Here is a 199,390-nt window from a genome sequence, read left to right on the forward strand (position 1 = left end):
AAATCGCCAAAGAGGCAGGCCTTGAACCACTGGCCGAAGCACTGCTGGCCGACCCGACGCTCGCACCGGAAGTGGAAGCGGCAAAATACTTCAATGCCGAGCACAGCATTAATGATGTGAAATCCGCGCTCGACGGTGCCAAATACATACTGATGGAAAAATTCAGTGAAGATGCCGAATTGCTTGGCCGCCTGCGCCATTTCTTAACCCAGGAAGCAACCTTTTCTGCACGTGTTGCCACTGGCAAAGAAACGGATACATCGCAAGAGGTGCAAAAATTCCGCGATTATTTTGAACACGACGAACCGCTTAAATCGGTGCCTTCGCATCGCGCACTCGCCATGTTCCGCGGCCGCAACGAAGGCGTGCTGACCATCAGCGTCAAAGTGGGCGATGAAGAAGCACGCGTTGGCCACCCCTGCGAAACCATGATCGCCGAACACTGGCAGGTGCAAGATAAAGGCCGCGCTGCAGATGGCTGGCTCGCTGAAGTAGTGCGCTGGACTTGGCGAGTAAAACTGCTCACGCATTTGGAAACCGATTTGCTCGGCGAGCTGCGCGAAAAAGCGGAAGAAGAAGCGATTAAAGTATTCGCATCCAATTTAAAAGATTTGTTGCTCGCCGCACCCGCAGGGCAAAAAGCCACTATCGGCCTCGACCCAGGCATGCGCACCGGTGTAAAAGTTGCTGTAGTTGATGCGACCGGTAAAGTGCTCGACCATTGCGTGATGTACCCAACTCCGCCGCTGAATAAAATTGCCGAATCAGAAGCGATTCTGGTTCACCTGTGCAACAAACACAATGTCGGTTTGATTGCGATTGGCAACGGCACCGCGTCGCGCGAGACTGAAAAATTTGCTAAAGATGTGTTGAAAAAGCACACCGACATTAAAGCCAGCACGGTGATTGTGAGTGAAGCCGGGGCATCGGTTTACTCTGCCTCTGAATTTGCAGCGAAAGAATTTCCGGATTTGGATGTAACGATTCGCGGTGCAATTTCCATCGCACGCCGCTTACAAGATCCACTCGCTGAATTGGTAAAAATCGATCCAAAATCCATCGGGGTTGGCCAGTACCAACACGACGTTTCGCAATCACAACTGGCGCGCTCGCTCGATGCGGTAGTTGAGGACTGTGTGAACGCGGTGGGTGTGGAAGTGAATACCGCATCGGCGGCGCTGCTTGCGCGTGTATCCGGTCTGAACACGACATTGGCAAATAACATCGTTGAATTCCGCAACCAGAACGGCGCGTTTAATTCGCGTGCCGCATTGAAAAAAGTACCGCGCTTTGGTGAAAAAACCTTTGAACAAGCCGCAGGATTTTTGCGTGTTGCCGGTGGCGAAAATCCACTCGACGCCTCTGCTGTGCATCCGGAATCCTATTCCATTGTTGAAAAAATAGCGCAAAAAAATGCGCGTGAAATTAAAGGTCTGATTGGTGACTCATCCTTCCTGCGCGGTTTAAAAGCAGCGGACTATACCGATGAAAAATTCGGTGTTCCCACCGTCACCGACATCATCAAAGAATTGGATAAACCCGGCCGCGACCCGCGCCCGGAATTTAAAACCGCCCAATTTCAGGAGGGCGTAGAGGAAATTACCGATTTGGTGCCGGGAATGATTTTGGAAGGTACTGTCACTAACGTTACCAATTTCGGCGCGTTTGTGGATATAGGCGTGCATCAGGATGGCTTGGTACATATCTCTGCACTCTCACACAATTTCATTAAAGATCCGCGCGAAGCGGTAAAAGCTGGCGACATAGTCAAAGCCAAAGTGATGGAAGTGGATGTACCGCGCAAACGTATCGCCCTGTCATTGCGTCTGGATGATACACCTGGTGAAAAAGTGGAAGGCAAGAAGGGCGGAGAGCGTCCACAATCGCAAAACCAACAGCGCGCGGCGCAGAAAAATAATCCTGCTCCAGCGGCAATGGGTAGCATGGGTGCGCTGCTACAGCAAGCATTGAAAAAGAAATAGCTCTCCCACCAATACGCCCCTCCCAAGCCCTGCTTGGGAGGACCACACCAATTTGAAGAAAATTATATGAGCACACTTCCCACTTGCCCCAAATGCAATTCCGAATACACCTATGAAGATGGCGAATTATTTATCTGCCCCGAGTGCGCACACGAATGGCCAAAAGCTGCAGCAGAGGCGGCGGGCGACGATGTATTAATCGTGCGCGATGCCAATGGCAATTTATTAGCCGATGGCGATTTTGTTACGCTGATTAAAGACTTAAAAGTAAAAGGCTCATCTTCGACCTTAAAAGTCGGCACCAAAGTAAAAATCAATCGTCTGGTGGATGGTGATCACGATATCGACTGCAAAATCGACGGCATAGGCGCGATGATGCTGAAATCGGAATTTGTAAAAAAGGTGTGAAGAATCCAGGTTCCGGATAAAAAAGCAGCGAGCAGTTTAACTCGCTGCTTTTTTTTGGCTTATTTTGTATAGCTACAGCACACAAACTGGCAACTCCGCCAACCAGCCGAGGTCATAACAACTACACCTTGTGCTACCTTTAATCACAGCCCTCGCACCCTATCCATCATGGTAAACATTTGAGTTACTGTATTTGAGTTACCGCACTTGAGTCACAACAAGGAGACACAATGAAAGCGTCCGTTGGGGCATTGCTGATGCAACTTTGGCAGCAGCGCGCGGTAACATTACTATTTCGCGTCTACGCAATTTATCTCGTCGTTTGCATACTGGTGGTGTTGCCACTGCTTAATTGGGGCGCGGGTGCTATTTACCAACAACAGATCGGGCGCATACTGCATTACGACCTGATCCATTTTAATCCGTTTACCCTTGCGATAACTGCGCGCAACATCCAAGACAATAACTCCGATGGCACCCCGCTCTGGTCAGCGCGCCGCATCCATATCGACCTGTCGCTGCTTCAAACGATGATTCATTTCGCACCCACGCTGGATGAAGTGGAGCTGGATGGGCTTTGGCTGCATCCGCAAAAGCTGGCCAACCACACCTGGAACTTTGATGATATCCGCCAATATCGCGCCGCCCAAGCAGCTGCAAATCCAACACCTGCGCCCGTTACCGATGAGAGTGAGCTGCCGGCGCTGATCATCAACCACACCCGGGTGACGATAGAGTCACTGCAATTTACCGATAGCACTAGCGCGGAGCCGTTTCACACCAGCCTCGATAATATCCAGTTTGAATTGCAAAACTTTTCCACGCTCGCTGACGAGAACCAGCCGTATCAATTGCAGGCGGCAATGGGAGATGGCGGTGAACTGATCTGGAAGGGTAATTTATCGATCAAGGGCGCACGCAGCCAGGGTGAATTGGCGCTCAACAATATCGACCTGCAACCGGTGTGGAAATATTTTAAATCGCAACTCAATTTCACCCTGCAAAAGGCGCATCTCAACCTCGAAGGCCAGTATCAATTGCGCTGGAAAAAAGACCTCATCTGGTCGCTGGAACAAGGTCAACTGGTTCTGGCAAATAGCAAATTGCGCAGCGGTAAAGCTAGCGCACGCGATGTTGAAATGAGCCTAGGCGAATTGAAACTGAGCGGGATTAGCGCCGCCAGCCAAACCCAACAACTGGCCGTAGCCGATGTGCAGGTCAACGGATTGCAGCTATCCAGCTGGAACCTCGGTGAGAGCAACGGTCTGGCACGCGCCTTTATCCTCAAAAGTATGGCGGGCGATGCACCGGCGGTTGATGCCAGCAATACACCTTGGGTAGTTATGGTTAACAAATTCGCACTCAATGATGCGGCCGTCGATTGGCGCGCTGGCGATCTGGATCAGCACCTGTTCAAGGCGCGCCAGTTAAACCTGACCGCTGCCAATATCGATACAAGCGGCGCCAGAGCAATGACCATCCAGCTCGCTACCAGTATCGACGAGAGCGCCCAGCTCGACCTCGCAGGGGAATTCAACCTCGCCAGCCGAGACGGCCAATTTGCAACCGAACTGACTGCCCTGCCCGCCGCCATTGCCCAGCCTTTACTCACCCCCTATGTGCGTGTCGATATCGTTAACGGGCAATTGCATACCAAGGCCGATGTGCAGATACGCAATGCGACCCCCACCCAAATTAAGAGCAGCGGCTCCATTACCGATATCAAGCTGCGACCAACCGCTGCGGCACAGGAGCTGCTGACCTGGCGCAGTTTGAAATGGAGCGACGCCCAGTTGGATTTAACCACTCAGCAAGTGGAAGTCCCATTGCTGGAATTAAGCGGATTCGACAGCCGTTTTGTGATCACCAAAGAAGGTAAAACCAATTTGCAGGCGCTCTTTCCCGAACCGCCCAACACTACCGCAACGCCCGATGCCGCTGCGCAAAATGGATCAATCCATCCATCAACCAATTCATCAATCGATTCACTAACCCGTGCCCGTGAACCCGCTGCGCCCTGGCATTTCAACCTGCACAAATTTGTGCTGGATAAAGCCTCGTTCCGCTTCAACGATGAAACCCTCACGCCTAACTTTACGGCAGCCGTGCAAAACTTTAGCGGTACTATGACCGGCCTCTCATCGGATACCAGCAAACCCGCGCTGTTCAAATTCCACGGCGATGTGGACGGCTACGCACCGGTCAACTTGCAGGGCAAAACCCAACCCTTCCTCACCCAACCTTTGCTGGATGCACGGCTCGATTTTGAAAACCTCGACCTCGGCGGCTTTAGCGGTTATTCCAGTACCTACGCTGGCTGGCGCATTGAGCGCGGCCTGCTCACTGCCAACTTGCACTACCGTCTGAACAAAGGCCTGATCCAGGGCGACAACCATATCGAGATGGACCAACTGCAATTGGGTGAACGGGTAGACGACGCAAAAGCGATGGACGTCCCCCTGCGTTTGGCGCTGGCGCTATTAACCGATGAAAACGGTCTCGCCACTTTGGATATAGGTGTGCGCGGCAACCAGAATGACCCGGGGTTTGATATCGGCAAAGTCATCCGCCAAGCGGTGCGCAATTCACTGGTCAAAATTGTGAAATCCCCGTTTACCTTGCTCGCCAAATTGGTTGGCAGTAAAGAGGATCTCGGCTACCTGCCGTTTAATTCCGGCTCATCGCAATTGCTCACCACTGCCACACGCAAACTCAACGCGCTGCAACAAGCGCTGAAAAAACGCCCGGAGCTGCGCATCGAACTGCGTGGAAGCTATGACCAAAATACCGATCTGCGCGGTTTGCGCCTGGCACAGGTCAAGCAGGTTTTACTGGAAGAGCATGGTTTGGAAAATAAAGACATCAAGTCCCAAAACGAGCGCTGGCAAAAAGCGGTGCTGGCGGAGTATCGCAAACTGGGTTTGAAAAGTGATACAGGACTAAACCCGGTACAGGTGCATGAGCAATGGCTGCAAACCGTCGTAATCGCGCCGGAAGCACTGATCCAATTGGCAGCGCAGCGCAGCATCAACGCCAAACAATTTTTGGTGCAACAGCTGAAAGTCGATAACAGTCGCGTGTTGATCAACTCCAATCTGGATTGCACCCAAGCCGACACTTGTAGCCGCCGCATAGTGAAGTTGGACCTGTCTGATTTGAACCAGACGCTAGCAACAGCTACTGACCGCTGAGTATTAATAACCGCAAATCTGATCGGATAGAGCCAGAGCAGCAAGACTCGAGTCTGGCGCATATTTTTGTAATTTGTGACGCAAGTCGGTAGTATCGCCGCCGGAATGTTTTGTGAATAGATAGATTGGTTCGTGCCCATAGGAGAAAAAGGCAATGGAGCAACATGTGAAAATGATGATTGGCGGTGCGGCCTTATTTGTACTGGGAGGTATTTCAGTTTACCTCCTCACCAGCCGGCCTGACGCTGCAATCCCACCCACTTACACACAACCCGCTCAAGCTACACCTGTTGCGGAGGTAGAATCTCCCGCCCCATCCAGCGCCGATGCAGAAACCAGCATTGCCAATGCCGAATCTTTTTACGAGGAGGCTGAAGCACGCCGCGAACAGCAACTTGCAGATAAAGCTGAAGCCGATAGGCTCGCCAAATTAACGGCAATTAAAGAGCGCAGCGTGGAGTGTAAGTTTTGGAAGCAACAGCAAAAAACATCCAGTGCTGCAGCAAAAATAGAAGAGAAAATTATTCAGTACTGCACACTGCAAACCAGCAGTAGCACATCGAGTGATAGCAGCACGCCCAGCAGCACTCCTGAATCAACAACTGCAAGTGCAGGCGCTTAACGGAAATCCACACCGGCACACATCCCTGTGCCGGTAACACAGATTAAAAGCGGTAATTAACGTTAGCTGACACGGCAGTGAAATCCCATGTCTCGTCCTCTTCGTCAACTTCGCCTTTCAAGTCATCGCGCACCAGCAAACGGTATTCAAGCCCAGCACTCAGCTGCTCGGTAATCGATGCACTCACACCTGCACCCACAGACGCGCCTGAAAAACTGAAGCTTTCTGTTTCGCCCTCAATCAATTCCTCATCATCGTAATACGCGTCTTCCTCAAATTTGAGGCGTACAGATGAAAAGCCAACCAGTCCATACAACTCTATCTGGCTGAAACTGATGCTAGGGCGATAGTAGAGCGACGCATAATTTAATGTCAGGTCAACACCCTCTTCACCGGCGTTGTCGGTGGTCCCCAATCGCATCTCAACGGTGGCCCATGGACTGTGGCTATAACCACCTATTAATTCAACGGCATTCCAGGAAGGTTCATCCCCTCCCTCATCCTCCTCCATTTCTTCGTCATCACCTTCATAACCAGGCTCATCGACTTTCAAATCGATTTTGGCAATTCCGAGTCCCGCATAAAAACCGCGGTCTTGTGGGTTGATATATTGGGAGCTGGAACCAGAGTCAGAGCTTGAGGATCTTCCACCCGAGAATCCAGAGAAACGATAATCCAAGCTGGCAGTGAAAGCATTAAGGTTTACATGCTCATCGCTATCATCCACGACCACACGGTACTCAAGATTAAAATTGAAGTTTCTGCTCACAGGAAAACCAACACCTGCTCCATAAGAAGGCCCAGCCAAAGACAGATCACTGCCCGTTTTGGCTTTAATATTTGCGCCGGCGAAGCCTAATAACAGATAGGTTTTGGCGGTGTCATTTGCACTTTCAGTACGATAGTAAAGCCCACCGTATAAAAGCTCGGGCGAACCGCCCACACCAATTCGAGACTCGACCCCAACAAAAGGGTTGTGTTTGTAACCGCCAGAAAGTTCCAATGCAGTCCAGTCCGGCTTTTCACTTATAGATGCATGTGCCTTGCCTGAATAATCAATTTGGCTTACACCAATACCCGCATAAAAGCCGGCAGGCTCAGTATTAACCGCTAAAGCAGTAACAGGTAAGGTTAGCAACCCGGCCGTTATTATCACTCGCATATTCCATTTTCCTTCTTAATTCAGTTGTTTTTTTGCTCTAACCACACTCACTCGCGGGCGAATCATACCCAATTCATCAATAAATACCAGCCAGAGCAATTTATCCCCATAATCCCCATGCGCCCTCGTAGGTCAACTTGATCCCCGCCAACAATAAAAACCCATAACTGATCCAATAAAAAATACGGTCAGATACGCGATGATGTAAATAAACACCGAGCCAGACGCCAAAAGGAGCAAGTGGTAACAACGCAAGCGATGTGAAAAATGACCCTCCACTGATCTGACCGAGCCAGACATAAGGAATCAGTTTTATAAAATTGATGATGGCAAAAAATAAAATCGTAGTGCCCGCCAATACGGATTTGGATAAATGTTGCGGCAATAAATAGATCGCAATTGGCGGTCCGCCCGCATGTGCAATGTAACTGACATAACCGGCAATGCTGCCCCAAAAACTGCCTGCGATTTTGTTGGGCCGCCGCTGCTCCAACCGTTCTAAAAAATGTTTACCCCATAAATAATGCGCAACAAAATAAATCGATAAAAGACCTATTATCACGCGCACCCAATCAGCATTGGTCATTTCAAATGTCAACGCCCCTGCAATAGTACCCAGCAATGCACCGGGTAATAAAATTTTTAGGTTGAGCTTGTCCCAGGTGCCACGAAAGCTCCACAGGCTGAACGCATCCATACTGCACAAAATCGGCAATAAAATCGCAGCAGCAAGACGGGGATCGATCATCAGCGATAGCAGCGGTACGGCGAGCGTGCCAAAGCCGCCGCCAAAACCACCTTTGGACATGCCGACTAAAACCACTACGGGAATGGCGAGCAGGTAAAACGAGAGATCACTGATCATAGGAAGGGCTGCGCAAGCTGATTGACTAAAGACCTTGGCAGCATGATGAAATTAAGCAAATTTATCCAGCGCTTCCCTGCGTCTGAACAAAAATTTATTGGCACACAATTATCTCTTCATTCTATTCGAGAGTGACGGGATAGTAGTCAAATTCGCAATAGCCGGAATTGGAATCGCAGACTTCGATAAACATGTACACTTTTTGCGGAATTTGATCAATCAGCGGATAAATATCTGTCTCATGCACAAATCCATCGCAGGACATATAAAAATCATTTGCATATTCACATACCCAATTGCCCGATTGATCGCAAGCGCGCCCCGCTCCGCACCGCTGCGAATGAATTAACAAACTGCCATTAATAGACGCCCTATCGTTAATTCTTAAAGATACCTGATAGTCTTCCAAGCTATTCACATCCCAAAAAATTTTGTAGCGTCCATCATTAATGAAAGGATTAAATGCGAGCGCCGGATGCTGAGGAGTAGCCGTGTCTGTGTTGTAGCTATCGACAATATCGTAAGCATACAATTCAGGAACATAGTCTTCATGAGGATCATCAACCGCAACAGTGTCACTGCCACAGCCGGACAAGAAAACAGAAAAGGAAAATAAAATTGCAGCGGGCAGGATTTTTATCATGGCACAGCTCCGTAGAAGTATACGATGTTAATGCTAGAGCTGAACCACTGAATCCCGCCTGAACAATTTAGGCCACAAAAAATTAATGCCGTAAGTGCAGTTGTGGTTTTAGATTTACCGAGCCATCTTCCTCCAGCTGTGCATGCTGGGTTGATTCCGAATTAGCAACCATCACTATCGGCTGCATAAACAATGGCCGACGCACAAACCACAGATGCCAGCCAAAACTCTCCAGGCTATGTAAAGCGAGCAACTGGGATTCATTAAGATAGCGTCCGAGATCGATAGGGACTGCTTTCTGGACACCACGCCGATTGTCAACAACGTGCTGTAAACGCTCAGCGAGAGTGGATTTGAAGGGTGATTTTGATGTTCCAGGTTCCGGCATGTTGCAACTCCCTTAACCAATTAACTAACCCTGTAGCAATTTTCATAGTGACGCGTGATAGGATTCACACTAAGTGTCGCGAGAATAATCAATATTGTCAAAAACCGTGTTGGAATATCCAGATGGGCTATCAGCATGCTTTTACATAATTGATATGCACAAATCACCCCGCTAACCGCTAGAATCAGCCCCATTATAAGAACGTTAACTCGGTCGCTTCACTCACACCAGAACAGGGTTTACTCCATGATCCACGCTTACTTAAACCACCCGGTTATCAAAAGACTTATATTCATCACCAGCCTTTGCATAAGCACCACAGCAATAACCAACAGCGCGATGGCAGATAGCTCCGAAACGGAACTACTTACAAACAAAGTCGAGCAGTTACGTCTGGCCATGGTTGACGGTGACGGTAAAGCCCTGCGCGCATTGTCTGCACCACAACTCAGCTATGGTCACTCAAGCGGCAATATAGAAGACCAAGCAGCATTTGTTGAAAAAATTGCCAGCGGCAAATCCGATTTCGTCACCATGGAATTGACGGACCAAACCATCAGCATTTCAGGTGATGTTGCGCTGGTGCGCCACAACCTGAATGCGGATATTAAAGATGGTGGTGTACCCAACACCATTCATTTGGGTGTATTACTGGTGTGGCAAAAACAAGCAGGCGATTGGAAACTACTCGCGCGCCAGGCATTTAAATATCCACCTAAAGCCCAATAAATAATCCAGAGAAAATGCTATGAAACTTTACGGCAGCTACACATCGCCTTTTGTTCGCCATGTGCGAGTGGTGTTATTGGAAACAGCGCAGCCTTGTGAATTTATCGAGACCGACCAAGCAGGCAGCACGGCAAAGTCACCCACGCAACGGGTTCCTTTTCTTGAGGATGGCGATGTGTTTTTAACTGACTCTGCATCGATCACCAAATACCTGCGCGAAAAAGCCGGGCAAGATTATTGTAAAAGCGCAAAGGAGTTGGATGATGTGTGTTTGGTCAATACACTTATGGATGCAACGGTAAATTTATTTTTTATCAAACGCGACGGCGTGGATGTAACTGCCGTACCTTACCTGCAACGCCAGGCAGCACGCATCCAGTCAACACTTGCAGAATTAAACCAGCAACAATGGCCGGCCAGTGCACCTTACAACGATGCCCAAATACGACTCGCCTGCTTTATCGGCTGGGCGAAATTTCGCAACCAAATTGATTTCTCCAGCTATAACAATTTGGAAAAATTTTATTCGGGCGCCCTTAACTATCCTCACTTTATAGCAACACAACCGCCGCAAGGTTAAGACAACCCTGACATCTTCACTTGTATGTCATACCCGCGAGCGCGGGTATGCATAGTACTAAAACACCAACCGTGATACCCCTTTTCTTAGCTGTTCAAAAAACACCCTTGCATTTCACATGACACTCAATATAATCAATAGTGTCACTTGATACGAGCACATTCCATGCACAGCAAAGCGGTTTCCATCTCAGACCTCAACCTTGTTGGCGACAGCGTCATTAGCGCCGCTGACGCCTTGGGACTTGCCCGCGAGCAGCTAGCCGAGGCGATTGGGGTCTCAGTGTCCACAGTTGCACGTATGAAAAATGGCTCATCACCCGTACCGGAGCAGAAGCCGTTTGAAATGGCGCTGCTGCTAATTCGCGTCTATCGCTCACTGTTTTCGATCCTCGGTGGCAATAGCGAGGCAATGAAGCATTGGATGAGCACTCCCAATCATCATTTAGGTGAAGAAGCACCCGCTGAACTTATCCGTAAAGCCGATGGGCTGACACGTGTGCTTTGGTATCTCGATGCCATGCGCGGGCGCATTTAAACCCCAAGCTAAGGATTGCAATGAAGGATCTGGCTGGATTGCTCGCGCCACATGTTATCGGCAGCTGCTGGCGCGTAGTTGAAACGCAGGAGACAGCGGCGACCATGGCGATCACCCACTCTGCTGCCGAGCAGAGCCGCCTGGAAGAATTATTGGATTCATCCAAACCCAAAATCCCGGCCGATTGCACAGGTCTTTCCTATCTGTTGATGACCCCTTTCCGCTATCCGCCACTGCGCTACGGCTCACGTTTTGGCACCACTTGGGAGCGCGGCATTTTTTACGGGTCGTGCGAATTAAAAACCGCCTTTGCGGAAACTGCTGTTTATTTTTGGCTATTCCAGCAAGGCCCAACAACACTGGGACCACTGGAGCAAATCCGCGATCAGCGCACCGCGTTTTCAGTGAAGTTAATTAGCCAGAAGACGCTGGATTTGCACAGCGATAACTTCACGCTAACACAGGATAAAATCAACCGCCCCGACTCTTGGGACTTCACCCAACAACTTGGCAAACAATTGCGCGAACTGGGCACTGAATTTATTGTTTATCCCTCAGCGCGGCTTGCCGGCGGAAAAAATATCGCCATATTTTCACCGCTCGCTTTCGCCGAAAAAGAACCCGCGCAACAACAGCTGTGGCACGTGCGTTTCACCACGGATTCCTGTGTATTTGTGCGCGCGGGCATTAGCGATGGATTTGAATTTTATCGCCAGGATTTTTCAGTGAATGGCAAAATTCCGCATCCATCACTATTGGGTTAGTTATCCAAACACCCGCTTCGCCCAAACCCCCAAACCCGCCGCCACACTGCCAAAGTGATCGCCATCGACAATCGCGATTTCATCGCCGAATAATTCGCGGATCAGGTTGCGGATTAACGGCGATTTAGCGCTGCCGCCGGTGATGTAGACGACATGCGGTTTTATACCCGCCTGTAGGGTTGCCTCACTGATTAACGCGGCAATTTTTTGCAGGAGTTGTGCACTGGCTTCAGCGTAATCGCCTGCGCTGCATTCAGGCGCTAAAGTTGGTTCAATAAAATCCAATGGGAAACGATGCCGTGCTTGTGATGAGAGCGCGATTTTCCCCAGTTCCGCTTCACGCACTACAGCAAAATTATGTCTGCCTTCGCGCATTTTTATAAAGCGCTCCAGCAATTCCAGCTCATAGGTTTCACGCGTTAATCGCTCTAGCAAAAAACCAGTTTTGGCATCGTAAAATTCGGTTTGTGCACCTATATCATTAATTGCCATCGCATTGACAAAGGGCATCAAGGGCATAGGCAAGCCGGTTTTTAATGGCGATAACATACCGAAATGCGGCATCAGTATTTTTTGTGCGAGCTGGATATCAAAATCATTGCCACCGATACGCTCGCCAGTATGACCTAAAAAATCCTGCGCACGATCCAATTGCTGAATATGTTGCGGCCCCATCAACACCATGGAGCAGTCGGTAGTACCACCGCCTACATCCACTACTAACACGGTTTTGTTTTCAGTCAGACGCGTTTCAAAATCAAAGCCGGCCGCGAGCGGTTCAAACAAAAATTCGATATCGGTGAAGCCGACACGCTTGCCCGCCGCTGCCAAAATAGTTTGCGCTTGCTGGTTGCTCTCTAGTGCATTAATACCTTGGAAATTTACTGGGCGTCCAATTACCACCTGGGTGATATCTGCTTGCAAATGCTGTTCAGCACGATTTTTAATATTGAGCATCATAGCCGCAACAACATCTTCAAAAAAATCGACCGACTGCTGGCGCAAGCCGCTTGCGCCTAAAAAAGATTTTGGCGATTTAATAAAATAGCCTTCACCGGGTGCGCTGATGTAATGCGCGATTGCCTCACTACCAAAAAAAATACCCTCGCCTACCTGATCGAGATCATGTTCGATTTTCCCCGCACGCGCCTGACTCAACAGTGCCGCACGGCTCTGGGCATAGCTGAGCTTGTCGCTCTCATCCGTCAACTGCGCTGCAATCAGCTCTGCGATAAATGAGCGCTCCAGCGCATAAAGTGTCGAAGGCACAAATGCATCGCCACCATAGAGTGGAATTAATTGCGCCGTGCCATTCTCAATAAATGACATAGCACAATTGGATGTACCGTAATCAAAGCCAACAAACATAAATCAATTCCAACAACTGCAGAGATAAAAATAATATTCAGCACAACCTATTCTGCCGATAAATAACGGCGTTCAAGATGGGCTTTAAAATAACGTGCATTCAGTGGTTCACCGGTAGCGGCAGTCATCAACTCATCAGTCGATAACAAACTTCCCTTGGCCCAAATATTATCCTTGAGCCACTGGAACAATTCACTCAAATTACCCGCAGCGATTTTTTCCCGCAGCTGCGGAATAGCGCGATCTGCCGCAGCAAATTCTTGTGCAGCATACATTGCGCCCAATGTGTAGGATGGAAAATAACCGAAAGAGCCACCTGCCCAATGGATATCCTGCATACAACCGTTGCGATAATTTCCTTCCGTTGATAATCCCAAATAAGCCTGCATTTTTTCATTCCAGAGTGCGGGAATATCATCAACTTCAATATCGCCTTCAATCAATGCACGCTCAATTTCGTAGCGCAAAATCACATGGGCAGGATACGTCAACTCGTCGGCATCCACGCGGATAAAATCGCGTTTCATACGTGTATTAACCGAGTAGAGATTAGCGTCAGTAAACGCAGCATCCTGCTCTCGCCCGAGCAATTTTGCAGCCATGGGCGCTAACAATCTGGTGAATTCTGGCGAGCGCGCCAATTGCATTTCAAAAAATAAACTTTGCGATTCATGCACACCCATTGAACGCGCCTCACCCACCGGCAAACCCGTCCATTGCGCCGGCAAATTTTGCTCATAACGCGCATGGCCGGTTTCATGGATCACACCAAACAGCGCTTTCATAAAATCGCTTTCATCGTAGCGCGTGGTAATACGCACATCGGTAGGCACACCGCCGCAAAATGGATGCGCGCTCACATCCAAACGGCCGTGGGTAAAATCAAAACCAAGCAATTGCATGACCGCCATACCCAATTCTTTTTGCTGCGCAATCGCAAAAGGCCCCTGCGGCATTATGAACGTTTTGCGTGCTTGAATATCCGCTGCGCGCTGGATAAATTCCGGCAGCCAGGTTTTGACCTCACCGAACAATACATCCAATTTTTCACAGTTCATGCCCGGCTCATAAAGATCCAGCATCGCATCGTAGCGGCTCACCGATGTGCCCGCCGCACGAATTTTCGCCTCTTCACGCGCTAATTCCACCACTTTCGCAAGGTTGGTTTTAAAGCCCGACCAATCATTATTTTTGCGCTGTTCGCGCCATGCATGTTCGCAAGTCGAATTAGCGAGCGATTGCGCCATCACCAAGTCTTCCGGTAATTGATTCGCCTGTTGCCAGCGGCGTTTGATCGCAGTGAGGCTCACTGTTTGTTGTGCATCCAGCGTTTCCGTTTCTGCAGCCGCAATCCAGTCCGCCAATTGCGGTGCAGTGGTGAGCTGATGAATTAATACCGACAATTCCGCCATAGCCGCACCGCGTGCGTCATTGCCGCCGTCGGGCATCACCGCGGCCTGATCCCAGGAGCAAATTGCATCCAAATGATTGAAGTGCGAAATTTTTAAAAAATGTTGGTGTAACTGTTGGTATGACATAGAAACTCTCATCCAGATAATAATGTGCAAGTGCAAAATACACACTGCAATTTAATCGCCATTAGATCAATTCAGCGATTTATTTGCACGCAATCGTTCGGCCATCAAATCAATAAAGCTGCGAATTTTTGTCGCGGCATAACGGCCTTCGCGATGCAAAATATGGATCGGCACCGGTGCTGGCTCAAATTCACTCAACACAATTTTCAACTTGCCGGATTCCAACTCAGGTGCAACCTGATATGACATTACGCGGGTAATACCCAAACCGCGCACCGCCGCTTCAATCGCAGAATCATTGCTGGTCACACTTAAACGCGGCTTGATCCGCACAGTGAATGGCTTGTCATCCTGCATAAAACGCCACTCGATATTTGTACCCAGATTGGTCGCCACGATAATGGGGTGATTGGTTAGCGCCTCCGGATTGCCGGGCAAACCATTGCGGGCAAGGTAATCCGGCGAGGCACAGAGCACCCGGCGCACACTGCCCACACGCAGCGCTTTAAAACTGGAATCGCCCAGTTCGCCAATGCGCAGCGCAACATCCACACCCTCTTCCAATAAATTCACCACGCGATCCACAAATAACGCCGACACTTCAGTCGCCGGAAAACGCTGCAAATAATCCACTATGCCCGGCATCACATAGATGCGCCCGAACAGCACCGGTGCGGTCACCGTCAAATGCCCGCGCGGCTCAGTGTTGATACCGATGGCAGCCTCATCTGCTTCATCCGCCGCCACAAGCACGCGCCGCGCGTCTTCCAGATAGCGCTGCCCGGCGTCGGTGACGCGCACATAACGCGTGGTGCGATTCAGGAGCCTAACCCCGAGGCGCGCCTCCAGATCGGCCACCGCGCGCGTAGCAACTGGCGGCGATATGCCCAAACGCCGCGCCGCCGCTGCAAATCCTTCGGATTCAGCGACCGCAACATAAATCTGCATTTCGGTGAGTCTATCCATGGATTATTCCAGTTTTGAAAACAATCAATTAATAAACGTGAGTATTCTTCACATTGATGGCAATTGGCAATATGGGTTCCACAGATTTGTTAGTCACCTTACGAGGAACACACCATGAGCCGTATCAACACCGTCACCAATCAAACCGCCTCTGCCGAACAGGCCGCACTGTTTAGCGCTATCGAGCAGCAAATCGGCAGAGTGCCCAATTTCCTGCGCGTATTTGCCAACTCCCCCGCCGCGTTGCGCGCATTTCTCGGCCTGTACGGAATTGCCAATGAAGGCAGTTTGAATGCACAAACCCGCGAGCGAATCGCACTCGCATTAGCGCAACAAAACGCCTGCGAATATTGTTTATCGGCGCACACCGCGATTGGTAAAAATGCAGGATTAAACGGCGCCGAGATTGAAGCTAATCGCAACGGCACCAGTCAGGATGCCAAAGCAGCCGTAGCCGTAAAACTGGCGCGCTCGCTGGTCGAGCACAAGGGCGACATCACCACCGCTGAAATAATTGAAGCGCGCAATGCAGGCTATTCCGATGCAGAGATAGTAGAAATAATTACCCACGTTGGCATGAATTTACTGACCAATATTTTGGGCAAAGCCAGCCGTGTGGAAATTGACTTCCCCAAAATTGCACTGAATGACTAAACGCAAATCGATGCTGTGAATATCCGCGTTATCAACGGAGGAGCTAATTATGTCGCGCGCATTTTCTGATATCACTTTCACACCAAGCGTTAAAGCCACACAGGAACAATACGGCACCCGCGAAGGCAATCGCAATTTTGAATTGGCGGATGATCCACGCAATGAATTAACAGAAACTGAAATTCAATTCATTCAGGCGCGCGACAGTTTTTATCAGGCGACAGTAGCGGAAAATGGCTGGCCGTATGTGCAACATCGCGGTGGCCCGATTGGCTTTTTAAAAGTGCTGGATGCGCGCACCATTGGTTTTGCCGATTTTCGCGGCAATCGCCAATACCTGAGCGTGGGCAATATTAATGCAGATGATCGCATCAGCATGATACTTATGGATTATCCACGGCGCCGCCGGTTAAAGCTTTGGGGCCGCGCGCGTATTGTGCATGAGAGCGAACAACCGGAGATTATTGCTGCGCTGGAAGATCCCACGTATCGCGCTCGCATCGAGCGGGCGATTGTAATCACCATCGAAGCGTTTGATTGGAATTGTCCACAGCACATTACGCCGCGTTTTAGCGAAGATGAAATACGCGCGTATGTGGAGCCCATCATTACCGAGAATGAAAATTTAAAAGCACAATTGCAAATATTGCTAAAAAACCAACCAACCGATTAATCAGTCACTGAAAAAAGGAAAGACAACCCATGCTGACACTTTATGAATTTGGCCTATCCGGCAACTGCCACAAGGTTCGCCTGTTGCTATCGCTATTGGGTTTGCAATACCAAAGCAAGTTGCTGAACAGTGCTGCACGCGAACACAAACGTGACGATTTTTTACGTTTGAATCCTTTTGGACAAACGCCAGTTTTAACCGATGGCGATACGGTTGTGCGCGATAGCCAAGCAATTTTAGCGTACCTCGCGCGCACTTATGGTGCTGATGACTGGTTTCCACAAGATCCAGCGAAGGCAGCCGAAGTGATGAGCTGGCTTTCAACCGCTGCCAATGAAGTGGCGCGCGGCCCCAATGCAATGCGCCTGCATCACAAATTTGGCCGCGCCATAAATATGGACGAAGCCACGCAAATTACCGCTCAACTATTATCGGTATTAAATTTGCATTTACGCTCACATCAGTGGCTCGCCAATAACACACTGACGATTGCCGATATTGCGGTCTATCCCTATATCGCATTGGTCAATGAAGGCAAGTTTGATATTGCACCTTATGTGTATGTGCAAAGCTGGATGAAGCGAATAGAACAGTTGGCCGGATATGTCAGCATGCCCGGCATACAACATTTTGCAGAATAATCGTTTTAATTTTCTTGTAGAGGTAATTACGCATGACTGAATCACGCCCACCATTACCACCCTTCACCCGCGCAACTGCCATCCAGAAAGTGCGCGCCGCCGAAGATGGCTGGAACAATCGCGACCCACACAAAGTATCACTCGCTTACACAGTTGACAGCCAATGGCGCAATCGCCATGAATTCCCTAAAGGCCGGGCGGAGATTGTGGAATTTTTAACGCGCAAATGGACGAAAGAAAAAGAATATCGATTAATTAAAGAGCTGTGGGCTTACGAAGGTAACCGCATCGCCGTACGTTTTGCCTACGAATGGCACGACGATGCAGGCCAGTGGTTTCGCTCCTACGGTAATGAAAATTGGGAATTTGATGAAAACGGCTTGATGCAAAAACGTTACGCAAGCATTAACGATTTACCTATTGCAGAAAGCGAGCGGAAATTTCATTGGCCGCAAGGCCGCCGCCCCGATGATCACCCAGGCTTGAGTGATTTAGGGTTGTAATATTCTTTAAATTAAACCATGAAAAATGCCGCAACATATGCGCAATGCTGTTTACTTAAGATTATTTTCAGCTTTGTTTAGTCGTCATCCTCGCGAAAGCGGGGATCCATAAACCGCGATTGTTATCGTAAAGCTGGACTCCCGCGTTCGCGAGAGTGACGACAAATCCTTAAGTGAACAGCATTACGCAACATGTGCGGCATTTTTTTTGCGCTAAACAATTAGCAATCAACAAATTGTTTATTTAACGACTGAGCCAAACACGTCAAAGTAGGTCGGGAAAGTTTTGGCTGTACATTTCGGATCATTAATACGCACAGGTACGCCGCCAAAAGTCGCGAGCGAAAAACACATCGCCATACGGTGATCGTCGTAGGTATCAATCGCCGCATTCGCAATTAAATTTTTCACCGGCGTAATGCGCAACCAATCTTCACCTTCTTCCACTATTGCGCCGAGCTTGCGCAACTCCGTCGCCATCGCCGAAATACGATCGGTTTCTTTCACACGCCAGCTGGCGATATTGGTCAAGCGCGAGGGGCCATCGCAAAAGAGCGCAACGACGGCGAGCGTCATGGCCGCATCGGGGATGTGGTTGAAATCGCGATCAAAAGCTTTGAGTGGCAATGATGGAGCGGAGGCTTCAATCCAGTTTTCCCCTTTGGTAATGGTCACACCGATTGCTTCCAGCGCATCGGCAAACGCAACATCGCCCTGGATACTCTTTGCGCCCACACCCTGCACACGCAGCGGGCCAGCACCCAGAGCGCCCGCAGCGAGGAAATAAGACGCAGAAGACGCATCGCCTTCTACATATACAGTCGTCGGGCTGGCATAACCGGTCGCCGCTGGAACAGTGAAACGTTCCCAGCCATCGCGCACTACGTTTACGCCGAACTGCGCCATCAACTTGAGGGTGATTTCAATATAGGGTTTTGAGATCAGCTCACTCACCAATTCGATTTGGGTTTCTTTGCCAGTCATCGGCAATGCCATCAGCAAGGCCGTAAGGAATTGGCTAGAGACGTCGCCACGAATTTTGATGCTGCCATTAGCAGCGATTTGCGCGGGCTTGATCAGCAAGGGTGGAAAGCCTTCCTGCCCGAGATAAGTAATGTCCGCGCCGATTTGACGCAATGCATCCACCAGATCGCCAATCGGGCGCTCGTGCATACGCGCAACGCCGTGCAATTTGTAAGTCCCGCCACTCAGCGCCAGCGCTGCCGTCAGCGGGCGAAACGCAGTACCGGCGTTGCCAAGAAACAGATCCGCCTCTTTATTAGGAAAGCTACCGCCGGTGCCTACCACGCGATAATCGTTCTCTCCCGTTTTAGTCACACTCACGCCCAAAGCCGCCAAGGCTTCCAGCATGCGGTCGGTATCGTCAGATTTCAGCAGATCGCGGATATCCGTCTCCCCTGAGGCCAGCGCCGCCAGCAACAAGGTGCGGTTGGAGATACTCTTGGAACCGGGCAATTGCACAGTGCCCTGGGCGCGGGTAACGGGAGCGAGATCGAGAAATTCCATCGTGGACCTGTTTAAAAAGTGGAAGGCCGAGGGAGGCCAAAAAAAGAAAGTGCGCATCATACCCGCATCAGTCCTCGCCCGCACCCCTGAAGTTCTCGCCAACCACGAATTTGGGGTTGACAGCCCGCCCCTCTATCGCCAAAATGCGCGCCTCATTTATGGCTAGATAGCTCAGCCGGTTAGAGCACAGCACTCATAATGCTGGGGTCGGCGGTTCAAGTCCGCCTCTAGCTACCATATAAGAGAACCCATCCCGCATCTGCGGGGTGGTTTTTTCAAGAGACTTGTGTCTGAAGATGCGTTTCGTTAACTAACTGTTAATGAGGACATCGAAGATGCCAGCAAAGTCTAAAATCTACGGAATAATATGCACTAAAGGCGGTGTGGGTAAAACCACAATTACGGCTAATCTCAGTGCAATATTAGCGGATATGAACCAGCGTGTTTTACTGGTTGATGCCGACCCCCAGCAATCCCTCTCCCGCGTTTACCCACTTGAATACCAAGCACCGTTTGGCCTGACCCAGGTTTATCGGTCTGCCAATGCCGACTCGTGTATATCCAAAACCAACATCCCCAATTTGGATATCGTAATCAACGATGACCCGCAAGGCGAGCATATAACCACCTTTTTACGTGAGTCAGTCACTCACTTTCAGCACCTCTATGTTGCCTTACAAGCACTGGATTACGACTACATCCTGATAGATACACAGGGTGCTAAAGGAATCATCCAGGAATCTGTAATTTTTGCTGCCGATATCCTTATCTCCCCCATTAAACCCCAAGTTCTCGATACCCGAGAGTTTCTGCACGGCACGATTGAGTTAGTGAATAAATTCAAGCCGCGCCCTGGTTTTATGAGCGTAACTGGCCGCCCACTTCCACCGATCAAAGTTTTGATCAACATGTGGGACAGAACCAGCACAGCCTCCGGCATTGCCAACGAATTACGCAGCCAATTTGATCAAGCGGTCGATGGCCAAGTCACCGTACTCAATACCGTTATCCCTCTGCTAAAGCCCTATTCAGAAGCCAACGGCCTAGGTATCCCAGTCCATCGCCATGAAGTGGCTCGCTCAGGTCCTACAAAATCAGCGCTCTACACCATGCTGGAGCTGATCCAGGAGCTTGAGCCAAAACTGCTGGGCATCAAACCCCAGTGGAAAGCAGTGTAAGGAGACGAAAAATGGACAAGCATGTCATCAACGCTTCACTGGTCCCTGCTCATGCAGAGGAACAATTGGATTGGGTTCACTCACTGGAGCCAACCCATATCAATCTGGTACCGGACACTGTAGCCCCCATAACACGCATCGGAAAATCGCGCCTCTTTGAGAACTCGATTGCAGGGAGCGCCGCTGATGAACGATAAAAATAAAAGTGCCGCTGCAGGGATCGGAGCTTTACTGCAAAAGCCTCACTTTGGCGGCAACACCGCTGGCGCAATGCCTCCCGATCCGGCCATTCCAACACGAATCATTGCCACTCTCGATGAGGTGGTGGCCTACGTGGACAACCCGCGCCAAACACAAAACCCAATGTTCGATGAGATTAAGGAATCCATCCGAAATCGAGGGCTTGACCATGCACCCAATGTGACCCGTAAAAATCCAGCTGACCCTTACATGATTAAGGATGGTGGAAATACGCGATTGCAAATTCTCCGGGAGCTATGGGAAGAAACGGGTGATGAAAAGTTCTATCGGTTGAACTTGATGTTTCACCCTTGGAAAAATCAGCTGGATATGCTGATTGGTCACGCCGTTGAAAACGAATTGCGTGGCGGGATGCTTTTTATTGAGCGTGCATTGCATGCGAAGAAAATTAAACAGGAGATTGAAGAAAGCGAAAATATTTCACTTTCTACTAATGCGTTTGCTAAGCGCCTTACTGCAGAAGGTTGGTCGATGAATGATTCCAACCTTGGACAGATGCTCTACGCTGAGGAAACCTTATTTCCAGTTATACCTGAGGCGTTTTGGTCTGGGATTGGAAGGGACGCTGTAAAAAAAATTAGGAAGCTGCTCGACAGTTGCCGCACCTATTGGGAGTCAGTAGCTCAACCGGAGGAAGGTGATTTTGATGGAATCTGGAAAGCTGTATTCCAACGATTGGATGGCGATGGATTCGATGTGGAAACTGCCGAGTATCAATTATGCGGCGAGATGGCGCAGAAGCTGGATGGCCCCGTTTTATCTGTCACTGCGCAAGTACAAGCGATTGGCGGTGGCCGCAAAGATAATCTGACGCGCCCCACCCATCTGGTGATCGAGCCACCCACGGAGCCAGAGCGCAAACCTACGCCACCAACAAAGGGAGCTAGCGCAAATAAACCGGAAACTGCCGTTCAGCGTGGAACTGAACAAAAAACACAGGAAGCTGGTAGCGATGAAACCTCAGTCGGAGTGCAGAGCACATTTGCTTCGCCTCCGGAGAATGTAAGAGCGACAGAGGAAGCTGGTGGAGTCCCGCCGATAGCCTCTGTGCCCTTTCAACCCAATATGGATGGCCCATCGATAGATGAAATTTTGGGCTTCCGCAAGTACGGCCTCGGGGAGATTCCCGCTGGTACTCCTCTACTCTATCGGCTTTACCCGCAAGACGACACGCTCACACTGCAAGAGCGTGCGGCTAATGCAGCGTATCAATATGCCAAAACATTTCAGCTTGAAAGCGCACTGGTAAACCTTTGTGGTCAACCTGGCAGGCATATCGGTTTTGATGTGTTACCTCGCGGGATTACGCAGATGGATGCGCAGGGCGCACATTGGGCAACACTGCATGTATACGCCAACATTTTATCGTTCGATCGACACAATAAATTAATCAACGATTGGGCGGCCATGAATGGAGGCGAATTCAATATCGATGATTTTGTCGAGGTAATGACACTCATCACCGTTGCTCGCTCAACGATGATGGGCATTTTGGCTCGCGACGAGAACAACAAAGCCTATGGTCAGCTTTGGGAGTGCTTGTGCGAACTAGAAGCGGTTAGTGGTGTTCTTTTGACCCGAACACTTGAAGAATCTGCACGCTTTGATGATGAGCCAAATCCTGCCTTTAGCAGCACTCAAAGCAATGGAGGTGCATGATGCAAAATCATTACCTCGCATTAATTAATCAACAAATCCTGTTAGCGGCGGCCGATGCGCTACGCACGCAGGATGCCCACCTCATTAATCAATTGGGACTCGGCTCGATTGATGAAACTACTGCAAACCAACTCAAGCAAGTCAGTGCGGATCGCTTGGCATGTTTAAGCAACTTTCGCGGCACCTTGCTGGATGTGCGCCTCAACGCGCAAAACCTGCGTATTTTTCTCGGTTTCGCCAATGACAAGGTGGGCGAAGATGACCTCATCAACAAGGCCATACGCGCCGGTATGCGCCAGACCATGCTCGAAGAACTGAAAGGTATAGGCCGTAGGGAGTTTTCCTCCCGGCGTGAACGCATGGGGTTACCGGAACATACACGCGGGCGAATTGAAGTGCTGGGCGAAAGTGATGAACTCAAGGTTCTAAAAGTTTGGGGAAAGTTGACGCATATCAGCGACCCCTTGGAACGATACCTGGCACTACACAGTGAGACCGGTATTGGATTGGATCAGGCCTATATCACCATCAAACAGTTAGCCTGACCTAATAAGGAATGTGTGCGATGAATGTTGAGCAATCAGACCTATGACACCAAGTAAAAAAATAAAAACGGAAAAACCTATATCCGATACGGAGCTGGTTCTTCCGAGCATTCAGCGACAGATTGAGCGCGCGCAACGCGAGCTTATTGAAAACAGAACAACGCTGGATGGGGATGATGGGATGGCGGTGCTGTTTACCGGCAATCACCATGATGCGTTTCCGCGCTTCCTTGTTACCAATTCGGAACTGTCGCCCAATGAAAAAATTACATGGCAAGTGATTCGCCTTTCTATCAGCGATCCAAATCGCCCTGGTTCAACGCCTCGACGCGATGATCTGGCGGCAATGATTGGTTGCACTGCCCCTACAGTGACAGCGTGTAGAAATATGCTGCGCATACGTGGGTGGATGGTGTTTTGTCGCTCTGTGCGTGAACGTGGACGGTTTGTGGGAAATATTTATCTTCTGCACGATGAACCCCTCGCACTGCAATCCATCCTTGAACTGGATCATACCTATGTTGAATTTTTGGAGACGCAGGTCGCATCAACCAGTCGTCGCCACAAAACAGCTGCCGCTGAGGTGTTGCGTCGCATTGATGAAATGAAGACCGGTTTACAGCCTACAGAAACCGATATGTTGGGCATGCGAATAGCACGGACAATGAATAACACCAGCACACCGGTGTCGCATAAAGACCAGAGCAATTTATTTTCTCTGGTGGATTTCGAGGAAATACAGAGTGATGAGAGTGACCTCAACGAAGAATCAATAGGTTACGGCACGAACATAAACGACCAGAGCAAGTATTTTGCTGTGGAAGATGGTTCGAAAATAGATCGAAAAACCAACCAGAGAAAAAAATTTGCTCCGGTGGAAAAAGAAATTATTTTTTCGCAGGGTAGTAGTGGTAGTTATATTAATAATAAAAATATATCTACTGCGCGTGTGCACGCACAAGGCGAACAGCAAAACACTTCCGCTCCTCAGCCAACAGATCAAGAAACACAATCGCCGCCCAGTTCGTTGGATGACTATCGGGAAATTACCGCAATGGGTCGCTGGGGTGGCCCTTATGACGAATCCGTTTGGATTCGCAAACATATCCCGATACTCACCGCAGAACCGCTTGAACGATACGTCCTAAGTTTGTACGCCGGTCGCTCAAACCTGCTGCCTGCGATTTACCGAAAATTAAAACACTTGCAGCCGCATGACCGTGAAATGTGTCTGTACCAGCTGCTTGGACGTGTTGCAAAACAAGATCATGGGTGGGTACCGGAACCCCTGCGAGATCCAATCGGTTATTTATCGGTATTGGTCAATATTCAGGAAAAAAGTGGGCTGGTGCCGGATGAGTGGGCATTGGAGCTGATCCGTTGCGTGAAAGAAAAATCAAAACCGAATTTTGTAGATTCACCAATGTTGCTTGCGATACGGGGAAAGTGGGAAGGCGAATTATGAGCTACGGATTTAAGTTGGGTTGGTTACCCAATCTTTGGATTGCTAGTGGTTAAAATCCGGTCGCCGACCGAGCTTTAAAATTAAATTTGTGGTTCGGTCGGCGACCGGATTATTTGAATTTGGTGCTGAGCAACTTTGAGGTGTAGTGATAAATGGGGGTTATGACTTCGGTCGCCGACCGAACATTAAGGTTTAAATAAATTTAACTAAACAATCAACAAAGAGGATTGATGCGATGGATGATCAAAAATCACAGAGTGGTGAAAGTGTAAGTGCGAGTTCAGTTGTGGTTGGTACTGTTGATTCTGGTGCTGTCAGCAATTCGAAAGTAAACATTAAAACGAGAGCTGGTAGTGGCACTGATACAAAAGTGCGAAAGTCGAGTGGAATGGGAAACAGTAAGTTGTTTTCTGCTGTTATATCTCCTGATGCTGAGGCGGAAGTGACTGAGTTTGATTCTGCAAAACCACAATGGAATCGACCTGGTGTGAGCGATGGCGTCGTGCGTAGTAATCAATCAGTACCAAAGGCAATGCAAATGGGTGCATCGATGAAGCTGCACAGTCATCTTGCGATCAACATGTTTCGTGGTCGTCGCGGTGATTTGGCCAAAGGACAACGACCCATTATTGGCTTGGCACGATTTGCACGGCAGGTCTCTTTGGTGTGGTCGGCGGCCGAGCAGGATGATCCCTATGCGGATCAAAGTTTGATTGAGGTCGAGAGATTCCATGATGAGACAAAGAAAATATTGAGTGGGAGAGAAAAAACCTTAGGTGAATTAATTTCGGGAATGGAAGGCCTTACGGTGGGCTTGCAAACCAGCACTCAACCAGCAGCAATTGATTTACAGTTTTACTGCCCGTGGTCATATAGAGCGGCATTGCTGTTGTTGCAATTTGACCGAATAGTTCGTTTGGGTCTGACTGCGAAGCATGTTGGGTTTATCGGTGATGAAGAATGGAAAGGCGTGGTTTCGGATTCAGGTCGCGCACTACGTCACTTGTTCGCTATACCAAATCACTGGATAAACACCGGTGCAACCCGAGATGATTTGCGCAAGAACACAAAGGTGGCAAAACGCGCAATCGCTATGTACAACGATGTTAAGGAAGGTCGGCTGGTGTTGAGTAAGGATGTTTTGAGCGGTAATACTAGGGCTGCACTTGCACCGCAAAACCGTGCACTGGAAAAATTCCTTGCCAAAAGTAAGCAAGAAGTAGCGACGAATTAAATAGCACTGGGTAGTTTGGGTTTTTATGCACGAAAATATTTCGCAGCAGAGTATGAATATGATTGATTCACAAGTTACGAATATGTTGTTGATGGACCGTTCTTTAAAAGGCCTTTTAATGGATAAGGGCGGTGAAGGTCTGGAAGAAAAGATTCAAACGTTACTGCGAAAAATTGGATTAATTCAATTGGCTATGGAAAGTATTGTAGAGCAGCAACGCTATAGCCGTGAGCAATCGAATTGTGATTGTCTGGATATGTATCTTGCGCTGAATCTGCGAGCAGGCTTAGGCAAGCAGGAGGCTGAGTATATTAAGGCGCAAGGAGTTAGTGTGATCCAGATCAGCCAAACACGCATGGCACCAGTCTTGGAGTGGCGCGCGCGTAAGGGTTTTGCGGATGAATATGGATATGCCAGCACTCGACGTATTCATGCGTTTAACAAGGTGCATCCACATTACACTCAGGTTCGGGAGTATGTGGAGAAAACATGTCCTGGGTATTATGAAAAACTAGCTGGGTATGACGCAGTCCGAGTAACGTTAAATAATTCACTCAAGAGTATTCGAAAGTCTGTTGTTGATTTAACAGTATTAGCAGAAGAGTCGGGATATCCCTCTGATGTCGAGCGGGAAGCTGAGAAGTTGTCCAAGCGAATTTTTAAAAGTCTGCCGGACAGTGAGGCGATTGCCCAGGTATTGAATCAATTGTATTGCTAGCGAAAGATAAAGTGTGTCTCGGGACACGAATAAACGGTTTATTAGGAGCTGGCGTTATTGGAAACTGATCTTGTTTTGATGTACAGCCCATTAACCGCTGGCGCGGACACAACCGACGATTACAAGCCTAGCAACCTCTTTGAATGGAAAACAGCGTAATGAATAAAGTTCTAAACACAAACGACATTCCTTCGCTAACTGAAAGTCAAAAGTCGGAGCTTTTCGATTATATGAATTTTCTGGTTGCACGAAACAATGCGGTTTTTAGTTTAGCTCACATGGTATTTGGATTGGTTTTGATAGTCATAGTTTTGCTATATGTCAGACCTACCCTGAACGCACTGGTAAATAATTACGAGTTCACACCAGTTATGCTGGTATTTGCTTTATGGATGGCTTTACCTGCTGCCATTGCGATTCTGGCCGTCGCTCTTATAGGCGTCTGGAAAAATCGAGCATGGAATTTCCCTTTGTATAATTTTGGAGTAAACCAAGCTCGCGCAAATTTTAATGAAAAATATGGTTTGGATATAAGCGAACTAAGTGTGAAAAAGATATGGGCAGGCACTGTTGGCAAAGATAGATGATGTCGGCATCATCTATCTTTGCACTATGCAAATCAGAGTCAAAGAGCAACACTTTAAATTTTGTATTTTTCATTATGGGCTGCAATTATGAAAAATGGTGACTTAATAAATTCAATATTACTTCTCATTGTTGTTTTTGCAGTTCAACAAATTCCCGCCGTTGTCTCATGGAGCACTGCATACCTTGAAGGTAAATTCTTTCTCTCTTTTATTTACATGATTTTGCCCGTCTTATTTTCGGCAACTCATTTCGTCGGGAAAATCTATATTGATATTGTTGATCGCAAATATGAGGAGCATGCTATGAGCAAATTTTCCGATCAAGTAATGGCCATGACGCCGCGCGAACTTGAAAATGGAGACTGGAGAATAGTGATGAACGCGCTCATTGAAGCCAAGGAACGATTTGCACACCTTGACCTTGGAAATCAAAGTTGGCTTGATGCACCGATTGCAATTGCAAAGGAGCGTTCAACTACTGTTGATCCAGTTTTCACTAAATCAAACCTATGCTAAAAACAGATATTTATTGTGGGACTCTACCAGCAGAAGTTACTCGGTCAACTTAAACAGTCTTCACTGGTGACTGAGCAGTACCGACTTATCGCCGAGCTGCTGGATGAAGGATTAAAAGCTTCTGAGATAGCCAAAAAATCAACTCTTAGTGACTACACGGTACGTCATCACGCAAGGTTACACCGAAAGTTAACTCAATCTGTAAAAGATTTATTCCTCTCTGAAAAAATTACCTTTTCATTGGCAAGGGCAATTGCAGGACTACCCGAGGAGCAGCAAGAGGCCGCTGCGCGCAAAGCTTTAGCAAAACACACCAGTGTTAAAAACTTTCGCAGTTCATTGCGACAAAATGATGACCAGCAATTAGTGAGAGAGCTTGAACGATTATCCGATCAGCTATCGTCTCTCTCCGGATTAGATATTCAGATTACTGCGGACAAAGGCAATAGCCGCGCAGGACGCTGGATTATTCGTTATACCGATTTATCGATGTTTGACACCATTACTGAAAAAATAATAGGCAAGCGTTCACTCGATGAATTTTGAACACGCCTTATACGTTTTGATTGCCGCATTAATTACTCCCTCCTAATACACTGCAATTGTTGCAGGACCCTCAACAATCCGACGCAACAACATTGTCTTTCCTTGGCGCTGCATAAGCGCCTTTTTTTCGCATAAAAAATGAAAGTTTAATTGCACAGACCAATGTGGATTATCGGCTTTTTATTGCACGTTAATCCTTGGAAGATAAAGCGGTTGTATCCCAACTCTTTTCTATGTTCTATGGATGATAAGTTATGAAGAATTTCTTTTTTGGCGAAGGCAATATTGGCCGTGATCCTGTATTGAAATACATTTCAGTTAAGGGAGCACAAAAGCCCGTACTGGAATTTGATGTGCGTTTTTCTTACGACAAGCTGAATGCTGAATCGGGTGAGTACGAAGATAACGGTGGATTTTGGGCAAGCGTAAGCTTTTGGGGCAAGCGCGCCGAGAGCGCACACAAGGTTTTGAAATCAGGTGTACGTGTTTTTGTGATCGGCGAGCAATCGCAGGATGAATTTATTGCCACCAAAGGTGAGCGTACCGGGCAGGTACTGACTTCGACCAACATCAGCGCATCGCATGTTGGCCTTTCTCTGTTGGGTATTGAGTCAGTCAATTTTACCCCTCGTAAAACCAAACCCCTTCCCGCTGGTACCGGTACTGATGCTGATGGAGTTATTGATACTGCTGGCAATGTCGATAACACACAAACTGAAGCCGAGTATTACGCACAACAATCAGGTCGCTAAGACTTACAGGGAGCTGAGTCATGCCACAACAACGTGTGTTGATGATTGTTGAGTCACCAAATAAAGCGAAGAAAATTCGTGGATATTTTCCCGACTTCAAACTGATTGCAACTGTTGGGCATTTTAAAGATCTGCCCCGCGAGAGCATGGGTGTAGAGCCGCCTAAACACCAACCGGAATATGTTGTATCGGAAGGTAAACAATCGGTAGTTACGCAGCTAAAAGCAGCGGCCAAGGATGCCGATATCATTTATGTTGCGACTGACCCAGATCGTGAGGGGGAGGCAATTGCGGCACATGTTGTTAATACATTGGGTAAGGCATTCAGCAATAAAATTTCCCGCATTACCTACACCGAAATTTCCAAGAAGGCAATCGAAGGTGCTATTCAGGCCAAGCGCAATGTTGATTGGCCTTTGGTGCGTGCCCAGGAAGCTAGACGTGTTCTGGATCGCTATGTGGGTTACCTGGTTTCTCCTGAGTTAACCAGAAAGTTTAAGGCCATTGGCGTTAATACGTTTTCCTCAGCTGGTCGAGTTCAATCCGTAGCGGTAAAACTAGTCGATGAGCGTCAACGCGAGATAGATGCATTTAAACCAGTGAAGCACTTTGGTGTAGTTGTTTCCCTGGTAAAGGCGGGCATCGAGTTTGAAGCCGTCTGGAAGCACGCATTAAAAACCGGCGAGTTGGTTACGGATGTAAACCTCGCTAATGCAGTTATCGCTCGTACACACACCCTCAAAGTCACTCAAGTCGCGAGCACGCCTCGCAGAGTGCCTGCACCTAAACCGCTAATAACCAGCTCCTACATTCGTTTGATGGGTGCTGCGCTGAGGATGACAACCAAAGCTGCGATGGATTCGGCGCAAAAGTTGTTTGAGGCTGGATTAATAACCTACCACCGTACTGATAGCCCCACCATGTCCGCTGACTTTGCGGCTGATATCCGGGCATTTGCGTTACGTAATCAATTGCCGGTGCCTGGAACAATCCGCGAAGTCAAATTGGCGGCTAACGCACAGCAGGGGCATGAGTGCTTACGTGTGACGGATATTGAGCTATCAAGTCCTGGTGCCGCAGGTATTGATGATCCCCTGTTAAAAGCAGTCTACGAACTCGTGTGGATGATAACGCTGCAATCGCAGTTATCAGATGGGGAGAATCTTTCCACCGCAATAACGTTCGAAAATGGAGCCAAGGATTCTTTTATCAGCAAGGCGCTTCGAGTGAAGCACCTCGGCTGGCGCGCGGCCGCAAATCTGTTTAAACAAAATAATGAGGCGAAAGCGGCGACTTCCGATTTGGATAGTGAGAATGAGGAAAAGCTTACCCCTTCATCCCTACCGGAATTATCCTCTAACGAATCATTGACGCCACGTTCAGTGACACTTCAAACGAAGCTCACTGAAGCACCAAGCATCTATACCGAAAAAACCCTGGTTGAAAAACTGGAAAAGCTAGGTATTGGTAGACCAAGCACATACGCCTCAACCATAGAGCGGATATTGCAACTCAACTATGTTGATCGCAACAAAAAGACCCTGCAAATAACCCCATTGCCATTTGGTACAGCAATGGTTAACGCGCTCGATAAAAAATTCAGTTTTATGGAGTATTCATATACAGCTGAAATTGAAATGGAATTCGATTTAATTGCACAGCGCAAAGCAGAATACCTTCCAGTTGTAAACACTGCTTTTGAAGCACTTCAGCAAGAGCTGGAGCGATTTAAGTCCTCTGATCTATCCAGTAAAGCACAGGAGCATTTGGCAAGTATGAAGCCAAGTCTGGCTGCAGCACCAATCGCTAAATCATCCAAGGCTCCATCATCGGCATCGACGCAACCATCAACTAACACGGCAGTCTCCCGCAAACAATGTATGCCTGGTGATAAATGCCCTGAATGCAAGACTGGAACTGCCTCCGTAAAAAAAATTAAAGAAGGAAAAAATGTAGGCCGATCGTTTATTGGCTGCAGCAACTTTCCAAACTGTCGTTTATTCAGCTGGCTTCATTAATTTGTGGAGATTGTGATGGACTTTATTTCAATATTTTTTGGCGAACGGCTGACAGCGTCGCAGACGCAAAAAGTACTACGCTTGAAACCAGTAAAAATAAATTCGTTCAATCCATTTCCTGCTAGCAGAAATCGGATTTTAGGATTTGACGGGACATTGATTTCATTTGCCGCCTCTGGAAACCACGATAAGCTTGATCGATCGCTACAAACATTCCACTCCGAACTCACTGTTTATAACAGCAACATAAGTCGCTATTTGGTCAGGGAGTATAAACAGCGAGGAGCAAGGCTTAATGCTGATCGGTTAGACCTAATTCGCGCCCAGGTCGTTCAAGAGCATTTTCTTGAACATAACAAGGCCTACATCAGTATTAGCAGCCAGATTAAACAGCTGCGCGAGGATGCTCCACTACTGTCCCAATCAACGCTGCGCATAGATGATTTGAATCTTCTGGATGAATCACAAAAGAAGGCCGTTTTTTTCCCTTTGTTAAATATCCGGGTAAGCCTTTCTGTTATGGAAGATATCTGGGAAAAGCTAATCCCCTATGAACAACAATTATTCAACTGACGGAGTGCAGCATGCTTAACTTTCTAATCAATCGATCGATTTTGACTCAGGTCGGCTTTCTCTTTCTGATGCTGTTTGTATTGTGGTTTTTCGGAATATCGTCACTTCTCAATAGATTGACGCAACAGCAACTGGAGATTCAGGCGCGTACCGTTGTAGACAATGTAAATACCTTAGGTCAATTAATATCGGGACATGGTGGCATGTGGGTTAAAGCCGGTCCTGATTTCAATGAGCGCTACCTAGATAAAATTGATGCGGGTAATGGCGTGTTTTTCTATTCCAAAAACCCGGCGAGAGTACAGAAAGAGTTTTCTGACAAAGGCCTGTCCAACAAGTTTCCTGCATCCTTTCGGATGGTTTCACTTAACCCAACTAATCCAGAGAACCTGGCGATGGGTTTTGAAGCTAAAGCACTACGCGAAATGACCCGCGATAAAACTAATGGAAAAAATATTCACAGTATTTCTCGTCATAACGATAGCCAATATGAATTTATTGAACCGGTAATTCATAGCGAAAATTGCATCGCATGCCATGGTGATCCTGCGAAAGCGCCGGAATCTGTTCGTAATGCTTATGGAACCACAAATGGTTACAACTACAAGGCAGGTGATTTGGCGGGTGCTATAGCAGTTACCATCGACTTCAACAAATGGGAGATGCTATCAACTTTGATAAACGCCCCTCTTGTTCTGCTTTTATTGCTACCCATCATTGCCATTCTCCTTTTTGTTTACCTTCAGTCAAAAAATATTTCTAGCATTGCTAGGCGAATTGGTTCGTACCAACGAGGGACGCCTATCGGTGTTGATGCGAGAGCCATCCCGGACAACACCCGCAATGAGGTATTTATCTTGATAAAAGCCGCCGCGAAGATGACAGGAATAGTAGAAGGTACTTACGCACAACTTAATGCCTACATAAAAGCTGCAAAGCATTCAAAGTCACAACCCAAAACCAACGCGGTGAGAGATTAAAAAATGGAACCTAAAAACCATGATTTTTTGCTTAATGCAAAGACCTTGCGCCTGGTGATCTATTCAAGCCTGGTAATAGCAAACCTTTTATTTATTTTACTGTATCCAGTACATGCCCTTATTGGCGTTATTGGTGCGCTGTTCTTTTTTGTGCTGTTGTTGTGGTTTTTGTGGAAAGACGCGGCAAAAACATCAACCAAAATTTCCAATGCGTCGCAACCTAGAAAATCTACCCATTAAGGAATCAATATGAGAAACCTATTTTTACTGATATGTGTTTTTGCGATCGGAACAGCATCGCAAGTGGCAAGCGCACTTAATGAAGTGGCACGAACTGATCGCTATACCCTCACCAAAATTGAAGCCACCAGTGATCAACAGCGTCCGTTGATGGCGATAACAACCCTCTCATTTGGCAAAGAAGTTCTTACGGTCGGTGATGCGATTAAGGAAACCCTAATGGGATCAGGATTTAAGTGGCAAAGCCCTGATAGCCAGGACCAGTTATTAAACAGCCTGCCGTTGCCTGCAGTAGTTCGTGTGATGGGTCCTATCCGACTAGCGGAGGCATTACAGACGATTGCGGGTGAGGCATGGATATTACGAACGGATAATCTGCATCGTGCGGTGTGGTTTGAGATGAACGAAAACGCTGTAAATACCAATAACCTAAAGGAGTGATCAAGCATGTTAATTCTAACCCGGAGACCAGACGAAACGGTTGTAATTGGCAACAACATTCGAGTGAGAGTCATGGGCGTAAACGGCAACCAAGTACGAATTGGCATCGATGCACCAAAAGACATAGAGGTCGATCGAGAAGAGATCCATGAGAGAAAACAACAAGAGCGCTCCAGTAAAAAGCGCTTGTAAGTCATCTGATTAAATTAACTATTTCACCCTTACCCTAATACATCGACGGAGTTGATTATGGCCCCATTGTTTAAAAATATTATCTCAATTGGTTCAGCTGCTGCCCTTACCCTTTTGACCGGTTGTGCTGCCACCAATACAGCCTTAACAAAAAAGGAACTGGATGTGCAAACCAAAACAAGCACAGCCATTTTTATTGAACCCGTAGCTCCTGCGAAACGAACTATTTATGTGGATGTGAAAAGTGGTGTGCAGGAATTTGATCGTGCCATTTTCAAAAAACTGCTTAAAGATAGCTTTGCAACAAACGACAATAACTACAGGATTATCGATGACCCAGAGCAGGCACAGTTTATCTTGTCCGCATTTGTACTGAACCTGGAGAAGGCTTCCCCTAGCGCCTCAGCACAAGCGCTCAATCGTGGGTATGAAGGTGGTGGCATCCTCGCCGGTGCCGCGATTGGTGGTGCTGCCAAGGGTGACTGGCAAGGTGCTGTCGCCGGTGGTGTGGTAGGTGCTGGTGTTGACATGATCAGTGGTGCCCTGGTTAAAGATGTGACCTACATGTTGGTGTGTGATGTGCAAATCAAAGAGCGTACGAAAAGTGGTGTGATAGTTAAACGGGCCACTGATATTTCCACCAAGGTTTCAGACGATGGTTACACCAACCAACAGGTAGACGAAACCAGCAATATGAAAGAGTACCGCACGCGCATCGTCACCACAGCAAATAAGGCTAACTTGAAATTGGAAGAAGCTGCATCACCGATTTACTCCAAAACTGCGGCCGCGATGAGTGGATTTTTTTAATTGATCGCTAGCGTGATCAGTCTTTGCCACCTTTCGGGGTGGCTTTTTTTAACCCAAATTTCGTTGACATGAGTCATTTACATCAGGAGATATAAAAATGAATTTTCCTCACATATTCATCCTAGTCTGCATTCTCGTCATCGCCTCGACCATATGGTTTAAGAGCCCCGCCTCTAGTGAAGATATGACAAATATAATTTCTCAGGTTAATAACTCTTCATCAGAAGAGGTCAAGAGCAAGCTCGTTGTTTTCCTGAAAGACACTCCGAATCCAACACGCCAACAACTATCTGATTTTCGAGATGAAGTGGATCAAATTTTAGTGGTCGATTTAGCAAGGCAAGCAACTGGTGATAATTCATTGCAGGCTAAATCGCCTGAGACAAAAGCAAACCCAGCACCGCTTAAAACGTCATCTTTTATCGAGCGTTTTATGGTTTGGATGTTTTGTTTGGGTTTGGCAACCATCGTCACTTTGAGTGTCTATCGGATATTTCAAAAACGTAAAAGCGATCAACTATGAATATCAAAAAAATTCTATATGCCCTAAAAAATCCCATTTTTTATTAAATTCCGGTAATTGAAATGACCTCACAACAACCGAAACCACAATACCTAACAGTCGTTTACACCATCAATAGTCCAGAAGATTTTTTGGAGGAGAATAATAGACTGCAATCTTTGTTCACTGAACCAGACGGGAAACCTTGGGCTATAACCGCTATGTCTGTAGATCACGAGATCCACCGACTGGAACTGATAGAGAGTGCACTGGACTCTGACCAGGACGAGTTGATAGAGGTAATTATTAGCCATCCAGCAATTGGGAACGTTTGCGACCTGGACGCCCTGGAGTAAACGCAATGACAACGAATTCTAAAATTTTAGAAAAAATTAAGAAGTGCCTTGCGTTAGCTGGATCATCTAATCCACATGAAGCAGAAACAGCATGGCGCCAGGCCAGGAAGCTTATGGAGGCACATAAGCTGGAAATGCTTGACGTGCAGGCATCCGAAGTTAATACAACAAGTAGCTACGCAGGTAAGCGCCCTCCTGTTTGGTTACTGTCGCTAGCGCAGGCATGTGCCAAAGCGTTCTCTTGTAGTCTTATTACTCGTTCATCCGTTCATGGCTCCCAGGTTGTTTTTATTGGCACTGGCAATGCATCAGAGTTTTGTGAATATGCGTTCACCGTTTTACAAACCCAATTGAAATTTGCACGAACCGGATATGTAGCCACCTTATCGCGCTGCAAGCTCGCGACCAAGAGACGCAGGGGTGAAATATTTGCGGAGAACTGGGTTAGCGCGGTGTATTCAACTGTTGCCAGGTTCGCGCAAGTTGACCCTGAAACGACCGCATTAATTGAAGCTTACTTTCAAAAGAACCTTTCGGAAATTAGTACCTATAAGTTAGAGCCAAAGAAAGTTACTAACAAAGATCGATCGGCGGCCTACGCGGGTTATAAAGCAGGACAGAGTGCGAAGCTACATCGAGCTATGGGTCAGGATCAAAGAATGGGGATTTCCCATGGCTGAAAAAATGCAAGCTAGCCTCCTAACTGAAGAGGACAAACTTTTCCTAAGCAACCTTCAATCCTGGATGCGGTCATCGATGGAATTTTCCATCTTGGGCATTCAACCCAAAGATTCCGATTTGGTTCGTATCGACGGAAAGCTATCACCCTATCTGGCATTAATGCTCGGGCAAAAGTCTGCGTTTGTATCTTTAGAGGAATTGCGCCAGCTATGCGAGAATTCTGCGCAGAACGGATTGATTTATGAGGCTTGGATGGATAGCGCGCTGCAGAATGCGTACATCTTTTCGAAACCATTACAGACAGAAGATGCTTTCCGCTTCATTACGTATTTTAAAGCCTATCACGAGATCGATAATGAAGAAGCTTTGGCAGCAGAAGCAAGAGAAGCTCTCGATCGTGCGCGTGAAGAACTTTATGGGTATTAGGAATTCGTTCAGATATTTTAAGCAATTCCGTTGAATTCTTGACCTGTTCAAGTAAACTTAATTGGACTTCAGCTTTAGCTGGATCTATATCAACCACCAAAGGCACACAGAGTGGTTACGTCGAAAGACGGTGCCTACATTCAATAAGGCTTTTACGCCTACATCAACGACCCACGGGGATAACTTATCCTCTGGGTAGGTTTCCCTTTTTTCCAGGAGACCTAACTCATGTCACAAAACTCACCTTTTGGTTCTTTGGCCGCACAATCTTGTGGTCCGTTGCTTCCGCTGGAAGTTCTCAAGTCGCGTGCCGGATTTTATATCGGAACATCGACCGATGAAGGCCCATATTCGCGGGAGTCCGTAGAATATTGGCATGCCGAATCAGAAGCATGGTATGCCTTAAAAAATCAAACCTGGACACAAAGACTTCATCCTTAGTGGAGATGAAATTATGACAAGTCATATTGCCAATTTATTTTCCCCCAAGGGGCTTGATTACTATCAGGATCTCACCAGAGATATGAAGTGCTCAATTGATGTGACTCGTGATGAGTCTGCAGCCGTTTTAAAGGCTTACGATCGTGGCGTGGACGTTTTGAACCAAGACGAATTGCAATTACTGAACTCTGTGATCGCAAAACTGAAAGATGTAATTCACCCTTGAGTAAACTGATATGACGCCATTTCCAGATCACTACGTCGGTAATATCACTCGTGTAGACAAACTTGCAGATGGGGCAATTTCAATTTGCTTTTGGGCGAAAAGAGAAGAGTCAATAACCGAGGTATTACACGCAACACCCGAAGACTATCTTGCAGAGTTTCCTGGTCATGCTATCGAAGTAAAACCTTGGCCATCTCAAACTTTACCCACTCAATGAGTGGGTTTTATTCCAGAGCCTTTTCATCGAGAAGGCTGCGGAATAAAGATTTAAGTACAGCCTAAGCTGCCCTTAAAAAGCTATCCACTGGATCTGCGGAGTTTACTCCTACGATAGCGCGGCGAAAGCCTGATCCTATACTCACCCCACTGGGAAACACACTCCCATTGGGCGTGGTGTTTTTCTCACTGGGGTTTTCTTTTTTCATCCCTAGCTAGGAGAAATACCATGTCACACTCAAATAATATTGCCGATCAAAAAATCCGTTGGTTCAATGCTCACACCGAAGCATGCGGTTACCTGAATGGCCTGAAAGAAGTTAAACCTTCTCCCGGTCAAACATTTAAACCATTCTGGACAACCACCTTCTGCAAATTAGAAGGTAATCCAGAAAACCCTCGGAAAACCTATATCAGCATATCCATCGCCAACCCCAAAGTTGTCGAGATATTGAAACCTCATGCCAACCAATTGAATATGGAAGGCTCTCGGGTTTTTGTTACTGCACGAATCTCTGATCTTGAAGTAGAACCTTTTATCTACGGAAATAACAGTAGCCGTGCAGGTCAGTTGGGCGTTAATTGGCAGGCCAAACTTATTTCACTCATTGCGTTAAAGGTCGGTGACATTACGATTGACCTGAAGAAAGAAACGACCACTGACTTTGGTGTGAATGCAAATCAATCTGCAACGAATCACCAGCCACAAAATAGTCCTTCACTTTTTGATTTGCCGTTGATGGTTACCCTGGATAAAAACGAAGCTAACTTTGAAGTAACCAAGCAACGTTTGAAAGACTCCGGGTATCGTTGGAATGGCGAAAAGATAGCGTGGTACCTGGCTACCATTAAAGTGGAAAATAGCGATCCAGCTATCAATGAGAAGCGCCAAGCTTTGAATGATGCAGGATATACATTTTCCAGTAACGATAATGTTTGGAGGATGCCAACTGCCCCAAAGCAGCAAAGCAATCCCCCGAGTCAACCAGTCGGCCTCCCAGGTCGGCACCATCAAGACAGTCAGCAACCAAGCAACCAACGCCAGCAGTAAGGCAGCAGTCGCAAGGTAAGAGTGTACTATCAGTGTTTCTGATGCTTTTAGGGATGGTGTAAACCATCTCTGAAGGCGTCATATCAGAGCCATTCGAAAATACCAGGATGACTGTGATATGATTTACGAACTCCAGACGCGGCTGCCTCCGCGCCCCTTAGCCCTTCGGGGTTTGGCGGACCAATCGAGGTTAAACGTCCGTAGGCTAACGCCTCCTCGTATCTTCAAGCTGGGTTGAATCATGTACGTCTTGCTGGCGTCCTCAACATGATTCTATCTGCCCCCAGAATGCCTTTCGCAGTGAGATGCGAAACACTCCATCAAAACAGTGACCTTACTATTGATGCTTCGGCGTCGGTATTAGGGTCACTCTTTATCAGGACGCAGTGCTTTGACACAGCGCCATAGCCAAGTAAATTTTCTTACTGTGGCGCCCTATCAGAGCATTGCTCACAATCCCTCAAAAGTGCGCCCGCCCGCATCAAAATAGGCGGCATCGTTGTGCAGAATTGACTGTGCGCGATTAATGGTTTGTTGAGATCCGACCCGTCAAAACAAACAAAGCACTGCGCATGGACGCGCATATTTCTTGAGAAATGATGCACTAGCTTTTTGTTATACAGACAACTAGTTCATCGTTTTTCGTTTTAAGTCCAGCGTCACACGCTGACCTTAATAACGATCATCCATAAGTGCAGCGATACATTCGTATCTATGATGATCTCACCGCAAGGTGGCACTTACCTTCAATCAGGGTTTAATCCCTTTCAGTCAAACAGCCCGTTGGGAAAATTCATTCCCAGCGGGAGTCAATTTTCTTCACGGGCTTTTTTTGTGGAGAAAGACGATGGGTAACCAACAAGCATTTAATTACTCGACAGCCGATGAAGTCATCAATGCAGCAAAACACATTATGGAATCCATGATGGAGCAGCGCGATACATTGTTAACCAGCCCTGACCTAGTCAGGCAGTATTTAATGATGAGATTGGGCAGAGCAGAGCGCGAAATATTCTGCGTAATATTTCTGGACAATCAAAATCGTTTAATTGCTGCTGAAGATCTGTTTATGGGTACGATCGACGGAGCCAGTGTTTATCCAAGAGAGGTGCTTAAGGCAGCTCTCAAATATAACGCTGCCGCCGTTTTGCTTGCACACAATCACCCAAGTGGTGTTGTGGAGCCAAGCCAAGCTGATCAACGAATTACACAACGGTTGCAAACTGCTTTAGAGCTTGTAGATGTTCGTGTGTTGGATCACTTCGTTGTATCAGGTACCGAATCCACCTCATTTGCAGAACGTGGTTTGTTGTAATTTCAATCAAGGCTTACGCCACTCTTACCCCAGCGGGAATTATTCATTCCCGCTTCGGGCGTGATGATTTTCCAATGGGTTTTCATTTTTTTTATCCAAGGAGAATCATCATGAGTACAGCTACTGCTTCACAATCAAAAATAGTCGCTACCGTTGTTCCAGGTCATTTGCGGGCGGCCACACTGCCAAAGCGCTTTCCTGGTATGTTCCTAGTGTTCGAGTCACTTGTGTATCGTTATTTGGAAGTATTTTCAGATAACTACAAAGGCGGATACTGGGAATTTTTTGATTTGAGCAATGGTGGTTTTTACATGTCGCTGAATTCAAATGCCCGGTTCTATTTGTCCATAGCCAGCAATGGTTTTGAAGGCGAGATGACGGCGGATGCAGCAAGCCTGGTAGTAAACATGTTTGCTATTGGCCAATTGGCTAACCAGCATAAAACAGACTATCTCATCGAGTTGTATCACCTGCTGCGTACTTTTGTGAGTGAGCATCCTGAGGTTAATCGAATTCTTTGTGCCATCGATTGAGGTGAAGTATGAGTGATCGTGTGCAGATCGAGGTTCGTGCGTGCTTTATTAATCAAAATACGGGTGATGTGGTTGAAACGACATCACCTGACCCAGCCTTAACGCCAAACTTGTTTGGTGTTTACATGCGTCCAAGCAATGGCGATCAAGACTGGGTTTGGTGTGCAGATTTTGCCACCTATGAGTATTTTGAATTTTTTATCGATGCTTTTGTATTGAAGTATCACAATGATGGTTCTGGATTTGATTTGGACTTAAGCAAAATCAGTAACCATATTCATCGTTAAATTTCAATTTTTACTAATCCGCCCGGTGGGAATTTACTTCCCACCGGGAGTGGATTCTTCCGGGCTTTCTTATTTTCTCGGGAGAATTTTATGACTCACACAATTCGTGCTCAATATGACCTGATTGCCGGTAAAGAAGCCTTGGCTTCCGATTTCGGAGCAATGTTGGATTGGATTGAGCAATGGGATATGAAGCCCTGCAGTAGTGTTTATTTTGGTGAAGAGGTCAATGCTTTACTGGTGCGTAACTGGATTGCATTTCGTAATTCGTTGACTAATACACTAAATCAATATAACCGTAGCTTTCTTGAAGATTGCGCGCGTGAAGCATGCGAACCAGAGGATTTTTATGAAATCCAGGATTGCATGGATGAGATCACGGATGGTCAGCTGATGGCTTTGGGACGTTTGTTTTATCCCGGTGGAAAGGCCATAGTAAAACAACCTGAAAGCATTACTTCCATCGCGGTTGAGTGGTGTGTGGAAGATATTCAATCTATCAGGCCCGACTTAACGGATGAACAAGCCGGTGCAGTTTTACAAGCTGCTGATCGTTGTCACAATGCTGAGGTTGGCATTAATTGGGATGTACTTCGATTTCATGCAGATGATCTATTTCCGGAGGAGGATGAGGATGAGGATGAGGATGAGGATGAGGATGAGGATGAGGATGAGGATGAGGATATTGACCTGGCAGATGAGTTATTGCCCGAGTCTTCTGAAGTAAATAGTAAGTATGCTGATTCAATAATTGCGGTCAACCCTTCCAATTATGATGCTATTGAAGTTCATGGAGTTCGCAACATCAACGACGCAGATGATCCTGATGGGACACATTACGAAGTTGACGATGAGAACCCTGAGCTATACAGCGTGTATTTGCATTGTGTTGGAGGCGGCATCGAGTGTGTTGGTGACTTTTCATCTAATGCTCTCGCCGAAGAATATGCAAGCGAGCTTTCCATGCTCTACTCATGGAAGGTCTTGCACTTTCCGCTAGTCGTTATCGGTGAGGAGGATGAATCTGCAGAAGAGTTATTGCCTCTGTCTTCTGAAGTGACCACTGAGAGTGAATTTTCAACTAATGATCTCCCTGTGTTCCGTTGCCTCCGGGGTTTTCATACCGAGCAATTTGTTACAGCTGATTGGGATTTAATTTATTCAATAGACCCTTTAGAAAGTTGTAGCGGCCAAGTTGCCTGTATTTTTACTGACAGCTACGATGATCTGGAAAGCGCTGCTATCAGTGGTGCAGTGTATTTTGGAAGCCAGCCAATTTGTAGTCGTGCAGAATTGGAGGGAGCATTGATTGGTCATGAAATGACTCTCAAGGCGACTGGTGTAAATTCAATTCTGTTTTTTGTTAGAACGCGTTAATTCTTTTGCCCCCGATTGCTTTTGCATCGGGGGCTTTAGAGGTACTCATCTGCAACCCCGAGCTGGTGAAAACCGGTCTGGATCTGCTGGAGTTCCCGTCCATCGTCTTTATGCAAACGGGTTACAACGTCTACACCCTAATGCAAGCCGCTCGCCGCTCCTGGCGAATTGGTCAGCAACAGGGAGTAGAGGTCGTATTCTTGGGTTATGCCCAATCAGCCCAAAGCCGTTGTTTAGCGCTGATGGCTGAGAAGATTGCGGTAAGCCAATCTACCTCTGGAGATATTCCGGAGTCAGGCTTGGATTCACTCAATCAGCGCGGGGACAGTATTGAAATGGCGATGGCCAGGGATTTGATAGCTGCGTAATTGTTTAAAATTAAGCCCTCTTCGGAGGGTTTTTTCTACCCGAAACAACTGTGAATTATTGCTTGAATTAGCTTTTCGCGCGAATGACCAGATATAACCGTCAAGAAAAGCAGTCCAGTATCGTTCCAATCGGACTCGTTTGGAGTTATCGACTATAGATTTTCAATGATACAGTGCAGTTTGGTAATTTTTGAGTGTATGTATTTTTTGCTTTGTTTCCATCGACTGGCTACCAAGCCAGCATGAATACTAAGAAAGAGCGGCATTTATTTCTGTCAAAAATTTACAATCCCGACTAGTTAGATGTTAGGAATAGTGAACTCTCAGAAAGTAATTAGAAGGCCGCATCACCTTGAGATATTAAGATCGCATTCGATTGAACACCTTAAGCAACTTAGTCACCAAGCGGGGCAATCCTCTTTAAGGTTATCGAGTATCGAAAATTTACTCACAACAGCACATAGCTTCCTTAACTTTGAGTAAAAAACACTCCTGCTGAAAAAAGTCAGTGTCATATTTTGGAATTTTTATAAGACGATTCTTGGGTAAAGCTCGTAATTCGCACATGTTTAATGTACATTAAAGTACATTAAAGATCGTCAATATCCATTGGTTACTATCTATATGATCGCCGAAAACGAAGAAACAATGATAACGTTAAAAGAAGTTGCGGAATGTTTAAACGTAAATGAACGGACCGTATATCGATGGGTTACAAACGGTGAATTACCTGCATATAAGTTAGGAAAGGTGTGGAGAGTGAAACCTTCTGAGCTAAATGATTGGGTAATTAAGAACAAAAATTCGGGAGGAGCCGGACGTTGACCCTTAAAGACATCGATGGCCTATCAATTTACAGGCCAGTCCAGTATTTGGGGGCAAAAATAAGAACGTTACCAGCCATTATAGAGGCCACCGATTATTTGCTGGGCTCCAATGGAACTTGCTTGGATCTGTTTTCCGGCTCTTCAGTCGTTTCACAAACTTTGCATGCTAAAGGATTGAAGGTCATCGGTAATGATGCGTTACGTTTTTCGTTCCTAATTACGCATGCCTTAATTTCTAATCATCAGCTTTCGAATGTTGAAAAACTGTTATCTAGATTTGTAAATTCAGATAGCGAACTTCATGGAATCGAGAAAAAAATATCGGCAGAAAAAAATGCAATCAATAAGAAAGATCCCACTGTCCTAATTAAGCAAAATATCGAAACATTAATGGATTGGGATAAAAAAAGATTAAACCTTATAGCATCATTAAACGAAACCGAAAAGTGGAAGAACACGGCAGTGCTCCTCTATTCAGGTACTTATTTTGGATTTAATCAGGCCAAGCATATTGATTTAATACGGTCAAAAATATTTGATCTTATTCGCAAAAAAAATATAACACTTTATGAGTATTCATTATTAATGACAGCTCTTTTTTCGACCATCTCTCAGTCAGTTTTTTCAGCTGGAAAACATTTTGCGCAGCCTCATTTAATAAAGACAGAAAAAAATCTACCTTTCATATCCAAAAGAATAATTCAAGATAGATCTTATGATGTTTTGGAAACATTTAAAATTAAAGTTAAAGAGCTTGTAAAAATAAAGTCAGAATCAAAAAACAATGACTCATATGCAACGAATGAAAATTTGGAATCATTAGTTAAAAATAGAAAGCTTGAAAAAATTGACTTGATATATGCAGATCCGCCTTATACGGCTCAGCAATACTCTCGCTTTTACCATATTCCGGAGGTGCTATCTGAAGACAAATTTCCCGAACTTCAATTAGTGAATGGAAAGGTCACTAGGGGAATTTATCCTGTAGATAGATTTAAATCCAAGTTTTGCTCAAAAAAAACAGCCCATGAAGCATTTGAAGATATTTTTTTATTATCAAAAAAATATGATTCATCATTAATACTAAGTTATTCGTTATCGAAAAACTCAGCCACAGGCAATGAGAGAATGATCTCACTAGATAAGCTTCTTGATCTTTCTCGGAAATTCTATGGAAAAAATGTACATCTCATTGAATTTGCGCACACATATCGTCAATTCAATAATATTGCCTCCGTAGTTAACAAAAAAGAAGATAAAGAAATTCAAATAGTTTGCAAGAAGTAGGTTTTATTGAATGCTAAATAGATACATAGGAAATAAAAAGTCCATTCTTGAGCCCATCATCAGTCAGGTCAAAGAAAAGCTCCCAAATGGTGGCAGAGTATGCGATGCATTTTCTGGCTCATTGGCAGTAAGTTTTGAACTGAAAAAGGAAGGGTATGAAGTTTCAACAAATGATATAAATTTATTTTCTCATTTTTATGGAAAGCATTTAATTGAGCAATGCAGCTTGCCAGAAATAGAGCTTGCATCATTTAATATAGACAATGTTGATAAGCATATAAATCAAGCTCAACTGATTTTGGATAGAGGGATTTCTGGCGCAGAGGATTACAGTTTTCTAAGAAACAAAAAAAACTCACACCGCTTTCAGAAACTGCTTACTGTGTATTTGTATTTAAATAATTTAATGGATGGCAAACCAAAAGGAAATAGTTATTTTTTTGATACCTATACTGAAGAAGGTAAAAATTCTCACTTTGAGAGTCAGAGAGGGACAATAGGACGCCGTAAATTTTTCACTCCATCCAATGGACGTAGGCTCGATTTGGTAATGAATCAGATACGAAAATGGAATAAAGACGGCGTGCTTGAAGATGGTTACTTTAAGTATACATTGGTTTGCAGTGTTATTGATGCTTTAGAAAAAGTCAGCAACACTCAAGGTACGTATCATGATTTTCCAAGAGATAAATATGACTCGCGGGCTCATATTCCGTTGATGCTATACCCTCCAAATTTTGATGGAATAATTTCAAAAAAGAAAAAGCATATAATTGGACGCTGCGAAGACTCGATAGAATTTGTATCAAAAATTCCAAGCCAAGATCTACTATACTTAGATCCGCCATACAACTTCAGGCAATATACAAGTTATTATTTTTTACCGAATGTTTTATGTGAATACATTGATATGGATGATTTGAAGATCTATTTCGATAATGTGCAGTTTGTAAGAGGTCAAAACATGACAAACGATTTTAATTCATCTTTTTCTAAAAAAAATGAATTTATTAAATCGTTATATAATTTGGTAAAAAACTGTGACACAAAAAACGTATTAATGAGCTATTTTGATGGGCGAAATCATTGGAATAACACTGCGGATGGTACGGATGTTGAGGGAAAAGAAGTGCTACTAAAGTTTTTCAATAGTGAATTATTTATAGCTGGCACATGCGATCTCATTCCATTTGATAGACTTAATTATCAGAGTTACGGCGGCCACAAGGCTAAGTTTATAAAAGAGTTTTTGTTCTCAGGAGTAAAAAAATGATGTTTTGGAATACATTGTTAAGCGGCAAGGCTCTCGCGGACTGGATTATGGCGTTAGTAGCAGACCCTGTTGCTAATCCAAATGCAAGATTCGATAAAGGACAAAAATTAGATCCGTTTCAAACATCCATGAGAGATGCAAAGGGTATTTCCGCTTGGCTTTCAGATGTAGAACAAGGAAGGTTAATAAATAGAGGGGGTAATGGAAATCAAGCCTATACCGATTTAAAAGGAGCTTTTCTTATTGAGGAGCATCAAGGTGCTCATGTATTGAGTATATTAGGTCGAAATGTGCTGAATAAATGGAGGCAGGCAGGCATCGACAATTCCAATGAGAACGATGATTTTTCGCGAATGTTGCTGCTTGTTTTGGAGGCCAGAACACTATCTATACAGGCATATCTAGATATGCTCACGTTTTGGTCGGAAATACGGGAGTCAGGCTCACCAATATCATTCATATTAAATCCAGAATCATTATATTTAATGGGGCTGCTCTGTAACGAGCTAACCGGATTTAAGCCGTGGGACGTAATCAAAAGAAACTCGTTGCAATTCCAAGCCAATGGAACAATCGATCAGCTGAGGGATGCATATAGAACTAATAACAATATTCTCTCCAGATTAGATAAAATTGAAGTGTGGTTACAAAACTCAGCTTCACGAGCATCAGGTAGGCAAAAATTTTGTTTGGCTATGGAATGCGCTTTTGCTCCAATTGGAGAGGCAACCGCTCTAATTGAATCGCAAAATGTCACTGATCTTGTAGGAGTCTGTACCGGTGATCGACTAAAGCTCTTTTTTGATGAGTATGATTTGTTTAATATTAGACAAAATTATGCCATTAAAGGCGAGAATAGAATATTTTACGGTGCTCCTGGCACAGGAAAAAGCACGCAAGCCAAGAAAATAATTAGAGGTTCAGTATTCGAGGTCGTAACATTTCATCCCGCTACTGACTATTCCAGCTTTGTTGGATATTACAAACCAATATCCATAGAAAACAATGCCGGCGAGCAAGTAGTTCAATACACTTATCAAGCACAACACTTTCTCCGCATTTATGTAAAAGCATGGAAGGATCTGGCAAATAAGCATTATTTGTTAATAGAAGAAATTAACCGTGGAAACTGCGCAAAGATATTTGGTGACATATTTCAATTGTTAGATCGTGATGATCAAGGGTTTTCTGATTATGTAATAAATGCAGATTCAGATGTTTCTGAATATCTTCGAAAAAACTTAAATAATGCGGAATACAAAAGCTCAATTAGAGAACTAGTCTTACACAAAAATAACGTTTCGTTACACGAAGATGAATTGTTTTCCGTTCTAGCTTTACCAAATAATTTATCAATAATTGCCACAATGAATACCTCTGACCAATCATTATTTCCTATGGATAGTGCCTTTAAGCGTCGCTGGAATTGGTCATACACACCAATTATTACTCCGATGGGGACAGTAACAATTCAGGTAAATAATGAACGATATGATTGGTTTGATTTTGTTCAGAAGGCAAATAAAAAGATATCGTTAGTTACAGAAAGTGAGGACAAAAAAATTGGAAATTATTTTGTTAAGCCGCTAGATCAGAGGATTGATGTGGATACTCTGGTGAATAAAGTCATGTTTTATCTATGGAATGATATTTTTAAGGAAGAGTATGGATATGATATAGAAAACAATATATTCGTAATAAGTGAAAATGATGAATTGAAGCCAATTTTATACTCAGACCTATACCAAGAAGCCGGTATAAATGAAATTACCCTTCAAAAGCTACTAGAAGCAAATAAAATAGCCAAGATTAATTGATATGAAAGTATATTTTGAAGGTGAAAAGTATAGTAAGGCATGCATTGACAATCGAGTAATTGATTATTTCAATGAGCTGAATGTAACTGGTGAATATATCACCGAGTATGTGGGCTATTACTCAGATCACATACATGCTCCTGTATTTTTTTTGCCTAAAATAGGTACTCAGTTAGTTAACAATGACAAAGACATCTATGAATATTTAGCCAAGACAGGATTGCATGTAGGGAAGACGCACATTAAAGGTATACAAATTCCGTTTTTATCCAAAATTGCGTATTTATTATATCTGTCGCTCATTAAATTTATTAAAAGAAAACCCGAAACACAATTATCTATGGAGGGGCGAATATTTGATATTAAGCTCAAAAGGTCATCCATGGGAACAACTGAGCTAGAAACCGTAATAGCGCTCGAATCTTTCTATAAGCAACATGAAGATATGCTTGCCTTTAGCTTTCGAGAGGCCAATGAAAAAAAATGTGCCAACGTGGATTGGGGGAAAACGATTCGCTGTACCAGCCCCTATATATCTAACCAAACTGTGATTTACGCATATCCAATTAATCAGGAAGAGGATGCCGACTATTCCAATAAAATTCTTATTGTATATTTTTCTCTACTTAGTTATCTATCAAAACAATATGGAAAGAAATTTACAATTGATCATAGGTTAGAGCTAATTTCTCATAAAAATTTCAATTCATTTTCAAATAGATGCAGAAAATTATTGAAGAAAACTAAAGGTCAGAATTTTGATGATAGATTCATAAGGCTCTCTAAGCTGCTAACTGCATATTTTGACATTCAATCATTCGAAAGGAAAAAATCCTTTAGCGAGGATAAGCTTTTAATAAAAGGATATAACTTTATATTTGAAGACATGATTGATTTATTGCTCTCCGACCAAGCAGTTATTAGTGACTTGAAAAACCAAAGAGACGGAAAAATAGTAGATCACATTTATCAATACAATAGCTTATTTGATGGTGACGATATTTACTACATAGGAGACTCTAAATACTACAAAGATAGCACTAGTTTTTCTAAACATTCAAAATACAAGCAATTTACATATGCTAAAAATGTAATTCAATTCAATGTAGATCCTTTCGGTGAACAAGAGCAACTGACCTATCGAGATGAACTTACAGAAGGTTATAATTTATCACCTAACTTTTTCATTAATGGCTACCTCTTGGATTCAACGTTGACCAATCCTCAACCTGGTTTTATGGTCGATCATCAGGGGTTAAAAAACCCCACCTTTCTGTGTCAGTTTAAAAACCGAATATTTGATAGAGATAGCTTATATCTTTGTTATTTTAAGCTTAATTTTTTATTTATTCTTCAAAGCTACGTTATTGAGAATAAGATAACAATCATAAAATTTAGAGAGCAAACATATAAAGTCATAAGGGAGCATTTTATAAATCTTTATAATGAGCGTTACAAGTTTTTCCGCTTGCAGCCACATGTCGAACTGGATGCATTCACGGAGGCTTTTTTCCGTAAGTTGCACGGTAAAACTTATAGAAGTTATAAAGACATTCAAGAAGGCACGATTACATTGGGGTTAGATTGGAATGAGGCTTTTACAATAGAAAATGCTGAGCTATTAAACTTTTTGAGCATGCATGCAAATATTCTTGAATTTCGATTGCGATAAATTTTTTCACAAAATCTATCTCCTCTGAAGTGACAATACCATCCTGTCTTAAAAAAATTTTTATTTCATCGCCTCCTTCAGCTCTTGGCCGAAAAGCGAAGTGGCGAAAATTCAGCGTTAGGTGCATGCAGCCAATGGAAGGTCGCACCAGCTCCCTGTAAACATTGGCGAACGCTTCGCTTGTTTCATGCTCCACTTTTTTTTCGTTCCTTCGGCCGCACAGAACAGCGTACCCCGTCCAAAACTTGAGTTAACCTGGTCAATCAGTGACATTAATTTATCCGATCTCACCGATTGTACTGGTGTAAATAAATCAACTTGAATATTGCTCTTATCGGTAATGTCGATCAGTCCAACACCGGCTTTTTGGAATTGATAGCCTTTTCTGAATAGCTGCGAAATCGCAAATGTAGCATAGGCAATTAAAACGCGAGTATCGTCTGTTGGATAAGGCAGTTTAATGGTTGCACTTTTAGAATAATGATTTTCACCAAATGGCGATGTTTGCAAAAACACCAACATATTAGTAGCCAAACAATTCTGCTTCCTCAGCTTCTCACCAGCGCGGCTTGCATAGAGTGCGACTGCTTGTTTGATCGGCTCTAACTCCGACTGTTTTTCACCGAAAGATCGTGTGCAGTAAATTTGTTTTTTGGGTGATGGTTGCTCTTCTAGTTCCAGGCAGCTTACTCCATTTAATTCTTCAACTGTACGCTCCAGTGTTACATTGAACTGTGTTCGCAAGTGCTTTGTATTGGCGTTCGCCAAATCCCATGCGGTGTGAATCCCCATATCTGCTAGCCGTTTTGAGGTTCGTGATCCAACGCCCCACACGTCTTTGGTCGCCGCCTTTTGCAATAACCATTCGCGCTGATCTTCACGTTCCAGCACGCACACATGATTAAGTTTTGGAATTTTCTTGGCTGCTTTATTGGCGAGCTTGGCGAGTGTTTTCGTTTGAGCAATGCCGACGCCCACAGGAATTCTCACCTGTTTCCAAATAGCCTTTTTTATTTGTTGGCCGTATTCCTGGTAATTACCAAATAACACATCAATTGGCCGCACGAAGGATTCATCGCAGCTGTAGACTTCTACATCGCTCGCAAATTGTCGGATGGTATCCACTACACGCGCGGATATATCTCCATAGAGCGCGTAGTTTGATGAGAACACGTGAACACCATGCTTTTTAAGTAACGGTTCTAATTTGAAGTAGGGTTCGAGATCTGGAATCCCAAGTGCCTTGGCTTCCTTGGAGCGAGCCACAATGCAGCCGTCGTTATTTGAAAGCACAACCACAGGCTTGCCTCGCAAATCCGGGCGAAAGATTTGCTCACAGCTACAATAAAAAGAATTGCAGTCTATTAAACCGAACACCGGTGATACCTCAATGAATGTGTGACCACACCTTCGATGACCAGGTCCATATCTTCCAGGATCGATATAGGTGGAAACTGCGGATTCCCAGACAAAAGCTGACGCCGCCGTAAATCCAACACCTTACAAACTAGGCTTCCATCAACGACCGCGATCACCACATCTCCATTGATTGCCTCCAAAGCACGATCTACGATCAACAGGTCGCCATCATGGATGCCGTGCTGCTCCATAGAGTCGCCCTGGGCGCGCACGTAGTATGTGGCCGATGGGTGTTTCACCACATGCTCATTAAGGTCGAGCCTACGCTCCAAATGATCGTCTGCAGGGCTTGGAAAGCCTGCGCGCACCCGGTGGAGGTAGAGTGGTATCGGGAGTGGCGTGGGCGGGTCAATCGGAAATACTTTGTTCATGGCTAGCGCTGCTATACTGTTGTTATATACAGTATAGCGTCAGGCTGGCTAGGAGAGTCAACAGAATGCTTAGAACTCTTTGGAGCAACCATGTGTAGTCGTATCTTTGTCACTCCTGGAAATCCCCTCAAATTACTTTTGGCGCAGTTTGGGATGGATGGAGTGGGCTTACCTGAGATAAATAACTTGGCACCTACAGAAGCTGCCCCGGTGGTTTATCGGGATGGCAGTAGTTTCAATATTTCGCCGATGCGCTGGTGGCTGCATCCATCATGGTCACCAGAGCCGCCCAATCAGAAATTCGCCATGTTTAATGCCAGGATCGAGACAGTTCTCACCAGCCGCGCATTTCAGGGGCCGGTGCGGCACAAGCGCGCAATAATCCCGGTGTCTGGCTTTGTGGAATTCAAAATGCAGGGCAAACAAAAGCAGCCGTTCTATGTACAGGCTGCCTCCGGAGAGACGCTGGCAGTTGCCGCGATGTGGGAGTGCTGGCAGAACCAGGTGTGGAGTACCGCAATGATTACCCAGGCGGCAAGTGAATCATTTGCAGAGGTTCATGATCGGATGCCTCTGTCATTAAATGCAGAGCAGGTCACTCGATGGATGAATCCAGATGAGGAGGTTAAAAAACTCCTGCAGGACTTGCGCGGACAATCAGCGGAGCTTCACTGGAGCCCGGTTGATCCGCGCGTGAATAATGCTCGAAACAAGGAAAGTGTTCTCTTTCTTTGAGCTGAGATTGTGGTTGAGCGGCGCTTGTGGCAATCAATCGCAAATTGCTCAACTATTTTTTCAAAACTCAGCATTACACCGCTCAAATGGTTTGATGTGGAGCTGTTACTGGTCCATGCGTGAAAAATAAATATTAATTTTTAAAATTAGATAAGAACTAGCGGCTACGTGAATTCCATCGGTTTCATCTATGACGAATCAGAAAGTACTCGAATAGGAACGCGAAACAGTCTAACTTTTTCTAATAATATTTAGTTGCTCAACAGTTTTTTGAGGTTTCACACAGCCTCGGCCAAGAGCTGAAGTTAGGAGCCGCCATGACAATTGGCAGGCCAGGTAATTTGCTCAGAATTTTTAACGCAGTCCTTGTAATGCGCTACCGTGAATAAACTCTAGACATATACCTAATGAAGCAGGTAATACGCTCCAACCAATAAAGAGCTTCTTCATCAGTAATGTCGGATTTCTTCGGATTTCCGTGCCTTATATCAGGATACAGGTCGTGCACTCTATCCCATATAGACAGACCATCTTTCACTATCACATCCATCCCCCAGTTTTTTTCCGTGCGCAGTTTTTGGGTGGCGCTCTTAATGTCTTTTTCACCAGAGAGGTTTTTGAGCATTGACTCCATTGCAGACATACAATCTCGAACAGCATCTTTCCTGTCTCTGTCGTTCTCAGTATTTAGCAGGTGTTCCTTTGCTTGTTTAAGATGATCAAGAGCTTGCTCACAGATTCCCTTAACGTATTTCTCGGCGTCTTCTACCTCCTCAACTCTAGAATCAACATTATCCCTCAGAACCCAGGAAGAGCTTTTTGACCAATTATCAAACTCTAGAATATAACCAATCTCAAGATCCTCTAAGAATTCATTTAAATCATCGACAGAGAATAAAAGGCTATTTTTGGAGCATGCATCGGCGAGAAAATCCATAATTTTTGGAAAATCCTTTTTACATAAGCTACCAACATAAGAAGGGAGGTCTTCTAACAGAAAACTCCATCCCCAGTTTGTTGTTGGTTCTGTTGGGATTCTACTCGCAATATCATTAATTACAGCTTTCAGTTCTCGCTCGTCTTCGCATTGACGAATGAGAAATCCTTGTAAAGCCGAACTAAACCCATTCGGAAGATCTGAAACATAAAATTCATTGCTTTCATAACCTTTGTAACTCTTGTGCTCTGCTTTGAACCCCATGCAGAAACTCCCTATATAGCAAACAGTTTTTTAAATTAAATGGCTAAGGCCTTGTATATATGGATAGGTCAGCCCAGCTCATTAGGGATGACTGAATTAAGCAATATCTTAGCAACCAATACAGTTAACGTTGGAAATAAAGCGCTTAAACAATTCGGGGATATGCAGCCGCTTCTTTTTTACATCTGCCTCAAAAATGGAATTTGTTAATAAAAAATAACGACCTGAGCCAGTTGTTAGTCTATCTAGCTTGAAGATCAGTTATTATTTGAATTGGACCATCATTAAAACCAACCAGTTCTCCTCCATCTATGAAACTCTCTAAAAAAAAGAAAACTTGCTCTATTGGAGTGTTCCAGTTTTTCCTGACGAATTCCGAAAAAAAATTAAACTCTTCATCTGTACTTGGATATTGTCTTTGCGGCCCGCTTAAAAAAAACCACTGAAAACAACCTAATACATTTAAAAAATCACGTATAATGAAATGGGATTTTTCAAAAAATAACTGTACCCTAGCAATCCCATGGTGATGAGATTCTTCAAAATATACAAGCTTCTGATTTCCCTCCACTACACCAATACCAAAAACACAAAACTCGTTCTTTTTTCCCCAATAGCGCTCTGTTCGCAATTTATTACCATAAACACCCTCAACCTCACCAAATATAGCCACAGATGAACCATTAAAAGTATTTTCAACTATCAAACACAAGTCTGAGCGTGCGACAAGATTATTAACCAATTCGCTTTTTACTTCAAAAGGAAAGACCTCTGTAAATCGGTTAATCAATTTATAGCTTAGTGAAGAATCAATACCTGAAACATAAAATGAAAATGCATCAAGATTTTTGTTGAAACAAACTCCGTATAAATCCTCCAGCCTTTCAAGTAGTTCAACGATAATATGTCCACCAAGTTTTTGATTGAAAAAACTTGCAAGAAAATACTGAACGCCCCAGTTATTAATATAAGTTTCGACTTGTGCAAAAAAATTAACTGGTAGGCCACCCCTCATAAGGTTTAACGTCCACGCTGGAAATTCATTAAATTTTCGAGGAGAGTGCATCAAATTAATATGCGAATCAATGCACTTCAAGACGCTATAAAAATGTGTAGCCCAGTATGACTTAACATCAGGAATAATAATTTGACTGACTGGGGCAAGAATACTTCTCTTGTTACTTCTCATTGGGAAACCAGTTAAAATATTTTAGAGAGTTGATTTATATTAATGCCGAGCTAAAGGAAAAATTTTTAGGATTTTGGAGACTTTTCTCTCTCAAGTATTTCTCTAAGAACTTTATATGACCAAAATACACCTAACCATTAATAAGTTATGATTAAGTATAGGAATAAACTCGAAGATACATGCATAAATATATTCGAAAATATACGGCCAACTAAATACAAAACTCTGACTCCCGCTTTGGGCTCAATTGAGTCAATCTGGCTCCATTGAAATTTGAATCAGATTAATTACATCGCATAACAGCAAAGCTAAAAAGGGAACCATCAGGTCGGAATCTGCTTCAACTCATTATATAATTCATACAACCTATGAGCCGACATATCCAAAATTGGCTCGTACATAAAAGAGTTTAAATGTATATTTTCCGGCGTCATGAGATTGACCTGATCAAGCAAACTAATCGTCATTATTTCACTAGGGAACATTTCAACGAATTTATCAAATAACGCCCTAGTTTGATTAGAGTCAATGCCATCTACGAACGCTTGATCGCTGATTTTTGCAATCATGAACCCTTCAGCCTTCAATCTGATCGCCATTGCAACAATAACTTTACACTCAAGATCTGGAGATTCATGAGCAGCAAGAGATAAATCATCGCACTTCTGAAAAACTTTATTAATTACACTTAGTGTTAAATCTGGAAGAGTTAAATTTGCCTTATCTGCAAAGATGCCACGATAAATTGCCTGCAAATCCCCAACCGTAATATTTACACTATCTGACTTCAAATGCAGAAGTGAGGTCAGCTTTTCATAATATTCTTTATGTCCACAATACTCAGCAAGATTGCGGGCAAATGGGATACTAGCAAGCATATACAAGTCATTTTGATGCATCTCACGTTTCCATGCGTTAAACACGTCGTTCTGATACTTTTCGGGATTGAGTTGAATGCTGGACAACGTTTTTGACGCCAGTAACCGCTTTGCTCGGGATGTCGAGTTTTTACTACCAATAATTCTACTACCGATAATCCTGTGAAAATCAAAGTTATGAGTAAGCAAAAGAATATAAAAGTGTTTTATTTTCGCGATATCACGCAGATACTCGACAATTGCATACTTATTTTTATAATCAAATGAGTCCGCTATATCATCGATTACAATCAGGATGGGGAATCCGGCATTCCTTCTAACTTCGATTTCGAAAAGTATATTCAAAATATATAATGCGCGCTTTTCTCCTTGACTTAAAGTGGAAATTAATGCGTCATGATTAACTAGCTGCGATTCACCCCGTCCATCATTGAAGCTAAATTGAATAGTAGGTGCTGCATCGTTAAGAATTACTTCATCTTGATTATCAATATGCAATTCAAATGGAACCGTAAATCGCTCATTGAATGTATCAGTTACGTTTTTCCAAATTGTCTCTTGCTGCCTTGCCTGATCGATAATATCTTTGACTTTTTGTTGATTTAACAGATAGGTTGTAACCAAATCCTCCCATGCAGAACGATGCGATTGAAGATAACCTATTACAACTTTTTGCTTGAATATCTGGACGCTCTTATATTCTGGCAAAAGTTCCTGATGCTCGGCTATAAGATCGCGAAAGGCTTGAGTTTCCTTCGTTGTTAGCTTTTTGTCTACCTTACTGAATTTTTCTTTTAGCTCTGGGTTTTTGAAAACCTTATCCTGTTCTTCCTGCAAAATTTCATCTAATCGGTCTTTTGATACCACTTCTTCTTTTATACCATGTACTAATATGTTGACGCTATGTGATGCAGTAAAGAAGCCAGTTTCTGCTAGGCTTTTCGAAACCACACCAGCTTTTTGATGATTGAATATCTTTGAAAGAACAGTCGATTCAGTAATAAGCTTCTCATATGTATCAACATACTCAGCAAGCTCCACCCCAAAGCTATCTGTTGAAGCAAGCTCTAAGACTTTTGGATTAAACAGGTCGCCATATTTAAATTCATTAAGTCCACTAAAATTCTGATCCTCCTTATGAAGTAGCTCAGTTAAAAGCTCAAGTAAATCTTTTATAGGTCGATTGAATGCATCACAGATTAACTCCGGAACAGACTTTGCTTGCTTACCTGATGACTTCGCAAGCTCCTTAATTAGCAACGCCCTCTTATCATCAACTTCTTTTAATACCTCGTCGTAATTGCGCTTCAGAGATTCATTAACCAGCAGAGTCGAAAGTTGTTTAGAGCTGTAGCTTTCATCGTAGGAGTCAATAACCAGTACTTGACCCTGTATCATTGGTTTACCATCCACTTTGATATCTCTTTTTGTTTGTCGATCAACAAAAATAGCATCAGTGGTCTTTGTATTTGATTCAATATCCTTGAATGTTTTAGCCAATGATGTTTTCAGAGTACCATTCGGCGCATATAAGGAACAAAACCCACCAATATCATCCGACTTCGTCAAATCGAATTCTTTTGTCAGTTGATTTATGCCGTAACAATTCTCTAGATCTAATTCAATCTTCATGGAAACTTCCTGTTTAATTATTTTTTAGCTACAAGTCAGTACTGAGTTAACCGTTCGCCTTGAACTTATCGGACCATTACCAGCCTCTTTCTATTTTGATTTTTTCCGCCAATCCCAGGGCGGGATAATCTGATCTGCACTCATTGACCACAATCCAGCTTTTTGTGTTTTAGCGTGATCCTGGAGGAGAAAGTACTCTTGGTCTGCAACATATTTGGTGTATGCCCATGCATCACCATTCTTAACCATTAGCTTATTAACATTTTCCTCCAGCAGGTAAATGGTACCCAATGTTCTGCCATACCTGTCTTTGCCAGTGGTGCTGACTGTTACGTTTTTGGTGGCTATGAGCAACGAGAGGGCTTGTTTCGATTTGTTGCCCCAAGGTTGATTTGTTTCGGGCGCATCTATTTCGGAGAGGCGTACATTGATGGTTTCAGAGCCGTTCACAAGGAGAGAGACCGTATCACCATCACTTACTTTGACGACTTTTCCTGCAATTTGGTCTGCAGCGGATACTGCTTGGATAGCGAGAAGAAGCGAGAGGAGGGAAACCTTTAATATATTCATAAGCATCCATGTTTGAGCTTTATTACATTTAAGAGAGGGAGATTACTTGCTGTTATTTGTATGTCAATTACTCGATATTACGCAACAGATACCCATTCGTCACCCTTTTGGTCTGAAAAATTCAGCTGAGATATTGCACCCTACCGAAGAACAAACTATCTTTATGGGGCTATATGCCCAGTGACATCTTCACTGACCCTTAATTTAGCTGCACACAGGTCCGCAATGCAGCAAGACGAAAGTCTGTCCTAATCCTTACCACCCATCGGGGAGTCTAATCCTCCCCGCCCGGGCTGGCCTTAGCTCCTTCGATTTATTTATTTAAATCCTGGAGCACCCCATGAAATCCACATTCAATCTTTCTGAATTTCGCACTGTTGAAGCAGAGTTTGGAGAAACAATCTCCATTGTGTCTGTTGATTCGCGCGTACCTGAGAATCCGTTTAAAGCCACAAGCCTAAAGCTTGAGGAATATAACGAGCGTGTTGAATTCTTGAGAGAGCATGACCACATCTTTGGAATGAACATGGCCAAAGAAAAATTTTGCAAGTAAGTTTGAGCTTTCCCTGATTTCGCTTTCGGCGATTAGGGAATCCTCCTAAAGGCCTTTCAGGAGGGCTTTTTGGGGGATTCCCTAATCAACCAAGCCTGGAGCTTAATCATGGTAAACGCAAATAAGCAAACTTTCGATGTGAACAGTCGTCATGTAATGTGTGTAAATTTCAATGGTGCTAGCGGTTTGTGCGATGTGGTTGTAAGCGAGAAGAAAAGCGACCGCACCTTCATCAAATCAATGGTGCTTGATCAGTACAATCAGTTAGTAGACTGGCTTCGTGAAAACGATCATGGGTTTGCAATGAATTCTATTCGCTCATACTTTTGATTGTTTGAGGTAAATATGCTGACAAATAAAAAAGCCCCTTTTCTAATGATTAGGGGCTTTTTATTGAGCATTGCAAATTATGAGTTTACTTCCCACTGTGCAATTTGCTCTGGTGTCACTACACCCGTTTCGAGGGCAGATTTTTTTAATGACTCTCGAACATCATGGGTTGATAACCCTTCATCCAGGCGTAGTTTTTTTAAAAGCGCTGCACGAAACAGGGGGTCGTTGTTAAATGCCTCGCGCTCCTTTGCACACTGATAGCTGAAACCGCTTGGATCTCCGAATAGCGTTTCGTAATAACTGATTATTCCTTGGCGGGTACCAGGATACTTGCGGTGAAATTCCCCAATGATCTGACCAACTAACTCGGTGTTAGCAAGCTGGGACTCCTCCAGTATTCCATCTTCCAGGTAACGACGCAGTGCCTGTTGGCGATATTTAGGAGAGTTGTAAAATTTAACTCGCAAGCGCTTGTGACGAGTATCCAAAGCGTTTTCATCACCATAGAACCATTCAAAACAATTGAGTGGGTCTTTACTTGGCTTATCGTTTTTTGAAAGGGCTTCCAGTTTACTGAGAAATTCCATAGGCTCCAGTTCAGCGCCCGCGTTTAGTTCGATCACCTTCTCACGTTGCTTTTCCGCAAGCCGCGCCTTGCGTTCTATCTCCGACTCTTGAAAAATATCGAACTCAGGTGCATCAAGTGCGAGCGCCCTTCCCGTGTAAGCCATAAACATGCTTTCAGCTAGCCCGCCTGACAAGCCACGCTCTTCATAGATTACTCTACTGACAACAACGCGCTCGTTATGATTAAGAGGCCTATAGGTCATCACAGTTACCTACTTCAGTTTGAGTTTGTGCAAGCACAATACATTGACATATTTTCAAAGGTATTAGCCATCCCTGTATATTTTTAATTCCCTAGCCTCGGCACTCAATTCAAAAATACCCACCCTAAATTTTCATTACAAAAATCAACGTAAAGGTAATGCTGTGTATAAACGTAAAGCTTTGGCCACCTGCCTAATCAGTGCATCTCTTACCATCAATCGCGTAGTTTCATTCTGATCTTCGGGCACCCCGTTAGATTGAACTATACCCATCCATTTTCCATCCACAATTCTGCCCTGCCATTCAGCACCCATAGAAACAGGTGGGGCAAAATATTTATTCTCGTGCTCATCCAACTCTCTAAAAAACCTAGCTGATAGCTTTGGAAGCTGAAATAACACGTTCTTATTTGCAAGCCCAGCAAGCAACTCAGTATCTACAATTTCGACCTCAACCTGAAACACCCCCCATTCAAAATCCTTGGGCTGGGTTAGCGTACAGCGAATCGATTTAATAGTACTGCCGAGATCAGCTCCAACCATGCGAATAGCATCCTCCAACTCCGAAGGAACAATAAACCATGTTGGCCAACCAGTAGACTGTGGTGCACCGCTGCCGCCACTAAGATCATCCCCATTCCAGCGCATGGCAACGCATGGGGCACCATCCCAAATACCTTCAACAACACTAAAGCCATCTTGACCTGTATCACACAAAGTCACCTTATGACGCCACCTATCTTTAGGGGAAACAACCTCTTCTGGACGCTTATAGCCCATATCAAACCTCACTGAATATACTGATAACGATTGTGATTGACTGCTTAGCTATACATAGTTAAGTGTAGCTATAGATAACTATATACTGCATTGATGAAAATGCAATGTCCTTACAAAAATTCGACTACCTCTAGAGAGCATGGATGAGAGGTTTAATAGAGACCGGTACTCGCACTGGTTAAAAACAATGCAGAAAAATCTATTTTTGACCAACCTCTACTGGTGTATGGATAACCAGCGTAGTAGTCTCGGTAGCTCTAATGGGAACCATGAGGATGGACGTTTTATGGCAGGTACAAATGCAGATGATATGAGGTTTGAGGCATCAACTAGTTATTCGCGCGTCAACTATAAGCACTAACGGTTGGACGCAGTTAAGGCAAGCAGGGAATCCAAATGGCTAGTTTCCCGGTTCATTCATTGGTTCGTAATCAGGATAAGCCAACGTAATTGCATCACGCATCTCATCTGTGTAATTTTCTTCAATTTGATCCAAGTATCCATGAAAACCATCCCAATCCAACACTGAAAAAATTTGTGTTCTGTAAGGTGCTAACACTCTCGCCTGGGGAAAGTCGCACCACTGCTTCATCACTTTATCAACAAAAATAGCGTCACAGTACGGCCCAAAAATTGAGATGCAATTTGAGTCATAAAAAAGGCCAGATAGCTTTTTCCGCGCAGTATTTTGGTTTGTGTATGCACCTTCTTTAACACGCCTTCGTAACATCGCAAAAATACCGCAAGATATCCTTAAATGCGGAATCATCTTGAAATGTGGAGAGACAAAAAAATCTGCAATTCTTGCCAGTCGCTCATCCATCTGCATTGTATCTTCGTCATAATGCATTAATGATTCGACATACATTACGTCAATCGGTGCGTCCATATAAGCCATTAAGTTACCTCGCGCTAATTTACTCCACATTTCCAGATATTGGTCGATGAGAGATCGACCATATCCCTCTGCTTCTATTTCCATGTCCTCTTCATACGAGGTGGTAAGTTGGGCCCAGTCTGGAAAAAGGGTTACTAAAGTAGCAATTGCATCTGTTTTTCCTTGCCGCATTGCTTCTATATTTCCTAAAATTGGACGCATATCAAGCCAAAAATAATCGTCCCACGAGTGAATTTCACCCGCAAACACCTCGGATTCGTCAACCAATTGAATGACGTCACCATTTGTTCTAAAAGCCGCAAAAGCACGCTGTAATTGAAGCCGTTTAATTTCAAAGTCATCACTGAATTTATGGCCACGAGCTGTTTGTTTAATAAACTTAAAAAGGTTTTCCTGTTGCTCATGCCGCCATAAATGTGTTTCTTTGGTATGAACAGAAGAGTATGGGCAAACGATGAGCTGCCTTGCTGCCATATCTTCAATTCGATGTGCAGCATCAACAAAAGGTTTTTCTTGAGCTCGAAAAGCATGAGATAAAAAGAATTGATCGAGGTAGATAATTTTTTTTCTTACCTCTGGGAGAGAATAACGTGTCCACTGGCGGCAATGGTTGCAACCCCTCCTTAAAATATTTCTATCTATGTTCACATTACCGTATTTTCCAGCAACGCCACATCTTGGGCATGGTTCATCAAGATCGTGAGCTATCAACATTTTTTTACGCTACCTATATTTTAGTTATCGAAACAATTTTTCCAGTCGTACTACCACTCACAAGATCGTCGTATGCAAAAGGTTGCGTGTAGTTCTCTACCATGGCTAAATCATAAATCGCTTGTTGTCTTTGTTTATCAATACCTGTCCACCAATCCAATCGAAAATAGGTATTCTCGGAGTGAGCGAAAATGGATTTGGTGAGCCATTGAATAATGAATTGATAATCCCTGGAGAAAAGGGCTTTAAGGTAAGCGATGATGATGTGATGGCTGTCTAAGTAAGAAATAACATAAGCTGCATTTCCACTCATGGTTACCGTTGAAATGAAAAAATGCTCAAACAGTTTATGTGGATCGCCTAGATTTTGAATCTTTTTGCCAAGCAGATCATGGAATGGTGCCACTGTTCCACAAACAGCAATATCGAGAGGCTTGTCTAGCTGGATGACATAGCTGGTAAATCTTTTGTATTGAAAGTGGGTTCTTATTTTTTCAAATTCAATTTTTATTCGATGGATATCATCAAATCCTTTATGGATATCAATTTCAAGAAGAGCCAAATTTTCCTGAATCATCAGTTGTTCATATAGCTGGCGGCCCTTGTCAAGATTCTCCTTCATCCACAATACTGCATCTTTTGCTGCACTCTTTTGATAATACTCGTGGCATATCGCTCGATAAGAGCTAGCCCAGCAATTTTCTACCGTGACGGTAAATTCACTAACCTCAAAACCCTTAAATAAATCAACGTCATGAAAATCGCAGAATCCATAAAAAATTGAAGCCTGATGCTTTATTCCATTTTGAATGCTAATGATTTTATCAAAACCAAATCTATTCCTATAAAAGGTACCTACATGATTGTCATTGGTCATGCTTGCCAGGACACGCCCCCGTTGAATTGTATGGGCGCCTTTTATTATGCCATTGCAATTATTGGAATCGAATGTTGCACAGCAAAATTTCGGATCATCCATTATTTTGGATATCTCAGAACGCATTTGACTCTCTGAAATGATCCGTTCGCTTTCTCTTCCTGCATGACAGTCAATAAATCGCTTGTTGCTGCCACACCAACAATTATCCTGGCGTTTGGTTTTTGCAATATGAAAAAGATCAGCCACAAATTGATTTTTTGACTCTTGATCAAAGACGGAATATTGCTTGCTCATTGACTGCGAGAGTTCGTCCATTATTTTTCCTTTTGTAAACTTTGATATTTCCATACTGCCAATTGGTTTTCATCAGCAACCGGTTCTCGGGCTTATGTTGCTCCGCGTGCTATCAGGTTTCAGTCAATCGCTGACAAAAACGTCGCGCTTCAGGACACACAATATCGAGATGCTCTTTCTCTTCACTGCTTGTCGTGAACCAAATGAATCGGTACTCGCCCTGATGAGCAAATTTTAATTGTTTGATGAAAAATGCCGCGCTCGATTTTTCGGCCACATATTTGTCGTATTCCTTCGCCCATTCCTCAGGTGAAGCAAATTGATCCGGGGAAACTATAGATTTTTCATCATAATCATTAATTAAGAGGCTGTCCCTGTAAGAACAAAGTCCCTCCACGCCACCAATGAACCCTGGAATATACCTAGAAATTGCATCTGCAAAGGCTAGTGTGTTTATTATTCTAAAACCATCAGCGGTTTTGAAACTGGCTTCCATGTTCTTGTTTTCAACTGTTCCACCACACAGAACATATGCTTCCTGCCCATTGGTCGCCAAAATCGTGTGATTTCCGTTTGGGGTCGCAATTTTCATATTCGCCCTACCTTCGGCCACATCTCCTTGTTGTTCATCCGGGTTATTTCTAAATTTTTTGAATGAGGATAAACGAAGTTTTCCCTCATTGAAGAAGTCATCGACAAATTGCGACTCCATGTAGCGGGTTATCACAGGAAGCCTGAGATCCCATCTTCTTGAAAAAACTGTCGATATCAATTTTCAATTCTCTTTAATTGCCACATACCAAAATAATACCAATTTTCACGTCAGTCGTGGGTTTGCCCTCATCCGTACGACTTCTCTAGCTTTTAAGTCGATTTACATGTCTAACATCAGATAAGTCACGCTGAAAGCCTTGCGGCTAGCGGGCGCTGTGCGAGTTATGTAACATTTGGCGGAAATGCTCTGGAACCCCTTATTAAACAGCCTTCCGTGATACGTAAATAAAAAAGGCCACATAAAGTGGCCATCAACAAAATCAAACTTTTTAACTAAATAGCCTGTTCGAAAACTACTATTCCACGGCAACAGTCTCGGAATCAGGTAATTCAGTTTGAGCATAATAGGCATCGACCTTTTCGGCCACTGCTGTCATAAGCTCAACATGAAACTCCAATTCAATTTTAGCGCGCCGCGTAGCAAGGGTTTCCTTATCGGTTATTCCTGCTTCAAACAGTTTTTGCTTATCAGCATCAATCCTGGGAGCAAGCTGCTCCTTAGGGCTGAGTGATTTGATCTCAGATCCATTCTGACGAAGGCTAGCTCCGTGGTCGGCGTAAGCACGTGTAGCACCTTCGCGCTGGCCATAGGTTGCAAACATGTTGAGTTCAGTGTGGGCACCAAATTCAGCGTTTACCAACTTGCGGACCAACATTTGCGCCGCCTGTTGAGAGAGATTAACGGAGACAAAATAGCGCTCGTCACCGTCTTTCAATCCAACATTGAGATAGGGAGTTGGTCTGCCATCAACATCACGCTCAATTATCCGGGCACTGCTTAAAACACCCGAGAGAGTTACTGGTGTGATGCCTTTTTGACGCAGATATTCAAGCGCCTTTGCAGATGCCGAATCACCTTTGTTGCCTTTAAAACCCTTCTTCGCCTCGTCTTCACCAACAAGTGCTTTTGCCTCGCTGACGAATGTTTCTGACTCCGGGTTTGAAATGTATAACATTCCCAAAAACGCACTGTAGCGCAGATTAAAAATGGAATGGTTAGTGCCAGTAGATTGAATAGCCATGATGTTTTCTCCAGGGATAGAATGAAAAAACCCGAGGAGATAAACACTTCCCGACGGGAGTATTTTTCCCGACGGGTAATTGAGGGTGAAGCCAATGCTTCGATTGTGAAAGTAAACGCTGTCTTACGACATGATCCCATTGCGGCGCTTTTGGGGATCTTCTTAAAGGCTCAACGAGAGTCGTTGATGCTTTACACCCGAAGTCTAGCCGTAGTTGGTTTTAAGATCAATATTCAGACAGCACTCAATTTAAGCATTAATGAAGCTCCATCACAAAAACACAAACGTGTAACACTGACTGGACACTCTCCGCAAAAAGCGAACTTCAGCATCAGCTATTCATTGGCTGAATTTTCATGTTCCTTTTCCTCCCCCAATGTTTTGGCGTTGGTAACATACCCACGCGCCATGCTTGCAAACACGTCATCACGGCGCACCCAAGCGTGGAACAACGCAGCCGCCAAATGCATCAGAACCGTGGCAAATAGCAGTAGCGCCAGCCAGGTATGAGCGCTGCGAAATACGGCATAAACGGTGGCGTTGTGGGGCGCGATGGCTGGCAGTGCAAAACCATTGAACATCGTCACTGGATAACCGCCCACCGACAGCATGCACCAACCAATCAACGGCATGGCAAACATCAGCGCGTACAGCAACCAGTGTGAGGCCTTGGCCGCGAACACCTGCACGGCGGGCAGATCGGCGGGCAAAGGTGGCGGTCGATGACGCAGACGATTGATCAACCGCACAATTACCAACAGCAAAATAGCGATGCCGAGCGGTTGATGCAGACTGATTAGCGCGGGACGCAAACTGAGCGACGAGACCATGCCGATGCCAACAAACAACATCGCCAAAATCATTAGCGCCATGCTCCAGTGCAGAACGCGCGCTGTAAAGTTGAAATGGCGCGGATCAGGACAAGACTCTACGTGGTTTAGCGGTGCATGATTCTCGGGGACGTTTGCGGTGTCATTCATGGAGAAGTCTCCTGTGAAGAGGCCTGACCGATGGCAGTGTCAGCTTTGCCGGTAGCAATATCGTACTGGCGACGATTAAATGAGACCGAATAGACAGCGGAGCGTGCCGCCAGCAATGGATCTTCCGAGCCGTCTACGCCCTTTGGCAGTATTAGCGGATCGTAATTAATATCGCGGCACGCGCCGCTAGTTTGTGGCGATGAACTCTCGATCACCACACTGCCCACGGTCACTTTCCGGCGATCTTCCGGCCAGATTTTCGATGGATCTGTAATCGAATCACCCGGTGCAGCTATTGTCACCACCATGTCCCAGCGCAAGGGTCCATGCGCGAGTCGCGCCATAAGATCTTCTGTAAGAAAGTTATCGTCGGCTGCCTCTCGCTCTTCAGGCGACATAGCCACGAAGGCTGTCTGCGGCTGCATTGACCAGCGCACATGGTGCTGCTCACCGGCAGGGTTGCTGAAGCGAAAGGTGTTGACGCTGTTGTATGCAGTATTCGCCCAACTGGTTGACCAAGGCGTGTTCTTGGCCCACTCCGCGAATCGCGCGAACTCCGGATGTGCTGCTGCAAACGCGGCCACTTTAGCGGGGTCGGGTTTGCCTGTGGCGGGATCGGGCGCATTGGCCGCTGTTTGCTCATAGAACGCCTCAACCGACGATACTGCAAAAAACGGAAAGCTATTCATCGCCATACGCCATTGCTGGCCATCATCGCTGTTAAGTTGGAGCGCCATGCTGCGCACGCGCGCCTTGTTGTCCAACCCGTAGGGCGAGCCGCCGCCAATCGACATACGTCCGATAAACGGCGTGCGTACCGTCGAAAACAAACGCGCGCTGGAGAGCTCAACGCCCTGGCCATTACCCTCAAAATAACCTGCCACGCACACGCCTTTAGCATGCGCGCGACGGAAGCCGCGATGGACTTGCCCGTTGCTGGTCTCAATCGCATTGGTGAAGCGCGCCGGGGTAAGCCTGTCTGGCGTAAGCCACCCAGCCACCCACGCAAAAGCGAGCACGATCGCGGCAACGATGAACCCAATAGCAAGTAGCGGGAGCCAAGTCAGGCGCCGCGATAATAGATCAGGGGTAGATGTAGTGTTTTGCATGGAAGGCGTTTCTCATCTATGGCTTGATTGCATTATTAATCAGCTCACTTATCAACGGATGTTGTATTTGTCGCTTTACCCTTACTGCATAAGAGTTTTCATACACGTTGGGTAAGATTAAATAATTCATTCGCTTACCTTAAGTATGTCCTAAGTTTTTACGGCTAAGATTGCACAATGAACTTAAGAGTATCCTACCCTTAACTTACGCCCTCAATTACTGCTCAGGGATCGAAAAAAAAATATGTCTTTATCCTCTTATGTTTGAAACAGCACCCTATACCATTTTTAGCATTTTACTACTCATAGTAATCGCTACCGTGTATTTACGTAGCTTAATTCTTAGTTACGCTGAAAAACATTTCCCGGATATTTTTATTGAATTCAAGTTGTATGAGGAACACGAAGACGATACATCGACCTTGTCGTTGTATCGTTACATCATGTCAAGATCATTTGAAAAGACTAACGACCCAATTTTTATAGCAATGTGTAATCGTTATATGCGGTGGGGGCAGTCATTTGTCGTTTCTTTCGTCATTGTAATAATAGATATCGATTTTATTTACAAAATATTTTTGTCTTTTCATCGCTAATGGTGGGCTAAGTGTCGTTTATTAGAATGAGCATACATTCGATGTGAGCTAATCTCACGGAGCTTCATATGACTCGTTTACAAACCATTCAATCTTCCCCAAATTCACCCAATAAAGTCGCAGAAGTTACCTTGGTATTCTGGGCCATCAAAATGATGTCCACCACCATGGGTGAGACGGGCGCTGATTTTTTAATTTTTAAATTGCACTGGGGTCTTATTATCACTTCATGTGTCATGGTACTACCATTGCTCGTGGTATTGCTTGCTCAAATTCAGATTAGAACCTATCAACATTGGTTGTATTGGTTGGCAGTAGTACTGGTAAGTATCGTGGGAACGTTAATTACCGATATGTTGACGGATTATTGCCATGTTCCTCTCGCCTTATCTTCCAGTCTTTTTAGCGTGCTACTGATAACAGTGTTTATTATGTGGTATCGACAGGAAGGTACTTTATCCATTCGTAGCGTTAATACCCGGAAGCGTGAATTATTTTATTGGCTAACTATATTAATCACTTTTGCGTTGGGTACAGCACTGGGTGATTGGATCTCGGAAGGTTTGAATTGGGGTTATTTGGTCGCCACGTCAATTTTTACTTTATTGATATTACTTGTCGCAATTGCCCATTATAGATTTAAGGTAAATACCATTACATGTTTCTGGATCGCCTATGTATTAACACGACCATTAGGCGCTTCTATTGGAGACCTTCTTTCTCATTCAGCCAAGAATGGCGGATTGGGATTTGGCACTACTAATACAAGCCTTGTTTTTCTGATAATTATTATAGCCCTGGTAATGTATCTAACAATTGTAGATAAAACTGCATCCAAGAATAAGACGGTATCTATGGGAGCAGACGCATGAATAAGCTTCCCGAAATTACAATTTTTTTCTGGGCAATGAAAATCTGCGCAACCACCCTAGGAGAGACCGCTGGTGATCTCTTTTCAATGACAATGAATTTAGGTTACGCAGTCAGCTCTTTACTTCTATTGTGCATTTTCCTCATCAGCTTGGTTGCGCAATTGAGAATCAGATATCACCAACCGTGGCTTTATTGGTCAGTTATTTTATTAACCAGCACCGCAGGAACTACGGTATCGGATTTTATGGATAGAACACTGGGTTTAGGTTATGGGGTGGGCGCGTTGCTACTGGCGAGTTTACTTGCTGGACTATTGGTATTCTGGAAAATTACCCAACACAACATTTCAGTATCCAATGTCAGCGGCACCAAGCCTGAGATCCTCTATTGGTTGGTGATATTGGTGTCGAATACTTTAGGTACAGCACTGGGTGATTATTTATCAGATTCATCTGGATTAGGTTTTTTCGGTGGTGCCATGTTAATTAGTAGCGTTATTACCATAACCGCTATTGCCTATTGGTACACCACAGTTTCTAGAGTCGCTCTTTTCTGGATTGCATTTGTATTGACAAGGCCGTTAGGCGCAACGATTGGTGACCTAATGACTAAACCCATCGAACATGGCGGTTTAAATTGGGGGACGCAAGGCTCCAGTTTTGCGCTATTTATTATATTGGTTTCGATCATACTATATACCAGTAGAACGGCTAAGCCATTAGCGACTCACAATTAGCAACCACAATAGAAATGCAAAGATGAATTACGGAGATTGTAGATGCGGATTCTATTAATCGAAGATGATCAGATGATCGGTGAATCAGTAGCGGAAAGTCTGAAAGATTCCGGTTATGCGGTTGATTGGGTGAAGGATGGTGATTCAGGTCTGTCAGCAATTGGCTGCCAGCACTATGATCTCCTGCTTCTGGACTTAGGCTTGCCTCGCAAAGATGGTATTGATGTTTTAAGATCGGTACGTCAACAAAAAAAGTCACTTCCAGTTATTATTTTGACCGCACGAGATGCTGTAGAGGATCGCATTGCTGGGCTGGATACCGGCGCAGACGATTATTTAGTAAAACCATTTGCGTTAGGTGAATTGAGTGCACGCATACGTGCTGTTTTACGCCGCCAATCAAGTAGTTCGGGCCCTCATCTCACTAATGGTGTTATCTCTTTAGATCCCGTTACGCGCGAAGCATGCTTGGTAGGCGCAACGCCGCTTCGGTTGTCTGCTCGTGAGTTTGCGTTACTCCAAGCCTTGTTGGTGCGCCCTGGAGCTATTCTTTCTCGCGGCGAATTGGAGGAGAAAATATATGCATGGGGTGACGAAGTAGAAAGTAATGCCATTGAATTTTTTATTCACTCATTACGAAAGAAATTTGGCAGTGATATCATTAAGAATGTTCGGGGGTTGGGGTGGATGGTCGCAAAGGTAAGTTGACAAACTCATTACAATTCCGTTTATCGATAGGAACAGCTATTGCAATTTTGGGAGTTGCATTATTCGCAGGTTCTTTTTCCTATTGGTGGGCATTTGAGGAAGCCATTGAGCTACAAGATGAGCAGCTCATTCGTTTGGCTGCATTGGTCAATTACCAGCGTATTGTCCAGCCTAGTCAAGATAGTCCAATATCCAGCGCTGACCCGGAGTCTCACTTTGTGGTGCAATGGTTAGACCCCGCGTCAGAGCAAACCAACGTTGAGTTGCCAGGAATACCTGTTGATCTACCCAATGGATTACAGACACTGTATGTAAATGGTGTAAGTTGGCGTCTGTTAGTCAAAGAAATGAGCAATGGTTCGCGTGTACTCGTCGCTCAACAAACAGAAGTGCGAGATGAGATTGCACGTAGTAGCGCCTTGAATACTCTAGTGCCTCTCATCATTTTGATACCATTAATACTGTTATGGGTTGCTTATTTAATCCGTCAGGTCTTTTCACCATTAAAGAAAATGGCGGAGCAACTCAATCAGAGTACTGACAGTGATTTGATGCCCTTGCCGGAAAATAATTTAGCCACAGAAATTGCCCCCTTTATTGCTTCCATTAATCATCTACTTGCGCGTGTGCGCGAGTCCATTACGCACCAACGACAATTTGTACGCGATGCGGCGCATGAGCTAAGGTCGCCGCTAACTGCCATTTCATTGCAAGCTGAGCGCCTGGTAGAAGTCGGACTGGAGCCAGGCTTGCACACACGCTTGGTGAAATTACATCAAGCAACTGAGCGCACTCGCATACTTATCGAACAACTTTTAACGATGGCAAGAGCTCAAGACGAACAGAGTCTAGCCAGCATAGCCATTCCCGTAAAAACATTACTTCGTGAAATTCTTGAAGATTTATTGCCATTGGCAGAAGTTAAAAAAATTGAAGTAGCGGTTATTGGTGAAGATATTCAGGTCCATAGTCAGCCAATCGATTTACAAATTCTAATTAAAAATCTGATTGAGAACGCAATTCGCTACACTCCGCAGGGTGGGCATGTTGAGATCTTGTTGAGTGATAAGAATAGCGTCGCAGAATTGATAGTCAGAGATTCAGGCCCAGGTATTGCGGATGAAGACCAAGCACGGGTATTCGATCCCTTCTACCGAGTCCTGGGTAATGACCAACCAGGATCAGGACTAGGGCTGTCAATCGTGCGGACAATCGCAAATCGATTGGGTTTGATCGTAGAGCTTTTCAATAATGACCTTTCGAGCCAGTCAGGACTATCAGCACGTCTGGTGTTTCCAAAAAGAACAACAATGTAAAAACAAATATTGGTACGGAAAAAATATTCTCTTGAAATTTAATGTACTAATTAAAATGAATGTTTAACTTTTACTAACCACTGTAGCTGAGATGTGTCCGGCCCCGCGTCGAGCGGCGTAGCAATATCAATATGAAGCACATTATGACCGCCTTCATCTCGACTACCGTTGCGTGTGCCGGAAATACGCAACCCCATACCGAAATCGCGTAACGTTCCCGTTTCGGATTGCGGGATTAAACTATCACCCCAAGCGCGCCCTTGATCATAAAAAATGGCGTACCCCATATGAAACAGCGAAAACCATTCCTTTTCACCATAAAAGCGCTGCTCCATCGTTAACAAATAACGCTTGTCGCCCGTTTGGTAATAGGCCGGGTATCCACGCAGACCATTATCGCCACCCAAGCTCAGCGCCTTATCCCCGAAAAGACGCAATCCGCGCGCACCCTCAAGTGAAAGATAAAATTGACCTGATTCGAAATTTTGCCAATGATAATTAATGTTTCCTTCAAGTATCCCATTGTAAATTTTTCCTCCGTTATAAAGTCCCTCATAACGAAACTCGGCGAGCAGTAGGCTTGCTTCGCTTACAACAAAGCCCTGAGTGATATTGTGAGAAAACTGATAACTATTGTCATATTCTTTATAAGAGGAATTGGCAAATCCCAAGCGCACTCTGGATTGAAACCCGAGGTTAATATCTTCAATACGGTTGATTTGTTGGATATTGCTCGCCTCAATGTAGCCATCATGGATATACGCATATTCAATCCAACTAGTATTAAAATCGCGATTATGTGGGAGCAGATTGTCACTGAGGTCAGTGTCCAGTGGAAAAAATATATCTTCCTCTTGTGTGTAGCCAATATTCCAGCGATGAATATTGCGCTTATCACTCAGTGACATTTTTGCACCATAGAAAAACTCCTGTTTTTCAGAGCTATGGCCAAACGTCTGTACTATTTCTCCTGCATTATAAAGACTGTCCTCCTGATCGAACTGCTCGTACGTAATGCCACCCGCATTGACTGTGCTCAAAGCAAAGTAAGGGCGAACCCACTCGTAATACTGATGCTTACCATCACTATTATCTGCATAGCTTAGATTCAATGCCGTTTGATGCCAACCCGTATTAGGATCACGGTAATTAAATAATTCTCCGCTCCGTTCTGCTGAGCTAGTGTGAAGTATATTAATGGTTTTTCCATAACCCAAAAAATTGGAATCATGCAAACCGAAACCGGATGTACTTTCACCCCCCGCATGAGAGTAGCTTAATGAGGGAACGAGCGTCCATACCTCGAACACATCCACATCGACCTGTCCATTATCTTCATCGTGTGTTGTTATACTTGCGTTATTAAAATAGTGGCGGGTTCGCAAAATTCGTTCGCTTTCAGCAAGAAGATCTTTATCAAGATAATCGCCATTTTCCACCAAGAGATCCTTGGCAACTACTGATTCGTGCGTATCTATATGAAGTCGGTTGGCCAATCGAAACAAGTAGTTATTTTCTTCCGGTTTAGACTCATCGAAAATTGGATGAATTTTAATGTTGATATTTATCGGTGTTATATTTTTCTGTGTGGTCTCGAGTGCTTCCGCGCAGGGGGCTTCTACACAAGGAACGTCTAATTCGCTTGCATCAACCAGTGCAACTTGAAAATCCAAAAAAACGGACGCTATTGATACCAAACATATTTTTGGATTGATTTTCACGGTAGGACCTCACAGCATCGCTAATTCAATATTTTTCACAATAAAAAATATTGATTATGAAGTAGCCTACCAAATGACACTTAAGGGATACTTAAATAGATTATTTTTCAGAAATATATTTAGTTAATAAAATACATTTTTAATTTCCCATAGATGTCCTGCAAGGTTTAACGATATCAAGATCAGGGTTATAGATTTGTGTCTGTATATTCAGCATACCCAGTACAGTATGAAATAGATTATCGTGCGAGTAAGCCAGTGTATTATTCTGTTTAAGGCATTCAGTATTGATAGCATTGGCTTTTGCATAGTCATCTGATAGCCACAGAAAGAGCGGCACTTGTTTTTGTTCTTTAGGAGCAAGGGCGTATGGCATACCATGTAGGTATAGGCCGTTCTCGCCCAGAGACTCACCATGATCTGACAGGTAAAGTAGCGACGTATTGTATTGGCTACTTTTTGTTTTCAACCATTCGATGGTGCTATTTAAAAAATAATCGGTGTATCGAATGGTGTTGTCGTAAGCATTAATGACTTCCTCAGTGGTACAGTTTTGTAATTGATTGGTTTTACACACCGGAGTGAAAACCTCTTTATCGTCTGGGTAACGATAAAAATAATCAGGCCCATGACTACCTTTTTGATGCAACACAATTACCTTACTACCGTTTTCGGCGGTAATCTTTTCATCCAAAAAATGCAACAAAATTTCATCAAAGCATTCGCGATCATTACAAATATTTGGTATCTGAAGGCGCTGCATGTCTTCGAAAGCGATACGATTACATGTACCTTTACAACTAGAATTGTTATCACGCCATAAAACACTAATTCCTGCATGATTAATTACATCTAAAAGCCCCTCTTGTGACTTAGCTTTAGAATCTGAATACCCGCTGCGCCCGAGTGCAGAGAACATGCAAGGTACAGATACTGCGGTTTCGGTGCCACACGAAGTCACTTTTGGGAAATTGATGATATTTTGCTGGGCAATCAGCGGAGTTGTATCGCGTTTATAGCCATTTATACCAAAATGATCGGCTCGCGCAGTCTCTCCAACCACCAAGATAAATAGTGTTGGTTTGGCAAGGTATTTACCAAATGAATTAATCGCCGCATCATTCTCAATAGGTTTTACTTCAATAATTTTATTACTTGTAGCTGCATATGAAAGACCTGCGTAGATAAAATTTAGAGGATTGGCCATTTGACGAATGTTTTTGTGGTTACGAAAAAAAGACGCATAGTCCATTGACATACTCATTATCAATGCAAGACATCCAATAAAAGCGATAGCTATAAACTTGGTTTTTCGCCAGCACTCAGTTTTGAATTCTTCATAACTAATTTTAATTTTTAGTATTAATAACGCCGGAAGCAACCCAAGTGCAACAACATACAAAACGAGACTCATGTTGAATAAGTCTCTGGTTTCAGAAAAATCAGTTTCCGCGACGTTTTGGATCATTAGACGATGGATTACAACACCATAGGCATCCATAAAGTAAGCAACAATTGATGCAGTTATGAATACAATCGGAAAAATAGTTTTAACTATATACGGCAATGTAATAAGTGAAATAATTATGGATGTGAATAACCATAACACTAGACTTATATTCGCGATGAATATAAAACCTCTGAGGGTTGAGTAATCAACCAAGGCAAAGACTGTCTCAAAAAATGAGGAGTTATAAAAAATAACAAAAAATAATGCGCAGAATATTGAAAATTGAGTTGCACTTAGTTTCTGATCTAAGGTTTCATTCTGCGCTTTCGCGGAAATACTAATTGACATGTCAATTCCATGGTGACTGATTTTTAGATTTTTCTTTAAAGAAGAACAGAAACAACGCCAGTGAGAAAAACCAACAAATGGCAAGTGTCCATAGATCATGTGAAATAAAATGTGCGCCTCGGATTTGTTGCACAAAGCCAAACACGGCACCAGCAATCATAGAAGCTCCTAGTCCTACCCAGCGCCATCTGGATTGATAATATAGGCCGAAAAAATAACTGGAAATCCAGGCATATCCTGCACTCGCATGTCCTGCAGGAAAGCACCCAGCACCATTCCGCAGAAGCAACTGCTCCACTACTGACTTATAAACAAGTTGGCCGCCATATCGATTAAATTCCCAAGGACATGATATGGCGAGGCTAGACTTTAAAAATCCGATAAGTAAACTACTACCGGCGGTTGCTAAAAATAGATAAAGGAGAGGCTTTTTATGAGCGGCCAATGTCAAATTGAAAAAAGATAGGCCTAGGAGCACCAGTGATATCAATGCAAGAACAATAGACGCACTGCGCCCACCCTTATGAAAAAACACTTCGGTTAGCCAGCTATCTTTCCAAGTCCAACTATTGCCTTGAATAGCATAGAAATAATCAGCCATTAATCGATCAATATCAGCTATGTCGATTGCTATCGAAAGGACAACCAGAGTTACAAGCGGTATTAGAAAGTGCGACGCCAAAAATCTATTGGGGCTAACTATCATGAGATATATCAATTAATGAAAGTGAGACATATTAAAAAAGAAAACTTAGTTAAGACTTAGTTTTGAACAAGATCTTGTCGTCTGAAAAAGTGAAATCTTATTCGTATTTCACTTACGAAGATTATCGGAGGATTATTAAGGGAAACTTAAGGTTTAATAAGGTGAGTATTTTGGCCACAGTGAAGCTGTGTGCTAGTTGCTAATTTTTGCCTTTGATTGAGCTCGAATTACACCAGTGGCTGTTCTGCGGTTAAAAGCGCCAATGATAGAGTAATCTCCCTCAGGTAAGGGGCCAACAAATAGGAAGACTTCCGTTTTACCCATTATGATTTTTTTTAATTTGAGAGAGCGACTTTCGATTTCTTCTGCTGTCTTATCATGGTTATGGACGATTAGTTTTATTTTTGTATTGGCTGGAACCACCACTAGGTCTGTATCAAAGACATGTTTATTTATATCGATTTTGAATGTAGGAACATCATCAGATGCAAATGTGGCGTGTGCCAGCACCATTACACAGCATGAATGTCTGTAAAATTTCCATTTCATATAGGGGCGGAGGTGGCATGAGTGTGTTCAGCCTAATCTAAACGAATAAACTTAAATAAGACTTAGCAAAATCATTTACGTTGATGCGATCCACATGAGACTCAACAAATAATCCGATCTGGCGGACCTTATTTTTCATTTATAAAATAGCAGCAAGCTCAATCCACAGAAGGCGGTCGCCAGTCTCTTTAAGAAATCAATCAATACAGTCTCATTCCTACAGCGCGTCTGACCATAAGAAACCTTCGCTATAATTAAAGAAGCACCCAATCAGTTGATAGATGCGACAAAATGCCAGTATTTAATGCTGTTCACTTTCCATTCATCCCAAAACTGCTATATATTCAAAAACAACAGTCGGACCATAGGCTCCCCCAAATGGACAACAAAACCCTTGGTATAAGAATCCTCAAATCTACCGCACTCTTTACGGGTAAAGCGGTATGGTTCCTGTTGTGCAAAGGTTGTCTGGCAGTGCTGCTGATAATGGGATTCATTGTAAAAGCAATCACTGCACGCAAAGATGACGACGATGAGCAAGTTCGCCCCATGGGGCACTTGTATGATGAAGGAGACATTGATAACCCCTGCAATCCCATCTCCCCATTTTTCTTTCCCGATAATAAATGAGCCGCTTTAGTGCGGCTTACTTCTTCAATAGGGCGCTACTTTTGCCTGCACCAACACCACCTAGGCTGTTTATTGCTGTGGCCACCTGTGTACCTGCTGACATTCCTATTGCCCCCAAGAAATAAGTAAAAAGTAATGGAAGAAGGTAGTAACACATTCTTACTACCCAACTAATCGCCATAGCATCCGGATTATGTATCGCATCAGGTAGGACATAACCCACCACCGTTCTCCCGTCATCTCCAAAACTCAGCAGTGAATCCAGCAGAAAATTATCTAACCACGCAGCGAAAGCGAATAGGAACGACCAGAAAATAATACTGAACTGTAAGATGCTGAGCGTGACAAGGTTGCCCAGGTTAAACGAACCCAGCGTGAGTAAAATGGGCAAAACCACAATAAAAATCATCAACGTAATGGCTTGCAGCGCGGGTGCAATTTTTCGATAACTTTCAGTTTCGACGGCATTTGGAATCGAGGTGAATGCAGCCCCCAGGAACGCAATACCTGTTTTAACGGCGCTGACCGTATCAGAGCCGAGATTATCACCTCCACCTGAAAGCCCATTTCCCAAATTTAATTCCATCGAGCTTTTAGTATTAAATAATGCAGTTTTTATCAATGTGTTATCCCGATCTTCTGAAGTCGCAAATTTATCTTCGGACCATAAATTCCACCAGGCTCCGGTGCAATCACCGCAATCATCTTCAGCGCCATTTGCTTTCACATTGCTCAAGAGTCTTGTGCGCAACCCATGATCACTCGCAACACTAACGCCATCGGCCGGATAACCTAGCCACCATTCATGGCACGTGGGAAAACCACCTATATCAACACCCTCTGGCGGTGGAGGAAGCTTTACAGCATCGCGCGATTCCGAGTAGGGAAAGTGCTCGGGGGGCAACGCAGTAGAGGTTTTTAACGTATCGTAATAACCTGCACGCGACAAAAAGAATTCTGAGCCCGGCCATGAAATATCATCATAGATGGCGCCGTCCCGGAATTTTGCTGGCAGCTCAGAATCAGGTAATCGCTGGCTGCCAAATATATTCACGGCTGGCTTCCAGCATTGATTGTAAAAATCGCCTAGCTCATCCTTCAGGTTTTTATCCGGCACATCCAATTCTGATAGACCTGACACCATTGTTCTTAAATCGGCCTGGCACGGCAGCTCCTGCTTAGCCGCCTGAGAAATAGCGTGATTTAATAAAGTTACCAGGTACCACCAAAATGGAGCCTCCGGTGTTTTGCCATCCAGCATTGAAGAGAATGCAGCGGCTTTTTTATCGAGAGTACTTCCAGAGTCACCAAAGGACTTTTCTGTCGCCGTCTTTTCCAGTACGCCACTCTCTGTGGCCTCACACCGATAGTGCGTATAGGTTGTTTTTGAAAGCTGCACATAGATCATCGGTTGTGCCGCCATAAACACAACAAATAGCATTGGGTAAAGTCGGGTTTCAAGAATGCGAACAAGGCCTTCAGCACTTATCTCTACGGCGGAATCACGAGTATCGATTAGGACTTTAATAATAGCGGCGGTGAATGGAATCAACACCACGCCAGTGCTCACTAGAAGCGCCCATATCGCACCGTATAAATTCCAGGCCAATACACTTGTATAGAGTTCTAACACGCTACCCGTTGGCATTTATATCCCACCTCAATTAAATCAAATAGCCGATAATATTTGATGCAAAAAACAACTCATAACAAATCAGCAATACGAGTAAGGGCCGACGTGTAACGCGCACCAACTCCTGGCTGCAATTCTTGATGAACATCGCAAGTAACTTTCTCCAAAAATGCCATAGAGATACATAAAGAGACATGCGGAACAGTAGCAGCCAAGGTGAGCTGGAAAACGCATGAAGCGATTCAATTCGCTCACCTCCACCCGCCAGTAAAATTCTCAACAAAAGAAACCCAACAAGGACAGTCAAAAGAAAGCCAATCAGACACAGTGCCAACCTTTTTAACTTGTGCACCTTTGATGATTTTGCGGCTTCCGATGCATCCGAAAATGGAGAGCTGTTATGGCTCATTGATCGCTCCTTCTGTCATACCCTGACGCGCTGGTTTGATGCGGACGTAATCAATAAACGCAGGATCTTGTTTGCGACCCGAGCCGCGCTGTGCAATTGCACCCGCAGCATTGGTGATGACTTTCTGACGAACTTCCGTTTCAAATAAAATGTTATCGATTTCTGCCTGCAATCTTTTGCGTGAGTATTCGATTTCACTTTGTGCGGTGTCACCTGATGCGGAGATATTAGGCTCCTGTGCACCCGCATTTAACAGATCGCGAGCGATCAATGCTTTTTCCATTGTGCGCGCCAAGGCAATTTCACCCATTAATTTGCTAGCCAATATTTGTTGCTCATCGACCGGGGCGCGCTTCAGGTTTTGGATTGTCGAATCATTGATTACTACACCCATACCAGGAGCAGATAATTTGTTTAAGTCCGCTGACGTTATTTTGTAGTTCATGGGCTGACTCATAATGGCCGCCAAATCAGCCGCAACAATTTCACGCTCAACACGAAATTGATAACGCAAGCCTTGTCCAACCGTGGTTTTTAATTTGTCGCAATCGACACAGGTGCGAATTTCGCGCTCACCCACGACCGCTTTAGCCCAAGTAGTTGCTGCAGTAGCGTTTGGAAATACCCGTGTAATATTTGGATCGCCAATTACATCATCTTCATCCAGCGGCGTAGCAGTACCGACTAAGTGTGTGTATCCAGCACCAACTGTATCCTGGACTATCTTGATGGGAGGCTGCCCAATACCACCCTTCTTGGTGCCACCATCAAACATCACTCCTGCGTTACCTGCAGTAGCTTCAATAGATTGTTCTGCATCAACAGGGTTATCACCGGCAAGACTGGCTTTGTCCCACGAGCTCTTACGGGTGACAGCAATCCAGCCCTCTACTGGATCACGCCCGGAGCGCAAATCGGCTTTAGCATCACGGCAGGTTTTGAGAGAAAGCGTGTAGGACTCCTTAGCGTCTTTAAGACCCTTTGTCAGCGTGTCATAAAGCCCTGGCCAGTTTTCTTGTATCTTGGATAACCCCCACGCCGAGAAAACCGCTGTAGCAGCGCCTAGAACGTCTTCCGTGAGGCCGTAGACGTTATGCTTGATATTGCCGAAGGTATCGCTGATTCCAAAGCTGGGGTCGAATGAGCAGCCACGAAACATATTCCATTCCGCACCGGCCGATAAATTCAGCGTGGTTTTGTTGGACTGGTTGTAATACATGTAAGGATCGCCACCACCAATGGCGTAATACCATGCCCCATCACCTGTAGGTCTCACCATGTCACCTGCACTTGATGTGCCGGGTACCAATGCAGTACACATAACCACAGACAAACATAAATATTTTTTGAGTTTGTTCATCACATACCCCTTAAATTAAAAATCGATTTTGCCGATATAGGCGCCTTTGGCTTCGCAGCAGGCGTAATAGCGCCAGAGAGCCCACAGATAACTTTCGCGGGTTTTATTTTTGCCATTAGCCCAGGTAGCTGAACCGCCGAATATTCGTGTTGAGTTTTCTAATGACGGCGCCAACATTTGAAAACGATTGTCGTGACTTTCGTTGACGGTAACGGGGTCAGGTGGCCAACAACGATTTTCACAGCTGCCCGTTGCGGGCAAATAAATATGTGGTTGCGCATTTCGCGTAACAATTTCACTGGCGCGGTGGGCTGCGACAGCTGCATTGATAGGGTCGTATGGGTGAGCGCCCCAACCGCAGCGAGGATAGAGCGGTGCCCAATACCCTTGGCCAATACCTGGCAACCAGGCGCTGGTTTCAATTTTGGGAATGCCCAGGATTGATTGCGGAAAAATCTGCTCGATGCCTGGATCATTCCAAGATGGGTCAAGGCTGCTTTCGAAATGCGGTAACATAGGGATGCTCAGCATTGACTGACAGAAATATTCTTCGTCGCCCAGTGCGTTATAAAACGGCAAGGCAGGATGCGAAATAATTTCAACATGCTTAAAGTCCAGAGGTGTTTCCTGGTTATCTGCATCTTCTGTCTGGCTGATTGCGCCACTGGGCGTATCATTCCAATCCTTTATTTCATCCCACTCGGTTTGATAGGTGTAACTCGCCACCACAAGATCAGGAATGTAATGACCAACACGAACAGACTCTTCAATGTCGCAACTAAATAAGGTGCACTTTAACCAGAAACAGATCCCCAAAACTTCCCAGTCAAAACAATCAATACAATCGATCGCCGCCTTAATAATGTCTTCTGTTTCAAGAGAGCCATGCTTGGGGCCGGTGGGCACAGACTGCGAAACCGCACTCGCGGAACAAGTAAGCAACAACAATAGCAACGTAAATTTTTTCATCGCTACTGCTCCCGAATAGATTCAATATGTTGACGGTATAGCATTGTGGCTTGAGCAACATCCGTACTTCCGTAAATCACATACTTACCATCATCAAACACAATCGCCGGAATTTTTTTTAGTTGGTATTGCATCATTTTCTGACGACCGCGATAGGCATCACGCATGGCTATTTGGTACGCCTTACCTTCCTCTGATGTAAAAAATTGCTTCGCTTTTATCAAAGCTAGTTTTTCATCGGCAGGCAACTTGGGAGCAAGGCGTTTTTTTAAGCGCGAGGGTTCGCTGAGATCATAATGAATGACTTCTACCGCATTCACTGAACCCACATTTGCGGGTGACTCGGTAAACATCTCTATCCGCTCTTGAGCAAAAGCGGGAGCTGCAATTAACACCATGAGCAATATGCATTTATTTGCTAGGTACATGCGGAATACTCCAAACCCATTTACCATTGACCTCTGCACCAAATGCATTGTCGGTTGCCTTGAATAAGTGGCTTTTACGCGCATCAACTACCAAATAATAAACATCGTCTTTTTTAATCTCGCTTAAATGACACGGCGTTTCTTTGCCTGCATCTATGCGAAAAGCGTATTGGATGCACTCACTCATATATCACTCTCCTGCATTTTCAAGATGCTTTGCGACGGCCTTTGGCAATCATCTCGCCAATCATGGCAGCCGCCTCAAGCTCAGAAATATTGTGTTGCTGCATGAGTTTAAACCGCGCCGTTTTTTCTTCTTTTTCAGACTGCCCCAATGCCAGGCAAAGCCCCGGTGGAACAATTCGAAACAAGCCTTGTACGGTGTCACTTAAGATGACGCCTTCAGTGTATTTGCGCGGCGCTTTAGTGGTGGAGAGCATCATGGTGCGCTGATCAGGCGTCAGCTTTTTAAAACGCTCGATATTGGCAAGCTCTCCCTGATCCACAAATAAACACATCCACCACTCAAACATGGCAAGCATTTTTTCTGCATCATCGGGATAATCCTTCATATTTTGCGTGGCTTGCCAGAGCCATAAACCCATACGGCGTCCCAGAAGTTTTGACACCACAACCAAATAGGAGGCGAGTAATTTATCGGTGGTGATTACGTGCGCTTCGTCGGTAAGATTAATTGTGGGGCGACCGTCCCGCTGTGTGCGCTGAGCGCGCGCAATAATTTGATTTACGATGGAAATATACGCGACCGACAACTTATCTTTATTCGCGCCACCGGTGGCCAAAGTACCCATTTCAATTCGGATAAAATCGGCATCCGGTAATTCACTACCTGGCCGATTAAACAATTCACCAGCAAAGCCATCGATAAACAAGCTCATGGCTTCCACCATTTCATCGATACGACCAGCGCGTTCAGGCTTCTCTGGTTTTAGTGCTGCGAGCGCATGAATTACATCTTCAGTGAGGAGATCTTGTTTTCGCGCGAGCTTTGCTTGCTTTGCGGAATTGAGAATCGCCGTTTTTAACAAGCCAACATCAGAACGACTCATGCGCTCTTCTTCGCGCGTTTCTCCTCCGGTGACCATGAGCCGAGCAATAATCAGCATTTCACCCAAAATATCGCGCTGCCCACCGTCAGTAGTATCCGTATCCTTAGTAGCCGATTCCAACTCAGCCTCACCCTCCAATACTTCCTCCATAACAGAGTGGGCTTGAATTAAATTGCCATCGTCATCAATTAAATCTAGTGCGGGTTTAAAGGGCGGAATTGATGGAGCTACACCCGGGCGCAAGACAATATCCACAACTGACTTGCCCCATAATTTGAAAAACTCGGATAATAAATTGAATGAGTTACCGGCCTCGATCACCACCCAACGTGGATTGTGAATCGCTGTAATGAGCATTTGCAGCCACACCAAGGTGGCGGACTTACCGGCACCGGTGGGACCAAATAAAAACAGGTGTCCGTTTTTGGTTCGATCCTCTTGATATAGGGGGTCGCACATGAATCCTTCACCGCCACGATTAAAGCCCACAATCCCAGGATTGCCGGTACCAACGCTGCGACCATAAACCGGTAAGAGATTCGCCAAGTGATGCGCATAGACAAGACGCTGGCGAATTTCCACTTGAGCTAAGGTAGGGTCGTATGCACCAGGCAAAAACCGGATATAGCGATCGAGGCGCACTTCGTCGTATTCCGGATCAATAACTTGCAATCCATTTGCACTCAACTTGGTTTCTACTTGCATGATGACGGAATCAAGTTCGTCATCATCTGATGCACGCAGTGCAACTCCAATACTGTAGGGATAGAGTTTATTTCCTCGTGCAATTTGCGCACGCGCATAATCCACTTCATCACGTGTCGCCTCTGCCTCTGGTGTATCACCTTTAGAGTTTTTAGCCAGTTTTTCCAAATGCTTCCGCACCGCGCTTTGCTGCTTCACAACAAAGTTGGTAATGACTAGCGAACCTTCTGGCAATTCATCAATCAGGCAGGTAATGCGCGCGTTTGCACCACTGACTTCCTCTTCGCTAACGTAGCGTTCTGCAGTGAGCTGACCTATCTTGGGGGCATGATTCATTTGCTCGATCGATAACACTGTGTGCGGCATTCCATCAAAATACCAGCAGCGGGTTTTTTCATCGGAACGCACATCGCGCGTCATCACATCATTGGATAAATCATATTCAGCCGTTTTTTCGTCTTCGTTGTGTGCGTAGGGATTCAGGCGAAGCCATGCCTCTGTGTCACCCTGTGTCTGCTTGGGTTTTGGATTAAACCAACGGAATAACCAATTACGAATATCTTCGCCTTTTAAGCGGCGACCATTTAACCCGGCTGCCTTTAACATTTGATAAACGCGGTCACATTGCGCATCCAATTCTTTTTCCGGTGTCATCCCTTTTCGGCGCGAGCTTGCACCATTGTGACGACGATAAAACACCATGTAGGTTTTGCGGCGGGAACCACCCCAATTGCGATCGTTCGCCAGTGGATCAGTAAACAAGCCGCCTTTGCGCGACATATCCTCAATGTGTTCACGAAAAATGGTATCGATAAAATACTCAGTGTACTTATCGATGGTGGTGTCGCGCTGTGCATGCACCTTGATCGCATGTTCACGCAAGCGATCTACAATTGAAGTAAAAGACGCTGAGTCCAACCATGAATAAGTTGTGACCACCCAAGGTGAATGATTTAGCTCTTCAAAGGTGCCAGTAATAAAATCTCGAATTTGATTGCGCTGTTGCGTCATAAACTCTTTTGAACGAGCCTCAGTAGGGACAGGCTGTATTTCAAATACCGCCGCCACACTCCGCCCGTCTTCAAGCAATAGTTTGTCGTTCTCAATAATATCTAGCCATGGCAAATAACCCGCGATCGATGATCGTTGTTTATAGGCACGCTTCAAATCATTCGCAGTAACGTCTTTACCGTGAATGGGAGCTCCGCGCAATAAATAATCCTGAATACCTTGCGAAACTTTCGTAATCAAGTCGGCAGTCATCTGTGAGATAGCTCCTGCACTTGATGTTGGGTATTCGCCTTAATGGCGGATTTTTTTCGATCTTTCTTCAGTGCATCATTTTGCTCATGAACCTTCTGCACCTGATAGTCAGACAGGATCTTGGCTGCATCCAAGGTCTCACCTGGTAAGGCGTAGGGTTGTCGTTCGTACATTGAGAAGCGTGTAATGTAAGCAGGCACAGGGGCGCCGGTGGCTCCTACAGCATGAGGGCGAACGTACATAAACAAATCGGGATTAGGCAGTCGCGGATACAGATGATCTAAACGCTCTGGATAGGGTGGCAACCCCAATTGCTGATCTGAGGGAGCAACAGCTGGGCGCTGCATGAGCGTTGCCTGGCGCTCTGCAATTTGTTCCTGGTTCGACCCGGTATAGTCTTCATAGACTTGTTTCATTGTCGGCGCGTTAGGGTTGGCCACATCTTCGAGCTTTGAAGCACAACCTGTTACCAGTAATGCAGATAACACCGTCAGTAAATTAATCGAGCGCATTAACATTATTGCCTCCGGTCGCATACGCTAATTTGCGTGCATCGCTGTGATAGTCGATGTAAAGATCCTGGGTGATATTGAGCGAAACCATGGCTGAGGGATCGACGTAAATAACATCAAATGTGTCACGCATACGTTTGCTGTAAAAATCCATCACGGTTTCCATAGAATCTGAATAAGTTTGATTGGTAATGAAGGCTGATTTGTCGCCGGTCACACTGGTCGAGCCGCCCCCCAAAGGATTATCGGTAGTGGTCGTTTCAGCAGCCGCTTTTGCATCAAAATAGGATTTGGCTGTACCCAACAACCCCATCGTAAATAATTGCTTGTGCGCATCTGTAACCCTGCGTCCAGGGATGCAAGGTACACCTTGAGGATTCGTGACATACCCGATACTGGCTGACCCTTCGCTTTCAGCAAACGGTGATGTAGATTTACCCGATTTAGAGCCACCACCTCCTTGCTGTTGGTCATAACGCATATGCTGAATTCGTCCATCGGCAAATGTGTATGTGGCCGCAGTTAGGCTCACAGCAGCACATGATAGATTCCAATTTCCACGTACAATCCCTTCAAAAACAATTCCTTTCAAACCAGGAATTCGCAGGCCATTCGTTGCAAGGTTTTCTTCACCCACAATAAATTTAGCGGGAAATGGGTCCGACACTTTTCCGCCAAGCGGCACAGTGCCGATGAGAGCAGTCATTGCTACCGCTTTAAAAATGGTACCGCGCGCAGGAATGGTGTAATGCGGAGTGATATCCGGTGCAATTTTGCCACCTGTTTTTTTCAGGGTATTGGTGACACCGTATTTACTTGCAGTCTGTGATGCACCAGCAACACCTGACGACATTTTTTCTTTGAGCATGGATTCGGCAAGTTTGGGATCAAACCCCAAAAGCTGTGTCCGTGTCATTGGCCGAATAGTGACGTAACCGGGCAACGAGCGCGGACCTTCGACCACACCCTTTTTATTTGAGGATTTACCATCTGTTTCACCCCAACCCAAATCATCTTCAGTTACTTCATAGCCATTTTTTTGTGCAGCTTTTTCCTTGCCATCCTTGAGCATGTTTTCAGACAGCACGTTGAAATCTTCTTTCATCTTGCCCAGCTCGCTGGTCAATTGCTTAAATAAAGGATCTTCAGTGACATTAGTTGTTGTGGTGCTGGATTGCGGTTTTCCTTCAAGCAGAGCAAGACGACGATCCAATTCTTCCTGGTTTTTTTTCAAGCGCTGATTTTCATCCACTTGCGCGGTATAGCGAGCTGAAACCTCTTTGATAGTTTCAGAAACAGTATCACCATCCTCGCTAACAGCAGACGTAGGTTTTGGAGCCGCCGTTTGTATTGGAGTGGGCTTAGGCTCATTTTTGGAGTTGATAATGGCTGCTCCAACGGCCACACACAAAATAACGACAATGACCCACACCAACTTATTAGTGCTCATATTAGTAGCCATAACCATCCTCCATAATTGCCGAAGCAAATGGTGTATCTGAGACCAGATATAAGGTGGTGCGATCTTCAAGTGTTCCGGCAGCACCCAGTGTCAAATGTTGAGGAGTAATATGCGTGAAATTCCCGGCCACTAATCCAGAGTTGATATGAATCGCAATAGGGCTTGTATTGATCACCATCACCGCCGTCACGTAGCGACCATAACCCGACCACGCGCCGACAATCGAAAAACGATATTGCTCACCGGCTTGCGAACGCATCAATGGAAAGTTGGCAGGCAGTGCTGATATCGCCTGTGCATTAACATCCGGATTCACCGGAATTAATCGACGTGGTGCATAGAGCGATTGAGAAGCGAAACGAGTCAATATAAGCTCAGGTGGATCAAGTAATTCCTGAATACCACTTGAAAACTCAGCGCTTTCGGAATCCTGACCTTGTTGTGCCACAACACGATCGGGATCTTCGATGATTAGAGATTCCACGACGGCATTTTGTTGCGCAACCAAATCCACCAAATAAACAGTTTCATTGTCTGTGCTGGTAGCAATAGCTCGCACTGATTCAAATTCCTCAGTTGCCTTCCAATAAACAACACGCTGGTTGGGTGCAAGTGATTCCAGTTTTTCAGTTACTTCCAATGGCAGTTGCAATGCAACATCTGCTGGAAAAGTTACCCGAACTTCCTCACCGACGGGCAACACAATTGTGATCGGGTATTTGTCCCAAACGATGGTGCGATCAGCCAATGCCAATGAAGCACACAGCAGCTGCATGAGCAGTATCACGGCTAAAATTTGGTTACGTTTCATTGGCTTTTATTCCTCGCTTTTTTACTGTTCTCTTCTGCTTCCTGCTCGGCGCGAGTAGGGTCAACCATGAACCCATCGAGCGCCATGCCCATGACATTGCACTTACGTGTGTCAGGCACAACACGAAGTGAATAACTCATGCCAACGTCTTTAATAACGACGCCTTTAACCCGCTCTTGTATTGTTGTCAGTAGTGCAATCGAAAAAATATTGCCGCCAAGCGGTGTCACAAACTCCGGCTTATAAAGACCCAAGTCTGCTAGCACACGAGTTCGATCTAGCTCTCCTTGTCGCCGTTTCAGCGCTTCATTTTGTTTTAACCATCGCTCGAATTCAGGCGTTACCAGACATTGATACTCAGTGATTAATCGTGAATAATCTTCTTTGCCTGAAACACTCCAGTCATTCAAATTCCGCCACACATACACCGCAAAAAAGAATGCGTTTGCCGCTTGAAGTTCTCCAGGGTTTAAAACTGCACCCTTCGATAAATCCGGCGGAACATGCACTGTGATTTCATTTTGACGCGAATAAATGACCAGTGACTGCAAAAACAGCAGCCCCATTAATACCAATAAAACAATTCGCAGCGTCCAGATATGTGAATCGCGCGAATGTAATGCGTTGCGAGCATCACCCACGTCGTGCCCCCTTACCGAATCTTTCCGAATGACCTATGAACTTTCCCGAAGCCATCCCGATACTTAACTTAAAAAGAAATAGTTTTTCTTTAAACCAAGTGAGATAAAATTTTTGCCGAATGTGTTTAAGCCAGTTCATTGCAAACCAGGACACACCCACAGAAATGATCAAACCAATGATTATGCCGAACATGATAAATCCGATGACAATCCCCACAACGACACCAATGGTTAAACCGATAAACGCTCCGATAAAAAATGACCCCATCAATTCAGACTGGGTGCAATCGTTGTAGACAATCGGTTCTTGATTAACAGCATCTGCCAATCGATCATCATGTTCAGACATAAGGCAATCTCTTGGGATTTAACTGAGGAAAGATAAAACCCAAGTGCCCACGGCAATAACTAAAATCACCATGATCACACTACCCAGTGAGTCGCCCACAACGGCTCCCCATTTTCCTTGATCGTTACTCTTCTGTTCATTCCAGCTTTTCAGAACTGTTTTGAGTGCAACAAGGCCTGATAACAACATCGCAATCCAGATTGCAATTCGCGCGATGTATTTCAGAATGATCACCAAAATAGACGCACCGTCAGAATCAGCGTCGATACCATCAATTTCGACGGTTGGCATAGTGATATCCACTTGCGCATTAGTAAGGCTTGTAAAGAAAAAGCCTGTCACCAAGATTAGTGAAGTGAGGATAGATTTTTTGCAGAGAGCGATTTTCGCGCGAGCGCGTGACCGCCATAATTGACCAAAGGAAACGAGCTGTAACATAACAAAACTCCGTGATGGTTAATGAGACATGAACACTGCGATCAGTAGTAGCAGCAGAAACAGTCCTCTCAACACAATCCAGAGCACACCAACATCATCTTTATTTCGATCTTCGCTTCTATTTTTAAAAGCTTTAATAATTATGATCATCCATGCAAGAGCCATTACCAAAAACAAAAATCCTGCCAGTATTGTATAAAGCACATCGGGTGAGCCAAAGTACGCAACAAATACCTCTTTTGCGGCAGCGTTCATTCCTAATTATTTCCCGCCAGAGTTAGCCCTTCCAACTTTCTTGGCGAGCGTGATGGATTATTTATATGCGCCTCCAATGCACGCTGCAGTTCTTGCAAATCATGGCGCAACGCAACATAGTCGAGCGTTACTCGCGCATCTGGATCTGCTTTAATAGACGCTTTTGCGGCCATTTCATCTACATGCTTTAAATCTTGCACAATTTTTATTAAGTAACGTTTTTCATCTTCAGTAACGGTATCGGTTTCGGTATCGGCAATACTGTTACCTACACTTAGCAGCCCGATAATTATGATTAAGTATTTCATTGCGTGACCTCCTCTTTAGTAACAAGCACGGGATAAAATTCCAACCCAAATACAGCCGCTATTGATTCAACCGGTATTGCATCCAACGATAAATCACCGCCGTATTCGCGCAGTATTCTCATTTGCTGATCGGACTGCACATTGGTGACCAGTCCCCGAGCATTAATTTCAATCAAATACGTGCGATTAGCTTCAAGCCACTCAGCCGAATGCTGATCGTAGCCAACAATAAAAAATGGGCGTTTGACAGGTTTGTTGTGGACATGGGCATCAATAACTCCTACTCGCATATTTGATTCCACCGGGAACCTCTCCAGGATTGGTTGCCGCACTATCGCTGCAGGAATTGAATTTTTACTTGCTATAGTCCGCAATCGCTCAGAGGGTGATACCAGACCAGTTTCCCTACCTCCAAAATCGGCAATCACTTCCGGCTCTGCCATTACCATCGGTGCAATCATTAACCCCAATAAAACGCCCTTCGGTATCATGGTGTAATGGTCGCCATTTGAGTTATTAAACCTACGGACGCTCTGCCATAAGAATGGCAGCGTGAACTTATGCGTAAACATTTCTTAAGCACCAACTGTTGATAAGCATTTGCCAATTTTTTATTGCTGGGGCTGTGATACCGACCCACTGCAACCCACCAATCGGGAGAACCTTCACTCAGGGTTTTTATATAATGGTCTGCCAGTAATTTTGCCGCGTAATTTAAATTCTCTGTTGGATCGAGTGCCTGGAGTGGAGATACAAATTGGCTGATATGGGAGGGCATGTATATTTGTCCAATCCCAACTGCGACGCGCCCGACCTTACCTTCGCGTTGCGCATGTTCCATTGCTGTAAGCAATGCCATTTCTGCCTCCTCGCGGGTATCAAAGTAATATCCTTTTTCATCGATATTTAATGTCCACGGCCAAGGTAAAAATTTATCCTGCCCTGACTTACCACTCTCTTGCAACGCGATCGAAAAAAACACCTCCACCGGCACACCGTATTGATCGGCTATGATTCTGTAAGCGCGCGGAATTTCCGCGTGAACAGTCATGGCAATCAAACCGATACATACACTGAGAATAATTTTCATATCGCGACTATCTGGTCCCCGCCTGCAATCTGACGAAATAAGCTCGGCAATTTGGGGGTTGGAATTCCCAAACTTCCCGTCACCAAACTAAATACCCCTTTATCGTGATTGAGCGTGATCTCTTTGGTTTTTACGCGCTCCACCGGAACGCCTGCGCTCTCAGCCCATTTGAATATTTGCTCATCGGTTGTTGCACCCAGCACAAAAATATCCACCTTGGCTTGTGTTTTTAAAACCCGAGACATCAGTGAACGGCAATGCACATCACAACTACCCACTTGTATGAATAGACGTAATTTTTCATAGGGCTTGATAGTGGCAAGAGTAGGAAGTCGCTTTTGTATCCACTCCACATAGCGCTCATGCACAATCGATCGCTCTTTGTCATAGAGTGTCTGAAATTCAGTAACACGATATTGTCGCCAAGTGTCCAGCTCCGCCTCTATGCGTGCATAGCGACGCTTTTCTTCCGGAGACTCTGCATAGTGAGCAAGTATTGCAAGAGGTGATGCATTGTTATCCCACAATGCCCACGGTGAGTTTTTCTTTAACGTTTCATAGAGTGACCACTCTTCGGTGGTGAGCTGCCAAAATTCATTGGGTTGCGTATGCACTTGTGAATACCGATCCAACAGCGACTCTGTACTGGTCGTCGGCTTATATACAACCGGTGCATTATTCAATTGACCACTGGCCGGAGCACTCTGAACACCAACTAGCAGCCAGAACCATACAGCCAGATATAGAGTTGATGATTGACGGATAGTCAACATTAGAGCCGTAACTCCTGCACTTGACCATTCACGTTAAAACGAGCAACTTTTGATGCCGGGTCTGCTTCTAGAAGCGTCCAGCCGCGCCAAGCATCTCCTGGCATTAACAAGTCTGATTTATCCAGCCCATCACGCAAGGACACCAAGGTTGTACCGGCTTGATTGCGAATGGATACTAATACCACTGGAATTACAGGAGCAGGTTTCGGTTTGGCCTGTGTGACTTGCTTCTTTTGTGCAGCAGCTTGTATTTGCTGTGCTCTTTTATGTTCGGCAATTCTTTTTTCAAGATCTGACGTAAAACGCTCTATATTAGTAACGCGCAACGCGGTTTTATCGATTGCAAAGGAATTGGCATCGACTGATGAAGTGAACACTTCTTGTTTTTGTTTTATTTCATCTAGTGACTGCGAAAATAGCTGCAGCTGCGCACTTAACTCTTGAATTGCAATGGCAGTTTTGTCGGGTTTCGATTGTTCCGACTTAGCACCCACCCACACAAGCAACTGATCTTTACCTATCACAGTGAACGCACCCGATATCACTATTGCAAGCATCAGCACAACGAAGCTACTTGCGAAAATTGTGGCAGAAGATGATCCTCGCTTTGTGTCCGCCCTGTGAGTTACCCCACCACGCAATTCTGGTTCAGCTGTAATTCCGGGTAAATCCGGCAATTCCGAATGGCTCATTTCTTACCTCGACCTAAAGAAATTTCTTAAATGTCTTCGCTGTTACGAAAAGCGAAAACGCAAACAAAGCCATCACCGGCAAAAACACCAACGATGGATGAATTGATATCGGCGCGGTTAAATACCCACCGAACGACAGAAACAAAATTGGCACAAGTAATCGTTTGGCTCTGTGGTACAACATGGCCGATTCAATACCACCACAGGCTCTACGAATATCACGCTCCACTAAACCATCCACAAATGCCACTAGCCCCACTAACACAAAGCCGGTGAGCGCACTAACACAGATGGCACTGCGTACCGCAAAAATAAAAATCGTATTGACCAGTGCATCGATTCCATAAATCGCTATTTGCGTAGCACCACTGATAACACCATCAGCAAGATGATTGGATAGTTCGCGCAGTTTCAGAAAGGAAACGATGGTATTGGCTACACCAACAAATTGAATACCAAGATCACTGGGATAAAATCCGGTAATTAAATTTTTGTTGTAAGCACCCAGATATGTCAGTTCCTGAGTCAACATTTCTTTAGAGTGATTTGGCCCCCAAAGCCAGATCATGCCCGCCCATTCAATTAGCACAGATGCACCAATCGCCAGCAATGACCACCAGCCAAGCTTGAACACATTTCCGACTGTTGAGCCAAACAACCAACCCCAAATTCCAGGACGCTTGGGTGGTGCAGGACGTTCTGATCGTGTGACCGTCATGCTACTGCTCTCACCTCACTTAAATTAAACCATTCATCATTTGCACCATTGCTGTCGTATTTGGCTTGCATTTGTTTGCACAAGAAATCCAAATTTTTTGGCAATTCCCCCGTTTCTTTGAATAGAGGCAAACGTAACTTGTAGAGTTTTCCACCCAGCATGGCGTAAGCATGACCTTTGGGCAGGCGAGTTAAATCACCAGGGGCAACCAATGGGACTTTTTGTGTGGAAATACGCTGTTGTGTATTAGAACCAAAGTCATTCGGCGAATCAGGATTGGTGTCATCCGATGTACCTGAAACTAATGTGAGCTGATTTACTTCAACGTCTTGCAGAAGATCAGTTAGCAGCTGCGCTGTTGCATGCTCTTTCACGCGCAACATAATCAGGTTGCCTAAGTTACCGATTACCTGACCTGCCTTGGCATCGTTGCCAAATCTGGCTTTGATATCGCTGAGCGTTTGTGTGTAAACAGTCAAACGGAAACCTGCACCACCAGCTTTGTTCGCCATAGGTACAAATTCTTTTCCAACGAGCTCATTAAACTCATCGGCATGAATGCAAATCATGCGACGTGTCGCCAATTGCGCAAGCTCTGGCGAAAGACCGTGGGTCTGTCCAAATTTATAAAGAGCACCTGCGCGCGAGGTGAGATCAGCAAACATAGAGTTGCCAACAGCTTGTGCAACTTCTGCATCCGTTAGCGCGTCCAATCCCACATAGACAATTCCGCCTGTACGAATAACTTCGTCCCAATCGAAAATCGGACGCGGATCATCCATATCAAAATAATTCGGTGACAGTAACTCTGCCGTGGGGCCTGATGTAAGTTTTTCCAGCAGCGGGAATAGTGATGCGACTAATTTGTCGTAGAAACTTTTTTCGTACTCAAAGGTTTTGATCAAGGCTCCTGCTACTTGATCCATCAAGCCTGCATCTTTATAAAGTTCCGCCATCGCCCAGGCACGGCGATCACGCGATGCCTGCGCCTTATCTGCTTTACGATCAGATTCAATTAAACTTTGCGATGATTTACGCCAATTGGAGTGCCCCGCTCGACGCAATAACTCTTCTGAGCTTGGCAGATCGAAAACTAACGTGAGGTATTCGACCAGCAGCGGATCGATATTGGAACCGTAATGCAGAATGTTGTCGTAAGTTATTGGCTTGCCTAAAGCAGTTAAGGCTTTGGCAATCACGTTCACGTAACGCCAGGCAAATTCGCGGAATGCAGCGCTATTCCCTTCGCCAGGTAATTGACCGGCAATACGGGAAGCAGGCTCGGTGATTCGATTGAATGAACCCACTGGGTTGTAGCGTGCAGATAATTCTGGATATCCCAAATGAAAACAATAAAATTGGTGACCGCGACCAGCTTTGACTGCCTCAATGTAGGTGCGCTTTAGTAAGTCCGCATCACCCTTTGGATCAAACACAATGACCACTTCACCATTGTGAATGTCTTGAGCGATTAATACCTCAGCTAATCGAGTTTTTCCAACGCGCGTCGTACCGACAACAAAAGTGTGTGCGACACGCTCGGACTGCCGCTCATATACCGGTACCTCACCTTCCCATAATCCAACAGCGTGAATTGCGGGAATACCCTCTACATAGGGAATTGGTGCGACTGGGTTGTACCAGGCTTGTGCGGAACTTGCCCATGCCATCCAAGCCGTTATTGCCGAGCGGCGCAGCACTCGTTCCAACGTGCGCGCAACTTTGTATTTATAAGTTTGGTGTCGGTATTTATGCCAATCGAATTCCTGCCGATCAAAATCCACACGACGCTGCGTGTGACGCGCTGTCCACTCAAATCCTAATCCTAAAAACAAATTTTCTTTTGATACTGGTATGTCATTGCTGTCGATGGTAAATCCCGGCAGCACATGCATTTCATATTGGTATTTCAATAATTTCCGAGTTTGATAAAAACGTTGAGCGCACCGACAGAACATGCCAGCTGCAATGCCGTAGGTTAGTGAGGGCGTGCTTAACGCACCCATTAGCACCGCTGGTGAGAGCAGTGTGAGTGCACCTGCGAGACCGTATGCAGCAGCAGACATAGTCTCGTAGGCGGGGCGCAATAAATTTTCAACGGGATGCTTTCTGTTCATGCGGAGGATGATAGCGATCAGTTTTTCAACGTCATGCATCAAATTGAACTAGCCGCGTGCAATTTGATTGCTGCGCAAAAAAGTCAAACCCATTACAAAGCGCACAAGCATGGCCAATGGGCTTATCCCAAAAAAAGCGCGCGCCACCTCCCGATAAATCGTCCGGCGGCGCGCGCGCTAAAACGCTAGGGGTAATGGATCACAAGGGGTTAATCAGTGAAAGGAAAATGGCCGTTAATGGTTAAAGGGCAACTGAAAAAAGGCTGAAAGAGCAATGACTGACACCTGCAACAACTTTGAACAATCACTAATTTTGTTACTGACGAAATTACACAAAAAAGACTGGGCGACCCCAATCAAAGGGTTGGAAGAAAAGTTTCGGCAGATTCCCGACACAGAGAACAGCTTCTGTATTGAAATGATTAATCTGTTGCATCAGCTCTGCGAAGCTCGTGAAGTTGATAGCGATATACCACTTGCGCAGCTGGCCGCTATTCGCCTTGCCTCGTTGGATTGCTGGACTTATCGGTTTTTTCGCGATGCTACCGATGGGCGACATTATCTTGATCCTCTGACTGCATCCTCCTCTGATTTTTCACATGGAATTGCCATTACGCAAAGCAGCACTGCTTATCCTGCGACAGACATTATCAAGCGCTGGGCGCGCGAGCATTTACGATGAGCCAGCTTCTGCCTATCTGCACGGCGGAGCAGTTATTTGCCCAATGCAAGCTTGATCCAACTTTGGCAGAGCTACGCACTCTCGCCGGACTTGATGCACCCGTATTCGATTTATTAATAAAAACGCCCATATATCAATTTGCTGAGTTGGTTCAACTCGCACCGGCTAGTGAAGCTCACCATCACGCAGGTCCCGGTGGATTGTTAAAACACACGCTAGATGTGATTACGCTCGCGTTAAAAAAACGTCGGGGTTACCAACTTCCCATTGCAGGTTCTTTGTCAGAAATATCTACGCAGCGCCATTTGTGGACTTACGCCATTTTCGTTGGCTGCCTTTTGCATGACATTGGAAAACTTAGTGCAAATACACGCTTGATCCTCATTGCTAAAGACGGATCTGAAAAATCATGGACACCCCATAGCGGGACAATGACCCACTTAAAAAACCTGAAGGGCTACCGTATCGAATTCAGGAAGACCCCTTATCACTATCACGCACACTTGGCATTAACTCATTGGGATTTGATACCAAAGGAAGCGCGAACCTGGCTAATTGAAGCCAGCAATATCATGGCCGAACTAACGGCATGGCTGTGGGGCGATAAATTTGAATCAGGGACGATTGGCGACATAGTGGAAGCTGCCGATAGGGAATCAACTGCTAAAGATTTGCAATTACCTAATGAGCCACGTTTCAGTAATGCCATACCTGTAATCGAGCGCTACTTAAAAATTATTCGCCACTGGATTCAGGAAGGCGGTATAAAAATTAACACCAATGGCGGGATGGGTTGGGTAGATGGCTCAGGACACCTGTACCTGGTGTGTCGATCGCTCGCAGAAAAGCTAATTCAGGAATGTAATTCACAGGGACTGAAACATCTCCCGCAAGATCCTGTACGCGTATACGACATATTGCAGGAACATGGCTATGCCCTACCAACGGATGATGGCAAAGCCATCTGGCCGATACGGGTAAAAACTTCAGGGTATGAACACAAATTCACTTGCCTCAAGTTTGAGGCGAGGAAACTGACCCTTCCATCCAGGCCACTGAGGGCATTGGAAGGTGAAATATCGATTGTAACTACGGACATACAGGAAACAGTCACAACCCTTCAGGAAGCTGAGTCAATTGAAACTACAGCATTTGAATTGGAACCTGCAAAAGAGGATTTGAATAATACACAACGTGAAATCAGTAACGCCGCTAACGCAAAGGAATCGGACGAGGAAATGCCATCGGATGAGGACATCCTTACAGCTGAAATCAGTGACTATATACCCGATGCAATACAGGAAAGTGCTCCTATGCGGGACACTGTTGAAGACAATTCGGCAACTGCCATCACTTCACATGATTCAGAGAAATCACCATTACAGGAAACTGAGGCGGCGGTAGCCGATCAGGAAACTGGCGCCGTTGCGGAATCTGCAATCGGACTTATCAGGAATCTGGATTTTGAAGCACCGGATACTGGGCAAAAATTTTTATCCTGGTTACAGCGCGGGCTGATCGAAAAAACAATCATCATCAACAACATCACAGCCGAAGTGCACATTGTTGATGAGGGAGTGTTTTTGCTTGCACCAGCAATTTTTAAAACATTTCTTCGCCTCCATGGTGTTCCCGAAGAGAAACACAAAAATCTCTCAAAACGCTTCCAAAACCTCCGAAAACATATTCGGAACGGCGATGTAAACATTCATCCCTACTGGGTTAGCTCCACCAACCGAAAAACCAAGATCAACGGCTGGCTGTTGCCGTTTAACGTTATTTACGAAAACGACTACCCAGTACCAAAACCCAACAAGTACATCAAAAAAGAACTGGGGTCGGGAGGTGAATAACATGTGACGCTTAAAATTACATTCCCAAACGTTATGAGAACTGCATCACAATGTAATGGCGTCGAAATACTCAAATTTTTTTCTATGGGTATATTTGCGCCGCCTATAAATTAGCCACGGTTATGAGGAATTCACATAAGAATTCTTATAAGGGCTTGAGAAGCACGGAGTGACCTTCATGATGAAAATTATAGACTTAGCGAAGGAATTCGCCGATTTGAACATATTCAACGAATTTACCCACGCTACCCTCATGGATAAAGTGAAGGTGTTTTGTCAGCGAAGCGGTGTCCATAGCATCGATGATCTTACTTTAGATTCCATCGCGCGCTTCAAAAGAAAGACGTTGGATATAGCTCAGCCAATCACCTATAACGGGTATATCCGGTATATGCGGTTAGTGATTGACCATGCCATCAGCAGGAATCTTACCGATAAAAATCTGTTTCGATCGGTGCGGTTGGCGCCAGTTGGCGCGGTCCCACGTAAAGTTCTGGAGAGAGAGACAATTGATGAGGTGTGCAAGCACATCTACAGCAACCCCGACTATTACAAACCGAGCTGGTTTTGGCTCACCGTAATTTATGCTCTTTACTTCACGGGTATGCGCAGACGCCAGTTAGTCACATTAAAGTTGGGCGATATCAATTTTTCTGATGAACTCATCCTATTAAGCTATGAGGGCTCTAAAACACACAGAAGTTGGTCGATTCCAATGCATGAAGAAGTTTCATCACGCTTACAGGATCTAATTTTAAGGAATGAACAAGTGATGGGGCGAAGTATGAGACCAAATGACTATCTGTTTGTTGCCTCACGGTTCTACCCTCGCTACCGTGTCACCAGCAAGGGAAACATGAAGCCAGAAGCAATAACAGGGTTTTTTAAGAGGCTAAGTAGGGATTTAGGGAAATCAGTTGGGGCGCACAGATTTAGGCATACTTTTGCAACTGAGTTGTGCAACCCATCTGACGATAGCACGCCTGATATTTTCGCGGTTCAATCAATTCTGGGGCATACAAATGTTCAAACAACCAGGAACTATGTACAGACAAGCACGGATAGAATGGAGATCACAATCAATAGAATAAATACCCCTTTTAGTCGTACGTATACGTTTTGAGTTGACATTTAATTGATGACAGGTAATCTTATAAGCGATTCACATATTACTGCGATGTGAGAAAGGCTTTTCATACAAAATACAGAGGCAGATCTGTATAGCTCGAAACAGTATTCCTCGGACACATGTCTCATAATGCTGGGGTCGGCGGTTCAAGTCCGCCTCTAGCTACCATATTTGAAAAGCCAGCTTGGTTAATACCTTGCTGGCTTTTTTATTGGCTGCAACTCCCCTTCGCCCATGTCATCACACCCGTCATCCATGCTGATAATCCCCTCGCGAAAAAGTTGTCTTGCCTGCCTTTAGGTCATCAACAAGTTTCACGATATTAATAAACCGCTGCCGACCAATTTTTACGTGAGGGAGCGCATCCGTTTCTACGAAACCACGCACTGTCGCTTTGGTTACACCAATTAAATTAGAAAATTGTTCTTGCGATGCAATCGGAGGCAAAACCGAAAGCCCTGCCCGCGCCTCTGAATCAGGAATCATTACAAACCCGGCCTTGCTGCACGAGCATGCTGTAAGAAGTGTTCGAACTTTTCTAATTCAGAGAGTGGAAGAGTAATGCAGGCGTGAGTGAAATAGATGGTGAAGTGCTTTTTGCTGGCAGCCATGTAGTGCGCAACATAAGCTGAAGAAAATGAAAAACAACCAGAATCGAGAAAAACGAAAAAGACATCAGCAACCGTATAAGTAAATCCCCACCCTATTCCATCGGTAGCGACTAACTGAATTGATAAATCCCACATACCCACCATCCCTCTTCCCTATTAAAGCCTGCCGAAAGCTTGGTTTTTAAACCATGCTGAGCCACAATAAACCACGATCAACAACACTAAAGGTAATATTTACAGGTAACTATTACCAGTAATAAGTACTTATGACGTCATATGATGTAATAGACAGAATTAATTTAATTATTGAAACTGAGCAAATCAGCAGAGACGCACTTAGCCAAAAAACTGGCATTGGCTACACTCGATGGACAAATACTCTTCAACGAAAAACGAAGCTTCGACACGAAGAAATTGAAGCAATAGGCAATGCCTGGCCTGAGTACATGCTTTGGCTTGCATACGGAATTGAAAAACCGGAGATGGGACAAATAAGCCCGATGACGAAGAAATCTCTAGGGGACTAAGGGGCACAACGGAAGCGTTAACTAATACCGCGAAGGTTGCCACTAGATGGAGGAAGGTGTGATAAAAATAATAATATTATCAATGCTGTAGTCGGAGCAGTATCACCATTGATATCGTTAGCAGATAACTGTGGGCGCTGAAAAAAAATGAAATTGAACGGAGCGATGGAAACTCAATCCAGATGAAGCACTGGCAAAGAGAATAAATTATTACGAAGTACAATTAGATCGCTGTGAAACAAGAAGCAGGCACAATCCTCCCTAAAATTACGATTTACACTGGCGAAAAAAAATAACTATGAAAGTGAAAAACTCTTTCAATACGATATGAACAATTACGAGTTACAGTAATTAATAAAAACCTGCAACTATTGGATAAACGGATCCAATCGAAGTCCCTCGCCTGAAAACTGATCATTCAAAGACAATGCATGCCGTGACAAAAAATGTGGAAAGTGAAATTATTTCATCAAAAGAAAAATAAGTTTTATTCAAATCAGAACGGTAAAAGACTGCATCAAGCCTAATAATGTAATTGATGAAGATGTGAAGCGGTATGTGCAGGGAACGATAGAAAGACATTTGCAACCTACAAAGCAGATCTAATTTACTTGTCAAATATAAAAGAGGAAATAAAATTGAAATCAAGAATTTTTTTGGCTCGTCCAGCGAAGGAACTGACATTGCATTTGCAGTACAACAAAATCTATCAGATGTTGCCGAATCCACGGTTTGGACACAAGGAATTTTTGAAATTTCAAAAACAGCAATAGAATCTTTGGATGAGACTCTAGAAAATATGGACTTTGCAATTTTTGTATTTAACCCTGATGACATAGTAATCATGAGAGGGAAAAAATTAAAGAAGGTTAGAGATAATGTACTATTTGAGCTAGGCCTTTTTATAGGAAAACTAGGTAGAGATAAAGTTTTTATCATTGCACCACAAGGCAATACCCCAAACATGCCATCTGATCTTATGGGAGTAACTATCGGCAAGTATGAAAGTGACAGGAGCGACGCAAACTTACAAAGTGCCACTGGATCCGTATGCAGCATAATAAAAAATAAGATCAAAAAAAACCTACCTGTAGATGGCACAAAAAAGAAACAGCCTCCAGAATCTGAAAATGAAGAAAAGAAAATAGAACAGTTAAGTATCGAAAAAGAAAAAGAAAAAGAACATGAAAGCGAAAGTGTTAACTGGATAGATCACTACCTAAAATCCGAATACACCAAAGCTATAGAAAAATTAGAAAATGAGATGTCAGAAAAGCACGGAAAAGAAAAAATAAACCTAAAAATATGGAAGAGCTATATTGAACTAAAGAGCAACGGAAAGAAAGAAATAGGCAATTACAAATCACTAATTAACGAATTACTATCTTATCCAGATCTGCTACCACTAGCATTAAATTTTTTTAGCTTTGAGTATCCAGATGATGCGAAATCATTAGCAGAAAACCTTTTTGAAAAAGACAAAGAAAATACTCAAATTGGAAACGCACTAGCAAATTTATATATCAATCACGACAACATAATTGAGGCCAGAGATTTATTAATATCGCTAAATCCAGAATTAAACCCAGACGTAGCTATTAATTTAATTCGAACGTATCCAGAAAAAACCTCTGAGAAACTACACCAGATACGCTTATGTTATTTAAACCACCCTAATAACAAAGAAATTAAAGCTACCTATGTAGCCGCCTTGTACGACAACAACCAATTCAAGGAAGCACTCCACTTATATGATTCATTACTTATCTCTGACTCCAACAATACAGATTACCTTGGGATGATAAGTAATACATGTTTAAGCTTAGGGTTTTATGATATCGCAATAGCGAAGGCAAAAAAGGCTTATAAATTATCAGAAGGAAGCCAAGGTTGGATTATCCATAATGTTGGCAATATGCTATCGCACAAGGGCTTTCATACTGAAGCGATAGAATGGCTCAAAGAAGGTCTGGAGGTGGAAAAGGAGTCAGCATATGCCCACGAAAGACTAGCGTTCGCAATCAAGTCGCAAAAAGAAGAGCTTAAAAAATACAACGAAGCTTGTGCAGAAGGCAAAAAAATGATTAAAAACGCCACAGGCCGTTTAGAGGGGCAATGACACAAGGACTCGAAACAGCTACTACATTTAAAAAGCCAGCTTGGGCGATACCTTGCTGGCTTTTTTATTGGCTGACCATTTAACAAATCAGTCAGTCAGCTTTCAATTTTTCCAAAAGCGCGAGGATGAATTAACCATCCTCGCACACAATTCCTCTTTAATTACTTAGCAGTTCCCTGAATTGACCAAAGGAAATCTAATTGCAGAAAGCCTTTAAAACTCTGGTCTTCACGCGACACATAGAAGTTCGTGAGATAAGGCAATGCATTGGTGTTGGGGTTAGGATTCGATGGATCTACAGTTGCGTTTCCGTGACACGTCATGCAATTAGTTTGAATGCCTACCGTTGCCATATAAGGCGTTTGGCTTCCGGGCGCTAAAATTCCTACATTCACAGGAGGAGTTCCAAACGTAGCTGCATTAAAACCCGCCTCGAGGTAAGGGTTGTAGGCTACGACCGGACCACCGACACTTTGCCCTCCGACTGCTGGTTGATTGGGCGTTACCATTTGATATCCAATCGCCATCGCATAATGCGCAGCAGCGCCCGTCAATTGTGCAGGTCGTGCACTGGCAATTGCTGATGAACTAGGGAGTGGAGGAGAGGTTGGGTCCGGCGTCCAGAAATAGGTTTGCCAAGTCCATTCGTCAATTTCCCGCGAGGTCACATGCATCGCCATTAAGACAATCACATCACCAACCGCTAATTTTTCTTGTCCGCTAACGAGTACTTTAAATGCTGCAATATTGTCTTTGGTGACAGGGTAATACACAAAATCACCTAGGCCATAAGTATTCGAAGCATTAGAGCCAGCAGTACAGTCTTTATCGACAGATGCAGCCGTAGACGTTCCGGTATTTTTGGTATTGATATACACACAACCAGGCCAAGATGTTTCGGGAAAACCGTTTGCACTAATTTCCGGGGTCACAACAGGTGGTGTACCTGGCCAGGCGGGCATCACATAAATAGAGCCATTAAGCATACTCGCTTTGGTAATGACTTTGTAAGTTGGTTTAACGGTAACGGCATTATTTGGAAACACAGGAATCGAACGAATATTACCGCTTCCACTGTTATAGAAAGCTTGCAGCGCTTTCAAAGAAAATAGATTGTTGTGATAGGCAAAATCCTGTGCTGCCGGATCGTACCCCATGGTGACAACAATATTGGTATCACGGATAGACAAAGGAGTAACTGAGGAGGAAGCAGCAGAAGACTCAACTCCCGTAGCCGCTTGTTCAAGCCCTTTTGCTTTGTGCGTCAACTGCCGGGGTTTTTCCAATAAAAAAGTTCGCTTAGCAGGCAAATCAACTTTCTTTTCCGTGGCTTTCAAGCGCGGCAAGGCCGCAATTTCCGCTGGTGTTAACCAAGTCATATAAACAGGAACATTCGTTAATCCGTATTCATTTTGCCCACTCGGTGCCGTTAAGGACGTCCACAACCCCCAACCATGCAAATAAATTTCATTGGAATTACCCGCATTAATCCACCCCATTAATTTTTCTTTATCTTCGGGAAAGTTATAACCTTTAATTCCCGGATCAGGCAGAGGCACCGGTTTTGCCGACGCAGCAGCAGATATCGACAAAGCGATTAGCGAACAAGATGACACCAACAATTTTCTTAGTTTCATAACACCACCCTTGATGATTAAATGAAACTAGAGCGTAGATAACTATTTATGTGTTGGTTATTACACTTGATTACAAATATTAAAAATAAATATTGAAGCGACAATAATTTATTTACGCGTATCGTTTCTACACAGCGGTATCACCACCCATCCCGACTCACGTTAAATACCACACATTATTGGACAACTACTTTTTTGTATCCTAACAATACAGACCAGTTCAACCGTATGACGCATGAGGATCTAAAGATAAAACAACAAGCGTCACCGCCGAACTTTTAGCAAAAACGGTAGCCACAAGATATCGATAAATATCTTTATCGATCTGCGGTACCGGGTTGCCCTTCAGTATATTCTCATAATCCGCCGCTGATTCTGCAACCCCCAGAATGCACCAGTTATCGACAATTAGGTGATGTTCACTCTCTCCCTCTTGGGTCTTTTCCACTAGCGCAACCGGCCCTTCATAAGGCCACGTCTTTAGTGATAAAGCAGAAAAACCTTGGAGCAGGTTTACATTGTGAACCAATGCAGGTTGCTTACCTACGCAGTAGCCGTTGCATTTTTTTAACTGATGACTTGTGCACGCACGGTTGGTAGGTTTTTCTAATCCGCATACTTGATAGCACAGGCTATGTTCGTCGCTAATGGATTGAATCGCCTCTTTCGCTTTTTTAACTGACGGGAACAAACCATAGAGTTTTTTTGTGCTGCGGGGCATTTCAGACACTGAAAATATATGTGGCGCTAACACTCCATCTTTAGCTTCTGCCAAACCAATACTGTAAAAATTACTAACCCGACGCAGCCTGCGGTTGTATAGCGGCTGCAACTCCTTCACTTTTTTTGATTCGAGAATCAGTGCAGATAGCTCGCCAGCCGTTTTGTCGAAAGTAATATTGCGGGTTTGCTGGCATATTTTCATTTCCCTCGAGGATTTATGATCCGCAGTGAAATGGGAAAGTACTCGCTTGCGAATATTGATACTTTTTCCAACATAGAGAAGCTCTTTGTTTTCACCCCAAAAATAATACACACCGGGCGAGTTAGGTAGACCATCAATAATGGAGGCATCAAAACCGGCGGGTATACTTTCTTTGCGGTATTGATGTTTGACGGCTGCACGGATCAACTCTTCGCCTTTTTCTTCTTCAGCTATTGTCAGAAAACGGTAAGTTGTTTTTGCATCATCCAATGCGCGATGGCGATGTGTTACAGCAATTTGGTGCCTTGCAATTATTTTTTCCAGACTGTGCCCTGTGTGACTCGCATACAAATGGCGCGATAACCTGACTGTACACATCACCTTTGCTTTAAAACTGTATGCCAGCCGTGCAAATTCATTGCGAATAAAACCGTAATCAAACCGCGCATTATGGGCGATAAATAATTTGCCTTGCAGGCGTAACAAAATCTCTTTTGCCACCTGCTCAAAATAGGGAGCGTCGGCGACCATCTCATTAGTGATGCCAGTGATCTGCTGAATTCCCTTGGGGATCGGAACGCGCGGATTGATCAATGTTGACCATTCAGTGATGCCGTTTTCGCTAACCTCCACAATACCGATTTCGGTAATGCGGTCATAGGTAACGTTACCGCCGGTGGTTTCGACATCAACAATGACGCAAGGCACTGGAATATATTTGAGCATAAAACACACAGCAAGGAAGTGTTGAGACAACGATTAATTACCTGTACGTAACAACATACACCGTTAGATGGGTACAACTGCTCAGAATTATCCACAAGGCAATTAGATAGCCAACAAACTTTCGGCTTACGGATTCGCAAGCCCACGCTGGCAGAAGAGAAATGACCGCTATTCGCGCAAAATAGGCCGTGCGCGAAACAATTCAGTGCACCACTTACCCTTAATTCGGTCAGGATTTTAATTTCCTGCCCAGATGGTCAGCTAATTTCCCAAATCTGATAAATCGGGAACGGAATTTGCTGTAGAGCCAGCAGTGATGAATTAATCAGCCTTTTGCTGCGGAGCTGCGTATGCAAGCGTTTATCGAGAATATGCCGAAAGCCGAATTACATGTGCATCTGGAAGGCACCCTTGAGCCGGAACTCAGTTTTGCCCTTGCACGCAAAAACAATATCGAGCTGGGTTATGAGACACCGGAAGAATTAATTGCCGCTTACGATTTTTATGATCTGCCATCGTTCCTGACAATTTATTACGGTGCGATGAAAGTGTTGCGCGATGAAGCGGATTTTTATCAGCTGACCTGGAATTACCTGAGCAAGGCCTATAGCCAAAATACACTTTACGCCGAATTATTTTTTGATCCTCAGGCGCATACCAGTCGCGGTGTGGAATTTGGTGTGATCATGCACGGCATTCGCGCCGCACAGGAAGATGCTGAGGCAAAACTCGGCATCAAGAGCCAATTGATTATGTGTTTCCTGCGCGATATGAGCGCTGAGTCGGCCTTGGAACATTTATTAATGGCTGAACCTTATCTCGCATGGTTTGTGGGTGTAGGGCTGGATTCCGATGAAAAAAATAACCCTCCGGCTAAATTCGCTGAAGTATTTAAGAAAGCGCGGGAGATGGGTTTGAAACTCACCATGCACTGCGATGTTAACCAACAAAATACCTTACTGCATATTGGCCAATGTTTGGATGAAATTGTGGTAGACCGTATTGATCACGGTGTTAACTCGCTGGAAAGTGACGCGCTCTGCGAAGCGATTAAAACCAAAGGCTTGGGCTTGACTGTGTGTCCGGTATCCAACCGTTTTGTAGTCCAGTCGCTCACATCAAATGAAATTCGCCGCATGCTCGAGAAAGGTATGCTCGCCACCATTAATTCCGATGACCCGGCTTACTTCCGCGCCTACCTCAATGAAAATTTAGTCGAGCTTCAGCGCGAAGGTAATTTTACTGCCGAGGAGATTGCCATTTTGGTTGGCAACGCATTCCGCGTAGCCTGGTTACCGGATGAGGAAAAAATGACTTACCTACAAAAGCTGGGCGCTTATATACAGAATGCGTCCATTCAATAATGTTTTATGCAAGAGAAGCATGATGACTATTTTTTTGCGGCTATTGGTATCTATCACGCTCTCGGTCGCTGTAGCGACTATCAGTTATGCGAATGACACACCCAAATATTATGAAGCTACCGATACCATTGTTATTCTCGGCGCTGTACCACAAGAAATTCCGGTATTGACCGAAGCATTGGAAAACCCCGAGAAAAAATCTCTTTGGGGTATTCCCTATTGGCAAGGAAAACTTCACGGCAAACCGGTAATTATCGCCATTACCGGTATAGGCAAAACCTTTACTGGCATGACCACTACGTTATTTATCAAAGAATTTAAACCTCGGCTGGTGTTGATGACAGGAACGGGCGCACGTATCAATCAGCAATTACGTACGGGCGATGTGATTGTCGCCACTCATACCTACGAGCACGATTACGGCAGCCTGACCAAAAACGATATGGTGTATCGTCCTATGAATAGCCCGGACGATGGCAAGGAAGTGGAAAATGAGTTCAAACCTACAGCGTCGCTTTTAGTGATTGCGCAAAAGGCAATGGAAACTTATGAGCCACAAACCATTACTGCCAACGGCAGCACCTATAAAAATTCTGTGCGCTACGGCGTAGTTTCATCATCGGATTTATTTGGCGTGCCACAAGTGCGGATTGATTCGCTGCGCAATAAATTCAAAACTGACATTATGGAAATGGAATCTGCGCCGCTCGGCCATGTGTGTGAAGCATTGGGAGTACCTTACTTGATTGTTCGCTCCGGCAGCAATGTTGCACAGGAAGCGCCCAATGATGACTACCTGCGCCTCGGCCCGATTGCTGCGCGCGAAGCGGCAAAGTTTTCACTTCATTTAATGAAATATTTGTAACTCTTTTTATCCATACAATTTTTGTGCTGTTCTTGTAGTTGTTGTTTTTGATGTTCTTGTAGTTGTTGTGTTCTGTAGTTCTCCTCCGTAGTAGTTTTGCCCGCTTTGCGGGCTTTTTTATTTCAGCCGCAGGATTTCCCTATGCCCAACCGATTTATTAATACCCAGTTGATTCGTATCGCGATAATCTTTGCCTCAGCGTCGTTCGCCACTGCAACTTATGCCCTTAGTTATCAAGATGCTGTCACGCAGCTCGGCTATAGTGAATTGGCAGCGACCTTTAGCCGCGAAAAAGCCCTCGCTATCAGCACCCTACCCGAAGAAGAAAAATTATCCCTCCCGGAATTAAAAGCTGCAGCGACATTGCAACTTATAGGCGCGCCGATAATTGGCTCAACCACCGACTCAAAAGCACTGACTGAATTTATCGTCAATTACAATCAGCCAGATACCGCCTATCTCGGACAACTTAATGAGAGTTCACTTTATCAGCGCATCGAAACCCAATGGAAAACACAAAGTGCAGCCAAGCCTTCAGTATTTGCGTTGGAGTTGCGACAGTTAATCGGGCAGGGCATTGCAACCGGCTATAACCTGGTCACCACATCTTGGCCGCTGTTTGAGGCGGATCGGCATATTATTTATGGCCACAGCGATATTGACCACGCGCAACAGTTGCTCGCGCTTTTGGCAAGTGAAGGTCTACAAGCGCGCGTGGGTTTCTCGCGTAAAACTTCGGCATTTTTATATCGCGATGATTGGGGCACACTGAGCCAATCGCTGATTGACTTGGGCAATGGTCGCCGCTTGGTTGAAGCGAGCGAATACGATCTGCATTTTGAATTTCCAACGGCGGCCGATAAAACAAAATTTGTCGCCACGATTGATCGCTACGCTAAAAAAGATACAGCTAATCAAACCGGTTTAATTCGCGGTGCCTGGTGGCAACCATTTTATCGCAGCAAAAATGCCGCTGAGGGTTTTGCCAGCGCAACACAAATTGCCGTAAGTGATGGTAAAGAAACTGCGCTTTTGTTGGCACTGCCCAATCAAGCACCCGCGTTGATAAAAGCAATCCAGCAATTAAATCCCACCTGGTCAGTTTCGCCTGAGGCAATTTGGGTCAATCTTGCGTTTCATCGCTATCTGCAAGGCGGTTACAAATAGGCAACCATCACTAAACATAACTTTGCGCAGTTTACTGTCCAAATGGTCAATTATTTGCATAGCAAAAGCATCTGCACTTTATCGCTAATCGATTCAAAGATGCAGTGATGAACATTGAATGCAATTAATTGAGGTAGCTATGTTGAATTTCGTTCGCAGTGCTTTTGCAATATTCGCCAGCTTACTGCTGGCACTCAGCGCCAGCGCTGCTATTCCGGTGAAAGTGGTAGTGGTAAGCATGTTTGAAAACGGTGAAGTCACTGGCGATAAAGCCGGTGAATACCAACTCTGGATTGAACGCCAAAAGCTCGATAAAAAATTCGCTTTTCCACTCGGCGCTTACGACTTGCACATGAATGATGCAGGCGTGCTCGCCATTTGCACCGGCGGAGGCGTTACCAATGCAACTTCATCAATTATGGCGCTGGGCATGGACCCACGTTTTGATTTATCCAAAGCTTACTGGGTGATTGCCGGTATCGGCGGTGGCGATCCACTCGATGTTTCACTCGGCACCGGTGTCTGGGCAAAACATGTTGTCGATGGCGATTTGCTTTATGAAATTGATGGACGCGAAATTCCCAAAGAATGGAAATACGGTTTGATTCCACTCGGCGCCAAAGAACCGAACCAGGAAGCAACTGGCTGGACAGTGGATACCATTGTGTACAACCTGAATCCCACTTTTGTTGATTGGGCTTATCAACTCACCAAAGATTTTCCCGTTGCCGATACACCCGCGATGAAATCGTTTCGCGCACAATACAAAGGTTTTCCGCAAGCGCTGCGCGAGCCCTTTGTCACCATCGGCGACACACTCGGCTCCAGTACTTATTGGCACGGTGAATTATTAAATACTTGGGCAAATGATTGGATGCATTTACACGCGGGCAAAAAAAGTAATTTCATGACGACCAATATGGAAGATAACGGCAGCCTCGCCGCGCTGCACCGTTTAGCCAAAGCAAAATTAGTGGATACCAAGCGTGTGTTGGTGTTGCGCACCGTGAGCAATTACAGTTTTCCTCCACCAGGAAAAACTGCAGCTTGGAGTACAACTGCGCCCTACCCTGACGATGGCTTACCAGCAATTGAAGCGGCCTATGGTTTAGGCAATCGTGTTGTGCAGGAATTGTTGCGCGGTTGGGAAAAATACCAAACATCTATTCCGTCAACAACTCCCGCAAAATAATTTTTCCGCTGCACTTGTTAATAACGAGTGCAGCGGCTAACTCCCGTGAACATCATGATGAATAAAATTTTATTGTTTACCCTGTTATTAAGCACAAGTATTTTTGCTCAAGCCAAACCCGTTATTTTCGATAATGATATGGCGATAGATGACTGGGCAGCGCTGCTGTATTTATTGCATCACCCCAAAGCCGATGTGATTGCGGTGACTATTTCAGCGAGCGGCGAATCGCGCTGCAAACCCGGCCTCGCTAATACCCATTCACTGCTGGATTTGCCCGGCAATATCCAAAAAAATATTCCCGTCGCCTGTGGTGATGCCTACCCACTCGATGGCTATTTTGTTTTTCCGGAAGCCTGGCGTAAAGATTCGGATACACTTTCGGGAGTACCAGTAAAATCAAGCTCGCACATTGCAAGCGATAAACACGCCGCCGATATTATTCACACAGCACTCACCAACGCAAAAGAACCCGTCACGCTGATCGCCACTGGCCCGCTGACCAATATTGCACAATGGCTGGAGCGCTACCCGAATGACAAAAACAAAATTGATCAGCTCGTCATTATGGGCGGCACTGTAGATGCACCGGGCAATATTATTGTGCCGTTATTTACCAAGGGGCATCCAAATACAACAGCTGAATGGAATATTTTTGTTGATCCACTAGCAGCTGACAAAGTATTTGCGGCAGGTTTACCGATTGTATTAGTCGGCTTGGATATCACCAACTCTGTACGCGTGACCACCAAAGTCGCCGCTGATTTTAAGCAGGCAGTGAAAACTGATTCCGCGAAATTTTGGGATGCGGTGCTGGATAAAAATGATTGGTTTATTGCCAGCAACGAATATTATTTTTGGGATACCTTGGCGGTGATGATCGCCGTTGAACCGGAGTTATGCGAGGGTGATAGGCAATCGCTGCGGGTGGATTATCAAATCACATCGACTCCCTGGCAACAAACCACCGACAACAGCATGCCCAACAAACGCTGGGATGGAAAAGCACGATCGCATTTGGATGCAAAAATAGCGGGGAATTTAGTGAAGGATGAAAGCTATCCGGAAATAAAAGTGTGTAGGAAAACCAATCCCGAGAAAATTTTTAAAGAGTTTCGTGAAGTATTGAACGAATAAATATCTACGGAACCTATGAATTATTCTTGATTCCGGCGTAAGCTGGAACCAAGGCTATTGATTTTATGGATACCCGCGTTCGCGGGTATGACGAAACGCGAATATTTCAGAGCTTTACCAAGTTATTATTTGTCGTCATGCCCGCGAACGCGGGTATCCATAATTTCACTCTATAAACTTGCTCGCATCACTCGCGCGCGCCAGCGTATCGGCAATTTCACTGCCTTTACCCTGCAAAATTTCCTGCGGTGTCAATCCGCATAATTCATGTGGAAACACTAACCAGCGGTCAGTGGCGTGCACGTAAAAATCTGGTTTCAAATCAGTGACGTTGCGCGTTGGTTTGTACCAGGGGCAGGCAACCTTAATGACATTGGGAGTGTTGCGGCGTGACTTGCGTTTGATCTCATCGATAATCGCTTGAATAGAGCGACCGGAATCAAATACGTCATCGACAATTAATAGTTCCTGATCTGCATCGACATTTTTAATAATGTAATCCAGACCGTGTACGCGGATATCTTTGCTCTGCTTGTCTATGCCGTAGTAGGACGAGGTGCGGATCGCAATATGATCAGTGGAAATTCCCATGTATTCCAGATATTCCTGAACAGCAATACCCACTGGTGAGCCGCCACGCCAGACGCCGACAATAAAGTGCGGACGAAAGCCGCGCTGATAAATTTGTTCGCCCAGTTTAAATGAATCGAGCAAGAGTTCATTGGCGGTAATAAAATGTTTATCCATCGCATTTACCTGTAGCAGTTATCCAACATTTTTTATGGTGTGTTTTTACATCGAACAACAATTATTGAGCCAATTTTTTTAAGGTATTACCGAGCGCTTCAATTGCCAAAGCGACGTCTTCCACCGTCACCGACTCATCGGGGTGGTGACTCACGCCGCCTTTGCAGCGCACAAAATACATAGCGACATCGCAAATATCGGCCATCGCCATGGCATCGTGACCGGCGCCGCTCATTAACTTATAGGGATTTAAATTCATATCGCACAAGACTGATGCTTGCAGTGATTGCATCCAATCAGCGCAGACGACGGCAGGCGCGTTGTGAATCTCATTCCAGCTAGCGGTGAGATTTCGCTCAATACAAATCAAATCCAATTCGTGCTGAATTTTCGCGAGCGCCTGATCGCGCAGTTGATCGTCGCCTGAGCGAATATCAATCGTGAATTTGGCGTGACCTGGAATGACATTGACGGCACCGGGGCCGCATTCAATTTTTCCGACGGTGGCGACAACATTGAATTCTTTGGCAACATCTTCTACGAGCACAATACCGAGTGCGGCGCCGACGAGTGCGTCTTTGCGCATGGGCATGGGTACTGTGCCAGCGTGTCCGGCATAGCCTTGGATTTCGATAGCGAAGCGGCGCGCACCGGCGATAGCGGTGACGATGCCGAGTGCGAGATTTTCATCCTCTAATACCGGGCCTTGTTCGATATGGACTTCAAGGTAGGCAAGCAGATCGTCGGGATTGCGTGCAGCGCTGTGAATATTTTCCGGCTGCAAACCGAAATCGATAAAGGCTTTTTGCAAACTGATTCCGGCGCGATCTTTTAATTTCCACCAAGCGGGATTCCAGGTTCCGGCGACGGCGCGGCTGCCTAAGAGTGTGCTACCAAAACGTGTGCCTTCTTCATCGCCGAAGCCGATAGTGTCTATCGCGTAGGGCAATGTAATATTGTTTTGATAAAGTTGTTCAACTACGGCAATCGCAATTAGTACGCCGAGAATGCCGTCGTAAGCGCCGGCATTGGGGATGGAATCAAGATGCGAGGCGAGTATTAATGTTTTGGCGCAGGCGTCTTGGGCATCGTAACGGCCGCAGAGATTGCCCGCTGCATCGACCCAGGTTTCCATTCCGGCTTCTTGCATCCACTGGGCGACTAATGTGTTGCAACGCTTATGTTCGGGCGTTAAATAAAAGCGGCTGATGTTTTCAGGGTTCGAGCTGATGGCGGCGAGCTGATCGCACCAATTCATAACTTTTTTTGCTAGCGCTTCGGTGGTGATTGCGTTCAAGTTTTTTCTCTCGGCCTGAATGGGTGGTGCTGCGGCTGGCGTTATGTACTCTGAGACTTGCCGGTAAATATTTTTTCGTCATACCCGCGAACGCGGGTATCCATAGGTCTTACTCTAAAACTGGATACCCGCCTTCGCGGGTATGACGAACGTATTTTTTTCAGAGATTCCTTAGTGAAAGTTTTTGGCATAATTTTTTAGCTGATCGATAAATTCTTGCTTTTCAGCATCGCTAATAAAACTCGACGTAAAACTATTATGCGCTAATAATAATGCCTGTTCGCGCGTCACCGGAAACGCGTCGGCCAATGCAAAATAATTGTCATTGAGATAACCACCAAAATACGTAGGGTCATCTGAGTTGATCATTACCCGCAAACCCGCATCCATTAACGCAAATAAATTGTGATCGGCCATTTTGTCGAACACACATAAGCGCACATTGGAGAGCGGGCACACAGTGAGTGGGATTTGGGTTTCGCGCAGATATTCCATCAACTTGGGATCTTCATCGGAGCGCACGCCGTGGTCGATGCGTTCGACTTTTAATAAATCAATCGCTTCCCAAATATAACTCGGCGGGCCTTCTTCACCTGCGTGGGCGACTATGCGATAGCCTTCAGCGCGGGCGCGGGCGAAGACTTCAGTGAATTTGCTCGGAGGATGGCCGAGTTCAGAGCTGTCCAAACCTACGGCGATAATTTTATCTTTCCAAGGTAGGGATTCTTCCAGCGTTTTCATCGCGCTGTCTGCGCTCAAATGCCGCAGAAAATCCATCACTAATTTTGAGCTGATGCCCCAGTCTTTTTTCGCATCATCCATCGCGCGCAAAATTCCACCGATCACGGTTGCGAAAGGAATGCCGCGCTCGGTGTGACTCTGCGGGTCAAAGGATAATTCGGTGTGCAACACATTATCGGCTTTGCATTTAAGAAAATAATCGCGTGTAAGGTCGTAAAAATCCTGCTCGTGTTTTAGTACCGATGCGCCTTGGTACAACAAATCCAAAAAACTTTGCAGATTGGTAAATTGATACGCGGCTTCTATTTCTTCTACGCTACTGTAGGGCAGACTGACCTGATTGCGCTGACCGAGGGCAAACATCATTGCGGGCGATAAGGCGCCGTCGAGGTGCATATGCAATTCCGCTTTGGGTAGACCCGCTAGAAATTCGCGAGAGGCGAGTTCAGTTAATTTCGGCACGCCGGAGAAATCGGCGGGAATTACAGAAGGAATCATAAGCGCTGCTCCTTTACCTTCATGAATATTAATAGCCTTCTTGAGTGTAGATGTTCATGGCAGTATCCACACCCGCATTTGCCGTTTGCGAATGTCCGGCGCGGCGCAATACTGCCTCTAAGGCCGCAAGCGTTTGCAAGACTGCATCTTTGCGCGCGTTGTAGCCCATAGTGCCGATGCGCCAAATTTTTCCGTGCAAAGGACCGAAGGAGGTGCCGATTTCAATTCCAAAATCGTTGAGCATACTGCTGCGCACTGCTTCACCGGCAACACCCTCAGGGATATATACACCGACGACGTTGTGCATTTTGTTGGATTGATCGCCGAATAATTTCAGATTCATCGCCGCCAAACCCTGTGCCATCGCATTGCCGTGAATACGGTGACGCTCGATGGCATTTTCAACGCCCTCTTCCAACAAGATGCGTGCGCATTCACGGGCGCCGTAGAGCATGGTAGTGGCTTCGGTGTGGTGATTGAGGCGCTCTTCGCCCCAGTAATCCATGATCATGCCTAAATCAAAATAATTGGAAGCGATGCGACGACCACTACCGGCGACATGATTGTCGGTGCGAATACCGGCTTCGATATGACGGCGCTTGCGAATAGTAGCAACCGCTTTTTCGCTAAGTGTAATTGGCGCACTCCCTGAAGGGCCGCATAAACATTTTTGCAAACCAACAGAGACGGCATCCAATTGCCATTTGTCAGTTTCAAACGGATTGCCACCGATGGAGGCGGTTCCGTCGGAATAAAATAAAACGCCGTGGCGCGCGCAAATGTCGCCGAGGTGACCGAGCGGTTGCAGCATGGTGGTGGAAGTATCGCCCTGCACTATCGCAAGCACTTTGGGCTGCACCTGTTTAATCGCAGTTTCGATTTCGTCGGGCGTAAATACTTCGCCCCACTCTTTGTGAATTTTGTGTACCTCGGCGCCGCAACGTTCAGCGATTTCACACAGCAGATGACCAAAGCGACCAAATACCGGAACTAAAATTTTATCGCCCGGTTCGATCAGCGATATTAATACGGCTTCGATACCCGCGCGCGAAGTGCCATCGACCAATAATGTCCATTGGTTTTTGGTTTTGAATACGCCGCGATACAAAGCCATGGTTTCATTCATGCACTGCGTCATGGCCGGATCATATTGGCCGACCAGTTGTGCAGACATTGCGCGCAATACACGCGGATCAACCGTGATGGGACCCGGCCCCATTAATAAACGCGGCGGTGGTGAGAAGGGGCGCAGTAGCGCTGGATTGACGCTGTACTGATCTGTCATTTAACGGCTCCTAACAACTACTAATAACGGCAAACAAAACACGCATAACTCATGCAGAATTTTTATTGCTACGCAAATACCTGCATCAACATACGCCCACCGCTGATACATAAAAAAATCGCGAACACGCGTTTTAACATTACAGGTTCAAGTTTAGATCCAATCCAGGCACCCACAGGTGCGAGCAACACCGTGAGCGGCACAATCAATAAAAATCCGGGCAAATTCACCATACCGATCATGCCTTGTGGTGCATCTGCAGGAGTCTCGGCTAGCAACATCGCGGCCGCGCCGGGAATGGAAATTAATAAACCAAAACAGGATGCGGTGCCCACTGCGCGATGCGGCGGATAATTGCATGCGTTGAGTAAAGGTACGCCGATAGTGCCACCACCAACGCCCATCATCACTGAAAAAAATCCGATGGTGCCCGCCATTAGCCCCTGCCCCGCCATGCCCGGTAATTGTTGCGCTATGGGCGCGGCTTTTGCGCGGAATAACATATTGGCGGCAACGAGTAATGCGACTACACCAAACACGGCGCTGGTCACTTCGCCTTTTACTTTCAACGCTAAAGCACTGCCTGCAATTACGCCCACCACCATAAAAGGCCACCAGCGTTTGAGCAGTGCCCAATCGACATTGCCGCGTTTGTGATGTGCGCGCACAGAAGAAATGCTGGTGGGCACAATGACCAACAAAGACGTCGCGGTGGCGACTAACATCGCCGTCGCTGCGCTGATACCAAAATGTTGCAGCACAAAAAATAATACCGGCACGATTACAATGCCGCCGCCCACGCCGAGCAAACCGGCAAGGATTCCTGCGAAGGCGCCGGTCAGCACCATCGCGATCATGGTAGGCAACCACTGGCTTAAAAAATCACTCATTACGCGCGCTCCGTCATTACGGATGCGATGCCTGCTCCGTCGCTGCGCGGATCGCTCGCGGCAATGGCACTGCCATCGCCAAAACTCACAACTGCTCCGGCATGGCCCATGATTTCGCTGCGTGCTGGAACCGCTTTAATTGCGTGATCGCGCGCGCGCAAATTATTTCCAAGTAGATCAACCAAATCCTGCTCCATTTTTAAATCGTGATTGTTATCGCCCCAGGTGCGACCGAGCAGCCAGCGGCCGCGACTGATCGCCTCATCGAGCGAGCGCGCATCGTACAGATAGCGGCTCAATAATGCTGCTTGTGTTTGCGGTTGGCCTTCACCGCCCATGGTGCCGTAACTGATACGGCGGCCATCATTCAAGAGTGCAAAGGCGGGGTTGAGGGTGTGAAAAGGTTTATAGCCGGGCGCTAGCGCATTGCGATGATTGCGCTCCAAACTAAAACCCACGCCGCGATTATTCCACACCAATCCGGTGCCAGGGATCACTACGCCCGAACCAAATTCCCAATAAATACTTTGGATAAAACTGACCATAGTGCCAGTGTTATCCACGCAGCCCATCCACACGGTATCGCCCGGTTCAGCGATTTGCGGCCAGGGCAAGGCTCGCTCGTTGATGACGGCGGCGAGTTGGTCGATATGTTCATCATTCAACAAATCATCCCAGCGCTCGCTCAACCTGCGAGGGTCGGCAACTTCGCGGTCGCGCACAATAAACGCGAGCTTGGTAGCTTCAATCAAACCGTGAGCGCGCGCGGCCTCATCCCATTCGGGTTTAAACAGACGATCATAAATCGCCAAAATCAGTAGCGAGGCAACGCCTTGCGTCGGCGCAGGCAAGTTAAAACATTGGCCAAAACGGGTTTGCACCGAGAGCGGTTTTACCTCTTGTGCACGGTAATTTTGCAAATCCGATAGCCGCAACGGACTGCCGAGTTGTTCAATTTGTGTGGCGATGTATTCTGCAAATTCGCCGCTGTAAGCCGATTCCAATCCGTGATTCACCAACCAGGTGAGCGTGGTCGCCAAATCGTGATTGGTGAGCATTTCGCCTTCGATCAGCGGGCGGCCATTGGGCATAAATACGCGCTGGTATTCCGCCTGCTCGGCCAACTCCACCTGCACTTTGCGGCTCGCTGCTGCAAGGCTGTGAGTGACTTTAATGCCTTGGCTAGCAAGCGCAATCGCGGGCGCTAACAAACGGCTTAAAGAAAATTGGGCAGATGATTCGGCGGCTATAGCGCGCGCCTTTTGCCAACCGGCGAGCGTGCCGCCCATAGTGACAGTCGCGAGTGCGCCACGACTGGGGATTTGCTGCAAGCCTTTGTCGCCATACCAATCGATACTCGCCAATTCCGCTGCGCAGCCGCAGGCATCTATCGCACGCGGCGCTTCACCGGGTTTATGGATCAACCAGAAGCCATCGCCCGCCAGACTGTTCATGTGCGGATAAAGTACGGTGATGGCGGCGGCGGCGGCGATCATTGCATCTACCGCACTGCCACCTTCACGCAACACATCCAGCCCGATTTCAGCGGCTTGGGCGTGCGGAGCACTGAAGGCGATGGCATGTTGCGTCATGAGTGAGTACCACATAAATCGATTGCCAGTTGCAGTAGTGCTTTATCACTGCCGCGTTTGCCGAGCAGCGAGACACCACAAGGTGCTCCTTGATCATTCAGCACCGGTAGATGCACTTGCGGTAATCCCGCTAGCCCCGCAGGTGCAGTCAGCCCCATTAACTGGCTGCGATAAGTATCCATCCAACTGGCATCAGCACCCAACAAAGGTGCTGCGCCCGGTGTGGTAGGCAGCAGGATTAAATCGACATCGGTAAACCAACTGTCGATGTCGGCTTGCAAACTGGCGCGCTCAATTTCAGCGGCAGACTGATCAGCATCGGTAAGCGTTGCACACCATTGGAAACGGGCGTGGATATCCGGTGCAAATGTCGGCTGGTTTTGACTGATCCACTCACCATGGGTTTGCCAAATCGCCCGGCCTTGTAGCATACGGAAGCATTGGCTGGCACGGATAAGCCAGTCGCTATTAATCACTATTGGTTTAAAGCCTTGCAGTATTGACTGACCTTTAAGCCAGGTTTGATGAGAGGGGGTCCAAAGCGCACCGTTTTGTAATGGCAACAATACGGCGATGCGCAATGAGCTGCGTTCAAACTGGCGCGGCAGATTATCGGGCAGCAATACCTCGCCGACTTGCGCGAGTGTCCTGGCATCGCGCGTGAGCCAGCCGACGGTATCGAACAGCGGTGCGAGCGGCACCATGTGTTCGCTACTAATCAAGCCGTGACTGGTGCGAATCCCGAACAAACCGTTGTAGCTGGCGGGCACACGGATGGAGCCGCCGGTATCGGTACCTAAACCTATATCGATATCGCCCGCCGCAACCGCAACGGCGGAACCACTTGATGAACCACCGGGCAAACGCTCGGGGCTACGCGGATTAATCGGCGCGCCGTAGTGGATATTCAATCCATTAAGACTGTAGGCGAGTTCATCGGTTTGGGTTTTGCCGATCAGTTCAGCACCGGCGCTGAGCAATTGCGTTACTACCGGCGATGTGTGTTCCGGTATTGCGTGACTGGCCAGCCAGTCAGGATTTCCTGCGGCTGTGGGTAATCCGGCGATATGGAACAAATCCTTAACTCCCAGCCGCAAACCAGCAAGGCTGCCAGAGCCTGCGCGGGGATTAGGATAGTGACCGCGCCATGCGAAGACGCGTTGATCGAGCGACATGTGTAAAACCTTAAGAAAGCAAATCACCTGAGCGTCAGGGCTTCCGGCATTCTCTCTGAGACTCGCCGTGAATCATCCATGTAGGCTCATCTTCGATCACGAGTGAACCGGCCAAGAACTAACGTTCTTGTCGTTCGGCTGCGCGCAAAGCATGCTTTGCTAACGCTTGCCTCACCCATGTCTCAGACGGTCTCAGAGAGAACACCGAAATCCCTCCAAGACCGCGCACTGAATAAACCAACTATTTCAAATCCGCCGGCACCGGAACCTTATCTTTGTAAACGTCCCAATTGCCGAGAATTTTATCCATCACCGCCGTACCGACAATGTAAGCCGATTCTAACGAAGCATCTAATCCAGCATAGCCTTCATTTTCAGCGAGGAGGTTTTCTGCTGCGGTAACACCCGGTGGTGGCATGGTGTAATTGCTGCCAGTGCGCAACACCAGCACGCGGTTTTTATCCACTTTGCCGATATTGTGCAAATAAGTAAGCGACAAATAAGTACCTGTATCTTCCATCGCTGAAGTCACGAACTCACCTTTGCCTTCAGTCCAGTAATCCGTCCATTTGTTCGCCCAGGTATTCATGATTTCGCCGTGCCAAAACGTCATAGCCGCGAGCTGGTCACCTTTCAACACAAAAGGTTTGCGTTGCGCATTCGGGTGATTTACATAAAGTTTGCGCGTAGCTTCAAGGCTTTCAATATCGGGCAGTTGAATATCTTTCGTTAATTGAAATGCCCACTCGGTCAAATCAGGATTCACGCGCAACATTTCACCGGTGGGAGCCGGTTTTTTCGGGTCGTAGGGCTTGGATGTATAACGCGCAAAATAACCTGTCTCCCAATCCGCGGGAATTTCACGCGCATCAATTTCATGCGCGAGGTCGCCGTCAACCAAATATTCTGCCCATGCGGCCGAGCCGATGGACGCATCTTCCGGGTCGATACCCGCAATACCTGCCACCAACCAATAGGCATCAGAAAAATCAAAACGCGGGTCCATGCCCAGCGCCATAGTCGCCGCTGTGGAATGTGCAGTGCCGATACCGGTCACAATGCCCATTACACCGGTTTCCATATTCATATAAATATCGTGATAAGAATTGGGAAATTCAAATTTAGTATCGAGTTTTTGGCGCTCTTTCCACAATTGGAATTCACCGGCTTTATCACCCGAGTCTTCACCAATTTCAAACATGGTAACAACAACAAATTTCACTTTAATTGGCGCCGGTGCTTGCACACTCGCTGCTGGCGTAGCAGCCACTTCAGTCGCAGGCTTTTCACAACCCGTCATTAAACCTGCCGACATTAACGAGAGCAGCGCAACAGACAATAAACCCGGTTTACATTTTTGCATTGGAAAAATCCTGTCATAAATTCAGTTAACAATAACGAGAAAAGCTCTGAATTATTCGCCACTCCTGCGAACGCAGGAGTCCACTATTTTGATTGCTATGGATACCTGCGTTCGCGGGTATGACGAAAAGTGTATCTTTCAGAGATTCCCTTGCGCGCGGCAATTATTTCTCTTTCTTTTTGGAGGTCATCTCGGGATGGTTAATCAATCCATTGGACACGCGCGGTTTACCTTGCAGCGCCGCAATTGGTTTAAGCGATGCTAACACTATCTCCAAACTAAGTGGATTAACGCGCGGATACAATTCTTCCATCAGCGAAAAATCCCATTTGCCCACACCTTCAGCCGGATTGGAAATCACAATAATCGCTGCGTAATTGATTCCCAGCTGACGCGCATAAACAATTTCGCTCGGCACATTCATGGTCACCACATCGCCGCCCCACTGGGCAAAGGCTTTAATTTCTGCCACTGATTCAAACCGGCCACCGCGCGCCTGCACAATCACACCGCCGTCGTGCACTTTATGCTTTTTAAAATCACTGTTACTGCTAAAGGCTTTTTTGGTTTCAGCGAGCAGGATGTTGCGAATATCCGTGTCCATCGCCGGTGTAAAACGCGGCAGCGGAATGGCGTTGGGGTCGCGATAAATTTCTGGCGGGAACCCGAGCGCGCGATCCACATTCATATCTATAAAGTCATCGGGGATCACATAATCATAAACGCCCATATTGGGGTTGATGCCACCGGCAGTCGCACCACCGATCGCTTCTTCCACACCTAAATCATAGAGCGCTACCCAAGTCTCCAACCACTTACCCTCGCCGTGGGCATGCACGTAATAAAACGGGATACCTTCATATTCGGCGTAATAAATTTTAGGTGAGGTGCCCAGCTTGGTTTCGATGGTGAATTCTTTTTTGATCAGTTTGCTGGAAAAAAGAATGTCATTTAAAAAAGTCCCACCCAATACGGCAATACGCGCTTTGGGCGTTCCTTCAGGAATTTGTGCTGCACCAGCGGCAACAGGTAAAAACAATGAGCAAAATAAAACTACAGTAGTGATATTTTTTAGTGCGTGAATAAACATTGGATAGCCCTGTCGTTTTGTAAGCGCGGGCCACTGCAATTAACAATGGCCTGCGCGCAACACCTACGTGATAAGTCAAATACTAACTTAGAACTTAAAGGTCACCTTACCGACAAAACTACGCGGCAATTCTGGCAACACAATGGTGCTACCAAAAAGATCCGGGAAGTTTGCACGGAAGTAGCGTTCGTTCGTCAGGTTTTTGCCTTGCAAACTCACAGACCAGGCATCGGTACTGTAGGAAATGCCAGCGTTAAATAAGGTGTAAGACGGCAATTTAATAGCACGGGAGAAACCAGAGTAAGTTGAATCAGCGTGCACCGCACTAGCGGTAAAGCTGTAACCATCGCCAAAATTGTAAGCACCAGTCACACTCATCATGTTTTCTGGAATACCCGATTTTTTAGCATCTTCTTCGCTGCTAACGGGTGTTAAACCCTGCATGACATAGCCGTAAAACAATGACGGGTCAGTAACATTTACCAAATCACCGGCACCTGCAAAACCAAATTGGCTGCCACCATCCAACGCTGTCAGGTTAGTAATTTCCAAATGCGTTAAGGCTGTAGTGATGGTGAAATCTTCGGTGATTAACAAGCGTGCTTCCAGCTCATAACCCTCACTCTGTGTTGTATTGTTACTCACCAAATCCTGCGCACTAAAATTGGTACGGGTTTGATCAAAGTAAGCAGCAGAAACATACAAGCGATCATCGAAGAAATTACCCTTTACACCAACCTCTTTCAGCGTCGAATCCGCAAGCGCATTACCCGCCTTAGTACCGTCAGCATTTTCGATCAAACCGGGAGAAATTTCTGAACCCTGCCCCATTACGATTGTGGATTGCGTTGAACGAGTGGCGTAAGGAATAAAACCATAGGGTAGCTGGTAGGACACGCTCATTGTCCATGAACCACCATCAACAGAGTCTTCCGCAGTAAAGTCAGCAGTGGGTACATACAACTTTGAACCAACACGTGTTGACGTCATATCGATCAGATCATAGCGTCCACCCAGCAAGACGCCCAGATTTTCGGCAATAGTGTAATCCGCCAAAATCGCAAAACCGTAATCAGTAAAATCACCCACTACATAATTGGCATAATCCGAATCAGTGCGAGTTGCTAACAGTTTGCGATCCAGACCAGTTGATGTACCCGTTAAATCGCGACGATCAAAGTATTCGAAATCAAAATCATCGCCTTGTTTGAAATCGGTGTAGCGAATACTGGGCGATACTTGGTAGCTGGCTTTTAGCCAATCCGTATGATCCATATAGAATGCAAACACCACTTGATCTTCAACCACATAGGTATCAACAAATTGCGAAAAGCCGTAGGCATTTTCGTTAATATTCTCTAATTCTTCATAGAAGAATTTATTGGTGATGGTGAGTGCGTCTGAGGCTTCGTGAATTGTATCGAAGAAAAGCGTGCCTACAGTGGTCACAAGCTTGTCATCCGGTGCTACTAATGTTTGACTGCCATCCAATTTCGCCGTACCAACATTTTGCAGCGCCCAAGCAGGATCCATCTGGGCATCGGTAGCCTCGTCTAGCGCCACAGTAAAAGGGACTCCAGGCATAAAGAAATTGCCTTTGACAAAAGTACCTTTCCAAGCCGTGTATTCATCCGGTGAATTAAAACCATCGCCGTCGGTATCAACTGAGGTAGGTGACCCTGTAATGTAAGTACCATGGTCAATCAGATCTTGAGTTACGCGGTTCCAACCCGCCACCTGATTGCCATCAAATTCGTGATACATCCCACCGAATTCAATACGGGTAGAAGGAGACAGCTCCATATTAAACGCAGCCTGCAAAACATTCTGGTCAGTACCTGAATTTTCGTAATAACTGCCGGAGTTTTCCGTTTCAGCGTAAACGTAATAGCCCAAATCTTTTTCTCCTACAGATGCTGGGCCACCAACTTCTGCAGTCACAATATTCTTATCCCAACTACCGCGCGTTACCGAGAATTGACCTTCTGGCTTATCGAGATATTGACCTGATTCAGCGCGAGCAGACTTGGGTTCAAAGTTGAGGTAACCACCGATTTTTGATGGACCGAATATGGGAGATGCAGGGCCGCGTACGATATCAATACGATCAGACGCACCAATAGGCGTTGGATAGTTGCCAGGGTTGTTTACGCGGCGCATACCGCGAAAATACACTTCGCCCGGAGTTCCGCGCACATCTAAAGAACCAGCAACACCAAAAAACGATTGAGTGAAAGCACCAGGAGAAACCAACACCAGATCATCAATATCGCTGATGTTGTAGGCCTCCATCATGTCGGCGCTCACTGTAGTCAAACTACGCGGGGTTTCTACAATGGTCTTGTTAAAACCAAAAGCAGATTTACCTTGTTTGGTCATCAAGCCCATGGTGTCACCGATCACCAGGGTTTCTTCCACCGCACCTGCTGCAGCTATGGGTGCAACAGCTTGCGCCGCCACCTCTTCAGCTGACCACGCTGGCGCTGCAACAACACAACCCATGCTGATAAGTAACGCGAGTTTATTGCGGGTAAAACATTTGTGTATGGTCATAGCAAGTGCACTCCAAGGGTGTCTAATAATATGTATCAGGAAAGCTGTGCGAGAAATTGCAAGCGCTGTGCCATTTCCTGTCTAAATGGTTAACTCTTTAAAAAATACATATTAATTTCCTTATTTTTCAATTATTTAACTAATACAAAATACAGTTCAATCGTTTATATATTGAAAAATTACACTCTCAAAAAGGCGCTTGGAGTAGATCGGGGCACAGGGGTATTGATGCAAAATAATGCGCCATGCACGCTCACTTGAACCAATATGTTGCACCCCGATTACCTAGTTGAAATTACAGAGGGAATAACGCTTGCAGGTAAAGCCGTAAGAAATAGGCTTGGTATTTTTCAAACTGCTAACACCATTTTTCGCAAACGATTTTTGAAAAGTATCAACGCGCGCGTTGTAGGTTTTTAACAGCTGGGCTTTTACATCCTCCTCCACAAAACTGTATTGCAGCGAGTTGCGACTGAGCAGCAACAATTCATCCCAAGACAAATTAAATTCTTTTACTGCAACAAAAAATTCGTCAGTGATATTGGAATCCCACATGCCGCGATCATCCGTTGAGAGCGCAACTGGGATTCCCAAACGTAAATATTCCGGGAAGGGATGCTGCGCATAATCGCTGACATATTCGAGCAACAAATTGGAAATTAAATTGATTTCCACCAGATAGGGGCCGTGGCGCATTTCGCGCAGCAATTCCGGATCGCTAATTAAATTCACACCGTGGCCAATGCGATCTGCACCGAGCATTAAAGTATCGCGGATATGGGAATTGGGTTCGTCTACTTCGCCAGCATGCACCGACAGTCGCACGTTGTTATATTTGTGGCGCAGCTCGCGCAGGGTTTGGGTAAAACGCAGCGGATAACCTTTATCGTTATCCTCACGCCCTACCATATTCACCGCCACATACAAATCGCGATGGCGTGAGACTATGGCGTAAGATGCGCGCAGTTGTGCTTCCGCACTGGGAACGAAACGTAAGATTGAATCCTGAAAGCGCACAGTAACGCCGGTTTTTTTTGCATCAGCCTGTGCAAGCCGTTTGCGAAATATAGCGACTGCTTCGTCCTCACTGATCGGGCTACCATCGGGTTTAAAGTAACCGCCCGCCTCCAACATGGTCTCTAAATAGATCAAACCTTCATCGCCAAAGGCCTCCATATTTTTATAGAGGATTTCTGCAATCAGATACGGACTGTAGAGCAATTGATCCAAACGCTGCCAATGAGTTTGGAAAAATTCATCGCGCCCTTCATGGTCATGGCTCAGGGTTACGCTATTGACCCAACCCGCTTTTTCTTTTTCGTCCAGGTCTTCCAAGCGTTTGTATTCTGCTTTTTCACACTCGGGCAATTGGTTATAGGTAGATTCCATAACATTGTTGAACAACATCAAATAAGGGCGATAACCGAAATTGTTGTCGGCGAAATCGCGGCAATTATTAATGCGCACTTTGGTGTAAAACCTATAGCCATATTCTTTTTGCGCGAGTGCAACCTCATACCACCAACCGGACATGACCGAGCCGCTGATATGGTTGTGCAAATCACCGCCTTTAGGCATCGCATATAAAAAGCGGTACAAATCTTCATCGCTGGCAGTGGCTTTGAATTTTTCGAACCAATCGCTGCTGGTCGCAGAACCTATTGCCGGGCTTGCGGCAGAAGCAGCTAGACTCAATGTAGCCAGCAGGCAGCTGGCGGCGACTAAAACAGTACTTGTGGCACCGCGCCCTGCGCGGATAAGGGTCTGAATACTGGGCAATAACATAAGCAGAGTCTCTGAAAATCCAGGAAGTTGTTTACGAGGGAGGAGCAAGGCGGAGGGGCTAATGCAATTGTGATACCAGTAGGTGCGATTCCGCGCCAGCTGCGGAATAGCCTTGGCAATATCCTGTCCAAATGGACGGGATTTGTTTTAATCTGGTGCAAGCCGGGCTTTTTTGCCCAGTAATATTGCGGGTTTTAAGACGATTCGCGGGAAAACCCTAACCTTGAACGATGGCACAGAATTTGATGATGCTTTGACGAAACCCCGGTATTTATTAAAGTTTTGTTAAGCACACTTTTATTAGCGGTAAAGCACATGAGCGATAACAACAACCCAGCATCCTATCCACGCGACCTGCTCGGCTACGGCAGCAATCCCCCCAAAGCCAATTGGCCGGGCAGCGCGCGAATTGCCGTGCAGTTTGTGATTAATTACGAAGAAGGTGCAGAAAATTGCGTGTTGCATGGCGATGCAGCATCGGAAACTTTTTTGTCTGAAATTATCGGCGCACGCGCTTTTGAAGCGCGCCATATGAGCATGGAATCGCTTTACGAATACGGCAGTCGCGCGGGCTTTTGGCGCTTGCATCGATTGTTCAACAAATATCAGTTGCCGGTAACCATCTACGGTGTCGCTATGGCACTGGAACGCAACCCGGATGCAGTCGAAGCAATGCTTGAATCCGGCTGGGAAATTGCCAGCCATGGGTACCGCTGGATCGACCACCAATTTATGCCAGAGGAAATTGAGCGCGAGCATATTCGCACCGCGATTAACATACACACGCGCGTTACCGGCTCGCGCCCACTGGGTTGGTACACCGGCCGCGACAGTCCTAACACGCGCAAATTGGTCATCGAGCAAGGTGGATTTTTATATGACTCGGATTCTTACGCCGACGATTTACCTTACTGGACGCAGGAATATACGCATATCAATAACGGCAAACCACATTTAATTATTCCCTACACGCTCGACAGCAACGATATGCGTTTTGCGGCGGCGCAGGGATTTAATTGTGGCGACCAATTTTTTACCTATCTCAAAGACAGTTTTGATACGCTCTATGCCGAAGGTGAATTTGCGCCCAAGATGCTGAACATAGGTTTGCACTGCCGCATTATCGGCAGACCGGGGCGCATTCAAGCGCTGGAACGATTTATCCAATATATTTTGCGGCACAATGATGTATGGGTATGCCGCCGCGATGCAATTGCGCAGCATTGGCACGAGCACCATTCACCCTCTTGATGCAGAAAATAATTCTGCTTACTGATTAATTATCTTTATATAAAAATGGTACACAAGGGCACTCAACGCTTAACAAAGACAAACAATTACGAACACAAACCCTTGTAAGCAACCTGACAATGAGAAAATTATGCCGACTACTTCGTTAAAAAATCTATGCCAAATCAGCCTGTTGGCCGGTGCCTGTTGCATTAGCGCCTGCGGTTCCATCGACACAAAAAACAACGCGCAGGCACAACCCACTTACGAGCGACTTAACGCAGTATTGTGGATGCAAACCTCGGCTGAATATTACGCCCTCACCCAAAGTGCTTACGCCCAAGCCACCAGCATGTTAGGCAAAGGTTTGGCCGATAAAAATTGGACTGCTGCGCAAGAACAAACGGGCGATTACCAAAATTTACCTCCAGCGATTATTTTGGATATTGATGAAACTGTGCTGGATAACTCGCCGTTCCAAGCGCAATTAATTAAAGACAATGCCATTTTCACCCAAGAAGCCTGGGACAAATGGACGCAACTCGCCTCCGCCCAAACGCTACCAGGCGCTAAAGCCTTTTTGGATTTTGCCGATTCACAGGGCGTGACGATTTTTTATGTCACCAACCGCGAAGCAAGCCAGGAGCAGGACACGCGCAAAAACTTGCAGCAACAAAACTTACCGCTGCGTGATGACATCGATGTAGTGCTGACCAAAAATGAAAACCGCTGGAGTTCATCCGACAAGGGCGCGCGCCGCACGTTTGTCAGCAAAGACTTTCGTATTATCGCGCTGATCGGCGATGACTTTGGCGATTTTGTCTCAGGCGCAAAAAGCTCACCGGAAACACGCGTTGAACTGGCTAAAAATGGCCAGACCGCATGGGGCACCAAATGGTTTTTAATTCCCAACCCGGTTTACGGTTCATGGGAAGCGGCGCTGTTTAATCACGATTACGCCAAACCGGCGAGTGAAGTGACTGAATTGAAATTAAAACAGCTGAAGGGGTTTTAAGCCAGGCCCTCCACTCTCCCATAAATCAATGCTCCTTTAGGTGCATTGATTTATTAAGGTTCAGAACCTTTATTTCCCGTTAATTTCCCACTCCGCCTCACCCAAACGACCCAATGCAAAATTATGCATTTTTGAACGCGAGCCCTCACCGAGTGCTTTGGGTGGATAAAAAAGTGTTTTACTGTCCGGATGGTCGATAAATAATTCATCCAATGCTGCGCGAATTTCGCTTAGCATTTTCTCAAGGTTCGCATCAAAATCCGGGCGCTTGCGGATGGTGTGGCCGAGCACAACAAGACGCATAAAATATTGATTGGCTAAGGTTAATAATTCGTCCGGCAATATGGCATGTTGGCATAGGCGTACACCCGGATGTTGCTGACAATAATTCAGCAGCGCGGCATAAAAACACAAAGGTTTATTGGCGAGTTCAACTTTATAATCAGTGCCGCGTACCGCAATACATTTTTTTTCCAGATCTAATACCAACCCAACATAACGGGTTTGAGTGGCCACAAAATTTGCCGCAGCCGGAACGGATTTGCGCTGCAAATAAGGCGATAATAAAAACACCAGCAAAAGCGCCGCCAGTAACGGATAAATCGATGCGCTCTGCCACAAGGTCGGTTGGCATATACCTAATTTCAAACTGATAACTTGCCCCGGCAATTGCAGCTGGCGCTCAATAAACCTGTGCGCGTGTGAATTTTCACCGGCAACATCGACGGCAGAATCCAGCAGCGATTGCGCATCAAATTGCTGCAAGCTACTTACGCGTACCGATAAATTTTGTTCAATTAGCAATGTATTTAGTTTTTGCAGGTATTCGCGCACCTGCGCCGGATTACCTGCGATATTCAATGCAGGGTTTGGCAGCGACAGGCGCGGCAGATCCAGTGATACGCGATTTTCAACGGCGAGAATACTACGTTCCAGATTAAAATCCCGCTGCAATGACATACCAAAAAAATACGCCAGTTGCAGCGCACAAAAACCGCCGACCAATAACAAGAGATGATAATAATTGAGCGTCTTTTTAAGTGAATCCAGACGCAATTGTTTAAACCCCGGCAATTTTATACCCAGGTGATTGATACGCAGCGTGTGCATTAGCGTTTCACTATGGATTGCGGACAACCCTCGGCAAAACTGAGTTCACCAAAATAGGTGGACTGCTGCTGTTGCGCGAGATTGCCCAGAGTGGCTTGCAAGGCACAGAACAAATCCGTGTTGCGCCCATTCATTTTTAAATACCAACTGCTACCGCGAATATCGCTATTGCCAATAGCTTGAATATAATTTTCGGAAAATCGCTCAGCATCTTCTGCGGCCCAATAACTGGCGATCATATCCACTTTGCCACTCGCGAGTAATTCGCGCAGGCCGGTGTGGTTGTGGCTGTACACAATCGAAACATGTTCTTCACGCAAACCCAATTCGCGCAATAAATGCATGGGAATAATGTGGCCGGAACGGCTGGAGGGATAATCAAGTAAACCAATGCGGCGGCCGAGTAAATATTCGCGCGTTAAAATCGGTTTTTCATCGCGCCCGATTAAATAGGCTTGATACTGCGAATAACTCGCGAGGCGTTTATAGCCGTGAGTATTTTCTGCATCGAAGGCCTGCACAATATTATCTTTGGTGTTAACCAAATCGCCGATGCCTTTGCCGATAAAGGTGATATCAGAAACATCGCCGGTGCCCCAATAGGCTTGCACTTGATGATATTGCCGCTGCACAACCGGATCGCCACACAATAAATTGGCGAGATTGCGCGCAACGACTTGCGTATTCATATAGACCGTTAATTTTTCAGCGGACGAGTTGCTGCCCGCCGTGCAGGTGTAGCTGTCTTCAATTAATGATGGCAAATGGTAGTCGAGCTTTGCCTGGCTATTTTTGCCCACAAACCACATAGCTAACACCGCCAAAAAAAATAGCGTGAAGGGAAAGCTGATAGGTGCAAATAGTTTTAAGTCGTTCATGATGTTTTCAGAGTGCCCATATCTGGTATGCCGCAACCTTTACCAGCTTACTTTAAGAGAATATCTGCTGAGTTTTTTGATGTTTTCGGCAGCAGTATTTTTGCAATATCCGTACCTTTGGCGCAGCAAATCGCAACCACTTGTCTGATTTTGCTGTTAATCCCTTATTTGCTTCACAAACTCCCTGAATTCATTCACAAGAATGCATTTTTCTCTGATATCTCGGGGTAAATCCCGCCGCAATAAATCCCTGTCCAACCGGACAAATATTAATTTCTCACCACTTAATGTTCTGTCTGGCCGCCCAGCGCACCAAAGCAGATCAAGCACGCGCCAGATTGGCGAAAAAACGCCGAGTCCTGCACTGATTCCCTGTGATTTTTTAGATTTATCAGGCTGTGGCGTAGCTCCTGCTGCCGCTCCACACCCCCACAAACCGGATTTATCGCCTTGAATAAGCTTACTTATTAACGGTAACCAATTGATGTTAAAGATTTATTAACCAGTAACTTTGAATTTGGATAAATGCTTTCTAGCACGTGACGCAAGTTTGAAGATAAGCCCAACACAAGTGGTGTTGAACCGTTTTGGATTTCCGGAGTTTGTTATGAAGATTGCGCGATTCGTTTGCGGCCTGTTGTTAATCACCACCAGTGCGCAAGTATTGGCCTGGGGCCAGAATGGCCACCGAATAGTTGGCCAGATAGCCAATGAGCACCTGACCAAAAAAACCCAAAAGGCACTGCTGCCCTTACTGGCTGGCGACCTACTGCCCGAAGTTGGCACTTGGGCGGATGAGATGCGTTCCGACCCGGCTGAGTTCTGGCAAAAACACTCCTCGCGCTGGCACTACATCAATGTGGCTGAGCCAGACAAGTTCGATGCAGAGCACTACCACACACCGCAATCAAAAGACGATGTGAAAGATATTTACGGCGGCATTCTGCGCTGTATAGCCGCCTTAAAAGACAAAAATACCCCGCTCGCCGAGCGCCAGTTTTACTTGCGTTTTCTGGTGCATCTGGTCGGCGATATTCACCAGCCGATGCATGCAGGCCATGCGGAAGATCGCGGCGGCAATTTGGTTGAAGTGAAATTTTTTGGCAAGCCGACCAACCTGCATTCGCTCTGGGATACGGATTTGCTCGAATCGCAAAACCTGAGTTTTACCGAATACGCCGCGTTTATTGATACGCAGGATAAACAGCTCATCAAAACCTACCTGACCAGCACCCCAGCAGACTGGCTAAAAGAATCCATGGCACTGAGCGAGACGCTCTACCAGAGCGCCGCGCCCATCAACAATGCCAGCCCTGACCTGAGTTACGGCTACATCTACCAGCAACTCCCCATCGCCCAAAAGCGTTTGCTGCAGGCGGGCATTCGCCTCGCCGGTTTGCTCAACAGTATTTACGACCCCAGAGCCAAGCCGGGCCTTACAGCCTTGGCGGCAAAACCATAGCGCTTTGGCCACCAGACCTTAGCACTTTGATCACTAAACCATAGCTCGGTAGCGAGCACTGCTATTCACATCATTACCATTGCTTAGGGAACACACTATGAAACCGCTCATAAAAAGAAGCACACTCTGCCTGGCGATTGCCGCCGGCATTTCCGGTTACGCCCATGGCCAGGACACCAGCTCGGCGATCCTCGGTAAAATCACCGCACCCGATGGTTCACCCGCTGCTGACACCCGCATCATTGTTTTGCACGAGCCGTCCGGCACTGTTAGCGAAGTAAAAACCAACAGCTCCGGTAGCTATTCGATGAAAGGCCTGCGTATCGGCGGCCCCTACAAAATCACCATTGATTCGGATAGCTACCGCGATGCGGAAATGCGCGATTTGTTTCTGCAATTGGGTAAGACCCTGCGCCTCGACCAAACCCTCGAAACCCTTGATGCCAGCGATCTGGAAGAAGTGGTCGTGATCGGCACCGTCATCCCCTCCAGCACCAAGGGCGCCAGCTCGGTATTCGGTGAGGATGACATCAACAACACCCCGGCATTCGGGCGCGATATTAAAGACATTATCCGCAGCAACCCGCTGGTCGTTATCCAGGATGGCCAGCTGAGCATCGCCGGTAGCAACCCGCGCTTTAACAACATCACCGTGGACGGTATGGGCCAGAACGATGACTTTGGCCTCAACTTTGGCGGCTACCCAAGCTCGCGCCCACCCGTATCGCTCGATGCGGTAAGCCAAATCAGCGTCAACACCGCGCCCTTCACCGCAAAAGTGGGTGGTTTCTCTGGTGGTTTGGTGAATGTGGTAACCAAGTCCGGCACCAATGATTTACATGGCTCGATACGTGCTGACGGCACTAACGACAGCCTTTCGGGCGACCCTGAAACGGGTGACCTGGATCTAGGCGAAGAAAACTCTATGGGGCTCACACTCGGCGGCCCGATTCTGCAGGACAAAGCGTTTTATTTTGTCTCTTACGAAAGTCTGGAGCAGGACAACTCCGCACTCTTTGGCGTGAATGGCTCGGGCGCCAACACCAGCAATGTCACCCCGGCTGACTATGCGCAGTTTTTGCAGACACTGAACGACGTCTACGGCCTGACCGACTCAGTCGCTGGTGGCGTGGGTGAGCGCGACGAAAAACTGCTGGTCAAGTTTGATGTAAACCTGAGCGATGCACACCGCATGGATTTCAGCTATCAGCGGCAGGATAACGAACTCGATCGCAACAGCCCGGATGCAGCCTTCCAACTGCGCATGGACTCCAACTTTTTCACCATCAAGACAGTATCGGACACCTACAGTACCCATGTTTTCTCTGACTGGACTGATGCATTTAGCACCGCGATTGGCTTGTCCTACAAAGACCTGACAACGGATTCACAGAAGAAAACTGACCTGGGTCAGGTAACGGTCAATATCGGCAGCAACGCCATAGTGTTTGGTACCGATGCCGCGCGCCACGCCAATGTCGCCGACACCCAAACCTTGCAATTGCATCTGGATGGCACCTATTTGATGGGTGACCACGAACTGCGTTTTGGCTATCAGGGCCAGAGCGTGACCTACTACAACCTGTTTGGCCAACACACCTCAGGCACCTGGGTGTTCAGAAGCCTCGCCGATTTTGCGGCCAAAAAACCTTCCCAGCTCACCTACCGCAACGCCTATACCAATAATGCCGAAGATCTGGCCTATGAAGCGGAACGCACTACCCACGCGCTTTATGGGGAAGATAGCTGGACAGTCACACCGGATTTGTTACTCACCTTCGGCCTGCGCTATGAGCAGATCGCATCCGATGATGTACCCGCCGAAAACCCACGCTTTATGACCAGCTACGGTTACACCAATACCGAAAACCTGGACGGACTGGACATCATCCTGCCAAGGATCAACTTTAACTGGGACTTGAACGAGACCATGACCCTGCGCGGTGGTATCGGCCGTTTTAGCGGTGGCAAACCCAACGTCTGGGTCGCCAACTCCTTCACTGCCGATGGCATGACCGCTGTAGCTGCACCTAACAGTGCCACCAACGCTGCGATAGCTATTCCCGCTAATGTCGATTTCACCCAAGTGCCCGACTCGGTCGAAGCCTCACTGGTCAGAGGCGCTGGCAGCACCGCCTATGTCGATCCGGACTATGAGCTGGAATCGGATTGGCGCTACCAATTGGGCTGGGATCAGGAGCTGAACATTCCCTACCTGGGTGATGGCTACCTGTGGAGCACCGAGCTCAACTATATCGACAAGGAGAACTCCTCCTTCTGGGTGGACACCTCGCGCGAGGAAGCAAGGCGCACTGCCGACGGTAAACGCATAATTTATCGCAGTAGATACACAGGCAATCTGGCGGAAATTTCCGACATCATGCTCACCAATGCCGACAAAGACGGCCGCAGCATCATCTGGACCACCAACGTGAGTAAGGATTGGGACAATGGCGTGAACATGTTCGCGGCCTATACCCATCAAGACGTGACCGAGGTCAACCCCGGCACCAATTCTACCGCCGCCTCCAACTACAACTTCAACATGACCATCAACCGCAACGAGGAACTGGTGGGCACCAGTAACTACGAAATTGAACACCGTGTTGTGCTCAACCTGGGTTATACCGCCAACTGGTTTGGCGACAATGAAACACGCATCAACCTCGCCTTTGAACGCCGTTCCGGTCGCCCGTTGAGCTGGGCGCTGGATTCGTTTAACGACAACGACCTGGGCGATCAGCGCGAATTCCAAAGCAGCGATGCCTACCTGCCCTACATTCCCACCGGCCCCAACGACCCTAATATCGATTGGGCGGGCAGTGACTGGCCGGGTGCAACAACCCCCGAACAAAAATACGCCGCCATGTTGGACGTTATCAAAGGCGCGGGTGTTGAGGGTTACGCAGGCGGATATGTACCTAAAAACATCGCTACCCAACCCTGGGTGACCGACCTGGATTTAAGCATCCAGCAAGATATCCCCGGTTTTGCGGACGGCCACAAGGGCACCATTTACTTCACCATCGACAACTTACTCAACCTGCTCGATAGCAGCAAAGGCCAGGTACGCCGCATGGAGTTCCCACAGCAAACATTGTGGGATTACGACGTAAACGCCACCACCGGCCAATACCAATACGACGTGCGCTTCAACGGTATCAACACCAACAACTGGACTGAGTACGTGCCAGAAGAATCGGTGTGGCGCTTGAAGCTGGGCGTGAGTTACAGCTTCTAACCCTACCTCGCTTTCCCGTTAACGAACGCAGCTCCCGCCCTTTTGCCTCCCGGCAAAAGGGTTTGGGCAAGCTCGCGCTCAATTCCGGGCTTTTCACCTGTTCCACCGTTATTAACCCACCAATGCAACCTTTATTAATCCGCTGATATAAGGAGTTACGTGTTATGAAAAAGCTCGCCCTTGGTTTGATCGCTTTCGCCGCGCTCTGCTCTGCCACGACCCAAGCCGCCAACTGCGTTTACGGCTGCCCCACCGGAAAATCCGGTCAAGTTGTCACCCGCTCGATTTACACCATCAGCAATAACGCCACCACCAAGTTCGCCGATTGGGCAGCCTACCAAGTGACATCGGCCACCATTGATGGCCCCTCGCGCACCCGTACCTGGAAGGCCGACCCCAGCATCACCGCGGCCAATACCCTTGAACCGGCTGATTACACCAACGCTGCGGCACAATTGGGTACTGATCGCGGCCATCAGGTTCCCCTCGCTGCCTTTAGCAATACGGCCGATTGGGCGACTACCAATTATTTAACCAATATCACCCCGCAGGCCGCTGAATTGAATCAAGGCCCATGGGAGCGATTGGAAAATGCCGAGCGAGTTATTGCGCGCAGCGGCCAACCCGTTTTTGACGTCACCGGCCCACTGTATGAATGGTATTTCGGCTCACTGCCGGGTGCCGATGAATCGCACATCATTCCGTCCGGCTATTACAAAGTGGTCATCGCCGTTATCAGCGGCACAGTAAAAGCGTCGGCCTTCATCATGGAACAAGACTCTGCGCGCGCCGACAATTTCTGCAGCAAAGAAGTGACTATCGATGAAGTTGAACTGCGCGCTGGCATCAACGTGATGCCTACTTTATCCACCAGCATCCAGGCTCCGGTTGAACGGAGTTATGGCGGCCTGAAAAGCCAATTAGGTTGTTAACCGGGTTCGTGTTGTTCTCATGAGTGCCCCACTTGAGCGGGTCCGCCCGCTCCTTTTTTTGCGCAGGTTTTATTGAAATTAATGGCACTAAATTTGATGTGATTCTGTGGTCAGCTTTTTTAACTTCGCCAACACTGACACACGCCCAATGTCATTCAATACACTGCACAGAGATGAGCAATCACAATGAGAATTAACCATTTTCCGCACCTTTTTATTACAGCCACACTCAGCTTTTTGTTAGCCTGCAACTCCACCAGCACAACAAAACGGGACGCGAACGCTAACAACACTATGAACACCGCCAAACCCAGTGCAGAAGACGTTGCCAAAGCATTGAACCTCTCCGGCCATCTTGAAGGCGGATTTTTCCGTCGCACCTATCAAGCCGATGACTACGCAAAGCTTTCTACCGAGAAGGGCGAGCGTTTTATCCTCACCTCGATTTTTTACATGCTAACCAGCCAATCACCCATCGGCCATTTTCATTTGAACAAATCCGACATAGTCCACTACTACCACATGGGCGATCCGATTCGTTACACACTGATTTATCCCGATGGCAAACTCGAACAAGTAATTATGGGCAGCGATGTTACAAAAGGTGAATTGTTACAACTCACAGTGAAAGGCGGCATTTGGAAATCATCGGAATTATTAACGGGCGAGCACGGCTACGGTTTGATTAGCGAGGCCGTATCACCGGGGTTTGATTATGCGGATATGACCTTGGGGACAAACGAATTGCTGCAGGAAAAATTTCCGCAGCATTGGGGATTGGTTGAGCGGTTGGTGAAGCAGTAAACCCAAGTAAATAACTAAACCAGCTTTTTAGCAAAATGGATTTTTTCTTTGCCCTGCGCATTCACATGCACTCCTGTAATCGCATAACCCTGCGCGATTAACAGGAGCAGCATGGACCTGTATTGATTCATACTCTTGACCCGAATTTCTTTTGTTCCCCTTTCACCAACATGACGCTCCTGTTCTAATAAAAGCGCCTTTGCTATACCTCGCTTCCGATAATCAGGGTGAACACCACCGAGCCAACTGTAAAAGCAGTTATCATCTAGCCAGTAACCCAGCTTGTAGCCAACTAAGGCATTATCAATTTCAGCTACCAATAAAAGAAACTTTTTATCGGCAATACGCTCAGAAAAATAGCAACTATCGGAAATAGGCAAAAGCTCTTCAATTTGATTATGCACACGTAGAGCTTCATCAAGTGACCCTAAACGGATTTCCATAAACCTGCCATTACCAATTAACCACATCAATTGCATTACCGCTTTTTATAACATCAACCTTTTCATTGGCGCTGTTGACCTGCAATGTATGATAAACCGCAGCGCCCAATGAATCACCGGTGATCGTCAGATTGTAAGTACCATTGCTGACCGGAATCGTGTACGCACCGGTCGCGTAAACCGGATAAGACTTGCCATTGAAACTAATGGTGACGCCACTCATGCCTTCACCCACATCGTAAAAATCATTGTTATTGTTATCGCTATACACAACGCCAGTCAAATAATAACTGGAACCGGAGCGGGCAAAGTTCTGCGTTAACATGGAGGATAAATAATTAGTGCCATTCGATAAAAAATATCCCTGTTTCTGCCCAACTCCCAATTCGCGAAAATTGCCATTCAGGATATTGACTCTATGGCCCGGCGATTTAAATAAACCTTCGTGTTGCGAAACGGCATAACTGGTTAAATTAATACTCGCACCGGTAGTACCACCCCAGGCGATATTTTCGCCGCTTGTCCAACTACCCGAAAAAACATAACCCGCAGCAATCATCCGCTCAGTAGCGCTACTATTATTGTTACCTGTGTGCGAAAAAATATCCGCATCCAACATCCACTGCGAATGGATGCGCGCCGAATCAATTAACAATAAATTGTGTGCGAGTGGCTGTTTGGCAGCAGCGGTAATGGGCGTTCCGGTAATGCCATCATTTAAACCAATCCCCAAACGTGTAGCTTCGGCCTCCGGATTGGCGCGCGCACGGTTTACCAACTCAACTACCAACACTTCTTGCGCTGTCGGCTGTTTAGCTAAATCAATGAGTGACGGTGTTGCACTGACTTCACTGCTCGCCACACTTTCTGCGCCCGCACTTACCGCTGTGACCACGAAATAATAAGTCTCATCGTTGCGCAATGAACTAATCACACGCGGTGATGTAACATTTTGCAGACGGGTGCCATCATCAAAACTGGCGATATTAGCAATTAAAATATTCGCTTCAGATGCGTAGTAAATATTGTAACCAGTTGCACCAACCACTGGATTCCAGGTGAGCGTCACCGAGCCATTTGCGGGAACAGCTGAAATGTTTTGCGGCGCTGTAAGAGAAATAATTGATGATGCTGAAGATGAAGACGGGATGCTACTAGCTGAACTCATACTGCCAGGTGGCTGACTCGACAGGGTTGCACTGGAAGGCACAATACTCGCGGCGGATGACGCTGGCCTCGATGATGCGGGAGTATTGGAACCGCCCCCCGAACCACCACAAGATATAAGCGTTAATAATATAAAAAAAGAAAACAACCGCACTATTAGTGATGAGAAATTCATTGCGACACCTTGGACTCTATTCAGTGCCAAGATGGTAACAATTGCAATGAGATCTAAATGAGAAGGGTTACTCAGCTTGCAGTGAAATCCACACTCCCCTCCACAATAATCATATTCGCACTGGCATTGGCATTGCGCAGCGCATGGATGGACGCATATTCAGCACAAGTCGCCCAATGGTTGGCGGTGGCGAGATCGGGGAACTCCATCACCACCAAGCGTTTAGGTTGCCAATTACCACTGACCACTTGTGTCTGTGCACCGCGCACTAGATAGCGGCCGTTACAGGCAGCAACAGTGGGCGTTATTTTAGCGAGATACTCTTTATAGTTTTCCGGATTGTGCACTTCTATATCGACAATCACATAGGCAGCCATCATTTTTTCCTTACAAAAATATTATTGCGCACTGAGCCAGTCAATTAATGTTTTGCGTTCAAGCTCAGTCATCTGGTGAAAATTACCAAGCGGCATATAACCAGATTGTAATGCGGGCAAGGCGCGAATTTTTTGTACCGCAAGGCCAGTTGCAGAATCAATAATCAAACCGGCTGGTGCTGCTGCGAAACCGGGTTGCGATGGTGTAGCTGCATGGCAATTAGTACAGTGCACCTGAATGAGCTGGGTGATTTTTGCAGTCTCTATTGAAGCGGTTTCTGCGGTTTTTTGAATAGCACTGCCACCACCAACTGCACTGGTGTTTGTCGATGTGATCGACATCAACACAGCGATTACAATAATCCCAAGTAAACTGGTCACTAAAATGATTGGCTTCACATAACCCAAATGTTTAAGGTTAAAAAAGTGTCGCCCCCACGCCAAACATACACCAATTCCCACCAACACCAACCACGAATAAGCGTGACTATAGAGAAACGAATAGTGATTGCTGAGCATGCAAAAAATAACCGGCAAGGTTAAATAGTTATTGTGCGTAGAGCGCAACTTTGCAAATGCCATGGCGCAAGTATCAGGCGCTTCATTATTACTGACGGCGGCAACAAATTTACGCTGTGCCGGCATAATCCCCCAAAACACATTACCGGCCATCCAGGTCGCAATCATCGCCCCCACATGTAAATAGGCTGCACGCGCTGAAAATAATTGATGTGCGATATAACTCGCGAAGCTAATAATAACCAGCAGTGCGACGGCGATAACCAAACCACGTTTTACTAAAGGTGTGCGCAATAGTAATTCATAAACCAATTGCCCACCGAGAATAAACGCAATGCTGGCGACCACCGCCAACTCCGGCGATTGAATCAGCGTGTTGTGACCCACCAAATAGGTTTGCGCTTGCAGGTAGTACATTAAAATTAATAAACCGGTACCACTTAACCAGGTGCTGTAAGCCTCCCACTTAAACCAATGCAACTTCACCGGCATTTCGGGGGGGCGCAATTGGTATTTGGCGACCTCATAAATTCCACCGCCGTGAATTGCCCACAAATCTCCTTTCACCCCTTGATCCGTTTTCCATTGCGGTGGTGTGCGCAAACTTAAATCCAACCAAATAAAATAAAATGATGCACCTATCCAGGCAATGCCAGCGACCACATGAAACCAGCGAAAGGCGAGGTTCAACCACTCCAGCACCAGCGGGTTAATTACTCCATCCATACTAATGCTCCCTGTGTGCTATCGGTGCGGCGAAATGCCAACTTGCCCATAACGTAAGCGCGCGCGATATTGTGCTCATCGCCCAATGTCATTAATGCAAAGAGTTTTTCCGATAAGCTCTGCGCGGTTGATTGCCGCAGCGCTTGTAAAGGTGTTGCACCCAAATTGATAAGAATAAAATCTGCTTCCATTCCCTTTTCAAAATTGCCGATGCAATGATCCAATTGCAGGGCGCGTGCATTACCCAATGTGGCCATATAAAACCCTTTTAACGGATGCAAACATTGCCCTTGCAGTTGCAATACTTTGTAGGCTTCAGCAAGGGTGCGCAATTGCGAAAAACTGGTGCCACCACCAATATCAGTAGCGAGACTTACGGGAATTCCTGCGGCCTCCAAGCGCGCCATATTCAGCAGACCACTGCCAAGAAATAAATTGGATGTAGGGCAAAATGCAACACCGGATTGTGTCTGCGCCATGCGCACAACTTCTGCATCACTTAAATGGATACCGTGGCCAAATACACTGCGCGGCCCCAGCAAACCGTAATAGTCATAGACATCCAGGTAATCGCGCGCGCCCGGATAAAGTGATTTTATCCAGGCGATTTCCTGTTGGTTTTCCGAGAGATGGGTTTGCAAATAAATGCCGGGATAATCGCGATACAACTGACCCGTTACCATTAATTGTTCTGGTGAACTGGTAGGTGCAAAACGCGGCGTGAGCGCATACTGCAAGCGACCGGTATTGTGCCAGCATTCAATTAATTCGCGGCAATCTGCATCGCTGCTCGCAGGCGTATCCAATAATTCTGCAGGCGCATGGCGATCCATCATCACCTTACCGGCAATCATGCGCAGATTCATTTTTTCGGCGGCCGAAAAAAATGCATGCGTTGATTGGGCAAATACACTGGTATACACCATCGCCGTAGTGGTGCCATTTTGTAACAGAAATTTTAAGAAGGTATCGGCAGCAACAGCAGCAAAATCAGGATCAGAAAATTGCAATTCCGTCGGAAAGGTGTAGTTATTCAGCCAATCCAATAATTGTTCGCCGTAAGAGGCAATCACGCTGGTTTGCGGATAGTGGATATGGCTGTCGATAAACCCCGGCATCAATAAGTACTCGGGCGTATGGCGGCACTGCTGCAAATCCAGCCCCTGCCGCGCCATATCCTCGGCACTACCCAGCGCTTTGATGCGGCCGTTTTCCACCAGCAACACGCCATCGTCAAAGTATTCCATCCCCGCACCCGTAAGCGGATCAGGCACATCAGTGAAATGTAAAATTTGCGCGCGAAATGCACTTACATCAGAAGCAGTCATAACCAGCCTTAGAACTTAAAATATTTACTTCGTCATACCCGCGAACGCGGGTATCCATAACTGTCAACAACATGGACTCCTGCTTTTGCAGGAGTGACGATTCCCATCATCAATCTAACTGCCGCGATAAGTTGAATAGCCATAAGCATTCAGCAGTAGCGGCACGTGATAATGCTCGTGCACATTAACCACCTGAAAACTGATTTGAATTTCCGGATAAAAACTGTTTTTCCCCTGTTGCAGGTACCAATCGCCGATGGCGAAATACAACAGATAGGAACCAGCTTGTAATGTGAAATCATTTTCCCACTGCATGATGCGACCATCAGCATCGGTTGTGGCGCTGGCAATGGGCAGATTGGTGTCCAGACGATGCAAAGTGACCCGCACATCGGCAGCAGGCTTGCCTGCGTCCAAATTTAAAATGTGGGTGGTGATAGCTGCTTTTTTCATAATCTTTTCCGTCAATCACTTATTAACCATCAATTAATTTGGCGATCCGCAAACGTGTAATCTCCCCCTGCTCACGGGCGCCATTTTGTAATTCCACTTCACGCGGGTTATCAATTCTGTCTTGAAGTAAACGCAACATTTCTTCTGCGGATTTTCCGCTGGCGCAAACAATAAAAATAAAACCGTTTTTTTCTTCATACTCTTTATTAAGACGATATAAATCCCGGATAACGGATTCGTTTGCCTGCAAGACCTGCCCCTGCTCTTGCGTAGCACGCCCCGCATAACGGGAGCGGAGTAATTCGATATCGCCAATGCGCGCATGACCGGAAAAAGCCTCAAGAATTTCCTTTTCCTCCACACCCGTCCAAAAACAATTGGCAGTGGTCAATAGTTTTTCCAAATTAGCAAAGGGGCGCCGTTCAGCTACATGTTTTGCCCAGGATTGACAATGGCAACAACCGTAGAGCGCCGCTATAGCGTCTTCTTTTGGCAAGGCGTTAAATTCAGTTAGCGTCATCATTCAATCCTTTTAAAAAATCGCACTCTATTCACACAAAATTCCCGTTGTCTTTTGTACTTGCATAATCGTTTTAATTTCACGCCATGAAGTTGAACGCCCAACGTGTACCGGCACACGCTGGTAATACAGACTTTGCAATTGCGCAGCGATTGATACAGCCACCTCCATTGGCAATTTCCCTTTCACATCGGGCAAGCCAATTGGGCTGTACATTTTTTCGATTGCTTGTTCAGCAAAACCGGCATCGGCCAAACGTTTACGAAAACGTAGTGCTTTGGTTTGCGAACCAATCATCCCCATATAGGCAAAGCGCTGATCGGCCAGCAATGTTTTACAGAGTGCATAATCCAAGGCGTGATCGTGGGTAAAAATAATCACCCAGGCATCATCCGGTAAGTGCGCAATTGCTTCGGTGGGATCGGCACAAAATTCGTAGCGGCAATTCGCTGGCAAACTATTGGTCATTAATTCCGGGCGATTATCGATAACCCGAACCTGACACGGCAGCCCCGCAAGAATAGTCACCAGAGATTGGCATACATGCCCTGCACCGAAGAGTGCAATCTGCCAACTGCAGGCCGCAAAGGCTTCAAGCATTACCGTCACATTGCCACCACAACATTGCGCCGCTTCGGCTGCAAGCGGGATGGGTTTTAATATCTGACAGGTTTTATTTTGCGCGAGCAATTCACGCGCCTGCTGCACCAATAAAAATTCCAACTGGCCACCGCCGATAGTGTCGTAAGTAGCATCAGTGGTGATCACCATTTTGCTGCCGCCATCGCGCGGTGTTGAACCCTGAGTGTTAATAATGGTGGCGATCACATAACCACTGCCACTTTGTTGGCAGTGTTGGATTGCCGCTGACCAGTTGAGGATTGCCATTAGATTGCACCTCTTGTTACTAACGCTTTTGATTCACTAGGTTGATTAAACGCAATGCACTCTTGCAGCGCCCAATAAACTCGCTCGGGTGTTGCGGGCGTATCCAGACGCGGGCTGAATTGATAATTAGTCGTACTGCTACAGGCATCGCGCAGTGCTGCCCAAACTGAAATCGCCAACATCAACGGCGGTTCACCCACCGCTTTGGATAAATGTATGGTATTTTCCAAATTTGGCTCATCAAATAATTCCACATTAAAAATGTCCGGCACGTCAAACGCCGTGGGAATTTTATAATTTGCAGGGCTATTGGAAATAATGCGGCCCTTTTCATCCCACAATAATTCTTCTGTGGTCAGCCAACCCATACCCTGGATAAAACCACCTTCAATCTGGCCTATATCAATGGCAGGATTTAATGATTTACCAACGTCATGCAAAATATCCACACTTTCAACTTTATATTCACCCGTCAAACAATCGAGCGTCACTTCAGACACAGCTGCACCATTGGCGAAATATAAAAACGGCTGACCTTTAGCGGTAGCGCGATCATAGAAAATTTTGGGCGTGCGATAGTGCCCCGTTGCCGACAGCGCAACGCGATTGAGGTAAGCAAGTTTGATAAACGCAGGAAAAGCCAACTCCTGTTCACCGAGCACAACCACATCATTGTTAAATTGGATTTGTTCCGCCGTGATTTTAAAATGCTCGCACGCAAACGCTATTAAATCGGCTTTGATTTTATCGCAGGCATCTTTGGCGGCCATCCCATTTAAATCGGTACCCGAAGAAGCCGCTGTCGGAGACGTGTTAGGCACTTTATCGGTACGTGTCGATGACACCATTACGCGATGCACGCTCACTCCAAATGCACTGGCAACAATTTGCTGGATTTTGGTGTAGAGCCCCTGCCCCATTTCGGTACCGCCGTGGTTAATCAGCAAACTGCCGTCGGTATAAATTTGCAGAAGTGCACCAGCTTGGTTGAGATGCTTGGCAGTAAAGGAAATACCAAATTTTACCGGCGTTAAGGCAATACCTTTTTTAAGCGTGCGATGGGTGTTATTAAATTCGGTGATGGCGACGCGGCGCGCGCGATAATCAGAACTTTTTTCCAAGCGCTCAATTAATTCTGGCAATACATGTTGCTCGATTTTTTGTCCATAAGGCGTTTCATCCGCACCCGGTTGATAGAGGTTAGCTTTGCGTACATCAAGCGGGTCTTTGCCAAGTGCGCGCGCTATATCCTCTAGCAGGGTTTCAATCGCCATCATCCCTTTGGGGCCACCAAAACCGCGAAAGGCGGTATTGGACACTGTGTGAGTTTTGCAGCGCAGGCCGAGAATGCGCGCGTTATTTAAAAAGTAGGCGTTGTCTGCATGGAACATGGCGCGATCGACAATGCCTTCCGACAAATCCGGTGAGAACCCGCACTTGCCCGCAAGCAACATATCCACACCGAGTAATTTTCCGTCGCTGTTGAAACCTGCTTTCCAGCGATTTAAAAAATCGTGACGCTTGCCAGTTTGGATCATGTCATCGCGGCGCGGCATGCGGTAGCGCACCGGGCGGCGATTGCGCTGTGCAAATAATGCGGCGATACATGCGAGCGGTGCGGCCTGACTTTCTTTGCCACCAAATCCCCCGCCCATTCGGCGAACTTCAGCGACCACCAAATGAAATGGAATCGCCAATACTTCAGCGACTAATTTTTGCAGTTCCGTGGGATGTTGCGATGAGCTGATAACATGAATGCCGCCATCTTCCGTCAGTCTCGCTTCGCTGATTTGTCCTTCCAGATAAAAATGTTCCTGCCCACGCACATAAATCTCACCGCTTAGTTGATGTGGTGCGGATTCGATATTCGCCTCCGGGTCGCCAAGCAACAATTGGTGCTGCGGCAAAACAAAACTTTGTGCGGCGAGTGAATCTTCCACCGTTAATTGCGCTGGCAACTCTTCATAATCAATCTTTGCCAGGAGTGCGGCGCGTTGCGCTTCCACAAAACTGGTCGCAGCCACCGCAAAAATCGGTTGCCCAATAAATTCCACCACATCACCGGCAAGCAAGGGGTCACCCGCATACACAGGTGCGACATCCACTTTGCCGGGAATATCGCCTTGCACAATGACATCAATAACACCGGGAGCGGATTTAACCGCAGACAAATCCAGCGCACGAATACGCGCATGGGGTTTACTGGATTGGCCGGTGGCGACAAATAAAGTGCCGGGCATAAGCGGTAAATCATCCACATACTCCGCCGTACCTTGCACATGTTTGTGTGCGGATTCATGCGCGATGGAATGGCCTACTCCACCGGCGGCACTGCCCGTATGAGTAGCGGGCGATAATTCGGCATTAACAACGATTCTACGCATGGCTAAACAACCTCGTTTCAAGCGCTTTGCCCGAGGCTTCAGCCGCAAATTCATAACAGGCTTTTTTGAGCAGATTGCAGGCCATGGCCATGCGGTAAGCAGCGCTGGCGCGCACATCGCTCAAGGGCGAAAATTCGCTGTGCAACAAATCACAGGCTTGCGCAAGAATCTCTTCATCGACATCACCCGCCACACACCATTCCGTATTAGATAAAAATTGTTCGGTCATGCTGGCACGCTTGGGAATCGCGGCCATTCCACCAAAGGCAATTTTAAATTCGTTAGACGTTTGTCCACCCCAACAGAATGCCCCCATCACTGCCGAAATATCGTCTTCATAGCGTTTGGTGATTTTGAATAATTTGAGTGGCTGTGCGAGTTGCGCACGTGCAATGCGAATACGCGCGAGATATTCACCAACGCCCAGCGTTGTTTTTTTGTAGTCGCGATAAAAATTCGTCAGCAATTCACGACGAGCATTACCACTGCTATCAACTATTTCCAGCTCGGCATCCATCACCAATAGATAAGGCGGAGCATCGGCAATCGGCGAGGCATTACAAATATTGCCTCCTAGCGTTCCGCGATTGCGAATTTGGCGCGAGCCCAAACGTGCGAGCAATGCAACAAATTCCGGCGAGAGCTTCGCTAGCGCTTTTTCGATAGTGCTGTAATTTGCCGCTGCACCTAATACAACCTCATCGTCACTGATGTGGATTGCGCAGAGGCTGTCGATGCGATTAAGGTCAATCAGTTGCGGAAGTGACTTGTATTGCTGGGTAACTTCCAGCATCAAATCGGTTCCACCGGCAACAAGGCGCGCCTGCGGATATTCAACCAGCAAATGCTGTAGTGCCGCTTCGGTATGTGGCTGCCAATAATCGCTGACGCCATCGGACAAGTTTCTGCCGTAAGCGCGCGCAGGCTCGCCATCTATGCCCGCTAAAGGTGCATATGGCACCCAATTTTGCACAAAACTGGCCACTTGGGCAGGTTTTTTAAGGGCGGACAGGCCGGCATCGATAATCGGGCGATAACCCGTACAGCGACACAAATTGCCCGAGATTGCATCAATCACCGCTGCACGTTGCACCGCAATATCAGCCTCGGCCAAATCCGCGCCGCCCGCCAATTGCAGTCCCGCGAGCGACACAACAAAACCGGCCGTACAAAAACCGCACTGGGAACCGTGGCATTCCACCATCGCCGTCTGCACAGGATGCATTTCTTGCGGCGCTGCCGCCAAACCTTCTACCGTCACAATATGGCAATCCTGCAGACTGCCGAGCGGGCAAATACAGGCGTTGACTGTGCTGTAAGCCATAACATCCACGCCTTTGCGGCCAACCAACACAGTGCAGGCGCCGCAATCACCCGAGGCGCAACCCTCTTTGGTGCCCATCAGATGCTGCTGGCTACGCAGGTACTGCAACAGTGTCAGATCTGCCGCTGCCTCCGCCAACTCAACTGGAACATTGTTCACCACAAACCGCACAGACTTTCCTCCAACAGATCGACCCATGATTCAGGGCGAAGAACCTTTAAATGGTTATAGCCGATTTCAGCCAAACCGCTTTCTCTCCATCCTCGCTTTATCACCCAAAGCAAAAGTCTGGCCAGATAGACAATTTTTTATGCGTTTTTTGTCAAGACTGGTATTTCACAGTCGCTGGCATGCAATTTGCTCAAACCAGTCTATCTTTTTGTCCAGATAGTCAGGTTTATGAGCGAGTTGGTTTATGTCTGAAAAAAAGGCCATGCGCCTTGAATTGCTTTCCCTCACCAAAGCCTATCCGGGCTGCATCGCGAATGACGCGGTGAGCCTGCAAGTGGCTCCAGGGGAAATTCATGCGCTGCTGGGGGAAAACGGCGCGGGTAAAAGTACGCTGATGAAAATGATCTACGGTGTAGTAAAACCCGATTCCGGGCAAATGACCTGGAATGATCGCGAGGTCAACATCACCGGCCCGGCTCACGCTCGCCAACTCGGCATGGGCATGGTGTTCCAGCACTTCTCGTTATTTGAAACATTAACAGTGACCGAAAATATCGCGCTCTATTTAACGCCTGCAGAATACGGCACGCTCGATTTATTGCGCGCACGCATTCTTGCGGTGGGCGATGAATACGGCCTCGCGATAAATCCTGACCGCCTCGTACACAGCCTCTCGGTCGGTGAACAGCAGCGCGTGGAAATTATTCGCTGCCTGTTGCAAGACATCCAACTTTTAATTCTCGATGAACCCACCGCCGTGCTCACACCACCCGAGGTGGCGCAGCTGATCGAGGTATTAAAAAAACTCGCGCACAAAGGGTGCAGCATTTTATTTATCTCGCACAAATTGCACGAAGTAAATGCACTCTGCGACAAGGCCACCATACTGCGCGGCGGCAAGGTGACGGGCACCTGTATTCCCCGCGAAACCAGCCCTGGCGAAATGGCGCGCTTGATGCTCGGCGATGAATTGGAATTACAAGACACCATGCCCGCTGGCAACGCCGGTGAATGCCTGCTCGCACTCGATAAGATTGAAGTAAAACCGCGCGATGCCTTTGCTATTCACTTGCAGGATATTGAATTGCAATTACATGCGGGCGAAATTCTCGGCCTCGCTGGGGTTGCCGGTAACGGGCAAGATGAATTGGTGGATTTAATTAATGGCGAGCTGGGCAGCGATAGCGGCAGTTTAATTTTTCACGGAAAAGATATTGGCAATACCAGTGTGCAGGAGCGGCGCAATATGGGGCTAGGCGTTGTCCCCGCTGACCGTATCGGGCGCGGCGCTCTCGGCAATATGAGTCTGACCGAAAATAATTTGTTAACCAGTTATATCAACCAAACCGGAAAATTCGGCTGGCTGAATTGGCCCGCAATAAAAGCGCGCGCTGCCGAGATCATCTCAACTTACAAAGTCAAAGCAACAGGCGCCGAGGCCAGCGCCAAAAGTCTCTCCGGTGGTAACTTGCAAAAATTTATTATCGGCCGCGAGATTTTGCAGAATCCAAACGTGTTGGTGTGTTTTCATCCTACCTGGGGCGTTGATGTAGGCGCTGCGAATTTAATCCACCAGGAGTTGATTAAATTGCGCGACAAAGGCGCCGCGATTTTGGTGATCAGCGAAGACCTCGACGAACTCTATTTATTGGCTGATCGACTCGGCGCATTGTGCGGCGGGCGCTTATCACCGCTCGCACCAAAATCTGCTGTCCCACTCGCGCAACTCGGCCAGTGGATGACCGGGAATTTTGGCACTCTATCTACAGGCATCTCTACAGACACTGCTGCGGCGGAGGTGGCCCATGCGCATTGAAAAACGCCTGCACGATTCGCAGCTGATGGTGTATTTGTCGCCGCTGCTCGCGCTCTTATTAACGCTAATTTCCGGCGCCTTATTATTTGCATTGCTCGGCCGCCCACCGCTCGGCAGCCTCTACACGTTTTTTATTGCACCGATCAGCGACCTCTATGGTCTTTCTGAGCTTGCGGTAAAAGTCACACCGCTGTTGCTCTGTGCAATTGGTTTAACACTCTGCTTTAAAGCAAAAATCTGGAATATCGGCGCTGAAGGCCAATTTGTTTTTGGTGCATTAATTGGTGGAGCGGTGACATTACAACTGGCGGAGAGCGAAGGCTTTTGGGTACTGCCGGTGATTATCGCCAGCGGTGCACTCGCCGGTATGGCTTGGGCGGCAATTGCGGCGCTTCTACTGACACGATTCAACGCCAATGAAATTCTCACCACGATTATGCTCAATTATATAGCGGTAAATTTATTGCTCTGGGCAGTGCATGGCCCTCTGAAAGATCCAGACGGGCTTAATTTTCCCGAGTCAGCACTGTTTGCGAGCCAGACATTATTACCGGTGTTATTTGAGGATTATCGCGTGAGCATCGCCATTTTTATTGCGCTGTTTATGTTGGTGGTGATTTGGGTGGTGCTCACGCGCACGCTACTCGGCTTTCAATTGCGTGTGATGGGCGAGAACCACAACGCTGCGCGCTTTGCGGGATTTAATAGCAAAAAATTAATCTGGTTGCTGCTGTGTTTCAGTGGCGCCATGGCCGGGGTAGCAGCGATTTCTGAAACCAATGGTCCGGTAGGGCAACTGATCCCCACGCTTTCACTTGGTTATGGTTACGCCGCCATTATTGTGGTGTTTATGGGGCGCATGCATCCGCTCGGCATTTTGCTCGCCAGTTGTTTACTAGGGCTGACTTATCTCGGCGGCGAGATGGCGCAAATCGATCAGGGTTTACCAAAATCCATCACCGGATTATTCCAGGGCATGTTGCTGTTCTATCTGCTTGCCTGTGACTTGTTGATTAGCTATCGCGTGGTACCGAATTCGCGCAGCGTTAAACCTTCAGCTATCACTCAATAACTCGCAATAAAATTAAGAACACAGGTAAGATTTTATGGATATAGGTTTGATCGAAAATATTCTCTTCGCAATGGTGCGCACCGGCACGCCGCTGCTGTTAGTGGCGCTGGGCGCGATGATGTCGGAGCGTTCAGGCGTATTAAACCTCGGGCAAGAGGGCATGATTTTAGTGGGTGCCGCCTGCGGATTTATCGCCGCTTATGCGGGTGGTAGTTTGGGTTTGGGAGTGCTCGCTGCCGTTGCAGCAGGTATTTTTGTCTCATTAATTTTTGCGTTTATCGCACTCACTTTAATTTCCAATCAAGTCGCCACCGGCCTTGCACTCACCATTTTCGGCACAGGCTTAAGCGCTTTTCTTGGCGCCGCTTATGTAGGCCAAACCGTTACTGGTTTTGCGCCAATTGCGATTCCGTTTTTAAGCGATATCCCACTTATCGGCCAGGCATTATTTGCGCAGGATTTATTGGTGTATCTCTCGTTTATTTTATTTGCCGCTGTATTTGTGGTGATGCGTTACACACGTTTGGGATTAATTATCCGCGCCGTCGGCGAGAACCCAGAAGTTGCCCACGCACTGGGCTACAAAGTAATGGTGGTGCGCTACTGCGCAGTCATGTTTGGTGGAGCCATGGCGGGATTAGCGGGTGCTTATTTATCTCTCGCTTACACGCCCATGTGGTCAGAGGGGATTGCGGCCGGGCGCGGTTGGATTGCACTGGCGTTAGTGGTATTTGCCAGCTGGCGCACCGAGCGCATTTTATTCGGCGCCTGGCTATTTGGTTTTGCGAGTATCCTGCATTTGTTATTGCAGGGTTACGGTTATGAAATTTCGCCCAACCTGCTCGCCATGTTGCCCTATGTAATCACGATTATTGTGTTGGTGATGATGATGTATCGCCAAAAAAATCAGGGCTTATTTGCGCCGCGCTCGCTCGGGCAACCCTATCATCCGTTGAAATAAATTGGCATCCACTCAAATAAATTTGTAACAGCTAAATTTTTAAAAAAACCAAAACATCACAAGAGGAACCATCATGACCCTGTTAACACGAAAAACATTTCTCCGGTTGCTGGGTGCAGCCTCGCTGCTCACTCTTAGCGCCAGCGTCTTCGCTGCGCCGTTAAAAGTCGGTTTTGTTTACGTCAGCCCGATTGGCGATGCCGGTTGGACTTACCAACACGATGAAGCGCGCAAAATTGTGCAAAAAGAATTTGGCGATAAAATCGAAACCACTTTTGTTGAAAGCGTGGCCGAAGGTGCAGACGCCGAGCGTGTGATTCGCAATATGGCCTCACGCGGTTACGATTTAATTTTCACCACCTCATTTGGTTACATGAACCCCACTATTAAAGTGGCCAAAATGTTTCCCAAAGTAAAATTCGAACACGCCACCGGTTATAAAACTGCCGCCAACGTCGGTAATTATCAAGCGCGCGATTACGAAGGCCGCTACCTCGCCGGTATGGTCGCTGGCGCTATGAGTAAAAAAGAAGTGATCGGTTACGTAGGCGCATTTCCGATTCCCGAAGTGATTCGCGGCATCAACTCCTTTATGCTCGGCGCGCAAGCGGTGAATCCGAATGTCAAAATGAAAGTGGTCTGGGTCAACACCTGGCACGACCCAGCCAAAGAGCGCGAAGCGGCGGAAAGTTTGATATTGCAAGGTGCCGATGTACTCACCATGCACACTGACTCTGCGGCCACCATTCAAGCTGCAGAAGCCAAAGGCATTTACTCGGTTGGATTCAATTCCGATATGAGCGCTTATGGCCCCAAAACCCATTTGACCTCATCTACCCAACACTGGGAGAGTATTTACAGCGCAAAAATCAAAGCGGTATTGGATGGCACCTGGAAGCCAGAGGCAATTTGGCATGGCTTGAAAGAAAATGTAGTCGCACTCTCGCCGATGAATCCGGTAGTGCCGAAAGAGGTTGTCGCCAAAGTAGATGCGTATAAAATGGAAATGATCGCGGGCAAGCGCGCTGTCTATCAAGGCCCTATTTACGATCAGGCGGGCACACTGAAAGTCGCGGAAGGTAAAACCCTGAGCGATGAAGAATTGCATCAACAAAATTGGTATGTAAAAGGGATCGACGGGAAAATCCCGCAGTAACACTAACAACGCGGCTGTATCAACGTAAAGATTAGTTGCGTGCAGCCGCACTTTAACGCGAGAAACAATAACAATGGCAACCAAGACCACAGCGGTAAAAACAACAAGCGCAAACAATGCAGTAGCGGCACCCAGCAACAAAAAGACAACGACCGGCAAAGCCATCCCTACCAGTAAGAGTGCGGCGGTAAAAACTATGGTGACTAAAAAGGCAGAAACATCGCTGGATTTTAATCCCACTGAAACGCCCACCGGAAAATACAAACCGGGCAAAATCCGCGATCGCAATCTCACCAATATTATTAACGCGGCAGAGGAAGAATTTGTACACAATGGCTTTCGCGGCGCGAGTATCCAGAACATCGCCGACCGCGCGGGCATCCCCAAAGCCAATGTGCATTATTACTTTAAAAGTAAAACGAATTTGTACGTCGCGGTGCTCGATAACATTATTAATTTGTGGAACGACCTGCTCGGTGAAATCACGGTAGATGATGATCCCGCTGACGTATTGGATCGTTTTATTCGCAAAAAAGTCGAGCTGTCTTATACCCATCCACGCGCATCCAAACTTTATGCGATGGAAATGATTCAGGGCGCGCCGCATTTGAAAGGTTATATCCGCACCGAGATGCGCCAGTTCGTACGCCGCAAGGTGCAGATAATCGAGCAGTGGATTGAACTCGGGCGCATGGACAAGGTCGATCCTATGCATTTGATTTTTTTAATCTGGTCATCGACGCAACACTATGCGGATTTCGATGTGAAAATTCTCACGGTGATGAACCGGGCAGAATATGAGCCGGATATGATCAAAGATATTTCCGATTTTTTAAGCCATATGATTTTAAAAGGCTGCGGCCTCAAACCACCCGCGACAGAACCACCTGCCGCCTAATTTTTCACTGCAACCAGTAGTAAACCCCAATGACATCTTCTGCTTACGGCAGCACACACAGTGCTGCCATCTGGATTAAACATCCGCGCGCCTGTTGGACAGGTAATTCACAAGACGCCAGCAATGGCTTGGTGATTCAAGGCAATAACATTATTGAATTGGTTGCCGCAGGGAAATCACCCGATAGCGTTTACGATTACAGTTTCGATGCCTCTGACCATGTGGTTTTGCCGGGTCTGATTAATTGCCATCACCACTTTTACCAAACGCTCACCCGCGCACTGCCCGGCGCACTCAACAAAGAATTATTTCCCTGGCTGCAAGCGCTCTATCCGGTCTGGTCAAATTTAAATGACGAGGCAATTTTTGCATCTACGCAATTAGCGTTAAGCGAATTATTGCTGTCAGGTTGTACCACAGCCGCCGATCATCACTATGTATTCAGCAGCATTATGCCGCACGCGATTGATGCGCAAGTTGCCGCCGCCAAAACCATCGGCAACCGCGTAACCTTAACACGCGGCTCCATGAGCCTCGGCCAATCCAAAGGGGGTTTGCCACCGGATTCGGTGGTGGAGAGCGATGAAAAAATCCTCAGCGAAAGCGAGCGTTTAATTAATAGCTATCACGACACCAGCGAAGATTCCTTTTGCAAAATCGCCCTCGCTCCTTGCTCACCTTTTTCTGTAACGCCAGATTTAATGCGTGCAACCGCTGTGCTCGCGCAACAAAAAGATGTGTTGCTGCACACCCATCTAGGTGAAACCGAAGATGAAAATAATTTCTGCCTGAAACAATTTGGTATGCGCCCGGTGGATTATCTGGATGATGTAGGCTGGTTAAACAACCGCGTCTGGCTTGCCCACGGCATTCATTTTAATGAAGAAGAAATTGCACGCTTGGGCCACGCCTACGTCGGCGTCTGCCACTGCCCCACCTCCAACATGCTCCTCGCCTCCGGCATGTGCCACACTCGCGATTTACAACGCGCAGGCGCACCGGTCGGTTTGGGTGTCGATGGCTCTGCATCCAACGACGGCTCCAATATGATTCAAGAAGTTCGCCAAGCCATGCTGCTCCAAAAACTCCGCTACGGCTCCGCGAATTTCACGCATATCGATGCTCTAAAACTCGCAACCTCTGGTAGCGCAAAATTATTACACCGCCCCGAACTCGGCGAACTCGCCGTCGGCAAAAAAGCCGACCTCGCCCTATTTTCCCTAAACCAACCCCGCTTCTCCGGCCACGGCGACCCACTCGCCGCATTAATTCTATGCGGCGCCCACAAAGCGGATTACGTGATGGTTGCGGGTGAATGGAAAGTGAAAAACGGTGAAATGGTGGATGTGGATATTAATGATGTGATGGCACGACATGGGGTTGTGGCAAAACGGTTACGCGAGATGGCGGCGTAATATCGTAGGTTGGGCAGCAATGCCCAACATGACACATGTCCGCAGCCTACCCCCCCTTATAAAACACTTTTTTTTGCAAAAATCCAGAATGAAAATTACATTCACATTTAATTGCTTGTTGCAATTTAATTCGGAACCATTAGCCACTTTCCATCATCAAGCTTAAGGCTATAACTTTCTGACTGAAAATCGGGTTGACCTTCTTCAGCCCACAAAGGGTTCCATTTGACTCTTTCAAAGATGAACTTTTTTTCTCCTTCCCATTTTACTTTATCAGACCACCACTCATTCCCCATTTTTGCATCAAAAACTTCTTTTATTGCAACCTCCCCAATTTCATAAATCTGAAGACATGTGGGAGTCATTTCCGAATATGGATTCATTTCAGAAAACGCGATATAACCCTTTTTTGGTGAGAAAATAGGGTAACCGCAAACATTAGTTAAAATACTCGTATTTCTATCAAAAATTGCCCATGAATTACCTTCAGAATATTGAACAAATAGCGACACAAATCTCTTATCGTCGGATATTCCGACGGCCAAGTAATGCTCCATGTAATCTACATCGTCTTCTCCGCTATTCTCCTTTACTTTATAGAGTTGACCTGACAAGGAACGTATTTCGAGAACACCATCTGTTCTCGATACTATTTCTTTGTTCAATTCAATAATACTTTTTTCGATCCTTTGTGCACACATAAAACTATTATCTAGCTCTGGGCACGAAACTCTATTTGAAGGGTCGCTAAGCTCAATCGCACCAACTTGAAAGGAAATAAGTGCAAACAAGAATAGAGCGAGAGTTTTTTTCATGATTTTCCATTCGTAGAGTCGTGATAAACGGCAGTGTTTAAGTCGCCTAATAGAGCCACTAGGTAAATCAACTGAAACAGATTTGCTACGATATAGATATAAATTGATAATCTCTTCAATTTTTAATAATTCCATTTTTTGATATCTCTTATTAGTTAATGTATAAAATCTAAAATCCTGGCCAGTGGTGACCGCATTTGGATACAGCTACATGAGATGATGTTTTATATTTCTGCTGTATTCACGGCGCAAACACTGCAACAATAATACCCCAATATGCTACGCAATACAGGCCTACCCCATGACCACCACCCCAAACAAACTCCGTATAGACATAGTGTCCGATGTTGTCTGCCCCTGGTGCATTATTGGCTACCGGCAGCTGGAACGCGCTCTGGCGGAAACTGCAATACCCTATGAACTTCACTGGCAGCCCTTCGAGCTGAACCCTGATATGCCCGCAGAAGGCCAAAATTTGCGCGAGCACTTGGCAGAGAAATATGGCTCAACCAAAGAGCAATCGGATGCTAACCGAAACCATATAACGGCGGTTGGCGCCGAGTTGGGATTTGAGTTTTGCTTTACTGATGATATGCGCATGCACAACACGTTCAATGTGCATCAACTACTACATTGGGCCGAACAACAAGGGCGCAAGCATGATTTGAAACAAGCGTTTTTTGCAGCGCATTTTACCCATCTCCGAAACTTGTCAGACGATGAAGTGTTGGCCGATGTAGCTGCAGAAATTGGCTTTGCGCGAGACGAAGCCTTGGCCGTATTGCAAGATCAACGTTTTGCAAATGATGTGCGCGCTGCCGAAAAGTTTTGGATAGATGCAGGCATCCGTGGTGTACCGGCAATCGTATTTAATCGCCGCCACCTGGTGACGGGTGCGCAAGGTACTGAGAATTACAAACAGATTCTGACGCAATTAATGCAAGAGACTACTTAAGTAATGACCAATCGACTCAATGCAGATTTTTCACAACGCATCGTGATTCGGCCTGAAGATTATCGCTGGGTTGCATCGCCCATGGCCGGTGTTGAGCGCATGATGCTCGACCGGATTGGCGATGAAGTTGCGCGCGCGACATCGATTGTTCGCTATGCGCCTTTTAGTGAGTTTTCAGCGCACACGCATTCAGGTGGAGAAGAATTTTTTGTTCTCGATGGCGTTTTTTCTGACGAGAATGGCAGCTACGAAAAAGGCAGTTATGTCAGAAACCCTATAGGGACAACGCACACACCGAAAATTGGTAAAGAAGGCGCGATTATTTTTGTCAAATTGCAACAATTCAACGCAGCCGATACCACACAAACCGTCATCGACACCCATACAACCCCATGGCGCCAAGGGCTAGTAGATGGATTAAGCGTAATGCCCTTGCATGACTTCGAAGGTGAACACGTCGCCCTAGTAAAATGGGCACCGAATACACAATTCAGCAGCCACCGGCATTGGGGCGGAGAAGAAATATTTGTAGTGGAAGGGACATTTCATGACGAACACGGCCTATACCCGAAAGGCTCATGGCTCCGCAGCCCACACCTAAGCCAACATCACCCCTTCACAAAAGACGATGGAGCATTGATTTATGTGAAGACGGGGCATTTGTTTTTATAACTTTCTTTACGCAATAGAACGCTTTTTTGCAAAATCGATAGCGAAACTCAGAACTTGAAAAAACATTATTCTTTCAAGAAGACATCACACCAAATAGGTTTAATGGACTCAATATGCGGTATGGGTGAAGGACGACCAAAATAATAACCTTGCATAGCCACCACTCCCAAGCTAGACAGTTTTTTCAACTGACTAATTGATTCAACGCCCTCGACAATGACTTTCAAATTCATGCGCTGTGCAATTAACATTGCGCTCTCGATAATAACAACACCCTGACTATCCACCTGCGCGGTAAATGATCGATCAATCTTAATGCCGGTAACAGGGAATTCATGCAGGCGAGAAAGTGAAGAATACCCCGTTCCAAAATCATCGATATATACGTCTATTCCCATCTCACGTAGCGTCACTACTGTTTTCAAGGTTGCATCCAGATGCTCCTCACCAAATAGACTTTCCGTCACTTCCAAAATAAGTGATTTAGCAGAAAAATCCGTTTCTATTAATATGCTATTGACGCGCGCCGAAAAGCCGGGAGTGAGCAACTGTTTTATTGAAACATTGACCGCCAGTTTAATTGCAGAACCTTGCGGGACCCACTCGCTGAACTTAAGACACGACTCATACAAGACCCAATCACCTAATGCGTTGATTCTATCGGTCTCTTCAGCCAAATTAATAAATTCGCAAGGGTCGATTACACCAAGAGTTTTATGATGCCAACGAGACAAAACCTCTAAGGCTTCAACATCACCGGTTAACACATTCACCACCGGCTGATAGGCAAGTGTTAATTCATTTTGCTTGAGCGCCTCTGATAAGGCTCTACCCAAATCAAATCGACGCTTCTGGGTTTGCGCATATATATCGTCATAGATAAGACTACGCCCGCGCCCACTTCGTTTGACTTCCGCAACCGTCAAATCTGCAGCGTGAATAACATCCTGAAAATCAGCGGCATCTGTTGGAAAATAAGCCATTCCTACACTTAAGCCAACGCCTAAGGATTCATCGCATATTTTAAATTGTGCAGTGGCGACCTCAATGAGTTGATGCGCGATCAGATCAGCACGCTCACGCGCATTAGTAGACTGCTCTGTAATCAATAGAAACTCATCGCCGCCCCAGCGGGCAACAATCGCATCACTTGGGCACACATCGTTAAAACGATGCGCAATCATACGCAACACTTGATCACCAATTTCATGACCAAGTGCATCATTAATTTGTTTGAATCTATCCAGATCAAGAAACAGAACCGCTGCCTCATGTGGATTTTCAGCACTGAGATTTTTCTCCATCCAATCAATTAATCCCGGCCGATTTAGCAACCCGGTAAGCGCGTCATGATGCGCGATCTGTTTAAGCGCTTCAGTTCTCTGGTGAACTCGCTGCTCGAGGTCTGCATTAAGAGTTTGTAAATTATTGATGAGTTGTTTATTTTCCAGTTGCAAGGTCAAACTTTTCAACAGCACGCGGTGGTTATTGCGATGATTAACAATCATCGCTCCCCAAAAGACGATGGCCAAAGCGGAGAGAACCCAGTATTCATTCGACGCCGAATAAATAATTATTGAGGAAGGAACCAATAAAATTGTTATATAGATTCGGCCTGCATATTTTAGCGGCGCAGTAATACCTGTGGCGCCACCGGCAAGCGACGAGATAGTCACTATAACAATGAATTTCACTTCTGAGGCGGTCGACTGGAATGTGATATACAGCAGCCAGACCCAAATAAGTGCAGCCGACAGGAGCCCTAGTGTATAAAGCAACATCCATGTAGCTGAATATTGACGCGAGCCATTTGCGGTTAACTCACTCGCAGTTAAACCATTGGCGACCGAACCATACTTTTTAAACAGCACCCAGGAAATTAAACGCAACATACTCAGCAGAAGGACCAATCCAAACCAAAGCCGGATACCACTCGCACCCGCTGCATGCAATAAAAACACAACACCCAGTGTTGCAGCTATATTTACAGCCACCATCGCAGGAAGATTTTGATAAGCCAACTCAACTAGCTGGGCATCGATCAACGTATCCTGATCTGATGCTCGCCGCCGAGGGAAACCAGAAAATCTATTAGTGGGCATGATAGGGTTAGTTACATGATATTTGAGATTAATGAGTAGGTTTTTCGACCGTTTCGACTATCTAAGCCTAGCCTATTTCCACCTCAACACCGACATATTGATTATCTAAAAAGCCTTAATAGTCGCGAATCAACTCAAACAAATGCGTTATATTTGTGCACTCTTTACAGTAAATAGGCATATAAATTGACTACCACCCCACTCTACGGTTTTTCCGATACATCCTTCCAAGCAGCCGGGGGCATCGACGGTATACGCCAATTGGTTGATGATTTTTATCAGGAAATGGATGCACTACCGGAAGCAGCGACTATCCGCAAGATGCACAAAACGGATCTCGCTGAATCACGCGATAAGCTAACACTGTTTTTGTGCGGATGGATGGGCGGGCCGAGTCTTTATCATGAAAAATACGGCAGTATTAATATTCCCCGTGATCACGCTCACTTACCGATAGGTGAAGCGGAACGCGATGCGTGGTTGCTGTGCATGGAGCGTTCAATTGAAAAACAAGGTTATTCGCCGGAATTTTCAACGTATCTACTGCAACAACTGCGCATCCCTGCCGAGCGGATTTTTGCTACGAGTAAAAAACCGGAAATAAAAGGTGAATAGGTGGCCACTTACAAACTCACAAAAGATCGCGTATCAATGGAGAAAAAATTGAATAGAGTCATTATCACAATACTTTTTATTGGCAGTGTTATGCCATCGATTGCAACTGCAAATGACTGCACTTACTGGAGACAACAGATAAATCAAGTCAGCCGATGGAGCAACAATGGCGGTAATGCCGATCAACAACGAAGGCTGCAAAAACAGAAAAGCTATCTGCAAAGTCAACTCGCGAAATGCCAAGGGACTACCCCGGGACCTATATCTGTCGCACGAGGGCAGCCGAGTAACACCACTAGCTATACCCCGATAAACCATTTAAGAAGTGACAATAAAGATGCCGAGCTGCAACAGCTGATTGCCACCTGTAATCGCTGGATCGATATTTCCAACAACAATGCTACGTTTGAAAATCAATCTACGCGAGACACAGCTTGCAGGGCCGCCACCAATAAGGAAGCCCTACTTAAAAACCCGAAACACACATCTGAAATCAAAATAAAGCGCAGCATCAAAGATTGCATTAAACCCAACAATATTATTGATCATGAAGTGAAAGCCTGCATGCAGGGTTTGAAAGAACCGGATTGGAATGCCACTAAAAATTAATCCGCTGCTGTCGCGACGACAAGAACTTACAAATAATTTCCCTCTTTGCTACTTCTGCAAATAGGTCACACGCGTTTTGTTAATAATCGCTATCACACCCTTACCGCACAAATCCTTCACCACCATTTCCACTTCATCTTCACTCAAGGTTTTTTGAAAAAGTGCATTGATGGTGCTGGAGAGGGTTTTTACGGTGTTGGGTTTGCCTTCCATTTGGGCGAGACGGGCTTTTACAACGCTGGTTCGTTCGGGCAAGGTTTTTAAGCTGGACGTTTGCAAGATGGAAATTTCGCCAATGCTGCTGGAGCGAGAAGCAAGGATGTTGCGGTCTTTCAGATGTTGGATCAGCGGGTCAAAACCTGCGTCTTTGGAGACTATGTGAAAGTAAGCATCTGGCTCGATCGCAGCGCGCTCCCCGATGTAATACGCGATGTGAAAATCGAGTGCGTTTTTGCCGTTGCCGGAGAGAATGATGTATTCAACGCGGGTTCCCAGAGGCTGTAGCGAGCGGACGAGCTGAGTGTTGAGTTTGGATTGGTTGGCGCCGAGGAATATGAGGATATAAAAATTGCCTTTTTCCAGACCGGCAATGGATTCAGGCTGAACATTTTCGTAGTCAATAAAAAGATAGTTTTTACGCACATCGAGCCTCCTTTATCTGCCTTAAACCTATGTATAGCATCAATCCGGGGTTCCAGCTCAAATGGTCGTTAGATTGCACCAACCCCACCCTCATCCGACAACATCACTTTCCCCTGGTTCACGAACGCTGCGCAGCTTGCGATAAACAACCCACTCTGGTTAAATGGCATAGTGGCCTTACCACCTTATTGGCCGTATCACCAAAATATCCAATTCCCGGAGCGAGAGAGCAGAGATGATAGAAACCTGGCGGTGGTTTGACCTGAAAGACCCGGTAACACTTCCCAAGGTGGCGCAGGCTGGCGCTACCGGCATTGTGAGTTCCTTGAATGAGGTGGCGACCGGGGACGAATGGCCGCTGGATAAAATCCTAGCGCGCAAAAATATCATCGAAAGCTTTGGCCTGAAGTGGGCGGTAATTGAAAGCATTCCTGTACACAACGATATCAAAACACGCACCGGTAACTATGCGCACTATATAGAGAACTATAAAAAATCCCTCGTCAATGCCGGTAAAGCCGGCGTGAAAGTCGTGTGTTACAACTTTATGCCAGTCATTGACTGGACGCGGACTAACCTTGATTACCATTTGGAAAATACCGGCTCGGCACTGCGTTTTGATATGGTGGATTTTGTTGCCTACGACGTGTTTATTTTGCAGCGTAATAATGCCGCGCAGAACTACAGTCCCGAATTAGTGGCCGAAGCAGAAGCCTATTTCAAAAGCATGAGCAATGCCCAAGTCGCCTTGCTGGAAAAAAATATTATCGCAGGGTTACCCGGCGGCGAAGGCAGTTACACGCGCGCCTCAATCCGTGCCGCTATCAGTGAATTTATCGCGCTGGGCGAAGACGGCCTACGCAATAATTTGTGGCAATTTCTGAAAGAGGTAATCCCCTCGGCCGAAGCTGCCGGGGTAAATATGTGTATTCACCCGGATGACCCACCATTCTCGCTGTTTGGTTTACCGCGCGTGGTATCAACCCGTCAGGATGTGAAATTGATTTTAGATGGCGTACCCAGCCCGGCCAACGGCCTGACGCTGTGCGCAGGTTCTTTTGGCGCGCGCGCTGATAATGATTTAGTCGGCATGGTAAAAGAATTTGGACCACGCATTTATTTCACCCATCTCCGTAACGTCACTCGTGAGGAAAATGGTTCCTTTTATGAAGCGGAACATTTGGGCGGCGATAACGATATGGTCGGTTTGATCGATGCATTACTGGCAGAAGAACAACGCCGCAAACTCAATGGTGTTGCCAATTATGAAATTCCTATGCGCCCTGATCATGGCCACTTGTTATTAGAAGAAGCAGATCAACCTAACGTTAAACCCGGTTACTCGTATCTGGGCAGAATGAAAGGGTTGGCAGAGTTACGTGGTGTTATTCACGCACTCACCCAGGTGCGCGCCAGGAGTTAAGTAAAGACTAAATATTTTAATAACAAAAAAACATCGACGGGTCAGACAAAATGATAAACAAAGAACATAAAAAGTTAGAACGTTTGATGTTGTTCAGTGAGGTAGCCCAGCACCTCAGTTATACCGTAGCCGCTGAGCGGCTTGGAATTTCTCGCGGTCATCTTTCATCGCAGGTGCGTCGCCTCGAAAAAGACATGGGCATGACATTATTAATTCGTTCCACCCGCAGTGTGCGCCTCACCAATGAGGGGCAATGGGTCATGACCGGAATGGAAAAAATTTTTAATGACTTGCAAGAACTTGAGCGCAATGTTGAAAATGAAGGGCAAGCCATTGAAGGCCTATTAAAAATAGCCGCACCATTGCAATTTAGCGAGCGTTATTTACTGGATATATGTGCGCAATTCAAAGCATTTCACCCGAATATCGAGTTTTCGATTGACTGCAACTCCCCCTTTCAAGATCTGAACCGCAGCGATTTTAATATCGCCTTTCGTGGCACCAATGAGCCGCCACAGAATATGATCGCAGTGCCACTATTTACTTATCAATACTATTGCTGCGCCGCGCCGGAATATTTTATCCAGCACGGCAAACCACAAACCGCGGCGGACTTTTCCCGCCACCAGTGTCTGCGCAGCCATGATCAACCCGATTGGACTTTTGCGGGCAAAGAAATAGAGTGTAAGGGTTGGCTGCAAATTAATAATAGCCACCTGTTAAAACATCAGGCGTTAAAAGGGGTGGGAATTATTCGCGCACCAGATTATATGGTGGAAATTGATATCGCCGAAGGTCGCCTGGAGTTTCTGCAAGATGAAGCCCTGACAACCAGCAATACTATGCACATTATTTATCCGCAATTGATTCATCAATCGAAACGTTTATCGGCATTTATTCAATTTTGCCGTCAGTATTTTGCGCAGGTGCGCCCACGCATTAACTAATATAATTATTATTGGCCGCACAAAAAAACGGGAACCAGATGGTTCCCATTTTTTTGGATGCTCGCTTGTGTGGGATAAGCCCAAACAAGCTTGAGACATTAATCGTAATGTTGTTTGGTTGCCCGCAGGTGGCGCCCCAGCATTAACATCGCCATCAATGCCAGCATATTTAACAGCGACAAACTACCACCGCCGCCAGACGAACCACCACCAGCTGCAGAGCTTGCGGCGACAGAACTGATAACTGCCGAGCTAGAGGCAACTGAGCTTGCTGCTATAGAGCTTGCCGCTATCGAGCTCACAGCAATTGAACTTGCGGTTGATGAGCTACTCGCCTGTACTGAGCCACTAACACAGGTACACTGCACAAAAGAGCCGTCGTCTTGTTTTACTTCAAACCAATCGATATTGGTACCCGAGCCAGTGTAGTAAATACGCAGCTTCTGCTGCCCTTGCGGCAAATTCGTTAACAACGTAATAGTTTGATAGGTTTGCCAACCACCTGTATTAGCGACGGTGATTTTACCTAACACTGTACCGGCATCGTTGCGCAGCTCAAACGTTGGCACTGTTGCCGCTGCACTCGCAATTCTGAATTGGATTGCATAATTACCCGCGCTTGGGACATTAATATAGTAATCGGCGAAATCATTATTGTCGGCATAACCTAAATGTCCGCCTTCATCGGTGTCACTATTGCCCAATACCAAACCTGAAGCTTCGTTATAATCTTCAACCTGGATTTTTGCCGGTACATTAACACTGTTGGCGACTAAAGCATTAAACGAAATTGTTTTGCTTACGCCCGCGCAATTGTTTGCAGGAATACCCGAGTCTTGCACTGTAATATTGATGGTGGAATTACCTACTGCGACCGGTGACAAACTTACACTTGCCGTAGCCGCGCAACCTGAGTGAATAATATTATCCGCCAATACTGCTGCTGGATTAGTGCTAGTTGCTGTGAGCGTGAGCGTTTGGGTGCACTCATTACCATCACTGATACCGGTTAAATTGACAACTTTTGCTCCACCGTTCGCCTCAAGGAATACCGGAGCAACCGTATCAATTGTGGGACGATTATTGCCACAGAGGGAAACCAACTCTTCAGTGGGTGCCAAATCAGCAAGGAAATGTGTTTTGCTGTAGGTGGATAGGGTGACGTTTTGCTCACCAAATACCAGGAAAATAGATGTATTGGGGGCAATAGTATCGCTGTATTCCTGCACGCTACCCGCATCGATATTGATTTTTAAATCACTTGCACCGCCAATAGCATCATTATTCAAACGAAGCGTGTAATTGTACGCAGCGCTGGTACTGCGATTCATAATCATGACCGCACGCTGACTGCCATTCACCGCTCCAAAGGCAACCACATTGGCATTGCTGGAAATGCCTTCGGCATAATTACCCTTCATGTGTTTTGCAATAAATTCCATGTGGCGATATGACGAGCGCGGAGTACCGTTGCCATCAATCATGCTGAAGTCGGTGCCCGAACGTGAACCACCATTTTCAAACATCGACCAGGTCGCTACATAGGTTGCCTGGTATTTCATGGCCGCGCCTAACACCTGCGCAAACATCTGACCATTTTCAAATGTATGCACAACCGATCCGCCTTTACCGTTGTACTCACCGATACTCCACTGCAACGCATTGGCACCGGTGCGGTTGTGGCGAGCATTAGCGGCATCAACCAGGGCTTTTGCTTTTACTACACGAGAAACTATATCCGCCGCTCCGGCCACCGCCGGATCAACATTATCTTCCTGTGGATAGCGATGCCATGAAATACCATCTACATAATAGTAATTTTTTCCAGGAACCAATCCGCCAATATCATTCGCACTGCCGCTGTTAAACAACTCGGTGTAATAATCATCAAAAAATTCCGCTTCATCCGGACCAAAAATTTTAATGCTGGGGTCAGCCTCTTTCATCGCTGCTGCAATCGGTTTTATGTAGGCTGCTACAAGCGCCGGCATTGTCGAAGTTGCGGGACGTTCCGCTTCAAGCCAAGGCTCATTACCGATATTCCAATATTTAACGTTAAGTTTTTTGGTCACATTAAGGTATTCGACCAAATTTTTTGCGGCAGCAACGCGATCATTCAGCGGCGTCGCATTGTCGTACTGTGATACCTGGATAATCGGTTCCGCACCGTTGGTGCGAATGAGATTCACCCATTGCTCGACAATGGCATTGGACGGCATATTATCGTTGTACGCATTGCCACCAATGCGAATAACCTGCGTACCCATCTCTTTAGTCTGCTGCCAAACCTTATTGCTGGGGCCTACTCCGGTAGTTTGGTTTGCATACCAGAGATTATTGCCGACCAACAGCGGGCTGATCTCTTGCGCAACGGCGCTAGATAAACAGCCAACAATGAACAGCCCGATAGTTGTGTGAGCCGCTTTTGAAAGCCAGGATCCTGTCGTTATAAGTTTTATCATTAGAGTGTTTCTCCTGTTAGGAATACGAAGTTGTAATTTTTTATTGGATTAATTATCTATTTAACACTTTTGCTTTCTATTTGATGGCCTATTCAACCTGAGGAGCTTTAAAGACCATATTGTCTTGCAAGCTGTAGCTGATGGTTTTTTGCAAGCTACCATTTCTATCGAACACATATACCCGCGTACTTTGGGCAGCGATATGTGAGCTGAAAGTCTTATCCAAATTTGCAGCGATATTAATCTGCAATGGACTTTTTACACCAGCCGATGACTTGCTAAAGGAGAGGCTAAACTCAAAGGTGTCAGTTTGATGCTGATTCATTATCATGATGGCGATAGTGCCGGCGTCCCGTGTAGCGATAGTTTTTACGTACGCCTGGTTATCGCTGCTGGCAATAAACTCACCCAGCAAGTAGGTACTCAGTAATTGCATGTGGTAATAGGATGAGCGGGGATAAAATTCACGCGGTAAACCCAGGTAGCCAAAATCGGTAGCCACCGCATCAGACTCGTTGATGCACCATGGATTTAACATATAAGCGCTGTACTGCATGCCATAGCCAAAAATTTCTGCAGTGAATTGACCAGCCAAAAATGAGGTGTTGCCATACCCGGACACTTCACGATCGGGATTGTGATAAGTGACATTAAATTCTGTTAGTCCCCACAGCAGTGCAGCATCACCCTTACGCTGATATTTTGCATTGGCGTTTTTAATCAGCCTTTGTAATTCAAGGACTTGATCCAATATTTTCTTGGGGCCAGTAAACACGACATCATCACGCACAAATTTGGGGCCATTGGGATAGCTGTGAAAATTAACCCCATCAATTAACCAACGTCCATTTTCTTTAAGACCCACTACATCCAACCTTCCGCCGACCAGAGCGCTGTACTCCGGAATACGCAGCCATGCTTCATCAAACATAAATATTTTTATATCTGGTCCGGCACGACGCATGGCTTTGGCAATCCGCACCAGATATTGGTGAATCTCTTCAATGGTGTACTCTTCATGCAACATAGGTTCATTGCCGATCGACCAGAATTTTATCTGGCGATTGCCTTTGCGCGTGTAGTAGGCCACCAGCTCTTTAGTCGCCTCATCAGAAAAATGGCGCGGAATCTGCAGCAGAGGTTCAGCACCTATGCTTTTTATATTATCGACCATTTTATTGAGTTGATTGCGGCTGGGAAAATTGCGCTCATAGCCGTTACCGCCAATACGCACCGTTTTTACGCCGCTGGCTTTCACCTGCGGCCAGAGATTGTGGATATAACCCACACGTCCTTCGTCGCCATCGGCCAGCCAATGGTTTTGGCCATACAAATAAGCGCTGATTGGTTGCGCTTGCACCCCTGCCCCTGCGAATAAAAATGCAGACACGATGAAAAATGTGCGTGCACACCATTTATTACTAGTTACCGTCATGCTGCAGCCTCTGCGAGTAGATAAATTATTTCTAATGATCCTGTTTGTAATCACCGTAATTTTTGGTCTACACGCATTATTTTCCCTACACTCATCAATGAAAATGCACCGCAGAAAAATTGATTGATCGCTATAAATTACAATCCGATAGTATTTGGATACGAACTCGTTTTATTGGGATAAAAAAACAATAATTAGCAATTCTTATCATTGAAATACCCAACTAAAAATAGTTGCCATAAAATCCACCGTTAGACTCTTATTGACCATAAGTAAATGCAAATTTACGCTCTTAAATTTTGCGCCATGAGAATATGATTAATAAAAAACCCATTATTTTCTTTAGCAAACAGTCAATTTTTTAAGGTGCATTGCATGCATTCCTATTTGTGCTTAGGCTGGCTAAAACAACAATAATTACGTTACCTGACGCCAATTTTTCGGGCGAAAAAAAATCCTTCACACCACCCACTAGCGCTGCCGATTGACATCACCCAGCAATTGTCGCGCGCAGCTTACTTAGAGAAAAATAATTATGAAAAATTACCAACACAATAATGGGCGCTTTATAAAATCCATTGGTACTACACTCGGGCTGCTGATTGCTGGCACCATGTCATCAGCGTTACTTGCACAACAAGTTAGCCCGATATTGGTAGGCAATAATTTATGGTATGCAAACGAAGATACCGGTGCTACTCCCAGCGAAACGGTATGGCAGCAAACCAAAGATATGAACACCAAGCTGATTCGCATTGGTGGCCACCAATTTGATGAAGACATGCCCAGCAATGAAATTATGGAACAGTGGATTCTCAAAATCAGAGCAGCCGGTGCAGAGCCGCTTGTTCAGGTTTCACAATACAACTATGCCACACCATTAAATGACCGCGTCGCCGCTGCTGTCAGCATGGTGCAGTACCTCAACGTGACCAAGAAGCTGAATATTAAATATTGGAACATTGGCAACGAACCTTGGCTGCAGGCGGGCAAACCAGCGGACAACGCCGCCCTGGCGGCAGTTGTCAGCGGTTATATCAAACCCCTTTCTATTGCAATGAAAGCGGTAGACCCGAGCATTAAAATTTTTGGCCCGGATGAAGCCTACTTCATGAATTATTTAGGTGAAATGTTTAACAGCGGCAGCGCCAACGATATCGGCGGAAAGATTCCCGGCAAAGATTATTACTATATCGATGGCATTTCCTGGCATTCATACCCGCAGGACGCCGGTATAGATCCTGCCATTCAAGGTGCAGCAAGCTTTTTAAACAGTATCAAAAATAGCAAAGCATTGGTTGATGCAGCCAATATTCGCCACAACCGCTCCGGTGCCAATGCGCTGCAATGGGGGATTGGTGAATACAATTCCAAAGACGGCACAGTGGTACACACCTATGAAAACGGCCAAATGTTTGGTCAGGTTCTCGGGTACGCTATGAAATATCAAGCTACTTATGCGGCAACCTGGTCGATGTTTGAAAATGACGGAAAACGCTCCGGTTCAGATTTCAGCATGATTGATGGTAACGGCACACCGCGCTCCTCATATCATCACATGGCATTTGTTAGCAAATTCATGAGCGGAACTTATGCGGATGGAGTATCGAGCAATACCAATGTGGTGGCCTATGGTACCGTGAATGGTACACAGCGATCAGTGATGGTAATGAACCGCGGCACCAGTGCGCAAAATTTCACACTGCGCCTCAATAACGATGCAATTGCATCAACCGGTGTAAAAATTAATATCAATGCAAACAGCACGCAGCAATACACTGCCAACATCGGTGCGAATACTACATTGCTGTTAGTGTTTAGCGGTGAAAGTCTGCGCAAATTCACTTACAGTAAAACGCATTTCGCCAGCGGCATGTCGCCCGTTGAAGAAATCATTGATACCTCCGGTGGCGGCAGTAATGGCTCTACTGTACTTATTAATGGTGAATTTACCGGCAGTGCCAACGGCTGGAGTATTTACTCCTTTGAGCCAACCGGTGATCTGCGCGATGTGCGCTACGAAAATAATAGTGTGCGTTTTTATACCGACAGCACTGAATTAAATTGGCACGGCCAGCTCTACCAAAAAGTCGATACAGTTGCGGGGAATACTTATAGCTTTGCATGCGATGTCGCGACTACGGGAACAAATGCCACCAAGGTGCAATTATTTATTGAAGAAGATGTTGACCTGACTAATATCGTCACCAGTACTTGCGATGTGGCTGGCGATGGCAGCACCCGCTGTACCACTTCCGCAAAAATACCCGTGGGAGGCGATAACTACGATAGCAAATTTGGTGTACGCCTCGCGAATACTGCAGATAACCCCGGCTGGGATTTCACTGTTGATAATTGTGCGCTCACTGTGACTGCCGCATCGTCGTCGATGGCATCATCGAGATCAATGTCATCAGCACCAGCTTCATCCAGATCCAGTGTTGCCGCTTCGTCCATACCGGCATCTTCAACACCAGCATCATCTATACCCGCATCATCCAGACCGGCCTCGTCGATTGCAGCATCCTCTGTTCCTGCATCGTCAATGCCAGCTTCGTCAACATCAAGTGCAGCGTCTTCACTTGCCGCATCAAGCCTGGCTTCTAGTACTGCAACGAGTAATTGCCAATATGTTGTTACCAATCAGTGGAACAACGGTTTTACCGCCGATATTCGCATCACCAACAATCGTACGACTGCAATTAATGGCTGGAATGTCAGCTGGAGCTATAGCGACAATTCACGCATGACCAACAGTTGGAATGCCAATACAGCGGGTAACAACCCTTATAGCGCGAGCAATTTAAGTTGGAACTCTACTATTCAACCAGGACAAACCGTTATTTTTGGATTCCAGGGCACTAAAGGTACTGGTGCGGCAGTGATACCGCAGGTAGCGGGTGGCGTTTGCCAATAGCCGGCATTCCTGTAGGCAAAAAAAAATCCGGCAACTGCCGGATTTTTTTTGCTCTTTTTTTGCTTATCCCACAAGAGTTATAGCATGCTGTGAATGCACTTTTTATTTTTCAACTCAACTAACACAGGAATATTTTCCAGCGACGATATCATATAGTGGGCCGCCTCCAAAAAGCCTGCCGCGTTCAATCTAGCTAAAGGGATAGACGCCAGAGCCGCCAGCTTTTGTTTATCCACAGTGTGATAACCATGGATACGATATTCATGGTGATTATCGAATTGCACTTGCAGGTTCACAGGTTCAATTAAATCCAATTCAGAAAATGCTGCAATCATTGCGTCATTTAAAGAAAGCCCCTGAAGAATTAATTGCAACCGATGATTCACTGCATTTAAATACTCACTGTTACCACCCAACGGTAAAAAAATCGCCTCACCTTCATGCTCGCTCAAGCGTTGATCATCTATATCCAGGTGTATCACGGGAGTATGTTCATCTCCACCATCTTTTAGCTGATTCTGGAAACCAATTAAAAAGGGACCGCGCGCACTGAAAGCGGGAATATAACGTGCGCGCCAACCGTTGGGTGCCCCATGCTCATCCAAAAATAGATTTTCATTATCATCAAAGCCCAACATTGCCACCGGGCGCAACTTGTGTGTCTTGGGATCTGCGTGAAAGAAAATCGGATACTCTTTGTGCACGGCAGAAAACTCCGTTACAAAAGTCAGGACATTGGAAACGTCATAACCAAAAGCGGCGGAATAGCGGGTAATCACCTTTAAATCTTTATGCTCGATATTATTTAATACGACATGCCTGCCCATGTTAAAAACCCCCAGTGTATGTATAAAAATAAAGCCGCTGGTAAGAGCGGCTTTATCGTTTTTAACCCAGTGAACACACCACTCAATTAAAAATCATACCGCGCGCCAAGTTGGTAGCGCGGACCAAGGTCATATATATTCCACACTAACAATTCTGTACGGCCATGGGCGCGACTATCTTCACCAGTGAGATTCAAACCTTCGAATGATAGCGTGATGTTATCCGTCACCTCGTAACTCACGTTCATATCGATTTGCGCATAATCCTCAACATAGGTCGGGTTAGAACTGGTATATCCAGCTAGATACGCGTCGCGCCAGTTATAAGCAACACGTGCCTGCAATACTTCATTCTCATACATGAGCACGAGGTTCGCGGTATCGCTCAACCCCGTTAATGCAAACTGGGTAATATTAGTGGGCGATGCATCGTTGTAACCAATATCACCATTTACGATGGTGTAGTTACCCTGAATACCAAAACCGCTTTCACCAAAGAAGTGTTGCGCAGCAAGTTCAACGCCATTAATTTTTGCTTCTTTGTTATTAATAGGTTTGGTAGTCAAATACAACAACTCAGGATCACCTGCCTCCGGCGAGATATCATATTTAGTCGCCACGCTGCCCCAAAAGGTTGGATCTTGTGCTGGCGTTTTAAAATCCGCTGCGCCATTCGGGAAATCTTGTGGGTTATCCAAAATTGCAGTCATCACAAACAAGCTGTCCTCAGTCACAGGCTGATTAATTGCTTGTAACGCGGCGGCAGCTTGTTGCGCACGGGGGCCAGCAGTCGCATCTAACAAACCAAAATGGTTTTCATAAACTTGCTCGGAACCAATAAAATTCTCAACATGTTTTTCAAAAAAGCCGATCGACACATAACTGGCATCATCAAAATAATATTCAACTGAAACGTCGAAGTTATCTGACTCCAAAGGCAGGAGCGCCGGATTCTGCGAACTGGCAACTGGCTGGCCGCCCAATCCTGTTGGCTGGTTCAAACCACCGGTAGCACTGATAGTAGCGCCGGAGGTCAAATTACCGTAACCCGCACGCGAAATGGTGGTGCTATATGATGCGCGCGCTTTAATTTCACTGGTCAATGCAATATCAAAATCAACACTCGGTAACAGGTTATCGTAGTCACTTTTTTGTGCATACATAGTAGGTGTCGTTGAGCGAACCAACAGAAAATCATTATTGTCCGTCCAGGTAACTTCTGTTGGAACCAACATTGAATTTGATGACGCCACATCGGTAGTTTCATAGCGTACACCGCCAAGCAAATTAACAGGTCTGCTAAATAATTCCGATTCAAAACCAAACTGCACATAAGCGGCTGCAGTTTCTTCCTCGATAATGGTATTGGTAGAAAAATTAGGATTATATGCAACCCCCCAAGGTACCGCAGCTTTAGCACCGTAGGTTGCCGCACCCCACTCGGCTAACTTGACTGCATCAGCCCGGAAGCCATCTGTCTGGTAGCCCGCCGTATTAAAATCATCAAATCCACCGACATAGTTATAGGTTTCGATTAACTCATCCGGAATATCCATGGGAAATGCAACGCTATTACCACCACCCTGCTTTTGCCAACTGGATTGTTGCTGCGCGCTTTGCATATTGCGTGTTTCCACCCCACCCTCCAGGATGAAACTGTCAAATTCATATTTAGCGTCGAACTTAACTTGACTGACATCCATTTTTTGGCGCGCGTAGGTAAAATCAAAAACAGTTGAACTGACATCGCCAATATCTGCAATACCATTGTTATTACCCTTAACTGAATCATTAATCAGGTTGGTAACTTGCGGCAATTTTTTACTGAAATCGAAAGTTGTATAAGAACCAATAGCGACTGCCATACCAGAGCGAACCGCACTGCCGTAAGCTTCTTCCGGACCACCTTCCAACTCTGAGTCGTGCGCATCAACCATCAGTGTCAAACGGTCGGTCGCTTCAAATTCCAAATTGACACCGAGCGATTTTAAGGTGTTGGTTACGTTGCCGCTGGTTTGGGCGTAGCTGTTATCCTTAGGGAAATTCCACGCCTGCTCAAGTGATAGTGGACCGGCAACATCGGGGTTTTTATCAAAAACAATTTTGGTAATATTGCCCTGCAGCCAAACTGTTTTATCACCACGCGCCTCTTCAATCTGGTTCTCAGCATAAGTGTAATCAAGCGTGCCCAATAATTTTTCTGTCGGCTTAAATTGCAGCGTTAGCTGTGCATTGTTGCGCTCGCGATGATTATCAACAAAGTGGTAACGCAAATCGTTGGGCAATGCATATAACTGGCCTACTTCCGGTGGGTTAATAATTTCAGCGCTGTTTAATGTGCTTAACGAACCTGGCTGCCCCGGAGTAACCCACTGACGAATATTCCAATTGTTTTCCGTGAGCCCAGACTGTCCGCTGTCGCGTACTTGATGACTTGCCGAGAGCGATACACCCAGAGTCTGATCATCATTAGCGAAACTCACCAGGCCAGATAATTCCGGGGTAATATCATCGCCTCTTTCATTCGTGGAGTCATTCACGAGCTTGCCGCCAACAGTTCCCACCAAACCATCAGTCTCAATAGGTTTGTTAGTAATAATATTAACGGTTGCACCAATGCCGCCAGTGGCCACACTTGCCTTACCCGTTTTATACACTTCTACCGCTTTTACACTTTCCGATGCGAGATTACCAAAATCAAACGCGCGACCAATGGTGCCGCCACCGTAGGCTGCCGTAGATCCACCCGACGGCAAGGTGCGGCCATTGAGGGTCACCATATTGTTGGAGCCACCAAAACCCCGCACAGTAATTTGCGAGCCTTCACCGTTACTGCGGCTAATGGAAACGCCAGTGATGCGCTGCAAGGATTCGGCAAGATTGGTATCAGGAAACTTACCCATGTCCTCAGCAGATATGGCATCCACCACACCCGCCGCGTTGCGCTTTACATCCATCGCGCGCTGCACCGAGGCGCGAATTCCAGTGACGACAACCTCTTCAACCATTTGCTCTTCGGCGGCAATCGCGACTCCCCCATAAAGACTGGATGAAATGCTGAGCGCCAGCAGGGAACGGGCAAATACCCGACTTTTATTGTTGTGTTTGAATGAGTTCATAGCATCCTCTTTTATATTGATTTTTATCATTAATATCTGCTGTGTCTTTCTATTTACTATCTTTGGCAAACCCACCAAGCCGCATTATGGACAAGTGGTAAGGCCACTTACCCACTAAACCACATTACCTAACGAACTGCAAGCGATGACTGGCGGCTAAATAGAAGTTTTTGGACTTAGCAGAGAAAATATTTAATCCAGCGATAGGGCAGCATCCGTCAAGGATCAATCTAAAGCTGCTACAAGATAGCGACGACCTAAAGCAGAAAAATTTCTGCAATTGCAGAAATAGGCTGAAAAAAATCAACCGGGAAATGAAGTCGAATCGACAATAAGATAGGATGAGAAATAAAAAGGCGAATCAGTTTTACAACTGATTCGCAAAGCGGGTATCAGTGAGCATACCCTCGGAATAGTCTGGAGAACACCAGAACATAAGGTCAAACATGCACATCATTCAGAGTTGCCGCACTTGTAGCACCAAGTGCGGCGACCATGAATTATTCAGCGCTAGACTCTTTCTTCTTATAATAATCGCGCAATACATACCAGGCCTGCTTACGAACACCAGCCTCAGATACCAGACCTTTACGATTATAAAAATCCTGAATGTCGGGCAATGAACGACGCGGCGACCGGAAATCTTTCAGTATCCAGGGGCTTACACCGCGCAACGCCGAAATATTTTCCATCATAGCGATATTTTGTCTGAATACTTCCGCTTGATACTCCTCAGTCCAACGTTCAGTTTTATCACCCAATTTACCTTGTAGTGCATCTGCACCGACCTCGCTCATAATTAGCGGCTTGTTGTATTTTGACGCCCACTTTTGACTTGCACAATTTTCTGGAACTTCGTAATACCAACCACAATAGCTATTGATACCAATCACATCCACAACACTTGCCAGAGGATCATCAATAACCTTGCCATCCTTCGTTGTGGTTTGTGTATCCATCGCCGCAGTTACCAGACGAGTGCTGTCCAGCTCACGGGTTTTATTAATCAAGCCAGAGAGAAAATCAAGACGCTCCTGCTTTACTGGCGTTTCATTGGCAACCGACCAAAGAATAATAGATGCGCGGTTTTTATCGCGTACGATCATTTCTGTTAGTTGTTTTTCTGCTTTGGCGTAAACCGCTTTGTCCTCAAACATCACCGTCCAATAAACCGGAATTTCAGACCACACCAGCAAACCCATTTCATCTGCTATTTTCAGCATGGTTTCGTTATGGGGATAGTGTGCGAGACGCACAAAGTTACAACCCAAGTCTTTTGCCCAGCGCAATAAGGTACGCGCATCATCTTCACTCCAAGCGCGACCGCCGCCATTAAAGGGAGATTCCTCATGGATACTGATGCCGCGCAAGAAAACAGATTTTCCATTTAATTCGATATTCTCGCCTTTAACCGCAACAGTTCTAAAACCAATGCGATCGCGAACCACCTCGCCATTAAAATTGATTTCAACATCGTAGAGTTTTGGGTGCTCGGGGCTCCACAATTGCGGACTGGCAGCCAGGGTTAACTTCGCTTGGCCATCAGCGCTAATCTGCATTTTCTGTTTGATATTTAATTCAGGAATCGATAACAACAGATCACCGTGTTTCGCCTTGAGATTGCCCGCGAGCGTTACACTTGCATTGATCATTTTGGAATTGGCATTGTCGAGCTGCACCGAGTAATCGGCCACATAAGTTCCTGGCAATTCCAAAATCGCTACCGGACGCGTTATACCGCCATAGTTCCACCAGTCCGTGTTTACCGTGGGCACTTGATTGCGCTCGCGACGGTTATCAACTTTTACGACAACAAAGTTTTTCCCATTAACAAGCTTGTCGGAAATATCAAATTGAAATGAAGTAAATCCGCCTTCATGGTCCCCCACTTTTACACCGTTAACATAGACAATTGCCTGATAATTCACCGCGCCAAAATGCACCAGGTAGCGGTGACCGACTTTTTTATTGAGTGAAAAATCTTTGTGATACCACACCGTGCCTTCATAGAGAAATAGTTGACTCTCTTGGGTATTCCAATCACCAGGTACGTGTAATTTGTCGCTAGTAGAAAAATTATATTCAAGTAATTCTGATTTATTTTTTACTTGAGCATTTTTAAAATAGCCATCTTCATGGGGCAAATAACGGTGGTTGTAATAACCATTTTCGTAGGGGTCAATAATGCGATTCCAGTGCCCGTCAAGACTAATTAAATCCCGCGCGTAGGCGTTTTGTACATATACATCCTGCGCATTGGCTTTGCCTACAAAAACAAGTAACGGCAATATCAGGAATGCCACCCATAGGTTCTTATAATTCATAACTAACACCTTTTCTATTATCGTTAAGAATGGCGGTAGGGTTGGCCATTAGCCACCCAGAGCCGCCATAATTATTTTCCCACCCAGGTATCAATAGAGATGTACAACACCTGACATCAAGACCAACAGGCAGCAAAGCAGCAATCTGGCCTTACCACTTTACCATTCATGGATGCTAGCAGTGCCACACCTTGGCAAGCAACAAATATTTCCCGTATTTACACATTTTTATGTTTTCATCCAAAAAAACTTGGTTAGAATGACGCGACCGGTTTTCATTCATAAGATAAATATTTTACTGGTACCAAAACATTCAGTTTGAGGCAGCAAAACGATGGAATTACAGGCAATAAAAACATCTCGCCTTTACGTGCAGGTTGCAGAACAGCTGTCAAAGCTGGTTAGTGACGGCACTATAAAAGCGGGCGAACGCCTCCCTTCAGAGCGGGACTTGGCAGAGAAACTCAATGTCAGCCGCCCCACTATCCGCGAGGCGATGATTGCACTGGAACTATCGGGCATTATTGAAATTCGCACTGGCGCTGGCATTTTTGTCACCCAGAAAAAGCCGCGCCTCACCATTGACGATAAAGGCATAGGGCCGTTTGAGATTCTGGAAATTCGCCATATTCTGGAAGCAGAGGCCTGTGCGTTGGCCGCAAAGAAAATTACCAAGCAGCAAATCAGTGAACTGAAGAAAGCCATTATTGAGATGGAAGAAGAGGAACTGCGCCCCGATAGCTCGGAGAAGGCTGACTGGAAGTTCCACAATATTATTGCAGCGGCTACGCAAAACAGCGCTATCTCCACAGTAGTAAATTGGCTTTGGGAACTGCGTAGCCAATCTGACCTAAGCGCCGCTTTTGCTGCACGTCTGCGCGAGCGAGGCGTTCATCCTTCTATCAAAGACCATAAAGACATAGTGGCCGCACTTGAAAATGGCAACCCCACTGAAGCGCGCGCTGCGATGAAAAGACACATTAAAAATGCTACACAGGATGCGGCGACTTACTTTAATAGTAACGAAGCAAAAAAATAAAAACCTTTTCCCCAAACATAAAAACGCCCACCCTATTACAGGGTGGGCGTTTTTATTTTCCAGTAACAACCCAGGTACACTTTAATACTTACGGCAAGGTCAGCACCAGATTTTTTACGCTGATCGATTTCGCTGCCGAAGCGGTAAAGGTTTCACCGTAGGAAATACTGGTAGTGGTCACGCCGATACTAGCCGTAGTCACCAGATTGGGAGCCTTCACTGTCCAGCTCACCGTTTTGGTTGCACCATCCGCGATAGTGCCGGTGTTTTGGGTTACCGCACCGGATACCAGCGTAAAGCCTGCGGGCAAATTGATTTTTACGTTGACATTGTGCGCATCCAGATCACCGGTATTTTTTACTGCAACCGAGTAAGTGAAATTAAAATTGCGAATCACACTCGCGGGTGCAGTAATCGTATTGGTGAAAGCAGGGCCGCTGGCAAGCGCAAAATTCTCTTCGGTCGCTAAGGTGTATGGCTCGCTGCTGGCACCATCAAACGATGAGCTGTAGGCGTAAACTTTTACAACCGCTTTCTGGCTTGCACTCGCCGCGACTTGATGCACATTGTCCTTCACGGTGGTGTCAGAATCCAACTGCACGTTAGTCGTTTCGGCATAGAGTTTTAAGTCCAGGTCCGACAAGTTGCGGTAAGTGGTTGGTGTTGCGGCATTGTTGTAATCCACATCGCGCTCCCACACCAGCGTTGCTTTATCGCCGTTAAACATATGGCCTTTGTAAAGCTTGTAGCTGCCCGTTTGGTTTTTGGGTTTTACACTGCTGGAGAAATAATCGTTGCGATGGAAGTGGGCGTGCCACAAATCCAGATAGCCCCAACCGTAGGTTTTGTTCCACTCCTTGCCGGTTTTAGCCGTGTCATCGGCAGCGGTATCGGTGTTGTTGTCTTCCCAGGAATCCGCCGTATTGATCAACACTGCTTTGATTGCGCGTGGGTCCCAGTTACCGCCATCCATCAACAATAAAGATGCTGCACCGACTTTAGGTGCCGCCGAGCTGGTGCCACCAAGGTTGGAGTAACCACCTGAGCTGTTGCAGGTCATGGTCTGCTCACCGGGCGCTGCAAGGTCGGGCTTTTTGCGGCCATCGACGGTTGGGCCACGGCTGCTTTCAAACCAGATCACGTCGTCGCTACGGCTAACTGTGTTGTTGTCGAACATATTGGCGACGGTGAGGCCGTTGTAATTATTGCCCGGCACGGTCATGGTGTTAGTGCCAACGCCCTGATTACCGGCTGATTTCGCCCAGGTAGTAGCGTAGTCAAATACCACGCCATCAACAAAGCGTGAGAGCGGATGCCAATCATTCCCCGTGGCATTGCCGTTACCCCAGGAATAGTTGATGACTTCCGGATCATCGCCCGCCGTGCGCAACATCCAATCGGCGCCCGCCATAGTGGTGGCATCATCACCTGCGTTATCGACTAATATCGCGTTCAAGCCAAAGGCGAGACCTTTGTGGGTTGCGTTAGTGCTGGCATACATACAAGCAACGCCCGTCCCGTGATTGCCGTTGGTGGCATAGTTTTCGTAAAAAGTATGGCTTTTAAGTGCATCGTGGGTATCTAACACGCCGGAATCCAGCACGCCCACATCCCACACACCGCCATCAAAACCCGATGCCCACCAGGTATCGGCACCCAATGATTGCACCTGATTGCTCAACTCGGCCTTGCCAGGATTGTTATACACAATTTCTGCGACGCCATTGAGTGCGGCAATTTCTTTTAATGCAGCGACCGGAATTTCTGCGCTAATTGCATTGATAGTCGCGTAATTTTCATGGATTCTTGCGCCGAGACTTTTGATGCGATCTACATAGACCTTTTGCACTTCTGCAACCGCCGCACCTGATTGGCGACCAATTTGCTGGCGCAATTCGCGCATTAATTTTTCACGGGATTCATTCAGCGCGCGGATTTCTTTTTTATCTGCATCGGTTACGTACTGGCTCAACAATTTACTTTGTTCAGCTTCTTTGTCCTGGCCTTCAATTGTATCTTTAGGCAGATATTTGTCGTAAATACCGCGCACACGCGCAGCGAGGGCATCAATTTCACCTTCATATTTTGCATTTAATTCACGGGCGATTTTGCGCTGCGGCTGCTCACCGAACACAATCACTACCGGCAAGGTAGTTTGCTGCGCAGCCAAACGCTCCAACGTTGGGTCGATACGCACTACGGCATCAGGCTTGGTAGTTTCGGTTTTTCTGTCGTCATCGGCATAACTGACGCCAGCTGTAGCCGCTATAGCGATGAGCACAGCGCGGGTGAGAGGTTTAACAAGGGCGTGTTGAATAGAGGAATTATTTGCAGTTTTAATAATAAGATCCTTCCTGAGAAAAAGTGATTAGTCCATCCGGTACAGTTCAGTCCCTGTCACTGGATAAGGCTATTGTGCTGCACCAATGGCGGCATTACCGTGACAAAACACCGGGGCATTTGTGAAAAATTCACATGCGAAAAATGCGGAAAAAACAAAAGCCCCACCGCAACGCGGCAGGGCTTGTGCGAAATTAAGGGGGACGCCTGATTATTTAGTCGAGGAAGATTTACGCGAGAGAAAAAACACACCCAATCCAATGATTAGCATCAGCAGCGCCAGAGACTGCAAACCACCTTCATCATCCCGCACGGCAAACCAATCGCTAACGGCGGGCAAGTCGGATTTAGCAGGTGCTGCGTCCACATCAACATCAGCGAGAGCTTCAGCGACATCCTTGTCGACATCTCCTCCTTGCAGAATCACATAGTCCTTGTGCAAAACCGCGTTGGGGGTAGCATCGACTGCTGCCAGATCCGCATCCATAGGGATCGCCGCAGCACTGGATACTATGGAAAAAGAAATTAACGCGAGGAACATGAGTGAGTGGTTAAGCATTCGCGTAACTCCTTTTTCAGATCGCGCAAACGTGTTTTTGCACTTTGCGTAAACGCTGGTTGTGGTCCTTGTTACAAAGGTGAAGCGGTTCAATAGTAGCCGGGCGCCATGCCATAAATGGCGTAACGCGGTGATACGGGGCTTAAAGCAATTGGGGGAGGCATTATGCCTATAGCGCATCCTTGCAACCCTAAGCTCGTGTCACTGAGCGCAGTCTTATCCCTGGCTTGCGAAACTCCTCGTCCCGCTCGCTTATCCTTGCTGACGCCCTGCTACATTGGTTAAGTTACTGGGTTTTGATGGGAGGATCTGTGAGCTAATGCAGGGGGGATTTGTGATTTATTCACGCATGCTGCTGTGCATCATCGACTGGGTGCATATCTACTCTACTCGCAGGCCTTACAATCGCAGATCAAATAAATCTAATTATAACTAAGGTAGGAGAAGGTGACTTATATCAAAAAAACTCACTATGAATCAGTAGGAACGCGCCTGAGTCATAGTGAGCTAACAATTACCGTGGACGAACTTTAATTTCCGGGTCAGTCTCTTTACCATTCGCTTTGATTCCATATTTATAGGAGATCTCATCTTTTCCTATATTGGTACGATCATCTTTATCCTCTTGAGCAAACACATCTCTCGGTATATCAAGAATTAAAACTCCATCTCTAGCTGAAAGCTTAAACTGCTCGACAGGAGATTTCTCATTCTTAAAAATTATGTCGAATTTCTCAGGCCCAACAAAAATAATTCTTTGACCTGGCGCCACCACTACTGTTTCCACACTTGCTTGAGGATACCCATTTCTGTCGATATAAAGCCCAACCAATGCCGTAGATGTACCTGGCAACACTTCCTCCGTAGTTTTTTTAACGCACTCTACACTTGCACACCCCGATAAGGATAATAAAAAAAAACTTCCATAAACAATTTTTGAAGAAAACATAGAAAACTCCTATTTATTTAAATTAACTTCATCTTTTAAAACACCGTAAAACCTTTTATCCTTTTGTAAAACCTTAAAATAAGGATCTGCAAGAATCAACTTTTCAGAATAGCCATTCAATTTAAGTTTTTTTGACTCATTCACAATATCATTATAATTTTTTTCAGCCACTGCTATTCTCAAACCAACATAGTCAGAAAAATAATAACCAGGATCTAATGCTACCGCCTTATCAAGAGCAACTTTTGCTTCAGCAAAGCCACCAAAATGAGCATAAGCCATAGCCAAATATAAATGTCCAGAAACTCCCGACGGGTTATCAGCAATTTCTTTCTCTGCATAAAACTTAACTCTTTTTCTATAATCATGAGAAAGGTCTTTTTTGCCATCAATAAAATAATAAGCATCAGCAATATCATTTAAATTGCTAACATCTGACGGAGACAAATCGATTGCTTTTTGATAATACTCGACCGCCTTACTAAAAAAACCCAAATAATAATATGCCGTTCCTAAGTTAGAGAATGCCGCACTACTGGGCGACAAAGCCAGCGCTTTTTCAAAAGCAGGAATAGCATTTTCGAAGTCGCCAAGAAACAAATAGGATGCACCCATGTTATTAATAGCCATTACATTATCAGGTGTCAGGTCAAGAACTTTTTTATAATTAAGAATAGCCTCACTATGACGAGCATGCTGAATAAGAAAATAACCATAGCCCTGATAAACCTCCCAATTTTTAGGCTCCCTATTAATTAAATCAATATAGATTTTTTCTGCAGCTGCACTCTCCTGCATCAAATCATAAGTTTTAGCTAAAGCAATGGCAGCCGAAACATTTCTTGCATCTTTTATTATAGCTTTTGTAAGGAAGTTGATTGCATCAGGATAGCGTCCAACATTCCGATAAAATGAACCAACTGCAGCATTAGATTTGGCTGAATCACCATCTAATGATAATGACTCAAGGCAATATTTTTCAGCTCTTTCAATCCAAACAGATAGCAAAGTCAACTCATATTTCAAGCGATAAGCATCGCACAATCCAGAACTGGCCAAAACAAACTTATTATCGTGCACTAAGGCTTGGGAAAACTCCTGAATAGCAGAATCAAAATTTTCTTGCGAAGATTGTTTATTTAAAAACTCCAACCCCCTCAAATAATAATCATAAGCCGTAACATCCCCTGTCAACCTCAACGGCGCAGGCCGAAAATTCTGCAACTCAAATTCATCCGCTAAATACCGCGCAATCTCCCCCACCAACCTATCTTGCAAAATAAAAATATCTTGATAAGTACCATCCAACTTTCCGCCAGCAATTTGCACATTATCTTTGCGACGGAATAAGCGGTAGGCGATGCGTAAATTATCGCCCAAACGCTGCACGCTACCTTCCAATCGGATAGGTGCATGAATACCTTCTTTTGCATCCACGATATACACATCGCGCATATCCGCTAATTGGGAGCGCACAGCTTCGGTTATACCAGCGGAGAAATAATCGGCATCGCCTTTTTCATTCATCAGATTTTGGAAATCGGCGATTTCTACATAATTGGCCGCGTAGCCCGGAACTAACCAGCGGGGGATAAAATAAAAACCGGCGACGATGAAAGCGAGTAAACACACCGTTAATGGGTAGCGGTAGGCGACGATTTTTTTATTGAGGCCGCGCAGGAAATAGAACAGGTGATCGCGCCAGCCGATACCGGAGGGTTTGATTAAGTAGACGCGAATTTTTTGTTCGATATTTTTTAACGCTTGCACACCCAAACGTTTTGCAGGTGATGAGAGAGTGAAGCGGATTTCGTCGTACACGGTTTGCGATATACAAATGCCATCGGCTACGGCGAGAGGTTCAAGGCGCGCAGCAATATTTACGCTATCGCCAAAGACTGCACCATCGCGGAGCATAACTTCGCCTTTGTGCAGGCCGATGCGCGTTTGTAGTGGCGGTAATTTTTTATCGCGCACTTCATTAAACGCTTGCAGGTGTTGCTGGATGGCGATGGCGGCTGCAGTTGCACTGGCGGCGGAATCAAAGCGCGCGAAAATCGCATCGCCGATAAATTCAACCAACTGTCCGTTTTGTTGCTCAATATGGGAAAGCAGAATTTTGCGGTAGTCGCCCAACATTTCTATCGCCATAGCCTCATTGCGCCCCATAAGGCGCGAGTAGCCGACTATGTCGGTGAACATAAGTGTCTGTTCACAATGTTGATTGTGTTCGGCGACCATGATGCAGTCGGCTCTCCGTGCGATAGCGTTTGGTGGTGAAAAAATGATAATCCTTGCCGCTCAAAATAGGGCATAAGTGGCGGCGATTATTGTGTGTTTTAGTGACAATAACAACAAATCAGCAAAAGAGATTCCACGCAGTGAAAAAACGCACAAAATTATGCAAATTTTGGCGCCAACATTAGCCCTGTCACACCTCAAGAGTTATGATGAGCATCACGCCAACATCCATAACAACAGAAGCCACCGCCATGTTAGAGAACGTACGCCTCTTTGCCGATGTGCCACCCGAATATCTCCAACAATTGGAAAAACTCAGTATTCCGCGCCGCTTCCCGAAAAACACGGTGCTGGTCACCGAAGGCGATGAATCGTCGCATTTGTATATTATTCGCAAGGGAACCGCGAGCGCATTTCTGACCAATGAAGATGGCCGCCAGGTGAACCTGAATTACATGCAAGAGGGTGAATATTTTGGTGAGTTGTCGCTGCTGGATGGCCAACCGCGTTCGGCGTCTGTGGTGACTGTGACCGATTGTGAAATGGTATTGGTGCCACGCGCGGGTGTACTGGAGCTGTTAAATAAACATCCGGTATTTGCGATGGTATTGATAACGGAACTTACCCGCCGCGTGCGCGATTTAACTGACAGCGTAAAAGACATGGCACTGCTGGATGTGTACGGCCGCGTAAGCAACGCACTGGAAAAACTCAGCGATGACAATAAACGCATCCACAACCCGAAAGTGACGCATCAGGATATCGCCAATATGGTCGGCTCATCGCGCGAAATGGTTAGCCGAATTATGAAACAATTATTGATTGGCGAATATATCGAGCAATGCCCCGGTTACATTGAAATTAAAAAACAATTGCCGCGTTATTGGTAACTTTTTATTTTCCTATCGTCACTCCCGCGAACGCGGGAGTCCATTTTCGCGAAAGACACACAGCCTATAGATCCCCGCGTTCGCGAGGATGACGACCAACCAGAATAAACAAACCGCATTTAGCAGAACTTCAGCTGTTTCTATTGCAGAATCCCCGCTTTGTTAAATCAATTAAACGCACCCGCCTGCACCAACCAAGCCTTCAATTGCTGCATAGGCATAGCACCAGAAACACGCTGCACTTCTTTACCTCCTTTAAATAAAATCAACGTCGGAATACTGCGAATCCCCCAACTCTGAGCGATGGACGGAACCGCTTCGGTATTGAGTTTGGCGCAGCGCAAGTATGGTTCGGATTGCGCCGCTAATTGTTCAAATACGGGGGCAAAACTTTGACAAGGACCGCACCAGGGGGCCCAGCAATCGACTAGGACTGGAATGTCATTTTTTTCAATCGTGTTGGCGACATTGCCGGGGTTTAACTCCAGCGGCTTACCAACAAAAAGTGGACGTTTGCATTTGCCGCAGCTGGGATTATCGGCCAAGCGCTCGCCCGGCAGGCGATTAGTGGCAAAGCAGTGGGGGCAATTGATTTGGGTAGCGCTCATAGTGATTCCAAATTATCGATTAACAGTGGCATTAAGATGGTCGCTCACAGTGAAATTTTCAAGCCAAATTATTTCGGCACTGCAAAAAAATACAGATAAAAAAGCCCGCCGGTGCAAAGGGGGCACCGGCAGGCAAAAGGGTTACATCAGGGTTTCCAAAAACAATAATGACTACTGACGATTGGCGACAGCTTCCTGTGCAAACTCCCAACCACCGCCGAGGGATTTATACACAGCAACCAAATTCAACAACACTTGCATATCGCTCTGCGCCAATTGCGCACTCACATTCAATTGCGAACGCTCGGCATCCAACACGGTTAAAAAATCGCTACTGCCCACTTCAAAACGTTTGCGCGCAAAAAACGCTGCCTGATTACTCGCATTCAATGCGCGCTGCAAATCAATGCGCCGCTCTTCTTCGCGGGAAAAATTTTGCAGGGCATTGTCGGTTTCTTCCAAAGCGACCAGCACTTGCTGTTCAAACTCGGCAATGCGCGCTTGTGTGCGTGCGTCAGCCGCGTCGATTTGTGCATCTACCCTTCCGAGATTAAATGCCGCCCACTGAATGCGTGGCGAAAATGAAAAGGTATCGGTACCGCTATTGCCAAGGCGAGTCCAATCAGTCGATAAATAACCCAGTCCACCCGAAAAAGTTACACTGGGATACATATCAGCAACGCGGATATTGTATTCCGCTACTGCACCGGCGAGGGCTTGCTCTGCGCGGCGAACATCAGGGCGACGCTTTAATAAATCTGCAGGATTGCCCACTGCAAAAGAAGCGGGAATTTCCGGCAGGGATTTCACCTGCGTCAACGCGGTTTTTAATTCCGCAGTGGGTTTACCGGTTAGTACACCGATGCGATTCAATGCAACGTTCACCTGCGCATGTAAAGTGGGAATACTGGAGCGCGTTAATTCCAACTGCGATTCTGCACGCGCCACATCCAATTGGTCGCCCCGCCCTACCTCAAGAAAACGCTGGGTGAGCTGCAAGGTTTCCTGTTGGTTAAGTACATTGCGCAGTGCGACATCCAACAAATATTGGTTGCCGCGCAAACTGATGTAGGCACTGGCCACTTCAGCAGCAATACTCACTTGTGCTGCTTGTAAATCGGCTTCTCGCGCAGCGAGCTGTGCCTTGGATAATTTCACCCCGTTGCGCACGCGGCCAAAAATATCCAACTCCCAACTTGCATCAAAACCGGCTTGATAAGATTCACTGATACGCGAGTCAACATCACCCACCACATCAGCACTTTGTTTCTGCCGCGTACCACTCGCACCGGCTTCCACAGTAGGGTAGCGATCCAATTTGCTATTGCGTAAGAGCGCGCGCGATTCTGCGAGCGATGCCTGTGCAATACGCACAGAATGGTTTTGCTGCAATGAATCTGTAATTAATTGATTGAGTTGCTCATCATTTAATTGCGACCACCAGGCCGCCACCGGTTGTTGCTGATCCATGCCTTGCTGTAACTCAAATGCCGCAGGTGCAGCTGGCACATTGGCCAGCGCACGTGAATTTTCTACCGATTTAAATCCGCTACAAGCGCTGATAACCAAGGGCAACAATGCCAGGCTAAACAGTTTGATTAATTGTTGCTGTTTCATACTTGCACCTCTTTGTGATCAAGAGCTGATTGATGTGAATGCGGCTCATTTGAATGCAATTGGTTCTCTAATTTTTCTGCAGCTACTTTTTCTGCAACCGCATAGCTGCGTTTGCCTTCCAATTTGCGCAGTAATACATAGAACATAGGCGTGAAGAACAAACCAAAGAAAGTCACACCCAGCATGCCGGAGAAAACCGCAATCCCCATAACGCTGCGCATTTCCGAACCTGCACCAGTGGAGAACACCATCGGCAATACACCCATAATGAACGCGAAGGATGTCATCAAGATCGGACGCAAACGCATACGACTGGCAGTAATCGCTGCTTGATAAGTTGCCATGCCACGCATTTCCAATTCGCGCGCGAATTCAACAATCAGGATCGCGTTTTTACTCGCGAGCCCTGCGAGCACAAACAAACTGATTTGTGTGAAGATATTGTTGTCGCCATTAGTAATCCACACACCAAAGAGCGCAGACAAAATCGACAGCGGAACAATCGTTACTACCACCAGAGGCAGAGCCAAGCTTTCGTACTGTGCAGCTAGCACTAAAAACACCAACAACAAACACAGCGGCAAAATATAAATTGCAGTGTTGCCTGCAAGCACTTCCTGATAAGTCAAATCCGTCCATTCGTACACAATGCCTGAGGGCAACACTTCATCCAGAATTTCGTCGATCGCATCCTGCGCTTGACCGCTGGAATAACCGGGTGCAGCGTTACCATTAATATCTGCAGCCAAATAACCGTTGTAATGTGCTGCGCTTTCCGGACCGTAACTTTCTTCCATAGTCAGTACTGAACCCAGCGGCACCATATCGCCCTGCGCATTGCGCACTTTTAAATTGAGCGCGTCTGCCGGTGTGTTGCGATATTCCGCATCTGCCTGGGCGATAACTTGATAGGTGCGTCCGAATTGGTTGAAATCATTGACATAGAGCGAACCCAAATAGATTTGCATAGTGTCAAAAATTTCTTTTACATTCAGGCCAAGTTGTTTGGCTTTGGTGCGGTCCACATCGGCATACAATTGCGGCACATTAATTTTGTAGTTGGAAAATACACTCGCCAACTCAGGGCGCTGCATGGCTTTTTGTTGCACCTGCGCAACCACTTCCGCTAATTTTTCATAACCGAAACCAGCGCGATCTTCGATCTGCAATTTAAATCCACCAGTAGTACCCAAACCGCGTACCGGTGGTGGTGGGAACACCGCAATAAAGGCTTCCTCAACACCGGCAAATTTCATTTGCAGTTTTTGTGAAATAGCCGCTGCAGACAATTCTTTGCCTTTGCGCTCTTCAAACGGTTTTAAGGTTAAGAACACAATACCGGCGCTGGAGCTGTTGGTGAAACCGTTAATGCTCAAACCGGGAAATTGCACCGCACTTTCTACGCCCGCTTCTGCCAAACCAATTTCACCCATTTCACGGATAACCTGCTCAGTACGAGACAAGGTTGCACCATCAGGTAGTTGTGCAAAGGCAATCAAGTATTGTTTATCCTGCGCGGGAACAAACCCTTTGGGGATAATATTGAAACCTACCGCGGTAATGCCGAGCAGCAAGGCGTAAACGCCAATCGCCAAAGTTTTGCGACCCAATAATTTACCCACTTTGCCAGAATAATTACCGGATGCACGATTGAAGCTACGATTGAACCAGGCAAAAAAGCGGCCGAACAACTTATCCATAATGCGCGTTAAACGGTCTTTCGGTGCGTCGTGACTTTTTAGTAAGAGTGCGGCCAGAGCAGGGCTTAAGGTCAATGAGTTGATTGCGGATATCACCGTTGATATTGCAATCGTCAACGCAAACTGCTGATAGAATTGACCAGTCAAGCCGCTCACAAATGCAATGGGAACAAACACCGCCACCAGCGTCAGCGATATCGCAATAATTGGCCCACTCACTTCTTGCATCGCTTTATAGGTTGCCGCAAGTGGCGTTAAACCTTCTTCAATATTCCGCTCAACGTTTTCCACTACGACAATCGCATCATCTACCACAATACCAATCGCCAATACCAAACCAAATAATGACAAGGTATTAATGGAGAAACCAAATGCCCACATCAGCGAGAAAGTACCAATGATCGATACCGGAACAGCGAGCAAGGGAATAATTGACGCGCGCCAGGTTTGCAAAAACAACACTACGACCACAACGACCAACGCCAAGGCTTCAAGCAGGGTTATAATTACGGCTTTGATCGAACTTTTTACGAAAATCGTCGGATCGTACACCACTTCATATTCAACACCTTGGGGAAAACGCTCAGACAATTCCGCCATGGTAGAACGCACTGCATCGGAAATCTGGATCGCATTGGCACCGGGTGATTGGAAAATAGGGATAGCCACTGCAGGGCGACTATCGAGCATCGCATTCAAACTGTATTCCGATGGCCCCATCTCCACGCGCGCAACATCTTTCAACCGCGTAATTTCACCTGTGCTTCCCGCGCGAATAATAATTTCGCCAAACTCTTCCGGATTATCCAAACGGCCTTTGGCATTAATTGGCAATTGCACATCGACCAAATCAGTAACCGGTGCACCACCAATCATACCGGCGGCCACTTGCACGTTTTGCTCGCGGATTGCATTGACTACATCATTGGCAGTGAGATTTTTCTCGGCAATTTTTTCCGGATTCAACCAGATGCGCATCGCGTAATCGCCCGAGCCAAATAAACGCACCTGGCCGACACCGGCAACTTTGGCAAGCTCATCTTTAATATTCATCAAGGCATAGTTGCGCAAATAAAGTTCGTCGTAACTTTTGTCCGGCGAAATTAAATGCACCACCATGGTTAAATCAGGTGAACTTTTTACCACAGTCACGCCGCGTTGACGGGTGACATCAGGCAACCGCGGCAGCGCTTGCGATACACGGTTTTGCACCATTTGTTGTGCAAGATCGACATCCGTACCGATTTTAAAGGTGACTGTCAGCGTTAAACGGCCATCGGTGGTCGCTTGCGAAAACATGTACAGCATATTTTCCGTGCCGGCCAATTGCTCTTCCAACGGTGTTGCAACAGTCTCTGCAATCACTTTCGGGTTGGCGCCAGGGTATGACGCATTGACCACTACCGAAGGCGGTGACACATCCGGATATTCCGAGATGGGCAATTGAAACATTGCGAGTAAACCGGCGATAAAAATCAGTAACGAAATTACGCCGGCAAAAATGGGACGATCCACAAAAAATTTGGATATGTTCATGATAAGCCTGCTTGCATGGCTGCAAAAAAGTAGAAATAAAAATAAGCACTAGATCAAAAGTAACAGACGTGTTTAGAGACTGCTGGTGCATGGCACCAGCAATACTCGTTATACAAACACTATCGGTTGTGGTACTGAACTGTACCGGGGTATACGGAGGTGCACCTAGTGATTGGATGCAACCGCTGTTGCACTAATCGCTTGGGTTACACTGGGGTTGACCGTGCTATTCGGTCGTACATGAGACAAACCATTGACGATAATTTTATCGCCGGCATTGACGCCCGCCAGTATCACGCGCTGCCCTTGGTAATGTTCACCCAGGGTAATCTCGTGATAGGTAGCGGTATTTTTTTCATCAACGACTAATACAAATTTTTTGCTTTGGTTGGTACCAATTGCACGCTCGGGAACTAATAGCGCCTGAATTTTTTCCGCTGACCCCAAACGCACATTGGCAAACATTCCCGCCGTCAAGGCACCATCCTTATTATCAAAAATGGCGCGGGCACGGATGGTGCCGCTGTTGGTATCCAAGCGGTTATCGAACGCGGAAATATTGCCGTTGTAGGTCACGCTACTGTCGCTCGCGAGAATTAATTCCACCGGCATATCTTGCGTATTTTTGGTGTTGCGCACGAACTGGATGTAAGTGGCTTCATCCACATTAAATTCCGCATAGAGTTTGTCGTTAGCAACTATTTGTGTCAGCAGTGGCGCATTTGCACCTGCCTCAACGACGTTGCCAGTCGTTAACTCTGCACGACCAACACGGCCGCTAATCGGCGCACTGATATGTGCATATTCCAAATCAAGTTTTGCCTGGCTCAGTGCCGCTTCCGCTTGTTTTACATCGGCCTGCGCCACTTGATGGGTACTCAACGCGGAATCATAAATACTTTGCGACACCAGTTTGGCAGCGATCAATTGCTGCGCGCGATTCAATTCATCTTGCGCTAGCTTTGCGCGGGATTGTGCCGTCGCCAACTGCGCCTGGGCACGCTGCACAGAAGCTTGATGCGGACGCGGGTCAATCACAAATAACGGCTGGCCTTTTTTCACTTGCTGGCCTTCCGTAAACAGCACTTGCTGGATGGTACCGCTCACCAGCGGTTTGATAGCTGCACTCTCAACCGGAGCCAAACGGCCAGAAAAACTGGCCCAGGTGCGGATCTCTTGCGGCTCCAGTACCACCACATCGACCGCCGGGGCGGGCGGTACGGCAGCAGGTGTTGCAGCATCAACACCGGACACGTAATAAAAACCCACAATACCTGCCAGTATGGCCGCAGCCGTGTATTGGTAAGCCTTGCGGGGAAAAGCAGATGGATTAGCGCTATTCATGGGAATCTCCTGGTATTCGTTAGCAAATAAATGACTATTTGAAACTCCTTGGAGGGGTCTAAATCGGCATTTGTGAAAATCATACATACCGGTTGGTATGCTGGTCAAGAATAATTTTTGCGTTGCTTTCACAATCATCCCTTTCGGACGCATTAAAAAGCCATAAAATCCAGCAAAATCAACAAGCTTTGTAGATTGCAGGTTTTTACACCATTGGGTATGTTGCACCTAAAACAGGCTAGCCCCTATAAATGACCGATTGAAAAACATACCGGCCGGTATCATAATAACCATAACCTTTGTACGAGAACCCGCGTCATGAGCCCCACAGATACCCGCACACTGCTACTGGAAACCGCGCTGAACCTGATCTGGAACAGCAATTACAATTCCGTGGGCGTTAATGAAATCTGCAAGCAGGCGGGCGTCACCAAAGGGAGCTTTTACCACCACTTTGAATCCAAGGCAGAATTGTTTTGCGAAGCAACGACCCATCACTGGGATCACATTCGTCAGGATCTGGATTGCATCCTCTCGCCGATCAACACCCCACTCGAACAATTGGAAAATTGGATCCAATTTATTTACATCAACAAAGTGGGTGAAGACAAAGATAATGTACCCGGCTGCGCGTTGTTTAGTGCAGGAATGCAAATTGGCTGCGGTGAAACACGCATCACCGAAACACTGCAACTAATGACTGAACGCGGTGCTAAATACAATCAGGCGCTGGTGCGCAGTTTGTTGAATGGCAATTATTTAAATGGGGCACAGGAAAAGGATATAGAACAGATTGCGCGCCTGATGCAACAGTATGTGCAAGGTGCGATTAGCCACGCACAGGTGACGCGCAATATCGACAATGTGAAACTGGATTTACCGCAAGGGATTTATCGTTTGATTGGGTTAAAACCGGAATTTTGGTATAGCGCGAAACCGACTTGGCCGCGCAGCGAGGCGACGGCTTAACAGCATCATTGAATGATAAACTCTTAACAATGCCAGCTGCTGTTACAGCTGGCATTGTTTGATCACGATTTAAGTTTAGTTAGTTAGTCTTCCATTCATCACCATCCAGCACACCATCCTCATCGCGATCAATCCCCATCCGTAAACCCGTACCTGGTGGTGCACAAGTAAAGGTTAAGGTATTGCCACGAATTGCAGCCAGTTGATAGATAGCACTCGCATTTATTGGTTTTGTCCGTGCTTTGTCAGCAATAAAATTACCATCATCATTCATAACTGCCGCAAATGATTTACCGAAAACATGACCTTTCACAATCAAATCACATTCCGGACGCGGGTTTTTTACAAAAGCACGCGCCATCAATAATTCCAGCCTTTCGCGGCTAGCTGGACGCATATAATTTTTGTAGTCAAGCGTTAATTGCTGACCAACAATCGGAGCCATCTCACCCACCATTCCCAAGACGTAATCAACAACATTTTCGCGATCTTCAGGTGTCTCGAATTGAAATAAATTAAATTCGAGTGTAAGAAATTGACTTACGGTATCAATAGTTCCATCACCCTGATAGCCAAAACCGCGAATTTGTTCACCAGTATGTTCGTAGCCATCTTGCGGGTTGCCAGTACTGCCAAACATACCCACCTTTTGATACAGATTACGTAAATGTGGCGTCTTGAAATTTTCTGCCAAACCATCACCTTCCACTGCCATTAAACTTGATGAACCAAATTTTCCGCTAGCGTAATCGACGGTATGGCAGTCATTACAGCTCATCAACCCCGGGCCCGTACTTAAAAAATTAAAGAAGGTATTTTCACCAGCGGATTGAGATGCTGTTAATGCATTATCGAGACGGCGAATGGGGCTTGGTGGATAAGTTAACTGTAAAGAAAAGTCGGTAAATTTCTGCATCTGCTCGTCGGTTAATGGCTCTGCCCTACCCAACAAGCCGGTAAACGCTACATTAAAATCCTCGTAGGATTGCTCTTCAATAGACTCATCAGCGTCGCGGGTTTCGCCGGTGCGATCACCCCGCCAATGCATAGGTCCGTTGCCCGCTATACCACGTAGACTTTGGGTGGTCATAGGCCCTTTCATCGGATTGAAAAAAGGTTTGGTAAATTCGGGAAACATTTCAAATAGTGGAACATAACGTGCCGGGTTACTTTTAGTAAAACTATCCGGATTGCCAAGATCCCAAGCAAGATGGTCCATATCACCAAAAATGTGGCACCCAGCACAGGATGAATCGCCGCGACTGGACGTTAGATTGGCGTCGTACAAAAATGCCCTGCCGTTAACAATGGAATCAGGCTCAGGATTAAACAGGGCTAATTTGGCAATTTCGCGTTGATTTTTGGTGTTAATCATCGTCACCGAATTATCAAAACGGGTCATCACAAATAGACGATTGTTAGCGTCATCCAGAACCAAACCGCTAGGCCCTCCACCGCTCAATTGGATTTGGGCATCTGCACTAGGAGTAAATGAATCCCGATCCAATGCGTTAGTTTTATAAACACCAATTTTTTGTGAGCCAAACCCTGCCACATACAATGTTTTGCCGCTATCTGATATCACCATTTCAAGCGGAGTGGCGATACTTAAAGCACGCTCGGCATCGGTGCCTATATCTTTATCATAGGATTTAATATGCTTATTCAAATGTCGAGGTTTCACGACACCATCCTCAATGACAGTAATTCTGCTTTGCACAAAATTACCGCGCACTGTTGTTGAATTCGTGCCTGGACCTTCAAAGCGAATATGATTACGTGCGTCGGTGTTGGAAATATAAAGGTTATTACTTTTAGGATTTACAACCATATTAAATAATGTTGTACCAACACCTTTATACTCAGTAATTTTTTCAGGTATTTTTGCATTCGCATCAATAACAAACACATCGTTATCAGGCAGCGAAAAACGCACGCGATCATTCCATTTTTTTGGAGCCTCCCCCGTTAATGGATTGCCTGCATCAAGCCAATCTTGACCGTTAAATTTTACGATTAAGCCTGTTGGCACCGCTGGCTCACCCGCGGTAGTCATGTGAGGTGAAGGTTTTGCCAACCCACCATTGGGAAGATCGCCTTGCAGCACCGTCGTCTGGTTGCCCGAATTAAATACCGCGGCATAAACACGTGAGCCATCTTTATTAACAGCAAGAGCACGCGGTGTATCACCGAACAAATTTAAAATAGTCAGTGGCTTACCGCCAATACCGTTACCCGTGTCATTAGCATCAAATACCCAAACGTCTGCACGACCAATACCGGCCGTTTTCAACTGCGGATCAATCGGAGAGTTTTGTCCTCTGTGTGCGGTGGTGATAAACGCACGGCTTTTATTTTTCCCGGCAAAGACCAAATCGCGCGGTTCATCGCCAACCAATAAGGTTTTTACTACACGCGGACTATGATCATCAAGGCTCACAATACTGATACTGTCGGATAGATGATTCACTACCCAAACCTCTTTCTTGTTGCGCACAGCCACAGCGACCGGCTCCATACCTACTGGAACCGAATGAAGTAGAGTCAAGCGATCATCCTCTACACGCAAAATTTCCAAACGGTTGTCTGGAGTATTCACTGCGAAAACGAGGGACTTATCAGCAGACATAGCCAATGGCCGTACTTGTCCGCTTTCAAATGCAACAAACGATGAATTTGCCGAAGCAACATTAAATGGAGCAAAAACTGATAATAAAACGGGAACTACTGCTGCATTAAATACAGCCTTAACTTTTTTGGAGATGCGCATGTCAAAACCCTGCCTTGGCTATTGATTATAAAAAATTAAATTTAAGTGATTACACTTTCCTTGCGTGCTTAATCACCGCTTGCGTCCACTTCTCGCGTTGCTCCGGGCTTGATCCGCGCAGAGGTCCGAAAGAACTGATTTTTATTGGCTTGATGCCACACCATTCAAGAATGGTAATTTTCATCTGATTGTGCCCTGGCATTTTGTAGATCCAGCGGTAGTACCAAGGCGGCGTGTCCATAGTGACAATCAAATGGGCACTTCTTCCTGCTAACAATCTGTCCCACCACACAGAATTCTTGCGATAACTAAACGCGTATCCCGGCAAAAATGTTCTATCAAAAAAACCTTTTAACAGGGCTGGTATAGACCCCCACCAAATGGGATAAACAAATACCAAGTGCGAAGCCCAGAGTATTGCTTCACGTATAGTCACCAGATCCGGTTCCAACTCCTGCCGCTGGTTATGTCCGTGGTGGAGTATTGGATCAAAATTGGCATCTCCCAACTTAAACAGTCTTACGTCGTGCCCCTCTTCTGTGGCGGCTTTTACGTAATATTCGGCTAATGAAGCGCAGTAACTGTTTGAATCTGGATGGCCAACAATCACCACAATATTTTTTTTCATGAATACTCACCTGCGTTGACATTACCCGCTTCAAAAGTTGGATTGGATAGCGGTGGTTTTTCCTTGCGCATAAACCAGGGAGCCAACATTGAGATAAGAAAAATAGACATAAAACCACTGATAGTAAGCGCCAGTGCGACCAAGCCACCCAAATAAGCAATAGGTTTGAATTGCGATAACAATAAAGTGAGGAAGCCTAAGGAGAACAACGCAACGTTAAAAACAATTGACGATCCTGAGTGGCGAATTGCATACAAAAGGGATTCATCAATACTGGCATTTGTCGTTGCCAAATGGTCTTTCACCCGATGCAAGTAATGCACGGAATAATCCACAATACCAACCACAATAAATGAAATCAGCGCAGTGCCAATATTCAACTCAATTCCTAGAATTGCCATGATGCCATAATAGCTAACCATAGTAGCTGCCAGTGGTAATGCCGTAAGCAGACCCAGTTTAGGCGAGCGCATCCACAGCATAAGCACCACACAGATCGAGCTGAAAGCTAACACAAAACTAGTGAACTGGCCTTTAATAATTTCGTGTAACACGCCTGTCCATATCACCGGCGTACCCGCCACTTGAACGTTCACATTTGCCGGTTTGTTCTGCGCAAGCCACGCATCCAGATTATTCAACAAGGTTTGATATTCAGTAGCACGCGTCGTATTCATAGTAAATAAAACTGCAGCCTTGGAAAAATCGCGCGTCAGTACGTTATTTAGATCGCTACCACCGCCATTTTCATAAAGCAGAACTAATTGCGATACCAAATCATCACCGTGAATTGTCTCACTAATTTCCTGATTGGTCTCAGGATCTATCGAAGTCACTGTTTCGGTACGATTAGGCAAGCGATTAAATTCCGGATTCATATCATGCAATGCAAGGTTCATGCGCTTGATATAAGTTGCAATCGAATAGGTGTAAGTAACATTTTCCTGAGTCAATAAAAATTTATCCAACTTATCAATAAAGGCTACCGTGTCCGTATTCAATATTGCGTTTGGCTCGCTACCGGCAATCTCCACCCAGCCAGGGCTTGTACCGGCTATGTGCGAATTGACAAACTCATCGGATTTCCGGAATTCATTCGTCGCAGAGAAATAATCCGACCCAGCATCTTCAACCACAATTTTGGTCGCCATGAAGCCCAATCCAAGCATAAATAACGTAAAGGTAAGCAGTGATGCCTTACGGTGTTTGATCAAACTACCGAAAAACGCCTCAAGTGCCGAACCCAGACGTTCCCGTCCGGATGCTTTGGATGAACCAATTTTGCTTTTTGCTTTAGTGAGATTTAACCAGGCAGGAATCAACAATAAGGAAATTATTTGGGCGGAAAATAAACCTACCGCCATAAAAATGCCGAACGATTGAATACTGGAGATATTAGTCGATGTAGAAAATACGAACCCGGCAACCGTGGTAACAGTGGTTAATACAATCGGTGAGAACATAGCTCGCAGGGATTTCTTAACAGCTTCTTTCGGGGTCAGGCCAGAATTATGTTGGGTGTAGTATTCATTCATCATATGAATAGCATCAGCACCGCAAATAGTAATCAGGAACACGGGCAACGCGCTGGTGACTAAATCCATAGGTACACGAAATAAACTCATCATGCCCAGAGTCCAGATTGTACACATCACCACATTTAGCATAGGCAGTACAAATCCCATTGGCCTGCGAAAAAAAACGACCAGAATGCCCCCGACGATGAGCAAGACCATTGGGAGCAAAGTCGCCAAATCGTTATCGGTTAACTTTTTTTGCTCCGCAATAAAAATAGGTACGCCTGCAATGTAAACATCATCCTTAAATTCAGGGTGACGAGCGCGATAGTCATCGACCAAATGCTTAATTGCTTCATAAGCGCGCACCTGGCCGTCGGCATCATCTTGTTTAACAAATAATTCAACCGTGATCATGGTGGATTTATTATCAGCAGAATACACGCTGTTGAGCATTAGCTCATTGCCCATCACTTCCTGTTTGATTTGCTCGGCAGGAACGATTTTGTTGTGCAGACTTTTGAAAATTTTAAGCGTACCATCCTGGGTAATAATATTGTCCGACGCTGCCAAGCCTGCCATCTCTTTAATCGGGTTCAACCGACGTGGCAAATAATTAACAAATGCTTTTTCAGCGTGCGACAAAGGCAGGGTTTTACTCAGCGCCATTAGTTGATCTGCAGCAAAAAAATCACTTTGTGCAAAACCATCTTTAAGGATGTCAGTAGCCAATTTTTTAAATTCGGGATTGGCCTCACCATACTTGCCAGCCAGTGCACTGAGATAATCAGCATCGCCTTGGGTGGCAAGCATCAGCTTGCGCGATGACTGGGTCAGCTCGTAAACCGCATCCAAGGTGATACGATTAAAAATATCCTGCTCGTTGTGAATCACAATCATGGCGGCATCAAACGTACCGCTAAATTCTTGCTGCATATCCAGAATAGATTTTCGTGCAGGATGTGTCTCTGGCAATAAATAAGGGTTGCTGTCATTGGTTAAATTACCTAACTGAGCAGCAAAAAACACTGTTATTGAAAACAGTATTAATAAAATCGCCTTAGCCCAGCGATCAACGAATTTTAGGTAGGTTTCCACTTTTCACTCCTGTCTTCATAATATTTTGTTGGAACAAGACGTCATCCAAACCTACGTCATAACTTACATCACTAAAAATAAGATCTGATGCGCGGTTATTTACCAAATCACGCATTTCACTGTGGGTCACCGTCCAGATGTTTTGAATAATTTCCATTTTTTTCGCCTGAAATTCTTTAAATGGAATTCCTTTCGCATCGAAATACACTTGCTTTATCACTACAAACGATTCTTTATCGACCCACACATGAATTTTGTGGTAACCAGTGCGGTTAATCACCTCCAGCGATGCAGGAATTCGTTCAATCAGATAACTGGCGCGTTCATTTATGGTTTCTTCACCAAGGATTTTTTGTTGGTAATCCGTGATGCGTAATTTATCCAAATCGATATAGGAAAATTGGCTACCCATAAAAGATCCACGTTTATCAGTAGCGGCAATACGGCGCACTTGGCGAAAGGCGGGCAAATACATCCATTGATCGTCTTCCCTGGCAGCGGCTTCGTCGTAATTAATACTTTGCAAAACCACACCTTTAACATCGGCAGGCTCAGTGAAACTCAAGGTGAGCTTGTCATCTTTACCGTAATCTTTTTGCAGGAATAACAGATTGCGTGTACGTGCTGACCCATTTTTTTCTTTTAATACCAAGCTGGCTTTGGCGTAGTTGTCGGCGCCATCAGCGCGGTTACGTACCTTACTTAATATGTCATCAGCGGTTAATTCAGCAGTATGCGCAACTGATGAAATAATCAGTAACACGCCGATGCCAACTAATTTTCGGGAAAACATTACCATCTCCTTTGTGAGTCACACGATATGAAAAAAAATAATTAAATTAAAAATTGCGCTGCACTTTTAGCCAGACACGGTCTTTGCTTTCAAATTGGCCAAATACGCCGCCGACAACACCGCTAAACCAATCTGCGCCGAGCGAGTAGGCCCAACGATCGTCGGGGCGCCAGGTAGTTCTTATTTGCAATAGCTGTTCATTGCTCTCTTCAATAAAGCGTGCGATTGCAATACGCGAATCCAAACGGCCGGAAAAGGATTGACCAGTGGCTGAGAAAGTGACCAATGGTTGATGTTCCACGACACTAAGCTCTGAGTTCCAGTTATCAATGTAACGATCATTAGCCTGAGCGGAAAACAACCAATCGCGCCAGCTATAATCAATTCCCACTAACGCATTAACGGTTGTCTGTTCGATCAGCCCACCCGCTGCATCAAGAATTCCAAGCATATAAAAGCTGTCAGGAATTACTGCCACTTCCGAGCGCAATACAAAACCGTTTCCCAGTGCGTATGCCGATGCAGCACCAAGCATTGTTTGACGATGATATTCAGGCTGCAAATTGGCGATAATGTTGCTCTCATCATCTAACGCATACATTTGTCGATACACGGGATTATCATCCCAGCCATACAACGCAAAAAAATTGAGATCAATTCCGGAAAAACTGCGTGCGAGCTGCATCCCGAACTCACCATTATTAAAACTGCGGCCGGGTTGGTCCTCTTGTAGCAGGGTAAACATTTGAAGCAGTGCAGGATCAAGCGTTGTGTATTCGTATTCGCTTCCCGGCTTAGCAAAATCGTTAGGTTCAAAAAACGGGATATATAGTGTTTGCAGAGACCAATCAGCCAAATAATATTCGCCCTTCAACATCAAAACCGGTTTGCGATAATCATTTAAATCCGGCAAGACAAAATCGCGGTAATCCAGCGGGTTTACCAGATCGACTACACGCAGGTTATCGGCCTTACCCCAGACTACTTGTTGTAAACCGAAGCTGATATTCCAATCACGAATGTCTTTTGCGATGTAGAGCTCTCGCCAATCGGCACTCCACTCATAGGCATCGCGCGCTGACTCGCTGTATTCGCTACTGTTGTAAGCATCATTCCAACGTGCACGCCCCTCGCCCGTGAGAGAGTACTGAGCAGTATCCTGCGTAAACTTGAGGATAAAGTCACCGCCCTGCTCACTGAAGTCTGGTTCTGCACCGTCGATATGTGCAGCGAGATTTAGCCCGACAGCAGCATCCCACTCGATCTCTTGCGCATTTATCGATAACGACAAACTTGTAATACATGCGACTAACGCTCTTAAACACCACATGTAAAACCACCATCGATAGTAAAGCTTTGAGCGGTAATACTGCTCGCCTCATTTGAGGCCAAAAATAGAATCAGGTTTGCAACATCCTCGCTTTTAGTTAGGCGCTTAAGTGGAATTTTCTTTTTGGCATTGCGCAGCATTTGCTCTGGATCAACCCCAATTTTTTCTGCATTCAGCGCAATTTCATTGCGCAACATGGTTGTGTCAACCCAAGCAGGCAAGACAGCATTTACAGTGATTTTTCGTGGGGCAACGAAACTGTAGAAAAACGCGT

Annotated in this window: 180 protein-coding genes, 1 tRNA gene and 1 pseudogene (1 of these 182 only partly in view); 86 read left to right on the top strand and 96 right to left on the bottom strand. The window is 46.0% G+C overall.

The genetic code is table 11. The annotated features are described in order from the left end of the window. The 4 genes from B4E62_RS04275 to B4E62_RS04290 all read left to right on the top strand — a co-directional run. Window positions 1-1,982, top strand: partial view of a Tex family protein gene (locus B4E62_RS04275; RefSeq protein WP_331351185.1) — the 3' portion only. Its footprint begins 349 nt before the window's first position; 1,982 of the gene's 2,331 nt are visible here — the last part of the coding sequence; the start codon falls outside the window, past its left edge; it ends in the stop codon at window positions 1,980-1,982. A gap of 66 nt (window positions 1,983-2,048) precedes the next feature. Then, the gene (locus B4E62_RS04280; protein ID WP_310072932.1) at window positions 2,049-2,390 is read left to right on the top strand and encodes a zinc ribbon domain-containing protein YjdM; all 342 of its coding nucleotides are present in this window, start codon (window positions 2,049-2,051) and stop codon (window positions 2,388-2,390) included. Window positions 2,391-2,620: 230 nt separating this feature from the next. Continuing rightward, window positions 2,621-5,581, top strand: a complete 2,961-nt coding sequence (locus tag B4E62_RS04285; RefSeq protein WP_331351186.1) for a DUF748 domain-containing protein — start codon at window positions 2,621-2,623, stop codon at window positions 5,579-5,581. Between the two features lie 166 nt (window positions 5,582-5,747). Beyond that, a complete protein-coding gene (locus B4E62_RS04290; RefSeq protein WP_310072936.1) occupies window positions 5,748-6,203 on the top strand; it encodes a hypothetical protein in 456 nt (151 codons plus the stop codon). Window positions 6,204-6,246: 43 nt separating this feature from the next. Here B4E62_RS04290 and B4E62_RS04295 read toward each other — a convergent pair whose 3' ends face one another. The 4 genes from B4E62_RS04295 to B4E62_RS04310 form a co-directional block, all read right to left on the bottom strand. Beyond that, window positions 6,247-7,365, bottom strand: coding sequence for an outer membrane beta-barrel protein (locus B4E62_RS04295; protein ID WP_331351187.1), 1,119 nt, complete (start codon window positions 7,363-7,365; stop codon window positions 6,247-6,249). Window positions 7,366-7,465: 100 nt separating this feature from the next. Next, the gene (locus tag B4E62_RS04300; protein ID WP_310072940.1) at window positions 7,466-8,230 is read right to left on the bottom strand and encodes a sulfite exporter TauE/SafE family protein; all 765 of its coding nucleotides are present in this window, start codon (window positions 8,228-8,230) and stop codon (window positions 7,466-7,468) included. A 121-nt stretch (window positions 8,231-8,351) separates the two neighbouring features. Beyond that, complete coding sequence (locus B4E62_RS04305) at window positions 8,352-8,873, bottom strand: hypothetical protein (RefSeq protein ID WP_310072941.1); 522 nt, start codon at window positions 8,871-8,873, stop codon at window positions 8,352-8,354. Between the two features lie 82 nt (window positions 8,874-8,955). Then, window positions 8,956-9,261 (bottom strand): hypothetical protein, encoded by a 306-nt coding sequence (locus tag B4E62_RS04310; RefSeq protein ID WP_310072944.1) that lies wholly within the window; start codon window positions 9,259-9,261, stop codon window positions 8,956-8,958. 246 nt (window positions 9,262-9,507) lie between these two features. On the opposite strand from B4E62_RS04310, the gene B4E62_RS04315 reads away from it, so the two are divergent. The 4 genes from B4E62_RS04315 (at window position 9,508) to B4E62_RS04330 (ending at window position 11,871) form a co-directional block, all read left to right on the top strand. Continuing rightward, window positions 9,508-9,990, top strand: coding sequence for a nuclear transport factor 2 family protein (locus B4E62_RS04315; protein ID WP_331351188.1), 483 nt, complete (start codon window positions 9,508-9,510; stop codon window positions 9,988-9,990). 19 nt (window positions 9,991-10,009) lie between these two features. Next, entirely contained in the window at window positions 10,010-10,570 is a 561-nt protein-coding gene (locus B4E62_RS04320) for a glutathione S-transferase (protein ID WP_310072947.1), read from the top strand. A gap of 165 nt (window positions 10,571-10,735) precedes the next feature. Next, window positions 10,736-11,107: an XRE family transcriptional regulator gene (locus tag B4E62_RS04325; protein ID WP_310072948.1), complete on the top strand. Its 372-nt coding sequence runs from the start codon at window positions 10,736-10,738 to the stop codon at window positions 11,105-11,107. Between the two features lie 20 nt (window positions 11,108-11,127). Continuing rightward, entirely contained in the window at window positions 11,128-11,871 is a 744-nt protein-coding gene (locus B4E62_RS04330; RefSeq protein WP_331351189.1) for an RES family NAD+ phosphorylase, read from the top strand. Here the strand turns inward: B4E62_RS04330 and yegD are convergent, their stop codons facing one another. The 3 genes from yegD to B4E62_RS04345 all read right to left on the bottom strand — a co-directional run bounded on the left by yegD (window position 11,872) and on the right by B4E62_RS04345 (window position 15,743). Continuing rightward, window positions 11,872-13,239: a molecular chaperone gene (gene yegD / locus B4E62_RS04335; RefSeq protein ID WP_331351190.1), complete on the bottom strand. Its 1,368-nt coding sequence runs from the start codon at window positions 13,237-13,239 to the stop codon at window positions 11,872-11,874. A gap of 47 nt (window positions 13,240-13,286) precedes the next feature. Then, a complete protein-coding gene (locus B4E62_RS04340; protein ID WP_331351191.1) occupies window positions 13,287-14,777 on the bottom strand; it encodes a carboxypeptidase M32 in 1,491 nt (496 codons plus the stop codon). Between the two features lie 66 nt (window positions 14,778-14,843). Continuing rightward, window positions 14,844-15,743 carry a LysR family transcriptional regulator gene (locus tag B4E62_RS04345; protein ID WP_331351192.1) on the bottom strand — a complete coding sequence of 300 codons (900 nt, stop codon included), beginning with the start codon at window positions 15,741-15,743 and terminating at the stop codon, window positions 14,844-14,846. A 114-nt stretch (window positions 15,744-15,857) separates the two neighbouring features. Between B4E62_RS04345 and B4E62_RS04350 the strand changes: the two genes are divergently transcribed. Genes B4E62_RS04350 through B4E62_RS04365 form a run of 4 tightly spaced genes read left to right on the top strand, consistent with a single transcriptional unit; the run spans window position 15,858 to window position 18,214 of the window. Beyond that, on the top strand, window positions 15,858-16,397 hold the full coding sequence (locus tag B4E62_RS04350; protein ID WP_331351193.1) for a carboxymuconolactone decarboxylase family protein: 540 nt from the start codon (window positions 15,858-15,860) through the stop codon (window positions 16,395-16,397). Between the two features lie 49 nt (window positions 16,398-16,446). Next, window positions 16,447-17,070 (top strand): pyridoxamine 5'-phosphate oxidase family protein, encoded by a 624-nt coding sequence (locus tag B4E62_RS04355; protein ID WP_331351194.1) that lies wholly within the window; start codon window positions 16,447-16,449, stop codon window positions 17,068-17,070. Between the two features lie 29 nt (window positions 17,071-17,099). Continuing rightward, a complete protein-coding gene (locus tag B4E62_RS04360) occupies window positions 17,100-17,711 on the top strand; it encodes a glutathione S-transferase family protein (RefSeq protein WP_310072962.1) in 612 nt (203 codons plus the stop codon). A 32-nt stretch (window positions 17,712-17,743) separates the two neighbouring features. Next, the gene (locus B4E62_RS04365; protein WP_310072963.1) at window positions 17,744-18,214 is read left to right on the top strand and encodes a nuclear transport factor 2 family protein; all 471 of its coding nucleotides are present in this window, start codon (window positions 17,744-17,746) and stop codon (window positions 18,212-18,214) included. A 240-nt stretch (window positions 18,215-18,454) separates the two neighbouring features. Here B4E62_RS04365 and aroA read toward each other — a convergent pair whose 3' ends face one another. Beyond that, the gene (gene aroA, locus B4E62_RS04370) at window positions 18,455-19,741 is read right to left on the bottom strand and encodes a 3-phosphoshikimate 1-carboxyvinyltransferase (RefSeq protein ID WP_331351195.1); all 1,287 of its coding nucleotides are present in this window, start codon (window positions 19,739-19,741) and stop codon (window positions 18,455-18,457) included. 160 nt (window positions 19,742-19,901) lie between these two features. Between aroA and B4E62_RS04375 the strand changes: the two genes are divergently transcribed. The 34 genes and pseudogenes from B4E62_RS04375 (at window position 19,902) to B4E62_RS04540 (ending at window position 49,111) form a co-directional block, all read left to right on the top strand. Next, a tRNA-Met gene (locus B4E62_RS04375) sits at window positions 19,902-19,978 on the top strand. 98 nt (window positions 19,979-20,076) lie between these two features. Next, a complete protein-coding gene (locus B4E62_RS04380) occupies window positions 20,077-20,919 on the top strand; it encodes a ParA family protein (protein ID WP_331351196.1) in 843 nt (280 codons plus the stop codon). Window positions 20,920-20,930: 11 nt separating this feature from the next. After that, window positions 20,931-21,116, top strand: coding sequence for a hypothetical protein (locus B4E62_RS04385; RefSeq protein ID WP_331351197.1), 186 nt, complete (start codon window positions 20,931-20,933; stop codon window positions 21,114-21,116). Continuing rightward, window positions 21,106-22,839, top strand: coding sequence for a ParB family protein (locus tag B4E62_RS04390; RefSeq protein ID WP_331351198.1), 1,734 nt, complete (start codon window positions 21,106-21,108; stop codon window positions 22,837-22,839). Before B4E62_RS04385 ends, B4E62_RS04390 begins: the two co-directional genes overlap by 11 nt. Then, window positions 22,836-23,384, top strand: a complete 549-nt coding sequence (locus B4E62_RS04395; protein WP_331351199.1) for an STY4526/YPO1902 family pathogenicity island replication protein — start codon at window positions 22,836-22,838, stop codon at window positions 23,382-23,384. The genes B4E62_RS04390 and B4E62_RS04395 overlap by 4 nt, the downstream gene beginning before the upstream one ends. Window positions 23,385-23,427: 43 nt before the next feature. Next, on the top strand, window positions 23,428-24,849 hold the full coding sequence (locus B4E62_RS04400; protein WP_331351200.1) for a hypothetical protein: 1,422 nt from the start codon (window positions 23,428-23,430) through the stop codon (window positions 24,847-24,849). Window positions 24,850-25,084: 235 nt separating this feature from the next. Next, window positions 25,085-26,083, top strand: coding sequence for a PFL_4669 family integrating conjugative element protein (locus B4E62_RS04405; RefSeq protein ID WP_331351201.1), 999 nt, complete (start codon window positions 25,085-25,087; stop codon window positions 26,081-26,083). 58 nt (window positions 26,084-26,141) lie between these two features. Next, window positions 26,142-26,801, top strand: a complete 660-nt coding sequence (locus B4E62_RS04410) for a hypothetical protein (RefSeq protein ID WP_331351202.1) — start codon at window positions 26,142-26,144, stop codon at window positions 26,799-26,801. Window positions 26,802-26,959: 158 nt separating this feature from the next. Continuing rightward, window positions 26,960-27,388 carry a hypothetical protein gene (locus B4E62_RS04415; protein ID WP_331351203.1) on the top strand — a complete coding sequence of 143 codons (429 nt, stop codon included), beginning with the start codon at window positions 26,960-26,962 and terminating at the stop codon, window positions 27,386-27,388. Between the two features lie 87 nt (window positions 27,389-27,475). Next, window positions 27,476-27,904, top strand: a complete 429-nt coding sequence (locus tag B4E62_RS04420) for a hypothetical protein (RefSeq protein ID WP_331351204.1) — start codon at window positions 27,476-27,478, stop codon at window positions 27,902-27,904. 15 nt (window positions 27,905-27,919) lie between these two features. Next, the gene (locus B4E62_RS04425; protein ID WP_331351205.1) at window positions 27,920-28,450 is read left to right on the top strand and encodes a hypothetical protein; all 531 of its coding nucleotides are present in this window, start codon (window positions 27,920-27,922) and stop codon (window positions 28,448-28,450) included. A 254-nt stretch (window positions 28,451-28,704) separates the two neighbouring features. Continuing rightward, window positions 28,705-29,202, top strand: a complete 498-nt coding sequence (locus B4E62_RS04430) for a single-stranded DNA-binding protein (protein ID WP_331351206.1) — start codon at window positions 28,705-28,707, stop codon at window positions 29,200-29,202. Window positions 29,203-29,222: 20 nt separating this feature from the next. Continuing rightward, window positions 29,223-31,220, top strand: coding sequence for a DNA topoisomerase (locus tag B4E62_RS04435; protein ID WP_331351207.1), 1,998 nt, complete (start codon window positions 29,223-29,225; stop codon window positions 31,218-31,220). Between the two features lie 15 nt (window positions 31,221-31,235). Continuing rightward, complete coding sequence (locus B4E62_RS04440; RefSeq protein ID WP_331351208.1) at window positions 31,236-31,793, top strand: hypothetical protein; 558 nt, start codon at window positions 31,236-31,238, stop codon at window positions 31,791-31,793. A gap of 11 nt (window positions 31,794-31,804) precedes the next feature. Then, window positions 31,805-32,773, top strand: coding sequence for a DUF3365 domain-containing protein (locus tag B4E62_RS04445; protein ID WP_331351209.1), 969 nt, complete (start codon window positions 31,805-31,807; stop codon window positions 32,771-32,773). A gap of 249 nt (window positions 32,774-33,022) precedes the next feature. Further along, window positions 33,023-33,454: a hypothetical protein gene (locus tag B4E62_RS04450; protein ID WP_331351210.1), complete on the top strand. Its 432-nt coding sequence runs from the start codon at window positions 33,023-33,025 to the stop codon at window positions 33,452-33,454. 6 nt (window positions 33,455-33,460) lie between these two features. Further along, window positions 33,461-33,646, top strand: a complete 186-nt coding sequence (gene csrA / locus B4E62_RS04455; RefSeq protein WP_331351211.1) for a carbon storage regulator CsrA — start codon at window positions 33,461-33,463, stop codon at window positions 33,644-33,646. Window positions 33,647-33,703: 57 nt separating this feature from the next. Next, entirely contained in the window at window positions 33,704-34,456 is a 753-nt protein-coding gene (locus B4E62_RS04460; RefSeq protein WP_331351212.1) for a complement resistance protein TraT, read from the top strand. 184 nt (window positions 34,457-34,640) lie between these two features. After that, window positions 34,641-34,979 carry a hypothetical protein gene (locus tag B4E62_RS04465; protein WP_331351213.1) on the top strand — a complete coding sequence of 113 codons (339 nt, stop codon included), beginning with the start codon at window positions 34,641-34,643 and terminating at the stop codon, window positions 34,977-34,979. A gap of 340 nt (window positions 34,980-35,319) precedes the next feature. Next, window positions 35,320-35,994 (top strand): DUF2786 domain-containing protein, encoded by a 675-nt coding sequence (locus B4E62_RS04470; protein WP_331351214.1) that lies wholly within the window; start codon window positions 35,320-35,322, stop codon window positions 35,992-35,994. Then, window positions 35,987-36,421 (top strand): hypothetical protein, encoded by a 435-nt coding sequence (locus B4E62_RS04475; RefSeq protein WP_331351215.1) that lies wholly within the window; start codon window positions 35,987-35,989, stop codon window positions 36,419-36,421. The genes B4E62_RS04470 and B4E62_RS04475 overlap by 8 nt, the downstream gene beginning before the upstream one ends. Window positions 36,422-36,649: 228 nt before the next feature. Beyond that, complete coding sequence (locus B4E62_RS04480; protein WP_331351216.1) at window positions 36,650-36,862, top strand: hypothetical protein; 213 nt, start codon at window positions 36,650-36,652, stop codon at window positions 36,860-36,862. A 13-nt stretch (window positions 36,863-36,875) separates the two neighbouring features. Then, window positions 36,876-37,088 carry a hypothetical protein gene (locus B4E62_RS04485; protein ID WP_331351217.1) on the top strand — a complete coding sequence of 71 codons (213 nt, stop codon included), beginning with the start codon at window positions 36,876-36,878 and terminating at the stop codon, window positions 37,086-37,088. A gap of 445 nt (window positions 37,089-37,533) precedes the next feature. Next, the gene (locus B4E62_RS04490; RefSeq protein ID WP_331351218.1) at window positions 37,534-38,355 is read left to right on the top strand and encodes a DUF3577 domain-containing protein; all 822 of its coding nucleotides are present in this window, start codon (window positions 37,534-37,536) and stop codon (window positions 38,353-38,355) included. Between the two features lie 847 nt (window positions 38,356-39,202). Beyond that, a complete protein-coding gene (locus tag B4E62_RS04495; RefSeq protein WP_331351219.1) occupies window positions 39,203-39,670 on the top strand; it encodes a JAB domain-containing protein in 468 nt (155 codons plus the stop codon). 110 nt (window positions 39,671-39,780) lie between these two features. Next, window positions 39,781-40,203, top strand: a complete 423-nt coding sequence (locus tag B4E62_RS04500) for an antirestriction protein (RefSeq protein ID WP_331351220.1) — start codon at window positions 39,781-39,783, stop codon at window positions 40,201-40,203. 8 nt (window positions 40,204-40,211) lie between these two features. Beyond that, window positions 40,212-40,490 (top strand): hypothetical protein, encoded by a 279-nt coding sequence (locus B4E62_RS04505; RefSeq protein ID WP_331351221.1) that lies wholly within the window; start codon window positions 40,212-40,214, stop codon window positions 40,488-40,490. 90 nt (window positions 40,491-40,580) lie between these two features. After that, entirely contained in the window at window positions 40,581-41,867 is a 1,287-nt protein-coding gene (locus B4E62_RS04510) for a hypothetical protein (protein ID WP_331351222.1), read from the top strand. A 35-nt stretch (window positions 41,868-41,902) separates the two neighbouring features. Then, window positions 41,903-42,235, top strand: a pseudogene (locus B4E62_RS04515) (DEAD/DEAH box helicase); the annotation flags it as partial. Window positions 42,236-42,883: 648 nt separating this feature from the next. Next, the gene (locus B4E62_RS04520; RefSeq protein WP_414633250.1) at window positions 42,884-43,060 is read left to right on the top strand and encodes a helix-turn-helix domain-containing protein; all 177 of its coding nucleotides are present in this window, start codon (window positions 42,884-42,886) and stop codon (window positions 43,058-43,060) included. Beyond that, on the top strand, window positions 43,057-44,349 hold the full coding sequence (locus tag B4E62_RS04525; RefSeq protein WP_331351224.1) for a DNA adenine methylase: 1,293 nt from the start codon (window positions 43,057-43,059) through the stop codon (window positions 44,347-44,349). The genes B4E62_RS04520 and B4E62_RS04525 overlap by 4 nt, the downstream gene beginning before the upstream one ends. Before the next feature lie 10 nt (window positions 44,350-44,359). Next, window positions 44,360-45,622 carry a DNA adenine methylase gene (locus tag B4E62_RS04530; RefSeq protein WP_331351225.1) on the top strand — a complete coding sequence of 421 codons (1,263 nt, stop codon included), beginning with the start codon at window positions 44,360-44,362 and terminating at the stop codon, window positions 45,620-45,622. Continuing rightward, the gene (locus B4E62_RS04535; protein ID WP_331351226.1) at window positions 45,619-47,439 is read left to right on the top strand and encodes an AAA family ATPase; all 1,821 of its coding nucleotides are present in this window, start codon (window positions 45,619-45,621) and stop codon (window positions 47,437-47,439) included. Before B4E62_RS04530 ends, B4E62_RS04535 begins: the two co-directional genes overlap by 4 nt. A gap of 1 nt (window position 47,440) precedes the next feature. Further along, entirely contained in the window at window positions 47,441-49,111 is a 1,671-nt protein-coding gene (locus B4E62_RS04540) for a hypothetical protein (RefSeq protein ID WP_331351227.1), read from the top strand. Between the two features lie 117 nt (window positions 49,112-49,228). On the opposite strand, the gene B4E62_RS04545 is transcribed toward B4E62_RS04540, so the two are convergent. Both B4E62_RS04545 and B4E62_RS04550 read right to left on the bottom strand, forming a co-directional pair. Next, window positions 49,229-50,488: a Y-family DNA polymerase gene (locus B4E62_RS04545; RefSeq protein ID WP_331351228.1), complete on the bottom strand. Its 1,260-nt coding sequence runs from the start codon at window positions 50,486-50,488 to the stop codon at window positions 49,229-49,231. Next, complete coding sequence (locus B4E62_RS04550) at window positions 50,476-50,901, bottom strand: translesion error-prone DNA polymerase V autoproteolytic subunit (protein ID WP_331351229.1); 426 nt, start codon at window positions 50,899-50,901, stop codon at window positions 50,476-50,478. The genes B4E62_RS04545 and B4E62_RS04550 overlap by 13 nt, the downstream gene beginning before the upstream one ends. Before the next feature lie 90 nt (window positions 50,902-50,991). Between B4E62_RS04550 and B4E62_RS04555 the strand changes: the two genes are divergently transcribed. Beyond that, a complete protein-coding gene (locus tag B4E62_RS04555; RefSeq protein WP_331351230.1) occupies window positions 50,992-51,636 on the top strand; it encodes an SOS response-associated peptidase in 645 nt (214 codons plus the stop codon). 376 nt (window positions 51,637-52,012) lie between these two features. Here B4E62_RS04555 and B4E62_RS04560 read toward each other — a convergent pair whose 3' ends face one another. The 4 genes from B4E62_RS04560 to B4E62_RS04575 all read right to left on the bottom strand — a co-directional run bounded on the left by B4E62_RS04560 (window position 52,013) and on the right by B4E62_RS04575 (window position 57,106). Further along, window positions 52,013-52,837 carry a hypothetical protein gene (locus B4E62_RS04560; protein ID WP_331351231.1) on the bottom strand — a complete coding sequence of 275 codons (825 nt, stop codon included), beginning with the start codon at window positions 52,835-52,837 and terminating at the stop codon, window positions 52,013-52,015. Window positions 52,838-53,078: 241 nt separating this feature from the next. Further along, the gene (locus B4E62_RS04565) at window positions 53,079-54,026 is read right to left on the bottom strand and encodes a hypothetical protein (RefSeq protein ID WP_331351232.1); all 948 of its coding nucleotides are present in this window, start codon (window positions 54,024-54,026) and stop codon (window positions 53,079-53,081) included. 323 nt (window positions 54,027-54,349) lie between these two features. Further along, entirely contained in the window at window positions 54,350-56,536 is a 2,187-nt protein-coding gene (locus tag B4E62_RS04570; RefSeq protein ID WP_331351233.1) for a hypothetical protein, read from the bottom strand. A gap of 90 nt (window positions 56,537-56,626) precedes the next feature. After that, window positions 56,627-57,106: a thermonuclease family protein gene (locus B4E62_RS04575; RefSeq protein WP_331351234.1), complete on the bottom strand. Its 480-nt coding sequence runs from the start codon at window positions 57,104-57,106 to the stop codon at window positions 56,627-56,629. 340 nt (window positions 57,107-57,446) lie between these two features. On the opposite strand from B4E62_RS04575, the gene B4E62_RS04580 reads away from it, so the two are divergent. Beyond that, the gene (locus tag B4E62_RS04580; RefSeq protein WP_331351235.1) at window positions 57,447-57,659 is read left to right on the top strand and encodes a hypothetical protein; all 213 of its coding nucleotides are present in this window, start codon (window positions 57,447-57,449) and stop codon (window positions 57,657-57,659) included. A gap of 108 nt (window positions 57,660-57,767) precedes the next feature. Then, window positions 57,768-57,989 (top strand): hypothetical protein, encoded by a 222-nt coding sequence (locus B4E62_RS04585; RefSeq protein WP_331351236.1) that lies wholly within the window; start codon window positions 57,768-57,770, stop codon window positions 57,987-57,989. A 77-nt stretch (window positions 57,990-58,066) separates the two neighbouring features. Here the strand turns inward: B4E62_RS04585 and B4E62_RS04590 are convergent, their stop codons facing one another. The 8 genes from B4E62_RS04590 to B4E62_RS04625 form a co-directional block, all read right to left on the bottom strand. Continuing rightward, window positions 58,067-58,822 carry a hypothetical protein gene (locus B4E62_RS04590; RefSeq protein WP_331351237.1) on the bottom strand — a complete coding sequence of 252 codons (756 nt, stop codon included), beginning with the start codon at window positions 58,820-58,822 and terminating at the stop codon, window positions 58,067-58,069. Window positions 58,823-58,966: 144 nt separating this feature from the next. After that, a complete protein-coding gene (locus B4E62_RS04595; RefSeq protein WP_331351238.1) occupies window positions 58,967-59,602 on the bottom strand; it encodes a hypothetical protein in 636 nt (211 codons plus the stop codon). A gap of 400 nt (window positions 59,603-60,002) precedes the next feature. Further along, on the bottom strand, window positions 60,003-61,214 hold the full coding sequence (locus B4E62_RS04600) for a hypothetical protein (RefSeq protein WP_331351239.1): 1,212 nt from the start codon (window positions 61,212-61,214) through the stop codon (window positions 60,003-60,005). Between the two features lie 13 nt (window positions 61,215-61,227). Next, the gene (locus B4E62_RS04605; RefSeq protein ID WP_331351240.1) at window positions 61,228-62,409 is read right to left on the bottom strand and encodes a metal-binding protein; all 1,182 of its coding nucleotides are present in this window, start codon (window positions 62,407-62,409) and stop codon (window positions 61,228-61,230) included. A gap of 91 nt (window positions 62,410-62,500) precedes the next feature. Then, window positions 62,501-63,115, bottom strand: coding sequence for a hypothetical protein (locus B4E62_RS04610; RefSeq protein WP_331351241.1), 615 nt, complete (start codon window positions 63,113-63,115; stop codon window positions 62,501-62,503). A gap of 343 nt (window positions 63,116-63,458) precedes the next feature. After that, entirely contained in the window at window positions 63,459-64,184 is a 726-nt protein-coding gene (locus B4E62_RS04615; RefSeq protein WP_331351242.1) for a hypothetical protein, read from the bottom strand. A 335-nt stretch (window positions 64,185-64,519) separates the two neighbouring features. Continuing rightward, window positions 64,520-65,164 (bottom strand): cytochrome b, encoded by a 645-nt coding sequence (locus B4E62_RS04620; protein ID WP_331351243.1) that lies wholly within the window; start codon window positions 65,162-65,164, stop codon window positions 64,520-64,522. Beyond that, window positions 65,161-66,273 carry a catalase family peroxidase gene (locus tag B4E62_RS04625; protein WP_331351244.1) on the bottom strand — a complete coding sequence of 371 codons (1,113 nt, stop codon included), beginning with the start codon at window positions 66,271-66,273 and terminating at the stop codon, window positions 65,161-65,163. The genes B4E62_RS04620 and B4E62_RS04625 overlap by 4 nt, the downstream gene beginning before the upstream one ends. 664 nt (window positions 66,274-66,937) lie before the next feature. Between B4E62_RS04625 and B4E62_RS04630 the strand changes: the two genes are divergently transcribed. Genes B4E62_RS04630 through B4E62_RS04645 form a run of 4 tightly spaced genes read left to right on the top strand, consistent with a single transcriptional unit; the run spans window position 66,938 to window position 70,502 of the window. Further along, entirely contained in the window at window positions 66,938-67,741 is an 804-nt protein-coding gene (locus B4E62_RS04630; RefSeq protein ID WP_331351245.1) for a hypothetical protein, read from the top strand. Beyond that, the gene (locus B4E62_RS04635) at window positions 67,738-68,478 is read left to right on the top strand and encodes a hypothetical protein (RefSeq protein WP_331351246.1); all 741 of its coding nucleotides are present in this window, start codon (window positions 67,738-67,740) and stop codon (window positions 68,476-68,478) included. The genes B4E62_RS04630 and B4E62_RS04635 overlap by 4 nt, the downstream gene beginning before the upstream one ends. 42 nt (window positions 68,479-68,520) lie before the next feature. Beyond that, window positions 68,521-69,186 (top strand): response regulator, encoded by a 666-nt coding sequence (locus tag B4E62_RS04640; RefSeq protein ID WP_331351247.1) that lies wholly within the window; start codon window positions 68,521-68,523, stop codon window positions 69,184-69,186. Next, window positions 69,162-70,502 (top strand): ATP-binding protein, encoded by a 1,341-nt coding sequence (locus B4E62_RS04645; protein ID WP_331351248.1) that lies wholly within the window; start codon window positions 69,162-69,164, stop codon window positions 70,500-70,502. The genes B4E62_RS04640 and B4E62_RS04645 overlap by 25 nt, the downstream gene beginning before the upstream one ends. 50 nt (window positions 70,503-70,552) lie before the next feature. On the opposite strand, the gene B4E62_RS04650 is transcribed toward B4E62_RS04645, so the two are convergent. The 4 genes from B4E62_RS04650 to B4E62_RS04665 form a co-directional block, all read right to left on the bottom strand. Beyond that, entirely contained in the window at window positions 70,553-72,223 is a 1,671-nt protein-coding gene (locus B4E62_RS04650) for a hypothetical protein (RefSeq protein WP_331351249.1), read from the bottom strand. A gap of 139 nt (window positions 72,224-72,362) precedes the next feature. After that, the gene (locus B4E62_RS04655) at window positions 72,363-74,021 is read right to left on the bottom strand and encodes a phosphoethanolamine--lipid A transferase (protein ID WP_331351250.1); all 1,659 of its coding nucleotides are present in this window, start codon (window positions 74,019-74,021) and stop codon (window positions 72,363-72,365) included. A 1-nt stretch (window position 74,022) separates the two neighbouring features. Continuing rightward, complete coding sequence (locus tag B4E62_RS04660; RefSeq protein ID WP_331351251.1) at window positions 74,023-74,622, bottom strand: phosphatase PAP2 family protein; 600 nt, start codon at window positions 74,620-74,622, stop codon at window positions 74,023-74,025. A gap of 297 nt (window positions 74,623-74,919) precedes the next feature. After that, window positions 74,920-75,240 carry a cupredoxin domain-containing protein gene (locus tag B4E62_RS04665; protein ID WP_331351252.1) on the bottom strand — a complete coding sequence of 107 codons (321 nt, stop codon included), beginning with the start codon at window positions 75,238-75,240 and terminating at the stop codon, window positions 74,920-74,922. 414 nt (window positions 75,241-75,654) lie between these two features. Here B4E62_RS04665 and B4E62_RS04670 point away from each other — a divergent pair, with 414 nt between their 5' ends. Continuing rightward, window positions 75,655-75,906: a hypothetical protein gene (locus tag B4E62_RS04670; protein WP_331351253.1), complete on the top strand. Its 252-nt coding sequence runs from the start codon at window positions 75,655-75,657 to the stop codon at window positions 75,904-75,906. A 16-nt stretch (window positions 75,907-75,922) separates the two neighbouring features. Here the strand turns inward: B4E62_RS04670 and B4E62_RS04675 are convergent, their stop codons facing one another. The 21 genes from B4E62_RS04675 to traD all read right to left on the bottom strand — a co-directional run bounded on the left by B4E62_RS04675 (window position 75,923) and on the right by traD (window position 93,909). Beyond that, window positions 75,923-77,554, bottom strand: a complete 1,632-nt coding sequence (locus B4E62_RS04675; RefSeq protein ID WP_331351254.1) for a conjugal transfer protein TraG N-terminal domain-containing protein — start codon at window positions 77,552-77,554, stop codon at window positions 75,923-75,925. A 16-nt stretch (window positions 77,555-77,570) separates the two neighbouring features. Then, on the bottom strand, window positions 77,571-77,948 hold the full coding sequence (locus B4E62_RS04680) for a hypothetical protein (RefSeq protein WP_331351255.1): 378 nt from the start codon (window positions 77,946-77,948) through the stop codon (window positions 77,571-77,573). Continuing rightward, window positions 77,938-79,308, bottom strand: a complete 1,371-nt coding sequence (locus tag B4E62_RS04685; protein WP_331351256.1) for an integrating conjugative element protein — start codon at window positions 79,306-79,308, stop codon at window positions 77,938-77,940. Before B4E62_RS04685 ends, B4E62_RS04680 begins: the two co-directional genes overlap by 11 nt. 15 nt (window positions 79,309-79,323) lie before the next feature. Beyond that, window positions 79,324-80,277 (bottom strand): TIGR03756 family integrating conjugative element protein, encoded by a 954-nt coding sequence (locus B4E62_RS04690; RefSeq protein ID WP_331351257.1) that lies wholly within the window; start codon window positions 80,275-80,277, stop codon window positions 79,324-79,326. A gap of 2 nt (window positions 80,278-80,279) precedes the next feature. Further along, entirely contained in the window at window positions 80,280-80,675 is a 396-nt protein-coding gene (locus tag B4E62_RS04695; protein WP_331351258.1) for a TIGR03757 family integrating conjugative element protein, read from the bottom strand. A gap of 13 nt (window positions 80,676-80,688) precedes the next feature. After that, window positions 80,689-80,892 carry a hypothetical protein gene (locus B4E62_RS04700; protein ID WP_331351259.1) on the bottom strand — a complete coding sequence of 68 codons (204 nt, stop codon included), beginning with the start codon at window positions 80,890-80,892 and terminating at the stop codon, window positions 80,689-80,691. 19 nt (window positions 80,893-80,911) lie between these two features. Next, window positions 80,912-83,743 (bottom strand): conjugative transfer ATPase, encoded by a 2,832-nt coding sequence (locus B4E62_RS04705; protein ID WP_331351260.1) that lies wholly within the window; start codon window positions 83,741-83,743, stop codon window positions 80,912-80,914. Then, entirely contained in the window at window positions 83,740-84,261 is a 522-nt protein-coding gene (locus B4E62_RS04710) for a TIGR03751 family conjugal transfer lipoprotein (RefSeq protein WP_331351261.1), read from the bottom strand. The genes B4E62_RS04705 and B4E62_RS04710 overlap by 4 nt, the downstream gene beginning before the upstream one ends. After that, window positions 84,242-85,717 carry a TIGR03752 family integrating conjugative element protein gene (locus B4E62_RS04715; RefSeq protein WP_331351262.1) on the bottom strand — a complete coding sequence of 492 codons (1,476 nt, stop codon included), beginning with the start codon at window positions 85,715-85,717 and terminating at the stop codon, window positions 84,242-84,244. Before B4E62_RS04715 ends, B4E62_RS04710 begins: the two co-directional genes overlap by 20 nt. Next, the gene (locus tag B4E62_RS04720; protein ID WP_331351263.1) at window positions 85,707-86,528 is read right to left on the bottom strand and encodes a TIGR03749 family integrating conjugative element protein; all 822 of its coding nucleotides are present in this window, start codon (window positions 86,526-86,528) and stop codon (window positions 85,707-85,709) included. Before B4E62_RS04720 ends, B4E62_RS04715 begins: the two co-directional genes overlap by 11 nt. Then, window positions 86,525-87,169 carry a DUF2895 family protein gene (locus B4E62_RS04725; protein ID WP_331351264.1) on the bottom strand — a complete coding sequence of 215 codons (645 nt, stop codon included), beginning with the start codon at window positions 87,167-87,169 and terminating at the stop codon, window positions 86,525-86,527. The genes B4E62_RS04720 and B4E62_RS04725 overlap by 4 nt, the downstream gene beginning before the upstream one ends. Next, a complete protein-coding gene (locus tag B4E62_RS04730) occupies window positions 87,162-87,518 on the bottom strand; it encodes a DUF3487 family protein (protein WP_331351265.1) in 357 nt (118 codons plus the stop codon). The genes B4E62_RS04725 and B4E62_RS04730 overlap by 8 nt, the downstream gene beginning before the upstream one ends. 18 nt (window positions 87,519-87,536) lie before the next feature. Next, a complete protein-coding gene (locus B4E62_RS04735; RefSeq protein WP_331351266.1) occupies window positions 87,537-87,809 on the bottom strand; it encodes a hypothetical protein in 273 nt (90 codons plus the stop codon). 165 nt (window positions 87,810-87,974) lie between these two features. Continuing rightward, window positions 87,975-88,211, bottom strand: a complete 237-nt coding sequence (locus tag B4E62_RS04740; RefSeq protein ID WP_331351267.1) for a hypothetical protein — start codon at window positions 88,209-88,211, stop codon at window positions 87,975-87,977. A gap of 2 nt (window positions 88,212-88,213) precedes the next feature. Continuing rightward, the gene (locus B4E62_RS04745) at window positions 88,214-88,519 is read right to left on the bottom strand and encodes an RAQPRD family integrative conjugative element protein (RefSeq protein WP_331351268.1); all 306 of its coding nucleotides are present in this window, start codon (window positions 88,517-88,519) and stop codon (window positions 88,214-88,216) included. Continuing rightward, complete coding sequence (locus B4E62_RS04750; RefSeq protein ID WP_331351269.1) at window positions 88,516-89,091, bottom strand: PFL_4695 family integrating conjugative element protein; 576 nt, start codon at window positions 89,089-89,091, stop codon at window positions 88,516-88,518. The genes B4E62_RS04745 and B4E62_RS04750 overlap by 4 nt, the downstream gene beginning before the upstream one ends. Continuing rightward, window positions 89,007-89,609 carry a hypothetical protein gene (locus tag B4E62_RS04755; protein WP_331351347.1) on the bottom strand — a complete coding sequence of 201 codons (603 nt, stop codon included), beginning with the start codon at window positions 89,607-89,609 and terminating at the stop codon, window positions 89,007-89,009. The genes B4E62_RS04750 and B4E62_RS04755 overlap by 85 nt, the downstream gene beginning before the upstream one ends. Beyond that, window positions 89,606-90,382 carry a hypothetical protein gene (locus tag B4E62_RS04760; RefSeq protein WP_331351270.1) on the bottom strand — a complete coding sequence of 259 codons (777 nt, stop codon included), beginning with the start codon at window positions 90,380-90,382 and terminating at the stop codon, window positions 89,606-89,608. The genes B4E62_RS04755 and B4E62_RS04760 overlap by 4 nt, the downstream gene beginning before the upstream one ends. Continuing rightward, entirely contained in the window at window positions 90,382-91,074 is a 693-nt protein-coding gene (locus tag B4E62_RS04765) for a hypothetical protein (protein ID WP_331351271.1), read from the bottom strand. Before B4E62_RS04765 ends, B4E62_RS04760 begins: the two co-directional genes overlap by 1 nt. A gap of 13 nt (window positions 91,075-91,087) precedes the next feature. Further along, window positions 91,088-91,792, bottom strand: coding sequence for a DUF4400 domain-containing protein (locus B4E62_RS04770; RefSeq protein ID WP_331351272.1), 705 nt, complete (start codon window positions 91,790-91,792; stop codon window positions 91,088-91,090). Further along, the gene (gene traD / locus B4E62_RS04775) at window positions 91,789-93,909 is read right to left on the bottom strand and encodes a type IV conjugative transfer system coupling protein TraD (RefSeq protein WP_331351273.1); all 2,121 of its coding nucleotides are present in this window, start codon (window positions 93,907-93,909) and stop codon (window positions 91,789-91,791) included. Before traD ends, B4E62_RS04770 begins: the two co-directional genes overlap by 4 nt. 274 nt (window positions 93,910-94,183) lie before the next feature. On the opposite strand from traD, the gene B4E62_RS04780 reads away from it, so the two are divergent. From B4E62_RS04780 to B4E62_RS04790, 3 genes are all read left to right on the top strand, one after another. Further along, window positions 94,184-94,591: a hypothetical protein gene (locus tag B4E62_RS04780; protein WP_331351274.1), complete on the top strand. Its 408-nt coding sequence runs from the start codon at window positions 94,184-94,186 to the stop codon at window positions 94,589-94,591. Beyond that, a complete protein-coding gene (mobH, locus tag B4E62_RS04785; protein WP_331351275.1) occupies window positions 94,588-96,444 on the top strand; it encodes a MobH family relaxase in 1,857 nt (618 codons plus the stop codon). The genes B4E62_RS04780 and mobH overlap by 4 nt, the downstream gene beginning before the upstream one ends. Before the next feature lie 178 nt (window positions 96,445-96,622). Continuing rightward, a complete protein-coding gene (locus B4E62_RS04790; protein WP_331351276.1) occupies window positions 96,623-97,567 on the top strand; it encodes a site-specific integrase in 945 nt (314 codons plus the stop codon). Window positions 97,568-97,822: 255 nt separating this feature from the next. Here B4E62_RS04790 and B4E62_RS04795 read toward each other — a convergent pair whose 3' ends face one another. Both B4E62_RS04795 and B4E62_RS04800 read right to left on the bottom strand, forming a co-directional pair. After that, window positions 97,823-98,059, bottom strand: a complete 237-nt coding sequence (locus B4E62_RS04795) for a hypothetical protein (protein WP_331351277.1) — start codon at window positions 98,057-98,059, stop codon at window positions 97,823-97,825. Then, window positions 98,059-98,319 (bottom strand): hypothetical protein, encoded by a 261-nt coding sequence (locus B4E62_RS04800; RefSeq protein WP_331351278.1) that lies wholly within the window; start codon window positions 98,317-98,319, stop codon window positions 98,059-98,061. The genes B4E62_RS04795 and B4E62_RS04800 overlap by 1 nt, the downstream gene beginning before the upstream one ends. A gap of 131 nt (window positions 98,320-98,450) precedes the next feature. Between B4E62_RS04800 and B4E62_RS04805 the strand changes: the two genes are divergently transcribed. Both B4E62_RS04805 and B4E62_RS04810 read left to right on the top strand, forming a co-directional pair. After that, window positions 98,451-98,711, top strand: coding sequence for an XRE family transcriptional regulator (locus B4E62_RS04805; protein WP_331351279.1), 261 nt, complete (start codon window positions 98,451-98,453; stop codon window positions 98,709-98,711). Window positions 98,712-99,354: 643 nt separating this feature from the next. Then, window positions 99,355-100,830 (top strand): TIR domain-containing protein, encoded by a 1,476-nt coding sequence (locus tag B4E62_RS04810; RefSeq protein ID WP_331351346.1) that lies wholly within the window; start codon window positions 99,355-99,357, stop codon window positions 100,828-100,830. A 161-nt stretch (window positions 100,831-100,991) separates the two neighbouring features. On the opposite strand, the gene B4E62_RS04815 is transcribed toward B4E62_RS04810, so the two are convergent. Together B4E62_RS04815 and B4E62_RS04820 are read right to left on the bottom strand one after the other, a co-directional pair. Continuing rightward, window positions 100,992-102,467 carry a hypothetical protein gene (locus B4E62_RS04815; protein WP_331351280.1) on the bottom strand — a complete coding sequence of 492 codons (1,476 nt, stop codon included), beginning with the start codon at window positions 102,465-102,467 and terminating at the stop codon, window positions 100,992-100,994. 220 nt (window positions 102,468-102,687) lie between these two features. Next, window positions 102,688-104,118, bottom strand: coding sequence for an exonuclease domain-containing protein (locus B4E62_RS04820; RefSeq protein WP_331351281.1), 1,431 nt, complete (start codon window positions 104,116-104,118; stop codon window positions 102,688-102,690). Between the two features lie 350 nt (window positions 104,119-104,468). On the opposite strand from B4E62_RS04820, the gene add reads away from it, so the two are divergent. From add to B4E62_RS04845, 5 genes are all read left to right on the top strand, one after another. Beyond that, complete coding sequence (gene add / locus B4E62_RS04825; protein WP_331351282.1) at window positions 104,469-105,482, top strand: adenosine deaminase; 1,014 nt, start codon at window positions 104,469-104,471, stop codon at window positions 105,480-105,482. A gap of 19 nt (window positions 105,483-105,501) precedes the next feature. Further along, window positions 105,502-106,347, top strand: a complete 846-nt coding sequence (mtnN, locus tag B4E62_RS04830) for a 5'-methylthioadenosine/S-adenosylhomocysteine nucleosidase (RefSeq protein ID WP_331351283.1) — start codon at window positions 105,502-105,504, stop codon at window positions 106,345-106,347. Window positions 106,348-106,488: 141 nt separating this feature from the next. Next, on the top strand, window positions 106,489-107,514 hold the full coding sequence (locus B4E62_RS04835) for a hypothetical protein (protein ID WP_331351284.1): 1,026 nt from the start codon (window positions 106,489-106,491) through the stop codon (window positions 107,512-107,514). A gap of 139 nt (window positions 107,515-107,653) precedes the next feature. Continuing rightward, window positions 107,654-108,706: a purine nucleoside permease gene (locus B4E62_RS04840; protein WP_331351285.1), complete on the top strand. Its 1,053-nt coding sequence runs from the start codon at window positions 107,654-107,656 to the stop codon at window positions 108,704-108,706. Window positions 108,707-108,760: 54 nt separating this feature from the next. Next, a complete protein-coding gene (locus tag B4E62_RS04845) occupies window positions 108,761-109,843 on the top strand; it encodes a nucleoside hydrolase (RefSeq protein WP_331351286.1) in 1,083 nt (360 codons plus the stop codon). Window positions 109,844-110,008: 165 nt separating this feature from the next. Here the strand turns inward: B4E62_RS04845 and B4E62_RS04850 are convergent, their stop codons facing one another. The 11 genes from B4E62_RS04850 to B4E62_RS04900 form a co-directional block, all read right to left on the bottom strand. Then, a complete protein-coding gene (locus B4E62_RS04850; RefSeq protein WP_331351287.1) occupies window positions 110,009-110,590 on the bottom strand; it encodes a phosphoribosyltransferase in 582 nt (193 codons plus the stop codon). 61 nt (window positions 110,591-110,651) lie between these two features. Then, entirely contained in the window at window positions 110,652-111,887 is a 1,236-nt protein-coding gene (locus B4E62_RS04855; protein WP_331351288.1) for an allantoate amidohydrolase, read from the bottom strand. Window positions 111,888-112,058: 171 nt separating this feature from the next. After that, entirely contained in the window at window positions 112,059-113,126 is a 1,068-nt protein-coding gene (locus tag B4E62_RS04860; protein ID WP_331351289.1) for an adenosine deaminase, read from the bottom strand. Between the two features lie 28 nt (window positions 113,127-113,154). Further along, the gene (locus tag B4E62_RS04865; protein ID WP_331351290.1) at window positions 113,155-114,411 is read right to left on the bottom strand and encodes an alanine--glyoxylate aminotransferase family protein; all 1,257 of its coding nucleotides are present in this window, start codon (window positions 114,409-114,411) and stop codon (window positions 113,155-113,157) included. Between the two features lie 68 nt (window positions 114,412-114,479). Continuing rightward, window positions 114,480-115,301: a sulfite exporter TauE/SafE family protein gene (locus tag B4E62_RS04870; protein ID WP_310072988.1), complete on the bottom strand. Its 822-nt coding sequence runs from the start codon at window positions 115,299-115,301 to the stop codon at window positions 114,480-114,482. Continuing rightward, window positions 115,301-116,893 (bottom strand): gamma-glutamyltransferase family protein, encoded by a 1,593-nt coding sequence (locus B4E62_RS04875; RefSeq protein WP_331351291.1) that lies wholly within the window; start codon window positions 116,891-116,893, stop codon window positions 115,301-115,303. The genes B4E62_RS04870 and B4E62_RS04875 overlap by 1 nt, the downstream gene beginning before the upstream one ends. Continuing rightward, complete coding sequence (locus tag B4E62_RS04880; protein WP_331351292.1) at window positions 116,890-118,068, bottom strand: amidase; 1,179 nt, start codon at window positions 118,066-118,068, stop codon at window positions 116,890-116,892. Before B4E62_RS04880 ends, B4E62_RS04875 begins: the two co-directional genes overlap by 4 nt. A gap of 241 nt (window positions 118,069-118,309) precedes the next feature. Then, on the bottom strand, window positions 118,310-119,368 hold the full coding sequence (locus tag B4E62_RS04885; protein WP_374725275.1) for a purine nucleoside permease: 1,059 nt from the start codon (window positions 119,366-119,368) through the stop codon (window positions 118,310-118,312). Window positions 119,369-119,594: 226 nt separating this feature from the next. Further along, window positions 119,595-120,521 (bottom strand): hypothetical protein, encoded by a 927-nt coding sequence (locus B4E62_RS04890; RefSeq protein ID WP_331351293.1) that lies wholly within the window; start codon window positions 120,519-120,521, stop codon window positions 119,595-119,597. Window positions 120,522-120,608: 87 nt separating this feature from the next. Then, window positions 120,609-123,074, bottom strand: a complete 2,466-nt coding sequence (locus B4E62_RS04895) for a TonB-dependent siderophore receptor (RefSeq protein WP_331351294.1) — start codon at window positions 123,072-123,074, stop codon at window positions 120,609-120,611. 285 nt (window positions 123,075-123,359) lie between these two features. Continuing rightward, entirely contained in the window at window positions 123,360-124,859 is a 1,500-nt protein-coding gene (locus B4E62_RS04900) for an adenosine deaminase (protein WP_331351295.1), read from the bottom strand. A gap of 315 nt (window positions 124,860-125,174) precedes the next feature. On the opposite strand from B4E62_RS04900, the gene puuE reads away from it, so the two are divergent. Further along, complete coding sequence (gene puuE / locus B4E62_RS04905; RefSeq protein ID WP_331351296.1) at window positions 125,175-126,110, top strand: allantoinase PuuE; 936 nt, start codon at window positions 125,175-125,177, stop codon at window positions 126,108-126,110. A gap of 130 nt (window positions 126,111-126,240) precedes the next feature. Beyond that, entirely contained in the window at window positions 126,241-127,104 is an 864-nt protein-coding gene (locus B4E62_RS04910) for a 5'-nucleotidase, lipoprotein e(P4) family (RefSeq protein ID WP_331351297.1), read from the top strand. Window positions 127,105-127,173: 69 nt separating this feature from the next. Here the strand turns inward: B4E62_RS04910 and B4E62_RS04915 are convergent, their stop codons facing one another. After that, window positions 127,174-128,214 (bottom strand): hypothetical protein, encoded by a 1,041-nt coding sequence (locus B4E62_RS04915; RefSeq protein ID WP_331351298.1) that lies wholly within the window; start codon window positions 128,212-128,214, stop codon window positions 127,174-127,176. Next, complete coding sequence (locus tag B4E62_RS04920; protein ID WP_331351299.1) at window positions 128,214-129,092, bottom strand: PhnD/SsuA/transferrin family substrate-binding protein; 879 nt, start codon at window positions 129,090-129,092, stop codon at window positions 128,214-128,216. The genes B4E62_RS04915 and B4E62_RS04920 overlap by 1 nt, the downstream gene beginning before the upstream one ends. Window positions 129,093-129,699: 607 nt before the next feature. Here B4E62_RS04920 and B4E62_RS04925 point away from each other — a divergent pair. The 4 genes from B4E62_RS04925 to B4E62_RS04940 all read left to right on the top strand — a co-directional run bounded on the left by B4E62_RS04925 (window position 129,700) and on the right by B4E62_RS04940 (window position 135,531). Next, window positions 129,700-130,554, top strand: coding sequence for a S1/P1 nuclease (locus tag B4E62_RS04925; protein WP_331351300.1), 855 nt, complete (start codon window positions 129,700-129,702; stop codon window positions 130,552-130,554). Between the two features lie 97 nt (window positions 130,555-130,651). Continuing rightward, window positions 130,652-133,795 (top strand): TonB-dependent receptor, encoded by a 3,144-nt coding sequence (locus B4E62_RS04930; RefSeq protein WP_331351301.1) that lies wholly within the window; start codon window positions 130,652-130,654, stop codon window positions 133,793-133,795. 164 nt (window positions 133,796-133,959) lie between these two features. Further along, the gene (locus B4E62_RS04935; RefSeq protein ID WP_331351302.1) at window positions 133,960-134,727 is read left to right on the top strand and encodes a DNA/RNA non-specific endonuclease; all 768 of its coding nucleotides are present in this window, start codon (window positions 133,960-133,962) and stop codon (window positions 134,725-134,727) included. A 186-nt stretch (window positions 134,728-134,913) separates the two neighbouring features. Continuing rightward, the gene (locus tag B4E62_RS04940; protein WP_331351303.1) at window positions 134,914-135,531 is read left to right on the top strand and encodes a cupin domain-containing protein; all 618 of its coding nucleotides are present in this window, start codon (window positions 134,914-134,916) and stop codon (window positions 135,529-135,531) included. Between the two features lie 14 nt (window positions 135,532-135,545). On the opposite strand, the gene B4E62_RS04945 is transcribed toward B4E62_RS04940, so the two are convergent. The 10 genes from B4E62_RS04945 to xdhA form a co-directional block, all read right to left on the bottom strand. Continuing rightward, window positions 135,546-135,974, bottom strand: coding sequence for a GNAT family N-acetyltransferase (locus B4E62_RS04945; protein ID WP_331351304.1), 429 nt, complete (start codon window positions 135,972-135,974; stop codon window positions 135,546-135,548). Between the two features lie 10 nt (window positions 135,975-135,984). After that, window positions 135,985-137,316 carry a CAP domain-containing protein gene (locus B4E62_RS04950; protein ID WP_310073018.1) on the bottom strand — a complete coding sequence of 444 codons (1,332 nt, stop codon included), beginning with the start codon at window positions 137,314-137,316 and terminating at the stop codon, window positions 135,985-135,987. 71 nt (window positions 137,317-137,387) lie between these two features. Then, a complete protein-coding gene (locus B4E62_RS04955; protein WP_331351305.1) occupies window positions 137,388-137,696 on the bottom strand; it encodes a DUF1330 domain-containing protein in 309 nt (102 codons plus the stop codon). 18 nt (window positions 137,697-137,714) lie between these two features. Continuing rightward, window positions 137,715-138,938: a urate hydroxylase PuuD gene (locus tag B4E62_RS04960; protein WP_331351306.1), complete on the bottom strand. Its 1,224-nt coding sequence runs from the start codon at window positions 138,936-138,938 to the stop codon at window positions 137,715-137,717. After that, window positions 138,926-140,266 (bottom strand): guanine deaminase, encoded by a 1,341-nt coding sequence (guaD, locus tag B4E62_RS04965; RefSeq protein WP_331351307.1) that lies wholly within the window; start codon window positions 140,264-140,266, stop codon window positions 138,926-138,928. The genes B4E62_RS04960 and guaD overlap by 13 nt, the downstream gene beginning before the upstream one ends. A 114-nt stretch (window positions 140,267-140,380) precedes the next feature. Next, complete coding sequence (gene uraH / locus B4E62_RS04970; protein WP_331351308.1) at window positions 140,381-140,719, bottom strand: hydroxyisourate hydrolase; 339 nt, start codon at window positions 140,717-140,719, stop codon at window positions 140,381-140,383. Between the two features lie 22 nt (window positions 140,720-140,741). Continuing rightward, complete coding sequence (gene uraD, locus B4E62_RS04975) at window positions 140,742-141,242, bottom strand: 2-oxo-4-hydroxy-4-carboxy-5-ureidoimidazoline decarboxylase (RefSeq protein WP_331351309.1); 501 nt, start codon at window positions 141,240-141,242, stop codon at window positions 140,742-140,744. A 24-nt stretch (window positions 141,243-141,266) separates the two neighbouring features. Then, window positions 141,267-142,127 carry a xanthine dehydrogenase accessory protein XdhC gene (xdhC, locus tag B4E62_RS04980; RefSeq protein WP_331351310.1) on the bottom strand — a complete coding sequence of 287 codons (861 nt, stop codon included), beginning with the start codon at window positions 142,125-142,127 and terminating at the stop codon, window positions 141,267-141,269. Beyond that, window positions 142,127-144,511, bottom strand: coding sequence for a xanthine dehydrogenase molybdopterin binding subunit (gene xdhB / locus B4E62_RS04985; protein ID WP_331351311.1), 2,385 nt, complete (start codon window positions 144,509-144,511; stop codon window positions 142,127-142,129). Before xdhB ends, xdhC begins: the two co-directional genes overlap by 1 nt. Next, window positions 144,504-146,006 carry a xanthine dehydrogenase small subunit gene (gene xdhA, locus B4E62_RS04990; protein ID WP_331351312.1) on the bottom strand — a complete coding sequence of 501 codons (1,503 nt, stop codon included), beginning with the start codon at window positions 146,004-146,006 and terminating at the stop codon, window positions 144,504-144,506. The genes xdhB and xdhA overlap by 8 nt, the downstream gene beginning before the upstream one ends. A gap of 244 nt (window positions 146,007-146,250) precedes the next feature. On the opposite strand from xdhA, the gene B4E62_RS04995 reads away from it, so the two are divergent. From B4E62_RS04995 to B4E62_RS05020, 6 genes are all read left to right on the top strand, one after another. Further along, complete coding sequence (locus B4E62_RS04995) at window positions 146,251-147,822, top strand: ABC transporter ATP-binding protein (RefSeq protein WP_310073035.1); 1,572 nt, start codon at window positions 146,251-146,253, stop codon at window positions 147,820-147,822. Beyond that, complete coding sequence (locus B4E62_RS05000) at window positions 147,812-148,894, top strand: ABC transporter permease (RefSeq protein ID WP_310073038.1); 1,083 nt, start codon at window positions 147,812-147,814, stop codon at window positions 148,892-148,894. Before B4E62_RS04995 ends, B4E62_RS05000 begins: the two co-directional genes overlap by 11 nt. Window positions 148,895-148,928: 34 nt before the next feature. After that, a complete protein-coding gene (locus B4E62_RS05005) occupies window positions 148,929-149,855 on the top strand; it encodes an ABC transporter permease (protein ID WP_310073040.1) in 927 nt (308 codons plus the stop codon). A 73-nt stretch (window positions 149,856-149,928) separates the two neighbouring features. Continuing rightward, window positions 149,929-151,011 carry a BMP family ABC transporter substrate-binding protein gene (locus B4E62_RS05010; protein ID WP_331351313.1) on the top strand — a complete coding sequence of 361 codons (1,083 nt, stop codon included), beginning with the start codon at window positions 149,929-149,931 and terminating at the stop codon, window positions 151,009-151,011. Between the two features lie 73 nt (window positions 151,012-151,084). After that, on the top strand, window positions 151,085-151,909 hold the full coding sequence (locus tag B4E62_RS05015) for a TetR/AcrR family transcriptional regulator (protein ID WP_331351314.1): 825 nt from the start codon (window positions 151,085-151,087) through the stop codon (window positions 151,907-151,909). A 29-nt stretch (window positions 151,910-151,938) separates the two neighbouring features. Further along, window positions 151,939-153,324 (top strand): 8-oxoguanine deaminase, encoded by a 1,386-nt coding sequence (locus B4E62_RS05020; protein ID WP_331351315.1) that lies wholly within the window; start codon window positions 151,939-151,941, stop codon window positions 153,322-153,324. Window positions 153,325-153,449: 125 nt separating this feature from the next. Here B4E62_RS05020 and B4E62_RS05025 read toward each other — a convergent pair whose 3' ends face one another. Further along, window positions 153,450-154,274: a hypothetical protein gene (locus tag B4E62_RS05025; RefSeq protein ID WP_310073050.1), complete on the bottom strand. Its 825-nt coding sequence runs from the start codon at window positions 154,272-154,274 to the stop codon at window positions 153,450-153,452. Window positions 154,275-154,440: 166 nt separating this feature from the next. Between B4E62_RS05025 and B4E62_RS05030 the strand changes: the two genes are divergently transcribed. Together B4E62_RS05030 and B4E62_RS05035 are read left to right on the top strand one after the other, a co-directional pair. Further along, window positions 154,441-155,094, top strand: coding sequence for a DsbA family oxidoreductase (locus tag B4E62_RS05030; protein ID WP_331351316.1), 654 nt, complete (start codon window positions 154,441-154,443; stop codon window positions 155,092-155,094). A gap of 3 nt (window positions 155,095-155,097) precedes the next feature. Next, on the top strand, window positions 155,098-155,766 hold the full coding sequence (locus B4E62_RS05035; RefSeq protein ID WP_310073055.1) for a cupin domain-containing protein: 669 nt from the start codon (window positions 155,098-155,100) through the stop codon (window positions 155,764-155,766). Window positions 155,767-155,831: 65 nt separating this feature from the next. Here the strand turns inward: B4E62_RS05035 and B4E62_RS05040 are convergent, their stop codons facing one another. Further along, window positions 155,832-157,811, bottom strand: coding sequence for a bifunctional diguanylate cyclase/phosphodiesterase (locus tag B4E62_RS05040; RefSeq protein WP_331351317.1), 1,980 nt, complete (start codon window positions 157,809-157,811; stop codon window positions 155,832-155,834). 243 nt (window positions 157,812-158,054) lie between these two features. Between B4E62_RS05040 and B4E62_RS05045 the strand changes: the two genes are divergently transcribed. After that, the gene (locus B4E62_RS05045; RefSeq protein ID WP_310073059.1) at window positions 158,055-158,483 is read left to right on the top strand and encodes a group II truncated hemoglobin; all 429 of its coding nucleotides are present in this window, start codon (window positions 158,055-158,057) and stop codon (window positions 158,481-158,483) included. Between the two features lie 48 nt (window positions 158,484-158,531). After that, complete coding sequence (locus tag B4E62_RS05050) at window positions 158,532-159,092, top strand: hypothetical protein (protein WP_331351318.1); 561 nt, start codon at window positions 158,532-158,534, stop codon at window positions 159,090-159,092. A 48-nt stretch (window positions 159,093-159,140) separates the two neighbouring features. Here B4E62_RS05050 and B4E62_RS05055 read toward each other — a convergent pair whose 3' ends face one another. After that, on the bottom strand, window positions 159,141-159,734 hold the full coding sequence (locus tag B4E62_RS05055) for a PIN domain-containing protein (RefSeq protein ID WP_310073063.1): 594 nt from the start codon (window positions 159,732-159,734) through the stop codon (window positions 159,141-159,143). Window positions 159,735-159,969: 235 nt separating this feature from the next. Here B4E62_RS05055 and uxuA point away from each other — a divergent pair, with 235 nt between their 5' ends. Both uxuA and B4E62_RS05065 read left to right on the top strand, forming a co-directional pair. Then, a complete protein-coding gene (uxuA, locus tag B4E62_RS05060) occupies window positions 159,970-161,157 on the top strand; it encodes a mannonate dehydratase (protein ID WP_331351319.1) in 1,188 nt (395 codons plus the stop codon). 50 nt (window positions 161,158-161,207) lie between these two features. Beyond that, window positions 161,208-162,104: a LysR family transcriptional regulator gene (locus B4E62_RS05065; RefSeq protein ID WP_331351320.1), complete on the top strand. Its 897-nt coding sequence runs from the start codon at window positions 161,208-161,210 to the stop codon at window positions 162,102-162,104. 98 nt (window positions 162,105-162,202) lie between these two features. Here the strand turns inward: B4E62_RS05065 and B4E62_RS05070 are convergent, their stop codons facing one another. Beyond that, entirely contained in the window at window positions 162,203-164,566 is a 2,364-nt protein-coding gene (locus B4E62_RS05070) for a cellulase family glycosylhydrolase (RefSeq protein ID WP_331351321.1), read from the bottom strand. Between the two features lie 88 nt (window positions 164,567-164,654). Continuing rightward, a complete protein-coding gene (locus tag B4E62_RS05075) occupies window positions 164,655-166,001 on the bottom strand; it encodes a hypothetical protein (protein WP_331351322.1) in 1,347 nt (448 codons plus the stop codon). A gap of 535 nt (window positions 166,002-166,536) precedes the next feature. Between B4E62_RS05075 and B4E62_RS05080 the strand changes: the two genes are divergently transcribed. Further along, window positions 166,537-168,918, top strand: coding sequence for a cellulose binding domain-containing protein (locus B4E62_RS05080; RefSeq protein WP_331351323.1), 2,382 nt, complete (start codon window positions 166,537-166,539; stop codon window positions 168,916-168,918). A 77-nt stretch (window positions 168,919-168,995) separates the two neighbouring features. Here B4E62_RS05080 and B4E62_RS05085 read toward each other — a convergent pair whose 3' ends face one another. The 3 genes from B4E62_RS05085 to B4E62_RS05095 all read right to left on the bottom strand — a co-directional run bounded on the left by B4E62_RS05085 (window position 168,996) and on the right by B4E62_RS05095 (window position 175,188). Next, window positions 168,996-169,745 carry a SapC family protein gene (locus tag B4E62_RS05085; RefSeq protein ID WP_310073071.1) on the bottom strand — a complete coding sequence of 250 codons (750 nt, stop codon included), beginning with the start codon at window positions 169,743-169,745 and terminating at the stop codon, window positions 168,996-168,998. An 86-nt stretch (window positions 169,746-169,831) separates the two neighbouring features. After that, window positions 169,832-172,864 carry a TonB-dependent receptor gene (locus B4E62_RS05090; protein WP_331351324.1) on the bottom strand — a complete coding sequence of 1,011 codons (3,033 nt, stop codon included), beginning with the start codon at window positions 172,862-172,864 and terminating at the stop codon, window positions 169,832-169,834. A 500-nt stretch (window positions 172,865-173,364) separates the two neighbouring features. Continuing rightward, window positions 173,365-175,188, bottom strand: a complete 1,824-nt coding sequence (locus tag B4E62_RS05095; protein WP_331351325.1) for a glycoside hydrolase family 2 protein — start codon at window positions 175,186-175,188, stop codon at window positions 173,365-173,367. Window positions 175,189-175,522: 334 nt separating this feature from the next. Here B4E62_RS05095 and B4E62_RS05100 point away from each other — a divergent pair, with 334 nt between their 5' ends. Beyond that, window positions 175,523-176,227 carry a FadR/GntR family transcriptional regulator gene (locus B4E62_RS05100; RefSeq protein WP_310073075.1) on the top strand — a complete coding sequence of 235 codons (705 nt, stop codon included), beginning with the start codon at window positions 175,523-175,525 and terminating at the stop codon, window positions 176,225-176,227. A gap of 88 nt (window positions 176,228-176,315) precedes the next feature. Here B4E62_RS05100 and B4E62_RS05105 read toward each other — a convergent pair whose 3' ends face one another. From B4E62_RS05105 to B4E62_RS05120, 4 genes are all read right to left on the bottom strand, one after another. Next, a complete protein-coding gene (locus tag B4E62_RS05105) occupies window positions 176,316-178,508 on the bottom strand; it encodes a S8 family serine peptidase (RefSeq protein ID WP_331351326.1) in 2,193 nt (730 codons plus the stop codon). Between the two features lie 270 nt (window positions 178,509-178,778). Continuing rightward, window positions 178,779-179,126 (bottom strand): hypothetical protein, encoded by a 348-nt coding sequence (locus tag B4E62_RS05110; RefSeq protein WP_331351327.1) that lies wholly within the window; start codon window positions 179,124-179,126, stop codon window positions 178,779-178,781. Between the two features lie 514 nt (window positions 179,127-179,640). Beyond that, on the bottom strand, window positions 179,641-180,075 hold the full coding sequence (locus B4E62_RS05115) for a hypothetical protein (RefSeq protein ID WP_331351328.1): 435 nt from the start codon (window positions 180,073-180,075) through the stop codon (window positions 179,641-179,643). 9 nt (window positions 180,076-180,084) lie between these two features. Further along, complete coding sequence (locus tag B4E62_RS05120) at window positions 180,085-182,316, bottom strand: tetratricopeptide repeat protein (protein ID WP_331351329.1); 2,232 nt, start codon at window positions 182,314-182,316, stop codon at window positions 180,085-180,087. 251 nt (window positions 182,317-182,567) lie between these two features. Here B4E62_RS05120 and B4E62_RS05125 point away from each other — a divergent pair, with 251 nt between their 5' ends. Continuing rightward, window positions 182,568-183,206, top strand: a complete 639-nt coding sequence (locus B4E62_RS05125; protein ID WP_310073091.1) for a Crp/Fnr family transcriptional regulator — start codon at window positions 182,568-182,570, stop codon at window positions 183,204-183,206. A gap of 167 nt (window positions 183,207-183,373) precedes the next feature. On the opposite strand, the gene trxC is transcribed toward B4E62_RS05125, so the two are convergent. From trxC to B4E62_RS05145, 4 genes are all read right to left on the bottom strand, one after another. Then, the gene (gene trxC / locus B4E62_RS05130; protein WP_331351330.1) at window positions 183,374-183,814 is read right to left on the bottom strand and encodes a thioredoxin TrxC; all 441 of its coding nucleotides are present in this window, start codon (window positions 183,812-183,814) and stop codon (window positions 183,374-183,376) included. 171 nt (window positions 183,815-183,985) lie between these two features. Continuing rightward, window positions 183,986-185,431, bottom strand: coding sequence for an efflux transporter outer membrane subunit (locus tag B4E62_RS05135; RefSeq protein ID WP_331351331.1), 1,446 nt, complete (start codon window positions 185,429-185,431; stop codon window positions 183,986-183,988). Beyond that, window positions 185,428-188,667: a multidrug efflux RND transporter permease subunit gene (locus B4E62_RS05140; RefSeq protein ID WP_331351332.1), complete on the bottom strand. Its 3,240-nt coding sequence runs from the start codon at window positions 188,665-188,667 to the stop codon at window positions 185,428-185,430. The genes B4E62_RS05135 and B4E62_RS05140 overlap by 4 nt, the downstream gene beginning before the upstream one ends. A 165-nt stretch (window positions 188,668-188,832) precedes the next feature. After that, complete coding sequence (locus tag B4E62_RS05145) at window positions 188,833-190,011, bottom strand: efflux RND transporter periplasmic adaptor subunit (protein ID WP_331351333.1); 1,179 nt, start codon at window positions 190,009-190,011, stop codon at window positions 188,833-188,835. A gap of 318 nt (window positions 190,012-190,329) precedes the next feature. Between B4E62_RS05145 and B4E62_RS05150 the strand changes: the two genes are divergently transcribed. Continuing rightward, window positions 190,330-190,980 (top strand): TetR/AcrR family transcriptional regulator, encoded by a 651-nt coding sequence (locus B4E62_RS05150; protein WP_331351334.1) that lies wholly within the window; start codon window positions 190,330-190,332, stop codon window positions 190,978-190,980. A 79-nt stretch (window positions 190,981-191,059) separates the two neighbouring features. On the opposite strand, the gene B4E62_RS05155 is transcribed toward B4E62_RS05150, so the two are convergent. From B4E62_RS05155 to B4E62_RS05180, 6 genes are all read right to left on the bottom strand, one after another. After that, window positions 191,060-193,750 carry a hypothetical protein gene (locus B4E62_RS05155; RefSeq protein ID WP_331351335.1) on the bottom strand — a complete coding sequence of 897 codons (2,691 nt, stop codon included), beginning with the start codon at window positions 193,748-193,750 and terminating at the stop codon, window positions 191,060-191,062. A 49-nt stretch (window positions 193,751-193,799) separates the two neighbouring features. Beyond that, entirely contained in the window at window positions 193,800-194,378 is a 579-nt protein-coding gene (locus tag B4E62_RS05160; RefSeq protein WP_331351336.1) for an NAD(P)H-dependent oxidoreductase, read from the bottom strand. Next, complete coding sequence (locus B4E62_RS05165) at window positions 194,375-196,993, bottom strand: efflux RND transporter permease subunit (protein WP_331351337.1); 2,619 nt, start codon at window positions 196,991-196,993, stop codon at window positions 194,375-194,377. The genes B4E62_RS05160 and B4E62_RS05165 overlap by 4 nt, the downstream gene beginning before the upstream one ends. Beyond that, window positions 196,968-197,786, bottom strand: coding sequence for an outer membrane lipoprotein-sorting protein (locus B4E62_RS05170; protein WP_331351338.1), 819 nt, complete (start codon window positions 197,784-197,786; stop codon window positions 196,968-196,970). Before B4E62_RS05170 ends, B4E62_RS05165 begins: the two co-directional genes overlap by 26 nt. Window positions 197,787-197,832: 46 nt before the next feature. Next, window positions 197,833-199,116, bottom strand: a complete 1,284-nt coding sequence (locus B4E62_RS05175) for a hypothetical protein (protein ID WP_331351339.1) — start codon at window positions 199,114-199,116, stop codon at window positions 197,833-197,835. Further along, on the bottom strand, window positions 199,104-199,390 hold a 287-nt coding region (locus tag B4E62_RS05180), incomplete at its 5' end, for an SDR family oxidoreductase (protein WP_331351340.1). The genes B4E62_RS05175 and B4E62_RS05180, both read right to left, overlap by 13 nt.

The sequence above is a fragment of the Cellvibrio sp. UBA7671 genome, from assembly GCA_002483145.1.
Classification (GTDB): domain Bacteria; phylum Pseudomonadota; class Gammaproteobacteria; order Pseudomonadales; family Cellvibrionaceae; genus Cellvibrio; species Cellvibrio fibrivorans.

What these genes read in the sequence shown, in the direction of transcription:
- B4E62_RS04280 (WP_310072932.1), top strand. Translation starts at nt 2,049, where the DNA reads ATGAGCACACTTCCCACTTGCCCCAAATGCAATTCCGAATACACCTAT.
- B4E62_RS04285 (WP_331351186.1), top strand. Translation starts at nt 2,621, where the DNA reads ATGAAAGCGTCCGTTGGGGCATTGCTGATGCAACTTTGGCAGCAGCGC.
- B4E62_RS04295 (WP_331351187.1), bottom strand. Translation starts at nt 7,365, where the DNA reads ATGCGAGTGATAATAACGGCCGGGTTGCTAACCTTACCTGTTACTGCT.
- B4E62_RS04300 (WP_310072940.1), bottom strand. Translation starts at nt 8,230, where the DNA reads ATGATCAGTGATCTCTCGTTTTACCTGCTCGCCATTCCCGTAGTGGTT.
- B4E62_RS04305 (WP_310072941.1), bottom strand. Translation starts at nt 8,873, where the DNA reads ATGATAAAAATCCTGCCCGCTGCAATTTTATTTTCCTTTTCTGTTTTC.
- B4E62_RS04310 (WP_310072944.1), bottom strand. Translation starts at nt 9,261, where the DNA reads ATGCCGGAACCTGGAACATCAAAATCACCCTTCAAATCCACTCTCGCT.
- B4E62_RS04315 (WP_331351188.1), top strand. Translation starts at nt 9,508, where the DNA reads ATGATCCACGCTTACTTAAACCACCCGGTTATCAAAAGACTTATATTC.
- B4E62_RS04320 (WP_310072947.1), top strand. Translation starts at nt 10,010, where the DNA reads ATGAAACTTTACGGCAGCTACACATCGCCTTTTGTTCGCCATGTGCGA.
- B4E62_RS04325 (WP_310072948.1), top strand. Translation starts at nt 10,736, where the DNA reads ATGCACAGCAAAGCGGTTTCCATCTCAGACCTCAACCTTGTTGGCGAC.
- B4E62_RS04330 (WP_331351189.1), top strand. Translation starts at nt 11,128, where the DNA reads ATGAAGGATCTGGCTGGATTGCTCGCGCCACATGTTATCGGCAGCTGC.
- yegD (WP_331351190.1), bottom strand. Translation starts at nt 13,239, where the DNA reads ATGTTTGTTGGCTTTGATTACGGTACATCCAATTGTGCTATGTCATTT.
- B4E62_RS04340 (WP_331351191.1), bottom strand. Translation starts at nt 14,777, where the DNA reads ATGTCATACCAACAGTTACACCAACATTTTTTAAAAATTTCGCACTTC.
- B4E62_RS04345 (WP_331351192.1), bottom strand. Translation starts at nt 15,743, where the DNA reads ATGGATAGACTCACCGAAATGCAGATTTATGTTGCGGTCGCTGAATCC.
- B4E62_RS04350 (WP_331351193.1), top strand. Translation starts at nt 15,858, where the DNA reads ATGAGCCGTATCAACACCGTCACCAATCAAACCGCCTCTGCCGAACAG.
- B4E62_RS04355 (WP_331351194.1), top strand. Translation starts at nt 16,447, where the DNA reads ATGTCGCGCGCATTTTCTGATATCACTTTCACACCAAGCGTTAAAGCC.
- B4E62_RS04360 (WP_310072962.1), top strand. Translation starts at nt 17,100, where the DNA reads ATGCTGACACTTTATGAATTTGGCCTATCCGGCAACTGCCACAAGGTT.
- B4E62_RS04365 (WP_310072963.1), top strand. Translation starts at nt 17,744, where the DNA reads ATGACTGAATCACGCCCACCATTACCACCCTTCACCCGCGCAACTGCC.
- aroA (WP_331351195.1), bottom strand. Translation starts at nt 19,741, where the DNA reads ATGGAATTTCTCGATCTCGCTCCCGTTACCCGCGCCCAGGGCACTGTG.
- B4E62_RS04380 (WP_331351196.1), top strand. Translation starts at nt 20,077, where the DNA reads ATGCCAGCAAAGTCTAAAATCTACGGAATAATATGCACTAAAGGCGGT.
- B4E62_RS04385 (WP_331351197.1), top strand. Translation starts at nt 20,931, where the DNA reads ATGGACAAGCATGTCATCAACGCTTCACTGGTCCCTGCTCATGCAGAG.
- B4E62_RS04390 (WP_331351198.1), top strand. Translation starts at nt 21,106, where the DNA reads ATGAACGATAAAAATAAAAGTGCCGCTGCAGGGATCGGAGCTTTACTG.
- B4E62_RS04395 (WP_331351199.1), top strand. Translation starts at nt 22,836, where the DNA reads ATGATGCAAAATCATTACCTCGCATTAATTAATCAACAAATCCTGTTA.
- B4E62_RS04400 (WP_331351200.1), top strand. Translation starts at nt 23,428, where the DNA reads ATGACACCAAGTAAAAAAATAAAAACGGAAAAACCTATATCCGATACG.
- B4E62_RS04405 (WP_331351201.1), top strand. Translation starts at nt 25,085, where the DNA reads ATGGATGATCAAAAATCACAGAGTGGTGAAAGTGTAAGTGCGAGTTCA.
- B4E62_RS04410 (WP_331351202.1), top strand. Translation starts at nt 26,142, where the DNA reads ATGATTGATTCACAAGTTACGAATATGTTGTTGATGGACCGTTCTTTA.
- B4E62_RS04415 (WP_331351203.1), top strand. Translation starts at nt 26,960, where the DNA reads ATGAATAAAGTTCTAAACACAAACGACATTCCTTCGCTAACTGAAAGT.
- B4E62_RS04420 (WP_331351204.1), top strand. Translation starts at nt 27,476, where the DNA reads ATGAAAAATGGTGACTTAATAAATTCAATATTACTTCTCATTGTTGTT.
- B4E62_RS04430 (WP_331351206.1), top strand. Translation starts at nt 28,705, where the DNA reads ATGAAGAATTTCTTTTTTGGCGAAGGCAATATTGGCCGTGATCCTGTA.
- B4E62_RS04435 (WP_331351207.1), top strand. Translation starts at nt 29,223, where the DNA reads ATGCCACAACAACGTGTGTTGATGATTGTTGAGTCACCAAATAAAGCG.
- B4E62_RS04440 (WP_331351208.1), top strand. Translation starts at nt 31,236, where the DNA reads ATGGACTTTATTTCAATATTTTTTGGCGAACGGCTGACAGCGTCGCAG.
- B4E62_RS04445 (WP_331351209.1), top strand. Translation starts at nt 31,805, where the DNA reads ATGCTTAACTTTCTAATCAATCGATCGATTTTGACTCAGGTCGGCTTT.
- B4E62_RS04450 (WP_331351210.1), top strand. Translation starts at nt 33,023, where the DNA reads ATGAGAAACCTATTTTTACTGATATGTGTTTTTGCGATCGGAACAGCA.
- csrA (WP_331351211.1), top strand. Translation starts at nt 33,461, where the DNA reads ATGTTAATTCTAACCCGGAGACCAGACGAAACGGTTGTAATTGGCAAC.
- B4E62_RS04460 (WP_331351212.1), top strand. Translation starts at nt 33,704, where the DNA reads ATGGCCCCATTGTTTAAAAATATTATCTCAATTGGTTCAGCTGCTGCC.
- B4E62_RS04465 (WP_331351213.1), top strand. Translation starts at nt 34,641, where the DNA reads ATGACAAATATAATTTCTCAGGTTAATAACTCTTCATCAGAAGAGGTC.
- B4E62_RS04470 (WP_331351214.1), top strand. Translation starts at nt 35,320, where the DNA reads ATGACAACGAATTCTAAAATTTTAGAAAAAATTAAGAAGTGCCTTGCG.
- B4E62_RS04475 (WP_331351215.1), top strand. Translation starts at nt 35,987, where the DNA reads ATGGCTGAAAAAATGCAAGCTAGCCTCCTAACTGAAGAGGACAAACTT.
- B4E62_RS04480 (WP_331351216.1), top strand. Translation starts at nt 36,650, where the DNA reads ATGTCACAAAACTCACCTTTTGGTTCTTTGGCCGCACAATCTTGTGGT.
- B4E62_RS04485 (WP_331351217.1), top strand. Translation starts at nt 36,876, where the DNA reads ATGACAAGTCATATTGCCAATTTATTTTCCCCCAAGGGGCTTGATTAC.
- B4E62_RS04490 (WP_331351218.1), top strand. Translation starts at nt 37,534, where the DNA reads ATGTCACACTCAAATAATATTGCCGATCAAAAAATCCGTTGGTTCAAT.
- B4E62_RS04495 (WP_331351219.1), top strand. Translation starts at nt 39,203, where the DNA reads ATGGGTAACCAACAAGCATTTAATTACTCGACAGCCGATGAAGTCATC.
- B4E62_RS04500 (WP_331351220.1), top strand. Translation starts at nt 39,781, where the DNA reads ATGAGTACAGCTACTGCTTCACAATCAAAAATAGTCGCTACCGTTGTT.
- B4E62_RS04505 (WP_331351221.1), top strand. Translation starts at nt 40,212, where the DNA reads ATGAGTGATCGTGTGCAGATCGAGGTTCGTGCGTGCTTTATTAATCAA.
- B4E62_RS04510 (WP_331351222.1), top strand. Translation starts at nt 40,581, where the DNA reads ATGACTCACACAATTCGTGCTCAATATGACCTGATTGCCGGTAAAGAA.
- B4E62_RS04520 (WP_414633250.1), top strand. Translation starts at nt 42,884, where the DNA reads ATGATAACGTTAAAAGAAGTTGCGGAATGTTTAAACGTAAATGAACGG.
- B4E62_RS04530 (WP_331351225.1), top strand. Translation starts at nt 44,360, where the DNA reads ATGCTAAATAGATACATAGGAAATAAAAAGTCCATTCTTGAGCCCATC.
- B4E62_RS04535 (WP_331351226.1), top strand. Translation starts at nt 45,619, where the DNA reads ATGATGTTTTGGAATACATTGTTAAGCGGCAAGGCTCTCGCGGACTGG.
- B4E62_RS04540 (WP_331351227.1), top strand. Translation starts at nt 47,441, where the DNA reads ATGAAAGTATATTTTGAAGGTGAAAAGTATAGTAAGGCATGCATTGAC.
- B4E62_RS04550 (WP_331351229.1), bottom strand. Translation starts at nt 50,901, where the DNA reads ATGAACAAAGTATTTCCGATTGACCCGCCCACGCCACTCCCGATACCA.
- B4E62_RS04555 (WP_331351230.1), top strand. Translation starts at nt 50,992, where the DNA reads ATGTGTAGTCGTATCTTTGTCACTCCTGGAAATCCCCTCAAATTACTT.
- B4E62_RS04560 (WP_331351231.1), bottom strand. Translation starts at nt 52,837, where the DNA reads ATGGGGTTCAAAGCAGAGCACAAGAGTTACAAAGGTTATGAAAGCAAT.
- B4E62_RS04565 (WP_331351232.1), bottom strand. Translation starts at nt 54,026, where the DNA reads ATGAGAAGTAACAAGAGAAGTATTCTTGCCCCAGTCAGTCAAATTATT.
- B4E62_RS04570 (WP_331351233.1), bottom strand. Translation starts at nt 56,536, where the DNA reads ATGAAGATTGAATTAGATCTAGAGAATTGTTACGGCATAAATCAACTG.
- B4E62_RS04575 (WP_331351234.1), bottom strand. Translation starts at nt 57,106, where the DNA reads ATGAATATATTAAAGGTTTCCCTCCTCTCGCTTCTTCTCGCTATCCAA.
- B4E62_RS04580 (WP_331351235.1), top strand. Translation starts at nt 57,447, where the DNA reads ATGAAATCCACATTCAATCTTTCTGAATTTCGCACTGTTGAAGCAGAG.
- B4E62_RS04585 (WP_331351236.1), top strand. Translation starts at nt 57,768, where the DNA reads ATGGTAAACGCAAATAAGCAAACTTTCGATGTGAACAGTCGTCATGTA.
- B4E62_RS04590 (WP_331351237.1), bottom strand. Translation starts at nt 58,822, where the DNA reads ATGACCTATAGGCCTCTTAATCATAACGAGCGCGTTGTTGTCAGTAGA.
- B4E62_RS04595 (WP_331351238.1), bottom strand. Translation starts at nt 59,602, where the DNA reads ATGGGCTATAAGCGTCCAGAAGAGGTTGTTTCCCCTAAAGATAGGTGG.
- B4E62_RS04600 (WP_331351239.1), bottom strand. Translation starts at nt 61,214, where the DNA reads ATGTTGATAGCTCACGATCTTGATGAACCATGCCCAAGATGTGGCGTT.
- B4E62_RS04605 (WP_331351240.1), bottom strand. Translation starts at nt 62,409, where the DNA reads ATGGACGAACTCTCGCAGTCAATGAGCAAGCAATATTCCGTCTTTGAT.
- B4E62_RS04615 (WP_331351242.1), bottom strand. Translation starts at nt 64,184, where the DNA reads ATGGCTATTCAATCTACTGGCACTAACCATTCCATTTTTAATCTGCGC.
- B4E62_RS04620 (WP_331351243.1), bottom strand. Translation starts at nt 65,164, where the DNA reads ATGAATGACACCGCAAACGTCCCCGAGAATCATGCACCGCTAAACCAC.
- B4E62_RS04625 (WP_331351244.1), bottom strand. Translation starts at nt 66,273, where the DNA reads ATGCAAAACACTACATCTACCCCTGATCTATTATCGCGGCGCCTGACT.
- B4E62_RS04630 (WP_331351245.1), top strand. Translation starts at nt 66,938, where the DNA reads ATGACTCGTTTACAAACCATTCAATCTTCCCCAAATTCACCCAATAAA.
- B4E62_RS04635 (WP_331351246.1), top strand. Translation starts at nt 67,738, where the DNA reads ATGAATAAGCTTCCCGAAATTACAATTTTTTTCTGGGCAATGAAAATC.
- B4E62_RS04640 (WP_331351247.1), top strand. Translation starts at nt 68,521, where the DNA reads ATGCGGATTCTATTAATCGAAGATGATCAGATGATCGGTGAATCAGTA.
- B4E62_RS04655 (WP_331351250.1), bottom strand. Translation starts at nt 74,021, where the DNA reads ATGTCAATTAGTATTTCCGCGAAAGCGCAGAATGAAACCTTAGATCAG.
- B4E62_RS04660 (WP_331351251.1), bottom strand. Translation starts at nt 74,622, where the DNA reads ATGGCTGATTATTTCTATGCTATTCAAGGCAATAGTTGGACTTGGAAA.
- B4E62_RS04665 (WP_331351252.1), bottom strand. Translation starts at nt 75,240, where the DNA reads ATGGTGCTGGCACACGCCACATTTGCATCTGATGATGTTCCTACATTC.
- B4E62_RS04670 (WP_331351253.1), top strand. Translation starts at nt 75,655, where the DNA reads ATGGACAACAAAACCCTTGGTATAAGAATCCTCAAATCTACCGCACTC.
- B4E62_RS04675 (WP_331351254.1), bottom strand. Translation starts at nt 77,554, where the DNA reads ATGCCAACGGGTAGCGTGTTAGAACTCTATACAAGTGTATTGGCCTGG.
- B4E62_RS04680 (WP_331351255.1), bottom strand. Translation starts at nt 77,948, where the DNA reads ATGAGCCATAACAGCTCTCCATTTTCGGATGCATCGGAAGCCGCAAAA.
- B4E62_RS04685 (WP_331351256.1), bottom strand. Translation starts at nt 79,308, where the DNA reads ATGAACAAACTCAAAAAATATTTATGTTTGTCTGTGGTTATGTGTACT.
- B4E62_RS04690 (WP_331351257.1), bottom strand. Translation starts at nt 80,277, where the DNA reads ATGAAAAAATTTACGTTGCTATTGTTGTTGCTTACTTGTTCCGCGAGT.
- B4E62_RS04695 (WP_331351258.1), bottom strand. Translation starts at nt 80,675, where the DNA reads ATGGTGTTAATTGCAGCTCCCGCTTTTGCTCAAGAGCGGATAGAGATG.
- B4E62_RS04700 (WP_331351259.1), bottom strand. Translation starts at nt 80,892, where the DNA reads ATGAGTGAGTGCATCCAATACGCTTTTCGCATAGATGCAGGCAAAGAA.
- B4E62_RS04705 (WP_331351260.1), bottom strand. Translation starts at nt 83,743, where the DNA reads ATGACTGCCGACTTGATTACGAAAGTTTCGCAAGGTATTCAGGATTAT.
- B4E62_RS04710 (WP_331351261.1), bottom strand. Translation starts at nt 84,261, where the DNA reads ATGTTAATGCGCTCGATTAATTTACTGACGGTGTTATCTGCATTACTG.
- B4E62_RS04715 (WP_331351262.1), bottom strand. Translation starts at nt 85,717, where the DNA reads ATGGCTACTAATATGAGCACTAATAAGTTGGTGTGGGTCATTGTCGTT.
- B4E62_RS04720 (WP_331351263.1), bottom strand. Translation starts at nt 86,528, where the DNA reads ATGAAACGTAACCAAATTTTAGCCGTGATACTGCTCATGCAGCTGCTG.
- B4E62_RS04730 (WP_331351265.1), bottom strand. Translation starts at nt 87,518, where the DNA reads ATGTCTGAACATGATGATCGATTGGCAGATGCTGTTAATCAAGAACCG.
- B4E62_RS04735 (WP_331351266.1), bottom strand. Translation starts at nt 87,809, where the DNA reads ATGCCAACCGTCGAAATTGATGGTATCGACGCTGATTCTGACGGTGCG.
- B4E62_RS04740 (WP_331351267.1), bottom strand. Translation starts at nt 88,211, where the DNA reads ATGAACGCTGCCGCAAAAGAGGTATTTGTTGCGTACTTTGGCTCACCC.
- B4E62_RS04745 (WP_331351268.1), bottom strand. Translation starts at nt 88,519, where the DNA reads ATGAAATACTTAATCATAATTATCGGGCTGCTAAGTGTAGGTAACAGT.
- B4E62_RS04750 (WP_331351269.1), bottom strand. Translation starts at nt 89,091, where the DNA reads ATGTTTACGCATAAGTTCACGCTGCCATTCTTATGGCAGAGCGTCCGT.
- B4E62_RS04755 (WP_331351347.1), bottom strand. Translation starts at nt 89,609, where the DNA reads ATGAAAATTATTCTCAGTGTATGTATCGGTTTGATTGCCATGACTGTT.
- B4E62_RS04760 (WP_331351270.1), bottom strand. Translation starts at nt 90,382, where the DNA reads ATGTTGACTATCCGTCAATCATCAACTCTATATCTGGCTGTATGGTTC.
- B4E62_RS04765 (WP_331351271.1), bottom strand. Translation starts at nt 91,074, where the DNA reads ATGAGCCATTCGGAATTGCCGGATTTACCCGGAATTACAGCTGAACCA.
- B4E62_RS04770 (WP_331351272.1), bottom strand. Translation starts at nt 91,792, where the DNA reads ATGACGGTCACACGATCAGAACGTCCTGCACCACCCAAGCGTCCTGGA.
- traD (WP_331351273.1), bottom strand. Translation starts at nt 93,909, where the DNA reads ATGAACAGAAAGCATCCCGTTGAAAATTTATTGCGCCCCGCCTACGAG.
- B4E62_RS04780 (WP_331351274.1), top strand. Translation starts at nt 94,184, where the DNA reads ATGACTGACACCTGCAACAACTTTGAACAATCACTAATTTTGTTACTG.
- mobH (WP_331351275.1), top strand. Translation starts at nt 94,588, where the DNA reads ATGAGCCAGCTTCTGCCTATCTGCACGGCGGAGCAGTTATTTGCCCAA.
- B4E62_RS04790 (WP_331351276.1), top strand. Translation starts at nt 96,623, where the DNA reads ATGATGAAAATTATAGACTTAGCGAAGGAATTCGCCGATTTGAACATA.
- B4E62_RS04795 (WP_331351277.1), bottom strand. Translation starts at nt 98,059, where the DNA reads ATGATTCCTGATTCAGAGGCGCGGGCAGGGCTTTCGGTTTTGCCTCCG.
- B4E62_RS04800 (WP_331351278.1), bottom strand. Translation starts at nt 98,319, where the DNA reads ATGTGGGATTTATCAATTCAGTTAGTCGCTACCGATGGAATAGGGTGG.
- B4E62_RS04805 (WP_331351279.1), top strand. Translation starts at nt 98,451, where the DNA reads ATGACGTCATATGATGTAATAGACAGAATTAATTTAATTATTGAAACT.
- B4E62_RS04815 (WP_331351280.1), bottom strand. Translation starts at nt 102,467, where the DNA reads ATGAAACTAAGAAAATTGTTGGTGTCATCTTGTTCGCTAATCGCTTTG.
- B4E62_RS04820 (WP_331351281.1), bottom strand. Translation starts at nt 104,118, where the DNA reads ATGCTCAAATATATTCCAGTGCCTTGCGTCATTGTTGATGTCGAAACC.
- add (WP_331351282.1), top strand. Translation starts at nt 104,469, where the DNA reads ATGCAAGCGTTTATCGAGAATATGCCGAAAGCCGAATTACATGTGCAT.
- mtnN (WP_331351283.1), top strand. Translation starts at nt 105,502, where the DNA reads ATGATGACTATTTTTTTGCGGCTATTGGTATCTATCACGCTCTCGGTC.
- B4E62_RS04835 (WP_331351284.1), top strand. Translation starts at nt 106,489, where the DNA reads ATGCCCAACCGATTTATTAATACCCAGTTGATTCGTATCGCGATAATC.
- B4E62_RS04840 (WP_331351285.1), top strand. Translation starts at nt 107,654, where the DNA reads ATGTTGAATTTCGTTCGCAGTGCTTTTGCAATATTCGCCAGCTTACTG.
- B4E62_RS04845 (WP_331351286.1), top strand. Translation starts at nt 108,761, where the DNA reads ATGATGAATAAAATTTTATTGTTTACCCTGTTATTAAGCACAAGTATT.
- B4E62_RS04850 (WP_331351287.1), bottom strand. Translation starts at nt 110,590, where the DNA reads ATGGATAAACATTTTATTACCGCCAATGAACTCTTGCTCGATTCATTT.
- B4E62_RS04860 (WP_331351289.1), bottom strand. Translation starts at nt 113,126, where the DNA reads ATGATTCCTTCTGTAATTCCCGCCGATTTCTCCGGCGTGCCGAAATTA.
- B4E62_RS04865 (WP_331351290.1), bottom strand. Translation starts at nt 114,411, where the DNA reads ATGACAGATCAGTACAGCGTCAATCCAGCGCTACTGCGCCCCTTCTCA.
- B4E62_RS04870 (WP_310072988.1), bottom strand. Translation starts at nt 115,301, where the DNA reads ATGAGTGATTTTTTAAGCCAGTGGTTGCCTACCATGATCGCGATGGTG.
- B4E62_RS04875 (WP_331351291.1), bottom strand. Translation starts at nt 116,893, where the DNA reads ATGACGCAACATGCCATCGCCTTCAGTGCTCCGCACGCCCAAGCCGCT.
- B4E62_RS04880 (WP_331351292.1), bottom strand. Translation starts at nt 118,068, where the DNA reads ATGTCGCTCGATCAACGCGTCTTCGCATGGCGCGGTCACTATCCTAAT.
- B4E62_RS04885 (WP_374725275.1), bottom strand. Translation starts at nt 119,368, where the DNA reads ATGACGGGTTGTGAAAAGCCTGCGACTGAAGTGGCTGCTACGCCAGCA.
- B4E62_RS04890 (WP_331351293.1), bottom strand. Translation starts at nt 120,521, where the DNA reads ATGTTTATTCACGCACTAAAAAATATCACTACTGTAGTTTTATTTTGC.
- B4E62_RS04895 (WP_331351294.1), bottom strand. Translation starts at nt 123,074, where the DNA reads ATGACCATACACAAATGTTTTACCCGCAATAAACTCGCGTTACTTATC.
- B4E62_RS04900 (WP_331351295.1), bottom strand. Translation starts at nt 124,859, where the DNA reads ATGTTATTGCCCAGTATTCAGACCCTTATCCGCGCAGGGCGCGGTGCC.
- puuE (WP_331351296.1), top strand. Translation starts at nt 125,175, where the DNA reads ATGAGCGATAACAACAACCCAGCATCCTATCCACGCGACCTGCTCGGC.
- B4E62_RS04910 (WP_331351297.1), top strand. Translation starts at nt 126,241, where the DNA reads ATGCCGACTACTTCGTTAAAAAATCTATGCCAAATCAGCCTGTTGGCC.
- B4E62_RS04915 (WP_331351298.1), bottom strand. Translation starts at nt 128,214, where the DNA reads ATGCACACGCTGCGTATCAATCACCTGGGTATAAAATTGCCGGGGTTT.
- B4E62_RS04920 (WP_331351299.1), bottom strand. Translation starts at nt 129,092, where the DNA reads ATGAACGACTTAAAACTATTTGCACCTATCAGCTTTCCCTTCACGCTA.
- B4E62_RS04925 (WP_331351300.1), top strand. Translation starts at nt 129,700, where the DNA reads ATGAAGATTGCGCGATTCGTTTGCGGCCTGTTGTTAATCACCACCAGT.
- B4E62_RS04930 (WP_331351301.1), top strand. Translation starts at nt 130,652, where the DNA reads ATGAAACCGCTCATAAAAAGAAGCACACTCTGCCTGGCGATTGCCGCC.
- B4E62_RS04935 (WP_331351302.1), top strand. Translation starts at nt 133,960, where the DNA reads ATGAAAAAGCTCGCCCTTGGTTTGATCGCTTTCGCCGCGCTCTGCTCT.
- B4E62_RS04940 (WP_331351303.1), top strand. Translation starts at nt 134,914, where the DNA reads ATGAGAATTAACCATTTTCCGCACCTTTTTATTACAGCCACACTCAGC.
- B4E62_RS04945 (WP_331351304.1), bottom strand. Translation starts at nt 135,974, where the DNA reads ATGGAAATCCGTTTAGGGTCACTTGATGAAGCTCTACGTGTGCATAAT.
- B4E62_RS04950 (WP_310073018.1), bottom strand. Translation starts at nt 137,316, where the DNA reads ATGAATTTCTCATCACTAATAGTGCGGTTGTTTTCTTTTTTTATATTA.
- B4E62_RS04955 (WP_331351305.1), bottom strand. Translation starts at nt 137,696, where the DNA reads ATGATGGCTGCCTATGTGATTGTCGATATAGAAGTGCACAATCCGGAA.
- B4E62_RS04960 (WP_331351306.1), bottom strand. Translation starts at nt 138,938, where the DNA reads ATGGATGGAGTAATTAACCCGCTGGTGCTGGAGTGGTTGAACCTCGCC.
- guaD (WP_331351307.1), bottom strand. Translation starts at nt 140,266, where the DNA reads ATGACTGCTTCTGATGTAAGTGCATTTCGCGCGCAAATTTTACATTTC.
- uraH (WP_331351308.1), bottom strand. Translation starts at nt 140,719, where the DNA reads ATGAAAAAAGCAGCTATCACCACCCACATTTTAAATTTGGACGCAGGC.
- uraD (WP_331351309.1), bottom strand. Translation starts at nt 141,242, where the DNA reads ATGATGACGCTAACTGAATTTAACGCCTTGCCAAAAGAAGACGCTATA.
- xdhC (WP_331351310.1), bottom strand. Translation starts at nt 142,127, where the DNA reads ATGGCAATCCTCAACTGGTCAGCGGCAATCCAACACTGCCAACAAAGT.
- xdhB (WP_331351311.1), bottom strand. Translation starts at nt 144,511, where the DNA reads ATGCGTAGAATCGTTGTTAATGCCGAATTATCGCCCGCTACTCATACG.
- B4E62_RS04995 (WP_310073035.1), top strand. Translation starts at nt 146,251, where the DNA reads ATGTCTGAAAAAAAGGCCATGCGCCTTGAATTGCTTTCCCTCACCAAA.
- B4E62_RS05000 (WP_310073038.1), top strand. Translation starts at nt 147,812, where the DNA reads ATGCGCATTGAAAAACGCCTGCACGATTCGCAGCTGATGGTGTATTTG.
- B4E62_RS05005 (WP_310073040.1), top strand. Translation starts at nt 148,929, where the DNA reads ATGGATATAGGTTTGATCGAAAATATTCTCTTCGCAATGGTGCGCACC.
- B4E62_RS05010 (WP_331351313.1), top strand. Translation starts at nt 149,929, where the DNA reads ATGACCCTGTTAACACGAAAAACATTTCTCCGGTTGCTGGGTGCAGCC.
- B4E62_RS05015 (WP_331351314.1), top strand. Translation starts at nt 151,085, where the DNA reads ATGGCAACCAAGACCACAGCGGTAAAAACAACAAGCGCAAACAATGCA.
- B4E62_RS05020 (WP_331351315.1), top strand. Translation starts at nt 151,939, where the DNA reads ATGACATCTTCTGCTTACGGCAGCACACACAGTGCTGCCATCTGGATT.
- B4E62_RS05025 (WP_310073050.1), bottom strand. Translation starts at nt 154,274, where the DNA reads ATGGAATTATTAAAAATTGAAGAGATTATCAATTTATATCTATATCGT.
- B4E62_RS05030 (WP_331351316.1), top strand. Translation starts at nt 154,441, where the DNA reads ATGACCACCACCCCAAACAAACTCCGTATAGACATAGTGTCCGATGTT.
- B4E62_RS05035 (WP_310073055.1), top strand. Translation starts at nt 155,098, where the DNA reads ATGACCAATCGACTCAATGCAGATTTTTCACAACGCATCGTGATTCGG.
- uxuA (WP_331351319.1), top strand. Translation starts at nt 159,970, where the DNA reads ATGATAGAAACCTGGCGGTGGTTTGACCTGAAAGACCCGGTAACACTT.
- B4E62_RS05065 (WP_331351320.1), top strand. Translation starts at nt 161,208, where the DNA reads ATGATAAACAAAGAACATAAAAAGTTAGAACGTTTGATGTTGTTCAGT.
- B4E62_RS05070 (WP_331351321.1), bottom strand. Translation starts at nt 164,566, where the DNA reads ATGATAAAACTTATAACGACAGGATCCTGGCTTTCAAAAGCGGCTCAC.
- B4E62_RS05075 (WP_331351322.1), bottom strand. Translation starts at nt 166,001, where the DNA reads ATGACGGTAACTAGTAATAAATGGTGTGCACGCACATTTTTCATCGTG.
- B4E62_RS05080 (WP_331351323.1), top strand. Translation starts at nt 166,537, where the DNA reads ATGAAAAATTACCAACACAATAATGGGCGCTTTATAAAATCCATTGGT.
- B4E62_RS05085 (WP_310073071.1), bottom strand. Translation starts at nt 169,745, where the DNA reads ATGGGCAGGCATGTCGTATTAAATAATATCGAGCATAAAGATTTAAAG.
- B4E62_RS05090 (WP_331351324.1), bottom strand. Translation starts at nt 172,864, where the DNA reads ATGAACTCATTCAAACACAACAATAAAAGTCGGGTATTTGCCCGTTCC.
- B4E62_RS05095 (WP_331351325.1), bottom strand. Translation starts at nt 175,188, where the DNA reads ATGAATTATAAGAACCTATGGGTGGCATTCCTGATATTGCCGTTACTT.
- B4E62_RS05100 (WP_310073075.1), top strand. Translation starts at nt 175,523, where the DNA reads ATGGAATTACAGGCAATAAAAACATCTCGCCTTTACGTGCAGGTTGCA.
- B4E62_RS05110 (WP_331351327.1), bottom strand. Translation starts at nt 179,126, where the DNA reads ATGCTTAACCACTCACTCATGTTCCTCGCGTTAATTTCTTTTTCCATA.
- B4E62_RS05115 (WP_331351328.1), bottom strand. Translation starts at nt 180,075, where the DNA reads ATGTTTTCTTCAAAAATTGTTTATGGAAGTTTTTTTTTATTATCCTTA.
- B4E62_RS05120 (WP_331351329.1), bottom strand. Translation starts at nt 182,316, where the DNA reads ATGGTCGCCGAACACAATCAACATTGTGAACAGACACTTATGTTCACC.
- B4E62_RS05125 (WP_310073091.1), top strand. Translation starts at nt 182,568, where the DNA reads ATGTTAGAGAACGTACGCCTCTTTGCCGATGTGCCACCCGAATATCTC.
- trxC (WP_331351330.1), bottom strand. Translation starts at nt 183,814, where the DNA reads ATGAGCGCTACCCAAATCAATTGCCCCCACTGCTTTGCCACTAATCGC.
- B4E62_RS05135 (WP_331351331.1), bottom strand. Translation starts at nt 185,431, where the DNA reads ATGAAACAGCAACAATTAATCAAACTGTTTAGCCTGGCATTGTTGCCC.
- B4E62_RS05140 (WP_331351332.1), bottom strand. Translation starts at nt 188,667, where the DNA reads ATGAACATATCCAAATTTTTTGTGGATCGTCCCATTTTTGCCGGCGTA.
- B4E62_RS05145 (WP_331351333.1), bottom strand. Translation starts at nt 190,011, where the DNA reads ATGAATAGCGCTAATCCATCTGCTTTTCCCCGCAAGGCTTACCAATAC.
- B4E62_RS05150 (WP_331351334.1), top strand. Translation starts at nt 190,330, where the DNA reads ATGAGCCCCACAGATACCCGCACACTGCTACTGGAAACCGCGCTGAAC.
- B4E62_RS05155 (WP_331351335.1), bottom strand. Translation starts at nt 193,750, where the DNA reads ATGCGCATCTCCAAAAAAGTTAAGGCTGTATTTAATGCAGCAGTAGTT.
- B4E62_RS05160 (WP_331351336.1), bottom strand. Translation starts at nt 194,378, where the DNA reads ATGAAAAAAAATATTGTGGTGATTGTTGGCCATCCAGATTCAAACAGT.
- B4E62_RS05170 (WP_331351338.1), bottom strand. Translation starts at nt 197,786, where the DNA reads ATGTTTTCCCGAAAATTAGTTGGCATCGGCGTGTTACTGATTATTTCA.
- B4E62_RS05175 (WP_331351339.1), bottom strand. Translation starts at nt 199,116, where the DNA reads ATGTGGTGTTTAAGAGCGTTAGTCGCATGTATTACAAGTTTGTCGTTA.